Consider the following 230,686-nt stretch of genomic DNA (forward strand, 5'->3'; position numbering starts at 1 on the left):
TCCTCCCCCCCCTCCCCCCCCCCCCACCCCCCCAAACAACCCCCCCCCCCCCCCCCCCCCCCCCCCCCCCCCCCCCCCCCCCCCCCCCCCCCCCCCCCCCCCCCCCCCCCCCCCCCCGTCCGCGTAGCCGGTTGCTAAGCTCTGCCGACTCTGCCGGGAGGCGGAGCGTATGCCCTGGGGAGGGAACCGGATGTCACGCCGTCTGGGATGGCCGCGGCGCGGGGTGCTCGCGGTGGTCGCCGCCGTCCTGACCGCCGGTCTCGGACTCGGACCGCTGCCGGGCAGCGCGGCGGCCGACACGGCGCAGAACCCGGCCATCGCGCCGATCGGCACCACGGGTCCCGCCGGGGGACCGGTGACCGGCGTCGGCGCCACCGGGTACGTCCAACGCACCGACCACAGCGCTGTGTCGTTCAGCTACACCTGGCACTCCTTCGACGGCGTCGTGACCCGCGACCTCGGCGTGCTGCGCAACGCCCCCCGGCCGCTGCCTGGCCCCGACGGCACCGAAGTGCTGGGCGTGCTGCCCGCGCTGGACCACCTCGTGCGGATCTACGACCTGGCCTCGGGCAAGTGGACGCAGTACCCGGTCCCGCCCGCGTACTCGCCGCTCGCCTTCTTCCCCAACGGCACCGGATGGACGATCCTCAGCCGGACACTCGCCACGGATTCGGGCGGCCACGTCACCTCGCAAGTCCTCCATCTGCTCGCCCCGGCCGCCGACGGCCAACTCTCCGAACGCCCGGTGGCCGGCTGGCCCACGACGGGCGTCACCGGGCTGGACGGCTGGCGCAACAACCAGTCGCGCCTGGCGGTGGGTTACTCCCTCGGAGACGACCACCGGCTCGGCCTGATCGACTTCGCCACCGGCACCTTGGTGTCCTCGCAACCGCTGCCCGAGGCCGCTTCCATTTCCCGGCTGCCGCTGATCAACGACGTGTCCTTCGGCTGGTACGCCCACGGCACGGCCGAACTGCGGCCGATCGCGGACCCGCAGGCCGCACCGCGGCGCCTTGCGGTGCCCGGCGGCGACACGACCGAATTCGTCACCAAGCTCACCGGCGACGCCCTGCTCGCCGTGCACGTGGATGCCACCATCCAGGACAGCAGGCGGGACCCGCTGTACTCCGTGCCGCTCGACGGCGGACCCGCGCGCGTACTGCTCGACGACGCGGGCCAGCCCGGTGTGGCCTCGGACGGCGGCTCCTATGCCGAGGGGAGCGACGGTTCCGGCGGCTGGGCCACCTACCGGATCCCTGCGGTCGACGGTCCCCTCACCGTCCTGGGCCGGTTCACGACGTACACCCCCGAGCGGATCGGCCTCTCGCTCGCCCGGGGCCGGCTCACCTTCGTCCAGACCGCGCCCGGCACGTCCGTCACCTCGCGCACGTACACCGCCGACGTGGGCGACAATCTGACTCCCGGTCTGTTCAGCGAGCCGCAGCCGCTCAATTCGGGCACGCCGATGGACGACGCCATCCCGCGCTGCGGCGGTCAGGCCCGATGCGTGCCGCTCGCCGACGGCGGGGGCACGACCGGCACCGGTGCTATCGAAGTGGACTACACCACAGGGCACGATTACGTGAAGGCGGTGGACGCCCCGTCGGGAGTCCTTCTCGACTCCAGCGGCGGCCGGATCGTCGCGGCCGGCAACCAGTACGTGCTGTACGAGAGCGGCTCCAACGGCAAGCAGTACGTCGTGAATCTCGCGGAGGGCCAGGTCACCTCCTCGGGCCCGATCACCACCGCCACGCTGTGGGGGGACACGATGTGGTCGGCCACGGCGACGGCGGGGCGGTTCACCACGACCGACCTCCTCACCGGCGGCGTGACCGGAACGGTGACGACGGACGTGCCGTGCGTACCGCGGGAGATCCAGGTACTGGGCCGCTGGCTCTACTGGTCCTGCGGCACGAACGGCCCCGCGGGTGTCCACGACCTCGACACGAAGAAGTCCGTCCGCGTACCAGCGGGCAACGCCCTGCTCGGCGACGGTTACGTCCTGCGGCACACCGACGGCCGGCTCACCCTGACCGACGTCCGCGGCGGCACCGCCGTCGACCGCACGATCGCGGACCTCCCCGCGAACGCCTACCCGGACGACCGCGGCGTCGTCTGGACGCTCGACAAATTCCGCGGCTTCCTCGCCTACACGGACGCCGACGGCACGACCCACGTCGTCCCGTCCGGTCTGCCGAGGACCGCGACCACGGTGCTGACGACCAGGAACGAGCCGCTCATGGAGGTGTACTACGCCCCGTGGACACCGCGGTGGGACCTCACGGGGCCGATCACCCACTGGACGGTGGAGCTGAGGAAGAAGGGGGTGTCCGCGGTCGTCCGTACGTTCCGCGGCACCGCCCGGGACACCGTCTCCCTGACCTGGGATGGTGCCAGGGACAGCGGCGCCGTGCCCGTGACCGGCGACTACATCTGGACACTGAGCCTGTGGACCCGGGACGCGCTCGTGCCGGTCACCACGAGCACCGGCACCGTGGCCGTCCACGGCGGGAGCGCCGAGCCGCGGGACTACACGCGCGACGGCGTCGGCGACCTGCTCGCGGTGACCTCGGCCGGCCGGCTCGACATCAGGACGGGTACGGGCACCGGTTCCGTCAGCGGGGGTTCCGGCCCGCAGGGGGCGGGCTGGCCGACGTCGTCCACGCTCGTCGCGGTCAACGACCTGACCGGCAACCGGTGCAACGACCTGCTGGTGCGCAACTCCGCCGGTCAGCTCACGCGTTACGACGGCAAGTGCGGCGCGGCGCTCACACCCGCACTGTCGCGCAGGGTGATCGGGTCGGGCTGGAACACGTACAACTCCCTTGTCTCGCCCGGCGATCTGACCGGCGACGGCCGCCCCGACCTGCTCGGGCGGGACGCCGCGGGCGTCCTGTGGCGGTACGACGGCACGGCCGCCGGCGTGTTCACGGCGCGGGTGAGGATCGGGTCCGGCTGGAACACGTACAACCTGCTGGTCGGCGCCCAGGATGTGACCGGTGACGGCCGCGCCGATCTGCTCGCCCGTGACGCGGCGGGTGTGCTGTGGCGCTACGACGCCACGGGCGCGGGCACGTTCAAGCCGCGCGTCAAAATCGGCTCCGGCTGGAACGTCTACAACGCCCTCGTCGGCGTCGGCGACATCACCGGAGACGGCCGCGCCGACCTCGTCGCCCGTGACGCGGCGGGCGTGCTGTGGCGCTACTCCGGTACGGGCACCGGGCAGTTCGGCGCGCGGGTGAAGATCGGCACGGGGTGGCAGACGTACAAGTCCCTGTTCTGAGACCCGGCCCGCGGCGCGGAGCCGCGCTTCTTCGCCAGTGCTCCGGGCTTCATCAGGCGTCCGCTGCGGACGCCTTCCTCAGGGATCGGCAGGAGGAACGGGTGGCCAAGCGCACCCTTGTCCGCGGCGGCGTCGCCGTCGCGATATCGCTCGCCCTCGCGGCGGGCGCGGCACCGTTCACGGGCGCGGGGCCGGCCGCCGCGGCGGAACCGGCGCCGTACGACGTGGTCGTGCCGCCGGTGAACAAGCCCGTGCTCGCCGAGGAATGGGTCGTCTCGTCCGGCGCCACCGGCTACCTGAGGGTGTTCGGCGGCGTCGACCAGTGGGTGCCGTACGGGACCGGGGCGCCGCGGACGCTCGGCAGCGGGGGCACCAATCTCGTGCTCCTGCCCGGCGGCGCGGAACGGTACGCCAGCACGAACCTCCGGAAGGGCGTGCGGCTGCTCGACCCGGCGGCCGGCACCGCCGTCGACTTCGCGCTGCCGCCCGGCCACACCTACCGCAGCGCGATCGGCACGCCCGACGGGTGGGCCGTGATCACGACGACGGACGACACCGACGGCACCACCGTCACCGGCCAGACCGTCCACCTGCTGACCGTTGCCGGGGACGCGACCGCCTTCACCGAGCGCCCGCTGACCGGGCTGCCCACGGGCGCCACGTACACCGCCACGCTGCTGCGCGGCGAGCGCGCGACGCGCGTCGTGGTCGCCACCACGGTCGCGGGCCAGATGAGCCTCAGCCTCCTGGACCTCACGACCGGCGCCGTCGTCCGCACGATGGAGCCACCCGCGGGCGTCCCCAAATTCAGCAACACGCGTTCCTTCGGCTGGTACAGCGCCGGTGTTCTGACGTACTACTCCCTGGACGACCCGCAGGCCGCGCCCCGTACGGTCGCCCTGCCGCCCGAGGCGCACGCCGACACCACCACGTACGCCGTCACCCTGTCCGACACCGCGCTGCTCGCCGTCCGCAAGGGCTCGGTCTGGAACGACGGCCGGGCCGACCCGCTGTACTCGGTGCCGCTGGACGGCGGCCCGGTCACCCAGCCGCTGCCGGACGCCGCGGCCCCGACCGCGTCGCAGGACGGCGGCACGGTCGTGAGCGGCGGCGCCGACTCGGACCACTGGAACTCCTACCGTTTCGCGCCGTCCGGGGCTGCCCCCGTCACGCTGTTCCACCACGAGGTCGAGAAGCCGGTACGGTACGGGCTCGCGCTGGCCCGAGGCCGTCTGAGCTTCATGGAGGGCATGCCGGACCGGACGGGTGCCGTCCCCGGAGCGCGTTTCTACGCACAGGACGAGGGGACGGGAACGGTCCCGCAGCCCGTCACCGGGCCCCCGCACACCGTCGTGGAACCGAGCCCGGTCTCCACCTGCGGCGCGCCGGGCCACTGCGCGGTCAGCCTGGTCGCGGGCAGCGAAGGGCAGGGCACCGCCTACATCCGCGACGGTGCCGACGGTGTCGGCGGTGACGTGGTCGACGTCATGAGCGGCGGCGGGTTCTACGGCGTCCAGGTCGCCGCGACCGGCGGCCGGATCGTGGACGCGTCGGAGAGATTCACGCTCTACAACGGTGGCTCCAACGGCCGTCAGTACGTCATCTCGCCCGGATACCGGAAGGTGGTCATCTCCCGGCCGACCGTCCCGGCGGCGCTGTGGGGCGACATCCTGTGGAGTGCGACCGCCGCCAAGGGGCAGCTCACCTCGACGGATCTGCGGAGCAACGACTCGACGGGGCCGGCCGCGCCGTCCTCGCTCACCACCGACGCGCCCTGCGCGATCAGGGAAGTGCAGGCGCTGGGACGCCTGTTGTACTGGTCCTGCGGCGCGAACGGTCCGGCCGGTGTGTACGACCGTACGGCGAAGAAGTCCGTCGCCGTACCCGCGGGACCCGCCCTGCTCGGCGACGGCTTCGTCGTACGCCACTCCGGTGACCAACTCACGCTCACCGACGTGCGGTCGGGCACGTCGGGCGCGGGGAAGACGCGTGTCGTGGCCGCGCTGCCCGCCGACCCGAAGGCGCCCGGCGGTGACCGCGGACTCTCGTGGACGGTGGACAAGTACCGCGGCGGGATCGCGTATACGGCCCCCGACGCGTCAATTCACCTGATTTCTGCGGGGATCGCCCCGTCGGCGCTCAACGCCCTCTGGTCGCAGGTCGATCTGCCGGTCAGACCGCGGCAGGCGAACAGCCGATGGCAGGGCTGGTGGGTGCTCAGCGGTGCCACCTCCGGGTGGAAGATCGACTTCCGCAACGCGGCGACCGGCGCGCTCTTCGCGACCGTCACCGGCGGGGCGGCCCGCGCGGAGGTCTTCGCGAACTGGGACGGCAAGAACGCCAAGGGCGCGTACGCCCCGGACGGCACCTACCGCTGGACGCTGACCGCCACCCCGGCCAACGGCCTGAGCCCCGGCACCACGGCCTCCGGCATGGTCGGGGTCGCCCGTTCCAGCCCCAACCACCACGCCCTCACCTCCGGAGCCGACGGCGGAGTCGTCGGCCTCACCCCGGGCGGCGTTCTGCGGCTGTACGTGGGCAATGGTTCCGGCGGCCTGTTGTCGCCCCGGACCGCCGACCACGGCTGGCCGACCACCGCCACGTATCTCGCCTTCGACGACCTGGACGACAACGGCTGCGGCAATCTGCTGGTGCGCACCAGCGACGGCCAACTGCGTTCCTATCCGGGTGGTTGCGAGGGCTCCTTCCTGCGGTCCCAGCCGTCCAAGCTGATCGGATCCGGCTGGAACATCTACAACTCCCTTCTCTCGCCCGGTGATCTGACCGGCGACGGCCGCTCCGACCTGCTCGCGCGTACGCCCGGCGGCGATCTCTACCTCTACGCGGACAACGGCGCGGGCTCCTTCAGGACCCGGGTCAAGATCGGGCACGGATTCGGGATCTTCTCGGCGATCGTCGGGACGGGCGACCTGACGGGCGACGGCGTCGGCGACATCGTCGCGCGGGACACGTCCGGCGTGCTGTGGCGGTACGACGGCGACGGCACGGGCGGTCTGAAGGCGCGGGTGCGGATCGGCTCGGGCTGGAACACGTACAACGTGCTCGTCGGCCCCGGTGACCTGAACCGGGACGGTCGCGCGGATCTGCTGGCGCGGGACGCGGCGGGCGGCCTGTGGCGGTACGCGGCGACGGCGAACGGGCAGTTCGGCGCGCGGGTGCGGGTCGGGACGGGGTGGAACGGGTACGGGCGGCTCTTCTGAGGGCGTGTGCATGTCATGCCCTGGGTGCGGGAAGCCTGGGGCATGACACCTGAGGACGTCCCTGTCTCCGCCTCTTCCGTACCCCCGGATTCCGCTCCCGTCTCCTCGTCCGTCACCTCTCCCGTCTCCTCGCCCGTTACCTCTCCCGTTTCCTCTCCCGTCTCCTCGTCCGTGTCGGACGAGGAGCGGCTCGCGCAGCTCGGCTACACGCAGAATCTGGCGCGCCGGATGTCGGCGTTCTCGAACTACGCGGTCTCGTTCACGATCATCTCGGTGCTGTCCGGCTGTCTGACGCTGTACCTGTTCGGGATGAACACCGGCGGTCCGGCCCTGATCACCTGGGGCTGGGTCGGGGTCGGCCTGATGACGCTGGTCGTCGGGCTGGCGATGGCCGAGATCTGTTCGGCGTACCCGACGTCCGCGGGCCTGTACTTCTGGGCGCACCGGCTGGCCCCGGAGCGCAGCGCCGCCGCGTGGGCGTGGTTCACCGGCTGGTTCAACGTCCTCGGCCAGGTCGCCGTCACCGCGGGCATCGACTTCGGCGCCGCGTCGTTCCTGGGCGCGTATCTGAACCTCCAGTTCGACTTCCGCGTCAGCCCCGGCCGGACGATCCTGCTCTACGCCGCGATCCTGCTCCTGCACGGCCTGCTCAACACCTTCGGCGTACGGATCGTCGCCGTCCTGAACAACGTCAGCGTCTGGTGGCACGTGCTCGGCGTCGGCCTGATCGTCGGCGCGCTCGCCTTCGTGCCCGACCACCACCGCTCGGCGAGCTTCGTGTTCACGCACTACGTGAACAACACCGGCTTCGGCAGCGGCATTTACGTGGTGCTGATCGGCCTGCTGATGGCGCAGTACACCTTCACCGGGTACGACGCCTCCGCGCACATGACCGAGGAGACGCACGACGCCGCCACCGCCGGTCCGCGCGGCATCGTCCGTTCCATCTGGACGTCCTGGATCGCGGGCTTCGTGCTGCTGCTCGGCTTCACCTTCGCGATCCAGTCGTACGACGCCGAGTTGGGCTCACCGACCGGCGCGCCGCCCGCGCAGATCCTGCTCGACGCGCTCGGCGCGACCAGCGGCAAACTCCTGCTGCTCGTCGTCATCGGCGCCCAGCTCTTCTGCGGCATGGCATCCGTGACCGCCAACAGCCGTATGATCTACGCCTTTTCACGCGACGGCGCGCTGCCCTACTCGCGCGTCTGGCGCACCGTCAGCCCGCGCACCCGTACCCCCGTCGCCGCCGTCTGGCTCGCCGCGGCCGGCGCGCTCTGCCTCGGCCTGCCGTACCTCATCAACGCCACCGCCTACGCCGCCGTCACCTCGATCGCCGTCATCGGCCTCTACATCGCCTACGTCATCCCCACCCTGCTCCGCCTCCGCAAAGGCCCCGCCTTCGAGCCCGGCCCCTGGCACCTCGGCCGCTGGTCCCGCCCCATCGGCGTCGTCGCCGTCGCCTGGGTCGCCCTCATCACCGTCCTCTTCATGCTCCCCCAGCTCTCTCCCATCACCTGGAAGACCTTCAACTACGCCCCCATCGCCGTCCTCGTCGTCCTCGGCTTCGCCACCACCTGGTGGCTCGTCTCCGCCCGCCACTGGTTCCTCCGCCGCCCCACGGACACCCCCCAGCCCTAGGGCCTGTCCGGCGCCAGGCGCCGCCTGGACCGCCCATGATCCGCCGGACAGGCCCTAACCGGTTCGGCCTCCCCCGCAGGTCCCAGCTATGCTGCGGGGAGCGGGCCCTTAGCTCAATTGGCAGAGCAGTGGACTTTTAATCCATTGGTTGTGGGTTCAAGTCCCACAGGGCCTACGGGGTCAGGTCTCGTGACGAGGCGCTGACCTGCGGTTATGGTGCCCCGGTCGTCTGATGGCGGCCGGGGCACCGGCATGCGGGGGCCGTGCGTGAGCGGGAGCGCGACTGCGAGGTTGTCGTGGCCGCAGCCACGCGGGGCACTGCCGCGGTGAGGACAGGTGACGGGTGTACCGCACCGCGACGGGTACCTACAGCTCCTTTGGCCGCCGACTGCGCGGCCAGGCGTCTACAGCCTGCTCAGGTCGGTGTCGCTGCAGCCATTTGCGCGCGGCCTCTTCGTTGAATCCCTGGGACCGGAGGACATCGAGGGCGGCTGCTCGCACGGCCCGCGCGTCGTCTGCCCCGTTAAGGCGGGCCTTGATGCGTGTCACCACGTCGTCGAGTTCGTACTCGTAGCGGCCGTTGACCTTCTGAGCGAACAGCGGCAATAGCTTGTAGTAGCGACGTTCGCTGATACCGACCTGCGTCCAGGGGTACCGTTCCGGAGCCTCCCCTTTCCTTCGCAAACCTCCTCCATGCTCGATCAACGGGGCGTTGAACTTGCTCGGTCCGGATGCGCGCGACGAATGCCCCGTCTGCGCTGTCCCTGGAGCCGACGATGGGATCGGGGACGTCCACAAAGGGCAATCCGGCCGCGCACAGCGAAAGGCTCCGGCCGTTCGGCGGGGGCGACGTGGGCTGGGCCCGGCGTCACGCCTGGGCGCGGACCAGGAGCGTACCGATGTGGTCGGGTTCGGGGGCGTCGAGGACGCGGGCTTGGGCATCGGTGAAACCGGCCCGGGCCAGCAGGCGTTCCCATACGGGCGGGCGGTAGCTGTAGCGGTAGGTGAACATGGCCTTCCCCGCGAAGCCACCCTTGTACATGCCCTGTGGGCCGTAGGCGCCCGGGATCGCGGGTGGCTGGGAGAAGACGAAGGTCCCGCCGGGATTGAGCCGGCGGCGGACGAGCGGGAAGAGCTTCGACGGGTCGGCGAACCAGGCCGCGCCGAAGATCGAGTACACCGCGTCGTAGGTCTCCGCGGTGGAGCCGAGGTAATCCAGCACTTCGGCGCAGTGGAACTGCGCTCCCGACGGGGCCCAGCGCTCGGAGATCTTCTCGACCATCACCGGAGACAGGTCCACGCCTGTGGCCTTCACGCCGCTCTGCGCCAGGTGCGCGAGCGCGCGTCCGGTGCCGCAGCCGATCTCCAGGACGCTGCCCGGGTCACCCAGGAGCTCAGGGCCGGGTCCGTGACCGGCGTACTGCGTCCAGCGGAAGACCGGCTCGGCTTCGTCCTTGAAGGCAGTGCGGGAGTAGGTGTCCCACAGTTCGGTCTCGGCGACGATGTCGTGTTGCGCAGGCATATCTGTCCTCTGCTTGCGGAAGAAGGCGGCGCCCCGCCCCATGATGCCCGTAGGCACCGGACGGGCGAGGCACCGTTCGGTTCAGTGGCTGTCGGGGACCTTGTTGTCGCACGGCGAGCAGTCCGTGCCGTCGATCGCCCACAGCTCGGTGTCGATCTCGAAGCCGATCGAGGTGAGGAAGTCCGCAGTGCGCAGGCACAGTCCGTCGCTGCGGCGCTCGATGAACGGAGCGTGGTGCTTGTACCGCCCGCCGTTGTAGAGATCGCAGAGGGCGAACCAGACAGGCGTGTCGAGGATGAGTTGGTGGACGCCGATGTCGACGAGTTTGCCGACCCCGAGGTGCACCTCGGGGTGCTCGATGCAGGCGAGGGTGTACATGACGGCGTTGCCGAGGATCCGTTCAGCCATGTCGCGGACCATGGTGTGGTCACGCAGCAGGAGGGCGATCTCGCGGTCCCAGAGCGTCATGCCGCTGTCGCGGATATTGACGGTCAGGTGCGCGATGTGCGGCTGGACGGCGTTGAGGAGTTCCTTCGGGTCCCGAGTGCGTGACTCGACACCACTGTCGATCTGCGTGGCTGTGGTCATGATGCTGTCCTCCTGATCTGGGGAATCGATAAGGCTTCTGGTTCGCCCGTGACTGCTGGGACCTCCTCGGCACCCTGAAGGCGTGACGTCGTGCAGTCCGGGGTCCGGTAACCGATGACGTCCACTGGCGCCGGGGCTCTCCATGGGCGCTCGCACAGCCGCGCCAACAGGGAGGGGGAAGGGCCGGGGCGCCGAGTGTGCGGGTTATGTGCGGCCCGCCGGGCCTGAGGCTGGCGAGCGATGCTGGGCTGACGGTTGGTGGGCGGCCCAGTCCTCGCGGGCGGCGATGAGCGCGGGGCGTACCTTCTCGTCGAGGAAGTTGGCGTGGGCGCGGAGCTTCGCGGCGGCCTCGGCGACTCCCGGCGGGTCCAGGCCGAGGATCCAGCGCCCCACGCAGACCTGGAGGTTGACGACTGGCACTCGGAGGTGCGGGTCCTCGTCGTACGGGTCGCAGTCGATGCTTCCCTCCAGGACGGCGTCCTCCTCGGCTCCGTCCCAGTGGTCCGGCGCGACGATCGGCATCATCAGGCCCTCGAAGAAATTCCGGTGGTTGATGTGTGCGAGGCGGGACGGGAGTTGGTCGGAAGGCACCCCAACCTCCGACGGGTCGTCCTCGGCCCACGCGGGCAGGTAACCGGAGGTCGCAGAGCCGTCGGTGGTGGTGATCCTCCACAGCCCCGGCGTGCTCCACGGTTGCGCCTGATCCTGTGACGCCGCCGTGAGGCTGTGGTGGTCATCCGGCCCGACCTCGAACCAGACGACCTTGCCCGCCGGATCAGGACTGCTTCCCCACGCGGCGGACAGGGCCTCCACCAGGATCAGACCCCGCCCGTCCTCGGCGTCCACCGAGCCGTGGCGTGGTCGCGGGCGGACCGGATCCGAGTCCGTGACCTCGACCCGGATCCGTATACCGGTCCACCGCACGGCCACCGCACACGGGGCTCGGCTGTAGTGAATGGCGTTCGTGATCAGTTCCGTCGACAGCAGTTCCAGGTCTTCGAACGCCCCGTCCGCCAGAGGTATGTCCCAACTCCGCACCAGCGCAGCGATCTTGCGCCGAGCTTCGGGCACCGCCCCGGACTCGGCTTCGACCCGGAATCCGAATGGGCTCGCGCGATGGCCGGCCATCATGTGCGGCCCTGCACGTGAAGTCGGCCGCGATGACGCGGAAGTACGGTGCTGGGCATGGTGCTTGACCTCTCAGAAGCGTGACGGAGGGATTGACGACGCACCGTTGCGTCACCAGGAGCAACGGAGCACCCTCAGTACACGACTGCGTGCCGCACGCAAGAGACTCCAGCGCGTGACCCCAAGTTGGAGTCAGGGGGCGGATGCGGGCCGTAGCCTCGGACCAGACCGGTACGGAAGAAGGTGCTCGTGACCGTTGCGGAGCGCGAACCGCGCGAGATCGTCGCGGGACTTCTCGCCGACCGGCGGCTGCTCGCCGCCTGCGCGGAGCGGGACATGGGCACGCTGTTCCGACTGCTCAACCACCGTGGCGTCAGCACTCGACGCATTGCCGCGGCCGTCGACATCACCCAAGGCCGACTCTGCGACTACATGAACGGCAAGAGCAGGGTTGAAAAGCTGGCCATCTTCGAGCAGATCGCCGACGCCTTCCAGATTCCCGGTCACCTGCTCGGCCTGGCGAAGCGGCCCTGGGAGCCTGCCTCTCCTTCGTCGCCCACCTGTGTGAGCGAGCCCTTTCCGGATGGCGACGACATGGCCGCCATGGACGCCTTCCGCACCGCCGACCGTCAGGCCGGAGGGGGCGTCTCTACAGTGCCGTGCTCCGGCACTTACGGGACAACATCGGCCCGCGGCTGGTCGATGCCGACGGTACGGCGCAGGTCTTCGCGGTGGCGGCTGTGCTCACGGAGATGGCGGGATGGATGGCCCACGACTCGGGCCAGGACGCTGTGGCCGGGCGCCACTTCACCCGCGCTCTGCCCCTCGCTCACGCCTCCGGTGACACACCGCTCGCGGCCAGCATCGCGGCGAGCACCAGCCATCTCGCCCTCCAGACCGGGGACCCGGCAGCAGCCGTGCACTGGGCGCAGACCGGACTCGACCTGGCGGAAGCCGGGCCGATCGTCCCCACCCTGATCGCTCGCCTCCACGCGATGTCCGCGCGTGCCCTGGCTGCCGTCGGCCAGCCCACTCCGGCGCTGCGGGCGCTCGGCCGCGCCGAGGAAGTTCTCGACAGCGCCTCGGAGGCGGAACGACCCTGGCTCAGTCCCTTCGACGCGGCGGCGCTGGCCCTCGAATCGGCCCTCGTACTGAGCGACCTCGAACGTCACGACGACGCCCGTACGCGCGCCGAACATGCCATCCGCTTGCGGGAGTCGAACCGCGCACGGTCACTCGCCCTGAGCCGGATCACTCTGGCGGACCTGCACCTGCGCTGCGACGACCTCGAAGCCGCCGTCACGGTCGGCCACGACGTGCTCGCCGCAGACCCCAACCTCGGCTCGATCCGCGTGCTCCGCCAGCTCGACGGTCTCCACACGGCGCTCGCCGTCCACCGCAGTCATCCTCCGGTCCGCGCTCTACTGCAGCGTTTTGACGAAACGCGTCGGGCGAGAATGCTCTTACTCGCCGACATCGTTCCCCCGCCCAGCAAAGGCGCCACCCCATGAGGCCCACTCCCGCCGACCCCGAAGCCTGGAACGCCTACCTCGCCGAAGGCAACGCCACCCAGGCCCGCAAGCGCGTCTCCGCCGACGTCCTCCTCCGCGACGAGCAGGGCCGAGTCCTCTTGGTGAAGCCCACCTACAAACCCGGCTGGGACCTCCCGGGCGGCATGGCCGAGGCCAACGAAGCCCCTGACGACGCGGCCCGCCGCGAACTCAAGGAAGAACTCGGCCTCGACGTCACCCTCCACGGCCTCCTCGTCGTCGACTGGGTCCCACCCCACGGCCCCTGGGATGACCAGCTCGCCTTCATCTTCAACGGCGGAGTTCTCACCCGGGACCAAATCGCTGAGCTCCGCCCCCACGACGGCGAACTGTCCGACACCGCCTTCGTGTCATTTCCCGAGGCCACACAGCACGTGAGTAGCCGCCTAGCCAGGAGACTTCGAGCAGCGCTGGCGGCCCCGCCCATGCAACGGCCCGAATTGCTTCGCGACGGTGTGGGGGCGGTGGGGCCTTGACTGCGTCTATCGGGGCCAGTAATTCGGAGGCGACTTCGCCGGGTCGGTCAGGTCGAAACGGTGCTTGTTCGCCGGATTGAGGCCCTTGATATGCACTAACCGCTGTGCTTCTGCATCCTCCAGTTCGTGAACTAACAGCGGCATGGCGGCAATCACGGCTCCCATGGCTAGGCCAAGTCCCGCCATTCCCCTGTGGCCGTGACTGAACCGGATATGGTGCATTCCAGACTTCTTGATCGCAGCGACTTCCGACGGAATCTCCAGTTGGCGCCCGTCCTTGGTGAGGAACGCGTGAAAACCTTTGCGTGCGGCGTCGGGCAACAGTGCGAGGTCTTTCTTGCCCGCCCATTTTATCTCGCTGACGTGACGAACCTCGTGATCAGGGAGGAGTCGTCTGAGCATTTCGAGCATCTGCACTGGGACGTTCTCGTCGATGAGAATTCGCATCAGGCGGCGCGTTGACCAGGGCTGTAGCTGTCAACGTAGAGGGCGAACGACATCGCATCGCGTGCCGCTTCTGGTGTTACCCCCGGATAGTATTCGCCGATCTTTTCGGGCGGGACTCCGTCCTCCACCAGTTCTGCCACGGCGTCAAAGGGAACCCGGGTTCCAGTGATGACCGGTTGTCCGCCCTGCGTTTCGGGATCGACGCTGACGTTCTGCTTGGGCTGCAGCAGGTGGGGCACCACCACTCCAGGACGAGGCGCGAACTCTTGCAGAATGTCCGCCATGGTGGCGATGACTCGTTGGCCGGGATGTTTTACGAGGTCCGTCGCATGGTCTTCTCCTACGAGGACGATCGAGTCGCCGTCGGCCACGAGGGAGTAGCTCGAAAGGTGTCCGACCTCGCCGAATTTCTTCAGCGTCGCCAGGGCCTTGCGGATCTTCTGAAGAGACACGTCTTGGCGAAGGTGAGCGAAGGCGCGGAGTGCCAGCACGTCGCGGAACGAGTAAAGGGCCGGCTTGGTGGTCAGCTCTGGACGGAGTATCGGCCCGTTGCCACGGTCCTGGCGCCAGGACCGAAGCTGGCCCATGGTCGCACCGGACAGGGCTGCAGCCATGCGCGTCGAGTAAGCCATGAGGTCACGCCTCCCTTCGGTCCTTCGGCTCAGGTCTACTAGCTCTTCCAAGCATCTCAGCTCAGCCTCACGCGCCGCTACCGAGCAGACGAAGCAGGTGCCTGGTACGCCCGTACGGGTGAAGGGGCGGCCAACTAACGGACCGCTGGGAGGCACTGCGAGGGCTGGGAAGCTGTGTGCGATGGCGCCGAAAGGCTGGCCAGGCGATCCCCGTGTCATCGTGGTGCTGGGCTCTGGCTCCGATGTTCCCCGCCATGGGCCAGGTTCAATAGCCCGTGAGCCAGCCGGGACCTGAAGGTTACTTCCGGACCCTCGATCTGCTCCGGGTCGCCCGTCGCGTCGAGGTCGCAGCTGCTGAATGCGTGAGCGATGCGTGAGCGGACGTGCACGCATCCGACGCTCGACGCTGGACGCGGCGGCAAGCCGGTGCCTGCTGACCCGCGGGTTTCGGATGGCTGCTTACTGCACCCCACCGCCCGGCATGCCCTGACCAGGACTTTTAATGCATTGGTTGTGGGTTCACGTCCCACACGGCCTACGGGGTCAGGTCTCGTGACGAGGCGCTGAACTGCGAATTCACGGTGCCCCGGCCGCTCGAAGCGGCCGGGGCACCGTCGCGTGCGAGCCCGCGTGCGAGCGTCGTCGCGTGCTCTGCCATCGCCCTTTTCCACGGCCTGGCGTCCTGCTCGGACTCGACGGGAAGCCGGTGGAAGGGGATGAGGGACATGGACACGATGTGCGGTTTCTCGGTCACTGGGGGGAATGGCGATACCGCCCCGGTCAGGTAGGGCCGGGGCGGGGAGCGGGCCCCTGTCGATGAGCTACGGGAGCCGGGCGACGGCGCCGTATCCGGCGGAGAGCGGTCCGGGCGTCGTGGCCGCGTCGGGATGCCAGTCCGGCCACTTGACCAGGCCAGGTTCGACCAGGTCGAGGCCGTCGAAGAAGGCGGCGATCTGTTTCGGGGTCCGCAGAATGTACGGTACGGCCCCGCTGCTGTTGTACGCGTTCTGGGCGGTGACTTGTACGGGGTCGTTGTCGGAGCCGTGGGAGAGCATGAGGTAGCTTCCGGACGGCATCGCGTCTACGAGGCGCCGGACCACGGCGAGGGCTTCGCCGTAGTCGGTGATGTGGCCCATGGCATCTGAGATGATCAGGCCCGTGGGCTGCCCCGTCGCCCGCGCTGACGACACGGTCCGCCTCCTGCCCAGGTCGATGGTCTGGGCAGCGCGCTCGATCACGGTGTCCGTGTCGCGCATGTCAGCCTCGACGTAGGCGCAGGCCCCTTCTGGCGAGCTGCTGATCATCGACGCGTAATAGCGCACAGCCAGCGGGTCGTGGTCGACGTACACCACTCGCGTGTCGGGCGCGATTCGCTGCGCTGCCTCGTGTGTGTTGTGCGCTGTCGGTAACCCGGCGCCGACGTCCAAAAACTGCCGGATGCCCACCTCGGCGGCGAGGTAGCGGACGCTGCGGATCAGGAACTCCCTCGAGGCGCGGGCGAACGGCTTGATGTCCGGGAACACGTTCTCGTACGCGTCGCCAGCCTGCTGGTCGGCCGGATAGTTGTCCTTCCCGCCCAGCCAGTAGTTCCAGATCCTCGCGCTGTGCGGGACGGTTGTATCGATCTCGGGCACGATGGCGCCTCCTCAAACGGTGGGCGACCCTCACGAATGCGATCTCTCAAGGGGTCGACACCTGGGCGGTGCGGGACTCGGGGCTGTTCTCGGTCAGATGCCCTGACTTCTTGCCGAACAGCATGTTCCGGGGCCAGGGACTGCCGCAGAGGCAGCCCATCAGGTCATCCCTCGTTCAGGAGTTCCGCTGCCGCCTTGGGATCCATCAGCGTCGACCAGGCTTGTTCCGCCGGGAGCAGGGAACGGCTGGGAAGAGCGTATTCGGGGTACCAGTCAGCGGGTTCGCACCCAGGGACGTGGCGGAGGACCACGGCGGTGAGGTCCTCGGGGACGGAGCCGGTGATGCGTACCGCCACGTAGGTCTCGTGGCCGTCCTCGGCGCGTACCAGGATGCCGAGGCGGAACGTGGCGAAGTCAGCGGCGTGTTCATGTCCGTCGTGCAGGGACCCGCGGGTGAGTTCGCGGATCGCTGAGGAGAGTTGTCGTACGAGACGTGTGCCCGCTTCGAGCTGATAGCGGTCGTGATCGTCCCTGCCTGGCAGAAGATGGCCTACGTAGGTACCGCCCGGGAGAGGCTGGCGGTGGTCGGTGTTGTAACGAGCGCGGGCCGCTTTGGCGTTGGCCTCCAACGCCGAGTAGAAGTCGTCCATCGAGCCGTCTTCGCGCTGCCCGGCGGCGACGAGCCACGGCAGGTTCAGGTCTTTGTCGGCCCAGACCGCTCCGCGCCACCGCTGGATCTTGACCTTGAAAAGGATCTCGTCGTCAATGGCGCGGATGCGCTCGTGTCCGGTCTTGTCCTCGGCGAAGAGCTCCCGGGCCTTCACGAGAAGGGGGTGATCCAGTTCATCGAGAGGCTGTCGCGCCGAGGGCAGGGGTAACCTCAGATCGTCGCGGAGCGCACGAAGCGTGGGGCGTGCCGGTTGCATGGTCAGTCGTCCTCGCCCACGCCGCCGAGTTCCCTGATCCGCTCGGGCGACAGTCCGGTCACGAGTGAAACGCTCGACTCGACCGATCCGTCGAGCTTGCGCATCTTCTCCACCATGCTGGCCCGAACTTCCTCACGGCGGATCTCCAGATAGGTCCGCACTGCCGCAGCGACCAGGTCCTTCTTGGTCATGCCGAGAAAGTGGGCGCCGTCCGCGATCAGCTCGTCCACCGCCGGATCCACCTTCAAAGGCGCTGTGGTACGAGCCGCCCGACCTCGTGTTTCCTCTTTGATCCCCACGTGTCAGCCTCCTTAGGTACCAGATGGTACTCCTATACCTGCGATCGGGTAGGCGCCTCGCGCGACGATGCGAGAGCGGACATGCCGGCATCCGCCGATCGCCCCCAGGACGACCTCGGACGCCGCCACAGGGCCGGGCCGCAGGGGATTGGGGGTGGAAGAGGGAGAAGGGGACGGGGCCGCGGTGTGGGGGGTGTGGGGGACGTCGCCCCAGGGGCGGGAGGGGGCGGTGGGGGGAGGGTGCGGAGGCGGGACAGGGCGCGGTCGGTGACCTGGGAGACGGCGCGCAGGGCGGCGGTGGTCATGGGGAGGTAGTCGTCCTCGTCGCCCGGGTCGGCGGTGGAGGCGCCCGGGGTGATGCGCATGAGGCGGACGCAGCAGCGGTCCGGGTCGAGGAGGGAGGCGTCCAGGGGCCACGTCGGGGCCGGGGTCACCTGGCGGCCGGAGGCGCGTATCGCGTCGAACAGGACCGTGGAGTCGACGGGGGAAGGGTGCCCCGGGCCCGCTTCAAGACGGGGGCGGGGGCAGGGGGCGTTGGCGGGAATTGGGGGGAAACCGTCGTCGTACGGGAGGTGTCACATGCCAGGCGTTCCGCCGCCCACGGCGCGGTAGCGGATGAACGCCTCGCGTCCGTCGGGCACGAACTCCGGGCCCTCGGCGAGGGATTCGAGCTCGGAAGCGGTCAGCCAGGTGTGCCAGGGGACTTCGTACGGGTCGGGCCGGATCGCCGTGGTGACGACGGTCTCGTGGAGGCCGAGCCAGTAGGGGCTGATGGCCCCGGCGCAGCGGAACTTGAGGACGAAGCGGGGCGCGGCCCGCACGCCCAGCTCCTCCAACAGCTCGCGGGCCGCCGCCTGTTCGTACGACTCGCCGACGTCGGCGGCGCCGCCGAGGAGCCAGTTGTACTGGCCGGGGAACCGCGAGGAGTCCCGCGGGCGGCGGTGCACGAGGAAGCGCCCGGCCGGGTCGCGGCACACGATGGTGGCGACGCGGTGCAGCCAGCCCTCACGGATCGCCTCCGCCCGGTCGACGACGGCCAGGACGCGGTCCTGCTCGTCGACCCGGTCGACCAGTTCACTCATACGACGTCACGCCTACGCGGTCACGCATGCGACGTCCCCCACCCGGCCCGCGCTCACCGGAGCGTGAAGACGGCCACGTCGTAGCGCTCGTCGACCGGGGCCGGTTCGTCGTACGGCTCGCGGTCCGCCGCCGCTGCGAGCCGGTCGAGGCCGGAGGAGAACTGATTCGGTGTCAACAGGGCGAATTTCGACTGGGGTTGGGTCGTCATACGGGCGTGGTAGTCGCGCAGGCTGCGGGTCACGGGCTGGACGAAGGAGCGGATCTCGCGCAAGTCGAACCCAGCGGCGGTGAATTCGGCCGTGACGTCGTCCTCGGCGGGAAAGCGGAGGGCGTCGGTGGCGCGCAGGGGCGGCCAGTAGTCGTAGACGACGGCGTCCAGGCGCTCCTTGAACGTGGTGCGGACGACGACCGAGCCGCCGGGGCGCAGGACGCGGGCGAGTTCGCGGGCGGCGGCGGTGCGGTCGGGGAAGTGGTGGATCACCCGGGAGAGCAGGGCGAGGTCGAAGGCGTCGTCGCCGGCGGGCAGCGCTTCGGCGGTGCCGTGCGCGTACCGCACCGACGGGTGCGGGTGGTGCCGCCGGGCCTCGGACAGCATGGCCTCGGAGGCGTCCACGCCCAGGACGCTCGCGCCGTCGATCCACCGGGCCATCGCCGCCGCGAACATCCCGGTCCCCGAACCGACTTCGAGCACGTCGGGCGCCGGGCGGTCGACGTAGGAGCCGATCAGGCCGACCCACGCGCGCAGGGCGTCATCGGGCATCTCGTTGCCCGACTCGTAGGAGCGGGCGAGCCGTTCGTCGTCGTAAGCACGCTTCATGCGGAACCGTCCTCAGGGTTGGCGGGCAGCGGCGTCGTACGTGGCCTGGCTCTGTTCGATCGCCGGATTGTTGTCGACCGCCCACTCGGCCAGGGCCACGGCGGGGGCGATGAGCGTGCGGCCCCGTGGGGTCAGCTCGTACTCGACGCGGGGCGGGACCTCGGCGTAGACGGTGCGGGAGACCAGCCCGTCGCGTTCGAGGTGGCGCAGGGTGCGGGTGAGCATGCGCTGGGAGATGCCGGGGACGCGCTGCCGGAGCTCGGTGAAGCGCAGGCGCTCGCCGTCGAGGGTGGCGACGACCAGCAGCGTCCACTTGTCGCCGACACGGTCGAGGATGCCCCGGATCGCACGGCCGCCGTCGCCGCGGATGAGGCAGGAGTGGCGGTACTTCGACATCGGCGCCCCCCGTCGCGTGGTCACACAGCACAAGCCCACAGCACAAGCCCACAGCACAAGCCCACAGCACAAGCCCGGAGCACACAGACCGTCGTACAACAGCCGGCACCGCGGCCGGTCCGTGTGCGTAAGGCACACCCATGTGCCTTTTGTAAGCGCCTCCATAGTCACCGATCATGTGCTTACTTACAAGTCGTAACCATGACGGAGGACGCACCCATGGAGACCGCCTACTGGATCCTGGCCGGGCTGCTCGCGGTCTTCTACCTCTACGCGGGCGGCAAGAAGACCGCGCAGAGCAAGGAGCGGCTCGCGCCCATGATGGGCTGGGTCGACACCGTCCCGATGCCCGCGGTCCGCGCCGTCGGCGCCGTCGAGATCCTGGGCGCCGCAGGGCTGCTGCTCCCGCCGCTCACCGGCGTCGCCCCCGCCCTCGCGCTGGTCGCCGCGCTCGGCTTCCTCGTCCTCCAGGTGCTGGCCACCGCCCTCCACCTCTCCCGCGGCGAGGCCAGGGTCACCGGCCTCAACATCGCCCTCATCGCCCTCGCGGCCGTCACCGCCTGGCTCGCCACGGCCTGGTGAGCGACGGCGCGCCGCCGTCCCGGCCGGTGATGTTGGCGAGTTGAAGCGGGTGGGAAATGTGGGCGTCACAGTCCGGGGTTAAGGTGCGCTCACACATGATCGGGGAAAGGCGCGCGGCCTCGGGGTTCCAGGGCCGTCGGCGGCTCGCGCCCGCATGGTCGGACGGCGGGCTCTGGGGGGTTCGCACGGAGGGCGAAGGAGTATCGCGATAGCACTTCGGATATGGCTCAGCAGCGCGGGGGTGGCCACGACCCAGGTGATGGGGATGCTGCGCGACAACCCGGACGCGGTGGACGTACGGATCTACGGGACCAATGTGCTGCGGGACGCGCCGGCGCTCGCGGCGTGCGATGTGGGGGAGTCGGAGCCGCGGTACGTCGGCGACGACGAATACGCCGCCTTCGCGGTCGAATTCTGCCGGCGGCACGCGATCGACGTGCTCATCCCGCCCAGACGGCTGGCGGCGCTCGCCGGGCGGGCGGAGGAATTCGCGGCGGTCGGCACGCGCCTGATGTGTTCACCGCCCGAGGCGGTCGACGTGCTGACGAGCAAGGGCCGTACGTACGAGGCCGCGCGGGCGGCCGGGGTGCCGGTGCCGCCGTGGCGCGTGGTGTCGGACGCCGAGGGGTTCCGGGCGGCGGTCGGGGAGTTGGGGGAGACCGGGGAACGGATTTGCGTCAAACCCGCCGGTGAGTTCTCGGCGTTCGGCTTCCGCATCCTGGAGGACCGGCCGCTGCGGCTCAAGGATCTGCTGGCCGCGCCCGTACCGCTGGCGTCGGTGGCCTCGGTGGCGGGCGCGCTGAAGCGGGCGGCGGACGAGGGCGAGGCCGTACCGGAATTCCTGGTGATGCCGTATCTGGACGGGCCCGAGGTCAGCGTGGACTGCCTGTCGGCTCCGGGCGGCGCCATGCTCACCGGCATCGCCCGCTCCAAGCAGGGGCGTTACCGGCTGCTGCTGGACGATCCCGCGCTGGTCGCCATCGCGCGGCGGCTGGTCGGGCACTTCCGGCTCGCGTATCTGTCCAACGTCCAACTCCGGTACCGCATGGGGCGACCGGTGCTTCTTGAGGCCAACCCCCGTGCCTCGGCTGGCATTTTCCAGACCGCCTTCACCGGGGTGAACCTGCCGTGGTCGGCGGTACGGCTGCTGCTGCGCGGTGACGCGGGCCCGCTTCCGGCGCCACGGCTCGGCGGGCGGATCGCGATCACGGAGAGCGCGACGGAGATGGCGGCGGCCATCCAACTCCCGGAGCCCGCACCGCCTCTGGAGCCCGCGGCGCTTCTGGAACCGGCGGCGCTTCTGGAACCCGCGGCGCCGCTCCCCGAGCCCGTACGCGTCCTCACCGGCATCGACGGCGCCCGCAGCGCCGCCCTGCGCACCGCCGCACGGGACGCCGTCCCGCCGCACCGCTCCTCGGAGAGACGGCCACAGCGGCGAGCTGAGCCCCCTCCAGGGGCGCGCGCGAGGCCCCGCGTAAAAGGTCCCGCCCCAAGGCCCCGTGAAAGGGGCCCGCCCAAGACCCCCCAAGGCCCCCCGGCCCCCGACCCCGCCGTCAGTCGATCGTCCCGCCCGACCCGTCCGACCGCCACAGCACACCGGGCGCCGTCTCCTTCGGCTCCTCGTACCACCCTTCCGGCCGCTGCGGCCGGGGAATCTCGCCGCCCTGCCGCAGCATCCGCCCGTCCCGCACATGGCGCCCGAGCAGCGCGCCGCCGAAGACGACGAAGCCGACGCCGACCAGCCAGGTGACGACGGTGAGCACGGTCCCGACGGGGCCGTACGTGACGGCGTTGGAGACGATCATCGGGGCGAAGAAGAGGTGCGAGAAGAGCCGGAGGCCCGCGAGGCCGAGCATGGTGAACACGGCGCCGGGCAGGGCGGTGCGGACGTCCACGCCGCCGCCGAGCAGGAAGCGCTGGCCCCAGGCGAAGAAGACGACGCCGAGGACGAAGGTGAGGACGATGCGTACGCCGCCGCGCAGCAGCCCGCTGCCCATGAGCGCGGCGCTCTGCGACTCGCAGAACAGATAGGCGGTGAGCACCGCGAGCCACACCGCGCGCCGCACGTCGCGGTGCCAGGGCCCGGACGGCAGGTCCCAGATCTTGCGGTAGCCGGTCTCGACGCTCGCCACGAAGGTGAGGCCGAAGTAGGCGAGCGAGGCCAGGCTCCACGCGCTGGTGGCGCTCAGGATGTTGCGCGGCGCCGCGAACAGGCTGCGGACGCTGTGCGAACCGTCCGCGTTCAGGCCCATGCCGTCGACGACCCACTGCGCGAAGCCGGGCCGGTTCTCCCACGGCGTCGCGGCGGCGACCACGACCAGCAGCGGCATCAGCGTGACGAAGCCGAGCGCGGCGAAGCCCATCGAACGGTGCATCAACTCTATGTGGGTGGCCTGCTTCCACAGCCGTCCCGGCGCGGACCGCTTCCAGGCAGCCGTCAGTCCAGCCATGGCCATGGTGTCACCTTCCCCCGCAGCATCACCGCTTGTGGATACCTGGCGGAGGACCCCGCGCGCAACTCGGGCCCCACAAAGCGCCGTTACGGGACACCGAATCGGGACAAGTGGCAGCGGCGGCCCGAGGGGCGGTGCCGCCGGGGGCTACTCCGGGACCGCGTCCGCCGCCACCGCGTCGTCGATGGCCTGGTGCACCTTCGACACCAGGGTGTCCGTGTCCAGCGCCGGATTCGCGGTGCCCAGTGCCTGCGCGAGGGTGTTGACGGTGGCGGTGAGCGCGGTCAGGCGCGTGATCAGCGTCTTCACGTCGGCGTTGGTGCCGCGCAGATAGCTGTACGCGTCGTGCGGGTCGGCCTTGCCGTTGATCTGGCCCTTGTAGGCCCACAGGTCCTTGGGATCGGGCATGTCGTCCTCCGGGGTGCCGCTCGCCCACGCGCGCAGGGCGGCGGGGGAGAGATAGGCGAGATTGCGGTCGGTGGGAGTGCTGGTGAACTGCCAGAACAGCGGGCGCAGTCCGGACGGCGACGGCTGCGTCCGCTTCTCCGCGTCGGCGTACGACATGGCGCCCGCCGGATACGCCGGGTACCAGAGGAAGGCCGAATTGGCGGGCAGGTGCTTGGCCGCGATGTCGTCGGCGGAGGTGTAGACGCCGACGCGCTGTCCGGGGAACGCCTTCTGTACGGCGGTGATCCAGGTCTGCGCGTAGGCGCGGATCTGGGCGGCGGTACGGCCCGAGTAGTTGGCGCCGTCCGAACGGCGCTCCAGGTCCAGGACGTGCAGGAAGCCTTTTCTGGCATGGGACTTCACGGCGGCGACGTAATTGGCGGCCTCCGTGGCCGCGTTCTGGTTCGGCCAGCCGAAGTGGTAGGCGCCCGGCACGAGTCCGGCGCCGATGATGCCCGCGATGTGCGTGGCGAAAGCGCTGTCCTTGGTGTGCTCGCCCTCGCTCGCTTTGGCGAAGGCGAAGGTGATGCCGCTCCGGGCCAGGGACTTCCAGTCCTGATTGCCCTGGTACGACGAGACGTCGAGACCGCGAGACGTCGGCATGAGCCCTCCGGGTGGTCGTGGCGGGGCAGGCGTACAGTCCACCGTCACTCGCGGTGTCCGCGCAAGCGGAACGGGAAATGCCGCTCCACCAGAGGGCGTACGCGCAAGGGCTCGCGCCGGGCGCACTCCGCCGGTGACATCGCTCACCGCCTGTCACACCGGATGCCTCAGGTCACGCCCTGCCTCATGCGTCACGGGTACGTACGCGTCAGCCGCCCGGCCGCTCCAACAGCCCGCGCGCCGTGGCGAGTCCGTACGCCGACAGCGTGTAACCGTCCGAGATCGCGCCGTCCACCAGCATGGTGTGGAACGCCTCGGGGGTCAGCGCCAGCCTCCGGGCGATGCCCTCCTCCAGCGCGCCCTCGTCCGGCTCCTCGCTGAAGTCGTCCGCGTCGACGCGCGCGAGGTACAACTGGTCGGCGATCGAGCTGAGTCCGGAGTCGGAGACGAAGGCGCCGAGATGCACGACCTCGCGGACCTCGCAGCCCAGCTCCTCGCGGGCCTCGCGCCGCGCGGTCGCCTCGCCGCCCTCGCCCGCGTCGCCGAAGCCGCGCGGGATCTCCCAGTGCCAGGCGCGGGTGGCGTGCCGGAAGTGGCGCAGCAGGACGATCCGCCCGTCGCTGAGCACCGGCAGCGCGGCGGCCCCGCCGATCGCGGTGTCGCCCACCGCGCGGATGTACGTGCCGAGCCGTCCGCTCCTGAACCGGACCGCGTCGCGCACCAGCCGCAGATACGGGTCCCGGTAGACCACGCCGATGTCCCCGACGTCCTCCGACAGGCCGCAGGCGACCGCCGACTCGGCCGTCCGCCGGGTCACTTCGTCCTGGTCCGCGCTGTCGAGCAGGATCTCGACGGCCGCACCGGGCGGATTCTCGAACAACTCGGGACGCAGGGCGCGCAGTTCGTCGTACGCCGCAAGCCGGGCGCGGCGCCGCTCACGGACCCGGTCGGCCTCAGGGCCCCGGTCGGCCTCAGGGCCCCGGTCGGCCTCAGGGCCCCGGTCGGCCTCCCGGAGCCGGTCGGCCTCCCGGGCGGCGTCGGCCCTGTCGGCGGCGGACCCCTCCGCGCCGCTGGAACCGCTGTCCGACGTCTCGTCCTCGGCGATGCCCATCCCCGTCTCCTGCCCCGTCGTCGGTGATCGGCGGCCTCCCGGCCGTCGCCTGGCCCGATCATAGATTCACAAGTACAGCGCCAGCGGCAGGCGTTCGACGCGCGCGGCGAGCCCGTCGTACGTCTCGATGTCCTGCCGGTAGTGCCGGTGCAGGGCCTCGACCACGTCGAAGACGCCGGTGCCGGCCGGACCGGGGCCCAGCACGCGGCGGCTCTCGCGCAGCAGGGCGCGCACCGTGGCGACCATCGTGGTGTCGAGGACCTTCCACAGCGGGACGCCGATCGCGCCCGCGCCGCTGACCATCAGCGACCGCATGAAGCCCAGGACGTCACCGCCGTCCGAGCGCATGCCCTGGCCCGCGAGGCACGCGCCGAGCACGGTCAGCTTGTTGCGCGGCAGGCTCAGGTGCAGGGCGAGGTCGAACTGCGTGAGGACGTCCTCCTGGCCGAGGTTGAGCAGCGGCCCCGCGCCCTCGGCGGTGTCCACGTACGTGCCGTGCCCGGCGTAGACGAAGAACTCGGGCTTGCACTCCACGAGCGCCGCCACCCCCGACCAGTCGGCCGGGTGCCGCTGCGCGGCGCCGGGGGCCGTCGTGGGGTCGGGGAAGCCGCCGAAGACGTCACCGGCCAGCACGATGTGGTCCGGCGGCCAGCCGGTGCCGACGACCTCGCGGCCCGTCGCGTGCGCGTCGGTCACCAGCAGCGCCGCCAGGTCGTCGTCCCGCTCCGCCAACTGCCGCTTGAGCAGGTGCCGTCCACGGGTCACGAAGGCCGCGACGCTCACCGAGTGCGACAGCGGTACGCGCGCCGCCAGCGGCCGGGCGTCGCCGCGCTCGGTCGCGACATGCAGCGGCATCGCGAAGAGGTCGTCGGTCGGGACGATCGTGAGATGCGTCAACGGGCCGCCCCGCGTGGCGTGTTCCCAGACCGGCGCGATCAGCAGGTCCCAGATCCGGTGGCAGGTCTCGGTGCCGGGCGCGCCCGCCTCCAGGTCGGCGGTCACCTCCCGCGCCAGCGCGGTCACGTCGTCGTACGGGACGGCGGGCAGCAGCGTCAGCAGGCCGTCGCGGCACACCATGACCCCGAGCCGGTCCGCGACGGCGGCACCCGCCCCGCCGTCGCGGCGCACCCCGTCCGGCGCCACGTAGCTGAAGTACCGCACCACACAGGACCCTTGGTGGTTGAGGGTGTACTGCACGAGCTGGTGGGCGATGTCCTCGTCGTGCGTGACCGAGGTGAGCGGGTGCTGGAGGAACCACTCCTCGTACTCCTGCTCGCGCCGCACGATCAGCGTCCGCAGCCGCTCCGCCTCCTCGTCCGCCAGGGTGCCGGGAGCGGCGCGCCGCCCCGTGCCAGGCGGCGGCTCCGCCCCGGACCCGCCTGCCTCGGCGCCCGCCTGACGGGCCGTCGGCGGCGCGAGCAGCGGCGGCCGCGAGGAGCCGAGCAGGTCGAGCAGTTCACGCCCCGAGGACTCCTCGACCAGCGACAGGATCTGCTCCAGATTCTCCCGCGACCCGTCGCCCGTCTCGACCCGCGCCGCGATGGCCTGGAGGTACGCGGGCCGCATGTGCCGCGCGTAGGCCCGCTTGTAGACCGGCAGCGCGACCGCGCCGCGTACGGTCCTGGCCATCGTCAGACGGCGGTCAAGGACGTCGGCGGGACGGCTGTCCTCGGGGAGCTGCCCCGCCACCCGCGCGTAGCCGCGCACCGTGTACGCGTAGAAGTCGACGTCCATCCCGGTCTGCCGGCCGATACCGCTGTCGTCCTGCTCCAACTCGTCCAGCAGCGCCGCCAGTTCGGCCAGCCCCTCGGGGCCGCCCCTCCTGATCGCGAGATTCTGCCGGGCGATCCGGGCACCGCGCGCCCAGGGCTGGTCGAGCAGGTCCTCGTAGTACGCGACGGCGTTCGCGGGGTCGCACTGCGCGCTCAGATTCGCCGACTGGGCGACCCGGTAGGAGTCGCCGAGGGCCCGACTGACGACCAGCGACTCGCCGATGACCTCCAGCGCCCGGCCCGCGTCGCCGTCCTGCCGTACCGCCGTCGCCAGATTGTGCAGGGCGTTCGCGTAGCCGCGCAGGAACTCCCGGTGCCGGGGCGGCGCGTCGGGCGAGGTGGGCAGTGCGATCCCGAACTCCGCCAGACCGGCGCGGACATCGGCGCACAGCGCCTCCAGCTCCGGTACGAGACCGTGCGCGTCGGTGCCTCCCGGGCGGTCGCGCGCGGTCTGGCTGCGCTCCTCGAAGGCGGCGCGCGCCTGATTGCTCCGCAGGTCGGGCAGCACCCACCACAGCCCGGCCGTCACGGCCGTGCGCACGGCCGTACCGAAGGCGATCCTGGCCGGGGTGAAGTCGCCCAGCCGGTACCGGATACGGCCGACGCCGTCGTACCAGCGGGCCACCGCGTAGGAGGCGAACTCGTCGGGCGCCTGCGCCAGGCGCGCCAGGAGGCCCTCCGCGTCGGCCCTGGACGCGTCGATGAGCTGGAGGCCGGTCAGCGGCTCGTACGCCATGTCCGCCCGGACGATCTCGCACCAGTACGCGCCGACGCGCCGCGCGGTCGTCCGTGTGCCGCCGCCGGGGGCCGGGCTGTGCGCGTCCGCGAGCCGCAGCATGCCGACGGCGTCGGACTGGCGCATGGGGATGTCGAAGTCGACGTCGAAGCGGGTGATCAGGTCCTCGACGTCCAGCGTCTCGACGAAGGCGCGGATGGCGGAGGAGGCGGATCGGCCGCCGGGGGCGGGGGCGGGGCGGGACGCCGGGCCTAAGGCGCCTTCTGGGGAGGGTGACGCGGATGTCATGGGAAACCTCGGTGCCGTCGGGTGAGCCAGCGGGATGCGCCGTACGCGATCAGCCCCGACACCACGGCGCAGGGCAGTGTCACGGCGACGGGGAGCGGTCCGAGATCGAGGTGGCGGCGGACCAGGACGGTCACCAGCCAGCACAGGGACGCGCCGACCAGCCCGGCCGCCCAACTGACCAGCCACGCGTAGGAGGTGGTCGCCCTGACCCCCGCCCAGCGCAGCACGGTCAGCGGCAGCGCCAGGGCGAGCGCGGTGAGCACGGCGATGGTGGGGGACTGGAGGAAGCGGGAGAGCGGTACGTGGTACGAGAACGACTGGACGGCGGCGAGCGCGGTGGCCGCCGCGCCCAGCACCGAGCCCTGGATGAGCGTCAGCTTCCCGCGCCGGTCGTCGAAAGCGCGGTCCACGATGGTGGTCGCCAACGCCCGTGCCGCCTCGGCGCGTTCGCGCGTCGTCTCCAGATACACCTGGTCGCTCTCGGCCTGCGCGATCAGCGCCTCGGCCGCCGCGAGGTCGGCCTCGGGCCAGGACGCGCCCGGGCCCCGGCGGTGGACGACGGGCGCGTGGATGCGCATGTTGGCGGCGGCGATGGCGACCGTACGGCTCAACTGCCGCAGTCCGGTGATCGTCCACGTCATGCCCTGCGCGCCGAGCTGCGTCCCGTCCAGCAGCGCCGCCGCGCGCAGCACCCGGCCGAGCGCGATCGGCTGCCCGGAAGCCGCGGGCTCCAACTCCCGCAACAGCTCGCGCGTATGACGCTCACTCACTTCCACCCGTACGTGCACCGGCTCGTCGGCCGCGTACTGCCGTGCCTCGTACCGCAGTTTCGAGGCGTGCAGCAGATAGCGGGTCAGCGGCCGCAGTCCGCTCTCGCCGTCCACGGCCCACGCCCAGGCGTCCAACTCGGCCTCCAGCGCGGCCGGGGCGAGCACGTAGAGGTGGGAGACGGCGTTGTGCGCCGGGTCCTCCTCGGGCCGCCACACGTCGAAGCCGTCGTCGGTACGGTCGAAGCCGCGCCACCAGGCGCCGTCGCGGCCCGAGCCCGAGGCCGTAGCGCCGAAACCCGTACCGCCGGAGCCCGTACCGCTGACCGACCCCGTACCGCTGACGGAACCCGGTCCCGGCACCGGCGGGCCGTACCGGCGTATCTCCTCGCACACCGTGTGGTCGTTCACGCCGACAGTGCGCCGGCGCAATGCCTCGAAGACGCGGAATTCGCCGAGGATTCCGTCCGGCGGGGGCCCGGCGCCCGGCCGTCCGGTGCTCGCGACCGCCGTGTTCCATTCGGTCAGCAGGTCATTCCACTGTTCGAGGCCGGAATGGGTGTCATTCGGGGCGAGCAGCGCGATCAGGCCAACGGTGTCGTGTTCCGCGAAGACGAAGGCGGAGTGAACGGAGGTCGCGCCGCCGCGTTCGGCCGCCGCGAGGATTTCCAGGTCCTTCGTATGGCCGGGAATGGCCGGTAAGCGGGCCGCGTGAAACGGAAGTCCGGTAATCGGCGATGTCATGCCGAGCGCTCGGCACGCCTGCCAGAGATCGTTGAGATAGGCGTGTGCGGATTCGTCGTCGGCGGAGGCGGTGGGGGCGAAGCAGGCGATGAGCAAGGCCGGTTTGACGATGCCGCGCATCAGGCGGCGGGGCCGGTCGACGAGGGGCCGCCCGTCGAAGGCCCGGCCGCCGGGCCCCGGTCCTCGCTGCTCAGGTCCAACGTGAGCCGCCGCACCAGGATGTTGCGCTGCTCGCGCTGCCGCTGCGGGATGAAGGACTTCACCGGGCCGGGACGCGCCAGCGCGCGCCGCGACTCCTCCAGCCTCTGGAGCGCGCCGAGCGCGTCGCGCACGCCCTCCTCGCTCCCGTCCGCCAACGCGGTACTCAACGCGTCCAGCGCGTCCCCCACCGCACCCCATTCCTCCGAGGTCAGCAGCCAGTCCTCAATGGCCTCGACCCGCCCGAGAACGCTCCGCACACTGAGCCGGTCCGTCATGGCCCTCCCCCCTGCCCCGAGAATGCGAAAGCCCCCCGGCACGCGCATCCGTTTCGGCGGAAGCGTATACCGGAGGGCTGACGGCGCACCCGGGAAATACCCGGAAGGACCTCTCCGCGGATCTCGGTACGGATCTCGATACGGATCTCCGTACGCCGATCGCTACGGGATCAGTGCCGCGACGCCAACGCGCGATTGAGGTCGAGGACATTGACGTGCTTCTGGCCGAGAAAGCCCAGCTCGCGCCCCGACACATGGTCGGCCACCAGCTCGCGTACCGCGTCCGCGGAGAGCCCGCGGGCCCTGGCGACCCGGTTCACCTGCTCGTACGCGTACGCGGGCGAGATGTCCGGGTCCAGGCCGGAGCCGGAGGCGGTCACCGCGTCGACCGGGACCGAGGCCGGGTCGACACCGTCGAAGGCGGCGACGTCCTTGCGGCGCTGCTCGATCGTCTTGACCAGGCCCGGGTCGTTGGGGCCGAGGTTGGACGCGCCCGAGGCCAGCGGGTCGTAGCCGCCGGCCGACGGGCGCGGCTGGAACCACTTGGGGTCCGGACGGGCCGCCTCGTCGGCGTCGTCGGGGTTCTTCTTCGGCAGGTCGAAGCTCTGCCCGATCTGCCGGGACCCGACGACCTGGCCGTTCTGCGTGACCTCGGAGCCGTTCGCCCTGTCGCTGAAGGCGACTTGGGCGACGCCCGTGACGGCCAGCGGGTAGACGATCCCCGCGATCACGGTCATCAGCAGCAGGACGCGGAGCGCCGAGAGGTGCCTGCGGACCGCGCTGGAGTGGAACGTGAACATCGTGTCGCACCTTCCTTTCGTGAAGAGGTGTCGCTCGCCCGGAGGCGGCGGTCAGCGCAGTCCGGGGATGAACTGGATGATCAGGTCGATGAGTTTGATGCCGATGAACGGCAGGGCGAGGCCGCCGAGTCCGTAGACCCAGATGTTGCGGTTGAGCAGGGCGGCGGCGGACGACGGCCGGTAGCGGACACCGCGCAGCGCGAGCGGGATCAGCGCGACGATGATCAGCGCGTTGAAGATGATCGCGGAGGCGATGGCCGACTGCGGGCTGTGCAGGCCCATGACGTTGAGCTTGTCCAGGCCCGGATAGGCGACGGTGAACATCGCGGGGATGATCGCGAAGTACTTCGCCACGTCGTTGGCGATCGAGAAGGTCGTCAACGCGCCACGGGTGATGAGCAGTTGCTTGCCGATCTCGACGATCTCGATCAGCTTGGTCGGGTTGGAGTCCAGGTCCACCATGTTCCCGGCCTCCTTGGCGGCCGAGGTGCCGGTGTTCATGGCCACGCCGACGTCGGCCTGCGCGAGCGCGGGCGCGTCGTTCGTACCGTCGCCGGTCATCGCGACGAGCTTGCCGCCCGCCTGCTCCCGCTTGATGAGCGCCATCTTGTCCTCGGGGGTGGCCTCGGCGAGGAAGTCGTCCACGCCCGCCTCCTCCGCGATGGCCTTGGCCGTCATCGGGTTGTCGCCGGTGATCATCACCGTGCGGATGCCCATCGTCCGCAGCTCCGCGAAGCGTTCGCGCATCCCGGCCTTGACGACGTCCTTGAGGTGGATCACGCCGAGCACGGTCGCGGTCGTCCCGCCGTTGCGGCGCACGATCTCGCCGACGACCAGCGGTGTGCCGCCGCTCGCCGAGATGCCGTCCACGATCTCGCCGACCTCGGGGCTCGGCTGTCCGCCCGCGTCGCGGATCCACCGGATGACGGCGGAGGCCGCGCCCTTGCGCAGCGACCGCTGGCCGCCGTCCTCGACGAGGTCGACGCCGCTCATCCGGGTCTGCGCCGTGAACGGCACGAACTCCGCGTGCGGCAGCTCCCCTTCGGCCCGCGCGCGCAGCGCGTACCGCTCCTTGGCGAGCACCACGACGGACCGTCCCTCGGGCGTCTCGTCCGACAGCGACGAGAGCTGCGCCGCGTCGGCCAGCCGGCCGATGTCGGCGCCGCCCAACGGCAGGAACTCGGCGGCCTGCCGGTTGCCGAGGGTGATGGTGCCGGTCTTGTCGAGCAGCAGGGTGTTGACGTCGCCCGCCGCCTCGACGGCCCTGCCCGACATGGCCAGCACATTGCGCTGCACCAGCCGGTCCATGCCCGCGATGCCGATCGCGGACAGCAGCGCCCCGATGGTGGTCGGGATGAGCGCCACGACCAGCGCGACGAGGATCACGATGGACTGCTCGGCGCCCGCGTAGATCGCCATCGGCTGGAGCGTGACGACGGCCAGCAGGAACACGACGGTCAGTGAGGCCAGCAGGATGTTCAGCGCGATCTCGTTCGGCGTCTTCTGCCGTGACGCGCCCTCGACCAGGGCGATCATCCGGTCGATGAACGTCTCGCCCGGCTTGGAGGTGATCTTGACGACGATACGGTCGGACAGCACGCGGGTGCCGCCCGTCACCGCCGACCGGTCACCGCCCGACTCCCGGATGACGGGAGCCGATTCACCGGTGATCGCGGACTCGTCCACCGACGCGATGCCCTCGACGACGTCACCGTCGCCGGGGATGATCTGCCCGGCCTCGACCACCACGTGGTCGCCGAGCCGGAGTTCGGCGGCGGGCACCGGCTCCTCGGCGACCGCCCCCGCGGACCCCGCGGCAGAAGTGCCCTGCCCGTGACTCCAGTTGGCCAGCCGACGCGCCACGGTCTCGGTCTTCGTACGCCGCAGCGTCTCCGCCTGCGCCTTGCCGCGGCCCTCGGCGACGGCCTCCGCCAGATTGGCGAAGACGGCGGTCAGCCAGAGCCACGCGGTGATCACCCAGGCGAAGATGCTCGGGTCCTTGATCGCGGAGAGCGTGGTCAGCACTGCGCCAGCCTCGACCACGAACATGACCGGGTTCCTGGCCATGACACGCGGGTCGAGCTTGCGGCACGCGTCGGGCAGCGAGATCAGCAACTGCTTGGGATCGAGCAGCCCGCCGGAGATCCGGTGCGACGGCTGCGCCGCCGCGGCGCCGTGGCCCCCCGAGGGGGACGGCGGCCTGTCAGTGGTGACGGACATCAGTGCAGACCTTCCGCGAGCGGGCCCAGCGAGAGTGCGGGGAAGTAGGTGAGGCCGACGACCACGATGATCACGGCCGTGAGCAGGCCGACGAACTGCGGCCGATGGGTGGGCAGCGTGCCCGCGGTGACGGGCACCGGCTGCTGTCCGGCGAGCGAACCGGCCAGCGCCAGCACGAAGATCATCGGCAGGAAGCGGCCGAAGAGCATCGCCAGACCGAGCGCGGTGTTGTACCACTCGGTGTTGACGCTGAGGCCCGCGAACGCCGAGCCGTTGTTGTTGGCGGCCGAGGTGAAGGCGTACAGCACCTCGGAGAAGCCGTGCGGACCGGAGTTGAGCATCGCGGCGCGCTCGCCGGGCAGCGCCATCGCCGTACCGGTGCCGATCAGGACGACCGCGGGCGTGGCCAGGATGTACAGCGACGCGAATTTCATCTCGCGCGCGCCGAGCTTCTTGCCCAGGTACTCCGGTGTGCGGCCGACCATCAGCCCGGCCACGAACACCGCGATGACCGCGAGGATCAGGATGCCGTAGAGACCGGAGCCGGTACCGCCGGGCGCGATCTCGCCGAGCATCATGTTGAAGATCGTCATGCCGCCGCCGCCCGGCGAGAACGAGTCGTGGAAGGAGTTGACGGCGCCGGTCGAGGTCAGCGTGGTCGAGGCCGCGAAGAGCGTCGACGCCCAGATCCCGAACCGCTGTTCCTTGCCCTCCATCATCCCGCCCGCCGCGTGACCGGCCGAACTGCTCACGCTGTGCAGCTCGTTGACGGTGATGAGCGCCACCGACGCGGCCCAGATCAGACCCATCACGGCGAGGATCGCGTACCCCTGGCGGTGGTCGCCGACCATCTTGCCGAAGGTGCGCGGCAGCGAGAAGGAGATCACCAACAGCAGGTAGATCTCCAGGATGTTGGAGATCCCGTTGGGGTTCTCGAAGGGGTGGGCGGAGTTGGCGTTGTAGAACCCGCCGCCGTTGGTGCCCAGTTCCTTGATGACCTCCTGCGAGGCCACGGGACCGCCGGTGATCGACTGCTTGTCGCCGATCAGCGTGGTGATCTCGTGGACGCCGTGCAGATTCTGCACCGCGCCCGCCGCGACCAGCACGATCGCGAAGACGAACGCCATCGGCACCAGCAGCCGTACGACGATCCGCGTCAGGTCCACCCAGAAGTTGCCGACCCGGTCCGTCCTGCGGCGCGTGAAGCCGCGGATGAGGGCGGCGACCACGGCGATGCCGACGGCGGCCGACACGAAGTTCTGCACCGCCAGACCCGTCATCTGGACCAGGTGACCCATCGTCACCTCGCCCGAGTACGACTGCCAGTTGGTGTTCGTCACGAACGAGGCGGCCGTGTTGAACGCCTGGTCGGCCTTGACCGGCGCGAAGCCCAGTGACAGCAACAGGTGGTTCTGAAGCCGCTGGAAGGCGTAGAGGAAGAGCACGGACACCACGGAGAACGCCAGCACGCCCCGCAGATACGCCGACCACTTCTGGTCCGCGTCGCCGTCGACGCCGCCGAGCCGGTAGATGCCGCGCTCGACGCGCAGGTGCTTGGCGGTGGTGAGGATGCGGGCGATGTAGTCGCCCAGCGGGCGGTAGGACAGCGCCAGTGCCGCGATCAGGACGGTGATCTGGAGCCAGCCCGCGAGAGTGTCGTTCACTAGAACTTCTCCGGGAAGATCAGGGCCAGCACGAGGTAGACGAGCAGGCAGGCAGCCACGACGAGGCCGACGACGTTCTCGGCGCTCACAGCTTCTCGACCCCCTTGACCACCAGGGCGAGCACGGCGAACACCGCGACCGTCACGAGGACGAAGACAACATCGGACATGGGCGAGAACCCCGGATCGTGTGGAGAGGTGAACGGAAGGACATCGCTCATGAGACGGCCTGACCGGGGCCCGTCCGGCGCTGTTAACGCTTCCCTGGCGCGGCGGACGGCCACGTTGACACCGTCTTGACGGCGCAGGCCGTGTCCTGCCGGGCTCTGCCGGGGTGTACGGCCGCGCCGCAGGTCAGCGGGGCGGCGCGCGAACGATTACGGCAGCCGGGTGAGCGGGGGCGGGCTGGCGTCCGGGGCCCGGCGTCAGGGGCGCGGAGGCGCGGCGGGCTGGCGTCGGGGTCGCGGGGTCGCGGCGGCCCGGCGGCCCGGCGTCAGGGTCGCGTCAAGACCGCGGGCGGGGGCGTCAGGGCCACGTCAGCGGTCGGTACGGGGCCGCCGGACGCTCGTAGCGTCGGAGACATGGGATACGGCGAGGCGGTCGAGACGGTGCGGTCGGGGGCTTCCCCGGTGTCGGCCGGGCACGCGCCCGCGGCCGGGCACGGGTACGGGCCCGCGGCCGGGCATGGGTACGGGTACGGGCCCGGTTCGGCGTACGGACGCCCGCGCCCGCGCGGCGCCGCGCACGTATCAGCGCACGTATCCGCGTACGGGCGGCTGCCCGGTCAGGTGCGCGTCCATCGGCCCGCGACGGCGTACGACCACGGATGGCGCGCCGGATTCCGGGTCGCCCTCGGGGTGGCGGGCGGCCTGCTCGCGGCGCTGACCGCGGCGGACTGGGCGCTGGGCACCCTCGACCCCGTGCGGGCCGCGTTCTGGACCGCGCTGGCCGCCGCCGTCTTCGGGGCGCTGTGTCCGCCCCTGGTCACGGCGGGTGACGGCTGGCTCCGGGTGCGGGGCGTGCTGCGCGGCCACCGCGTCCGTACCGACCGCCTGGTCCGTATCCACCTCTTCCCCGGCCGCACCCCCCGGCTCGTCCTCATCGACGCCGAGGGCGGGCGCGCCGCCTTCGACCCGCGCGTGCTCGCGGCCAACCCCGGCCTGTGGCGCCTGCTGGAGGCGGGCGGGCGGCGGTCGTACGGCAGGGGGCTGCTGGTCGCGGGGCTGCCGGTGCTGGACGGACTGGCGGCCGAGGCCGCAGGGGGCGCGGGGCGGGAGCCGGGACTGGAATCGGGTGCGGAATCGGGTCTGGAATCGGGTGCGGAATCGGGGCGGGAGCCGGGTCCGGGGTCGGGCGGCGGGCCCGGCCGGTCGGGTCGCGGCTGATCCGGGGTGCGGACCCGGGGCAGGCGGGGCAGGCTGGTGTCATGGACACTCCGCCGATCACCGTGCACCCGCCGGGCCCCGGCGGCGGGCGGCGGGTCACCATCCGCGGCACCGACGTGGGCCGCGCTCACCGCATAGCCGACCTCGTCGAATTCCTCCGCCGCGCCGGTCTGGACGACATAGAGGTCGAGGAGACCGACCTGATCCAGTGGGTCGGCGGCGACGCGGACACCTGGTCGTAGCCGATACGAGGCCGTCGGCCGTACGGCCCACGGCGCACGTGTCGGTGCGGGTAGGTTCGGACCCGGCGTAACGCCCAACGGGGGCGTCGGCGACATCCTGGAGGACCGGGCCGGTGTCAGAGCGAGTCGAGCGCAATCAGTTAATCATTGACCAATTCCGCGCCAACGGAGGGCAGTTGGGCGGCGGAGGTCTCCCTCTGCTGCTCCTCACCACCACCGGCGCCCGTACCGGCCGCCGCCTCACCTCCCCGATGGCCTACGCCACGGACGGCCCGGACCTCGTCGTCTTCGCCGCCAACGGGGGCCGCCCCACTCACCCCAACTGGTTCTACAACCTCCGCGCCGACCCCGCCGCCCACGTCGAGGTCGGCACCGAGTCCTTCGATGTCACGGCCACCATCACCGAGGGCGCGGAGCGCGACCGGCTCTGGGCGCAGCAGTTGCGCGCGGCGCCGTTCTTCGCGGACTTCCAGCAGCGTGCGGGGCGCACGATTCCGGTCATCACGTTGAGCCGCTGATGTCGCTAGGGCGCTGAGTCGCTAGGGCGCTGCGCCGCTGAGCCGTTGGCCCGCTGGATTTCGGGCCCGCGCCGCCGGGGCCCGACGTGCGTCCCTCGGGGTGTTCCGTGATCGCCGCCGCTGCGTGTCAGTTCCGGCGGTGGCTCGTTGACCAGGGCGTGGCCCCGCGAATATGCGGTGGGCATGGTCGGTGTCAGCGGCGGGACTCGGTCCCGGACCAAGGAGGAACGTGATGGGCGCAGAGGCGTGGGACATGGTCGGCGGCGTGGGCAAGCTGGGCGCGCGGGCCGCCGTGCTGGGCGCGGTCGCGGGAGCGGCGCTGCTCCCGGCCGGTGTCGCGCACGCGAGCGTCCTCGGGGTCGGCGACGCGGTGTTCGGCAACGCCTGCGTCAACCAGGACCACGGCGTGCGGTCGGCGGGCGCGACGGTCGCGGGCAGCGGGGTGGGCGGCGGCAACCAGACCGGTCTGCCGCTCAGCCTGCCGCGCAACCACTGCGGCGGCAGCGGGATCGTCTGCACCGCCGTCTTCATGTCGTCCGTCTGACCCGGGCGGGAGCGGCGGAGCGGCGAGCGGCGGCCGGTCGGATGACGGCAGCGGCGGGCACAACGGTGGTTACGGTGGCGGGCGTTGGTACGGGCGTGGGTACGTGCGCTGCGCCGGGTGTCGGTACGGGTGTGGCCGCGGGCGCCGCGCCCGGCGACCGGGCGGTGGCCGAACTGCTCGCCCTCAGCGGGCAGGCGCTGCCCTCGCTCCGCCGGTGGGCGGCCTCGGAACCGGACTGCGGGCTGGCCCGTGCGCTGCTCACCCTGGCGACCGGCGACGGCCTCGGCGACGCGGAGCTGAAGGCGGAGTTGGCCGTCGCGTACCGCGACGCGCAGGCGGCCGGCGAGCGCCAGGCGAGCGTGGTGTACGGCGTGTTCCTCTTCACGCACCGGCAGTACGCGCTCACCGCGGACCACTTGGTGGCGCACTTCGCCCGGTGGCCGGCCGACGAGGTCGCCGGGCTCATGCTCGGCGCCTTCGCCGCGGACGCGGACCCGGCCGGACGCGCGCGGGGCGAAGCCCTCGTCGAGGAACAGGCCGCCCTCGCGGGCCCCGGCAACTGGCCCTGGACGAGCTGGCTGGCCGCCGCCCGCGCCGAGCAGGGGCGGGTACGCGACGCCCACCGGCTCGCGGCACGCGCCCTGGAACTCTGCCCGCGCTCAGGCGTCGCCGCCCACGCCCTCGCCCACGCCGAGCACGAGTTGGGCACCGGGCGGGCGGGCACGGAATTCCTCGACGCGTGGCTCGCGGCGGACCCCCGCGCGGTGCAGTCGCGCCATCTCACCTGGCACGCCGCGCTCCACTCCATCGCCTGCGGCGACTTCGCCGACGCCCGTCGCCGCGCGGACGCGGCCCTGTCCAGGTCCGACGTCGGCATGCGGGCCGCGACCAACTGGCGCCTGCTGCTGGCCGGACAGGAACCGGCCGGGCGCGACGACCCCGCGCACGTACGGGAGTTGCTGGCCGGACCGGGCGGCATGGCGGAGGTCTTCCACACCTTCAACCTCGCCCTCGCCCTGGCCGTGGAGGCCGCGACCGACGACCTGCACGCCCTGGCCCGCCGCGCCGCCGCCGACCCGCGCACGGAGTTCCGCGACGTACTGGCCCCGGTGGTACGGGCGTTGGCGGAGATCACCGCGGGCCGCCCCCGGGCGGCGGCCGACCTCCTCACCGACCTGGGCGAGGCGGCGGACCGGATCGGCGGGGTGCGCGTGGAGCGCGAGATCATCCACGACACCCTCGCCCGCGCCCTCGCGGACGCCGGAGAACCCGCCCGCGCCGCCGCCCTGCTCCACGACCGCGTCACGGCCCGCCGCCACCACGTATACGAAGACCTTCTCCTTACGCCGGGCGGCCCGGTCGTCTCCGATGACCCGGCGGCCGACCGCCGACCGCCACATACTCCGGCGTGACCGCCACACCGCCGACCGCGTACCCCCGCGCCGTCCGTGGCCGTCCCGTCCGCCCCGGCGGCCGACCGCCCCTCGCCCCGCGCGTCCCTGTGCCCCGCACGCCTGGCCGCGTCCCGGTGGCCTTACGCGTGCGTGCGCGCCACGCCCAGGGTGGCTCCGACCGGGCGGCCGCACCAGCCGCGCGGGTGCGGGCGCGGGCACCACGCGCTACGTACGTCGGTGTGACTCGCGTACTGGTGGCCCGTCGCGGGTGGCGACCCACCGTTTGGCCGCGCACCCGCGTGCACCACGCGCCACGTACGTCGGTGCGGCCCGCATACCGGTCGGCCACACGCGGGTGGTCACGTACCCGCGACCGGGCCCCGTGGCCGTGAGCGCCACGCGCCCACGTACCCCCGCCGTGCCGTTCATCGCCGGGCAGCAAGCCCGGCCCGCCCCGACTTCTTCGGAGAGTTACATGTCCGCTGCCCACTTGATCGTCGTGTCTTTGCCGGGCAGTGGGACGCCGGTGGTGGCCGGGATCACCGGCGCGCTCGGGTATGCCTCGCTCGGCACGATGAGCGGAGATCAGTCGGCCGGGCCGCGGCAGCCCGGTCCTGGCGAGGTGTATTCGCTGCTCACGGCCGCCTACGGTCCCGAGAGGGCCGCCCGCCTGCTGAACCCGAATCCGAGTCCGAACCCGAATGTGGAGCCCGCTTTTCACGAGGCGGTCAGCGCCCTGTGGCGGGTGTGGTGGACGCGCCTGGGCCAGCCGGTCACGCACGGCTCACCCGTGGACCCCGGCGCCGAAGCCCGGCTGGCCCGGCTGCCCGCCGCCGAACTGCTCGATCTGCTGCCGGGCAGGGGCTGTTGGTACGTCACCGGCCTGGACCTGCGCCGGGCCGACGCCGACCTTCTGCGCGTCTGGCACTCCGGCGGACGGCCGCCGATCGTCTTCCACCACCGGGACATCCGCGACCGGATCATCAGCCAGATCCGCGCCCTCACCCGGCCCGAGGGCCAGGTGGGCTCCCTAGCCGGAACACCTCGTCTACCGCGACATCCTCACCGCCCTGCCGACCCTGGACGCCCGCATCACCCTCGCGCTGACCGACCCTGGCTTCCCCGGCATGCACGAGGCCCGCCGGAGCCAGTGGCTCCTCCGCCACCCGGCGGTCTGCGTGATCACCGACGAGGAACTGGCGGGCCCCGCGCGCGAAGAGGCACTCGCCCGCCTCCTGCGCGCGACGGGCCACACGTCCCTCCCGGCCACCGCACTCCCCCCGCCGGCCGCCCCCGGCGACGTACCGCCGGACACCGGCCGCGCGCTCTTCACCCCCGCCCACGACCGGCTCCTCCGCCTCCACCACGGCGACCTCCTGCCTCCCCTGGACGCGGCCACGTCCACGAGGTGAAGGCCGCCGTGCGCTCGGGCACCGTCCCCCGAATCCGCGCCGATTCCGCGCCGATTCCGCGCCGGAGGCGTCAGGTGCCGTTGACCAGGCGGATGTAGCGGACCCAGTCCCAGTTGGGTCCGGGGTCGGTGTGGTCGGTGCCGGGGACCTGGACGTGGCCGATGATGTGGTCGCGGTCCTTGGGGATGCCGTACTTGTCGCAGATCTCGGCGGTGAGGGCGGCCGAGGAGTGGTACATCGCGGTGGTGAAGTAGGCGGGCTGGTCGACCCAGCCCTCGTGCTCGACGCCGATGCTGCGGGTGTTGTAGTCCCAGTTGCCCGCGTGCCAGGCGACATCGCGCTCGCGGACGCACTGGGCGATGGCGCCGTCGCCCGAGCGGACGACGTAGTGGGCCGCCGCCGCGTGGGAGGGGTCCTGGAAGAGGCTGATGGTGTCGGTGAAGGACTCCTGGGTGACGTGGATCACCACGAGGTTGATCGGGTAGGTCGAAGTGCGGTTGGACGCCGTGTAGTTGCCGGAACTGGCCGGGGTCCAGGAGGCCGACGGGTAGTCCACGGTGGCGGCCGACGCGCGGCCGATCCCGGACGTCAGGTCCGCCGTGACGCCGACGGTGACGGCGGCCCCGAAGGCGAGGGTGCCGCGCAGCAGCGAGCGCCGGGTGGGCGTCTCCGCCGCGAGCGGGACCCCGGCGGGGGTGCCGGGTATGCGCCCGGGTGAGCCGGTGGGTTCGGTGCCGGAGACGACCCCGGACGGGACCGGGACCCCGGACACGGCCCCGGACGTACCCGAGGACGTAACCCCGAGCGTGCCCCCGGACGTACCCGTGGACGTAACTCCGGGCGTGCCCGTGGCGTCGACTTCGCGCCCAACCTGGCCGGATTCACCGGCCGGGCTCAACGGGCTTGACAGCGCGGGTACTTGGGGGTCGCTGGGGCGTGCCATGAAAAGCTCCCTTGGGCGTCATGGAGAGGACGAGTGCATGACAGAAGTACGGGGCCTGCTCATGGTGGGGTCCGGGTGCGTGACCTGCCAAGCGATTCGCGAATTGGCAGAGGTCCACACCGGTGGCGAGACCGCGGCGGCCCCGTCGCCGCCCGTTGCTTGGCTGCCGGACCCCGGCCGTCGGTCGACGCCGTACACGGCCGTGCACACGGAATCGGCGCCGCGCCCTGACCGTACGTAATCGAACCGTCCCCCTGTGCATAACAACTGACACACACTCACATCACTACCCGGCCACATCCGGTGCCGGGTTTACCCGTATCACGCACTCCGTGACCGTTTGGTTCCCGACGTCAACTCTTTGATTCGGCTTGGAAAACGACCCCGGCTCTATTAACGTTCGATAACGCAGCGCGGTTGTCACCACCGCCACAGAGGCGGCACCGCGCGCTTGCCGAATCCCGTCCGCGGGAACCGGGGACCCGCCCTCCTGCTCGCCACACCCTGGCGTACGGGAGGGGTCCAATGGGGTGAATCGGGCAGCATCCAGGCCCGTAGGAGACCTTCCTGCTCCGAACCCGTCAGCTAACCCGGTAGGCGACAAGGAAGGAAAGGAGTGCGCCCGCGTGGCGTCCAACCAGCCTGCCTACGCTCCCGCCCCGGCGGCCCCAGCGGCCGATCCCCCCGGCGAGTGGGACGACTGGAATTCTCCAGGGGATTCCGCCGCCTCTGCCGAAGCCACTGCTTCTGCCTCTGTCGCTGCCCCTGCCGAAGCCGCCGCGTACGTCGCGGCCCAGGTCGACCCCGGTGCCGCGGGCGCGCAGGGCGGATACGGCGCGTACGGCGTTCAGGGCGCGAACCGTCACCGGCTTCCGCGCCAGCGCTCCGTCGGCTCCGTGGCCCGTGGCTCGACCGTCCTCGGCGTCGCCGCGATGGCCGCCGTAGGGGCCGGGGGCGTAGCCGTCGCGGCCGACGCCGTACCCGCGCCCATAGCGGTCCCGGACCTGCCGGAACTCCCCGACTCCCTTGACCTGCCCCCGAGTTCGACGGGGGTCTCGCCCGCCGGTTCGCCCGGCGTCTCGGCGCTGCCCACGGCCGGTGACTTCTTCGGCGCGGCGGTACGGGACGTGTCGGCCCCCGACACCGCCGTGAGCACGGCCGCCGATACGGCCACGGACTTGGCTCCGGCTACGGACTTGGCTCCGGCCCCCGACTTGGCTCCGGCCACGGACTTGGTTCCGGCCACGGACTTGGCGCCGGTTTCGACCACGGCTCCGACCGCCGTCGTGGCCGCCTCCTCCGTCGACGTCGCGCCGTCCGCCGCCCCCGTGCCCACCGACCCCGGTGAGGCCCTGCGCGCCCGCATCATCGACGAGGCCACGCGGCAGCGGGACGCCGCCGCGCGGGCCGAGCGCGAGGCGGCCGAGAAGGCGGCGGCCCAGCAGGCCGCCCGCGAGGCCGCCGCGCAGAAGGTACGCGAGCAGGCAGCCGCCGCGAAGGCCGCGGCGGAAGCACAGGCCAAGGCCGATGCCGAGGCCGCCGCCAAGGCCGAGTCCGAGCGCCTGGCCCACCTCGCGGTCTCGTACCTCAAGCCGCTCGCCTCGTACACGCTCACCGACAGCTTCGGCGAGGCCAGTTCCCTGTGGGCCAACACCCACTCCGGCCAGGACTTCGCCGCTCCCACCGGCACCCCGGTGCACGCCATCCACACCGGTACGGTCACCTCGGCCGGGTGGGCGGGCTCGTACGGCTACCGCGTGATCCTCACCCTCGATGACGGCACCGAGCTGTGGTACTGCCACCTCTCCACCATGGTCGTCACCTCCGGCGAGGTCATCACCGGCGACACCATCGGGCGCGTCGGCGCCACCGGCAACGTCACCAGCCCCCACCTCCACCTGGAGGTCCGCCCCGCCGCCGGGGCCGCCCCCATCGACCCGGCCGTCTGGCTCCGCGCCCACGACATCGCCGTCTGAACCATCTGGGACGGTCCCGCTCCACCCGGGACCGCTCCTCCGGTTAACCCCGACGGCCCTGGCGCTCCCCCCCCGACGCCAGGGCCGTTGGCATGCGGCCGGTTCGGTCAGCCCTTCCGGTCCAGCGTCGCCGACAGCACGGCGATACCCGTCTCGCCCTCGTCGAACTGGCGCAGGACATCCGCCAGCGTGGCGGCGGCATCGGTGTGCTCGATGACGAGCAACGGCTGCGCGCCGTCGTCCTGGACCGCCGGCACGAAGTCGGTGACGATCTCGCCCCGCAGCAGCACCAGACGGTCGGCGTCGAGCGGATCGCGGACCAGCCCGGCGAGGTGCGTCCGCAACTCGTCCGTCTCGCCCAGATCGGCGTCCAGCACCGCGTGGTGCGACAGCACCGTCACGGCCAACCGCTCGCCGATCCGCTCATAACGCGCCGAGAGGTCGTCCGACAGCAGATAAAAGACGCCCTCCTCGCCCTCGTGCCCCCGGTTCAGCAGCAGACGGATCATCCGCTCCGCCGGGTCGGGCGAGTCCAGATCGAGGTCCAGAATCACTTCCACGCCGTCCGGATCCATCGACGGGATCGCGCCGATCCATATCCGCGCCGACCCGGAACCGGCGGCCCCGCCGCCGGTCGTGACATCGTCGTCGTCCATGCGCGGCATTCAAACACGCGGCTCTCAGCCGCGTGGGCCCGTCACGGCCGGGGCGTGGTCTCAGGGGCGACGGCGATGTCGGCGTCGGCCCGCGACCGCCCTGGACGGGGCGCCCGCGTCGGCGTTCATACGCGCGGCTCTCAGCCGCGTCGGCCCGTCACGGCCCAGGACGCGGCGGCCACGCCACCGGCGACGGTGAAGACGGCGGGCCAGGCGCCGAGCTTGCGGGCGAGAGGGTGCGAACCCGCGAAAGCGGCCACGTAGACGGTGGTCAGCGTCGTGGCGACCGCCGGTCCCGAGCGCGCGTGCCACTCGCGGGCCGCGAGCGTGCCCGCCGCCGCGAGGGCCACGCCCCCAAGGGCCCGCTTCCGCGTCCACCGGGCCACCCCGTAGCCGCCGATCAGCCCGCCCGCCGCCACCACACTCGCCGGAACCCCAGCCATCCCGTCCTCCTCCTCACGCACCAACCCCGAAGCCTTGCCTCCGAGGCTAACCGCCCCTCGTCCGCCGCCGCCGCGAGGGGGTCCGCGACCAGAGGCGGCGAGTCGCCCTGTCCGGTGTTTGGGGACGGGAGCCGGGGTTGGCGGGTGTGCCAGTGGCGGTGGGCCAGCCCGTCCGGCGTTTGAGGACTAGCCCCAGCGGCAATGAGCGCCCACCCGTCGACCACGCCCCGCCGTCCGGCACCCGAGGGCGGACAGGGGACGGTTCCCCGGGCGGGACCCCCGCCGCCCCTACCCTCGGGGAATGACCGACGCCGACCTCCGTATGGAGGGCCGCCCGGAGGGCCGTACGCCCCGCGACTGGGCCGTGGACGCGGCCGCGCTCTGCTTCGCCGTACTGGTCGGCATGGTGGTCTACGGCGTCGCGGCGCAGCACGAGGACCGGCCGGTGTGGATCCAGGCGGTCGACCTGCCGCTCGGCGCGCTCGCGTGCGTGTCGCTGTGGTGGCGCAGGCGGTACCCGATGGCCGTGGCGCTGCTGGCCGTACCCGCGTTGGCGCTGTCCAACAGCGTGTTCGGCGCCGGGATGGTGATCACGGCGAGCCTGGCGCTGTACGAGCCGCTGCGCCGTTCGCTGCCGGTGCTCGGACTGTTCGTGGCCGCGTCGGTGCCGGACGCGCTGCTGCTGTCGGACCCGCACGGCACCGACTGGACGGCGGCGGCCTTCTCGGTGGCGTACTACCTCGTCTCCTTCGCCTCGGGCAGCGCCCTGCGCAGCCGACGCCAACTCCTCGTCCGGCTGCGGGAGGACGCGGTACGCGAGCGCGCCGACCACGCGCGGCGGCTCGCCGACACCCGCCGCGCCGAACGGACCGCCATCGCACGGGAGATGCACGATGTGCTGGCGCACCGCATCTCGCTGCTGTCCGTGCACGCGGGCGCGCTGGCGTACCGGACGAGGAGCGCCGACGGGCCCGCGCTGGACGCCGCAGAGATCGAGGAGAGCGCCCGCGTCATCCGGGACAACGCCCATCAGGCGCTGGAGGAGTTGCGGGAAGTGCTGCTCGTGCTGCGGACGGAGGACGAGGGCACGGCCGCGCCGCAGCCACGGCTCGCGGACGTGGCCGTACTGGTGGCCGAGGCGCGGGCGGCCGGCCAGGACGTGCAGTTCCACGACGACGTGGACGCCGCGCTCGCGTCCGACCTGCGCCCGCAGGCCCAGCGCACCGCCTACCGCGCGGTGCAGGAGGCGCTGACCAACGCCCGTAAGCACGCGGCCGGTTCACCCGTGACCGTACGGCTGAGCGGCGCGCCCGGCGCGGACCTCACCGTCGAGGTGACCAACCCGCAGGCGTACGAGGCGACTTCGGGGCCGCCGCGCCCGATCCCCGGTTCCGGCACCGGTCTCGTGGGCCTCGGCGAGCGCGTCGCCCTGGACGGCGGGACCCTCGAACACGGCCGCGCCGACGGCGTGTTCACCGTACGGGTACGGCTACCGTGGCCCGCGACATCAGCGCGTGATCCACGGCAGCGGGGGAAGGGCGAGGCGTGAGGGGCGACGGCATGATCCGGGTACTTCTGGTCGACGACGACCCGCTGGTGCGCGCCGGGCTGAAGATGATGCTGCGCGGCGCCGACGGCATCGAGGTCGTCGGCGAGGTGGGGGACGGCGCGGCCGTACCCGGGGCCGTACGGCAGCACGGTCCCGACGTCGTCCTCATGGACATCCGCATGCCGGTCATGGACGGCATCACCGCCACCCGCGCCCTCACCGGGCGCGACCCCGCGCCCCAGGTCATCGTGCTGACCACCTTCGGCGCCGAGGACACCGTCCTGGAGGCGGTACGCGCGGGCGCGGCGGGCTATCTGCTCAAGCACACCGAGCCGGAGGAGATCGTCGAGGCCGTACGCCGGGCGGCTCGCGGCGAACCCGTCCTGTCGCCGTCCGCCGCTCGTGCCCTCATCGCCCACGCGGCTACCGGGTCCTCTTCCCGCGCCGACGCCGCCCGGCAGCGGCTCGCCGACCTCTCCGAGCGCGAGCGCGACGTCGCCCGGGCCGTCGCGGAAGGGCTCTCCAACACCGAGATCGGCGCGCGGCTGCATGTGTCGGTCGGGACGGTCAAGGCGCATCTGTCCAGCGCGCTGGGGAAGGCCGGGGTCGAGAACCGGATTCAGCTCGCGCTGCTGGCGCATGACGCGGGGGAGGAGTGAGGGGGCGGTGCTCTCGGCGGTCCCGTCCCGTAGCGCCTCCGGCGGGGATGCGGGCCGGTGGGTGTACGGGGCCGGTCGGTCGGAGTACGGCACGGGCCGGTGGGTGTACGGGGCCGGCAGGCTGGTGTACGGCACGGGCCGGTCGGTGTACGCCTCCGGGCGGTCGGCCGACGGGGCCGGTCGGTGGGTTGACGGGTCTGGCCGGTCGGACCGCGGGTCTGGCCGGTCGGCCGAGGCCGTGAACGGGGCGGGTGCCTAGCGTCGGAGGTATGCCTTCCGACGACGCAGTACGGACGTCTTTGCCGCGGGCCGCCGCTTCCGCCCCGGACCCGGGGGCCGAGGCCGGCCGGGGGACCGTATCCGACCCTGGAGCCGACTCCCGGCCGGGGACCGTATCCGACCCCCGGACCGTATCCGCGTACCGGCCGCCGACCGACCCGCGCCCGGCCGACCCGCGCCCGCACGACCCGCGTCCACAGGACCGGCGCCCATATCACCGTCTCCGGCTCGCGGTGGCCCTCTTCTTCCTCTCTCCCCTGATAGGGGAGTTCCTGCTCGGCAACCAGCCGGTCACCGCGCTGCCGTCCGTCCTGATCCTCGCGCCGATGTACGGCGGCGGCGCCGTACTGATCCGCGAGTGCGCGCGGCGCCTCGGCCGGGGCTGGCCGACGATGATCGTGCTCGCGGCGGCGTACGCCCTGGTCGAGGAGGGGCCGATCGACCAGATGCTGTGGAATCCGCACTACGGCGGGTTCGACATGGCGGGCGCGTACGCGGGGACGTACGTGCCGTTCCTCGGGACGAGCGTCGGGATGATCGAGGACGTGCTGTCGATCCACACGGTCTGGAGCGTGTGCGTGCCGATCGCGATCGTGGAGACCTTCGCGTGGGGTGGCGGGCGCGCGGGACGGGAGATCCGGCCGTGGCTGGGCAACATCGGCCTGCCGCTGGTCGCCGGGGCCTTCGTCGCCGACTCGCTCTTCCTCGCCGTCGCGCAGCAGCACAGCGAGCACTTCATGGCCTCGCCCGCGCGGCTCATCGGCTGCGGCGCCGTCATTCTCGTACTGATCGCGCTGGCCTTCACGCTCCCCGCCCGCCCGGCGACCCGCCCGACGGCCCGTACGCCCCGCCCCTGGCTCGTCGGCGCCACGGCCTTCGCCGCCACGTCCCTCTACTGGGCGCGCGGCGGCCTGCTCCCCTCCGGCGTCCCCGACTGGACCGACCCCGCGCTGTGGCTCCTGGCCGTCGCCGCCTTCGTACGCCTCGCGCTCCGCTGGTCCCGCAGCCCGGCGTGGTCCGCCGCCCACCGCTTCGCGCTCGCCGCGGGCGCCGTCCTCACCTACGCCTGGGTCGGCTTCACGCAGTCCTCGACTCTCGACGTCTCCCTGTCCCTGGCCCTGACGGGAAGCGCCGTCTTCGCCCTCGCCGCCCTCGTCCTCCTGGCCGCCGCCGCCCGCGCCCTCACGCGTCGCGCAACTCCCGGTCGCCCCGCCCCCAGAAACGCCGGTACACCCGCCGGGCCAGCAGCGGACCGAGAATCCACAGCACCCACGCGTGCGTCGTCGCGAAGAACACCGGAATGGACAGACCGAACCCGACGATGACCCCGTACGACCCCTCGTTCCCGTCCACCCCGGCGCCCGTCCCCGCGGGGTTCAGCGTCTTCAGGTAATACGTCAGGGCGAGCAGCGTGACATTCGCCAGCACCTGCAACAGCGCGTAGAAACCCCACCGCAGCGCATGCGTGGCGACGGTGTCGTGCCCCTCCTCGATCAGCATCTTCGTCGCGAACGGATTCAGGATGATCATCATCAGCCACACCATGTTGATCTTCCGCAACCGCGTATCGACCCGCAGCGCCGTCCTGAACACCCTGTGGTGCTCGCCCCACGCCATCGCGATCACCACGAAACTGATCAAAAACGCCAGGTAATGCCCGTCATCCGCCCGCACCGAGTGCCAGAACTCCGACACATCGTGCCCCTCCGGCACCGGCAACTCCAACGCGAGCAACGTGATGGCGATCGCCACCACCGCGTCCGAAAACAAAATCAGCCGCTCCGCCGCCCGCGTCTCATGCCCTTGCTCGTTCTCCGAAATATCCGTCTCCCCACACACCGCGACGCCCCAAAGACCCCGCACTCACCACTAAAACCGCCCCAGTAGACCACCCCACCCCACCCCCGACACCTCAGCGCCACCTCCACGCCCGCTTGTGCTCCCGCCGTGCCTCTCAGCCACCCTTAGCGAGCGGTGATTCAACTGACAGCGATGGCTGAGTATGTCCACACATCGGCGGGCATAGTGTGAGTCAGCTTCCACACGACCCCGATGGGCCTGCTGCCCTTCGACTCGACGTACTCAGCGGGGCCGAGGAACATCCAAGGCTGTGGCCCGCCGATGTCAGTCTTCTTGTAACGGCGGACGAAGAGGAGGACATGGGTGCCCTGGTCCACGTGGGTCCGGTAGCGGATTCCCGTACGAGATGTATCAGACGTCTGTACCTGCGATTCCCAGTGGAACAGCGACTCGTTCATTGCGTAGTCCCGGTACCGGGTCTGAGGTGAGAAGTCCTTCTCGTCTTTCTCTAGGGTGATGAACAATGCATCGGTTTTGATGTTCTCGCACCACTTAACGCCTTCACGGAAGTGACCGGGCATGAAACCCCCGATCACGGACTGTCCGAGAGCCGCCAGGATCTCTTCGCGGCTGTAGGAGGCGTGGATGGCCAAAGGGAGACCGGGGTGCGTGCCGAGGAGGGGAATTGGGACGTGTTCGGCGTGGTCGAGACCCCATTTGAGGATCTGTCGCAACTCGTGTCGGAAGGCTACCTGCGGATCAAGGGTGCGGAAGGCTGCTTCGTAACTGGGGAAACCGCCCAGCGGCCACAGCGTGAAGTAGAGCATGCGTGCGTACGCCTGCTCGTGGGGGCTCAGAGTTTCGTAGGCAGGTGCGTCGTCTGCGAGCAGCCGCGTGTATGTCTTGACCCGCACTGGGTCGTCGGCATGGAGGAAGGCAGCCGCTCGACGGAGGAGTTCGGCTTCCCCGACTGGTGCGGAATCTGTGATCAGGTTGGCCCGACGAAGCAGTCCGGTCCATGAATGACCTGCGCCTCGGTAGAGCTCCTTGATCTCCCGGCCGCTCTCGTTGAGATAGTCGGCCAAGAGTGGTCGGGCGTAGGATGCGACCTCATTGGCGAGCTGCATGACGTTGACGCTAATCTGACTCTTGATGTTCTTGAGGATGACTTCTTTGGCCTTGGGCTCCAGGATGATCTGGCAACCTGAAGGCAGTTGCGGGAAGTCCTCTCTCATGCTGGTCAGGAGGCGGTTGCGCGTGAGGTTTGTCAGAGCACGGAACTGTTCCTCGAATCGGAACTCAGCGCGATGCTGGCCGATGAAATCCAGGACAGTGAGGACTGCCTTCCCCTCGCTGCGCCTCAGGCCACGCCCAAACTGCTGGAGGAAGACGGTTGCGCTTGAGGTTGGGCGCAAGAGGAGCAGAGTGTCCACATTCGGGATATCGAGGCCCTCATTGAAGAGGTCTACGGAAAAGATGATCTGAAGGGTGCCGTCCTTGAGGTTGGCCAGTGCTGCTTTTCGCAGGGCACTTGGCGTCTCACCGGACAGGGCTACCGCGTTGAGCCCGGCTCTCTGGAAGAACTCCGCCATGTAGTGGGCGTGCTTCACTGACACACAGAACCCGAGCGCGCGCATAGCGCCGGGGTCACTCACTTTGTCCTCTACCGCGCGCACAATGAGTCGAGCCCGGGCGTCGTTTCCTGTGAAGAGGTTACTCAGTTCGCCATCATCGTAGGTACCACGCGTCCATGTGACCGCAGACATGTCTGTGTTGTCGGTGATCCCGAAGTAGTGGAACGGGGTGAGGAGGTCGTTCTCCAGTGCCTCCCAGAGACGCATCTCGGCGGCGATTCTGCCGTTGAAGAACTCGTCTTGGACGTTGTGACCATCCCTCCGCTCGGGTGTTGCTGTCAGCCCGAGTAGCTCCAAAGGTTGGAAGTGGTCGATGATCCTGCGGTAGGTCCGTGACGTGCTGTGATGAAACTCGTCAATAACGACGATATCGAAGTGGTCGGGGGCGAGCCGATCCAATGCTTTCTCGTTCAGAGACTGCACGCTCGCGAATACGTGAGACCAGTTGCTCGGGATGTCGCCCGAATGAAAGTGTTCCCCGAAGTTCGCATCATCCAGGACGCCTTGGTACGTGCGGAGTGACTGGTCGAGGATCTCCCGACGGTGAGCAACGAACAACAGACGTAGATCACGGCCGAGCTTCCGACGCAAGTTTCGATAGTCCAGTGCCGCCATCACTGTCTTGCCGGTACCGGTCGCGGCGACCAGGAGATTGCGATGTCTGTCATGGACCGTACGTTCGACGTCCAGTCGCTCCAACATGTCACGCTGGTAGGGGTATGGGCGTACCTCTAGGCCAGAAAGGCTGATCGACGGTCGACCGCTCCCTTTGTTGCCACCGCCTGCTTCCGTAAGCGCCTCTTGAAGGCGATCACCGTCGCGGTCCGGGTCGTACGCTTCGAAGGCTGCTTCGCTCCAGTAAGCATCGAAGGTTGCGGAGAACTTGCGCATTACAGCAGCCGTGGCAACTGACGAGAGCCGTACGTTCCACTCCAACCCGTCGAGTAGCGCAGTCTTGGAGAGGTTTGAGCTGCCGACGTATGCCGTGTCGTATCCGCTGTTTCGTCGGAACAGCCACGCCTTCGCATGGAGACGGGTTGATCGCGTCTCGTAGTTAACTTTCACCTCGGCACCAAAATCCTGCACAAGGCGGTCCAGGGCTCGTCGCTCGGTGGCACCAATGTAGGTCGTGGTGATCACTCTGATCGGCACACCGCGATCTCGAGCGGACTTTAGTGACTGCTCTAGAACGCGGAGGCCGTGCCATTTCACGAAGGCGCAGAGAAGGTCGATGCGGTCCGCGGTAGCCAACTCGGCGCGCAACTCGAACCCGAGGCTCGGGTCCTCCGGCGAGTTGGTGATGAGAGCTGTTTCAGAAAGCGGCGTCGCCGGGCGGATCGCATAGACCCCTGGCGCCTCCTGCTCTGCGATGGCCATGAGCTGACGCGGCCCGTCGGAGACGAGATCGATCCACTCCTTGGCGCCGTCGATGGTGCTTACCGAATCCAGAATCTGGTTCGCAGCGAGGACCCGCTCGGCAGGAGTGAGGTGCTGAAGGACGCGATGTACCGTCGCGGAGACGTGCCGAGCTAGCACATGGGGAACAGACTCGTCCCCCACGATCTCGTCGATCGCGTGGAGACCGACAGCGTCCAACCCTTTGATCTGCTCTGCGAGTCGGGCGGTGATGAGCTGCTCGTAGAGCCCGGCCACCGGCTCTTCGTTGTGTGTCACGCCAGTCACTGAATTTCTCCCCCTCGCACCGCGGAACAGGCTCATGTGTAACAGGAGCTTCCGACATTCGCAGCGCTTTGCCCCCCACGGGGTGGACTGACGTCACGTCGTCGTTGGGCTGATGGTGTCGCCGAAGGGAGTCGTCGGGGTGCGCGAACTGGCGGTGCGCGCTGACTCCCCGCCCGCCCCCGGCGGGCCGGGGTCAGTGGGGGATCACTATTTGGTGGGTGGTGGAGAGGCAGTCGCCCACGCCGGTGGTGTCCTGGACGGATACCGGCCGCGGGGTGATGTGGGTGACGCGGTCGCGGCCCGTTCGTAGACGTAGGCGCCGGCGCCTACGAAGGTGGCGACGATGTCGCAGCGGCCCGGGACCTCGCGTACCGCGGCGGCGGCCTCGTCGGGACTGATCAGGGCCTCGCGGCGGAGCAGGCTGCGCAGTTCGAACTCGTTGGGCACGAGGACGTCGACGTGGTCGAGCAGGTCGGCGACGCCGTCGGCCATCGGCGCGGGGTTGAGCACCACGAGCCCGGCGGCCTGTTCCGCGACCGCGCGGACGGCCGTCAGCGGGACCTCCAGGTGGAGGAGGACGACACGGGCGGTCGCCAGCGCCCTGCGCGGCACGCGTCGGCGGCGGGCAGCAGCAGGTTGGCGCCTTGGGTGACCACGGTGGAGTTGTCGCCCGTACCCCGCTCGACGATCGCGACGGCCGTCCCCGACGGCGCGGGGTTGACCACGAGGTGCGTGGTGGCGACGCACGCGGCGGCCAGGTCGGCGCGCAGGAACTCACCGGCGTTCGTCGTCCCGCGTGCCGCACAGCAGGACCGCTTAGCACGGCCGTTCGGCCAGGACCTGGAAAAGGGCTCGAGAGGTCGGGCAGCAGGACGGCCACGGTGTTCGACGCCTTGCGGGCCGAGTCGCTGGAGCCAGGCCGTTGCGCGGGCTCGTGCGGAGATTAACGGTGCTTGCCGGGTCCGGGGGCGCCCCATGTGCCGGGTGCCTGCGCGTGCCATGTGCCGGGCGCACCCCACTGGCCGGGCGCCTGGCCGTCCCACGGCCGGGGGCCCCACATCGGGGCCTGGCGCGGATGCGGGAAGGGCGCCGCCCAGGCGGCGGGCGGGAGGTGCGGCGTCGCGGCCTGGGCGAGCGGGATTCGCACCAGGGACTTGCGCTGCCAGAGATGATGGAGGAGTTCGGCTTCGCGCGCGGTGAAGTCCGGCGCGGGCATGCCGCGGGTGGCCGCCGCGCGCAGGAAGGCGAGGTGCGTGGCGAAGGCGGTGTAGTCGCGTACCGCGCGCGCCCCGCTCTCGCCGTAGTAGCGGCGCGCGGTGTCGCGGGCCTGGCTGCGGGCCTTCATCGAGGCCAGGGCGGTCGGCTCGGGCAGCGTCAGCCAGCCGGCGGCGGCGTAGACGGGGAGGTTGGTGCGGATGGTGCGCAACTCGCGGGCGCGGGCCCAGAAGGCGAGCCAGACGACGAGGCCGAAGACCGGGATCATGACGGCCACGTAGACGGTCAGGAAGCCGACGGGCGAGAGCATCGAGGAGCTGTTCCACAGGCCGTGCAGCACCATCGCGAGCAGCCAGCCGCCGAGCGGCGCGAGCCAGCGCCACACACTGCGCGGGCGGCTGGTGGCGGCGATGGCGAAACCGATGCCGGTCATCGCCGTGAAGAGCGGGTGCGCGAAGGGCGTCATCAGGACGCGGACGAAGAAGGTCGCGGCGGTCGCCGAGTCGAGTACGGAGGAGCCGAGCGCCTTGTCCTCGCCGAAGGCCGAGCCGATGTACAGGATGTTCTCGGTGAAGGCGAAGCCGGTCGCGGCCAGCCCCGCCAGCACGATGCCGTCCACGACGGACTCGATGTGACGGCGCCGGAAGAGGAAGAGCAGCAGGAGCGCGGCGCCCTTCGCCGTCTCCTCCACCAGCGGCGCGACGAAGGTCGCACCCCAGTGGTCGGTCTGCGTCGGAGTCGCGGAGAAGGTCGTGGCGATCAGCTTGGCGCCGTACTCGTTGGCGAACAGCGCGACGAGGGTCGCCGCGCACGCGCCCCAGGAGAAGGCGAAGACCACGTTCTGCCAGGGGCTCGGTGCCACGTGGTCGAGCCACAGGAACGCCCAGACCAGCAGCGGCACCGGCAGGACGGCCAGCACCAGGCCGACCAGGAAGCTCTCGGTGCCTATGTGCTGGCGCACGACCGCGAGGATGATCACACCGCAGACGGCCAGTGCCGTGAACAGCGCGCCCGTACGGACCGCCCGGCTCTCCCAGAACGGACGGCGGGGCGCGTACTGCCAGGTCTCGGGAGCGGGCGCGGGCGCGAATCCGGGCGGCGGCCCGGCGGTCCCGGACTGCGGTCCCGGCGCGGCGGACCCGGGCGGCGGCCCCGACGCGGGCAGGGCAGCGGCCTCCTGAGGACCCGCGGCCCCGGCAGCCGGGTGCGAAAACATGGACACCCGTCGACAGTACGGGGGCCGGGCGGCCATACGCGAGGGTGCGTCGGCATCGGTTCGCGCAGGTGACCGCCGCTGCCCGGCCCGAACGGGCGGGTCAGGGGCGGTTCCGGCGGCGGCTCAGGGACCGGGCCAGGGACGGGGCCAGGGACGAGACCAGGGGCGGGCCAGGAGACGGTTCCCGGAGCGCGCGCCGGTCGCGTACGCCGGACGTCCCCGCGCCCGTACGCGCCCCGCGCCCGTACGCCGGTCGCGCCCCGCGCCCGTACGCACGTCGCGCCCCACCCGCCCCACCCGCCTACGCAGGACACCCCCCGCCACCTCCCTCAGATACGGGTGAACAGCAGGTCGCGTACGACGTGCCCCTTCGCCAGCCCCTGCCGCTCGAACTTCGTCATCGGCCGGAAGTCCGGCCGGGGGGCGAAACCTTCCGCCGGGTACCGGTTCGCCAGCCCCGGCTCCGCCGCCAGCACCTCCAGCATCTGCTCGGCGTACGGCTCCCAGTCCGTCGCGCAGTGCACGACCGCGCCGGGCCGCAGCAGCGGCAGCACCATGGCCAGGAAGTCCGGCTGGATCAGCCGCCGCTTGTGGTGCTTGGCCTTCGGCCAGGGGTCGGGGAAGTACACGCGCAGGCCCGCGAGCGAGGCGGGCGGCAGCATGTCCCGCAGCAGGACGACGGCGTCGCCGTTGGCCACGCGGACGTTCGTCAGGCCGAGGCGGTCGGCGAGCGCCAGCAGATTCCCCTGGCCGGGGGTGTGCACATCGACGGCCAGGATGCCGGTCGCCGGGTCCGCCGCCGCCATCGCGGCGGTCGCGTCCCCCATCCCGAAGCCGATCTCCAGCACCACGGGCGGCTCGGAGTCGCCGAAGAGCGCGCCCGGATCCAGCGGCGCGCCGTCCAGCTCCACCCCCCACGCCTCCCAGTGCCGCTCGATCGCCGCGGCCTGCGCCTGCGTGATCCGCCCCCGCCGGGCATGGAACGACCTGATCCGGTGCTCCTCCCGCGACCCCGCCGGATCGGGCGCGGGCCCGCTGGGAAAGCGCTGCTGCCTGCCGACGCCGGAGACGGCCTTTCCGGCAACGGCTTCCGTGACGGATACGGCGTCGGCTTCCGTGACGGATGCGGCGTCGGCTTCCGCGACGGCTTCCGCGACGGAGACGGCTACGGCTAGGGCTACGGCATCGGTCTCGCGTACGGCGGGCGCGCTCGTACGCGTGGCGGGGGGAGTGGGTGACGTGGACACAATGCCGTCGATTCTACGGGGCGCCCGCGGCCCCCGGAGCGGCTGCCAGCGGCGTACGGGCTCACGTACCGGTGCGCGGACGCGCCGCGTAAGGCCAGGTCCGGGGCCGTACGGCGGCCGGGGGCGCAGGCGCGAACCGTGAACGCCGTCCGCGGGGCTACGCGGCGCGCAGGGCCTCCAGGGCCCGGCGGGCGACCTCGCGGCCGATCGGGAGCGAGGCGGTGGCGGCGGGGGAGGGGGCGTTGAGGACGTGGACGAAGGGGGCGGTCCCGGCGAAGAGGAAGTCGTCGACGAGGGTCCCGTCGGGGAGTACGGCCTGGGCGCGGACTCCGGCGGGGGCCGGGACGAGGTCGCCGGGGCGCAGCGCGGGCAGCAGGCGGCGGGCGTCGGCGGTGAAGGCGCGCTTGGACAGCGAGCGGTGGATCTCGCCCGCCTCCTGGCGCCAGTGGCGGCGGGCGATCCGCCAGGTGCCGGGGAAGCGGGCGGTCGCGGCGAGGTCGCGCAGTCCCACGGTGCCGCGCCGGTAGCCCTCGCGGGCGAGCGCGGGCACCGCGTTCGGACCGAGGTGGACGCCGCCGTGCACATCGCGGGTCAGGTGGACGCCGAGGAAGGGGAAGTCCGGGTCGGGCACCGGGTAGACAAGACCGCGCACCAGCCCGCGGCGGACCGGGATCAGCTCGTAGAACTCGCCGCGGAAGGGCACGATCCGCATGCCCGGGTCGTCCCCGGCCAGCTCCGCGATCCGGTCGCTGTGCAGCCCCGCGCAGTTGACCAGCACTTTCGTACGGATCTCGGGGCGCGGGCGGCCCTCGGCGTCGCTGCTGCGGACGGCGACCAGGCCGTCGGCGCGGCGCTCGATCGTACGGACCCGCTCGCCGTAGCGGACCCGGCAGCCCGCGTCCCCGGCCAGCCGGGCCAGGGTGGCGGCGACCTCGCGGAAGTCGCAGATGCCGGTGGTGGCGACGTGGATGGCGGCCAGCCCCGCGACCTTCGGCTCGTACTCGGCGATCTGGGCCGGGCCCAACTCCCTTACCGGGATGCCGTGTTCGCGGCCCCGCTGGACCAGGGCGTGCAGCCGAGGGAGTTCGGCCTGGGCGGTGGCGACGATGAGCTTGCCGGTGGTCTCGTGCGGGATGCCGTGCTCGGCGCAGAATTTGCCGATCTCGGCCGAACCCGCCAGCGCGTACTGGGCTTTGAGGGAGCCGGGGCGGTAGTAGATGCCGCTGTGGATCACTCCGCTGTTGCGGCCGGTCTGGTGGCGCGCGGGGCCCGGTTCCTTCTCCAGCACGGTGACGCGGATGCCGGGGGAGGCGCGGGTGAGCGCGTAGGCGGTGGAGAGGCCGATGATGCCCGCGCCCACGACAAGGACATCCTCCGGGCGGGAGGCGGGTGCGGTGCTGCGGGTCATGACGCCTCCTGCCTGTGGGGCCCTCTTAGCCCGGCGGCCCGCTCCTCAAACGCCGTACCGGCCGGAAACCGCCGGACGGCCCGGAATTCGCTGCTGGCGCATCCGCGCCGCCGGCCCGCCCGCCCTCGCCGCCGGTCCGCCCGCCCGCGCCTGCCGTCCCGCCCGGCTGAATCGTTTACGCCGGAGCCGCGAGCAAGGGCCTGGCCCGCTCCCGCAGCTCCAGCACCCGCGGCTCGTCGTTGTACGGCTCCAGGCGGTGCAGCAGGTCGCGGACGTACTCCGTGGTGCGGGCCGAGGAGATGCGCCCCGCGACCTCGACGGCCTTGGTGCCCGCGGCGCACGCGGCGTCCAGGTTCCCGGACTCCAGTTCGGCGACGGCGGAGACGACCAGGCGCAGGCCGTGGGAGCGGACGAACTCCTCGGTGGGGCGGGCGAGGGCCTGCTCGGTGAAGCGCTGCACCTGGCGCGGGACGCGCAGGTCGCGGTAGCACTCGGCGGCGTCGGCAGCGAGCCGGTCGTAGGAGTAGAAGCCGAGCCACTGCGGGTCGGCGTCGCCCTCGCGGGAGCGCTCGAGTAACGCCTCCGCGGCGGCCAGCGAGGCCCCGCAGGCGGCGGCCTCGCCCGCCTTGGCGTGCGCGCGGGCCTCCACGAGGTGGAAGAAGCTCATCGTGCGGGCGGTCGCCAGACCGCGGTTGCGCTCCAGCGCGGCCTGGGCGAGGTCGACGCCCTCGTCGGAGAAGTTGCGGTACGTGGCCTGGAGCGACATCGAGGCGAGCACGTAACCGCCGAGCGGTACGTCGGCGGCGGCGCGGGCCATCCGCAGCGCCTGGATGTAATACCGCTGGGCGGCCTCCTGTTGGCCGGTGTCGAAGGCCATCCACCCGGCGAGGCGGGTGAGTTCGGCGGTCGCGCCGAACAGCGCGCGGCCCACGTCGTCGCTGTAGGAACCGAGCAGCAGGGGCGCCGCCTCGACCCGCAGGCACTCCGGGACCATGCCCGAACGCCAGTCGCCGCCACCGTACTTGGAGTCCCAGCGGCGGGCGTCCTCGGCGGCTTCGCGGAGCTTGGTCACGTCGTTGTGACCGACGTGGTTCATGCCCGGCGCGGGCGCGTCGCGGGCCACGGTGGCGTCCGCGGGGGTGATCAACCAGCGCGACGCGGGGGTCACGTAAGCGCTCACTGCGAAAGATCCGGCCAAGCTCTGCCAGATGCCGGTGCCGCCGGGTCCGCGCCGTCCGGCAAGATCCAACCGCCACAGATCGGTGGCCGATTTCACCGCCTCGCCGACATCGCGCGGGAAGGCGAGACCGACCTCGGGCGCCGGGTCCGCGTCGGCCAGACCGATCTCGTGCAGCGGCACGGGACGGCCGAGCTTGGCGCCTATCGCCGCCGCGATCAGATGCGGCGCGGCGCCCTGCGGGACCATGCCCTTGGCCACCCACCGGGCGACCGACGTCTTGTCATAACGCAGGGTCAGGCCGCGTTGGGCGCCCAAGTCGTTGACCCTGCGGGCCAGTCCGGCGTTGCTGATGCCCGCCAGAGCGAGAAGGGTGCCGAGCTTCTCGTTCGGCCCGCGGTGTTCTCTGTTCACTGCGGTTCACCTCGTGATGCCGCTGGGGGGCAGGCCGGCCGGCCTGGTCTTGTCGTGGGGTACGGGGGTCACCCTCCCCTGGAGCCCGATTCAGCCACCGCGGTGACCGCTCGGCGGCCGGTGCGGCGCATGCGCCGGACACCCGAGCCGCGCGTACGTGTGCGAACCGGGTACACCCAGCGTAGTTCGCCGCATCCCGACCGTTAAGAGTCTCGTCCCGGATGGCGAGATTCCTGCCCCTTACTCGCCACCTCATTGGACCGTGCTCCCGGTATATGTGGCCGTGCGCCCGGCCGTGCGCTCTGTGCCGTCCGGGACGGCGGCGCTTGCATAGGGTCCGTGGGTCGGCCCGCGGCCCCGGCAGGCGGCTATGGCGGTGGTACGGCGGGCCAGGGGGTTCCGTTGCCACAATCCCCGCGGGCGGCGGACCGGCCCGGGAGGTGCGTCAGCGCCCTCCCGGGCCGTGGACCTCCCCTTGCGCCGAAGCCTCCCCGCGACGGCGCGCCCGCGCCCGGCCCCGCCCGCGCCGCCCGGCGTCCGCGGGAGGTGCTCCACCAGCGGTCCACACCTGCTCCACACCTTCTCCACGGCCCTCACCACTGTCTCCTTCACCACATTCACCGCCCCCGCCCGCGCCGGAACGTGCCCTTAATGTCCCGCATGCCGACCTCGAACGGTCCTCAACCGGTCCCTGGTCGCGTACGTGGCTTTCCGGCATATCAACTCCGGCATGTGCCGCAGACTTTGGCGCGAATCAGACGTTTCGGCTGATGCGTGTTTCACACTCGCCTCGCGGCTGCCCTCAGCGCGCGACCCGGCGCTCCTTGGTGCACCCATGCGCCGCTTTGCGCGCCTTCACGTGGCAGCATGGTCTTTCGGACGTCAGACGTGGCAGCGAAGCGGTAGAGCAGTGGGGCGGCGGCAGAGCGGCCCCCCGCGTACCGGCTGTCCACAGCCTGTGGAGGCGGCGATGCGGTGGTTGGTGGGGTGGAGCAGTGCCACCGCGGGTCCCGTTCCCGGCAGCAGGACCCGTACGCTCCTGCCCGTCGGTGCCCAACTCCTGTGGTCGGAACCGGATCCGCTGTGGGCCGTCGGTGACTGGCGGCCCGACGAGGTCCGTGTCGTCCAGGCCGATCCGGGCGGCGGCGCCGCGTACGCCTTCGGCGGCGGCAAAGGTGCGGCGTACGGCTCCGCGGGCGCGGCCTACGGGGACGGTTACGGCGACACGTACGGCGGGGCGGGTGCCGCGTACGGCGACGGCGGCGCGTACCGCAACGGCGCCCGGGGCGGCGGCGGTTCGAACGGCTCCCACGGCAACGGCTCCCATGGCAACGGGCACGGCGGGGGCACCCCGCACACCGTCGCCCGGCTCGCCGTACTCGGCCGATGCGGCGCCAGCGACGCCGAGTTGCGGCTCGGCCTGGTCGCCGCCCGCGGCGGCGCGCTGCGCCATCTGACGGCCTGGTCGGGCAGTTACACCGCCGTACTCCAACTCGGCCGCCGCATCACCGTGTTGGGCGACCTCGCCGGGGCCAGGCCGGTCTTCCACACCCGTTGGGCGGGCGGTACGGCGTACGCGACCGCCGCCCTCCCGCTCGCCGACCTCATCGAGGCCGGGCTCGACGTCACCCACCTCGCCGCGCTCCTCGCCTGCCCCGACTCGCCCGAAGCGCTCGGCGACGGCACCCCGTACCTCGGCGTCCGCCGCGTCCCGCCCGGCCACGCGCTCATCCTGCGCGACGGTGCCCCGGAGATCAGCGGCTACGAACAGACCGCCTCGCTGGCCGTCGGCCACCAGCCCACCAACAACGCCGACGCCACCGCGGCCGTCGAGGGCATACGGGACGCGCTCGTCGACGCCGTACGCGCCCGGCTCTCCCAGGCCCGCTTCGTACCCGACCCCGGGGACGGGCCCGCGCCCGGCATCGGCGCCGACCTCTCCGGCGGCAGCGCCTCCGCCACGCTCGCGCTGCTCGCCGCGGGGCTGCCCGGCAACCCCGGCATGCTGCCCGGCGCGCCCGGCTCCCTCGCGGGGGAGCGGCTGCTCGCCGTCACCTTCAACGACCTCGCAGGCGGCGGACCTCCGGGGCCCTCCGGCGGGGAGCCCTCGGGCGGCGGACTCCACTCCAGGGAAGCGCAGTTGGAGCGGGCGCGGATCATGGGCGCCGACCCGCGGCTGCGGCACGTCGTCGTGCCCGGCGGCCCCGAGTCGCTGCCGTACGCCGACCTCGGCGGCGGCGCGCTCACCGACGAGCCCGCCCCCTCCCTCGTCGACGCCGAACGCAACCGGCGGCGGCTCGCCGCGGGCGGCGCCGACCACCTCATCGGATACGGCGCCCGGCAGGTCCTCGACGCGCATCCCGCGCGGCTCGCCGACCTCCTGATGGACCGGCGCCGCCGCCACCTCGTACGGCCGGTGGCCGCGCTCACCCGCGCCGACGGGGCCCTCGGGCACCCGGCGCTCGTGCCCTTCACCGTGCCGATCACCGTCTACCGGGCCGCCCGGCGGCTCGCCCGCACCCCGTATCAACAGGGTGTGGAGGACGCGGCGGCGCGGCTCCAGCGACACGAGTTCGGCTCCGCCGGCAGTGGGCCGCTGGCCGCGTCCCTCGCCGCGATGACCTGGGTACGGCCGGGGCCCGCCGCCCGCTGGCTCACCGGGGAGGCGCTGGCCGAAGTGTCGGTACGCCTCCAGGACGCCGCGCGGCGGCCGTGGCCGATGGACCGGCCGGGGGAGCGGCGCGCCCGCGCCGTGCTGGCGCGTACCGCCGCGGATTTCCGCGCCTTCGAGCAGGCCGCGGCGGTGCCCAGCCAGCGGCTGCACGCGCCCTTCCTCGACAACCAGGTCGTCCGGGCCTGCCGGGCGCTGCCCGGCGCCCTTCGCGTACGGCCCGGCGCCCGTGCCGACGTCCTGCGCGACGTCCTCGAAGGCGCCGGGGTCCGTGACCTGCCGCCGGGGTGGGGCGCCAACTCCCACTCCACCGCTGCCGCGGCGGCCCGCACGGGGTTGCGCTTGGCGCTGGACGACCTTCTGGACCTTTTTGACGCGCCGCTGCTTGCCGATGCCGGGCTCATCGACGCTCGCGTGGTGCGCTCCGCGCTGGTCGCTGTCGCGGACGGGGGTGGGGTGCCGGCGGATCTCGACGGGTTGGGCGACCTTGTCGCCACTGAGGTCTGGCTGCGGCGGCTGCTTGCGCGGAGGGGGTCGTGCTGGACCGATCCCGCCACTCCCACTGATCCGCGCGCCCTCTCTTCCGGCGTCCAGCGCCTCTCCCTCTGACCTCGCCTTCTCCCTCTTTTCCTTCTCCTTTCCCGCCCGCCCACCCGTGCGGGTGTTTTCTTCGTCTGCGGGTGCCGCTTGTGCCTGGTCGGTGCCGGTCCGGGGCACCTCCTCGAAATGCGGCTACCTGGCCTTGCTCATTCGGCACCCTTCTTGTCACCGCATTTCTGCGGGGGCACCCCGGCCCGTCCCCTCCCGGTACGTCGGCGTCCGCCTGTCCGGTGGGGGTTGCCGGGGGAGGGGGGTTCTTTCGGCGGGCCGCCCTGCGCCGGTGGCCCCTCCCGGTGGGGGGCCCTTCTCCAAGCGCCCCACGACGCCCCCTGCGCCTACCCCCACCCCGACACCCCACAGGTCCCGCACCTCCCCCCACCTGGGCGGAAGGGGTGGTGTGAGGCCCCCTTCCGCCCGCCCCGCCGGGAGGTCGGGGGGCGCAGGGGTCGGGCTCCCACCCACCCCGCTGCCCGGCCACCCCAACGGACCGTCTTGCGTACAGGTCCGGCACCCCACCCACCCCCCTTTGCCCACCCGCCCCCTCCTCACGCCCCGGGTGGACGGTCGGTCGCGCGGGGCCTGGGCCCCCACCCACCCCCCTCCCCCCTCAGCCACAGCGGACAGGCGGGCGCCGATGGACCGGAGGGGTCGGTGCGGGGTGCCCCCGCAGGGGGACGAACGGGCAAGGGCAGAAGCAGGCGCAGGTGGCCGCAGGTTCGTCGCCCGAGGAGGTGCCCCGGGCCGGGACCGACCAGGCACAAGCGGCACCCGCAGACGAAGAAAGCACCCGCACGGGTGGGCGGGTGGGAAGGCCCAGGCACCGCAAAGGCGCCCACCCCTGTCAGTGGGGTGACGCAGAATGGTCCTCGGGGAACCGACGGGGACAAGGCGAAGGGAGGTCGACATGACGGTATGGGACGACGTCGTCGGCCAGCAGCGCGTAGTCGCGGAGCTATCAGCGGCGGCGGCAGACGCAAACGCCTTGGTGACGGCCCACGAAGAAGGCCGTCCACAACCCGAGGCGTCAAGAATGACGCACGCCTGGCTGTTCACCGGCCCCCCCGGCTCGGGCCGATCCACCGCCGCCAGAGCCTTCGCCGCCGCACTCCAATGCGTCAGCCCCGACCGAGCCCTCGGCGCCGCCCCCGGCTGCGGCTTCTGCGACGGCTGCCACACCACAGCCGTCGGCACCCACGCCGACGTGGAATTCGTCCGCACGGACCTTCTCTCCATCGGCGTCAAAGAGACCCGTGACCTGGTGCGGCGCGCCGCGCTGTCCCCGGCCGGAGGCCGCTGGCAGGTCATCGTCATGGAGGACGCGGACCGCCTGACGGAAGGCGCGGGCAACGTACTGCTGAAAGCCGTCGAGGAGCCCGCCCCCCGCACGGTGTGGCTGCTGTGCGCGCCGTCGGTGGAGGACGCGCTGCCGACGATCCGTTCGCGGTGCAGGCTGCTGAGCCTGCGTACGCCCTCGGCCGAGGCGGTCGCGGACGTACTGATGCGGCGCGACGGCATCGACCCGGCGCTGGCGGAGCGGGTCGCGCGGGCGACCCAGGGCCACATAGGGCGTGCGAGGCGGCTGGCGACGGACGAGTCGGCACGGTCCCGCCGCGCCGCGGTGCTGCGCGTACCGCTGCGGGTCGCGGACATCGGCGGGTGCCTGCGCGCGGCGCAGGAGTTGGTGGACGCGGCGCAGGAGGACGCGAAGGCGGTCGCGGAGGAGGTCGACGGCAAGGAGACCGAGGAGATGCGGGCGGCCCTCGGCGCGGCGGCGGGCGCGGGCAGCCGGATGCCGCGCGGCACGGCGGGCGCGATGAAGGAGTTGGCGGACCGGCAGAAGCGGCGTTCGACGCGTACGCAGCGCGACACCCTCGACCTCGCGCTCACCGACCTCGCCGGTTTCTACCGCGACGTGCTGTCGTTGCAGCTCGGCTCGGCGGTCGGCATCGCGAACACCGAGGTCCGCGAGGGCATCGAGCAGATCGCGTCGTCGTCCCGGCCGGAGAACAGCCTGCGCAGGATCGAGGCCGTGCTCGCCTGCCGCGACGCCCTGGACCGTAACGTCGCCCCGCTGCTGGCGGTGGAGGCCATGACCCTGGCGCTACGAGCAGGCTGAGGGCCGAGCCGCGGCTCGGGGTCCGTCCGCCGGAAGGGTCCCCGGCGGTCCGGGGTTCGTCCTCCGGAAGGGCCCCGGCGGCCGGAGGGTTCGTCCGCCGGAAGGGCACCCCGGCGGTCCGGGGCTCATCCGCCGGAAGGGCACCCCCTTGGTCCGTCCGGGTGATCCCGCCCCCGCCCCCGTAACGTCTCCCACCCCACGGCCCGCAGCCGTTGCAAGGTGCAGACAGCGTTCCCGCGCTTCCGCCGCCGTACGGGATCACCAACCGCCCCGGGGGTCATCCCACCCCGAGGACCGACCCGAGGACCTGACCAGGCCCAAGGGTCCGGCCCAAGAACCTGGTCCAAGGCCCCGGCCCGAGGACCAGCCCCCGTACCCGGCCGCACCGTCCCAGCGGGAGCGCACCCGCACCCGAGGGGTTCCGCCGTGGCCGACGTCGTCCTGTCCGTCCTGCTGCTCGCGGCGACCGCCGCCGCCGTACTGCTGGCCCACCGCGCCCTGCGGCACTGGTGGTCAGAGCGCGCCGGGCGGCCGTACGAACTGCCTGCCGACCGCCTCGGCGCCGCCCTGCGCGCGGGGGCGGCCGGGGTCGCGGCGCTCACCGCTCTGTCGCTCGCCGTGCCGTTGCTCAGCGACTCCCGCGACACCGGCCGCGCCGACCGGGCCCCCGCCGGGGAGTCGGCCGAGGCCACGGCCACCGTGCCGCCCGCCCCCAGCCGTACCCCCGCCCCCGCCCCGCCGGCGCCCGAGATGCGTACGGTCGGCCACCCGGCGGGCGGCACCCTGATGGAACTGCGCGACGGCATCCGCGTCTGGCTGCCGCCGCGTTACGAGTCGGCGGGCGCGGCGAGCCTCGCGTACCCCGTCGTCCTCGCGCACCTGCCCGCCACCGGCGCCCCCGACCTCTTCGAGGGCTTCGCCGTACAGGCCAAGCGCGGCCTGGCCAATCCGTTCCTGCTGGTCATGCCGCGCGACTGCGGTCAGGACCCGGTCGCCGTCCTGGCGGAGGCCGCCCGCCACTTCCGCGCGCTGCCCGCGAGCGGCGCGCACGCCGTCATCGGCCTCGGCGCGCAGGCGCCCTGCGCGGTGCACGAGGCGCTGACCCACCCGGGCCGGTACCGCGCCGCCGCCGGGATCTCCGGTACGTATCCGCCGCTCGCCCCGGCCGCGGGCCCGCATCCGGCCCTGCTGCTGGCCGCCACCACCGGCGAACTGGCCCCGCGCGCCTCGGCGTTGCGCCTGCGCGCCGCCCTGCGCCCGCGCGGCGACCAGGTCCGGATCATCGACGGTGTACGGGTGCGGCGCGAGATGTACGCGCTGGTCGCGGGGTATCTGACGGAGAAGCTGGAGGGGCCGAGCCGTAAAGCCGCCTCGGCCGTACCGAGGGCACGCGGCACCTCGGCCGTACCGGAGGCGCACGGGACCTCGGCCGTATCGAAGGCGCGCGCCACCTCGGCCGTACCGGAGGCGCCCGGCACCTCGGCCGTATCGAAGGCCCGTCATGCGACAGCCGTACCGGAAGCCCACGCCGCGACCGGGGCGGCGCCCACCCCCACCCCCCTCAAACGCTCATAATCGTGCGTATCACTCGTAAGGGGACAGCTTGAGCGTCTGTCCCCGCCCCCCGGCCGATACGCTCGCAAGCACCCGACGGGAGGATCCGAGCCGCCGATGCACTCCAAGCGCCTGCTCCGCATCCCGGCCACCGTGATCGCGGTGACCGGACTGCTGCTGTCCGCATGCACCTCAGAGGGGGGCGGGCACAAGGCCGCGGCGTCGTCGCCGGTCCCCGCCACCACCTCGCTCACACCGCTGCCGTCCGAGAGCCCCGCGGACCTGGCGCCGTACTACGGACAGAAGCTGTCGTGGCACGACTGCGGCGTCCCCGGCTTCCAGTGCTCGACCATGAAGGTCCCGCTGGACTACGCGCACCCCGTCACCGCCGACGACCTCAAGCTCGCCGTCGCCCGCAAGAAGGCGACAGGCCCGGGCAAACGGCTCGGCTCGCTGCTGGTCAACCCCGGCGGCCCCGGCGGCTCGGCGATCGACTACCTCCAGTACGCGGCCCTCGGCTACCCGACCGCGGTCACCTCGCGGTACGACATGGCCGCCGTCGACCCGCGCGGCGTCGCCCGCAGCGAGCCCGTCGAATGCCTCAGCGACCCGCAGATGGACGCGTTCACGGCCGTCGACACCACGCCCGACGACAACGCCGAGGTCAACAAGCTCGTCACCGCCGACCGCGGCTTCGCCAACGGCTGCGAGAAGCGTTCCGCCAAGATCCTCGGCCACGTCTCGACCGTCGAGTCCGCCCGCGACATGGACATCCTGCGCGCGCTGCTCGGCGACCAGAAACTGACGTACGTCGGAAAGTCGTACGGCACCTTCCTCGGCGCCACCTACGCCGGGCTCTTCCCGCAGCGCGTCGGCCGTCTCGTGCTCGACGGCGCCATGGACCCCTCCGTCGGCGCGCTGGAGAGCAGCCGCGCCCAGGCCGGCGGCTTCGAGGTCGCCTTCAAGGCGTTCGCGGCGGACTGCGTCAAACGCTCCGACTGCCCGCTCGGCACGACGTCCACCGACGACGCGGGCAAGCACCTCGACGCGTTCTTCGCCTCCCTGGACAGCCACCCGCTCTCCACCGGCACCAGCCGCCCGCTCACCGAGGCCCTCGGCACGACCGGCGTCATCGCCGCGATGTACGACGAGGGCGCCTGGCCGACCCTGCGCGGCGCCCTGGCCAGCGCCCTCAAGGACGACGGCGGCCCGCTGCTCAAGCTCTCCGACAGCTACTACGAGCGCGACGACAAGGGCAAGTACAGCAATCTGATGTACGCCAACGCCGCCGTCAACTGCCTCGACCTGCCCCCGGCCCTGTCCTCCCCGGCCGACGTCGAACGCGCCCTCCCCTCCTTCCGCGCCGCCTCCCCGCACTTCGGTACGACCCTGGCCTGGTCCTCCCTCATCTGCGGCTACTGGCCCCTGCCGTCCACCGGCCACGCCCAGCGCATCGAGGCCAAGGGCGCCGCCCCGATCCTCGTCGTCGGCACCATCCGCGACCCCGCCACCCCGTACGCCTGGGCCGTCTCCCTCGCCTCCCAGCTCTCCTCCGGCCACCTCCTCACCTACGACGGCGACGGCCACACCGCCTACGCCCGCGGCTCCGACTGCATCGACACCGCCGTCAACGCCTACCTCCTCGACGACACCGTCCCCCCCAAAGACCAGAAGTGCACCTAACCCCTGACCTGCACCCCCCTTGATCCCCCAACGGTCCGAACCACCCCCCGGAACCCTGTAGACTTGGCGCCGCTGCGCCTGCCACCCTTGGCATCAAGGCGCAGCGCGCCGCCTTAGCTCAGTTGGCCAGAGCAACGCACTCGTAATGCGTAGGTCTCGGGTTCGAATCCCGAAGGCGGCTCCGAAGAACCCCAGGACTCACTCGCCGTGACCTGGGGTTTTTCCTTGTCCGGGGGCCCGCCGCGTCAGGCCGCTCAGACGGCGCTGGACGGCTTGCGTGAGCGATGCGTGAGCGGAGCGCTTTTGGATCTAGGTTTTGGGCTTCTTCCGCTGGCCTTCTTCTTGGCCCTGGCCTGGGATTCCTTCGCGGTCTTCCGCGCCTGCTCCGCCTCGGCCTTGCGCTGGAGGGGGACGAGCTTGGCGGTGGCTTCGGCGGCGCTTCTGCCGACCTGGGGGAGGACGCTCTGGTAGATGTCGCGCGTGATCCGGGTGTCGCTGTGCCCGAGGGTGTCGGAGACGACCTTGACGTCGACGCCAGCGGCGAGCATGAGGGTGGCGGCGCCGTGGCGGAGGTCGTGCAGCCGGACCGGTGGCAGACCGGACGTGGCGACGTGCCGCTCGAACAGATCGGTCACCTTGCCGGGGTGCAGCCAGGAGCCGTCCTCCTGGGCGAAGCTCGGAGGGGTCCACCATGCGGTGGACCCCTCCGAGAGAAGGACTGCTCAGCGGACCTGACCGCAGCCGTTCCATCCGGGCCGGGCGAACAGATGCCAAGTCAAGCCTGGCGACGTCGGTGCCGCGCGCCACCGGCCCTCACTGCCGAGCGTCCCGGCTCCGGCGGTGGGACTGAACCGGGCTGCGCCGGGCCGTCGGTGAGAAGGATTGCCTGCCAGACACGTTCCTGGAGTTCGATGATGCAGGGGCCGCACGCGTACATCGGTGCCTGGGCTCCGGCGACGTTCGCCGGGCCGATCCACAGGACGCGGGTCCACTGCTGGCCGCAGAACAGCCAGCAGTAGCCGTCGGTCCAGTCATTCCCGTCGTCGGTCGTCGCTGGCTCCGGGAGGCCGCCGCGGGCGAAGGCGGCGATCCCGAGGATGACGCGATGCTGGAGGGAGAGTTCCGTCAGCACGGCTGTGCTCCGGCAATCACTGACGTTGCGAGGCCGTCGCGGGCTCGCCGTTCTTCCCGGCGTCCGAGAAGAGGAGGGTCGGTTCGGCGAGGATGTCGCGATCGGCTTCGCGTTTGTAGATGGTGTCGACGCTGCCGAACCGGGCCTCTGAATAGTCGAGGCCGAGGTGGGCTGCGGCGTCGCGGACGGAAGCCTCGTCGGGCCCTTCGATCTCCAGGAAGGTCGGAAGGTCGGGCCAGGTGTCGAAGTCGAAGGCGACGTCGCCGAGCTGCCATTCCTCGCGGAAGTTCTCCTGGTAACGGACCTCTCGCAGGCCGAGGTTGGTGAGGATCTCGGCCATGGCGTGGAGGTCGCCGACCTCGGTCTCGATCTCGGTCGTGCCGTGGATGGACGTGGCGTCGGTGACCTGCTTGAGCGTGAGGGTGGTGCGGGTGCCTTCGTGGCGGAGGCGTACCCATTGGGAGCCGTCGAGGACGTCGCTCTCGAAGATCTTCCGGGTGAGCAGGGTGCGGGGGAACGCCTGTACCGCGCCGAGGGCCGCGAGCTTGGCTTGGAGTCCGGCGACGTCGACGGCGAGGAACTTCGCTTCGTACTCGTGCTTCATGATCGCTTCATGCCCTTTCAGAGGTCACGGGAGAGGTGCGGGTCGCCAGGAGCAGGCCCATGCGATGGGTGTGCGGGTGGGGCTGGCCGATTTGCGGACGTTCGACGTACTGGCCTGATCGCAGGGTCAGTTGGATGTTCCATCCGTCGGAGAAGAGCGGGCTGAGCTTCTCGGCGGACGTGCAGTGCTCGCTCAGGTGGTGCCGGGCCGTGACGGGCATCATGAACTCGGCGCCGAACAGACCGTGGACGCGCACCAGGCCCTGCATGCGGGTGATGAAGTCGGCCAGGGGGCGGTGGTGGTTGGCACTGTAATGCCAGGAACAGCTCGTCCAAACGGCGTCGTACTGCGCGTCGCAGGGCAGACCGGCGTCGAGGAAGTCCCCTTCCACGATGTTCACGCGATCGGCCAGTCCTTCCTGCTGAAGCCGCTCGGTCAGGCCGGGGGCGTGGGCCTCGGTGCCGTCGGGCAGGCTGACGAGACCACCCCGAAGAGCGACCGGGTCTCGTTCGACCGCGGTGACACGGTGTCCTGCTGCCGCCAACGGCATCACCAGCCTGCCGTCGCTCGCCCCGATCACCAGCACAGTGGCATCAGGGCCGACGTGTTCCGACAGGGCCGCGCGGAACTGGGGGAAGAAGGTGAGGGTGTGCTCCCACCGGCTCAGGGTCTGCACCGCTGACTCCTTGGGCAGTGACGTCGAGGATGGCGTGGACGACCTGTTCGGGCGTGCGGCCCGTGGTGTCCACGCGGTGCATCGGGAAGGGGGCGTAGGCGTGGGTGATCTGTTCGGCGACCTCTTCGGCGAGGCCGTCCCAGCGTGAGGTCGGCTTGTGGCGGGCGGCGAGCCTGCGGCGGCGTTCGGTCTCATCGCACACGAGGCTGTACGTGACCGGCTCCGGCAGATCCGGCGGCAGGGTGATGACGAGGCGGGAGCCGTAGGCGCGGTGGTTGGCCAGGCAGCGGGCGAAGTAGCTGTCCACGACGACCGGAGTGCCGGCGGACAGGTGCCGGCGGATGTCGTCGGTGGCGGTGAAGAGGGCGGAGAGGTAGAAGGCCATCCGGGCTTCAACGTTGTCCCGAGCGTCGATCTCCCGGCGCAGCGACAGGTAGAGCGCGGGCACGGTGGGGACCAAGACCGCCCTGCGGGCTGCGGCGAGCAGCGGTGCGACGGTGGATTTCCCGGTGCCGCGTAATCCTTCAAGGCTCTCGAAGAGCGGCTGCTCAGGCACGGGCGTAGACCACGCCGGGCACGGCGAGGGCGAGTTCGTCGGTGGCGGAGGGCCGGTGGACCACGTGCCCGGCTTCCTTGTCGTACCAGAAGGCGTGCGCGTCCTTCCCGACCGCCTTGCAGGACATCGTGAGCGCGCCGCGCGGGTCGGCCTCGATCCGGGGGATGGCGGCGGTGCCGCTGAGCGGTTCGCAGACCTCGGGTGCGCCGTCCTCCGAAAGGTCCTCGTCCACGATGACCTCGATGGTGAGGTCGTCGGCGGCGCGGAGCTGCTCACGCAGGCGGCCGTACGCGGCAGTGCCGCTGATGAGGAGTTCGGGGTGATGGGCGGCGTTGCCGACCGGCCGCAGGTGGTGGAGCTTCAACTGCCGCGCGCCGTAGTCCTGGAGGGTGCGGGCGAGCGGCAGGACCTCGTCGATGTTCCGGGCGTTGACCGTCATGGTGGCGCCGGTGGGGATGCCCAGGTCGCGGGCGTGAGCCAGGGCGGACAGGGCGCCCTGGTAGCTGCCGAACTTACGGATGGCGTCGTTGGTGGCGCCGTTGCCCTCCAGCGAGATCCGCAGAAGGTCGAGGTGCGGGGCGATCTCGGTGAGGCGGCGTTCGATGCGGTAACCGTTGGTGCAGATCTCCACGTGCAGGCCCAGCTCCTGCTTGGCGTACCGGACGACCTCGGGCAGGTCCTTGTAGACGAAGGGCTCGCCGCCGAGGAGGTTGACGGCCTCGGTGCCGTACTCCTTGTGCATCAGCCGCATCAGCGTGATGGCTTCTTCGAGCGTGAACGAGTCGGCGTGCTGGAGGCGTTCGCCGTGGAAGCAGTGCTGGCAGGCGAAGTTGCAGCGGTAGAGCAGTTGCAGGTAGAGCATCCGGATCGTCTTGATGCCGGTGATCTCCGTGATCATGGTGACCTCCCTGGGCGTGGTGCCTGGGTTGAGGCCCTGATCGTGGCCGGGCTGCACGGGACCGCGTCACCGCGTAAAGGGACGCGCCCAGGACGTCCTGGGACGTTTTCAGGCTCGCGCGATGTCCTCCAGGAGGCGAAGGACGCGGTCGGTGTCCGACAGGTCGGGCAGGACGACGGGGGCGCCGGCGGCTTCGAGTGCGGCGGGGCTGTCGACACCGGTGGCCACGGCGATGATGTGCGCACCCGAGGTCAGGGCGGCCTCGACGTCCCGGGGCGTGTCGCCGACCAGGACGACGGGAGCCCCGGCGGGCAGGCCGCGGTCGCGCTGCATGCGGCGGCGGGCGACGTCCACCAGGCCCGGACGCTCCTCGGCGTCGGCGCCGTACGCCCCAACGGGCAGGTCCAGGAGCGCGTCCAGGCCGAATGCCGAGAGCTTCACGCGGGCGTTGGCGGCGATGTTGCCCGTCAGCACGGAGGAGACCCAACCCGGTTGTGCGGCAGCCGCCTTGAGGACGTCCTGCACTCCGGGCAGCGCTGTTCCGCGAGCTTGAAGCGCTCCTAGCCTTTCCGCTCCCGCCCGGACCAGCGCGGCTTCGACGTCCGGCCACTCGGGCTCGGCCACACCGTTCCGGCCGAACATGTCCCGCATGATCAGGCGGTCCGTACGCCCCTCGGTGACGGCCGCCTCAACTGGACGGCTTCCCGTCACGGCCTCGTACGCGGTGGCGTAAATCTCCTTGCTCACACCGGCGTTGTCGATGAGCGTGTGGTCGATGTCCCACAGGACGATGAGCGCCATACGGCCAGCGTAGGCGCCACGCGGGAACGACCGGTTCCGCCGGCGTCCAACCCGATCGGGCTTGCTCCCATGCCGGGCCCTGCACTTGTATGGCTTCTGTGAACGAGCGACTCCACTCCGTACTCGCCCAGCGTGGCGTCACGCCCGAGTTGCTCGCCGAAGCGTGCGAGGTGGACCCCAAGACCGTCGGCCGCTGGCTCGGCGGACGCATCCCCCACCCCCGGCACCGCCACCGCGTAGCCCAACACCTCCGTGTGGAGGAGACCTTCCTCTGGCCCGCCCCGCAGATCATGAGTAGGCCGGCGGCCGCCACCCAGGGCACGGAGCTGCTCGGCACGTACCCGAATCGGGCCAGCGTCCCGCGCGAGATATGGCTGGGCCTGCTCCAACAGGCCCAGGAACAGATCGACGTCCTCGTCTTCTCCGGCACCTTCTTCGCCCAGAGCAACCCGCACGTCGCCCGCATGCTCGCCGCCCGCGCCGCCGACGGCGTCCGCGTACGGCTGTGCTTCGGCGACCCGAGCGGCCAATCAGTCTCCATCCGGGGCCGCGAAGAAGGCATCGGCGACACCCTGGCCGCCAAGATCCGCGCCTCGCTGACGTATTACCGCTCGCTGCTAACGGTGGCGGGCTGCGAGGTGCGGGTGCACGACACCACGCTCTACACCTCGCTCTTCCGCTACGACGACACCCTGCTGGCCAACCCGCACATCTACGGCCAGCCCGCCAGCGCCAATCCCGTCCTCCTCCTCAAGTGGGCAGAGACCAACGGCTGGTTCGACACGTACGCTCACAGCTTCGACGCCGTCTGGGCCGGCGCACGCCCCTGGACGCCCGACCGGGAAGAGGCCACCGCGCATGGGCAGGACTGAGTACTACAACGACCCCAACGCCCCCAAGGCCAACACCCTCATTCCCGCCAGCAACCTCCTGGTCGTCGACGAGACCGGCGCGATCCTCCTCCAGCGCCGCCGCGACACCGGCCAGTGGGCGCTGCCCGGCGGGGCCCAGGACATCGGCGAGACCGCCGCCCAGTGCGCGGTGCGCGAATGTCTCGAAGAGACCGGCATCATCGCCGAGATCACCGGCTTCCTCGGCGTCTACACCAACCCCCACCACATCGTCGCCTACACCGACGGCGAGATACGCCAGCAGTACGAGAACACCTACATCGGCCGCCCGGTCGGCGGCGAGCCGACCATCAACGACGAAGCCGACGGCGTCCGCTGGGTCCAGCCCGACGATATGGACGCGTACGACATCCACGCCAGCATGCGCCAGCAGATCGGCGACTACCTCGCCGGCACCTACCCCTACCTCGGCTGAGCTGCCGAGAGCGCCGCCTCCACCCGCGCCACCGCCGCGTAGATCTCCGGCTCAGCCCGCCGAATGAACCGTCCGACAACGCTGTCGGCGCCGTATCGGCTTACGATCTCGGCCACCCGCTCCGGCGCGGTCGTCGGCTCCCCGTCAGGCGTCGTCGTCATATCGCAATACACCAGCGCATCAACCAGCAACTGGTCCTCCAGCAGCGGAAACTCGGCTTCCAGGACCTCCCGCAGCCCCCGCTCCTCCGCCTCCAACAACGCAAACGAATGATTCGCCACCAGCCGTGTCACCCGCTCATCAACCCCATGCTCATCCCGCAGAAACCGCGCCCCATCCAACGGATGGAACCCGGTAACAGCCAGCCGAGGCGCATACCCGACGTCATGCAGCACCGCCGCCGAATTGATGAGCGCTGCGCGGTCGCCGACGATCTCGGCTAGCGTCCCAGCGCGTGCTGCAACGCCCTGAGAGTGTGCCCAACGCCTCGGCAGCGGGCCTGCAAGCTCGTGCTGAGCAATTAGCTGTTCCCTGGTCAAGCGAGCCTCCAGCCGTAGCTCTGAACTCATACTGCATCGGGGCACGGCACGACCCCGGGCAATGCAGTCTGCCTGAGGTGTGCACCTGCCCTGCGTAGCAGTTGGGTTGGTCACGCACTGGCGCAGGGGATCCGCCTGGGTCGTGGGTAATTCCCGGCACGGTGCAGGTCCCGTGGAGTCGGTCGCCGGGGCCGTTGCTGAACAGCGTGGCAGGTGTCTGCGGAAGGACCAGTTCCGGGGACGAGATTACTGTGGCTCCCGGGCTGGCCAGTGCCCAGGAGCCGTTGCGAGATCAGTGATGTGTTCCTGTTCCAGGAGCCAACGGCGGCAGATGCTGCCAACCTGGACGGCGGACGCACGGGTGCAGTGATGGTTCATGAAGCGGCGCCCAAGGCGGCATCTGCCATGGATGTTGCCAAGGACGGACTGAAGCCGTGCTGCTGTCTCAGCCGGGCGATCAGTTGGGTACGCACCAGATCCTTGAATGCATCGGGGTCGGGCACAGGCGCCTCCTTGTTGCTGCCGACGGCGCTCCAGCGTTGGATGCTGGTTCGAACGCCAGCTTCCAGGCTGCTCAGAACCGTTGGCCATACGGCTGCGACGGGATCCGGCCCCAGGCCCACAGCGAGGAGCGTCAGCGCAGTGAGTGACGCCTGAGCTGCGGCAACGTGGTGAGGCTCGATCAGTGAGCTACAGCCTCGCAACGCCGCGGCGTGCCAGCCGGCGAGTTCTGTGGGCGCCTCGTCCCAGATTCGGGCGATGGCCGCGGACCAGATGGCTTCGCTGTCTTCGGTGGCCCAGAATGTCGGCCGGTCGAAAGGGGCAGCCGCGCTGCCGGGGCGCCAGCCCTCGTCCCGAGCGATGTCAATGACGTCATCCTGGTCGAAGGGAAGATCGACGACCCAGGCCCGCATGAGCGTGCGCCGGTCATCACTGAGTTGCTGAGAGGTGAACTGAGGGTAGTCGGGATGGGTGGCAAGCACCTGGAGCAGGGCGACTGTGCCGAACGTTTGAATACCGCTAGGAATGAGCATCTGGCGCAGGGCCGGGTCGTCGCACCACAGGGCCATGCCGTTAGTCAGGGCCAACTGGGCGGCGTGCAGCCAGGGCATCTGCTCAGCCTGTGGCTTGGTGGTGAAGGGAAGCCACTCGTACAACGGGTCCAGATTGTCGACGGGTTGAACGGCCAGGGTGGGCAGGAGACGAATAAACGCGGCTGAACGCTGGGCCACGTCGCGTTTGTTCTGCGGGGATAGAACCGTCAACGCGACGTCCCCGGTTCGCACGCCGAGCTGACCGCTGGACCGGAGCAGGCTGTCGCAGGCGTAGACGGTGTTGACCAGGTCGTCGTGGACGGCGGTGGGTGTGGTGGTGGCCGAGAATACTGCGCGCAGTTGGGCGATGCGCTCTGGGAGTAGTGTGGCGACGGCGATTGCGCTGAGATCGAGGACGACATCGCGGTCCAGGGCTTCGCGGGCAGCACGGACTTCGGCCCGGAAGGCTTGCGGGTCCCGGGTGGCGGCGGGGATAAGGCCGGCGGCGCGCTGGACGTAGGCCAGCGCGTGGGGGCGAGATGCTGATTGTGCGAGCACGCCCATGGGTACGACCCCGATGCGGACGGCGTCGGCAACCTGGTCGATGACAGTCTGACGCGGGCCCAGCGTGCGGTGCACGAAGTCGGCGAGTTCTTCGGGACTTGTCGCTGTGCCCAGGACGGGTCCTTCAGCGCCCTGCGGGTCCAGCAGCTCCAGAGCACGGGCGTGCAGTGGCTGGGGCAGATCCAGGCGAACACGCTGAGCGCCGCTCCCGGAGTTGGTGCTGATGTCGGGGTCGGGGGGTTCCTCGCGATCGCCGCCGGCCGCATGCAGGATCGCTGCCGCCGTCTGGCTTCCGAGTGCCGGGAAGCGAGTCACCATCTCCAGCGCCTGCTCCACCCGAGGCACAGTCCACCCGCCCCAGTCCATCAGGATCAGCCACATGGCAGCCTCCGGGGCACTGCCGATCACTGGGGTGAACCGGCTGATGGTGTCCCACGCCGCATCCAGGCGCCGGCTGGCGAGCTGCGCATGGACTGCTGCCCACGCGAACATGGCCGCAATTGAATCGACTGGGCCGTGTTCAGCGCCCGGGACGGCCTCCTCGTCGGTCAGCTCTTCAGTGAGACCGGCCAGGGCGTGGTCTTCCATATCGATCCAGTCCTGGCGGTCTTGGGCCCATCGCACGGCACGGCCTCGCAGATCCCGCCGCATGACGACCGGCAGGTGGGGACGTGCCAGCAGGGTCAGGGCACGCAGCCTTGCCAAATCACTCTGCCCCGCCTCCTCCCAAAGCTGGACGGCATGGACCCGCAGCGCCAGATCCCCGAAGCGGTGTCCTGCGCGTTCGGCGATGGCGGCCGCCGCCTCTGCGTCATCGACAAGCGCCACCAGGGCCAGCGCGGCCACCGGGCCCGCGGTCTCCCACTGCCGCAGGCGGCGTATCGCCGCAGGGCGGTCCCCTGCGGCATCCTGCGCGCAGGCCCATCGCACCTGATACACCACCTCGGACAGGGCACCTTGCTCGCGCAACGCGTCCAGAGCAGGAACGGGCCACACCCCCAGTCCTGTCAGCGCGAACGCGGCCAGGCCCCGCTGATCGTCGTTACTGGCGGTCGCCAACGCCTGCTGCCATGCTTCGACCCGCTGCGCGGTGCCGGTCTGGGGGTCGGTGTCCACGGCCATGGCCGCGAGTTGGGAGCGCGCCCCGCGGTCGGTGAGTCGGGCCGCGAAGCGGACTGCGGCCTCTGGCTGACCGGCCTGGTAGGCGGCACGGCCGGCGTCCAGGATCAGCGGCTCGTAGTCGGCCTCCAGGCCGATCGCTTCCCCGTCGGGAGCCGGAATGGCAGTGGCGAGGGCGGCGGCGATGGTGTCGCCCATCAGGCGGACCCGGAGCAGCACCAGCGCGGCGTCACCGCCGGGACCGTGCCAGCGCCGGTACTCCGCTCTTGCTGCGACCGCCAGCCGCTCGGCGCGGCGGGAATCCAGGTAGGCCAGGGTGGCGGCTCCCGCCGTGGCGTGCCACATCAACGCCTGCGCCAGATCGACCAGCAGGCCAGGGAAGTCGGGGGCCAGTTGGGCAGCCCGTTCCAAGGCTGCCAGCCCCTGGTCGTAGTGGCCGGCAGCGAAATGCGTGTGCGCAACGAACCTCAGTACCGTTGACTCTCCTACCGCCGCTTCATCGCCCTGGTCCAGAGCCTCGGCCACGACCGCGGGCAGCTCGGACGGCTGGCCGCCTGCGCGGACGACTGCCTCGGCGACGGCCGCCAGCACAGGGACTCGGCCGACGCTGGCCTCGATGAGGCTGCGAGCACGGTCGGTGTCGGCAGCGGCGGCGAGTATCGCCGCCAGCGCGCGCAGCCGTGCTGCGGCATCCGCGTCGGGTTCGGCGTCGGCGGCCCGCTCCAGCGCGTCAACGGCGTCCGTTCCCAGTTCGTGCGCGGCGGCGTATCCCGCAAGTGCCCGCCACGCCCCCGCACGCTCGGTTCCCTGCAGTCCTGCCAGCCACGGCGGTGGGGAAGCCAAGAGGCTCCTCAGCAACGCCCGCGGGTTGACGGCATCAGCGAGCGTGACGGCCATTTGGACCGCATAAGCGGCGTCGGCTTCGTGGGCGCGCATGAGGGCGCTCCTCGGATCGGCGGGCAGCCGGTCCAGGGCTTGGTGGAAGGTCTCGGTATCGGCTGACCGTCGTGCCGGAGCGGCCAGCGCGTCGGCGCAGCGTCCATTCAGTTGTTGGGAGGCAGGAACCAGAACTTTCCAGCCCTTGCCGGTGCTCACCAGGGTCGTCTCATCGACGTGCTGCCAGTACACCGCCCGGGTGCCAGGGTGAAACAACGCGATCACGACGGGCAGTGAACCGCTGCTCCAGTACTCCATGTGGGCGGCATTGCAGCGAAACCACCATCCGCCGTCCACCGGCTCACTGAACCAGCTGGGCCCGGACTTGATCTGCACTGCCAGCAGCCGCCCCGTGGCCTGACCGCCTTGGACCACCTCGAAGTGTGCGTCGATCCCCATATCGCTGGTCTCCTGGCTCCGATACAGCCACCCCAGCTCGTCAGCCACCAGAAAACTGACCATGCCCACACCGGCTCGATCAACAAGGTGAGTCCGGTCTACCTTCACTCCGCTTCGCCCCTCTGTGCGGACACCCCGCCCCGTGGACGGAAGGCCATAGTAGGGACACGATGTGACATCCGGCGTGCAGTAGGCGAAATCAGCCAACTGGCCGTCTGCTCCTGCCTGCTGCCTAAGAACACCCCTGCCGTCCACGCCCGTGGAATCAGTCGGCACATACCCATGAGCTGCTCGTTGACATACCGTCAGTAGGCGGGTGTCAGCGGCGTGGGGTTCGCTCATGCCGGTCACGATGCCGGCGCGGCCGGCCGTTGCGAGATCAAGGCATTGGTCGGCAACAGCGACGAGCTCTACCCCCGGCGCATCCTAGGTGCGAAGGGCCACTTGGCTGACACGGCCGAAAGCTACCTCATCGGCTGCGTCTCCGACTTGTCTCCCCCAATGCCACATCACCACCGCCCTCCGCAATCCCCTTGCTGATCCGGATCTCGCAAGCCCCTCAATGACGAGCACCCGGGTGAACTTGTCGTTCGACCTCGACCAGACCGTGACTTCCGGATAGGTCGCCTTTCAGCCAATATGCCGAGGTGTCGTTTGGGTGGTGGTGGGTAGATGGTCACGCTCGTGTTGAGAGAATCCACAGCAAATCTGCCCATGGGAGGAAAAGTTACCGCTTGGTAGTGTGTGGGGGCCGCCTCCACGATTCTCGCCATACCGTGTGGATCAGGTGGCATCCGCAGCTTCTAGCCGGTCTAGTGACGCCATGAAAGATCACGGGAGCGCTCCGAGAGCGTGGGTCGACGAAGGACTCACGCGCAGGCTCAAGGCCCTGGCCTGCACGGCACCCTTGCATGACCTCGACATCCGCAAGGCGAAACTGCCATGGCTGGAGGGCGCTCGGTACCAGATGGCCGAGGTGGCTCTGCAGGTCATCGATCACGTGGCCATCGCGATGGACTACGAGACAGGAGCGAATCACGAACAGGTCCTGCTAAGGGCTGCAGGTTTCGTCGGCTGGCAGGCGCCGGATCGCCCGGTCGATGAGCACACGCGGGTCGCCGGATGGGTGCTCGACTCCCTGATCAACGTTCGCGACACGGACAGAGGCTTCCGCCGCTACTACGGAGAAGTGGACGGGTCGGGCGCGTATGCGCTGAGGAAGTGGGACTTCAAGCTGATCGAGGAGCGTTCGGACAGCAATGGGGATCTGTATCTGCGTGCTTCCAACGAGGCGCTGAATGTTCTGGTCGGCGCGTTGGACACCGATGTGGAATCAGCTCAGATCGCCGCCGAGGTGAGGTTGCGCAATCTCATCGGCAGAGGGCGGCTGGCCGACGCGAAGGCCGTGGCCGAGCAGGCCCGCATCCGCACCATTCAGTACGCGGAGATCATCCGTGCCCAACTCGACGCCACAAGCCGCAACGTGACGACGGTCGACTGGACGGACGAGATACCGGACCTCCTCAACGAGGCTCTGGACCACGTCGACCACCGGCTCCAGGAAGAGTCCGCGATCGCCCGGTCCATTTCTACCGAACGTGACCAGTCAGAGGATCCGGTCCGCAGGAGACAGGCCGCCGACCTCGTAGACATTTTGGAGGACTGCGTGCGCCGGCACACCCGGCTGCAGACCCGTTTGCGTGGCGCTCGCACGCTCTTTCTCGACGAACAGGACCGCCAACAGTTCTCTGGCACCGCCCTCAGAGCTCCGGTGGACGTATACGGCGACCTCCTTCAACCGGTGCTCGGGCTCGCGCTGGCCGACGCTTCCCGTCCGGTGCGGTCCTTTTACGAGCATTCCGTGGGGCCGACGGTTGATGACCAGATCTGTCTGGCCACGCTGGTTCCTGCGTTGCTGGCTCCGTCACCCGAACGAGCCCGGTTCACGGGCGAGGAGGAGGAGCCAGAACTCGTCCCCGTCGTGGAAGTGCGTGGGTACACCGACGAGCAGCAGCGCGTTGCCGAGTCCCTGCTCGATCTGACCGACGAAGCACGACCGTTGTCCGAACTGCTGGAGGAGGCCGCCACGCTTGATCCAGAACTTCCTAATCTACTTGTGTTGTTGGCGTTGCGGGCCTTCAGCCCGCAACTGGGTGCGGCGTTGAGCGAGGGCGCTGACCGCGTCCTGCTAGCCGTATCGGCAGGAACCCCCTTGGACAGTCAAGGTTTCGAGGGCGACGACCTGTTACTGACGTCTGCGGGGTTCGATCGAGCGGCTCTGGACGCCGACCGTCTGGAGAGGAACAGCGGACGATCATGACCATCATGACCATCGAGACCATCGAGACCATCGCTGACGACGCGGAGGCCGCGGGCAGGCTCATCGGCTACGGCTTCAGACCCAAGGTCCGACCCGTGCGCGATAGTGCCTACGCGGCACTCGTGAAGCGCTACGCCGAGGATCCGGACTTCGAGACGCTCGTCACTCGGTACGCGGCGGGGATGGGACTGAGGGTCATCGCGGTCACCACACGTGCCGGCATGGTGCACACTGCGTTGCCGGGATCGGCCTTCGAGACTCGGATGGATCAGTACGCCCGGCAGGTGCGGATGAGGGAGAGCCGTGAGGCCGAACGCATTCTGTACGGCATCACGCACCTAGCTGTCGCGGCCCTGGCCTTCCCCCGGCCCGAGGACTTGGCCGATGACGGCTATCAGGGCAAGGTCCGGGTGTCGTCCATCGACAGGCTCGTGCGATCGGTATGCCGGGTGCTGGCGGAACGCGTCGCCGAAAGCGAGGAGTCGCAGGATCCACCGGCGAATGCTCTGGAATTGGAGAGGGCCTGGCGGGCGTACGAGCGTCGGCCCGAAGTCGCCCCCACCAAGGCCGGACGATCAGGGACATCAGCCACCCGCACTCTCATTGGCCGAGCTCTTGCGCACCTTGTCGACCGTGGAATGTTCCACCAGGGCAGAGCCGACTCCGAGGACAGGGAGACGATCTTCCTCGCCACCCACCGCTACCAGGTCCATGTGCGTGAACTCGCCAGTACGTGCGCCTACGGGGAACTGGCAGAACTTGGGGTGCTGCCTCCCATCACTGAGACCAGGACGCTCCGCACCACCAGTGCCAAGACGCTGTATGACTAGGAGAACCGTATCCATGTACGAGCTGTCCCGTGTCCGGTTGAGAACAGTCGGACCGGCCGGTGCCCGCTTCCACGACGTCACTCTGGACCTCAGTGGCGCGGGACGCCCAGTGGGCGCTGAGCAAGGAGCCCTTTTCGACGCCGCCGCCACGACCCACCGGCCGTCGCCCGCCAGCCTCATTCTGCTGGAGAACGGGGGTGGCAAGTCCGTTCTGCTCAAGCTCGTCTTCTCCGTCGTCCTTCCCGGACGTCGCCACACCGTGGGCACGACCAGTACGCGCGTCGTGGAGAAGTTCGTCATGCCCAAGGACGTCTCCCACATCGTTCTGGAGTGGATGAACCCGCTCACCGGGGAACTGCTGCTCACCGGTAAGGTGCTGGCCTGGCGTAACCAGGTCGCCTCGGAAGTCTCCGATAACCTGCGCGAACGCTGGTACTGCCTGCGTCCGAGTGACGAGATCAACCTCGGCACCCTCCCTATGGCGGTCGGTACGAAGTCGTGCACGCTGGATACGTACCAGGGTGAGCTCCAGGAAGCGTACGCGGCCGACCAGAGCCTGGACCTCTACTGGACACGGCATCAGGGCGACTGGACGAATCGGCTGCAGTTGCTCGAGCTGGACCCTGAACTTTTCCGCTATCAGCGGGAGATGAACGTCGACGAAGGTGAAGCGGCGAACTGGCTCAAGCTTGATTCGGACGTGAAGTTCGTCGATTTCCTGCTGCGGGCGATCGTCAAGTCCGATGAGATGGACGCTCTGGCGGCGCTGGTCACCGAACATGTGGAGCGGCTCGCCGGCCGCGGGTTGCTACTCACTGAGCGGGAGTTTGTTGCCGGCGCGCTCGATCTCCTGGGTCCGATCGCTCAACAGGCTGAAACTGCGCGGCTGTCGCGGCGTCGAGCGGAGCAGGCCGCTCGTGACGTCGCGGAGCTTGGCGGACGGCTTCGGGTACGTGCGCGAAACGAGCATGACGTAGTGCTTGGGCGGCGGGCAAAGCTAGTCAAGTCGCAAGAGGAATTTGATGAGCTGACTCGCGTCGCCGAACATGCCAAGGCTACCGTCGCTGAACTGAGGCGTCATTTGGCCGACTTGAAGTACCAGGGGGCTCAGCGGGAGCTGACGGCGAGGGAGAAGGCACTGTCCCGGGCGCGAGCCCTTGTTGAAGCGTGGCGAGAAACTTCGACCGTGCATGAGTACGACGACAGTATCGCCCAGGTCAAGGCGTTGACCGATCTCATCGGCGCCGAGGAGGAGAAGGCGCGTCCCGCGCTGGAAGAGCGTGACGTTGCTGCCCGCCGCCTGGCGCGCAGCCTGTGGGCGACGGCTGACGAGGCTGCCCAGACCGCCTCCCACGAGCTGAAGCAGGTCTCGGCTCGGGAGAAGGAGAAGAGCGCGGCACAAGAGCGTGCCCGTGCGGCGCACCGGGACGCCACGAAGGCCGAAAGCGAGGTCGCCAGATTCGACCAGCTGATCACACGTCTGCGCCAGGATATCGAGGCCGCCGTCGCCGACGGTCTGCTGCATGACGCAGCCGCGCTGCCCCGGACCGTGGAGACCGTTCAGGAAGAACGCGAAAACACAGTCCAGCGCGTCACAGACCTGGAACGAGAATGGGCGGAACTCGCAGACCGAGAAGCCCTCGTGCAGGATGAGTTGCGGAAAGCCGAGTCGGCGGCGGGCGACCTGCGTGGGCGTGGTGAACAGTTATTCGCCCGACTGGACGAGGCCCGGACACAAACAGCGCGCTTGGAGACGAACCCCCGGCTCGTGGCGCTCTTCGATATGCCGGATATCGACCTCGAACGCGACATCGCCTCGCTCCACGAGGCATTGAACGCCGCATGCCATGAGGCCGAGCGAGAACGGACCGAGCTGAAGGTCGCCGAGTCCATCGACGAGCAGGCACGCCTCGCCTTGGCTGCGGGCGATCTCCTGCCGCCTGCCCAAGTGGTCTCCGACGCCTGCAAGGCTCTTGAAGACGCCAAAGTGGTCGCGGTCCCGGGATGGCGCTACCTCGCAGCCATCCCCGATACCGACCGGCGACGAGACATCGTCGAGCGACTACCGCATCTGGCCGCAGGTATCCTCCTCCACGATCCTGACGATATCGACCGGGCCCGGGACGTGCTCACGGCACTGCGTCCCCAACCGACTGTCTTCGTGTCGGTTGCGACAACCAGGAGCTTCACCGACCCTGAGGCCGAACTGACAGACGGCGTCGAGGTAGTTATCCCACCTCACCCCGCCCTTTACGACGTGGACGCGGCGGCCGCCGAGCACGAGGCGATCGATGCCCGGCACTCCGTACGCTCTGCCCGTGCCGATGAGCTGTCGGCCCGCATCGAGCAGGACGGCCACCTGACCTACGCTCTCACGGACTGGCGGACGCGCTACCCCGAAGGCAGCATCCTCGCGCTGACGGAAGGACACGCCGGCGTGGTACGCGAGCTCACAGCCGCCGATGTGAGGGTGACCGAACGCGAGGAAGCGCTTGAGAGGCTCCAGGAGCTGCGGCGGAAAATCAAGGAGGAGTTGCCCCCTCTGCGTGAGGCTCGGGACTCGCTCGCCAAAAGGCTCGAACGTCTCAATGAACTCGCCGATCGTAACGGCCACCTGCCGGAATGGATGGAGCAGGCTTCGTCAGAGAAGGAGAGGATGCGGGAGCGCCAGGAAGCCGCCGTGAAGGCAGAGGATGAGGTCACCGAGCTACAGAAGCTCGTCACGGAGCATCAACGCAGAGCCGACGAACACCAACGTACGGTGCGCTTTGTCAACGACGAAAGGGCCAAACTGCCCGGGAGCGAGGACGTGCGCCGGTCCGACCCCGTTCCCGAGCTCTCCACAGCCTTGCTACGGAGCACCTACGACCAGGCCGCGGCACGCTATCTCCGTGTTCAGGTCGGGAGCGACCTGTTGGAAGAGCGTGAGCGAGCCAACGAACGTGCCGCCAAAGCGAAGCAGGGCTACTACAAGCTCTCCGAGGGACTGCGCGGCAGGGCGGCCGCACTACTGAGGAGCCCCGAGGGCTCTGACGAAGCGGCACGGTCGACGGCTCTGGATCGCGCGGACCAGGCGGTGCGGGAAGCCGAGACCTTTGCGCGCAAGGCAGAAGTGGCCGCGTCCCGCTGTGCGGACGAACTGACAGCCGCCGAGGGCCGGGTGACGACCGCGGTGAAGCTTCCCGAATACCCGGCCGATATCGAGTCCGGTGTCGCGGCCGTCGAGGAAGCCGACCGACAGCAGACGTCGAGCGCTCGTAAGGCGACGGACCAACAGGAAGTGCACACCAGGCTCGGACAGCAACTGGAGGGCGCCGAGGCATCGGCCAAAGTCTTCCAGTTCATCGTCGACGGATTCACCAAGGATGTGGCCGAAGGGGACGACGAGGCCGCCGACATCGCGCCCTACGGAGGGGACGCGGGCGCTGCCCAGGATCTTGTCACCCGGCTGACCAAGGAACGCAGGACACGTGAAACGAATGCCCACACCGACGAGCAGACCTTACGCACGGCAACGGAGAGGCTCACACACCATGCCGGCGCCGAGGAGTTCAAAGACCTGCACGTTCGCGTGCAGACACAGATTCGTATCGCGGGTTGGGAAACGGTAGCGACCCGGGCCACGGAGTGGTCCGACGCTCTCAGGCCGCGCCTGCGCGCTCTGAACGAGGAGATCGACCAGACGGAGCGGCATCGCACACTGATCGTGCGGAACCTCAAGGCACAGGTCGACAAGGCATTGGCACTGTTGCGCCAGGCACAGCGGATGTCGCGGCTGCCGGCGAGCCTGGACGACTGGGCCGCTCAGGAATTCCTCCGCTTTCGCTTCACCCCGGCTCAGGACGACTCCGCGCACCTGCACATCGGCGAGGTCATTGATGAGGCAGCGAAGGGCCGCACTGCGGACGGACGTTCTGTGCGCAGAGACGGGATGTCGTTACTGCTCGCGGGGGTGAGGGCAGCGGTGCCCAGAGGGTTCCGGATCGACATGCTCAAGCCCGACGCCGTGCTGCGCAACGAGCGCATCAGGGTCTCCGAGATCAAGGATGTCTTCTCGGGCGGGCAACACCTCACGGCGGCCATCCTCTTGTACTGCACCATGGCCGCTCTGCGTGCGAGCAACCGGGGAAGGGAGAGGGATACGCATTCCGGTGTCCTGTTCCTCGACAATCCGATCGGCCGGGCCAACGCGGACTATCTGCTCGCCCTGCAACGCAAGGTCGCCGAGGCACTGGGCGTGCAACTCATCTACACCACAGGGCTGTCCGACGACGGCACGCTGAGACGCTTCCCCCTCATCCTGAGGTTGCGCAACGACGCCGATCTCCGGGCGGGGCGCAAGTATCTGACCGTGACCGACCGGATCCAGGAGACACTTGACGCGTTGCCAGAGTCGGACGGCACGGGCAACGTCACCACCACCAGAATCTTCAAGCGAGAGACGGAGGATGGGCACACCCGTGCGGCACAGGCAGAGTGAGTTCATCCGGCACCTGAGAGCCGGTGCCACCGAGGCGGGCTGGAAAGGCGCGCGCAGGACGAGCGTCGTGCTGGACGACATCTGGATCGCATTCCGAAAGGTGAACAACCGCAATCCGGACGGGGAATTCGAACCTCTGCTCATGTCGAGGCTGTTGGACGAGCTCGAAGAGCAGGGCCTGATCGAGCAGATGAAGCAACGCACCCGAGACAAAGTGTCACTGCCGCTTAAGATCTGGCTCTGCGCAACCGTACCCCCGCGACCCCCTGCGCCGCCCATGCCGCACTGGCACCCCGATCTCTACCGGCTCGCCCGGGAGTGGCCGACGGCTACCTCGAAGCAGCGCTGTGCGTACGTGGCCGTCAACCATTGGCTGATGAGCGATCCGGACCTTTTCCCTGTGCCGCTCCGGGAGCGGGCTCTGGAGATCTTCGGAACGTATGGGAGCGAAGCGGATTTCCCCATGCCCGAGAAGACCTTCGACACCCTGCGCTCGGGGCCGATTTTTGGCGACTCTGACCGGCTGCACACGACGCTGCGGACGTTCACGACGCACCCGCCGCTGCTCACAGAGACGTTCCTGACCGAAATCGGGGACGGCTATTACCAACGCGTCGGCGATGGAGACATCCTGCTCGTGGTTGAGAACTCGGCCACCTGGTGGTCTCTCGTGCACAGCCTCCCCGACAGGCACCGGCTGGGGTACGTGGCCTGGGGGCTCGGTGGCACATTCCGTGCATCGGTTAACACGCTCGCGGCCAAGCACGGTATCGGGGAGATCCGCTACTTCGGCGACCTCGATCTCAGCGGGATCCGCATCCCGTACGCGGCATCCAGGACGGCCAGCGAGCGGGGTCTTCCAACGGTCCAGCCCACTGAGCGACTTTACGGGGCGCTACTGGCGCTCGGACGCGCACGAGGTGCGAAAGAGAAGGCCATCGATGCGGGGGAGGCGCGTGCTCTGGCCGCGTGGATGCCTGCGGCGCACCAGGTGCAGGCGGCCGACCTCTTGGTCGCCGGTCAGCGTCTGGCTCAGGAGTGGGTCGGCTATCGGTACCTGACGCGTAACACGGCTTGGCACGCCGACCTCGTTTGATCAGGTCCGTCCTGCGGCTTCGGATTGCACGCGCAGTGCACCTGCGAGCCGACATGCAGCGCGAGGGGGAGCTGCAAGCGTCGATCCGCCTACTTGTGGAAGGTGGAGGATCCGCACCTGCGTTCCCAGCTCCAGGCGACCGTAGTGTTGAAGCTCGCGGCCACCAAGGTCCCGACCCTTCCGATGTGGACGCTGCCAGGGTCGAGAGATGGTGCTGCATCTGGCCAATCGCGTGAGGCGCGGAACGGTGTGCGGCCGGCCTGACGTCCCACGTCGGCTTTTACCCGTTCGAGGACCGTTCGAGCGAAGTAGGTCCGCACCAGCTTTCTGTATGTTAGATCTCTTCCATGACCCAGAATCGCAAGCGTGTACCCGCTGCTGTTCGGCACGCGCTGAAAGAAGAGGCCGCCAATGGGTGCGCGATCCCCGGGTGCGTGTACGGCCACCCTCAGAGGTGCCACATCATCGATCACCAGTACGTCAATGAGCACAAATTCGGCGGAATGATCAACATGTGCGGCGCTCATCACGACGAGCACACGTACAAGGACCTGAAGAACCTAGACCTCTACATCGTGAAAGCGAAGCGGGCCTACGAGACGGATCGGTACACCGCGACGGAGCTGATCTACCTGGAGGTCTTCTCGCGCCTCAAGGGCTCCTACTTTCTTCACCCCGTCGCAAGTCTGTGTTGCCTCGCGCGCCTCGTCCATGACGGGTACATCGAAGAAGTGTCGCGAAGGGTGGGCGAAGACGGCGTGCCGCAGGCCATGTTCCGCCTCACTCGGTACGGCCGGGGACTCACGGCGGCATGGGTGGCGTCTGGCTCTCCTCGAATCCGTCTGAATCCGACGGAGGGCCGTTGGCGCCCGCCCCGGGTCAGGATGGTCGAGGTCCAATGACGCACGAAGTGGCCCGCACGCGGTGGGCCCTTCAACTGATTCCGAGCGCGCCGGATCCACCCTCCCCATGATGGATCAACGGGTGGCGTTCGTGCAGCTAACCCCGGTAGGTACCGATTCATCAGCCGCCGCCCGTCCAATAGCTTGCTTCGCGATGCTTCGGTGACGGCCGTCCCGAGGCATCTGTCGCCGCCAAAGCCTCGCGTTCACAGGAAGCGGGGCTGTCCGACGGCTGGTCAGGTAGGCGAAAAGGGCCTCTGGCCAGCAAGAATGAGCATTGTCGAGATCCTCGTTCCCGCCATAGTGCTGACTATCGCCGCGGGAGATGCGGCGAACCAGAGAGGGGCCGCCGCCGATTGGGGGGCTGGTGCAGTCGGCCATCGTGGGCGCGCGTTGCAAATCCACCCGAGTTGATGACGGCGCCGCGCTAGACGTCTTCCCATAACTGCTGGTCACGGGTGAGATGATCTTGGAGTGTCTGGTGTGATCACGGCGTCGGAGCCGTCCTATACAGCCCCGTTCGTCGGACTGAGTCTGCGGCAGTTCGGCAAGCTCATCACCGCGCTCCGGCGCGAGGGCGCGGACACGGTCCGCAAGGGCCAGCCGTGGAATCTCCCGCTGGAGGACTGGGCCCTGCTGGTCGGCGCTTACTGGCGCACCAATCTCACCCTGCGCCAACTGGCACCACTGATCGGGGTATCCAAGTCGGCTGCGGACTGCATCGTCGACCACCTCGAGCCAGCGCTGGCGCTGCAGCAGCGTAGGCGGTTCCGCAAGGACACCGTCCTGATTGTCGACGGCACCCTGGTCCCCACCCGCGACCACAGCATCGCCGCGCAGTCGAAGAACTACCGGTACTTCACCAGCCACCAGGTCGTAAACGACGCCGACACTCGGCTCATCGTCGCAGTCGGCCGGCCCCCTGTCCGGCAACCGCAACGACTGCACGGCATGGGAGGAATCCGGCGCCAAAGCCGCCGTCGGCCGCACCACCGTCATCGCCGAAGGCGGCTACCAGGGAACCGGCCTGATCATCACGCACCGCAGAAAACCCGGCCAGAGCAAACTCCCCGCCTGGAAAGAGGAGCACAACATCTCCCACCGCAAGGTCGGAGCCCGCGTCGAGCACACCTTCGCCCGGATGGAGAGTTGGAAGATCCTTCGCGACAGCCGCCTCAAAGGTGACGGGGTGCACCACGCCATGCTCGGCATCGCCCACCTCCACAACCCCACCCTCGCCGGGCGACCGGGTAACAGCTGGTCGACCGGCATGCCATAGATCATTTACGGGACAAGCTTTTGGGGAGTCGGCCACTTGGCAGCCGTTGCGAGCCATCCTGGGCTAACGACGACACGACCCGCTGCCAGCCGGAGTCCGGTACTGAACTTGTGGCGAACCTCTCTGGGGCCGATGACGAGCTGAAGGGCTTGCAACGTGAACCCTGCGATCGCCAGGTACTCGCCGATGCTGTCGTCATTAGCCCCGGACTATTTGCAACGCCGACCCTCTCGCCGTGTTGGCAACCAAGGCCGTTGTCGTCAGTAGCCTAAGAGGGCTTGCGAACAACTCCGCACAGGAGGAACACCGCCGCAATTTTGGTCGCGTCATCACGCGGGGAGGGCCAGCAACCCGACGAAGGCGAAAGGTATCCCGGTTGCGTGAGCGATGCGTGCGCGGACGGTGCGGCACAGACCGAACCTGGACGGATCGGCTGTGACGTCGTACCCCGTTGACCAGGCGAAATCGAACCGTCGAGGACTACTGGCGACCATCCGTCACGATCTTGCAGGCCCTCGTAATGCGTAGGTCTCGGGTTCGAATCCCGAAGGCGGCTCCACGGTAAACCCCAGGTCGGGCCTCTGACCTGGGGTTTCTTGTTCTGGTTGACCTTGGAATTCGGGTGAAACGGACACGTGCGGTCCGTGCATCGTAATGCGTAGGTCTGCGGTTGGCTCTCAGTGGTCGCTTCTTCGGTTCAGTGCTCTGGCCTGTGACTTTATCGCCATCCGCCTTCTACTCTGCTCTCCGAAGGCCGGACCTGGTGGCCATCCGGTGGCCGCGCGTGCAGGCAGCGTGCAGTAGGACCGTCGGTGCTCGGTTCGTTCAGGGCTGAAGGGTTGTCGAGTTGCGACAAGGGCGCAGCGCACTGATTGCCGAGGCGGCGAACCGGTCGAGGCTGCTCGTACTCGCAGCAGGACTCACCCTTGGTTGAACTCCCGTGCGGGCGGGTTGGCGTTGACCGGTGAGGGCGGGCTGCTGCAGCAGCTGACCAAGCGGGTACTGGAGTCCGCCCTCGAAGGCGAGATCACCGACCACCTGGGCTACGAAAAGCACGACCCGGCGGGCGCCGGCAGCGGCAACAGCCGCAACGGTGTCCGCTCCAAAACGGTGCTGACCGACGTCTGCCCGGGCGACATGCCCGTTCCGCGGGACCGGGAGGGCAGCTTCGAGCCGCAGATCGGCAAGAAGCGCCAGCGGCGTCTGACAGGTGTGGACGAGATGGTGCTCTCCCTGTCCGCGCGGGGCCTGACGCACGGCGACATCTCCGCCCATCTGGCCGAGGTCTACGGCGCCAGCGTGTCCAAGCAGACCATCTCGACGATCACCGACAAGGTCATGGACGGCATGGCCGAGTGACAGAACCAGCCTCTCGACCCGGTCTATCCGGTGGTCTTCATCGACGCCGTCCACGTGAAGGTCCGCGACGGGCAGGTTGCCAACCGGCCGGTCTACGTCGCGTTGGCCGTGACGGTGGACGGCACCCGCGGCATCCTCGGGCTGTGGGCCGGCGACGGCGGCGAGGGTGCCAAGTACTGGCTCCAAGTGCTGACCGAGATCCGCGACCGGGGCGTCGAGGAGGTGTGCATGGCCGTCTGCGACGGGCTGAAGGGCCTGCCCGACGCGATCGGGTCGCTCTGGCCCCAGGCGGTGACGCAGACCTGCATCGTTCACCTGCTGCGGGCGTCGTTCCGCTATGCGGGCCGCCAGGACTGGGACAAGATCTCCCGCTCCCTCAAGCCCGTCTACAGCGCACCGACCGCGAAGGCCGCAGAAGACCGCTTCCCCGCCGGATCCGTTTCCGCCCGGCCGAACGGTCCGGCCGACGCCACACACCTGTCGGGGGCGTGCTGACGGCGACAGCCGCTGCCCCAAACTACCGCCTGCCACCCGCCCCTCCACCAGCCGAACCACCCGATCGTGGTGGGGCCCAATCACCTTGCTACAGGAGCGCGAACCACCCCACCGCACGCCCCCGCCCCGGAGCTGCTGGAGCCAGAACAACCTCTCCGTCTGGTCCCCGAACAACTGCTTATAAGCAGAGTGTGCGATGGGCTCACCCGCCGTAGGCGAGATACTGGTAGTCGCCGGGCCGGCTGTGGAAAACCGTTTGACCTCGAGTGCGGCCGCGATGGGCGGCGCTGGTCTCGCGCTCCGCGCGGATGGAGAGCATCTCGCGCCGAAGGTCGAAGGCGAAAAGCGCAGCAAGGGCGGGGGGCCGGTCCGGCCGTCGTACACCAGACCGCAGTTGACCATGTCCGCCGCGATCTACGGCGTGCGGGAGCCGGTGCACTGGCTGCTGGAGCAGGTGGACAGCGCGTTCATGCAGCGGCAGATCGCCCGGGAGGTCGGGCGGCAGCTGCGCACCGGCACCGACCCCGAGCGGCTGGCGGCACGGCTGCGCGCCAGGTTCGCCGCAGCCGTCCCGGCCGACATCCGGGAGCCGGGCCGGTGGCTGCTCGGAGTGGCACTGCCGCGGTGGGGCTGTGGCCTCGAGGACTGCGAGGCCGGCGTGCTGTGGTCGACCGGCGCGCGCTGCGAGGTGTGCGCCTCGATCGTCGCCGACCGCCGCCGGCCCGCCGCATCGAGCAGGGCCTGTGCCCGGACCACGGCGCCGCCGCAGATCGGTCCGGGGCCTGTCCGGGCTGCGAGGACGACCGTGTCCCGCGCCATGCCGTGCAGATTGTCCCGGGCGGGTTGGACACCCGGCCGCGCGGCGCCTGATGCAACCGCGGTGCGCGGATCTTCCTGACCGGTGCCGCAGTGTTCGACGGGCTGTGCAAGCCATGCCGCCAGGAGCAGGAGGGCCGGGTGATCGACCCGGCGCCGGGCATGAATCGGGTGACGTGCACAGGGCTGGACGGCGTGCCGTGCGACCGGCCCGCGCTGCCGACCCAGCCGGTATGCCGGGTGCACCGCGCGCAGCAAGTCGCCCTCGCCGAACGGGCCAGCCTGTGACCGCGATGCCGGGCCCGCCGTGGGCGGCGTGACGCAGCCGGTTGCGCGGCGCAGCCAGGGTTCAGGACTGCTGGTCGTCGGACTCGCTACCGGGGCGCCGGTCCAGCGCGCGGATCAGGATCTCGGCTCGGATCAGGCGAACGTTGCCTGATGCGGCACTAGCAGTGGGGCAGACCACCAGGCGACATCCAGAACCTCTGGTCACCATCCACGTACGGCCCGTAGGTCCAGCCCGGGCCCCCGGAGGAGGTATATACATCGAGGTAGGTGCCGTTCACCATGATCCCCGAGGTGCGGTACCAGACGTCGCCGGTGGTGCCGACGGTGCCGCCGGACACCCAGCAGTCCACGTAAGCTTGCTGCCCCGGCGCGAGGATGAGGCCGTCGATCTTCTTGGAGTCCGCCCGGGGGGAGCTGTAGACCCCCGCGTGGTACTGGGTGATCAGCGTGGCCATCTGCGGGTTGGAGTCGTGAACGTTCGGATTCGGATCCGCAGACGCCTGCGAGGACGCGCCGAGGATCGATGCCCCAGCCAACACAAGCGCGCCGAGAGCCTTGATCACACGAGCCATTGAGTGTTTCTCCCAGTCCTCATAGTTGTCAGTATCCGGCGATGGGTGATGCATCCCGCTCGGATGCCGTGCGGGGCCGTGGGCCGGCCACCAGGCGGCCCAGCCGACTGTCACCCTGCTAATCGAGGCTAGGAGCTTCCGTCCTGGATCCGTCCTAGATCCGTCCTTGCGCACTCGTCTGGCGGGGCTGGTGCTGGCGGGCTGCCAGCCGAGGTCCGATAGCGCGAACGGGAAGGTGCCCGCGCGGAGCGCGGGTGTCGCCCGCTGCATCAGCAGCGGGTCGGCGCTGGGGGCGCTGGCGAAGCTCGCGGTGAAGCCGGACGGGCCGATCTCCGGCTACGACCGGATCGCCGACTTCGGCGCGGCGTGGACCGACGGCCAAGGCGCGTCCGACGGCCAAGGCGCGCCCGGCGGCCACAACGGCTGCGAGACGAAGGACGACATCCTGCGGCGTATCTCACCGAGGTGAAGCTCGAGGGCAGGTGCGAGGTCGAGTCCGGTGTCCTGAAGGACCCCTGCACCGGCCGGACGATCCGCTTCACCCGGGGCCGGAAGACGAGTCCGGCGGTGCGGATCGACCATATGGTGGCGCTCGGCAACGCCTGGCAGACCGGCGCGAAGGCGCTGTCGAAGCCGGTGCGCGAGCAGTTGGCCAACGATCCGCTGAACCTGACCGCCGCGGACGGCCCGGCGAACGACGACAAGGGCGACGACGACGCCAGCGGTTGGCTGCCGCAGGCAGCGGCCGGATTCCGGTGCGAGTACGTGGCACGGCAGGTCGCGGTGGAGACGAAGTACAAGCTGTGGATCACCTCGGCGGAGAAGACCGCGATGAGCAGGATTCTGGGCGGCTGCCGCGGCCAGGTGCTGCCCACCGAGTCCAGCCACGAGGTCGCGCTGAAGTCCTCACCTGCAAGCCCCGGGGCTTCGGTCGACCGGGTCGAGCGTTACGACCCGCCGAAGTCACCGGCCGTCGTCGTGAAGCGCGGGCGCGGCGGTCCGGCGCGGCGCCGGTGCCACGTCCGGTTGACGGATCAGGAGCAGGCCTCGCTGCGGCGCCGGGGCGGGCTGGCGCCGACCCCCACGGAAAATTCAGTCTGGTGACCGGGGTGCTCATAGATTCTGCCGCGGCCCCCTCGCCCAGGACGAACCCTCGTGTGCCCTTTGGGAAGGGACGGCAGACTTCCTGCGCGGGCCGGTCGTAGATCCCCACCGACGCCCCGAGCCGCATCTCTTCGCCGTCGAAACCCACGTCGGCGGCGGTCACAATGACGTCGGTGGCGTCGCCGCAGGTGAGCAGGGGCTGAGGTCGGCCCGGGTCGTGGCGTGGACGACCGCGACCCGCTCGCCCGGCAGCCAGCCGCGGGCCAGGGCGTCGCAGACCGCGTCGTCGGCAGCCGCGAACGCGGCCCGCACGTAGCGGGTGTGGCCCACGTCGGGACCTGCACCCTCGGGTACGCGCGCGAACCAGCATGGGTCGGGGAACCGTCCGCCGAGACTGGGATGCAGGCGGGCGCTGGAATGGTGGTGCGCAGGGGTCAACCGGCCGGTCAGCGGCCGGGGCGGTCCAGGGCGGCGCGGTGGCCGCGGGCGACGGTCACCGCGCCATGGCGGCCGTCTGCGCCGTGCGCGTCGGTGCTGCTCCCGTAGCCGCCGTGCTCGCCGCCGTCATCGGGTGGGCAGCAGGTCACGGTGTTCGTGACGGTGGCGTGCTGGTGGTGTGCCGTGAGGGTGGTCTCGTACGGCAAGGGCAGGTCCACGGGCGTGCCGTCGATCTCGCTGATTTCGGAGCGGGTGAGCGTGCAGGCGTCGTTGCCCAGGTGGACCTGTTCACCGATCGTCACCTGGTCGCCCACTGTGTAGCCGGGGCGGGCGACGCCCCAAGGCTGCGGTGTCGGTGACGCGGTGTCGGGGCCGGTGAGGGTGAGCTGGGCGTCGAGGCCGTCGGGTTGGGTGCCCTCGGGGTAGAGGTGCCCGTCGACGTCCCACTCCTTGTCGACGGTCAGGTCGGCTTCGCCGTCGTCCTCCGCGGGCCGGTTGTAGACGGTGCAGGTGATCGCGTCCTGGCGGGGAGCGTCGACGGTGAAGCCGGGGCCGGCCGCGGACGCGGTGTTCTCCACCGGTACGCGCCGGCCGGTGTCGAGGTCGGTGCACACCGCGTTCTGGCCGCCCTGGGTGACCAGCTGGTATCCGGGGTGCTGGATCTCGTCCACCGTGACGTCAGCAGAGGGGTTGGCGCTGTAGCCGGGGGTGAAGGTGACCGTGCCGGTGCCGTCGGCGGTGGTGGTCCGGGAGTCGGGCAGGCCGGTGACTCCCGGTGTGGTGGTGGAGGCAGCGAAGGTCCACCCCGGGCCGGCCGGAACCGAGCCGGTCACGTCTTCGCCGGTGGTGTCGGCCGGTGTGATCTGCTTGACCACGTTGATCGTGCCGGTGCACTTGTCCACTGCCAGGTCGTGCAGTTGGCGGCCGGCCTGGCCGAAGTCAGCGGTCTGGAAGTAGTCCGCGGCCACGGTGTTGGACCCGTCGAACGCGGTCGGTCCGGAGATCGCCCGCAGGTTCAGCCCGGACACCCCCGCGACGCCGCTGCCCACACCCAGCGCGATCACCCGGGTGTCCTTCGCCTTCACGGAGTTGGCGGAGAAGACGCCGTTCTCCACGTCAATGAAGTGGGTGTTCGACCCGTCGCCCCGGCGTTCGCCGAAACGGGTCGGGTTGCCGTCGGTCAGTACCACGGTCGCGTCGTAGTGCTCCGGTGCCTGCGCCACCGCCCACAGCGCCTGGTCCCAGTTCGTGCCCTTGCCCAGCGTCCAGTCGGCGTACAGGTCCTTGAAGGAGTCCGCTCCGGCCTGCGTGGACACCGAACGCAGCTGCGGATAGTTCACGCCCACGCTGGTGGACGGCGACGCCTCGTCGAAGGAGAACAGCGCCATCCGCGAGGGCGTGCCGGTCAGCGCGTCGGTGAAGGCGTCCGTCGCGGCCTTCAGCGCCGGCAGCTGGCTGCCGACCGACGCCGACAGGTCGAGCACGACCGCGACGTCCAGACCGCACGACGGCGGCAGCGGCGGATTGTCCCGCGAGGACTGCCATACCCCGCCCGACCGTGTGGGCAGCCCGTTGTTCGAGCTGTACATGAACTCGCGCGTCGACCGGTAGGTGTTCCCCGCTTGCAGCGGCGGGGTCTGGAACCGGTAGGGCGAGGCCACCGACCCCGAGCCGCTGCCCGGTCCGGTGCGCAGCACCGGGTTGGTGTACCACCCGGTCGGTGCCGCTGTCTGGCGCACCGTCATCACCGCGGCGTGGTTCGCCTGGCCCGCGGCGGTGTCCGGGACGACGAAGCTGCAGTCCCCCTCGGCGTCGGACGTGCACCGGGCCCACGCCTGTCCGATTGGATCGGTCGCGTCCGGACTCGCGTACAGCGCGAGGCCCACTCCTGCCAGCGGCGCCGCCTCGTCCTCAGAGACCCGGTCTCCCCCGGTCCGCACCGTCACCACGCTGCTGTCCGAACCAGGTGCCGGCACAAAACGCGCGGCCTGTGGGCTCACTGCCGCGGCAGTCACCGGAGCGGCGGCCAGTACCAGCGCGCTCAACGCGATCCAACACAACCTCTGCCTCATCGGCCTCTCCTCGACGACCAGCCACCGCCCACTGCGGCAAACCGGGATCAAAGGCACCCTAGGCACGCCGTCGGTGACCTCCGCCCGGACGCGCCCAGCACGCGGGGCACACCAGCCACACGGGTCACACCGGCGACGACGGCTACCGACTACGCCGGGGGATCCGACCAGCACCGAAGCCCGACTGTCCGCGATCCTGGAGGGCGCCGTGCGCCGGCCGTGATCCGCGCCTCCTGGACCGCCGCCGCACCGGCAGGTGACGGCGCGGCCGCGGCGGTCGTCGATGTGGACCTGGCGGCCGTGGACGTCGCTGCGACCGTCCACATCCACCGCGAGCACCTCCGCCACCGGCACCTGCTCGCCGCGGCCCGCCGCCACCTCGTCCGCGAGCTGCGCGGCCGCCGCGCCGAAGCAGGCATGGAGGACCGGCTCGTGACGGCGGCGATCCGCGGGCCACTGCATCGACGTCACCCCGCCCCCGGTGCCTGGCGGCCGTTTCGGCGGCCGGTAAACCGGCCCGAGGCGCCCGCCGCGATCCCGGCGCGGCTCCGGCGCGCTCTGGTGCGGAAAATGAGCCGCGTTGCTCGATATGGCCATGTTTCGAGCTATTGTGCTCACGAATGGGACTGGCTAGCCTGCGCTGCGCAGTGATCGGGCCGTCTCAGCGGGGCCCCGCCCGGCCCTGGGATCGGATACTGAAGGCCATGTCCGTTCGACAGCCGCACCATCCAATGCAGCGACTCGACGCTGCTCACCAGGAGGAGCACCATGGCTGAACAAGGGATGCCTCGAAGGCGTTTGCTCGCCGTCGGCGGAGCGGTCGGCGTGTCGGGTGCGCTTTTGACGAGTGGTCAGTCGGCTGCTCGTGGCGAGTCGCGCGCGACCGGGCAGCCGGGGAACGGTGCGACCGGAGCCCCGGCGCCCACGCGGTTCGAGGACACCGTCGACAGCGTCAGACTCATTGTGTCGGCCGCGGCGAAGGCCCCGGGCTACACCGTGGTCGTCACCAAGTCGCCCTTCCAGATCACCACACTGCGCGATCGCAAGGTGGTGTTGCAGACCGATGCGGGCTCGTCCGCGTCGTCGGGGTCCGGCCCCGCGGTCTTCCGCACGGCCCAGGGAGCGTGGGCGACCGCCACGTCCGTTACGAGCGCGCGGTGGAGCGACGGTGTGCTCGTACTGACGCTGGCGACCACCGTACCCGGCAGCACCGTGACCTACCGGATCACTCCGGCCGCTGACCGGTACCGGATGACCTGGTCGGTCCAGGGACAGGTGGCCGCGACCAAGGTGGCGAGCCATTATCTGGTCGAGTCGGCCGGTCACTGGTACGGGCAGGGCGAGGCGGTGACCGCGACCGGTGCGCCGTACATCGACCAGCCGTGGCCGTTGGACTCCGGCAAGGTCCGGGACAAGACGATGGCGCCCGCGGAGTATCTGGTCACCGAGCCGTTCTGGTTCACCCAGCGGGGCACCGGCTTGTGGGTCGACACCGAAGACGTCATGGACGTGTCCATCAACGACGCGCAGCAGGGTGTCTTCGGCTACACGCTCACCCAGAGTTCCACGATGGACGCCACCGTCTTCGTGGAACGCAACGCCAGAGACGTCTATGAGAACTACATCGGCATCACCGGCACGCCCGCCAAGAGCGACGCGTCGAGCGCGCAGTTCGCCAAGCCGTTGTGGAACTCGTGGGCGCAGTTCTACTCCGCCGTCTCACAGGACTCGCTGCTGGGCTGGGCGAGGAGTCTGCACGACGCGGGAGTGCCGGGGCACACGGTCCAGATGGACGACGGCTGGATGAGCCATTACGGCGACTTCACCTTCAACAGCAAATTCCCGGCGCCGAAGGCGATGTCCGACGAGATCCACGCGATGGGATACGACTTCGGGATCTGGGTCACGCTGTGGATCAACACCGACGCCGACAACTTCTCCTATGCCGCCGACCACGGCTACCTCCTGAAATCGCGGACCGACCCGGCCGAACCGGGCCTGGTCAAGTGGTGGAACGGCACCGCCGGCATCGTCGACATCGCCAATCCCGAGGCCCGCGCCTGGTATGTCGGGAACCTTCAGAGCCTGCGGCAGGACTACGGCGTCGACGGGTTCAAATTCGACACCCGCTTCTACGACGAGACCTGTGCGCCGTATCCCGGTCACACCGCGCTCGACTACCTCAAGCTCGGCGCGGAACTGTGCGACCAGTTCGACCTGCAAGGCGCCGGCGTACGGATCCACTGGACCGGCTCGCAGCGGTACGGCTTCGTCACCCGGCAGATCGACAAGGGAACAAGCTGGGTCTCGCTGCGCGCGGCGGTGGCGCAGAACCTCTCGATCAGTACCGTCGGCTACCCCTTCGTCGAGACGGACATGATCGGCGGTTCCCTCAGTAAGGCCCCGCCTGCCAAGCAGGTGCTCGTGCGGTGGGCGCAGGCGGCGTCGCTGATGCCGCTGATGTACTCCTCCACCTCGCCGCTCGGAGTGTCCAACGCCTACGGCAGCCAGAAGTACGATCAGGAGACGGTCGACCTCTACGTCGCCGCGGTCCAGGCTCACGAACGCCTCGCGCCGTACATCGAGTCGCAGGCCGAGCGGGCGGTGCGCACCGGGGAACCGATCATGAAGCCGCTGTTCTTCAACTACCCGCAGGATGAGGCGGCCTACACGATCGCCGACCAGTGGCTGCTCGGCGACTCGCTGATGGCCGCGCCCGTTCTCACCGATCAGACGCGGCGCGACATCCATGTCCCGCCGGGCCAGTGGTACGACGTCCTGCACCGGAGGACGATCCACGGACCCGCCGAGCTGACGGGCTACGCCGCCGACCTGAGCCGGACCCCGGTGTTCGTCCTGCTGGGCACGCACGACACCGACGCCCTGATGCATGCCGTCTCCCGATGACGCGTCTCCGCGGGGGGCGCTCATCGGCGCAGTGTGGATGAGGGCCGTGCCGATTCACCACTGGGTTTTCGCGTGCAGTTGGCCGTCGGCGTGTGTGAGCGGGTGGCCCGGTGCCGCGCCACGGCAATGAGGCCGGCCCGGAGTCGCGGGTGGGGACTTGGGCGACTCCGGGCCGGCTCGTGCGCGGGGGAGGGGGTCAGCCCTTGGCGCCCTTGGGGATTGCCTTCAGGGTGGAGAGGTCGCTGCGCAGGACGTCCTTGCAGTAGGAGACGTTGCCGGTGTTGTCGACGTACTTCGCCGAGACCCAGTTCGAGTTGTCGCGCAGCAGGTACCAGACGTCGTTGCCCGCGATGTTCTGGGCGCGGACCTTGCAGCGCAGGCCGACCTGCTGGTGGTAGCGCAGCGAGCCCTTGACGGACGAGTCCGTGCTCGGGAACTGGCGCTGGACCACGCCGTCACCGGCGACGACCGTGCCGTACGGGCGGGCCGGGGTGGCGGTCGGGGCGGCGGCCTGGGCGGCCGTCGCGCCGAGCAGCGTGGTGCCGAGTACGACGGCGGTGGTCAGCGCGCTGGCGCCGGTGATGATGCGGCCTCGGAGGGAAGGAAGAGCAGCGAATGTCGCCAAGGGACTTCTCCTGTTCCTGATGTGCAATGACACGCATGGGCACCGCTGAAAATACGCCGGACAATCTCCAACAACTAGGATAAATTGCCACGTTGAGCCGAACGTGCGCAGTCCTCACCCGTCTGCGGGTGCCGCCGCCACCCGGACGGCGGCCTGTGCGCGCAGCGGGTCCGCCGCCGGGGGGCCGGTCCAGAGGTGCTAGAGGCTCTAGAGGTGCTAGAGGTTGTAGCCGCCCGAGACCTCGATGGTCTGGGCGGTGACCCAATGGGACTCGGGGGAGGTGAGGGCGGCGATCATGGGGCCGATGTCGGCGGGTTCACCGAGGCGGCCGAGCGCGGTCTTCGCGGCGAGGGCCGGGATGACCTCGGGGAACTGGGTGAAGGCGTCGTTGGCGATGCGGGTGCGGGTGGAGCCGGGGGAGACGGCGTTGACCCGGATGCCGCGCGGGCTGAATTCCTTGGCCATGTAGCGGGTCAGGACGTCGAGGCCGCCCTTCATCGAGGCGTAGACGGAGTAGCCGGGTTCGAGGCCGGCGGACGCGGTCGAGTTGCTGCTCGTGTTGACGATGGCGCCGCCGTCGGCCATCAGGGGGAGCAGCTTCTGCGTCAGGAAGTACGGACCCTTGAGCAGGACGCGCATGAGCCGGTCGAAGGTCTCCTCGGTGGTGTCCTCGATGAGCGAGGTGAGGGAGAGACCGGCGTTGTTGACCAGGGAGTCGAAGGTGTCGCGCTGCCAGGTGTCGTGCAGTACGGCGGCCACGGTGTCGCGGAAGGCGGTGAAGGTGCCGGCCTCGCCGACGTCCAGGGGCAGGGCGACGGCTGTGCCGCCCGCCTTCTCGATGGCGGCGACGGTCTCCCGGCCGCCGGCCGGGTTGTTGGCGTAGGTCAGGATGACGCCGGTTCCGCGTTTGGCGATCTCGATCGCGGCGCTCTGTCCGATGCCGGAGCTGGCCCCGGTGACGATGGCGACGTTCATGGTGGTCCTCCAGATGGGGGTGGGCTTACGTGACCGGGTGGGCCTACGCGGCCGGATGGGGTTACGTGACCAGGCCGGATTACGTGACCGGGCGGGATCACCCGGCCGGGCGGGCCTGCGCGGACAGGGCGCGGGCGAGCCAGTCGGTGCGGGTCCTGCGGGCGGTGGCCGCGATACGGGCCTGCGGGTACAGCGCGTCGAAGCCGTGGAAGCCGCCCGCCCAGACGTGGAGCTCGGCCTGGCCGCCGGCCGCCCAGATCCGGGTGGCGTAGTCGGTGTCCTCGTCGCGGAAGACCTCGGCGGAACCGGTGTCGATGTAGGCGGTCGGCAGATTCGACAGGTCGTCGGCCAGGGCGGGCGATACGTACGCGGGTACGTCGTCGCCGACGAGGCCGCCGAGCAGGCAGCTCCAGCCGAACTCGTTCATCTCGCGGGTCCATACGCCGGGTTCGTTCGCGTACTGCCGGCTGGAGGCGGTGGTGTTGCGGTGGTCGAGCATGGGGCCGATCAGCACCTGGGCGGCGATGGCCGGGGCCTGCCGGTCGCGGGCCGCCAGCGCCACCCCGGCGGCGAGGCCGCCGCCCGCGCTGGCACCCGCGACGACGACACGGGCGGGGTCGATGCCCAGCTCGGCCGCGTGCTCGGCGACCCAGAGCAGCCCCTGGTAGCAGTCCTCGACGGGGATCGTGCCGCCGAACTCCGGCGCGAGCCGGTACTCGACGGTGACCACGACGGCGCCGCACGCGTCGAGCCACTCCAGCGGAATGTCTATCTGGGAGAAGCGGTCGCCCATGACCATCCCGCCGCCGTGCATCCAGTAGACGCAGGGCGCCGCGGTGGTACGGCCGCCGGTGGTCGCAGGGCTGAAGACCGACAGCGCGATCGGTTCGCCGTCCCGGCTCGGGACGGTCACCTCGCGGCGGTCGATCGCGCGTCCTTCCAGGAGCGGTTCGACGGGCGCCGAGGAGAAGGGGCGGACCTGCGCGAGCACCTCCGGGCTGAGCCCGGACATCAGCGGCAAGTCGGCGAGCAGGTCGTGCAGTTCGGGGTCGAGGCCGGGGCGGGGCGTGGTCATGGGCGGTGCCTTTCTCAAGAGGTGGAGAGGGTGGTGGCGGCGGACTGGCGCATCAGAAAGCGGGAGCCGGCGGATGAGCCGGTAAGCGGGAGCCGGCGGATGGGAGGTCGGAGCAGGCGGATCAGAAAGCGGCCTTGCCCCGCACCGGCACGTAATCCGTGTAGTCGGACTCCTTGGCCAGCAGCGGGCCGATCCGCGCCACGATGGCCTGCGCGGCCTCGCCGGCGAAGACGCGGTGGTGGTCCTCCTCGCTGGTCCAGCCCTCGGTGACGTGGACGACGTCCGGGTCGGAGGCGGAGCGGGAGACGAGGTAGACGACGCAGTGCTCGCTCGCGCCGGGGCTGCCCTCGTCCAGACCGGTCAGCAGCAGCTCGACGAGCTGGTCGCTCATTCCGGCCTTGGCGGTCAGCGTGGCGTTGAAGCCGTAGTTCGCGTTCATGGAATCCTTCTTCTCTCCGTTGGAGTGCGGTGATTCCATTGAACCGCTCTGACCTGCGAAAACGTTAGAACGTTCCTCGCTCGTACTTGCACGATCCTCGCGGCCACGGGAGCCAGGGCGCGGTGGGGTGGTGCAATGGACGTATGACCCGTGAAGAACACCTGGACGAGCTGCGCGGCCTGCTGGCACGGCACGCGCCGCGCTCCGGCTGGACCACCGCCATCGACGGCGTCCTCGTCTCGAAGGTCGACCGCCCCGACCCGCCCGCCCCCTCGATGTCCGGCACGGTCCTGGCGGTCATCGCCCAGGGCGCCAAACGCCTGGCCCTGGGGGAGCGGGTCTTCGAGTACGGGGCCGGGCAGTACCTGATCGCGTCCGTGGATCTGCCGGTCACGGGACAGTTCCTCCAAGCCGACGCCGAGGAACCGGCGTTGGGGTTCGGCCTGGTCCTCGAACCGTCCGCCGTCGCCGAACTGCTGCTCCAGGCCGGGCCCGGCAACTCCCCCCGCACCGGGGGCGGTACGCCGTCGGGCATCGTCGTCAGCGACGCGCCGCCCGCGCTGCTCGACGCGGTCGTCCGGCTGCTGCGCCTGCTCGACGAGCCGCACGACCGGGCCGTCCTCGCGCCCCTCGTCAAGCGCGAGATCCTGTGGCGGCTGATCACGGGGGAACAGGGCGCGGCGGTACGGCAGTTCGGTCTGGCCGACAGCAGCCTCAGCCATGTCTCGCGCGCCGTGCGCTGGATTCGCGAGCACTACGCGCAGCCCTTCCGCGTCGAGGACGTGGCGCGGCAGTCCGGTATGAGCGTGTCCGCCTTCTACCGCAACTTCCAGGCGGTGACCGCGATGAGCCCGATCCAGTTCCAGAAGCAGATCCGGCTCCAGGAGGCCCGGCTGCTGCTCACCACCCACCCGGGCGACGTCACGGGGGTCGGGCAGCGCGTCGGCTACGACAACCCCTCGCAGTTCAGCCGCGAGTACCGGCGCCAGTTCGGCGCGCCCCCCAGCCGGGACGCCGCCCGCCTGCGCCGGACCGTCCGTACCGTCCGCACCCCGGCGGGCGTCCTCCCCTGAGCGGGGAAGCCTCCGGGCCGGGGCGCGGCGGGGTGACCCCCGGGTGAGGGCGCTCCCCCCAACGGCACGAGTCAGGGCGCCTGTTGGACCCAGGGCAGCGTGAAGGCAGCGAAGACGATGCCGCCCGTGTCGCCGATTTCGTAGAGGTCGGCGATCGAGCCGCCCTGGAGGACGGCCAGGGTGGAGTAACCGGCGGCCTTGGACTTGATGAGCGCCTGGCGGGGCCAGGTGGCGCCGTCGTCCTGGCTGACGCGGACGGTCAGTTCGGAACGGGCGGTGGACGCGTTGTTGCTGAGGAGCGCGACCGAGGTGGTCGTGGGGGCTCCGTTCGCGCCGAGTTGGGAGGGCTGGAGGTAGGAGATCTCGTCGGCGTTGCAACCGGGGTCGACCAGGCCGGAGTTCCAGGCCGGGCCGAACGCGCTGGCGACGTCGGTCGCTCCGGCCGGGGAGGCGTCGCCCGCGGTGGCGTACCAGCGGTTGCCGCCCGCGTTGGAGCGGAGGTTCTGGACGACCTTGCCGTTGCCGCGCTGGACGACCTTGCTCTCGTTGACGCCGGTCGCCGCCGCCGGTCCCGCGTGCCAGGTGGCGCCGTGGTCGTCGGAGTAGATGTCGCCCGCGTGGTCCACGCCGTTCTCGCGGTACACGATGGGCTGCACCAGCCGCCCGCTGGCCAGTTGGGTGCCGTGGCCCGAGGAGGCGAAGAGCCCGGCCCAACCGGTGCTCTTGACCTGGGGGTTGAGGTCGACGGGGGCGCTCCAGGTGGCGCCGTTGTCGGTCGAGGCGATGTAGCGGATGTGCATCGCGGTCGTGTCGGTCGCGGAGTTGGAGCCGGCCGCGGAACCGTAGTAGCCGATGCCGGGCGCCGGCGAGTAGTTGATGAAGGCGAACACCTTGCCGTTCGCGCCGACGGACCGGTCGACGAGCAGGCTGCTGTCCCCGTATCCCTCGTGCGTGGTGGGCGCGTGGGCGACGACGGCGGGCGCGGTCCAGGTGGCGCCGCCGTCGGAGCTGCGGCGCAGGGCGACTTGGATGTTGTTGCTCGCGCCGCCGAGGTCGGCGCTGCTGTCGACCCGCGCGTCGGCCATGGCGATGACGGTGCCGCTCCTGGTGACGGCCATGGCCGGGATGCGTACGGAGGCGGCGGTGCCGGTGTACGTCTCGTACGTGCTGCCGTCCGCCGAGAGCCGGTTGAGGCCGCTGATGGGCGTGGCCGGGCTGAACAGCGTCTGGGCGTTCAACCCCGGTGTGCCGGAGGCCAGTCCGCAGGTGGCGGTGCCGGATTCGGTACGGCTGTAGCCGGTCGGCGTGGTCGTGGTGAACGTGTACGGCGTGCCGTTGGCGACCGTCCAGTACAGCGAGTCGTCCGAGGCTCCGGCGGCGACGGTCCTGGTCCAGGGGGAGCCGCCGCGGCCGGGCCAGGCGACGGTGAAGGTCTGCTGGACGGGGGAGCGGTTGACCAGCGTCACGCGCAGGGCGTGAGTGGAGGCCGGTGAACCGTCGGCGGCGCGCGGGCAGTCCATGCCGACCTGGGAGCCCAGGGCTCCGTCGCAGTTCAGCGTGCCGGACAGGGTCGTGTCCAGGCCCTGGGGCGTGGTGACGCGGAAGGAGTACGCCGTGCCGCTCGCCTTGGTGAAGAACAGGTCCGAGCGGTCGCCCGCCGCGACGGCCGGCGTCCAGGTGCCGTTCCCCGGCCACGTCACGGTGAAGGTGGTGCTCGCGGCGGTCGGATTGCCGAGGGCGACCCGTATCCGGCTGCTGACGCAGTCCTGGCTGACGACGGCGGTCTGGGCACCCGGGGTGGCCGGGTACCCGGGCGTCGCCGTGGCCAGCGGTGCGGCCGCCGCCGCGACGACGACCGTCAGAGGGAGCAGCGTCCGGCGGACCGCCCGCGCCGCTCCCCTCCGGCCCGATCCCCTTCGCGCTGATCGGGCGTACGGAGACACGGGCGGCACGACCGGTACGGACGGCACGGATGCCACGGACGGCACGGGTGCCACGGACGGTACGGGCACTTCGGGGGAGGCGGGCGGCAACGGCGGCGGCACAGGGGACTCCTCAGCTCGCGGCGGACACCGCGCTCGACAGGACGTACCTCAGGTCTGACACCTGACGAACGACATCAGATGTCTGCTGTCGAGGGACCCTAGGGCCGCGGTCCGACCCCGTCAAGATCCGGAGCGCCGCCTCGGCGCGATGACCGCACGCTCCCGTGCCTCCGGCGTCCCCGCCTTCCCCTCCGCCGCCGCCCGCGCCTCGGCGATCCGCCGCCGGACCGGGGCGTAGTGGTCGGAGACGGCCGCGGCGAAGGCCGCCGCGTCCCGGTCGCGCGCGGCCTCCACGATTCGGTGGTGGTGGTGGACGGTCTCCACCTCCTCCGCCCTGCTGATCCCGGTGAGCTGCGGGGCCACGACGATGTAGACGTCCCAGAACGCCGCCGAGAGCTGGCCGATCAGTTCGTTGCCGAGCGGCGCGACCAGAAGGGCGTGGAAGGCCCGGTCGGCCTCGACGAAACCGGTCCCGTCGCCGCTGCCGGACGCGTTCATGTCGTCCACCAGCGCGGCGAGGGCGTCCAGGTCGGCGGAGTCGAGCGCGGCCACGATGCGGTCGGCCATGCCGCGCTCGAACAGCTCGCGCATGTCGGCAAGCTCCAGCATGAGCTGCATGTCGTCGTCGCGGTCGAGCATGCCACGGAACGTGAGGCTTTCCACGAGCGCGGACAGTCCGAGGCGGCCGACGTAGGTGCCGTGCCCCCGGCGCACCTCCACGATGTCGAGGACGTCGAGGGTCTTCACGGCCTCGCGGACGCTGGAGCGGCTGGCGTCCAGGGCCTCGCACAGCTCGTTCTCGGTGGGCAGGACGTCCCCCGGACGGAGCCCATTGTCCAGGATGTAACGTTTGATGCCCTCGCTGACCTCGTGCATCAGCAGGCGACGACCCCGTCCGTTGCCCGCATCGCGAGTTCCGTCCACCTCTTGACCCCTCTCGTTCCAACGACTACGGTCCAACCCTATCAGCCATCAGACATCTTATGTCTGATGTTGCACAGAGTGGTCGTCCCACCGGCGTACTCTGGCCGCCCGCGCCCCACTCCCGCCCGCGGAACCGCCCTCCCGGCGTCCGCGGCGGCCCGGCCGGGCACACACCACCGGCCGGGCATACGACGGCCGTACCGCTGGCCGGGCACGCGACGGCCGCACCGCTGGCCGGGCACGCGACGGCCGGTCCGCAGTCCGCCGGGCCCCGCGACCGGCTTCCGCTTCGCCCGTCTCCACCGTCCACCTCATTCCTGCTCACCCCTGCCCGGAGGTTCCCGTGTCTTCTCGACGGACACCCGCCAGAGTCGATCGCCGCGCATTCCTGCGGTACACCGGCGCGGTCGGCGCTGCCGCCGCCTTCACCGGCACCCTCGCCGCGTGCGGCGGACCCTCCTCGACCAACGCCCCCGACTCCGCGGCCAGCAAGGGGACCGGCGGCGGGACCGGCGGCGCTACCATCACGGCGGGGATCTCGTACGCCCTGTCCACCGGCTTCGACCCGATGACCTCCTCCGGCGCCACCCCGGTCGCGGCCAACTGGCACATCTTCGAGGGTCTGGTGGACCTCAACCCGGTCTCGCTCACCGCCCGCCCCGCCCTCGCCACGGCGCTGCCCGTCCAGGTCGGCCCGACGACGTACCGCGCCACCCTGCGCGACGGGGCCACCTTCCACGACGGCTCCCCGGTCACCGCCGATGACGTGGTCTTCAGCTTCGAGCGCATCCTCGACCCGAAGAACGCCTCGCTGATGGCGCAGTTCCTGCCCTTCCTGCGCTCCGCGCGGGCGATGGACGCCCACACGGTCGAGTTCGCGCTGAAGTACCCCTTCGCGCTCTTCCCCTCCCGCATATCCGTCGTCAAGATCGTGCCGAAGAAGATCGTCCAGGCCGACGAGAAGGGCTTTGACGCGAAGCCGGTCGGCTCCGGACCGTACGCGCTGGTGTCGGCCACCCGCGAGGACAAGATCGTCTTCAAGAAGTACGCGCGGTACAACGGGCGCTACCCGGCCAAGGCCGAGGCGATGACCTGGAATCTGCTCTCGGACGCCTCCGCGCGGGTCAGCGCCGTGCAGTCCGGCCGGGTCGCGGCCATCGAGGACGTGCCGTACATCGACATGGCCGGCCTCAAGCGCAAGGTCACCGTCGAGTCGGCCGCGTCCTTCGGCAACCTCTTCCTGATGTTCAACTGCGCGAAGAAGCCGTTCGACGACCAGCGGGTGCGCCAGGCCCTGCACTACGCGCTGGACACCGACAAGATCATCGCCACCGCCATGTCGGGCCAGGCCACCCCGGCCAGCGGCTACCTCCAGCCCAGCCACCCCGACTACGTCAAGGCCGCCACGGTCTACGGCCACGACCCCGCCAAGGCCAAGGCGCTGCTCCAGGCCGCGGGCGTCAGCGACCTGAAGGTGACCGTCCTGACCACCGACACCTCCTGGGTGCAGGACATCGCCCCGCTGGTCAAGGAGAGCTGGGACGCCGTCGGCGTCAGGACCACGCTCAGCATCGGCCAGTCCTCCGCCCAGTACGCGAAGATCGACACCGGCGACTTCGACCTCCTCGTCGCCCCGGGCGACCCCTCGGTGTTCGGCAACGACGTCGACCTGCTGATGCGCTGGTTCTACGTCGGGACCTGGCCCGAGACCCGCTACCGCTGGTCGGGCACCGCCCAGGGCAAGCAGGTCGTCTCGCTGCTCGACCAGGCCGCCCGCACCACCGACGACGCGACCCGTACGAAGCTGTGGTCCCAGGTCACCGACATCGTCGCCGAGCAGGCGCCGCTCTACCCGATCCTGCACCGCAAGCTCCCGACCGCGTGGGACGGGCACGCGCTGGCCGGCTTCAGCCCCGTGCCCACCACCGGTCTGTCGTTCCTCGGCGTGTCCCCGGCGTGAGCCGCCAGGACCGGGGCCCGCGCGCCCGGTGCGTGAGCGGCTCGTACCTCCCGCGTACGAGCCGCCCGCGCTCCCCGCGCGGGTCCCGGACCCGCCAGTCGTCCAGGACCTACTGCTAGGAACGCCCGATGTTCGCTTTCCTTCGGCTCGCGCTGCGCCGCGTGGCGATCATGCCGGTGATGATCCTCGGCATCACCTTGCTGGTCTTCGTCGTGCTCCAGTTCTCTCCCGTGGACCCCGCCTACAACGCCCTGGGGGAGAACTCGACGGCCGCCGCCCGCGCGGCGTTCGCGCACGCCAACGGGCTCGACGACCCGCTGCCCGTCCGCTACGCGCACTTCCTGAACCAGTTGCTGCACGGCGACCTCGGCGTGACCGTGCCGCCGAGCCAGCCGGTGGTCGACCGGATCACCGTCGCCTTCCCGCTCACCTTGCAACTGACGCTGCTGGGGCTGCTGATCGCGATCGTGCTCGCCGTCGCGCTCGGCGTGGTCGGCGCGGTGTACCGGGACCGCTGGCCCGACCACGTCTTCCGCGTGGTGTCGATGGCCGGTGTCGCGGTGCCCTCCTTCTGGCTGGGCGTGCTGCTGATCCAGCGGTTCGCCCTGGACAGTTCGCTCTTCCCGACCGGCGGATACGTCAACCCCGGTGACTCCTTCACCGGTTGGCTGCGCTGCATGACGCTCCCGGCGGTCTCGCTCGCGGTCCCGGTCGCGGCCTCGCTCGCCCGGCTCATCCGCACCTCGATGGTCACCGAACTCGACCGCGACTACGTCCGCACGGCCACCGGCAACGGCCTGCCACGGCTGCTGGTCATCCGGTCCGTGCTGCGCAACGCGCTGGTCACCCCGCTCACCGTGCTGGGCGTCAAGGTCGGTTACCTGCTCAGCGGCGCCGTCGTCATCGAGACGATCTTCGACCTTCCCGGCATGGGCAAGCTCATCCTGGAGGGCGTCACCGGCGGCGATGTGGCCCTGGTGCAGGGGACCGTCCTGATGATCGCGCTCGCCTTCCTGGTCGTCAACGTCGTCGTCGACCTGCTCTATCTGCTGGTCAACCCGCGCATCAGGACGGTGTGAGATGTTCCTGTTCACTGGCCCCCAACGCGTCGTCGCCAAGCTGTCGCGTCCCGGCATCCGTTTCCGCGCGCTGCCGCTCGCCGCACGGATCTCGCTCGTCGTCCTGGCCGTCGTGGTCCTGGCCGCGGTGTGCGCGCCGCTGGTCGCGGACAATCCGCTGACCACCGGCATACCCGTCCAACCCCCCGGCTCCCGGCACTGGTTCGGCACCGACCGGATCGGCCGGGACATCTTCGCCCGGGTCGTCTACGGCGCCCGCTACTCGCTGGTGATCGGCCTCGGCTCCACGGCCGTCGCCGTCGTCGTCGGCGCGGTCCTCGGTTCGCTCGCGGCCACCTCGCCCAAGTGGGGCGACGAGTCGGTGATGCGGGTGCTGGACGTCGTCATGTCCTTCCCGCCGATCGCGCTCGCCGCCGTCCTGGTCACCGTCTTCGGCTCCAGCGTGCCCGTCCTGATCTTCACCATCGCCGCGGTGTACGTCCCCTCGCTCGCCCGCGTCGTACGGGCCAACGTCCTCGCGCAGTACGGCGAGGACTACGTCGCCGCGGAGAAGGTCATCGGCGCCCGTCGCGCCTACATCGTGCTGCGGCACGTGGCCGTCAACTGCGCCGCGCCCGTCATGGTCTTCGCCACCGTGCTGGTCGCCGAGGCGATCATCTTCGAGGCGAGCCTGTCCTTCATCGGCGCCGGGGTGAAGGACCCCGAGCCGAGCTGGGGCAACGTGCTCTCGTACGGGCGGCAGATCCTGCTGTCCGGCGGATGGTGGGCCACCCTCTTCCCCGGCCTGGTGCTGCTCGTCACCGTACTGGCCCTGAACATCCTGTCCGAGGGACTGACCGACGCCTCGGCGGCGCCGGGAGCGGCGGCCGGAGCGGCGCCGGAGGCCGTACCCGCGGCGGCGGCCGTATCGGGGGCGGCCGTACCCGCGGCCGCGGCCGGAGTCGTCCCCGCGGCCACCGCCTCCGGTACGGACCGCCCGGCCGGTGACACCGCGCCCCAGGACACGCCGCTTCCCCGCCGGACGCGGGCGGACGACGACGAACGGGCCGCCGCCGTACAGCGCAGCCTCGTCCTGCTCGCCGAACGCATGACGCGGAATCCGCCGCCGCTCGCGGCGGTGCCCGCCACCGCCGCGGAACTGCTCTCCATCCGGGACCTGTCGATCCGCTTCCCCGACCGCTACGGCGACGTGCCGGTGGTCGACGGCATCTCGCTCACCGTCAGGGAGGGCGAGACCCTCGGTCTGGTCGGGGAGTCCGGCTGCGGCAAGAGCATCACGAGCCTGGCCGTCATGGGCCTGCTGGCCCGCAACGCGCGGGTGAGCGGTGCCATCGACTACCGCGGCGAGGACCTGCTCGGCATGTCGCCCCGCCGCCGCAGGGTGCTGGCGGGGCCCGAGATCGCCATGGTCTACCAGGACGCGATGTCGTCGCTGAACCCGTCGGTCCTCATCGGCCGCCAGCTCAAGCAGCTCACCTCGCGCGGCGGCACGCAGAGCCCGGCGGAACTGCTCGAACTCGTCGGCCTCTCCCCGGACCGCACGCTGCGCAGCTACCCGCACGAGCTGTCCGGCGGCCAGCGGCAGCGCGTACTGATCGCCATGGCGCTGTCCCGCAGCCCCCGGCTGCTCATCGCCGACGAACCCACCACCGCGCTCGACGTCACCGTCCAGGCGCAGGTCGTCGAACTCCTCACCCGGCTGCGCGACGAACTGGGATTCGCGATGATCCTGGTCTCGCACGACCTCGCGCTGGTCAGCGGGCTCGCCCACCGGGTGGCGGTGATGTACGCGGGGCAGGTCGCCGAGACCGGCGACACCCGGGCGCTGCTGTCCGACCCCGCCCACCACTACACCCGCGGCCTGCTCGGCTCGGTCACCTCGCTGGAGGCGGGCGCCGACCGGCTGCACCAGATCAGCGGCGTGGTGCCCGCGCCGCGCCAGTTCGGCGCCGGATGCCGCTTCGCCTCCCGGTGCGGCGCGGCCACCGAGGTGTGCGGGACCCGCGCCCCCGAGCTGACGGGGCGGCCGGCCCCGGCGACGGACCCGCGCGCCGCAACCGCCGTGTCCCCCCTGCCCGTCGCGGCGCACGGCGTCGCCTGCCACCACGCGGCCGAACCCGTACTGCTGCAAAGGAGCGGACGATGATCCGCGTCGAAGAGGTCCACGTCAGGCACCGGGCGCGCGGCGGCCTGTTCCGGCACGACGCCGTGCACGCGCTGACCGGGGCGTCGCTGACGGTGGAGCGCGGTGAGATCGTCGGCCTGGTCGGTGAGTCCGGCTGCGGCAAGTCGACACTGGCGCGGGTGCTGACCGGTCTGCAACGGCCGACCGAGGGCCGGGTCATGTTCCGCGGCGAGGATCTGTGGGAGCTGCCGGCGGCCAGGCGCCGCCAGGAGTTCGGCGCGTCGGTCGGCGTGGTCTTCCAGGACCCGTCCACCGCCCTCAACCCGCGGATGCCGGTCGGCCGCATCCTGCGCGACCCGCTGGACGTGCACCGGCGCGGCACCCCGCGCGCCCGCGAACAGCGGGTGACGGAACTGCTGGAGCTGGTGGGCCTGCCCGGGCAAACCCGGCAGGCGCTGCCGGGACAGCTCTCCGGCGGGCAGCGCCAACGGGTCGCCATCGCCAGGGCGCTCGCGCTGGAACCCGAGCTGATCGTCGCCGACGAACCGACCAGCGCCCTCGACGTCTCGGTCCGCGCGCAGGTGCTCAACCTGCTGATGGACCTGCGGTCCCGGCTCGGCCTCGGCATGGTCTTCATCTCGCACGACATCCAGACGGTGCGCCACCTGTCGGACCGGCTCGCGGTCCTCTACCTCGGGCGGATCGTGGAGGAGGGCCCGGCCGCCCAGGTGTCGGCCGCGCCCGCCCACCCGTACACCCAGGCGCTGTTCTCCGCCACACCGAGCCTGCTGGGGACCACCGAGCGGATCGTGCTCAACGGCCCCGTGCCGTCGGCCACCCACCCGCCCTCCGGCTGTCCGTTCCGCACCCGGTGCTGGAAGGCGGACGACACCTGCGCGACCGCCTTCCCCGCCGCCACGCGGGACGGCGACCACCAATGGCACTGCGTACACCCCAGGACCACCGCGGCGGCGACCGCCGCGCACCACGGCACAAGGAGCACTTCGTGATTGCCCGTACACCCCGGTTCTCCGGCGTCGTCCCGCCCGTCGTCACCCCGCTGACCGACGACGGCGCGGTGGACGTCGCGTCGTTGGAGCGCGTGGTCGGCCACCTCATCGGCGGCGGTGTCGACGGCCTGTTCGCGCTGGGGAGTTCTGGCGAGGTCGCCTATCTCACCGACGAGCAGCAGGAGACGGTGCTCGACGTGGTGGTGAAGACCGCGGGCGGCCAGGTGCCGGTGCTGGCGGGCGCCATCGAGACCACCACCAACAAGGTGCTGGAGCGCGCCCGTACCGCCGTCGCGCGCGGCGCCAGCGCGGTCGTCACGACCGCCCCCTTCTACACCCGCACCCATCCCACCGAGATCGACCGGCACTTCCGGACGGTCGCGGCCTCGATCGACGTGCCGGTACTCGCCTACGACATCCCGGTCTGCGTCCACAGCAAGCTCTCCCGGCAACTGGTCGGCGCACTGGCCGCCGACGGGGTGCTGGCCGGGGTCAAGGACTCCAGCGGCGACGATGTGACATTCCGTCAACTCATCCTCGACACCAGGGACGTGCCGGACTTCGCGCTGCTCACCGGGCACGAGGTCGTCGTGGACGCGATGCTGCTCGGCGGCGCGCACGGCTCGGTCCCCGGCCTCGGCAACGTCGACCCGCACGGCTACCGGCGGCTGCACGACGCCGCGGCGCGCGGCGACTGGACGGCGGCCCGCGCCGAACAGGACCGGCTGGCCCGGCTCTTCGACATCGTCGCCGTCGCCGACCCGGCCACCGCGTCCGGTACGGCGTCCGGCCTCGGCGCGTTCAAGACCGCGCTGACGCTGCTCGGCGTCATCGCCCGCAACACCGTCAGCCCGCCGATGCGCCCGCTCACCGACGCCGAGACCGGCCGTATCGGCGCGATCCTGGAGCAGGCGGGCCTGCGATGACGCTGCTCGCCGGAGTCGACATCGGCGGGACCAAGACGGCGGCCGCCCTGGTCACCCCCGAGGGCGTGCTGCTCGACCGCGCCACCCTGCCCACCCCGGCGCGGCAGGGCCCGGCCGCCGTGCTGGACACCGCGGCCCGCGCGGTGACCCTGCTCGGCAGGCCCGTGGACGCCGTCGGCGTCGGCAGCGCGGGCGTCATCGACCCCGGTACCGGCCGGGTGCGGTCGGCCACGTCCGCGCTCCCCGGCTGGGGCGGCACCGACCTGCGCGGGCTGCTCGCCGCCCGGCTCGGCCTGCCGGTCGGCGTCGACAACGACGTCAACGCCCATGCGCTCGGCGAGTATTGGCGCGGCGCCGCCGCCGGGCACGCCTGCGTGCTGCTCCTCACGGTCGGCACCGGCGTCGGCGGCTGCGTCCTGATCGACGGACGCGTCCACCACGGCGCCGGTGGCGCGGCGGGCGAGGCCGGTCACCTGCCGGTACCCACCGCGGCCGGGCTGCCCTGCCCCTGCGGGGGCGTCGGACACGTGGAGGCCGCGGCGTCCGGACCGGCGATGACGGCGGCCTACCGCGAACTGGCGGGCGCGCGGCCCGGACACGGGACGGGCGCCGCGCCCGCGACCCTTCGCCTTGTCAACTCCCGCGCGCAGGACGGCGATCCGACGGCGCTGACCGTCCTGCGCGCAGGCGCCACCGCGCTCGGCGAAGCCGTCGGCGGCCTCGTCAACGTCCTGGCCCCCGACCTCGTCCTCCTCGGCGGCGGGGTGAGCCGCTGCGGACCCGTCTGGTGGGACACCCTGCGGACGACCGTCGCCTCCCACCTGGTCCCGGCCGTCGCCGGTACCCCGCTGCGGGCGGGCTCGCTCGGCGACGACGCCGCGCTGTACGGGGCCGCGCTCCTGGGACGGGAGGCGCTGGCGTGAACGGCCGTGAAGGTCAACCGACTTCGGGCGGTCGGCCCACGTCGGCCGCCGACCCCGGCGGCGTCCTGGAACGGCTGCGCGGCCGGCTCGTCGTCTCGTGCCAGGCGTATCCGGGGGAGCCGCTGCGCGACCCGCTGATCATGCGTCAGATGGCGCTCGCCGTCCGGGAAGGCGGCGCGGCCGGTATCCGGGCGCAGGGCCTCGACGACCTGCGCGCGATCCGCGCGGTCACCGACGTCCCCCTCATCGGCCTCTGGAAGGACGGCACTTCGGGCGTCTACATCACCCCGACCGAGCGGCACGCCCTCGCCGTCGCCGCGACCGGCGCGGATATCGTCGCGGTCGACGCCACCTTCCGCCCGCGCCCCGGCGGCGAGACCCTGGAACGTACCGTCACGGCCGTGCACCGCGCGGGCCGCCTGCTCATGGCCGACGTCTCCAGCTACGAGGAGGGCGTCGCGGCGGCGGACCTCGGCGCGGACCTCGTCGGCACCACGCTGTCCGGCTATACGGGCAGCGGCCCGCACCCGGACGGTCCCGACCTCGCCCTGGTCGCCCGCCTCAGCGCGGACCTGTCGGTCCCCGTCGTCGCCGAGGGCCGTGTCCACACCCCCGCCCAGGCCCGGTCGGCCCTCGCCGCGGGAGCCTTCACGGTCGTGGTCGGCACCGCGATCACCCACCCGACGACGCTGACCCGGTGGTTCGCCGAAGGGCTCGGAGCACAGAGGCAGTTGGGGTGAAGGCCCTCTGCCGCGACGGCGCCCCCCGGAACTCTCGGAGGGCGCCGTCGCCGCGACGGCCGGGCCGGGTGCCTGGAACGGGTACGAGTTCAGCGCCAGCGTCGCCGTGTCCGGCTTGTCGGGGCTGGTGAACGCGGAGACATCGGCGATGTTCGCCGCCGGGTCGGCCGCGACGGACGGGGAGTCGATGTGAGCGGGACGGTGCGGCCGGACGGTTCAGCGGGCGGCGCGCGCGGGGCGGGGAAGGCGTTCGTACACCGTCAACCGCCGCCCGTGGACGCGGACATCGGCCACCGGGGTGAAGTACGTCAGCAGGACCCGCATCTTCATCCGGTCCTGCGCCGCCGTCAGAGGGCGGGCGATCCAGGGGACGTCGGTGACCAGCAGGATGCGGTCCCGCGCGAGCATCGCCGTACGGATGCGGGCCGGGGCAGCCTCCAGGCCCTTCAGCGTTCCGGAGCGCTCCGGGGTCTCGGTCAGCGCTATGTCGTGCAGGCCGGAGAAGGCGCCGGGGGAGACGGATTCCGTGTCGCGGCGGGCGGAGGGGATGAAGAGGACGGCGTTGCCGGGGCGCTTGAGCCGCTGGACGTCGGAGGCCACGGCCATGACGTCGTCGACCCGGCTCTTCGGCGAGCGCTCGGCGAGCGACTGCGGGATCAGCGCCACCGTCGCGAGGGCGACCGCCACGGGGACGATCCACGCGGACGTGCGCGGGAAACGGGGCCGGGCGGCGCGCACCGCGGCGCCGATCGCCGCGCCGATGAGCAGCGCGAGGCCCAGCATGCTGAAGAGCACATAGCGGTCGAGGAAGAGCGGCTGGAACAACGACACGCAGACCAGGCCGAGTTGCGGCACCGCGAGCAACGGCAGCCCCACGGCGGCGGCGGACAGCCGGTCCGTACGGGGCCCGTCCGTACGAGGCCCGTCGGACCGAGGTGGGGCGATACGAGGCGCGCCGGTACGAGGTGGGGCGATACGAGGCGCGCCGGTACGAGGTGGGGCGATACGAGGCGCGCCGGTACGAGGTGGGGCGATACGTAAGACGTCCGTACGGGCGCGGCCCGCGATACGGCGGCCGGACACCACCGCGCAGACGCCGCCGATCAGCACCAGCACCCCGGGTCCGATCAGCATGTGCCAGGTCAGCGGCGGAATCCAGGACACCTGCGCCGACTGGCCCCGGCTGAAGAGGGCCAGCGGAGTGACGGCCAGGACGGCGACGGCGGAGGCGGCCGTCCAGGCGGCCCACGTACGGCGGTCGGCGGCCCGGGACCAGAGCAGCGTGGCCAGGTGCGCGGGGAGGATCAGGAGCGAGAACCAGTTCAGCAGCCCGCAGACGAGGACGGCGCCGCCGTATCCCGCCCAGCGCCACGCGCGGCGGCGCGGTCCGGTGTCCTCCTGGAGCGCGGCGACCAGCAGCAGGGTCGACACCCCGGCCCCGGCGGCGACCAGCGCGTACGGCCGCCCCTCCTGGAGGTAGAACTGCACGGCGGGCAGCAGCCCGAAGGCCAGCCCGCCCGCGAGGCCCGCGGCGGGACCGGCCAGCCGCCGCCCGATGAGCGCGACGCAGGTGGCCGCCACCGCGCCGGCCAGCACCGAAGGCAGCCGCAGCGTGGTCGTGTGGGGTCCGAACACGCTGAACAGGGCGTGCATCAGCAGGTAGTAGAGGCCGTGCACGACGTCCACGTGGTGCAGCATGCGCAGGATCTCGGGGGACGACCGCCCGGCCACCTGCCAGGTGGCCGCCTCGTCACGCCAGACGGTGTGCTGCCGGGAGAGTCCCCAGAGGCCGAGGGCGAGAGTCCACAGCGGCGGAATCAGCCAGATCAGCATCGCCCGACTCGGTAAAGATGCCCGAGAGGCCGTGATGGTTGCTTTGAATCCCGAACGGCTTTGTATCGAACGGGATTTGCTGTCGGTGGACGTCAAAGAGGCACCCGAGGCAGTTTGTTGAATTGTGAACCGCCTGGAGGAAGCGTGATCGACACCCACTGATGGCGGTGACACGCATCCTACTCCGGCGCGCGCGGCGGACTTTCGGAACGTCATTTCTCCGCGCGCGCACCGCTCGAAATGGCCGTCGGTACGGTGGCCGGAACGTTGTTCGGCGCCGTGTTCGGCGCGTTGTTCGGTACGTTGTTCGGCGCGGCGGCCGATGCGGCGGTCGATGCGGGCGCGGGTACGGCCTGCCGGGGGGATGCCGGTGCGGCCCCTGCCCCTGTTGCGGCCCCCGCCGCCGGTACCGCCCCCGCCCCCGGTGCGGCCCCCGCGCCCCTCCCCACCGCGAACACGTTGTCGCAGCGGTCCCGCACGCCCGCGTCGTGCGTGGCGATCACCACCGCGCACCCCGACCGGCTCAGCTCCCGCAGAATGTCCACCACCACAGCCGAGTTGGCGTCGTCGAGCGCGCCCGTCGGCTCGTCCGCCAGCACCAGCGCCGAGCGCTGGACGAGCACGCGCGCCAGCGCGACCCGCTGCTGCTCACCGCCGCTGAGGTGATGGACCGTCTCCTTGCCGCGCCCCGCGAGGCCGACCCGCTCCAGGGCCTCGGCGATCGCGGGCCCTGCCTTGCCGCGCAGCAACGGCCTCGGCCTGGCCGCGACTTCGAGATTCTGCTCGACGGTCTCGCTCTCGATGAGCGCGTAGTGCTGGAAGAGATATCCGAGGGTGTCGCGGCGGAATTGCCGGATGTCGCGGCGGCCGAACCGCGTGATGTCCTTCCCCTCGTACCGGATGGCACCGGACGTCGGGCGGTCGAGCAGACCGAGGCAGTTGAGGAGGGTCGACTTTCCCGATCCGCTGGGACCGACGAGAGCCAGCATCTCGCCGCGCTCCACGGTGAGGTTGACGTTGTCCCACAACGTGCGGGAACCATAGGACTTCGAAAGACTCTCGATCTCGATCAGCTTCGTCATGACAGGCACACTCCTGCTCGGTGGAGGAATTCCGTGGGCGCGGCCGGCTCAGGTCCCGGTCGCGCCCTCCTTCACGATGCGGCGGTGGAAGTAGGCGAGGGCGAGCAGCACAGCGGCCAGTTCGAAGACGACCAGACCGCTGATGACACCGAGGTCGAGCGCGGTCAGCCGGGTCGGCTCGAAGGTCGCGGGCTCACCGGCGGCGGCCAACTGCCGCAGGTGCTGGCGCTGTTGCCACGTCTGGAACGGCACCCGGGTCGCGAAGATCACCGCGATGGCCACCTCGACGGCCAGGAGGAAGCGGTGCGAGGCGACGTACCGCCAGCCGCTGACGTGCTGGGCGAAGATGCTCTGCGCGTTCTTGCGGGCGTAGATGAGGCAGACGCCGACCGCGGCGATGAGGAGCACCATCGCGGCGATGACCAGGTTGAAGATCTGGACCCGGAGTTCGGTGAGCGCCTTCCTGAGGTCGAGGGCGGTCTTCTCGCCCACCGGACTCATGGAGTTCACGTAGTCCTGGAGGTGTTCCGCGCGGATGCCCGCGGTCACGTCGGCGGGGTCGGGGAAGACGACTCCGGCCTGTGTCGCGATGGCGGTGTAGGCGTCGTCGGTGAGGAAGCGCGATCCGTTGGGGACGACGATGACGACCGGGTCGCGCACCATGGATCGGTCCTCGGCCGCGTCGTGGCCCGAACGGTAGGAGTACTCACCGGTGTTGTAGCCGAAGACGCGCTGGCCGCCGCGGGTCGCCGAGACCTTCATGGGGACGCGCCCGGTGAGGTCGGGATCGATGATCGCCTCGGCGGCCTTGGTGATCGCGGGGGTGTCCGACGCGAGCGTGTCGGGGATCAGCAGCCGTACCGCGCGGGCGTCCGCGGCCGTCGCGCTCCCGGCCTGCGACGCGTAGCGCCGCCCCGCCGGGTCGACCATCGGCTGCCGTGCCAGATAGGTGTCGTTGACGACGAGGATCTCGCCGGAGGGCAGGTGCTCACCGGGCGCGGACATCTGGAGGTCCCGCCGCCCGGCCACGATCACCTCGCCCCGCGCGTCGGCTCTGCGCAGCCACGGCCCGACGTGCTGGTCCAACTGGTCCATGTGCATGGCGAATGCGCCGCTGAGCCGGATCGACACGGCGTCGCCCACCGCGTGGTACGCGTCCCGGTTGTCCTCACGGGTGAGAACGTCGCGGCTCGCGAGCGTGGCGTTGGTGGCGATGCTGAGCGCGAGCAGCAGCGCCGGGATACGGACCAGGTAGACGCTCAAGGACGCGGCTCGGGACGGGAGTTCGCCCTTGAGCGCGGGCAGGACGCCGACCTTGAACGTCAGCGCGAGCGCCGCCGCGTGCGCGGCCAGGACGACGGCGGCCAGCAGGACGGCGAGGACCGCGGCCACCGCGGCGAACAGGCCGAGCCACGCGAGGCCGTTGTAGAGGCCGAGGAAGGTGAGGACCGCGGCCGCGACGACGGCGGCCGACAGCGGCCAGAAGACGGCGAGCCGCCGCAGGTCGCGCAGCAGGATGCCGGTGAAGGACATGCCCTGCATGCGCAGTACGCCGTACGCCCGCGCGTTGAGCAGCACGCTCGCGCCGGTCATCGTCAGCGCCGCGAGGGCGACGACGTAGAAGGAACGGAAGAGCGAGTCGTTCTTGTACCGGTCGATCAACCCCCGTACGGACAGCGGGTGGCTGACCTCGACCGTCATGCCGAGGTGTGTGAACTCCAGCCGCAGGGCGTCGGCGGCGCCCGCCGGCCCGAAGACGTAGTACGTGCCGCGCGGGTCGAGTTGGCCGACGTCGGCGAGCGGGTGCACGCGGGTGGTGAAGTTCTCGCTGAACGCCGGGTAGCCGTGGTCCAGCCACTTCGCGGTCCGCGTACCGGTGCCGCCGGGCGCGAGGTACAGGTGGCGGACCGTGTCGGGGTTCTTGAGGTCGGGCACCTCGCGCGCGACCCCGACCCCGTGCCGCGCCGCGAACGACTCGACGGCCTGGACGACGTGGGGCGCGCTCGTCGATCCGTCGGAGTCGAGCACGTCGACCATGGCGGAGTTGCCCAGCACCCCGTCCTCGTCGAGTCCGCGCACGAAGAGGAAGGCCAGGACGGCGGAGAAGGCCAGAAGGGCGGCGTGGACGACTCGAATACCGCGATGCAGCATGGTGATTCCTCGGTTGAGGGCGCTCGGGAATTCAGACGGGCGTGACGGCGTGACGGCGACGTACGGTGTACCGGCTGTTCACGGCTTACGGCTTACGGCTACGGCTACGGCTACGGCTCACGGCGGGCGCGGGCGCGGGAGGGGCGAGCGGCCGTGGAGGCGGTGACGTCCCCGCCTCCACAACCGCGCCGGATCACCCGGCCGTTACCACCCGGCGGCTACCGCCCGACCGGTACCGCCCGGCCGGTCAGCCATGACCGGCCCCCTCGCTGACGGAGGGTCAGCAGGACGGGTTGTAGTAGTAGCTGACCGAGTTGCCGTTCAGCCCCGCGGAGGCCAGGGACCATACGCCCTTGGCCGTGCAGCCGCTGCCGAACACGACGGTGCCGATCTTCACCGACGACGCGTGCTTGTTCGTCGGGTGCTTGTAGTTCGACCACGCGGTGTTGGCGCCGTGGTCGTAGCTCCACTTGCCGCCGCCGACGTCGACCGAGGTGGCCAGGGCCGGCGTGGCGGCGGCGAAGCTGAGGGCGACAGCGGCGACGGCGACCTTAATTCCGGTTTTCTTGTTCATGAATGAACTCCGCTTTCTCGTGGGCTTGATCGGACGAGGCAGAACCCTGGCACACATTCAGTTGCACTGGCAACCATGAAATTGCGCTTCGGGAATTGCCTGTCGCGGGCGGGTCGGAACGGTCCGCCCATGCCTGAATCCACCGGCGTCAGCGGGCGGCGACGGCGGTGGTCGGCAGGCGAATGGGAAGCGGGAATTCCGCACCGCGCGATGTCCGGCCGCGGGCCGGATTTCGGGCGGTACGGGGTACGTGGACGCCCGGCGCGGGCGGCCGGGCGCCGGTGCGGACGGCGACGCGTCAGGCGGTCGCCGCTGCGGGCCCGTACCGTCTCACGTGCTGCGCTGCGCCGATGGGCGGTCTTCTGATCCCACGCATGTGTGCTCCCCCGTGCCGGTGCCGGGTGGTCCGCGGCAACCCGGCCGACGATAGGCGCGGATCCGGCCGACCTCGAATCCCGTACCGAGGCTTGGCGCGTTCTCGGCGGTATGCGGCTTGAATCAGATCCGGGAAACGGCCCTCCGGCGCGGAATTCCGGATTCAACTTGATTCACGCTGCAAGTAAGGTGCGGCATTCCGTTTTCCGCGAAGTACGGCTATCCGGAACGGCGTTGCGGGAATGTCAGACCGCTCCCGCGAAACGCATTCGGAATCCTCACGGCGCGCTGTGTCGCGGGGGACGAGGCGGGCGGCCTCAGGGCAGGAGGCGGGCGAAGACGACGATGTTGTCGAGGTAGGTGTGGCCGGTGAAACGGCCGCCGCAGGTGATCAGGCGGAGTTGGGGGTCGGGGCGCGGGGCGTAGACGGCCTCGGTGGGGAACGCGTCCTTGGCGTAGCTCCGGACGGACGTCACCTGGAAGCGGACGGTCCGGTTGTCGTCGAGGGTGACGCGGATGACGTCGTTGACCCGCAGGAGTGAGAGACGGGAGAAGACGGCGGGGCCGTCGGGGGAGTCGACGTGGCCGACGAGCACGGCGGGGCCGGGGGCACCGGGGACCGGACCCGCGTCGAACCAGCCCGCCCGGCTCGGCCGCGAGGGGGTGTCCAGGGCGCCGGAAGGGGTCAGGCCGAGCGGTTCGAGCGGGGTGTCGACGTCGATGGCCGGGATGGCGAGCGCGCGGGGCCGGGCGTCGGTCGCCTCCGTCGGGGCCACGGGCCGGCTGACGACCCGGCCCGGCTCCGGGGCGACCGCCCCGACGGCGGCGCGCGCGTGGCCGGAGCCCGGCCGCGTCCCCAGATTCGCGGCGAGGCCGACGGCGCCGCCCGTGACCGTCACCGCTCCGAGGACGGCGAGCGCCCCGGCCGCTCCCCGATGACGCGGCCGGGGCCGTGCGTGTCGCGGCGCCATGACGCCGCTCAGCCGCGCCGCAGTCGGCGTACCGACAGCACCAGCAGGCCGGAGCCGATGACCAAGGCGGCTCCCCAGCCGACCAGTTGGGGCGTACGGGAGCCCTCGGCCGCCGCCTTCCGCTGGTCGAGACCGCCGAAGCCCGCGTCCACGCCGCCGTGGGGCTGACGGCTCGGCCCCGCGGAGTCGGTGAGGTCGAGCAGGCCGGGCGCGGAGCCGGTGGAGGACAGGACGACCAGCGTGTGGGTGCTGCGGCCGGTCAGTTGGACGGTGCGGGAGGTCGTCGCGGCCCCGGCCGAGACCCGTACGGTCGTGCTGCCCGCGGACACCGTGCGGTACGGGGTCGACGCGGGGAAGCGCAGCGAACCCTGGTTCAGCGCGGCCACGTGGACCGCGACGGCGGGCTGGCTCAGCGACGCCTGGATGACCCGTACCGCCGCCTGGCCCTGCGGGGCCGACAACTGGTCGGAGAGCGTGCGCAGTTGCAGCGCCGAGTTCGGGCCGAGCCCGGCGACGGTGTACGCGCGGCCCTGCACGACCCGTACGGTCGAGGAGATGACGGGCGACACCGACGCCGGGTCGCCCGCCTTCCGCATCGCGACCGTGTACTGGCCGCTGGCGACCGACTCGTACGGCGAAGCGTGCCCGTACGACACGCTCTTGAGCACCATCGCGGCCTTCGACCCGCCGAAGGGGTAGAGGTAGACGTCCACCGGCGGCGTACCGGGCGAGAAGTGCGCCAGCCGCAGCCAGCCGCCGGACCAGGCGGGAGCCGCCGACGCACCGGCCGCGGCCGGGCCCGCCAGCACCGCGGCGCTGAGCGTGAGAACGGCGGCGGCGCCGAGCGCGGCGGCCCGCGACGAGGATCTGGACGACGGTCTGGACGACGATCCGGTGCGCGCGGTCGCCCGCGGGAAAAGCCTCATGCGAAGTCCTTCTGACGGGCGGATGCGCCGATTGGTCCGGCGTTCAGGAGCGGGTCGGAGTCGGGGGCGGGGGCGCGGTCTGGGCGTGTGTCGGTGCGGGGCGGGGCCGGGCCGTCTGACGGGCGGGTGTGCGGGTCGGCTCGGGGTTCGGGGGCGGGGCCTGTGTCGGGTCGGCTCGGCGTCGGGCCGCCCAACGGGGTGGGCCGGTCGGCTCGGCGTTCACGGTCGGGCCGGGGGCCGGTACGGGGTCGGCTTCGGCGTCCACGGTCGAGGTCCGGGTTCGGGCCGGGCCCGGAGGGCGGGCCGGGCGGGGGCGATGCGGCGTTCACGACGGCGAGTTGGCGCTGACGAGGCCGTCGGGCGCGGGTTGGTCGTACAGCACGGTCAGGACGGCGGGGGTTCCGGCGCCGCCGGTACGCGCCGCGGTCCGCATCGGCCGGTAGGGCGGCTGCTGGGCGTCGACGAGGGCGCGCAGCGCGGCGGCCTGCGGTCCGCTCCCCGTGGCCGGGGCGCCGTCCACGCGCGAGATCGCCACGCCGCCGCGCGGGACGTCGGCACCGGCGCCGGGCGCGGGCGCGTCGAAGGACGCGACGGTGAGGGTGTGACCGCTGCTGAGGACGGCGAGCAACGCGCAGACGCGCAGGTCGACATGACCACTCGTCAGAAGCGCGCGCGTGCCGCCCTGGAAGGTGATCCGCTGGTTGGCGGCGAGCGCCGCCCCCGAGAAGCGGCGCTCCGCGCGGTCCGCGGCGGCCACGCGCTCGTACGCCGTACGCCCGGCGTGGGCGATCGGCAGCACCTCGGCGCGCTGCGCGTCGGCTGCCGCGTCCGTCCCGCTGCCGCTGCCGGGCCCGTCACCCGACCCGTCCCCCGACCCGGTCCCCACCCCGGCCCCGTCACCCTCACCCCCGCCGAACACGGCGAGCGGCTGCGGGCCGGTCAGATCCCGTAGCGCGTCCCCCGCCATCGCGCGCAACGGGCCGGTGACGACGGCGACATCGGCGCCGAGCAGCTGCTGCGGAGAGGAGGTGACGGTGAGCGTGGAGCCCGCGGGGAAGCCGTGCGACACGAGCGCGGCGCAGACGGCGACATCGCAGGCGACGACGTGGGTGGGGCCGATGTGCCCGGCCACCCAGGCCGCGACGGCGTCGCGGATCGGCGGCGGCGTGGACGGGGAGACCGACGCGGAAGACGACGCGGACGACGACCCGGACGCGGACGCCTTCGGATCGACGGCCGCCGTCGGCCGGTCGGAGCCCTCGGTCCTGGACCCGGTCCCGGAGCCGCCGCGGTCGCGCAGAACGACCACGGCCGCCGCGGACACCACCGCCAGGACGAGCACGGTGACCGCGAGCGCCCGGCCCCGGTGCCGCCGGGCGGCCTGTTCGCCGGGCGCGGCCGGCGCCTTCGGCCTCAGTCCGAGGTGGCGCCGGACGAAGGACCGCAGGGTGTTCCAGTAGATCCGGAGCCAGGACGGCTCGTCGGGGCCGCCGGGTCTGGGAGGTTCACCAGGCCCCGACGGCCCCCCGCCCCCGGACGGTCCCGCGGCCTTCCCCTCCCGGGCCGCGGGTTCGAGCCCCGGCACCAGGCCGGGCGGCAGGCCGAGCGCCGGTCCCGGCGGCCGTGGCCGCCGTACCGGTGTGCGGGGCTCGAAGAAGTTCTGCGACATGGACCGCTCACGGGTTGGAAGGGGAACGGCGCCCGCGCGGCGGTGACGACCGCCGCCCGGACGACCGGGACCGGGGCGTCACGGGCTGGTGCCCGCTTCCGCGAAATCGGCCTCCCCCCTGAGGAAGCCGACTCCGCAGCGCCTCGGAGCGAAAGGAATCCAGCCCGAATATCAGCACACTTGAACGAAACTGACAAGCCCTCTCACTTTCCGTTCAATCTCGGACACGGAGTGAATCCCGAATATGCCCGCTGCGATCAAACATGCTGGTCAGCGCGGCGAGAGTGGTGATGATCATTACGGTGATCCTTTTACTCGCGAGTAATTCACTCACGCACCACAAAGCTCATCGGGAGCGTCCCGGTATTCGGGCACGACAAATTCCGGACGCGGGCTGAATGCGCAGAAATTCAGCAGATCCCGCGGTCCGGAAACGACACCTCCACAGCTCAGTGGAGGTAAGCGGCAGGCCCGGTCCTTCCCGTACGACGACCACACGGAGACGCTCTCCTGCCCCGTATTCGGAGCCGCTCCGGCCGCGGATGGGTCGCCGGCCAGGATCAGTCGGGGAGCACGACGGTTCGCCGTGCGGCGGCGATCAGGGCCCGCCCGATGTCGGCCTCCGGCTCGCTCGCGGCGGTGAACCGGCCGGTCTGGACGCCGTGTACGGCCAGGAACACCGTGTCCACGTGCGGCGACTCGATCGTGGCGAGCGGCAGCGCCCCGACGTGCACGCGCCGCAGCACCCCCCGCTCGTGGAGCGAACGCGAACTGCGCCGCCTGTGCCTGCGTCTCCCCGAGATCCGGGCCTCCACGCTCGCCGACGAGGGCGTGGCCCTGGGCGCCCTGCGCCTGGCCCTGGACGAGGTCGACCACCGCCTGTTCGGTACGGGCCTGTCCGCCCCCCCTTCCGCCGCGCCGCCACTGACCCCGGAACCCCGGCTCGTGTTGGTCCGAGCCGGGGTCCCCCCGGAGGTCTCGCGCGCCGAAGGTCAGACGCGGTCGGCGACGATCATCAGGTACTGGAAGCTGCCGTTCTTGTACGCGGTCAGGAAGGCGTCCTCGACTCCGGTGACCAAGTGGTCGGCGGATTTGCGCAGTTCCCAGTACGGGATGGTCGCGGCCGTCAGGTCCTCGACGTGGGTGGGCACCAGCCGGTGCTTGGCCATCGCCTGGAAGTACGCCGAGCGCGGGTGGATGTCGCAGATGTAGTGGGCGTTGATCAGGGACACCTCGCGGGACGCGCGCCCGTACGTGTCGTTGTAGCAACCGGTGATGACGACGTAGCGACCGCCGCGGCGCAGCAGCCGGGCGTGCTCGGCGAAGAGCAGGTCCAACTCCACGTACATCGTCGACTCGTTGTTCCACGACGCGGCGTAACCGCCGGTCTGGAAGCCGGTGTCGAGCATGTTGCGGTGGTGGTAGCGGACCTTGCCGTCGATACCGCGCGCCCGCGCCTGCTCATTGGCGAAGTCGGCCTGCTTGGTGGAGAGCGTGACGCCGTCGGCGTGGCACTGGTAGCGCAGATTCGCGGTGACGCTGCCGCCGCCGCGCCCGCAGCCGGCGTCGAAGACCCGGTCCTCGGGGCTCAGCGGGCCCAGGTGCTTGGCGAGGAGTTCGGCCTGGGCGTGTTCGAGCCGGTGCAGTTCCGTGGTGATCAGGTCCCGGCGCCTGGCGGGGTCCGTCTCGTCGAGTACGGACCAGTCCACGTCGCCGACACCGTAGTGGTGGTGGTACAGGTCGTCGATCCTGCCGAGTTCGAGGTTGACCGGATTCTGTTCGGCGTTCCAGTAGTCCGCGACGCGGGTCTGGTACGTGGACTGGGCCGGAACCGGTGCCTTGGCGACGCCGGGGTGCGAAATGGTCAACGCTGACTCCTCTTGGTACTGGGATCGGTCATCGTGCCGTGGAGCGGGTGAAGCAGCCTGCGCCTACCAGTAGTTGGGCAGGCGGTATCGGTGGGTGTTGGTCGCGTGCCATTCGTGGTTGCCGGCCACCCAGTCCGACAGCCCGCGTGCGTACCGCGCGACCAGCGGTGACGTCGCCGACGCGGCGGCGGCCTCCTCCTCGAAGGAACCCATGATCCGGTTGTGGATCTCGACGCTCTCCAGATACGCCGCCTTGAGGCCGCATCCCTCGTTGGCGGCCACGACCTGCGGCAGATTGAGGTGCGTCGGGTCGCCCTCCAGCTCCTTGGTGAAGGAGTAGAGGTCGTTGACGATGGTCGTCGCGTTGCAGGCCAGCGCCGTGATCCGCTGGATCTCCGGCCGCGCGTAGACGGCCTCGGGCAGCTCGTACCCGTCGACCGCGTCGATGATCGACAGGCAGGGGCGGAAGTTGTTGAACTGCCGCATCACCAGGTATTCCCACACCTGCGGGACGAAACGCTTCTCCGCCCAGGCCGCTTCGGCGAGATAGCCCAGGTGCAGCCGGGCGATGTCGTGCATGAAGCGGGTGGTCTGGCTCGGGGTGGCGAACTCCGCGTAGTCCCTCATCGCCCAGTGGTACGAGCGCAGGGGCCCGTCCGCCTGCATGCCGAGCCGCCACTGGGCCTCGGACTCGGGCGTGCCGTGGTGCGGGTCGATCGCCGACTGGGCCATGAGCAGCGGCCCGCCGAGGCCCTGGTGGGAACCGCCTCTTCCTTCCTCCTCCTCGCAGTAGCAGGAGTCCACCAGGTTCTCGGCGAGCAGCAACTCGCCCGCGACGGTGAGCCGTTCGAGGTCGGCGGCGCCCGGATGCTGGAGCACCACGGCCCGGCCGAACTGGAATCCCGCGAAGTCCCCGTTCCACGCGGGCGGGAACAGGTCGAGGCCGCGCGCCCACTCCTCGAGCCGCCGGTCCACCTCGTCGACCTTCGCCTGGTCCACGGGCGGCGCGGGCTGGTACCTGAGACCGGGAACGGCCCCGGTGCGCCGGGCCTTGAGCGTCCGGGTGAGATTCTGCGGACCGGGCAGTTGCCGGGGGACGGTGGGGGTGACGGCGGCCACCGTGGTGGCCGCCGCCCGCGACACGTCCGTGTCCGGGGGCGCGCCCGTCGCGTGGTCCACGCTCGGCCCGGTCACTCGACGGTCCTGCCGAGCTGGACGTTCTCCAGGATGCCGACCGCGTCGGGCACGAGGATCGCCATCGAGTAGTAGGCGGTGACCAGATAGCTGATGACCGCCGTCGTGCTCACCCCCATGCGGCGCATGTTCAGGCCCGGTTGGAGCTGATCCGGCAGCGCGGTCGGGAGCAGGCCGACCACGCCCTGGTCGTCCTCCCCGGTACGCAGCGCGATGATGCTGCTGGTGTGGTGCGCGGTGACCGGGATCTTGCCGCAGGGCAGCAGCGGCACACCGCGCCAGGCGGGCACCGCGTGCCCGTTGACGTCGGCGAGGCCCGGCATCAGACCGCGCTTGCTCACCTGCCGGAAGAAGGCGGTGATCGCCTTCGGGTGGGCGATGAGGAAGCGGGTGCCGCGCCGCATGGACAGCAGTTCGTCCAGGTCGTCCGGTGTCGGCGGCCCGCTGAAGGTGCTGATCCGCTGGTCGTACTCGGTGTTGTGCAGCAGCCCGAAGTCACGGTTGTTGACCAGCTCCCACTCCTGGCGCTCGCGGATCTCCTCGATGGTCAGCTTGAGCTGCTGCTGGGTCTGGTCCATCGGGTCGTTGTAGAGGTCCCCGACCCTGCTGTGCACGCGCAGCGTGGTCTGGGTCAGCGACAACTCGTACTCGCGCGGGGCCAGTTCGTAGTCCACGTAGCCGCTGGGGATCGACGGCTCGCCGCGGTGCCCCGCCTGCGTCGGGACGTCCGCCTCGCCGCGCCGGTTCGTCGGCCGCCGCTGCCGCTCGGCGTACGCGGCCAGGTGCGCGGCGAAGGAGGGGACGCGGTCGGCGACTTCGGCGACGACGGTCCAGGGGACGGTGAGCAGGACGGCCGCGGTGTCGGCCCGCGCCGAGGACGTCCACCGCGGCTCGTCCTGGCCGATGGCCTCGTCCCCCAACTGGCCCCCGTCGGTGACGACTCCGGTGACCGCCTCCTCCCCGTACTTGCCCTCGGTGTACCGGGTCAGCCGTCCGTGGACGACGAGGTAGGTGTCGGTGATCGGCTGCCCTGCCGTGAACAGCGCTTCTCCGGCGCGCACTTGGCGGACCTCGTAGCGGCCGGCCAGTTCCCGCAGCACGTCGGTGTCCTGGTAGCCGCGCAGCGCCGGGAGTTCGGTCAGCGTCTCCGGGATCACCCGGACGTCGTCGGCGCCGTTCTGGTCGAAGCTCACCCTGCCCTGGCCGACGTGGAGTTGGAGCCGGCGGTTGACGCGGTAGGTGCCGCTCGGGACGTCCACCCAGGGCAGCATCCTGAGCAGCCAGCGCGAGCTGATCCCGCGCATCTGCGGTTCTGACTTGGTGGTGGTGGCGAGTTGCCGCGCCCCCAGGGTGCTGAGGCTGGTGAGCCGCGCGCCGTCGCCGGGCGCGGCGGGCGGCGGCTCGTCGGTCGTGGAGCTGATGGTGCTTTCCGAAGCGGGCACTTTGCCTCCGGGACGGGGAACAGAGCTGTGCGCACAGGCCAGTTGCGGACCGGACGGCCCGCGGGACCGAACGGCCCCGGGACCGGACGGCCCACCGCACGGGAACCAGCGAAACAGCCCGGGGCGCCGTCCCGGTACGGCGCGCGGGGGGCGACTTCGCGCCGCGAGTGGTGCAAACCTGCCGGCCGAGGCGGGAAGGGGCGCGCGCCCCCGCGATCACCTCAGCCCGCCGCCACAACGCCGCCGCCAGGCGTTTTCCCCACCCTTCACGGGTTCGGGTGATCCCCCCGTCGCAAGGTTTCACCCCGGCGCGCCCCCTGCCCGCGCGCCGTTCGCGGGAGGCGGGAAGGGCCCCCGAGGGACACGTCTCAGACGGTGTGGACCGTGACTCCGGCCGCCGCGAGGGCTTCGGTCTCCTCGGCGGGGGCCGCGCCGTCCGTGACGACGGCGTCGAGGGCGGTCGGCGCGGCGACGAACGCCAGCGCCGTACGGGAGAACTTGGCCGCGTCGGCGACGGCGATGACCCTGCGGGCGGCGGAGATCGCGGCGCGCTTGACGGCGGCGTCGGCGAGGTCGTAGGCGGTGAGGCCGTCGGCCGCGGTGAGGCCGCAGCAGCCGATGACGGCGGTGTCGAAGCGCAGGGAGGCGAGCGACGCCTCGGTGAGCGGTCCGGTGAGGGCGAGTTCGCCGGGGCGGGGCTCGCCTCCCGGCAGCAGCAGCTTGACGTGGGCGGCGCCGGTGAGGGCGTTGGCCGCGTGGAGGGACAGCGGCATGACGGTCAGGCGCCGGTGTTCCAGGGCGCGCGCGACCTCAAGACATGTGGTGCCGCTGTCGAGCACGACGGACTCGCCGTCGGTGAGCATCTGCGCGACGGCGGCGGCGATCCGCCGCTTCGCGTCGCTCCCGTCCTGCGCGCGCAGCGCGAACGGCGGCTCCTCGCCGCGCAGCAGCAGGCTCCGGGCGCCGCCCCGGTAGCGCTCGATGACGCCCTGCTCGGCCAGCGCCTCCAGATCGCGGCGGATCGTCATCTCGGAGGTGTCGGTGAGTTCCGCCAGATCAGCGACGCTCATCCGCCCCGCCTCGCGCACGGCCTCCGCGATCCGCCGCAGCCGTTCCGCCGCCCCGGCGTGCACCGCGCCGCCCGTTCCCTCAGTACCGCCCGCCGTACTCGCCATGACGCAATCGAACACCCGAGATGTTCGGATTGCAACTTTACAAACAGAGAATCTGTTCGTTACGTTCGAACCATGGAGAGATCCCTGCGGGCCGGACGGCTGGCCACCTTCGCCTTCTTCGCTCTCAACGGCTTCGTCCTGGGCATGTGGATCGTGCACATTCCCGCCATCGAACACCGCGTGGGCATCAGCCACGCCGTGCTCGGCTGGCTCCTTCTGCTGCTCGGCGGGGGCGCCTTCATCGGCATGCAGCTCGCCGGGCCCCTCACCGACCGGATCGGCTCCCGCAAGGTCGTACCCGCGAGCGCCACGCTGTGCGCCGCGGCCGTCGTCCTGCCGGGCCTGGCCACCAACCCGTGGGCGCTGGCCGCCGCCCTGTTCGTCTTCGGCTTCGGCAACGGCTCCCTCGACGTCAGCATGAACACCCACGCCGTCCAGGTCGAGCACGGATACGCCCGGCCCATCATGTCCGCCTTCCACGCCGTCTTCTCGGTCGGCGGCGTCATCGCCTCCCTGCTCGGCGCGCTCACCTTGAAGCTCGGCTGGAGCCCGGCGGTCACCCTCGGCGCCGCGGCCCTGGTCGGCCTCGCCGTCATGGCCCTGGCCGCCCCGGCGCTGCTCCCCAAGGAAGTGGCCGAGCGGGCGGACGCGAGCGCGGCCACGGATACGGCCACGGGCGCGGCGACGGGCGCGGGTACGGATACGGATACGGCCACGGATACGCCCAAGACGGCGGCCAAGTCCGCGCGCAAGACCCCTTCCCGTATCTGGATCCTCGCCGCCCTCGCCCTGATGCTCATGCTCAGCGAAGGCGTCGCCAACGACTGGAGCGTGCTCCACCTGCGCGACGTCCTCGACGCCCCGCAGGCCACCGCCGCCCTCGCGTACGGCGCGTTCGCCACCGCGATGACCGTCGGCCGCTTCCTGACCGACTCGGTCGCCGCCCGCGTCGGCACGGTCGCGGTCCTGCGGTACGGCTCCGCCCTCGGCGCCGTCGGTCTCGCCACGGCCGCGCTGTCCAACAGCGTCCCGCTGGCCCTCATCGGCTGGACGGTCTTCGGTATCGGCCTGTCCGGCTGCATCCCGCAGCTCTTCAGCGCCGCTGGCCACGCGGACAAGGACGCGGCGGGCGCCAACGTCTCCCGCGTGGCGGGCCTCGGCTACCTCGGCATGCTCGCGGGCCCGGCCGTCATCGGCCCGCTCACCCACTTCATGCCGCTGAACGCCACCTTCGCCCTGCCGGTCGCCTTCTGTGTCATCGCGAGCGTCGCGGCGGGCACCCTGAAGCCGGACGCGGAGCCGGACGCGGCGGCCGGGACAGGCGCGGCGGCCGAGACGGACACGATGACGGAGACGGACGCCGCCAGTGCGCCGCACGGGGCCTGAGTGTCAGGCGGGGCTGACGAGCCCCCTGCGTTCTTGGACACGATCCGGTCACAATGAGCTGCCCCGCAAAGCGACATCAAATCGGGCATAGAGGACCGATTTAAGCCGTCTTGTTTGCGCTGCGTGTGACCTCGGGTAGGCGGCGACGCGGAGTCGGAAGGTTCGGCTCCGCTCTGTCCCCTGCCCCGAAAGGCCACCGTGACACAGCTCGTCGTCGAGCACGTAAGCAAGATCTTCGGCAGAAGGCCGAAGGAAGGAGTACGTCGGCTTCAGGAAGGCGCCGACCGCGAGAAACTGAGGGAGGAAGGGACGACCGCTGCGGTCGTCGACGCCTCCTTCACCGTGGAACCCGGCGAGATATTCGTCGTGATGGGCCTGTCGGGATCGGGCAAGTCCACCCTGCTGCGCATGCTGAACGGTCTGCTGGAGCCCACCTCGGGCAGGGTGCTGTTCGACGGGCGGGACCTCACGGCCCTGTCCGCGAAGGCCCTGCGCGACCTGCGCTCCCGCAGGATCAGCATGGTCTTCCAGCACTTCGCGCTCTTCCCGCACCGCAGCGTGCTGGAGAACGCCGCCTACGGCCTCGAAGTCCAGGGCCGCCCGCGCGAGGAGCGCGAGGCCAAGGCCGCCGAGGCGCTGGCGATGACCGGCCTCAGCGGCTGGGAGAAGTCCTGGCCCGACGAGCTGTCCGGCGGTATGCAGCAGCGCGTCGGCCTGGCCCGCGCGCTGGCCACCGACGCCGAACTGCTGCTGATGGACGAGTCGTTCTCCGCGCTGGACCCGCTGATCCGCCGCGACATGCAGGACCAGCTCCTCGAACTCCAGCAGCGGCTGCGCAAGACCATCGTCTTCATCACCCACGACCTGAACGAGGCCATGCGGCTCGGCGACCGTATCGCCGTCATGCGCGACGGCCGGATCGTCCAGATCGGCACCGCGCAGGACATCCTCACCGAACCGGCCGACGACTACGTGGCCAGCTTCGTGCAGGACGTCGACCGCTCCCGTGTGCTCACCGCCGCCTCGATCATGGAGGAACCGCGCGTGATGGTCAGCCCGGACGACGGGCCGCGCGCCGCGATGAGCGTCCTGCGCGACGACCACGCGTCCGCCGCCTTCGTCGTCGAGGGCGGGGCCGAGGGCGGTCGCAAGCTGGTCGGCACGGTCACCGAGGTCAGCTGCACGCAGGCTGACAACGATGGCACCGTGCGCGACCTCATGGACACCGACTGCGTGACGACCCAGGCCGACACCCCGCTGTCCGGCCTGCTCACGCCCGCCTCGCGGACGAAGCTGCCGCTGGCCGTCGTGGACGACGACGGGCGGCTCACCGGAGTGATCCCGCGCGTCGCGCTGCTCGCGGCGCTCGGCGACCACGAGGACGAGACCGCGCCCGAAGCCGGGACCGTAGAAGCCGGGGCCGAATCCGGCTCCGTCGAATCCGGGACCTTCGAAGGGAAGGAGGCCGCCAGTGCCTAGGATCCACCTCGGTAACTGGGCGGAGGACGCCGTCAATTGGCTGACGGACCACCTCTCCTGGCTCTTCGACGCGATCAGCAGCGTCGTCAACCACATGTACGACGGCGTGGAATGGGTGCTCGGCGGCCCGCCGCCGCTGCTCATGGCAGCCATCCTCGCGGTGATCGCGCTGTGGATGCGCGGCCTCCCGGCGGGCGTACTCGCCTTCCTCGGCTTCGCGTTGATCGACTCCATCGCCCAGTGGGACGAGGCGATGCAGTCGCTGTCCCTGGTCGTCGTCTCCGGTGTCGTGGCCCTGCTGCTCGCGGTGCCGCTGGGCATCTGGGCGGCGCGCAGCCGGACCGCGAGCATGGTCGTCCGGCCGGTGCTCGACGTCATGCAGACGCTGCCCGCCTTCGTGTACCTGATCCCGGCGATCATCTTCTTCAGCCTCGGCACGGTCCCGGCCGTCATCGCCTGCATCGTCTTCGCGATGCCGGTCGGCGTCCGGATGACCGAGCTGGGCATCCGGCAGGTGGACGAGGAACTGGTCGAGGCCGCCGACGCGTTCGGTACGTCGCCGGGCCGCACGCTGATGCGCGTGCAGTTGCCGCTGGCGCTGCCGACCATCATGGCGGGCGTCAACCAGGTCATCATGCTGACGCTGTCGATGGTCGTCATCGGCGGCATGGTCGGCGCCGAAGGGCTCGGCTCGACCGTCTTCGGCGCGATCAGCCAGGTCAACATCGGCCTCGGCTTCGAGGGCGGCATCGCGGTGGTCATCCTGGCCATCTACCTCGACCGGATCACCGGCGCGCTCGGCGACCAGGTCTCGCCGCTGGGCCGCCGCGCCCTCGCGCTGGCCCGCGCGAAGCTCCCGACGCGCGGCCTGAGCGTGCTGCGCTACCGCCCGCGCCCCGCCGTCGGCCTGTCGGCCGTCGTCGCGCTCGCCCTGATCGCCTGCGGCACCGGCATCTTCGGCGGCGACTCCGACGACGGCCCCGCGACGGCCGGTTCGGCGGACGTCGGCAAGGGCCGGACGGTCAAGATCGGCTCCTTCAACTGGGACGAGTCCATCGCGTCGGCCAACCTGTGGAAGGAAGTCCTGGACTCGCGCGGCTACAAGGCCCAGGTCAACACCTACGACCCCGGCGCCGCCTTCACCGGCCTGTCCACCGGCAACTTCGACTACCTCACCGACGCCTGGCTGCCCACCACGCACGCGTCCTACCTCCAGCAGTACGGCAAGGACTACGCCGACCTCGGCAAGTGGTACGACCAGACGTCCCTGGAGGTCTCCGTCCCGTCCTACGTCAAGGGCGTCTCGTCCATGGCCGATCTCAAGGGCCGGGGCAAGGAGTTCGGCGGCAGGATCATCGGCATCGAGCCGGGCGCGGGCGAGATGAAGCTGCTCAACTCCACGGTGCTCAAGGGCTACGGCCTCGACAGCGAGTACAAGGTCGTCAGCAGCTCCACCTCCGCCATGCTCGCCGAGCTGAAGCGGGACTACGCGCAGCACAAGCCGGTCGCCGTCGTCCTGTGGTCCCCGCACTGGGCCTACAGCACGTACGAGCTGACCAAGCTCGCCGACCCCAAGGGCCTGTGGGGCAAGGCCGACTCCATCCACAATCTGGCCAACAAGGGCCGGGCGGACAAGCTGCCGCAGGTCACCGCCTGGATGAAGGACTTCCACCTCACCGAGGAGCAGCTCAGCTCCCTGGAGGCCGACATCCAGTCCGCCGGCCAGGACAACACGGCGGCGGGCGTCAAGAAGTGGCTCGCGAAGAATCCGGGGATCGCCGACAAGATGGCGCCGGTGACCGCCACCGGCTGACCTTCCGTCACGCCGACGACGCGGAAGAGGGGTTCGCGGAATCCGTACCGCATCGCGCCCGGACAGCCGGGGGCGCTCCGGCCGGGCGCCGAGCCGGTCGACCGGGCGGACGGCCCGGCGGGACGACCGTACGGGTACTCCGCTGTCCACCGCACGGTGGACGGGGAGCCCGCGGCGTCATCTCGCCGGGCCGTCAACACACCCTAGGGAAGGGCCAGATGGACGAACGCGCCGTCGTGGTGGATCAACGGCCGGGCGGGGGAGGGCGCGTGGGTGGCCTCGACGACCCGGCCGATGGCCAGGGCGTGGTCGCCGACCGGCACGAGCTGGACGAGGGAGACGATCAGCGCGGCGAGGACGTCGTCCAGCACGGGCAGGCCGCGCGGCCCCCGGTGCCAGGCGGTGGCCGCCCCGAATTTCGCGGCCCCGCCGTGGGCGAAGCGCCGGGCGGTCTCCTCCTGGCCCTCGGCGAGCAGGTGGACGGCGACATGGCGGGCGCTCTCCACGGCGGTGAAGGACGCCGCGTGCAGGCCGACGGTGAAGGAGACCAGCGGCGGGTCGAGGGAGACCGACGTCAGCGAGGTGGCGCAGAAGCCGACCGGCGGCCCGGCGTCCTCGCCCGCGGTGATGACGGCGACGCCCTTCGCGTGCTGCCGCATCACCGCCCGGTAGAGCCCGGGCCCCACACCCGCCTCCAACTCCGGTACGGAGGCGGGCGCCTCGGCGGACGCGGTCACGCCGCGCCCTCCCGGCCGCTCGGTACCGACTCCCGGCCGCCCGCTGCCGACTCCCCGTCGCCCGGCACGAACTCCCGCATCCGCTCGGCGATCTCCTCCACGAAGGGCGACGCGTCGCCCTCCCCGTAGGCCGCCAGGTGGTCGCGCCAGTCGGCGAAGGCGCCGTCCGTCTCGCCGAGCGCGAGGCGTACGGCGCCGCGCCGGTAGAGCAGGTCGGGGTCCTCGTCGGCGAGCGCCGGGATCGCGATGTCCAGGTCGGCCAGGGCCCGTTCGTACGCGCCCAGGTCGTACAGCGCCAGCGCCCGGTTGCCGCGCAGCACCGGGTCGTCGGCCAGCTCGATCGCGTGGTCCAGATCGTCCACGGCCTCCGGCAGCCGCCCGGCGGAGTACGAGAGCACGGCCCGGTTGACCCAGGCGGCCACGAACGACGGGTCGGACTCCAGGGCGGCGGTGAAACTGGTGAAGGCCGCGTCGACCTGCTCGGACTCGGCCAGCAGAGTCCCCTGCGCGCACAGCAGGTTGGCGTTCTTGGAGTCCAGCGCGAGGCCCGCCTCGACGTCCGCTGTCGCCTGCTCGATCTCCCCGAGCGCCATCAGCAGGTCGGCCCGGTTGACGAGGGTGTCGACGTGGCCGGGGTCGAGGATCGCCGCGTAGTCCAGATCGCGCAGCGCGGCTTCCTCGTCGCCCAACTCCCGCAGCAGATCGGCCCGGTTGAAGTGCGCCTCGTGGAACGGCGGGCTGAGCCGGATCGCCTCGGCGTAGTCGGCGAGCGCCGCGTCGAACTGCCCGTTGGCGCGCCGCCCTCCGGCCCGCTCGAAGTAGTAGTCGCCGTAGTCGGGGTCGCGGCTGATCACCAGGTCGTAGTCGGCGAGCGAGCCCTCGTGGTCGCCGCGCGCGGCCAGGATCTGCGCGCGGTTGTAGCGCAGCACCGAGCGGTGCAGAAGCTGCTCGTCCGGGCCGAGATCCTCGTCCGTCATCGCGATGGCGTCGTTGACCAGCGCCAGCGCCGCGTCCAGGTCGGCGCGGTGCAGCTCGACCAGCGCCTTCGCGTTCCGCATGAAGGCGCCCACGAAGACCCGGCGGTGCGGGTCCGGGTTCCAGTCCGCGATGGCGATCGCGGTGTTGACCCACTCCAGCGCCCGCATCTCGTCGTGCATGCCCTTGGGCAGGTGGCGGGTGTAGAGCATCGCCATCATGTAGCAGCTATTCATGTGGATCTCGGGCTCGGTGCTGCCCGACCGCAGCTCGGCGAAGTACGAGAAGCCCTTCTCGCCGCGCCGCAGATACGACAGGCACGCGCCGATCTTGTTGGTGAGGTTCCAGTACGGCTTGGGCCGCGCGTCGCCGAACAGCGCCCGCCCGCGCTGCGAGATCTCCAGCGCCGCCTCGTAGAAGCCGCTGTCGAAGCAGGACTCGCAGGCGTCCACGAAGGCGGTGCCCGCCCCGGCCGCCGGGTCGGTGCCGTGCTCCAGGTGGTACAGGTGCGCGCCCAACGACACACCCGGCTCGGCGCGTTCGGCCAGCAGCTCCGCGCGGGCGCTGTGCCGGGCGGCCCGCTCGGCCGGGTCCAACGCCTCGTAGGCGGCGATCAGTCGCGGGTCCTTGCTGGTGCCGTCCGCGTCGATGAAGAGCTGCGCGAGATCGGCGCCCTCCAGGTGCTCGTCCAGGTGCTCGTCCGGCCGCTCGGCAGGCCGCTCGTCCGGGGTCCCGGCCGCTTCCGGCGCGGCCCGGTCGGCGTACGTGCGCAGCGCCTGCCCCAACTCGTCGTCGGCGAGACCGTCCGTCTCCACGACCAGCCGCAGGACGGTCGGGTCGCAGCGCCGCAGCAGGACGGAGACCAGCTCACGGTCGGTGGGGTCGGCGTCGTCCAGCTCACGGAAGCGGATCACCGTACCGCCGGGGCGGACGGTACGCGCCCAGTCCGTCAGCAGCTCGGCGACGCCGTGCGAGACGCGCAGCGTACGGGCGACGGAGTAGAAGCGGGTGCGCTCGGCGCGGCTGGCGAGTGCGGTCAGCGTCTGCGGCGCGATCGGCACCCGGGGTGCCAGGTCGGGTGCCAGCGAGATCACCTCGGTGGCCCGCGCGGCAATGAACTCGTCGTGCTCGCCCGCCAGTTCGGGGATCACCGCGCGCAGCAGGGCCCCGCCCCCGGTGTACGGGCCCCGCAGCCGGCGGTGACAGCGCACGTCGATGTCGGGCTCGGGCGCGGGCGGGAGGTCGCCGTACGTGACGGAACCGGCCGGGTCGGCGGGGTCGGCGGCGGTGCCGGTGGCGGCGACCCAGCAGTGCCGAGGCGGGGACGAGGTCATGAAGTGCTCCTTGTGGTCCTGGAGTTCCTGGGAGTTCCTGAGGTTCGTGGAGTTCATGCGAGCCGAGCGGGGCGAGCGAACAAAGCGGGGCGAGCGAACAAAGCGGGGCGAGCGAACAAAGCGTGGTGAGCGAACAAAGCGGGGGAAGCGAGCCGAGCGCTCCAAGAGGAAAGGCGTGCTTTAAGCGACGCCTGCGATTTCCGGCTCCTGGCCGTTCGGGCCCTGCTCCTCTTCCCGTTCCGAATCCCCACGGGATTCCTTCGCGGCGCGCCGGTCCCGTACTGTCACGTAAAGCAGCAGCCCGAACTGGAGTGCGGTGAGGCCGACGAAGCTGATCGCGTCGAGAATCCCGCTGGTGGCCGTCCCGGAATCGCTGAAGCGGTTGTTGATCTGCGACCAGAAGTGCACGGTGGTCGGAATCCCCGCCCACAGCAGGCTGCCGAGCGAGAATCCGTAACCGACCACCAGCATCGGCGCGTACCAGCGCGCCATCCGCCGGTCGCGGTCGGACCATTCGGCGTCGGGGTCGGCCACCGGGGGCGGCCTGCGCGTCCAGCGGCGGAAGAGCGTACGCACCTGGAAGCGGGCGGCGTTCTGGAGGTCGGAGCAGCGCAGGGCGTTGGTGAGGACGTAGTAGAGGTCGGTCTCCAGGTAGAACATGAACTGCCACAGCAGCCGCATCACACACGTGAAGGAGATCGCCAGCATCAGGGCGGAGAGCCACGCGGGGCCGTGTCCGCGCAGCGCCACGGCCAGCAGCGTCAGGCCCGAGATCAGCACGGCGTCGGCCAGCATCCCGGCCACGAACGGCAGATAGCGCCGCTTGCGCTCCACGCTGAACAGCGAGTCCAGCCGGGTCTCGGCGACCAGGTAGTACAGCCGGCGGCTGATCGTGAGCGTGGACGGCAGCCCCAACCGCCGCCCGGACAGGGCGTGATAGCCCTCGTGCACGAGGATGCAGGGGATCTGAACGACCGTCAGGGCGATCGGGATGAGCGCGAGATGGTCGGTGAAGAACACGTCGTGGTACGAGGGCCGCAGCGACGAGTCCCTGATCATCCAGGCGGCGGCGGTCACCATCAGCGCGAGGTAGACCAGCCAGGCGGGCCAGGAGAACGTCCAGGCGCCGAGCCGCTGCCAGCGCACCGGGCCGGCCGGCTCGTCCTCGCCGTCCCCGCGCAGGAACCCCAGATCGGCCAGGACGTCGAGGAAGTCGTCCACGTCCAGCGGCTCGCCGCAGGTCCGTTCGTACCAGGCGGCCACCTCGGCCACCGGCACCCCGGCCTCCAGCATCCGCAGCGCCTCAGCGCCCTCCTCGGGGAAGACGGCGTACGAGGCGGTGTCCGGACGGCCGACCATCACGCCGTCGTCCTCGGGGATCATCGTGAGCTTGTGCAGCAGGACCGCGCCGCCGCCGCCGTCCGGCGCGGTCGTGGTGCCGTCCGACGAGGTCACGGTCATGCGGGGTGCCTCTCTACGGGGAAGTCGGTGACCGGAGCCGGTCACCGGAGCCGGGGCCTGCGCGAAGTGGTCAACAGGGCCCGGCTCCGGCGGTGTTGCTAGAGGGCCGAGCAGCAGTAGTACGCGGAGCTGGTCAGGCGGATGGTGCCGGCCTTGCGGATCGACATCTTCTTCATGGGGTTTCCTCCTCCCGGTTCCGTCGAGCGGTCTTCGGCCGCGGCTGGCCGCCGGGCCGAACCGGGCCAACTATGCGGTGGTAAAGCGCTCGCGCACGTCTGCAACATGACGTAGGCGCGTATGTGGGAATTGACTAGATGTACTCGTCCACGACCGCCGGGTGACCCCTTTTCGGCGTATACCCGTGTACGGCCGGGGACTTCACGGATTTCTGTTTGCGACAGATACGAGACCGCCGCCGGGGCGCGGCGCGGGGAATTGCGCCGGATTCCCGCCGCGTCCGGTGAGCGAACACCGTCCGCCACCAGGCACCAAACCTTCACGCGGCCTTTGCGGAACGCCCGTACCAGCCACGATGAAAATGGGCCGGTTTCGCTCCGCCCCCGATGGCAGCTTCTTCGCTTCGCCGTCGACACACCGCTGCCGCGTGCTCACACTGCGCACATGACCAAGTCAGCGCCCTTCGTCGGGCGGTACCCCGAGAAGCGCGCCGCCGTCGCCGCTTTCGACCGCGCGGCGGCCGGCCAGGCCCAACTCCTCCTCGTCACCGGCGAGGCGGGTCTCGGCAAGACCCGCCTCGTCCAAGAGCTCGCCACCCTCGTCACCACCGCCCCCCGCCACGCCCACCTCCGCACCGGCGACTCCGTCCCCCTCACCGGCCCCACCCTCGCCTACGGCCCCTTCATCGCCGCCCTCCGCGACCTCTTCGCCTCCGGCGCGGCCCCCCACCCCGCCCCCGGTGCCGCTCCCCACGAGCGCGAACCCTCGCCGGACGGCGGCGCGCGTTCGCCGGGGAGCTTCGGGGGTGCGGCCGGTCCGTCGGACGGCGGCCCGGTGGCGGACGGTGTGGGCGGTGGGCGCGGCCGTTCCGGCGCGGGGAGGGGGTCCGGCGATGCGGGGGGTGGCCCCGCGCCCGCAGCCGGGGGTGCTGCGCGCGGGCGCGGGGGCTTTGACGGGTGGGCTGAGACCGGGCCGGCTGGTGGACGGGGCGCGGCGTACGCGTTCGGTGGGGGGCGGCCGGCCACGCGGCAGCGGGTGTTCGAGCGGGTGCTGGGGGTGCTGGGGGAGATGTCGGCGCGTACGACGCTGGTGCTGGTGCTGGAGGACCTGCACTGGGCGGACGCGTCCACGCGCGATCTGCTGGCGTTTCTGGCGGTGCGGCTGAGACGACAGCCGGTGCTGATCGTGGCCACGGTGAGGGAGGAGGAGCTGACGGCGGACGCGCGGCGCTGGTTCGCGGAGCTGGGCCGATGTCCGAGGGTGACGCGGCTGCGGCTGAGCGGCTTGGCGGACGCGGAGGTCGCCGAGCTGGTGACCGCGCTGCTCCCGGCCGACGCGGACGCCGCCGACGTGGCGGGGGCCGTATCGGCGGCGGAGGGAAACCCGCTGTACGCACAGGAGTTGGCGCGGGCGGCCCGCCCCTGGCCGCCCGCGTCCATCGCGGAAGTGGTCCTCGCCCGCGTGAGCTGCGTGGACGCCGACGTCCGCGAGGTCATCGACCAGATATCCGTGACCGACGACGGCATGACACATGAACTCCTCGCCGCCACCGTCCCCTTACCCGAGCGAACGCTGCTGGCCGCCGTGCGCCGGGCCGTCGAGCAGCGCCTGCTCACCTCCACCGAGGACGGTTACGCCCTCCCGCACGGCCTGATCCGCCAGATCCTGTACGCCGATCTGCTCCCGGGCGAGCGCCGCCGCCTGCACCGCCGTTACGCGCACGCCCTCGCCGCCCGTACCGCCTCGGACCCCGCCCTCCTGGCCCGGCACTGGCACCTCGCCGACTGCCCCGCCCGCGCGGCCACTTCGGCCCTGACGGCCGCCCGCCTCGCCGTCAACGCCCGCGCGTACCCCGAGGCCCACCGCCTCTACGCCCTCGCCGTCACCCTCTCCGACCACCTCTCCGAGGCCGCCGCCACCTCTCTCTGGCCGGAGGCCGCCCGCGCGGCCAGCTACGCGGGCGAGCCCCAGAGCGCCACGGAGTACGTCACCCGCGCGCTGGCCCTGTCGGCGGGCGGCGGCCCGGCCACCCTCAACACACCACGTCACGGCCCGCGTTCGGCCGAGGCGTACCGCGCCGACGGAAGCCACGCGGCAGCCGCCGTACAAGGGCAGGCACACGCACAAGCACACGCAGAAGCGCAGGCACAGGCACACGCACAAGACCGCGCCCGCCTGCTCGAACGCCTCGGCGCCTACCGCCGCGAGGCCGGAGACCCCTGGGGCGCCATCGCCGCACTGGAAGAGGCGCAAGGGCTCCTGGCCACGGCGCCCGAGGCGACCGGCGCCCTCGAAGCCAGAGTCCTGGCGGCGGCGGCCGACATGCGCGTCCAGGTCGGCGACCCGGACGGCGCGCTGCCGCTGGCGCAACGGGCCTTACGGATGGCCGAGCGCATCGGCGCCCTCGCCGAGCACGCCCACGCCCTCACCACCCTCGGCATCGTCCGCGCCCAGCGCGGCGACCTGGAGGCGGGCCTCGAAGCCCTGTGCGCCGCACGCGACTTGGCCCGCCGTACGGACTCCGTCGAGGACGTCCTGCGCGCGGCCAGCAACCACATGTACCTGCTCTGTACGGGGGGCCGCTTCGCGGAGGCGCGCGAAGTGGCCCTGACCGGACGCCGCGCGGCCAGCGAACTCGGCGCGCCGCCCCCGCTCACCGCCGTCCTGGACTTCAACACGGCCGCGGTCCTCGTCGCCACCGGCCGCTGGCCGGAGGCCGACCAGCTCCTGGCCGAACTCGTCGGCCAGTCCAGCGCCCACATCACCCGCTATCTGCACCTGCTCCAACTGGAGTTGGCCGTCGCCCGCGGCGACCGCCGCCGCACCGCGGAACTCACCGCCGTACTCGCCGAAGCCCCCGACGACCCCCGCCTGCTCGGCCCCTGCCACGCCTGCCAGGCCGAACAGGCTCTGGACGCGGGGGAGTTGGCGACAGCCGCCGACCACGTCCTGCACGGCCTGCGGGCCGTCGGCGGCGGCGCCCTCGCCGAGGAGGAGATCCGGCTGCTCGCCGACGGCGCCCGCCTCGCCGCCGAACTCGCCCTGCTGCCGGGCCCGGTACGCCCCCACGGCCTGCCCGCCGCCTGGGACGGCTCCGCCGTGACCTTCGCCGAACGCGCCGCCGCCATCGCCGCCCGCCACTGCGGCGAACCCGTCGTCGCCGCCTTCGGCGCCCTCGCCGCGGCCGAACACTCCCGCGCCGACGGCTCCGACGACCGGGCGACCTGGCGGCAGGTCGCCGACGCCTGGCGCGCCGCCGACCAGCCCTACCGCGAGGCGTACGCACGCCTGCGCGAGGCCGGGACCGCGATCCGCGCGGGCCGCCGCGAACAGGCGGGCCGCGCCCTGGCCGCCTGCCTCGGCCTGGCCGAACCCCTGTCCGCAGCACCGCTGTTGCGCCTCGCCCACGAACTGGCCACCCGCGGCCGTCTCACCCGGCCGCCCGACCCCACGACCCGGTCCGTCGCCGCCCAGGCCCGCCTCGACCTCACCGAACGCGAGGCCCAGGTCCTCGCCCTGCTCTCCCGCGGCGAGAGCAACCGCCAGATCGCCCGCTCCCTCTACATCAGCGACCGCACCGTCGCCGTCCACGTCTCCCACATCCTGGAGAAGCTCGGCGTCCGCAACCGCACCGAAGCCGCCCTGGTCTACGCGCGTACGGACCGCCCCCGCCCCGAGCCCGCCCCGTAACCAATCGCGCCCGGAACAAACACACCTTCGCTCGATCGAGTCAAAAACCGACGACATCGCTCCGCTTGCCGCATTTGCCAGAGGCATCACGCCAGGATCAGCGGCGGGCCGCTGTCCGGCCCGGAGAAGCGAGCGAGTCGGGCCGGGTGCCGGGCTCCGTGTGAAGGGGATTTGCGTGATCTCGAAAGCCAAGAAGGTCATCGGCTCGATGACCATGGCGCTGGCCGCCGCCGCCGCGCTGACCGTCGCCGTGCCGAGCGGCCCCGCCTTCGCCATCGACCACGTCGAGTGCGTCGGCGGCGCGGACTACCTGAAGATCTACTCGCACCTCAACGGCCGTGACAGCGTGGACTGTTACGCGAATTCGGGCCGGACCGACTTCGGCGGCTGGTGGGTCGACCGGATCGTCACGGGCAACAACGACCTGATCTACTACGACGTCAACGGCGACTCGGTGCGGATCAACCGCTGGACCGACATCACGTTCCCGAACCGCCCTCCGCGGGTCAAGAGCATCCAGATCCTCTGAGCCCGCGGGCCCGCGAGCTCACGAGGGTACGAACCGGCGGCCGGGCGACGTACGGCGCCCGGCCGGGGTACCGGCTCCTCGGATCAGCCCGCGCGGACGCCGTCGAGGATCGCCAAGGCCCGCTCCACGGACTGGTCGACGCCCGCGTCGCTGTACATCGTGTCGACCATCACATGGTCGATGCCGGTACGTTCGCCCGCGGCCTTGATCACCGTCACCACCTGCTCCGTGGACGTGCCCGCCTCGATGTTGACGCGCAAGACCGCGTCGATGACGCGCGGATCGCGGCCCGCCGTCCGCGCCGCCTCGTCCACCCGCGCTCGCTGCCGGACGATGCCGTCGAAGTCCACGAAGCCCGGCACCACGCACACCGGCAGCCAGCCGTCGGCGCGTTCCCCGATCCGGCGCAGCGCCCGCCCCGAGCGCGCGCCCAGGTACACGGGCGGCCGGGGCCGCCGCGCGGGCTTCAGCGGCGCGTGGTGCAGCGGCACCGACAACCGCGCCCCGCTGTACCCGGCCGGGTCCTTCGTCCAGATCTCTTCGAGTACGTCCAGGGTCTCGTCCATCCTGGCGCCCCGCGTGGCGAAGTCCACGCCCGCGGCCTCGTACTCTTCCGGCGACCAGCCCACGCCGAACCCCGCGAGCAGGCGTCCCCCGCTGATCAGGTCAACGGTCGTGAGCGACCTGGCCAGTTGGACCGGCGGATACAGCGGCGCCACCAGTACGTGGCTGCCGAGCAGGACGCGCTCGGTGGCGCTCGCGGCCACGCCGAGCAGGACGAACGGATCGGCCGCCGCGTTCAACTCCGGCGGAATCGTGCTCCCGCCGCCGTACCCGACGCTCGGATCGACGGCGGCCAGATTCCGGTCGCCCACCCACAGGCTGGCTCCGCCCGCCGACTCGATCCCGCGCGCGAACTCGGCGGCCCGCGCGACCTCGAAAGCCTGCTTGTTGAACTGCGGCAGTGCGAATCCGACCTTCATGGCCTCCTCCTACCCCGCCAGCCTCAGAGTTGGCTCGCAAAGCTCAGGAAGTCCGCCCACTGGGCGGGGGAGAAGGCGAGTTGGGGCCCTTCCTTGTCCTTCGAGTCCCGCACGTGGACGGTGCTCGGGCAGGCCGAGACCTCTACGCAGTCACCTTCGCTGCCGCTGCTGTGGCTGGACTTGTGCCAAGTAGCCGCTACCTCGATGCAGTTGTCGCCAGAACCGCTGCTGTAACTGCTCTTGAACCAGGCCAGTTCGGGGGTGCTCATAGTTCTCCTCGAAATCGCTCCAGCAGGCCCCTGGAGTCCTCTGGGGTGAGGGCCTGCGAGCGCAGTTTTGCATACCGCATCTGGAGGATGCTGACCCCTTTCGGGTCGGAGACCAGGTGTCCTGTCTCCTGCCCCTCGACGTAGGCGAGCCATCGGTTGTCCGGCGTCTCCAGAAGCACGAGGGGCCCGTTCAGTCCTGCGTGGACCCCCGTGGTCAACGGCAGCACTTGCACCTCGATGTTCCGCCTCTCGGACAGCTCCAGGATGTGGTCGATCAACTCTCGCGTGAGGTCGGGGCCGCCTGTCTGCCGGAGAAACAGGTGCTCATCGAGGATGAAGCTGAAGGCGGTGCTCGGCCGATTCGCGAGCAGGCGTTGACGTTCTGCACGAGCCGTCCACTGTGCTTCGATCTGGCCGTCCGTCAGCGGAGGCAGGAGGCCGTTGAACAACGTTCGGGCGTATGCCTCGGTCTGCAACAGGCCCGGAAGCATGCGGCTCTCGTACGTGTACAGGGTGATCGCGCTCTTCTCCAGCCGCGCCCACTGGCGGAACCAACTGGCCAATCCGCGCTGCCGCCCGAGATGTTGGTGGGCCTTGCGTAAGGCCCCGGTGTTGCCGAGAACCGGTTCGGCGCGGTCCACGAAGTCGGCGTCGGGCATGCGTCGCCCCTGCTCGATCGAGGCGATCGTGTGTTTGGAGAAGCGCACCTGGTTGCCGAACTCCTCGCGGCTGAGGCGCGCGTGTTCCCGGAGTGCCTGGACAAACGCACCGAAGGTGCGCAAGCTGTCCGAGGTCTCGGGCTCGCTGCCGGGAGTGCCGGCACCCGTACCGGCGGAAGTTTCCGCCTCTCCCGCACCGTCCATGCCATCGGCCATCCTCGGCCACCTCCCGCGCGCCCGCCCGTTTGACCACATCGAGTCGGACAATGCTCACAGGGGGTGACGGGTACTGTCTACGGTTGGTGCGCGTACGCTGGCGCAGCGTACGCGGCGGGACCCTGGTGGGAGGGGCGGGGCCGGGGTCACATTGGGCGGTATGACAGCACCAACGATGCACGAACTCCCCGTGACCGAACGTGAGTTCAGCCAGCGGTTCAGCGCCACGCGGCGCGGGGCCCGGCTGGCGCGGCACGCGGCGTCGAACGAGCTCCACCTGTGGGGTGTCGCGCACGGCACCGAACTGGCCGAGACGGCCGCCCTGTTGGTGGCCGAGCTGGCGACCAACGCCGCCACCCACGGCCGCGTGGCCGGGCGCGACTTCGAACTCCGTATCCGCCTCACGGCGACCCTGCTCCGTATCGACGTCTCCGACGCCCGCGGGGAACGCCGTCCCCCGGACCCCGGCCAGCTCCGTCCCGCCTCCCCGCTCTCCGACTCCGGCCGGGGCCTCCTCCTGGTCGAAGCCCTCGCCACCCGCTGGTCGGTCCTCCCCCGCGACCCCGTCGGCAAGACGCTCCGCGCCGAACTCGACCTCCCCCTTCCCCTGGAAGCGGCCCCGTAGCGAGAGCGTGCCAAAGTGGGTGTGATGACGGCTGACACAACAGACGTAACAGCGGATGAGGTCGAGGAGTTGTCGGCGGACGCGCTGCGCTGGCTGCTCGGGAACGCGCGGGAGGGCGAGGACGGCGGGCTCGCCTGGACCACCACGCCCTCGGACGACGAGCCGAACGCCTCGCTCTACAGCGGTACGGCCGGTGTGATCCCCGTACTCCTCGAAGCGCGGCGGCACTTCGCGGACGACCGGTACGGCGACGCGGCCGTGCGCGCCGCCCGTAGTGTTTCCGCCGCCGTCGACGGCTGGGACGGCAGCTCGCTGTACTTCGGCCTGACCGGCATGGCGTTCGCGCTGCGGGCCGTCCACGACGAACTGGGCGCCCCGGAGGCTGCGGCAGGCGCCGCGCGGGCCCTGGACCTGGTGCGCTCCCGTTTCGACGGGACGCGCTGGGGCGTGCTGTTCGAACTCCTCGGCGGCAACGCCGGTATCGGCCTGGGCGCGTCGGCGATGGGCGACGCCGACCTGGCCGTGCTCGCCGTGGAGCCGTATCTGCGGACGGCCGAGGAGACCCCGGCGGGCGTCCACTGGGAGGTGCGCACCGACGCGGCCCCGCGCCTGCACCACATCTCGCACGGCACGCTCGGCATCGTGTACGCGCTGGCCCGCGTCGGCTCGGCGACCGGCCGCACCGACCTGGTCGAGCTGGCGCGGGCGGGCGCCGCCGACGTCGTGGCGCGCGACGAGGACGGCCCGGACGGTTTCCTCGTACCCCACTCCGACCCGCAGGACCGGCCCGAACTCATCGAGCGCTACAGCTACGGCTGGTGTCACGGACCGGCCGGTGACGCCCAGGTCTTCCGGCTGCTCCGGGACGTCCTCGACGAGCCCGCCGCCTGGCAGGCGCTCGCCGACCGCTGCTGGCACACCGTGACCCACTCCGGCCTGCCCCGCCGCCTGCGGCCCCGCTTCTGGGACAACAACGGCCGCTGCTGCGGCACCGCGGGCGTCCTCGCCCTCGCCTGCGACCGGCTGGCGGAACAGGGCGACCCCCCGGACTTCGCCCGACTCCTCGCCGCCGACCTCTCCTCCCGCGCCACCCGCGACCGCGACGGCGCCCGCTGGTCCAACATCGAGCACCGCGCCACCCCCAGCACCCTCGAACCCCACCCCGGCTGGGCCATGGGCACCGCCGGCATCGTCCGCGAACTCCTCCGCTTCACCCGCCTCACCCGCCCCGCCACCCCCACCCCCGCCTACGCCCTCCCCTGGCCCGACCACCACCCCACCACCCCGGCCCGCTGAGGCGGGGTTATGTCGGGGGGTGGAAGCCGCCGGTCAGTGGTTCGAGCAGTTCGGCCAGGCGCAGCGGGGTGCGGTCCTCGAACATCGGGCCGACGAGCTGGACGCCCACCGGCAGGCCCTCGGGGGACCGGCCCGCCGGAATCGCGGTGGCGGGCAGGCCGGGCATGGTGGGCAGACCGGCCCAGACGAGCTGGTCGAAGTACGGGTACCCGGCGCCGTCGATGTCGATCCGGCGTCGCCTCGGATCGGGGCCGTGGTCGTGCGGGAAGGCGGGGGTGGGCGTGATCGGGCAGACCACGGCGTCGAACTCGGCGAAGAACCGCCGCCAGCCGTGCCGGTGGAGCTCGCGGCGGCCGTTCGCGCCGAGCCAGTCGCGGTGGCTCAACACCATGGCGCGCAGCCGCGTCGCCTCCAGACTCTGGTCGTCCGGGCTCAATTCGGCTGCGAGGGCCCGTAGTTGCTCCTGGGCCTCGACCGGGAAGTGCGCCGTGGAACTCGACATCAGGAGCTGTGTGTAGACCACCGCGGCTTCGGCCAGATCGGGCAGCAGCGGGCTGTGCCGTTCGACGCGGGCGCCGCCGTCGGCCAGGGCGTCGGCCACCCGGCCCACGGCCGCCCGTACCGCGGCCCCGGTCGGAATGTGCGGGTGCTGGTCGAGGACCAGGACCCGGAAGTCGCCGAGCCGCTCGTGGCGCGCGGGCGGCAGCCTCACCTGGTACGCCACACCGGACGTCAGCGGGTCGGGCCCTGCCATGACGTCGAGCAGGAGCGCGAGGTCGCGCGCGGAGCGCGCCATCGGGCCGACGACGGCGAGGTCGAGGTCGACCGGCAGCGCCGGTGCGGGCGGCTGGGCCATGCCGCGGTTCGCCGCCAGCCCGAGCGTCGGCTTGTGCGCGTAGATCCCGCAGAAATGCGCGGGGGTGCGCAGCGAACCGGCGATGTCCGAGCCGATGGACAGCGCGCCGAAGCCGGACGCGAGGGCCGCCGCCGATCCGCCGGAGGAGCCACCCGACGTGCGGCCGTGGTCCCACGGGTTGTTGGTGGTGCCGTAGATCTCGTTGAAGCTCTGGATGTCCTGGAGCCCGACCGGCACATTGGTCTTGCCGAGCACCACCGCGCCCGCGGCCCTGAGCCGCGACACCTGCACCGCGTCCTCGGCCGGCAAGTGGTTCCGGTGCTGCCGCATGCCCCAGGTCGTGGGGAGCCCGGCCACGTCGTACGACTCCTTGACCGTCACGGGAATGCCGAGCAGCGGCCGGTCCTCGCCGCGGGCCCGCGCCGCGTCGGCCTCCCGCGCGGCGGCCCGCGCACGGTCGAAGTCCGGCACGCAGATCGCGTTGACCGCCTCGTCGTCCCGCTCGATACGGGCTATCGCCTCGTCGGTCAGTTCCGCCGAGGTCACGTCACCGGCGCGCAGGGCGGCACTGAGTTCTTCCGCCGTCTGAAAGCTTCTGTCCATGCCAGGGACCGTACGGGCGGTCGGCTGGAGCCACGAAATGTCGATTCGGGCAAGGGAAAGCCGCCCCGATCTCCGGGGTCCGGGGGCCACTTCGCGGCTGGCCCCGGCGCGCCCGGAGCCGTAGCCTCCGCAATTGTCGCAGCGCTGTTATATTAGCGCTGTGACAACTTCTGATCCCACCGCGCTCCCCGACCCCTGGCACACCCTGCACGAGCTGCTGGCGGCCATGGACGCCGAGATCGAGCAGCTCTACGTCGAGCGCGGCATCACGGGCGTACGGCCCCGGTTCGCGTATCCGCTGATCCGGCTCGCGCACACCGGCCCGCTGACCATCCGCGAGCTGGCGAAGTCCCTGAACCGCTCGCACTCCGCGATCAGCCAGACCGTCGCCGCCATGCGCAAGGAGGACCTGGTCACCTCGGAGCCCGGCCCCGACGCCCGCACCCGGCGGATCGACCTGACCGAACGCGGCCGGTCGCTCGTACCGTTCCTGGAGGCGGAGTGGCGCGCCACCCACGAGACCGTCGCCGAACTGGACGCCGAGGTGCCGTACGCCATGACCGCCGTCGTCGAGGAGGTGCGGCGCGCGCTGGAACACCGGTCGATGCGCCAGCGCATCCTCAACCGCCTTGTCGAGCCGCCGAAGTGAGCGGACGGATACGCGTCCGGTTCCTCGACACCCGTCCGCTGCGCGGCAGTCAGCCCTTCCGCGATCTGTGGATCGGCACGTCCGTCTCCCAACTCGGCGGCCAGATAGCCAATGTGGCCGTCCTCGCCCAGGTCTGGGACCTCACCGGCAGCCCGGTCGGCACCGGCGCGATCGGGCTCGCCACCGGCCTGCCGATGCTGCTCTTCGGGCTGCTCGGCGGCGCGTTGGCCGACACCGTCGACCGCCGCGCGCTCGTACGCGCCACCACCACGGGCCAACTCCTGGTCGCCGCCGCCCTGTGCGCCCAGGCCCTGGCCCACAACAGGAACGTCCTGCTCCTGCTCGCCCTCGTCGCCCTGGCCACCGTCTTCAGCGCGCTCGGCGCTCCCGCCCGGCGCACCTTTCCCGTCCGGCTGCTGCCCGGCGACCAGGTCGCGGCCGGTCTCGCCCTCACCAACGTCTCCTTCCAGGCCGCGATGCTGGCCGGGCCCGCCGCGGCCGGACTGATCATCGCCCGTTGGGATTTCCCCGCCGCGTACGGGATGCAGGCCGTGGCCATGGCGGTCTCGATGCTCGCGGTGATTCGCCTGCCGGCGATGCGGCCGGAGGGGGGTGAGGGGACGGCGTCCGAGAGGGGCGGTGGCTGGCGTCGGCGCGCGAAGGGCGGTGGGCTTGGGCGCGCGCTCGGGAAGGGCGGCGGGCGGCGGCGTGCCGAGCGCGGCGGGTGGCGGATCGTCCTGCGCCGACCCACCCTCTGGGGCTCGATGGCCACCGACCTGGCCGCGACGCTCCTCGCCATGCCCGTGGCGCTCTTCCCCCTCGTCAACGAGATCCGCTTCGGCGGCAACCCGCGGACCCTCGGCCTGTTCCTCTCGGCCGTCGCGGTCGGGGGCATCACGGCCGGTCTGCTCTCCGGCACGGTGACCCGCTGGCGGCGCGGCGGCCTCGTACAGCTCTCCGCCGCCGTGGTCTGGGGCCTGGCGCTGGCCGGGTTCGGGCTGGCGGGGCCTTTGTGGCTGGCGCTCGGCTGCCTGGCCGCGGCGGGGGCCGCCGACACCGTGTCCGTCGTCACGCGCAGCGCCCTGGTCCAGTGGGAGACGCCGGACGCGTACCGGGGGCGGGTCTCCTCCGTGGAGCACGTGATCGGTGTCGCGGGGCCCGAACTCGGCAATTTCCGGGGCGGTCTGCTGGCCTCGGCCACCTCCGCCCCGTTCTCCCTGGTCCTCGGCGGGGTGTCCGCCGTCCTGGCGGTGCTGGCCGTGGCCGCGACGAACGCGCCGCTGCGGGCGTACCGCACGCCGTCCCACGGCGGTGCGGACACCGACGCCGGGCCGGTCCCGGACGCCGACCTGGCGGTGGCCTCCGGCCAGGTCCCGTGAATTCTCCGAATTCGATCCGGCCGCCGTGTCGATCCGCTCCCGCGCCGTTCGACCTTGGGGGTGAGAGGGTCGGAAAACGGCCCCCGGAGCGCGTCAGCGCTGAACGCACGGAACAGAACAGAGTGGAGACAGCCGTCATGGCGAAGTACATGCTGATCATGCGTGGTACGGACGAGTCCGTCGCGAAGATGATGGAGACCCCGTTCGACGAGATGCTGGAGACGGTCGGCCGGTTCAACGAAGAGCTGATCCGGGCCGGGGTCCTGGTGGCGGCGGAGGGGCTCGACGACCCGGGCCAGGGGGTCGTGGTCGACTTCAGCGGTGAGGCGCCGGTGGTCACCGACGGCCCGTACGGCGAGACGAAGGAGCTGTTCGGCGGCTTCTACCTGATCGACGTGGCCTCGAAGGAGGAAGCGGTCGAGTGGGCGAAGCGGCTGCCCGCCGTCGCCGGTTCGAAGTGCGAGGTGCGCCGGGTGCCGAGCATCGAGGAGTTCCCGCAGGACAACGAGTGGATCACCAAGGAGCGGGCGTGGCGCGAGCGGACGGGCCAGATCTGAGCGGGCCGGATCTGAGCGGACCGGTTCCTGACGGGCCGGATCTGAGCGGACCGGTTCCTGACGGGGTGGCTCTGAGCGGACCGGTTCCTGACGGGGTGGCTCGGGGCGGGTCGGCTCCCGGCGGACCGGCCCCCGGCGGGTCGGCTCCCGACGGACCGGCTCCCCGCAGTACGGAGGCCGCGCGCCGCGCCGTCGAGGCCGTCTGGCGGATCGAGTCGGCCCGCGTCGTCGCGGCCCTGGCCCGTTACACCGGGGACTTCGAACTGGCCGAGGACGTGGCGCAGGAGGCCCTGGCCGAGGCGCTGGTCGGCTGGTCACGCGACGGCACACCGGCGAACCCGGTGGGCTGGCTGCTCGCGACCGGGCGGCGGCGGGCGATCGACGCCTTCCGCCGCCGCTCGGCGCTGGACCAGCGGTACGCGCTGCTCGCGGGGGAGGCGGCCGAGGACGCGGGTACGGGCGTCGCCACGGGAAGGGCCGCGGGCCCGGATACGGGTGTGGGCTCGGCGGCCGACGCCGACCTGCCCTGGGACCCGGACCGTATCGACGACGACATCCTGGCCCTGATGTTCATCTCCTGCCATCCGGTCCTCTCGCCCGAGGCCCGCGTGGCCCTGACCCTGCGCGCGGTGGGCGGCCTGGCCAGCGAGGAGATCGCGCGCGCCTTCCTGGTGCCGGTGCCGACCGTCCAGGCGCGGATCACCCGTGCGAAACGTACGATCGCCGCCGCCGAGGTCCCGTTCGCCCTGCCCCCGGCCGAGGAACGCCGGGAACGGCTCGGCGGCGTCCTCAGCGTGCTCTACGTCATCTTCACCGAGGGGTCGACCGCGACGTCCGGCGACGACCTCCTCCGCCCCGACCTGGCCTACGAGGCGATCCGGCTCACCCGCGTACTGGCCGCCCTGCTGCCGCGCGAGCCCGAGGTGCACGGTCTGCTCGCCCTCTGCGAACTGACCGCCGCCCGCTTCCCCGCCCGCACAGGCCCCGACGGCGAGGCCGTACTCCTGGAGGACCAGAACCGGCGCCTGTGGGACCGCTCGGCGATCCGCCGTGGCCGGGCGGCTCTCGAACGCGCCTCCACCGTCGGGCGCGGCCTCGGCCCGTACGGCCTCCAGGCGGCCATCGCGGCCTGCCACGCCTCCGCGCCCTCCGTCGCCGCGACCGACTGGGAACGGATCGTCGTGCTCTACGAAGCCCTCGGCCGTATCGCCCCCTCGCCGGTCGTGGACCTCAACCGCGCGGTCGCCGTCGCGATGGCCCACGGGCCGCAGCCCGCCCTCGACCTCGTCGACGAACTCGCCGCCGCCGGTCACCTCTCCCATTCCCATCTCCTCCCCACCGTGCGGGGTGAACTCCTCGCCCGCCTCGGCCGCACCGCCGAAGCCCGCGCCGCACTCCACCTCGCAGCCCGCCACTGCCCCAACACCCGCGAACGCGCCTTGCTGCTCCGCAAGGCCGATGCCCTGCCGATGCCGTGACCCCGTCCGGGCGTCAGCGGTGCGTCGGGGCGTCAGCGGTGCGTCGGTGGCGGGGTCGGGGTGGGTGGCGGTGCCGGTGCCGGGGTTGAGGGGCGGTGCCGGTGCCGGACCGGCCGGGCCCTTGCTCGACCGGGGCGGCGGGCGCGTCACGCCGTGAGGACGACCTTCCCGGCGACCGTCCCCGACTCGGCCAGCCGGACCGCCTCCGCCACGCGTGCCAGCGGCAGTTGGGCCGCGACCCGGGCGGTGACGTCGCCGCGCTGGAGCGCGGCGAAGACCTCGGTGAGGTCGGCGCGCAGCCGGGCCCGGAAGCGGTCCTTGGCCAGGGCCTTTCCGGCCCAGAGGTTGTAGAAGTAGGCGCGGCGGCCGTTGGGCAGCGTGTTCCAGACCCAGACGCGGGCGATGATCTTGAGCACGGGCCACTGCTTGGAGCCCTCGTCGTTGAGCGTGGACGCGGTGCCGTAGGAGACGAGCGTGCCGCCGGGCGCGAGAAGCCGCCACGAGTCGACGACGCCCCGGCCGCCGACGTGGTCGAAGACGGCGTCCACCCCGCCGGGCGCGAGGGCGCGGACCTGGGCGGCGACGTCGCCCGCGCGGTAGTCGACCGGTGTGACGCCGCGCTCCCTGAGCGCGTCGTGGTGCCGTACGGACGCCGTGCCGATCACCTTGACGCCCGCGACCCGCGCCAGTTCGACCAGGACGGAGCCGACGCCGCCGTTCGCGCCGAGCACGAGGACGGTCTGTCCTGCGCGGACGCGCGCCTTGCGGTGCAGCATCTGCCATGCGGTGGCGCCGTTGACCACCATCGCCTCGGCCTCCGCCGCGCCGACCCCCTCGGGCACCGGGACGGTGTCGGCGGCGTCGACCACCACGTGGCTGGCCCAGCCGCCGGTCTTGGTGAGCGCGGCGACCCGCGTGCCGACCAGGTCCGTGCCGACGCCCTCGCCCGCCGCCTGCACGGTGCCGACCAGGTCGTAACCCGGCACGAAGGGGAACGGCGGCTGGTCGTAGTAGCGGCCCCTGCGCATCTGCTGCTCGGCGAAGGAGACGCCGGTGGCCTCCATCCGCACCACGACCTGGCCGGGGCCCGGCGTGGGGACGGCGCCGTGCCTGACCTGGAGGCCCTCCGGCTCGACCTTGCCGGGCAGGACGACCTCGGTGAGTTCTTCGGTGGTGTTCATGGCGGCCTCCGCTGCGAGCTGCTCGTTACTGACGTTTGCGTTCGTTAGAAGTTCTAACACCTCACGATCGGGAGTGTCAATAGCGTTCGTGATAGCCTCTAACTAACGGGAACGCGGGCACGACGTACGGGCACGTCGTACGGGAAGGAGGCAAGGCCAGTGGCTGAACCGGGTACGACCACCAGCACCCCGCGCGAGCGGTACCGGGCCCAGGTCCGCGAGGAGGTCAAGAAACACGCGTGGGAGCAGATCGCGACGGCGGGCGCCTCAGCGCTCTCCCTCAACGCCATCGCCAAACAGATGGGCATGAGCGGCCCCGCGCTCTACCGCTACTTCGCCGGGCGCGACGAACTCATCACCGAACTGGTCAGGGACGGCTACCGCAGCCTCGCCGACACCTTCCTCAGCGTCCACGCCGCCGCCTCGGCCTACGACTCCCGGCCCGAGCTGGTGGCCCTCGCCCACGCCCTGCGCGGCTGGGCCCTGGAGGACCCGCACCGCTACTTCCTCCTCTACGGCACGCCCGTCCCCGGCTACCACGCCCCCGACGACATCACCGGCATCGCGTCCGAGATCATGGCCGTCCTCCTGGACGCCTGCGTCGCCCTCGACCCCGACGCCACCGCCCCCGTCACCCCCTTCGACACCCACCTCGCCACCCGCCGCGCATGGGCCGACCCCCACCCCGCCCCCACCACCGCCCTCCACCGCGCCCTCACCTGCTGGACCCGCCTCCACGGCGTCCTCTCCCTCGAAGCCGCCGGCCACTTCACCGGCATGTCCCTCGACCCCGCCCAGCTCTACGAAGCCGAACTCCACGCCCTCCTCAAACCCTGAGCTCACCGCCGCGCCAGGGCAGTTGGACCTATTCTGGGAATCGGCAGAGGCGCAACACGAAGACGCGATACGGACGGGGGGCCGGATGTCTTTTCTGCGGTTCGCGGGCGACGAGGTCAAGGACATGGCACGCAAGCTGGAGACCAGCGGCGACCAGATGAAGAGCGCTTCGAAGGAGATGAAGCACGCCAACACCAAGGAGATCGGCCACTCCGGCCTGGAATCGGCGTGTGACGACTTTGCCGACTCCTGGGACTACGGATTCGGCCAGCTCTCCAAACTCACCCAGGGCGTCTCGGAGTTCGCGAATCAGGCCGCCGAGGAGTTCGCCAAGATCGATCAGAAGCTCCTCGACGAACTCAAGAAGGCGGGCGAGGGCGGCGGCGAGTAATCCGTCCGCCGCTCGCCCCGCGGGCTCACTCCCCGCGCCTCGGCCTCAACCGTCGTGCTCCTGGGACGGATTGAAGGTGAACGTCCGCCCGATGTGTGCGAGCCGCCCGCTGTAGGAGTCCAGCAGGAAGAGCGACGGCGTCGAGATCGTCACGTAGACGCAGTAGTCGCGGGGCGCCGGGACGATCAGTTGCAGCGCCGCCACGGGCAGCGTCGGCCGTATTGTCGCCGCGGCGCCAGTAGGATCCTCGACTCCGGCCGCGGCGGCCATGCCCGCGGGGAGCGTCAGCAGCCGCAGCGAGGTCGACATCACGCCGGGCCCCGCGGGCAGCTTCGCGGCGATCAGGATGTCCTGCCTGCCCTGCACACCCTTGCCCAGAGGGAAGTTCAGCTCTTGAAGCCGGCCCTCGCGTGCGAAGAGCTTGCGCTGCTCCGCCTGGAAGATCGCCTCGGCGGCGAGCAGCCGGTCCCGGTGCGTGCTGGGCCGTACCGTCACGGCCAGCAGGCCCATCGACAGGCGTTCGTCACCCTCCACGTCCTCCGTACCCAGGCACATCGCGGTAAGGACGACGGTGTCCCCGCTGCCCGCGGCCAGACCCGGCAGACTGGCACGCATCTGCGCTCCCGCAGAAGCCAGTTGCTCCTCGTCGGCGTCGGGCATCAACGTGGCCAGCGCCTCGTGCCAGCCTTCGGACTCAGTGGGTTCCGGCAGCCGGATGAACTCGTCGGGTACCTGGTATCCGAACGCGTACGGGATCTCCCGCCCCGCGCCCTTTGCCGTGCCTTGGGCAGTCGGGCCGCTCACGCCGCTGTCCCGTACTGCCCCTGCTCCAGCCCCTTGGCGAAGCTGTTGCCCGCTGACGTCAAGGTCGTGGGGACGTCGAACGTCGGGCCGAGCGGGCCGGGCGCCATGACCGTGGGACTGTTGTCGGGCGCCTTGTAGTTGACGAATCCGGCGATCGGCCCGACTACGGGGATGTCGGAGATGTTCCAGTCGCCGTCGGTCCACCGGCCGTCGTTCGCGTTGGACCCGAGCGCGAAGCCCGCGCCGGTGACGGTGCCCACGAAGTCGAACACCTTGCCCGTGGCCACATACGTCCAGCCCTGCCCTGCCATGCTGAAACCGCGCAGGGTGTTGGCGACACCGCTGGGTATCTTGGCGATGTTGCCCAGCGCGCCGGGCCGGATCTTGCCGAGCGTCGCCACGATGCCTTCCGCGACCCGCAGTTCACGCCCCGCCTGTACCATCGCGCGCCCGGCCCTCATCATGCTGCCGCCCGCCAGACCGATACCGCCCGCGATCACACCCGCGGCGTCCCAGGCCAGAGTCTGCCAGGTCACACCTTCGGCGCCGCCGATCATCGCGGCGCTGTGCGCGGCGAGCGCGCCCACGCCGACGATGAAGCCGATCAGGCCGAGCGCCCCCACTCCGGTGCCGAGAGCGAGGGCGACCAGGCAGATCACGCCGATGACCATCGCGACGTCGGCGAGTATGTCGCCGACCAGTTTCCAGAAGTTCGGATCGGACAGGACGTTCCACGCGTCGGCGAGGAAGTCGGTGACGCTGTCGACCAGATTGTCGAACCAACCCGGCTTCGGCGGGGCGTCGTCGGTGGCGTCCTTCAGCGCGCGCGCCGTTGAGTCGGCCGCGGTGGTGTACTCGACGTGCAGAGTACGGGCGCGCCCCCGGACCGACTCCAGTTCGCCGTGCGCCGTGTCGTACGCCTGCTGCTTGCCCTTCTTGTCCCGCTCGTGCGCTTCCTTCTCCGTGTCGGACATCGTGGAGGTGTCCGCGGGAAGACCGGTCAAGGAACTCTTGGTCGAGTCGACCTTCCGCGCCGCGGCAGCCGCCTCTTCCTCCAGCCCGCGGGCCCGCGACTGGAAGCCGTCCAGACTGGTCTCCCAGCCCGCCAGGGCCCGGTGCGCCGAATTCACCGCGTCAAGGGCCTTCTTGAGATATGGCGGAATCTTTTCCACGGACTCCGTGAAGGCATCGGCGGACTTCCCCACCCATACACCGTCCGAGGTGCCGATCTTGCTCAGTTGGCTCTGGGCGCTGCCGCTATTGTGGGCCACTTGCCCCACCGCGGAGACCATCAGACGGACGGTTTCCAGATCCCCCGGAGCCGGATCGAAGCCAAGGTTCGGATACTTCAACGAGCCCACGCTCGCCCCCCATCCGCATGACGAACTCATGCCGCTTCGTTCAGAGATGACTTTTTCTTGACCAAGCTATAAGAAGATCCTTGCGGTATGGATGGTTCCGCCGAGTCCCGGATGCGGGTCCGCCGGCGGGGACCGGACAAAAGGTCATGCCAGACCACGGAGGCCGGAGGTCGTGATGTTCGTGGAGGCTCAGCTCAAGGCGCTGATGCGGGACGGGGCGCGGGGGGCGGCGCGGCATGAGGCGCGGAATCTGGTGGGGTCGTGGCGGAGATTCGCGGCGTTCGCCTTTGTCGCCGAGCAGTACGGCTACCGGTACGAGGGGATGGCGGCGACATCGCCGAAGGGGAGTCCGAATCCGTATTTCGGGTTCCGGCGGGAGGCGGACGCGGCGGAACGGGCGACCCTGGCCGCCGCGCGGTATCCCGAGGGACTGCGCGGCGGCCAGTTGCCGGGAATGCGGCCGGGACGGCGGCGGCTGCGGCCGTCGCCGGAGGTGCGAGAAGAGGTCGAGCTGCTGCACGCGCGTATTCAGGTGGACTACGCGCGAGGCCATCGCAGGCGCGGCCTGATCCAAGTAGTGCTGCTGCCGCTGGCGTTGCTGATCCCGCTGTCCCAGTTCGGGTTCACGGCGGGGCCGTTGCTCGTCTGCGGCGGTGTCTGGGCGTTCTTCGTCGGGTTGTGGGGGCTGGGGGTGCTGCTGTCCCGGCGCCGGTTGGTGAAGTACGGCGCCGTGTTGCGGGCCGCTGACCGGGCCTAGGGGGTGGGGGCGGGGAGGGCTATGCGGGTGGTGGCGGGGGTGTGGGGGAGGGGGTGGCGGCCGGTGAGGACGGGGAGGCCGGTGGGGTCGGCGTACAGCTCGTAGCGGTAGAAGGCGACGGCGTACGCGGTGAGGGCGTCCTGCTGGTGGGCGGGGGTCAACTCCTGCGCCGGGCAGGTGCTGTCGTCCTCGCCGAGCGAGGCCGGCGGGGTCCAGGACCGGTTGTAGTAGTTGTGGTTGGCGTGCTGGAGAGAGACGGAGAAGTCCGTCACGGTGTTCAGGCCCGCGATGTCGTCCAGATACTCCTGGCCCTGCTCGTGGACGGCTCCGTCACAGGTACTGGTGACGACCGCGAACGGCACCTTCGTGTCGAGGGTGTCGCTGTTCTCGCCCTCGGGGTAGTCGAACTTGACCGGCGCCAGCGCGAGAACGGCCCTCACCCGTACGCCCGTCGGCCACTCGGCGCGGTGCTTGTCGGACGCCTGCCACATGGCGCCCTTGCCGCCGCGCGAGTGCCCCAGGGTGCCGACGCGCGTCATGTCGACGTGGCCGGTGAACGCGGGCGCGACCGCGCGGCCGGTCGCCGGGTCGGTGAAGCGGCCCTTCAGGGCGCCGCCGCCGTTGGCCAAGTCCCGCCACAGCCGCAGGTGTTCATTGATCAGGCGGGCGCGGTCGCCGTAGTCGAAGGACGTCATGTTGATGGCGTCGGCGCTGAGCGAGACCACGACGAAGCCGCGCTCGGCCAGCGCGCGGCCGAGGTAGTCGTAGCCCCGGTAGCTCGGGTACGGGTGCGAGCCCGCCGGGCACGGCCAGGTCTGCGCGTCCGCGTCGTCGCAGGCGTACCAGGAGCCGTGCGACATGACGACCAGCGGCAGCCGCCCGGTCAGATGACGCGGGTAGTGCACCACGGCCCGCACCTCGCTGACCGTGCCGGACTCCGGATCGGTGAACGCCGTGTCCCCGAGGTCGTATTCGGCGGTCCCGACGCCGGCGGAGGTCGTGGCGGCGGTCTCGGCGGTCGCATGCGGTACGGCGGCGACGGCCGGTGTCTGCGTGCCCGCCGCCAGGAGCCCGGCGGCCAGCAGCAGCGAGGCCGCCGCCGTGCGGACGGTGGATCGAAGAGGAGATCTCATACTCCGGTCAACACGCTGGAGCACCGCCCGAGTTGCCTCACCGGCCCCAGGCGTGTCAAAGACGATCGCCAGCGACCTACTTGCCCTTCAGGATCTTCGCCAGCGACCGGTCGAGGGAATCAGCGAGCGGCCCCGGGTCGATGGACGAACCGCCGCCGCTGAACGGACCGGTGTCGGAGATCCAGTCGTGCAACTGCGCCTGGAGAAGCTGCGTGAGAGCGCCGTAGTAGGGGGTGCGGGGGCGCTGCACCGCCTGGGTCAGCGCGGGCAGCAGCGTGGAAGCGGCGTACGCGGGGCGGCCGTCGGCGTCGCGCGGCATGTCGAGCGACTCCGACGACGCCGAGGCCCCCGGACTCGGAGAGCCGCCGGAACCGCCGGAACCCCCGGAACCCCCGGAACCCCCGGACCCCTTCGTGCCCGGCGCGAGCGTGCACCGCACCTTCGCGTCCTTGTACGCCGACTCCCGCGTCGCCGCGAATCCGGCGTCCAGCAGGCACCGCTCCGACTGCGCGTTCGTCAGGTACTTGACCAGGTCCAGCGCGTACTTCGCGCGCGGCGACCCCGCCGCCACGGCCAGATTCTGCCCGCCGAGCACGGCCTTCCCCGGCAGCCGCGCCACCTGCATCCGCGAGGGGCCGAAGGTCCGCGACAGCGCGCCGTACGCGTACGGCCAGTGCCGCAGGAAGACGGTGTGCCCGGCCGCGAAGTCGCCGAGGGATGTCGACTCGTCGGAGGTGAGCGCCTCGGGCAGCGTCTCGTCATGGCCCGCGCGGGACTTCAACTCGCTCAAAGCTGCCCGCAGTTTCGCCGGGTCGGCCGTGTAATGACCTTCGGCGTCCGCGAGTTGGACCCCCACCGAGGCGAACGCCTCGATGGCGTTGACCGTCAGCCCCTCGTACGCGCCGAGTTGGCTCGTCCACCCCGCCATGTAGCCCTTGGGCTGGTGGTCCTTGTCGGCGTCGACATCGCTGATGAGCGTCTGGAGCTCCTGCCAGGTGGTGTCGGCCTTCGGGAAGCTCGCCGGATCGATGCCGATGGCCTTGATGGTGTCGGCGCGGTAATAGAGCAGCCCCACATCACTGTTGAAGGGCGCCGCGTAGGTGTGGCCGTCCCACCGTGCGGTGCCCGCGACGGACGGGATGACGTCCCCGTCGTCGAGATTCATCTGGTGGTCGAGCGGGCTGATCAGCCCGGCCTGCGCGAACTCCGGCACCCAGGTGACGTCCAGATTCACCACGTCGTACGCGGAACTGCCGGACTGGAGCGCGCCGAGCAACTGGCTGCGCTGCTGGTCGGCCTCACCGGGCAACTCGACCAGCCGCGCCGGGTGCCGCCTGCCCTCCGGCGTCCCGTTCCACTGCTCGATGAGCTGCTGGCGCACCCCGTCGCTGCCGGTCACGTCCAGACCGCTGGCCACGATGATCTCGCCGCCGCCGGTCGTCGTGGGCTGCGCGGCACGGCCCCCGCCGCCCCCGCCGGTGCACGCGGCGGCGGCGAGCGCGAGCAGGCACAGGGCGGCGGCGGTCGCCGCGCGACGCCGCCTCACCGGGCGTTCCCCGTTCCCGCGCGGGCGACGTCGTCGCGCAGCTCCGAGACCTGGCTGCTCGACGCGTTCAGACAGCGCCCGCCGCTGGTCCTGGCGATCTGCGCGCCGACCGAACCGGCAGCGCAGCCGCCGCCCGGCGCCAGGGACACCCACTCCACCGGTACGGGACGGGCGGCGATCCGCGCCAGCAGGTCGGGGAGATCCCGGCCCTTGAAGTGCTCGTCGTCCTCGTCGTCGGTGATGTAGACGATCAACTGCGCCCCGCCGGTGGCCTTCTGGCGCTCCGTCATCTCGGTGAGCGCGGCGTCCAGCGCGGGTCCCGGGTAGGACTCCTCGTCCACCAGCTTCGTCGCCTTGACCTCGCGGCGGATACCGGCGAGGTCGGAATGCCTGCCCAGCGGCACCAGTTGCTGCGTCGGCGGCTTGTCGACCACCGTCCACACGCCGTACGCGTCGTCCGGCCCGAAGGTGTCGAGCGACTGCGACAGCAGGTCGAGGGCGCCCGCGGAATTGCTCCAGTAGGTGTCCATCGAGCTGGACTTGTCCAGCAGATACAGCACCCGGCCGGGGCCGAGCGCGTGCCGGTAGCGGTCCAGCGCACTGCCCACGGCGGCGGCGTACCTCGCCAGCCACTGGGCGTCGGGCGGGTAGGTGCCGGGCATGACCGTACTGCCGGGAACGACGGCTCCGGAGCCCGTGTCCGTCGCCGTGCCGCTCGCGGAACCGCTGGTGGTGCCGGTCGCGCCCCCGGCCGTCCGGTAGCCGTCGTCGGTGAAGACCTTCTGCCCGGCCGCGCCGGTCAGCCAGGTGTGGAAACGGTCGACGGCGTCCTTCCTGGCCGTCGCGTCGCGGTCCGCGCCCTTCCACGTGACGTGCACGAACGGCAGGTCGAGCGGCGCGACATCGGCCGGATACTGCGGCGCGCGGGGATGGAGCCTGTTGTTGTCGCAGCCCACCCGTGCCTTGGCGTCCGCGTGCGTGTTGAACTGCGTCATCACCTGCTCGGGCACCAACACCGCCGCGTTGTCCTTCAGTTCGGGGTCCGCCCCGGCCAGCGCGCACATCAGCGCGTACGAGTCGGGCTGCGCGGGCCGCAGTTGGGCCGCCTGCCGCTCGAACTGCCCCACGACCGCGTCGCTCACGGGCGCGACGCCGTTCTGCCCGTACACCCCGACCGTCGCGAGCTGCGCCGAATCCGTGGACTCGGGATCGGCGCGGAGCACCGGCACCGTCTTGGGGTTGTTGCGCTTGAGCTGGTCGAGGAGCTGACCGAGCGGGGTGCCCGTGACCGAGGCCGGGGTACTGGCCAGGGTCGTCGGGATGGCCAGCACGACCGGGGTGTACGCGACCGGGCCGAGCGAGCCGAGCTCCACGTCGTCGCCCTTGCCGACAAGGGATTTGGCGCGGGCCACGGTGACGTCGGAGCCCGGTATCCAGATGTCCGGCTGCGCGCCGATGTCGCGCTGCGGGCGCAGTTCACCGGTCGAGCGCGGCGTACGCCAGTCGGCCGCGTGCTGGAAACCGGTCACCGCGTCGGCGGACTTGGGGTCGACCAGGCTGATCCCGGAGCGGCGGCAACCGCTCCCCGTGTGGTTGGCGCCCGAGGTCAGATACGCGGCCACGGCCTTCTTCACGGTCGGGGCCGCGTCCGGGTCGGTGAGCAGCCGCAGTTCGACCGGCGGCGCGCAGGCCGTACTCCCGCCGACCCAGGTGTAGACGCCGTAGCCGCCTCCGGCGAGGAGCACCGCGAAGGCGGTGAACAGCGGGATCAGGACCTTGGGATTGTGGCCCTTGCCGGGACCGGCTGTGCCCGAACTCTCTTTACGGGGACGGCCCTTGCGCTGCTCGCGCTCCCCAGGACGGCCGCGCTCCCCACGGCTTCCCCGCTCCCCGCGACCACCCCGGTCTCCACGGCTTCCGCGCTCTCCGCGACGGCCCCGCCCCGTACGCCCCTCGCCCGCGCCGATCCCGGCCGCCGCGAGCGCCGCCCGCCACCAGGCCGCCCGGCCCGCGGCGTTCCGCCGGTCGATCTCCTCCAGCAGCCGCGGCGAGAGCCCGAGCAGCACGTCCTGCCGGGACTCGGCGGCGTGGTGACGCGGCACCCACGGATCGTCGCCGCCTTCCGTGAACTTGTGCCGCATCGCCTCGTACAGCGCGGCCGACAGCGGGATCAGCTCGATCCGCGCGGCCTCTTCCGGCCCGACGTCCTCATCGGTCCTCGGCAGCCCGTCGCGCAGCAGCCGGATGAGCTGTTTGGTGTACGGCGTCGGCTCGTGCCCGTTGCCCCCCGGTATCCGGCGGTTGATCTGGACGGCGGTCAGCACCGAGATACGGTCCCTGCCGCGGTGCAGCGTGCCCGGCTTGAATTCGAGCAGCGCGTTGCCCGCGTAGCAGCAGTCCAGGATCACCACGATCCGGTCGACCAGCCGGCGTTCGGCGATGTCCCTGAGCCTGGGCAGCACATGGCTGCTCCAGGACACCGCCTCCGCGTAGTCGTCGCGGCCGATCCTGCGGGACTCACCGACCAGCAGGTGGAAGTTGTCGCCGTTGCGGTCCACTCCGCCGTGCCCGGCGAAGTAGAGCAGGAACAGGCCCTCGGCGGCCTTGGCCTCGTTCTCCAGGTGCGAGAGGAATTCGAGCTGGGTCCTGGGGAGCACCTGCCGGACCTCGTTGGCCCCGAACACCCCTCCGGCCATCAGGGTTTCGACCAACTGGCCGAGGTTGTGCCGCACGCCCGGCAGGTCGTCCAAGTGGTCGTACCGGTACACCCCGAAGAGCAGTGCGCGATTGGCCTTGCCGCGTGGGTCGTAAGCATGCGAGGACACGATGGCTAGGTGTTCCTTCCGCCTTCGTCGTCCTCCGGCTCCTCGTCGGCGTCGTCCGTGTCGTCCGCCCCGTTGCCCCCGTCGGCTGCGCCGTCCCCGGCCCCGGCCCCGTCCCCGCCGCCGTCGCCGCCGTCGACCCCGTCGCCCGCGCCGTCCGCGCCGTCCGCCTGGACGTCGGTCACCATGGGGTGGTCGTCGCTGCTGCTGTTGTCCGCCCACGCGTGGGCGGCGACCTTCGCGCGGTTGTAGAGGTCCTCGAAGACCGGGGTGATGGCCGCGCCCGCGATCACCAGCACCAGTTCGACGAGGCCGCCGCTCATCGGCGGGCCGTCCCGCCGCTCCTCCGGGTCATGCCGCCCGCCGTCGTACTCGCGGACCTCCGCCGTGAGCTGATGCGCGGCCTCGGCCTGCGCGAACCAGTCCTCCAGGCTCAGCCAGCGGTACAGCGCTTCCAGATCCTGCGCGTCGTCGCCAGTGACCCGAATCCGGATCCTGCGGCCCGGCTCCCCGTCCCCATGAGTCATAACTCACTACTCTTGCACGGACGCTGACACTCCGTCACTACCTTGCGCCGACGCGCCCCCACGGGTGATCCGCCGGCCCCCACGGGTGATCCGCCGGCCTCCACGGGTCGCCCGCCGGCCCCCGCGGGGCCGGTGCCCTGGGCGCGACGGCGAGCCGGCCCTTTCGGGGGCGCGGGGAACCGCGCGCTCAGCCACGGTGTTCGCGCAGGTCACCACCGGCCCCAGCGGGGTAGTTCGGCTGTCGTCGGGCCACCGGCTCGGTGGTGGGCTGCTCGCGCGGTTCCCCGCGCTCCTTCGGGGCGCGCGCGGCCGTGACGCTTCCCGGCCGTCGGCCGGAGGGGGCGGAGCCGCGGCCGAGGGCGGCCGAGGTCAGGGCCAGCGCCAGCGCCGCCGCGGCGAGGGCCGCGCCGAGCCAGTTCGGGGCGGTATAGCCGAGCCCGGCCGAGAGAAGGAGCCCGCCGAGCCACGCGGCCAGCGCGTTGCCGAGGTTGAAGGCGCCGATGTTGACGGCGGAGGCGAGCGTCGGGGCGCCGGACGCCTGGTCGAGCACCCGCTTCTGGAGCGGCGGGACGGTCGCGAAGCCGAGCGCGCCGATCAGGAAGACGGTCACGGCGGCGGCCACCTTGTTGTGCGCGGTGACGGTGAAGAGCGCGAGGACGAGCGAGAGCCCGCCGAGCGTGGCGTAGAGCATCGGCATGAGCCGCCGGTCGGCGTACCGGCCGCCGAGCAGATTCCCGCCGACCATGCCGAGCCCGAAGAGCACCAGCAGCCAGGTGACGGACGAGTCCGCGTAACCGGTCACGTTCGTCATCATCGGCGCGAGATACGTGATCGCGGCGAAGACGCCGCCGAAGCCGAGCACGGTCATGGCCATGGCGAGCAGCACCTGGACGTTGCGGAAGGCGGCCAGTTCGTGCCGGAGGCGTACGCCCTCGGGCCGGGGGATCTCGGGGACGAGCTTCGCGATGCCCGCGAGGCCGAGGACGCCGAAACCGGCGACGACGAAGAAGGTGACGCGCCACCCGGCGGACTGCCCGACGAAGGTGCCCAGCGGTACGCCGACCACGTTGGCCACGGTCAGGCCGGTGAACATCATCGCGATGGCCCCGGCCTTCTTCTCCGCGGCGACCAGACCGGCCGCGACGACCGAGCCGATGCCGAAGAAGGCGCCGTGCGCGAGGGAGGCCACGATGCGGCCCGCCAGCATGAGGGCGAAGGTGGGCGCGACCGCGGAGACGAGGTTCCCGGCGATGAAGAGCCCCATCAGGAGCATCAGCATCCGCTTGCGGGAGATCTTGGTGCCGAGCACGGTCATCAGCGGCGCGCCGACGACGACGCCGAGCGCGTAGCCGGTCACCAGGAAGCCCGCGGTCGGGATGGACACCCCGAAGTCCCCGGCGATGTCGGGCAGCAGCCCGATGATCACGAATTCGGTCGTGCCGATGCCGAAGGCCCCGAGGGCCAGGGCGAGCAGCGCGAGCGGCATGGGAAACACCTTCCGGAGGAGAGGGGACGGAACCGGCGGTACGGACGCGTACGGGACCGGTGCGCATTTAACCAGCGCCCACAATAATTGCAGGCGCGGGATAAGTGCAAACGCCGCCTATTGCGGAAGCGGGCTATCCTGAAGACGCGGCCGACGACGACCGCGGGACCGACCGGTGCGAACCGGCCGGTCGGGGACGAGGGTGGTGCGAGCCGCCGCGAGGCCGGTGGAGGAGCCGAGGATGACCGAGACCGTGGCGCTGGCCCAGGGCTGGTGCGCGCTGTCCCTGCTGCACGGCAGGATCGAGGCGCACATCGAGCGCGCGCTCCAGGCGGGGCACGAGCTGAGCGTGCGCGAGTTCTCGCTGCTCGACGTGCTCAGCAAGCAGCACAACGGCCCCGGCGGCCACCTCCAGATGAAGAAGGTCGCCGACGCGGTCGTGCTCAGCCAGAGCGCCACGACCCGGCTGGTCAGCCGCCTGGAGGACCGCGGCCTGCTGGTCCGCTACCTCTGCGACACCGACCGCCGCGGCATCTACACCGACGTCACGGAGACCGGGCTCGCCCTGCTCGCCGAGGCCCGCCCCACCAACGACCGCGCCCTGCGCGAAGCCCTCGACGAGGCCGCCCGCGAGCCCGAACTCGCGCCGCTGGTCCGTACGGTGGAGGCGCTCGGCGCCCGCTGAGCCCCGACCGCCTGACGCGTACGGCCGGGGCGACGAGCCATCAGCCGAGCCGGGCCGGGCCGAGGCCGTGCGCCCCGGCCACCCCTCGCCCGCACCCCCCACCCGTGATCCGCCGGGTCCCGGGCCGTGCCGCCCCCGCCCGCGCCGCCGCTGGCACCCCTGCCCCGCGATTCGGTGAGGAAATCGGCGAGGAACGCCCTTGGGCGGTCGTCGCAAGGGTCCGGCGGGGGGCGGCAGGGCGATATGAGGAGATATGTACGCCATCCGAGTGGCCTGAGTGGTATCAGGCGATTTACGCTGTGTGAGGATGCGGCAGCTTCGGGGCGGAGACCCGAAGGACATCCGGTGGTAGAAGCGACTGCACTCAGCAAAGGAGGTGGCTGGAATGGCCACCGAATCGACCAACCCGACGACGGGAATCGATACCCACCCGGACCTGATGGCCCTTCGGGGCCGGTACGAGGAAGCGGCGGCGAAGCCATGGGCCGGTCTCGTTGAAGGTCTGGCCCTGCTGGCCGGGCTTTACCTGGCGATCTCGCCGTGGGTGGCCGGATTCACCGGCTTCCACGCTCTCACCGTGACCAACCTGATCCTCGGCATCGCCCTGGCCGTCCTGGCCCTGGGCTTCGGCTCCGTCCTGGAACGTACGCACGGACTGGGCTGGGCCGCCGTGGTGATCGGCGCGTTCACGATCGTCGCACCCTGGGTGGTGTCCGGTAGCCCCCACGTGCACAAGACCATCCTCAGCAACGTGATCACCGGAGCGGTGATCTGCCTGGTCGGACTCGCCACGATGGGCATGGGCATGCTCGGCCGTAGCCGGTCCAGGAGCCGTGGGCTCCCGGCCGGCGGCGGCCGGATGGGCTCGGACCGCGCGGAGCGCGGCTTCAGCTCGGACCGCGCGATGAGCACGGACCGCGGTGCGCGTTCCGACCGTGGGCTGGGCGCCGAGCGGAGGATCGACCCCGAGCGAAGGATCGATCCCGAGCGCTGATCCGGTACTGAGTCCGGAGCACCGACTCCGGAACCCGGTGGTACGGACGACCGCGAGGCCGCCCGTACCACCTTCACGTACCATCCGCCCCACCTACCACTCCTGAGCGCTGTTGTGAAGGGCTCGGGGAACTGAGATGCCGTGCGCTGTCCGTATGAGTGACAATGCGCCGTATGAAGATCGGCACCGACGGTGAACTCCCCGCCCCCGAGCGGGATTTGGGCTCGGACCCGGCTGTCTCGGACCCGGCTGTCTCAGGCCCGGCCGCCCCGGACCCGGCCGCCTCGGACCCGGCCGCCGACGTGATCGTGCGCCGCGCGACGGCCGCCGACGCGGACGCCCTCGTACGCCTCAGAGCGGTGATGCTCGACGCGATGGGCACGCGGGTCGGCGGGGACGACGCGCCGTGGCGGGCGCGGGCCCGTACGTGGTTCACCGAACGCCTCGCCGCCACGGGCGAGTTCGCCGCCTTCGTCGTGGACGACCCCGAACTGGGCGTGGTGAGCAACGCGGTGGGCGCCTGCGACCGGCACGCGCCGGGCCCGACCAACCTCAGCGGTTTGCACGGCCACATCTCCAACGTCTGCACCGACCCGCGCCGCCTGCGCCGCGGTTACGCGCGGGCCTGCATGGAGGCGGTGCTCGACTGGTTCGCCGACGAGACCCAGGCGCGGGTGATCAACCTCAACGCGACCGCGGACGGCGCCGGTCTCTACACCGGCCTCGGCTTCGCGACCCCGCCGCACCCCACCCTCCAGGTCCGCCTCGACGGCACCATCGCGCCGGTCCCTGTCATTCGTCAGGAGCGGACCGGGCCCGGCGTCTCCTAGCGTCAGGCGGTGACGGCGGCCGGCGGGACCCGGCCGCCGACGCGACGGCCGGCGGGGGTCCGGCCGCGGACGGAGGGACATCACCATGCGCAGGATCACGCGGGGCACCGCCGCGCTCGCCATCGCCGCCGCGGCCGTGGCCGCGCTCGGCACCGGCCCGGCCCACGCCAGCGACAAGCCCGCGTACGGCTGCCCGGGCGGCGCGGTCTGCGTTTACGCGCAGAACGCGGACTACACGGCCGGTCACCCGACCGACATCTTCTACAGCTACGGCGCCCGCAATCTGAGCGGCCAGATCGGCTACCACACCGTGCTCAACAACCAGTACGGCAGCGCCAACGCCACCGCCCAGCTCTGCTGGCAGTACAACGGCGGCGACTGCCGGATCACCCTGGAGCTGAACGACCACTGGTCGTACAACCTCACCCCGGTCAACTCGATCGTCTTGAACCGGCCCTGACCTGGGGCGGCGTGGCCTCGGCGGTCACCGCCCGCGTCGCGGGTCCACCGCGCAGCAGCGACGCGGTGGCGGCCAGCAGGCCCATCCCGGCCGCCGTCGCGAAGACGATCACCAGCCCGTGGTGGAAGGGCGCCGAGATCAGGTGCGGGAAGAACTCCTTCCCGGTCAGCACCGCCCTGTTGTGCGCGGGCAGCGTGTCCAGCACACCGGTCGGCCCGAGCAGCGTCTGCACCGGGTTGACCCCGAGGAAGGCCGAGAAGACCGTCGAGACCGGCGGCAGCGACGCCGCGTGGTGGGCCACGTCCGGCGGCACGCCCTGCGCCCGCAGCCCGCTGTCCAGCGCCGACGGCAGCCGGTCGGCCAGGCCCACGATCAGCAGCGAGAAGAACACCCCGATCGACAGCGACATCCCGGAGTTCTGGAACGTCGAGCGCATCCCGGACGCCGCGCCGCGGTCGGTGGCGGGCACGCTGCTCATGATCGCCGAGGTGTTCGGCGCGGAGAACATCCCCGAGCCGATCCCGTTGCACATGATCAGCAGCGCGAACGCCCAGTACGAGAACGTGATCGGCAGCAGGAGCAGGCCGACGAAGCTGAGCGAGAAGACCAGCAGACCGCCGGTGGTGAACGCCCGTACGCCGTACCGGTCGGACAGCCACCCGCACAGCGGCCCCGCGATCAGGAACCCGGCGGTCAGCGGCAGCAGGAAGATCCCGGCCCACAGCGGCGCGTCGTCGAACGCGTAGCCGTGCAGCGGCAGCCAGATGCCCTGGAGCCAGATGATCAGCATGAACTGGAGGCCGCCGCGGGCGACCGCCGCCAGCAGCGAGGCCGCGTTCCCCGCGGCGAAGGCGCGGCTGCGGAACAGCGCGAGCCGGAACATCGGCTGCGCCACGCGCGTCTCGACGACCACGAAGACGATGAGCAGCACGACGCCGGAGATCAGCCCGGTCAGCACCTTCGGGCTCAGCCAGCCCATGGTGTGGCCGCCGTAGGGCTGGATGCCGTAGGTGATGGAGACCAGCAGCAGACCCAGGCCGACGGCGAAGGTGAGATTGCCCCACCAGTCGATACGGGACTGCCTGCGCGTGGAGGTCTCGCGCAGCGAGCGGTAGGCCCACACGGTGCCGAGGATGCCGAACGGCAGATTGACCCAGAACACCGCCCGCCAGTCCCACGCCGACAGCAGCCCGCCCAGCACCAGGCCGACGAACTGGCCGGACAGCGCCGAGATCTGGTTGATGCCCAGCGCCATGCCGCGCTGCTCGGCGGGGAAGGCGTCGGTGATGATCGCGGCGGAGTTCGCCATCAGCATGGAGCCGCCCACGGCCTGGACGATCCGCCAGCAGATCAGCCACATCGCGCCCGCGCCGCCGTGCGCGGGGTCGAAGGAGAGCGCGACCGAGGCGAGGGTGAAGACGACGAAGCCGAGGTTGTAGATCCGCACCCGGCCGACGATGTCGCCGAGCCGCCCGAGGGTGACCACCAGGACCGCGGTGACCAGCAGATACCCCATGATCATCCACAGCAGGTAGCTGATGTTCCCGGCCGCGAACGGGTCCAGGTGGATACCGCGGAAGATCGCGGGCATCGAGATGATCACGATCGAGGAGTCCACGGTCGCCATGAACATCCCGAGGCTGGTGTTCGACAGCGCGATCCACTTGTAGCGGTCGGGGCGGGGGCCCGCGGGGCCGGGACCGGGCGGGGCGGCGCGGGCGGGTATGTCCGAGGGGTCGGGCTCCGCGGGGTCAGACACGGCGGGTGATCCTCTCCAGCAGGGGAATCGCGTCGGCCAGCAGCCGCTGCTCCTCGGGGGTCAGCTCCTCGTCGATCGCGCGGGCCAGGCGGCGGGCGCGCTCGGCGCGGGCGCCGTGCAGGCCGTCGAGACCGGCCTGGCTGAGGGAGACGACGATGCGGCGGCCGTCGGAGGGGTCGGGGTCGCGGACGACCAGGCCGCGCTCCTGGAGCACGCCGATGATCGTGCACATCGACTGCGGCCTGATGCCCTCGCCCGCGGCCAGCTCCGTCGCGGTGGCCGGGCCCTCCCGGTCCAGCCGGACCATGGCCGAGATCTGCGAGAAGGTCAGCTCCCCGTCCGGCTTCACCTGCCGCAGCCGCCGCACCAGCGGGCTCAGCGCCACACGCAGGTCCACCGCGATGCGTCCGGCCTCGGCCGGACGACCCGGACCGGCCGGGTCGTCCGGGGTCGCCGCCGTGCCGGTCGCGTCGGCCGCGGTGCCAGCCGCGTCGCTGCTGGTCGTCATGATGATCAGTATAAACTTATCAGTCCAGGCTTATGGTATAGCTGGCGCATGACTGTTTCCCCCAGCGGTTCGCTGACCGCCACCACCGTCACGATCACCGGCCACGGCGGCGACGAGATCGAGGCGTACGTGGCCCGACCGGAGGGCGACCACCGCCGCGGCGGTGTCGTCGTCATCCACCACCTGCCCGGATACGACCGCCCGACCAAGGAGATGACGCGGCGGTTCGCCGAGATGGGCTACGACGCCGTCTGCCCCAACCTCTTCCACCGCGAGGCCCCCGGCGCGGCCCCCGACGACGCCGCCGCGGTCGGCCGCGCCAACGGCGGGGTCCCGGACGAGCGGCTGGTCGGCGACGTCGAGGGCGCGGTCGCGTACCTGCGCGCCCTGCCCACCTCCAACGGCAAGGCCGGCGTCATCGGCCACTGCTCGGGCGGCCGTCAGGCCGTGCTCAGCGCCTGCCACCTCGACGTGGACGCCGCCGTCGACTGCTACGGCGCCTTCGTCACCGGCACCGTCCCCGAGGGCTTCGTCCTGCGCATCACCAACCTCGTCGACCAGCTCCCCAGCCTCGGCGCCCCGCTGCTCGGCCTGTTCGGCGCCGCCGACAGCCACCCGAGCCCCGCCGAGGTCGCCGAGCTGGAGCGCATCCTCACCGACCTCGGCAAGGAGTACGAGTTCCACAGCTACGAGGGCGCCGGGCACGGCTTCTTCGCCGTCGACCGCCCCAACTACAACGTGCCCGCCGTCCAGGACGGCTGGGAGCGCATCGCGGACTTCTACGGCAAGCACCTGGAGGGCTGACCATGTGCACGTACTCCACCGTCAAGGCCGAGGTCGAGGGCAGCGCCAAGGGGCCGGGCGGCTCCTGGTTCCACGTCACCGACGTGACCGTCTACTTCGACCACCCCGTGCACGCGCTGGCCGAGCACACCCTGAACATCGACTTCGCCGCCCCCGCCAAGGGGCCTTCGGCCCGCGTCGCCCTGGAGCTGACCGCGGACTCCGCGCGGGCGCTGATCACCGCGATCCAGGACGCGCTGGCGGCCGTGCCGCGCGAGATGGCCGTCTGACCACCGGGCGCGGGCCCAAGGCCCTTGCCGCGCGGCGGAGTTCGGGCCGGGCGCCCGGCCCCGCTGTTACGCGACCCCGTCCTCGCTCTGCCGCACGCACGCCGACTCGCACGCGTCCAGTCGCGCCAGGCCCGCCAGTATCGTCCGCGCCTTCGCCTCCAGGCGGTAGGTGCGGGCGAGTTCCAGGGCCCGGTCCCAGTGCTTGCGGGCGGAGGCGGGGTCGCCGCGCTCGAAGTGCGTACGGGCCAGCACCTCCAGGGTGTCGGCCGCCGTACCGCGGTCCCCGAGCCGGTCCAGGATCGCGACCGTCTCCTCCAGCGCGGCGACCGCCTCGTCGTACCGGCCCACCGTGCGCAGCGCCTCGCCGAGGCTGGTGAGGCTGCGCGCCGTGCTGGTCAGCAGCCCGCGCTCGCGCCACATCCCCAACGCCCGCCGGTAGCAGGCGATCGCGGCGGCCGGGTCGCCCGCGCCCAGGTGCGCGTCACCGAGATTGCCCAGCACGGTCGCGACCCGGTCGGCGTCGCCCACCGCGTAATGCAGGTCGAGCGACTGCCTGCCGTACTCCAGCGCGAGATCGTGGTCGCCCAGCGCGTGGTGCAGCCCCGAGAGGTTGTTGAGGATCGCCGCCTGCCCCTGGAGGTCGCCCGCCGCCTCGAAGTACCGCCGGGCGACGCCCAGATGCTCAAGGCACGGGTCCACCCGGTCGGCCATGCCGTGCGCGACGCCGAGCCTGCTGTGCATCCACGCCCGGCCCTGGACGTCCCCGGTCTCCTCCACGCAGGCCATCGCCTCCTGGAGGCACAGGTCCCACTCACCGGTCCACCAGTACGCCTGCGCGTAGCCGAACAGACCCGCCGCCAGCCGCCACGCCACGTCGGGCCAGCGGCGCGCCGCCGCCAGCCGTATCGCCTCCTTGATCGCGGGCAGCTCCTTGACGCACCACCGCAGCGCGGCCTCCTCGCTGTCGAACTCCAGCGGGGGCACGGCCGGTTGCTCGTGCAGCGGCGGTATCGGATGGCCCTCGGGCGCGAGCAGGGCCGCGGTCCCGGCGACCGTGACCGTGTACCAGACCAGCAGGCGGCGCAGGCCGTTCTCGCGGACCCGCGGCGGCACCTCCTCGGCGGCGCGGGTCGCCGCGTACTCGCCCAGCAGATCGTGGAAGGAGTAGTGGCCGGCCCGCGGAGTCTGCAACAGGTGCGTGTCGACCAGCGCTTCGAGCAGGTCCTCGGCCGGGGCGGGGTCGCGGCCGATCAGCGCGGCGGCCGGGACGAGGTCCAGCGGATGGCCCGGCCACAGGCCCAACAGCCGGAAGGCGCGGGCCGCTTCGCGCTCGGCGGCCTGCGGGCTGTCGCGCATCGCGAGATAGCTCATCGCGAAGGTGTCCTGCACGGCGAGGCCGCCCGCGGACAGTGCGTGCAGCCGGTCGCCCGCGCCGTCCAGCCGCTCCGCCAGCGCGGTCAGCGGCCAGTTGGGGCGGGCCGCCAGCCGGGCGCCGGCTATGCGCAGCGCCAGCGGCAGTCCGCCGCAGGCCGCCAACACCCCGGCCGCCGCCGCCGGTTCGGCCGCCACCCGCTGCTGCCCGCACACCGCGACCAGCAGCCGGTGCTGCTCCTCCGCGCCCAGCGGCTCCAGCGGCAGCCGTACCGCTCCGGGCAGATCCGCCAGCGTCCTGCGGCTCGTCACGATCACCGCGCTGTCGCCGCGGCCCGGCAGCAGCGGCACCACCTGCGCCGCGTCGCCCGCGTTGTCCAGCACCAGCAGCACCCGGCGGCCGTGCAGCGCCTGCCGCAGCAGCGCCGACAGGTCGTCCGGGTCGTCCGGCAGCGGCAGCGCGCCGCCGGTGCCCGGCGCGCCGCCGTCGGCCAGATCGCCCAGGAACCGGGCCAGCAGGTCGCGCGGGCGGCGCGCGTCACCCGCGCCGAAGCCGCGCAGGTCGGCGTAGAGCACGCCGTCGGGGAAGTCGCGGCGCGCCCGGTGCGCCGCGTGCACCGCGAGCGCCGTCTTGCCTATGCCGCCCATGCCGGTGACGACCGCCACGCGCGGGGCGTCCGGGTCGCAGGGGCGTATCACCCCGAGCAGCGCGGCCAGTTCGTCCGTACGGCCGGTGAAGTCGCCGGTGTCGGCCGGGAGTTGAGCCGGGGGAGTGGACGGCTGGGATTCCTGCGGGGCCGCTTCGTCCTCGGGGGCCGCCAGGATCTCGCGGTACGCGGCCTGCACCGAGGGGCCCGGCTCCACGCCCAACTCGTCGACCAGTGTGCGGCGCAGGTCGTGGAAGGCGGCAAGTGCCTCCGCCTGCCGGTGCGTTCGGTGCAGGGCCAGCATCCACTGGCGGTGGAACGGCTCGCGCAGCGGATGCGCCGCCGTCAGCGCCGCCAATTCCGCCGCCATTCCCTGATGGCGGCCCAGCGCCAACTCCGCGTCGAACCGCCACTCCAGGGTCTGGAGCCGGGCCTCCGCCAAATGCGCCGCGTACGCCCGCAGCGGGTCCGACAGCGCCGGTACGTCCGCCAGCGGGTCGCCGCGCCACAGCGCCAGTGCCGCCCGGCACTCGGCCAGCACCGCCGGCCAGTCCCCGTCCCGGTGCGCCGCCCGCGCCGCCGCGTGATGCCGTACGAACACCTCGGCGTCCAGCTCGCCGACCGCCACGTCCAGTACGTAGCCCTGCGGGACCGCCCGCAGGCGCGAACCCGGGCGGTCGTCCTCGGCCAACAGCCGTCGTAGCCGGGCCACATGATTGTGCAGCGACGCCGTCGCCGTCGGCGGGGGCTCCTCGCCCCACATCGCCGCCTTCAGGGCCTCCGGGCGCACCGCCCGGCCCGGACTGCTCAACAGCGCGGCCAGCAGTGCCCGCGCCTTCGCCGAGCCGACGCCGCCACCCTCCACGGTCACAGCTCCGAGCAGCTCGAACCGCATCCGTGGCCCTCTCTGGCCGTTCCCCCGAACGGCGCGTTAGCCCCATGTTAGCGGCCGGTTGGCGCCCCCCTCCATGCTTGACCTCCGGGTCCGGCCCGGCGGCGCGGGTGGGTCCATCCACCGCCGCAACGGGGGCGCGGCACGCCGCGGCCGGACCCGACCACTTCGCCCCCTCCCGCCCTCCGGGCGCGGGAAGACCGCCTCGCCTCTCCGCAAGGCCGTGCCCCTGCGCACGCCGCAGATGCGGTCGCCTTCGGGCCGGCAGCCCGGTGGGGGCGTGTCGCGCAGTTCCCCGCGCCCCTGGTGGGGCGGACCGTTTTTTGTCCGGGGGTCAGGCACGGGCTTTTAGGGGCGCGGGGAACTGCGCGCTCAGCCCGCGCGGTGGCGCGCCTCTGAAATACCGGCCCCAGCGGGGCAGATGCGCTTGTTTTCGGGCTGGCAGCCCGGTGGGGGTGGGCCGCGCAGTTCCCCGCGCCCCTCAAAAGATCGGTGTGCCGCCCTGGGCAAAGGGCGCTGTCCGGGGGCGCGGGCCGGGAAGGATCGGGGGCCGTCCTCAGAAAAAGGGTGTCGTCCGGGGGAGCGGGCCGGGAAAGATCGGGGGGCCCACAGCGGGAGCGTGTCAGTGGGGTGTGGGCGGCGTGTCAGTGGGCGGGGGGAGGGTGGGGGCATGGAGAAGACGGTGGGCGGGGAGAGAGCGGCAGCGAAGTCGGCGGCGTTCGGGAAATTCGTGGTGTGCGGCGGAGGCGTCGGACTGCTGTCGAGCGCCGTGCTGGTGGCGGCGGCGGGTCACGCCCCGTTCGCGTTGGTGAACGCGGTGGTCACCGTGGTGTCGACGCTGCTGGCGACGGAGCTGCACCACCGGATCACGTTCAGGTCCGCCGAAGGCGGATGGGCGGGGTGGCGGGTGCACAGCAAGTCGGCGCTGACGCTGCTCGGGGCATACCTGTTCACGACGGCGGCCGTCCTGACGCTGGACCACGCGCACCCGCACCCGGGCGCCCTGCTGGCGCAGGCCGTGTACCTGGGGGCCTCCGCCCTGGCGGGCATCGCCCGCTTCGCGACGCTGCGCCTGCTGGTCTTCCCCACCCGGAACCCGGCCCGCGATGCCGCCCGTGAGGCCGCGAAGCCGCTGGACCGGGACGGTGTGGCGGCAGCCGCGTAACGGCCCGGAGACGTCCCCGGGCGCCCCGTAACATTCCCCGTTCCCCGCCGCGTCGAAGAGGTGAAGGGTCGGACGGGGGAAGGGGAGCGGGATGCGAGAGGGGGAGACGGCGGCGTATCTGGAGTTCGCGGCGGTCCGCGCGAGCCACCTGTACCGGTCGGCCTGTCTGCTCGCCAGCGGCGACACGCACCTGGCGGAGGACCTGGTCCAGGAGACGCTGGGCCGGATGTTCGTCGTCTGGGGCCGGATGGCGAAGGTGGGGAATCCGGCCGCGTACGCCCAGACGGTTCTGGTCCGCGCCTTCCTGACCCACCAGCGGCGGCGCAGCAGCAAGGAACGCCCGAGCGCGGAGCTGCCGGACAGCCCCACGCGGCACGGCGACGACGCGACGCTCAGGATCACGCTGCTCGACGCGCTCGGCCGGCTCTCGCCGAAGGACCGGGCGGTCCTGGTGCTGCGGTACTGGGAGGACCGCAGCATCGAGGAGACCGCCGAGGCCCTGCGCTCCACACCGGGAGCCATAAGGACCCGCACGGTACGCGCGCTCGCCCGGCTCAGGGCGGATCTCGGCGGCAGCCTCGCCGATCTCATCGCCCGCTGAGCCGCGTCGGCTGAGCCCCCCCGCAACCGATAGCCGCCGAACGACCGAACGACCGACAGACCGACCGGCCGCACCCGTGGCCGTACCCCCACACGTAGACCGCATCCGTACACACCAAACCGAGACGGTGGTTCCGCCATGCCCATCGAACCGATCGAATTCGAAGACGAGCTGGGCGACGCGCTGCGCCGCACCGCCGACACGTTCCAGCCGGACGACTCCCGCGGCCTGGTCGCGGAGGGGCACGCGCACGGCCGCAGACTGCGCCGCAGGCGTACGGCCGCGATCACCGCGGGCGTCGCGGCCTTCGCCCTGGTCGGGGTGGGCGGCGCGCTGGTCGGCGGCCTGGCCAAGGGCGACGGGGGCAGCGGGGTCGCGTCGGCGCCCACCAAGCCCGCGGTGTCGTCCGCGGCCTCGGACAAGGCGAGTTCCGCGGCGAAGCCGGCCAGGCCCGCGATGACGGCCAAGCAGGTGATGGACCTGTTCCTGGCGACGCTGCCCAAGGGTCATGTCACGAAGTCCACCTGGCCCAGCCGCGGCACCGAGGAGGGCATTCCGCTGGCGGCGGTCGTCTTCAACAAGGGGCTGGTGACGCTCGGCATCGGCGCGGGCGAGGCGGTGCCGTCGTGCCCGGACTTCCCCTCGCAGGACCCGGACACCTCGTGCACGTCGACGCACGTGCACGGCGGCACGCTGACGATCTCCAAGGGCTTCGAATACTCCGACCACCGGGCCGAGACCAAGGAGTGGTACGCGACCCTCGTCACACCCTCCGGCGCCGTGATCAGCCTGAGCGAGTGGAATTCCAGGGACGAGAAGGACGCCCCGATCTCACGTCCGAATCCGCCGCTCAGCTCGGCCCAGCTCGCCAAGATCGTCACCGACCCGCGCTGGCAGCGGGTGATCGACGCGCTGCCCGACCCGGACAAGGCGACCTGGGACAACGCGGCCACGGACCCGTCGGCGAAGGACAAGGCGTCCGCCCGCCTGGCGGGCACGTACGGCGGCTGACACCGCCCCCGGCCCGGACGTTCCCCGGCCCGTCTCCCGACCCGTCCCCCGGCGCCTCGCAGGGCCTTCCCCCCGCCCCCTCCTCCGGTCCGCCGCCGACCGGACCGGGGGAAGGGGGGCTTCCCGTTCACAAGCTTTTTGCGCATGCTTTGAGTACCCGGGTGCCGTCGGCGACGGCTTTCGGGTGACAATGCGACAGTCGAAGCTGAAGTATTCGGCACAGTTGGCCCCCTGAAAGAAGCGAGGATCTCCATGTTGCGAAACGGGCTGGAGCCGTGGCACCTGATCGTGGTGGCGATCGTCGTCATCGTGCTGTTCGGTTCCAAGAAGCTGCCGGAGGCGGCCCGCGGACTCGGTAAGTCGATGCGCATCCTCAAGTCCGAGGCGAAGGCGATGAAGAGCGACGACACGGGGCCCGCGAGCCCCGAGCCGACCGCCACCGCCACCCCGGCGCCCGAGGCCATCACCCCGAGCGACGTCGTGACCGCGAGCGAGACGACCCCGACTCCGCAGCCGACGACCACGGCCAAGTAGCCGCCCCGCGCGCGGCGTTCACCGCCGCGTCCGCCGGGTATCCGGCCGAATCACCGCGAAGCGCCCGTCGGCCCCCCGCCGGACGCCGCTGGGACGCGGCCTGCCCCCGCCCCCCGTTTCCGGGATCCGGCAGCCTTGATACGTTCCTGATGTCCAGGAACCGGAAGGCCGGATCCGGTGGAGTGACGGGGGGCCAGGGGTGACCACGGGTACGGGCAGCGCCGCGGAAGCCGTACCGCCGGAGTTTCTGACCGGTTTTCCCGAAACGCTCGCCGAGGTCTCCCGCAGTTGCCGCCCGCTCAGCCGCGCCGAGCGCGAGAGCCGCCGCGCGCTGGGCGAGCAGGCGGCGGACTCCGGCATAGCCCTGCCGTCGCTGATCGGCACCCACCTCACGGCCGTCCGCGAGACCTGGCCCGTACTGCCCGGCGTGGCGGACGCCAGGAGCACCGCCGAGCTGCGGCAGGTCGGCGCCGCCGTACTGGCCGCCCTGGAGACCGGTGTCGCCGCCCTCGCCGAGGGCCACAGCCGGGCGCAGCGGCACTCGGTACGCCGCGCGGCCCTCGCCCGCCGCGCCTTCGTCGACGACCTGCTCTACGGCCGCAGCGACCCCGGCCGCCTCGCGGAACAGGCCGAGGGCTTCGGACTGCGGCTCGCGGGCCAGCACGTCGTGGCGGTCGCCGCGGCGCCCGAGGACGGGCCGTACGACGAGACGCATCCCGCGCTCCGCCGGGTCGAGCGCGAACTGGCGGGCCGCTTCGGCGACCACGACGCGCTGGTCGCGCCCAAGGACGGCCGGATGGTCTGCGTCGTGCCCGGCACGCAGCGCCAGGTGCTCGACGCCTTCGTGAAGACCGTCGCCGCGCCCAGGACCGCCGTCGGCCGCTCGCACAGCGGCGCCTCCGGCGTGGTCCGCTCGTACGAGGAAGCGCTCAGCGCCCTGGACCTCGCCGACCGGCTCGGCCTGGAGGCGACCGTGCTCAACGCGGCCGACCTGCTGGTCTTCCCGGTGCTGATGCGGGACCGCGCGGCGATGCTCGACCTGGTCAAGACGGTGCTCGGCCCGCTGGAGGAGGCGCGCGGCGGGGCGCTGCCGCTGCTGGAGACGATCACCGCGTACGCCGCCGCCGGGTACGTGAACGCCGAGGCCGCCCGGCGGCTCGACCTGAGCGTGCGCGCGCTGTCGTACCGGCTGGAACGTATCGCCGCCGTGACCGGCTTCGACCCGGACGACGCCTTGCAGCGCTACACCCTGGAGACGGCCGCGATGGGCGCGAGGCTGCTGGACTGGCCGACCAAACCGCTGTGAGCCGCGCGCCGACGCGGCGGGTGCGCTGACGGGGACGGGCGCGCCCGAGCCAGGGCGCTGTCCACGCGGCGGGCGGGACGGCTCGGCGGGTGCGCTGACGTGGCTGGTGTGCCGACGCGGCGGCCGGGGCTACGCGGCCGGCGGGGGCGGTGTCGCGCCGGTGGGTATCGCGGCCGCTCCGGCGGCGCGGGCGGCGGCCACTTCGGCGGCTTCCGCCTCCTGCGTCGGGCAGCTCCGGTCCTCCTCCGAGCGGGCCTCCTCGCACTCCGTCTTGAGCCCGGCGCTGATCGCCCGGCCCGCGTCGCGCAGCGTGGCCAGCTGCTCGGGGGTCAGGACGTCGAAAAGGTGCTCGCGGACGGCCGTCACATGCCCGGGGGCCGCCGCTTCCAGCGCGGCGAACCCGGCGTCGGTGAGCGTCGCCACCCAGCCGCGCCGGTCGCAGTCGGCGGGGCTGCGTACCACCCAGCCCTGTTTCTCCAGCGCGGACACCGCGTGCGAGAGGCGGCTGCGCGAGGACTGCGAGGCTTCCGCCAGCTCGCTCATCCGCAGGCTGCGTCCGGACGCCTCCGAGAGCCGCACCAGAATCTCGTAGTAGGCCATGGGCATGCCGGACTCGCGGCGGAGCTGGCGGTCGATATACGCCGAGAACTCCACGCTCGCGGTCATATACGCACGCCAGATCTCCTGCTCGTCGTCGCTCAGCCAGCGCACATCGTCCATGCCCACCAGCATACGGGTGGTTGAACTCTCAACACCATGGCGTTATGGTGGGTGAGCGCTCAACCAAATACCCCGGTTCACCGCTCAAGGAGCCCCACATGTCCTCCCAGACCGAAGTGATCGACGGCTACGTCGCCGGCAAGTGGACGATCGACGCGGTCCACTCCGATGTCTCCTTCTACGTCCGTCACCTCGGTGTCTCCAAGGTCCGCGGCAGCTTCGACAGCTTCGAGGGCACCATCGAGACCGCCGAGAACCCGGTGGACTCGAAGGTCTCCGCGGTGATCAAGACCACCTCGGTGAGCACCAACAACGAGATGCGCGACAACCACGTCCGCAGCGCGGACTTCCTGGACGTGGAGAAGTTCCCGGAGCTGACCTTCACCTCCACCGCGATCCGCCCCAAGACCTCCGAGCTGTTCGAGGTCGACGGCGACCTGACGCTGCACGGCGTCACCAAGACCGTCACCCTCCAGCTCGAACTGAACGGCTTCGGCACGGCCCCCCAGGGCCACGCCATCGCCGGTTTCTCGGCCGCCACCGAGATCAGCCGCAGCGACTTCGGCGTGACCGGCGGCGCCGCCGGCGCGGCCGTCAGCGACAAGATCCGCATCGCGCTGGAGATCGAGGCCGCCCAGGGCTGAGGCCCCCGCGCCCCGCCCTGCCACGGCACGGCAGATCACGCGTTCTCGCGCCTTCGCGCGGCGTATTCCACGGCTCCGGCCGCCCTCCGTACGGGTCACTCCGCGCGGACGGCGGCCGGAGCCGTTTCGGTTGCGGTCGGTTCAGGACGTGTAGACGCGGTGAAGACTGCCGGGAACCGGCAATGCGACAAAGGTTCCCGGACTGCGACAATCATCGCGGGGCGGGGGAGAGCCGCACAGGGGGGAGGTGTTGGGGATGGGGGAGTTCACCAGCATCGTTCTCGGCTTTCCGACCGTCCTGTTCGGCGGGGCCCTGGTGGTCGTGGTCTGCTTCTGGCTCGTTGTGCTCCTCGGGGGGGCCGATGCCAACGGACCCGGACACCACGGCCCCGACGCCGACTTCGGGGGCGGCGGTCACGGCGGGCTCGACGCGCACGCGCACGACGCCCCGGACGGCGGCCACGAGGGCCACGGCGGACTCGGCGGCCTGCTGGCCGCCACGGGACTGGACGGCGTGCCCGTCACCGTCGTCTTCTCGCTGCTCACCGCGCTCGCCTGGTTCCTGAGCCTGGCCGGCTCCGCGGCGCTCGACGGCGCCGGCCCGCCGGGCCTGGTGCGCACGCTGCTGTCCTTCGCCGTCCTGTGCGGCGCCGTGATCGGCTCCTGGTCGCTGACCTGGGTGCTGGTCCGCCCGCTGCGACGGCTCTTCCCGCACGAACGGCCGCCCTCACGCGAGGACTTCGTCGGGCAGCCCTGCGTGATCCGCACCGGACGCGTCACCGGCGCCTTCGGCCAGGCCGAGGTCACCTCGCCGGACGGCTCCACCGCGGTGGTCCAGGTCCGGCAGAGCGGTGAGGACAGGTACGCGGCGGGCAGCACCGCGCTGATCTACGCGTACGAGCCCGACGGCGAGTTCTTCTGGGTCGCGCCGTTCGACCCTTACGAACGCATCGGCCCCGCGACGGTCTGAGCGGTTCAACCCCTGAAGGCCGCGACGCCCGAAGGCTTCACCGCCTCGGGGCCGCGACGCCTCGCCGCGCCCGCCCGTCCGCACCCCCACTGAACGTCCCCACTGAACGTCCCCGCCGGCCGGACCACTCCGGCCGGTCCGCCTCGCCGCGCGGCACCACCCCGCCGTACGGCGGCACATCGTCCCCGCACCACCAGACCCGTAGAACCTGAGGATCTGCCATGGATGCCACCGCCATCGGAATCGGCGTGCTCTTCGGAGTGCTTCTGCTCATCGCCCTCGGAACGCTGTTCACCGTGAGCCGGCTGTTCCGAAAAGTCGCCCAGGGCCAGGCGTTGATCATCTCCAAGGCGAAGCATGTCGACGTCACCTTCACCGGCGCCGTCGTGCTGCCCGTCCTGCACAAGTCCGAGCAGATGGACATCTCGGTGAAGACCATCGAGATCCAGCGGACCGGCCGCGAGGGCCTGATCTGCCAGGACAACATCCGCGCCGACATCCACCTGACCTTCTTCGTCCGCGTCAACAAGACGAAGGAGGACGTGATCAAGGTCGCGCAGGCGATCGGCACCGAACGGGCCAGCCACCAGGGGACGTTGCAGACGCTGTTCAACGCGAAGTTCTCCGAGGCGCTGAAGACCGTCGGCAAGCAGCTCGACTTCGTCGACCTCTACACCCACCGCGAGAACTTCCGCGACCGGATCATCCAGGTCATCGGCACCGACCTCAACGGTTACCACCTGGAAGACTGCGCGATCGACTTCCTCGAGCAGACCCCGATGACGCAGCTCGACCCGGCCAACATCCTGGACGCGCAGGGCATCCGGAAGATCACCGAGCTGACGGCGATCGAGCACGTGCGCACCAACGAGTTCCAGCGCACCGAGCAGAAGGAGATCACCCGGCAGAACGTCGACGCGCGCGAGACCATCCTGGAGCTCGAACGCCGTCAGGCCGAGGCCGAGATCAAGCAGCGCCGCGAGGTCGAAACGCTGCGCGCCAAGGAAGAGGCGGCCACCGCCCGCGTGCAGGAGGAGGAACGCCTGGGCGCGCAGGGCGCGTTCATCCGTACCGAGGAAGTGCTCGGCGTCCAGCGCGAGAACCAGCAGCGCGAGATAGCGGTCGCGCAGAAGAACCGCGAGCGGGTCATCGCCGTGGAGAACGAGCGGATCGAGAAGGACCGCGTCCTTGAAGTCATCGCCCGCGAGCGGGAGACGGAGCTGTCCCGGATCTCCAAGGAGAAGGAGGTCGAGTCCGAGCGCCGCGAGGTCGCCGACGTCATCCGGGAGCGGATCGCGGTCGACCGCACGGTGGCCGAGCAGGAGGAGTCGATCAAGGCGCTGCGGCTGGTGCAGGAGGCCGAGCGCGAGCGGCAGGCGCTCATCATCACCGCGGAGGCGCAGGCGCAGGAGCAGCTCGTCAAGGACATCAAGGCGGCGGAGGCGTCCGAGCAGGCCGCGCACCACAAGGCACGCGAGTCGCTGACCATGGCCGAGGCCCGCAAGCAGGCCGCCGAGCTGGACGCCGCCGCCAAGATCCGGCTGGCCGAGGGCATCCGGGCGGAGGCCGCGGCGGCCGGGCTCGCCGACGTCGAGGTGCGCGAGCGCAGCGCGGAGGCGATCACCAAGGTCGGTCACGCCGAGGCCGAGGCCACCGAGGCCCGGCTCAAGGCGGAGGCGGAGGGCTCGCGGCTGCTGGCGCTCGCCAACGCCGAGGGCACGACCGCGCAGGCGAAGGCCGACGCGGCGATGATCGGCGAGAAGCTGAAGGCGGAGGCCGAGGGCCTGACGGAGAAGGCCGCCGCGATGGCGGCGCTCGACGACGCCTCGCGCGGCCACGAGGAGTACCGGCTGCGGCTCGCCGCGGAGAAGGACATCCGGATGGCCGGGCTCGACACGCAGCGCTCCATCGCGGAGGCGCAGGCGACGGTGCTGGCCACCGGCCTGGAGCACGCCGACATCCAGATCGTCGGCGGCGACAGCGTCTTCTTCGACAAGCTGCTCGGCGCGGTCTCGGCCGGGCGCAGCGTCGACAACTTCGTGGCGAACTCCGACACCGTCAAGACGCTGGCGGGCACCTGGCTCGACGGTTCGGGCAACAGCTTCACCGAGGACGCCACGCGCGTGCTGTCCTCGCTCGGGTCCGGAGACGTCGCCAACCTCACCGTCTCCGCGGTGCTCGGCCGCCTGATCGCCGAGGGCGGCCCCCAAACGGGTTCGCTGAACAAACTCCTCGACCAGGCACGGTCGTTGGGCCTGGCCGACGCGCCGCTGAGCGCTCTGCGCGGTGCCGCGCCCGACGCCCAGCCCGCGGCCTCCTCGGCCAACGGCCTCGTCAAGAAGTGAGGGGGCCGGGCGTGAGCGGGGCGCAGGAGTCGCGGGGCACGGCACCCGAGGGTTCGCCGGGCGCGGCCTCAGGGGGGCCGCGCCCGGCGGGCGGGTCAGCCGCGGGCGGCCTGGACGGGGACGCGTACGAGGTGCTGCGCGCACGGCTCACCGCGTCCGCGCGGCTGCTCGCGGACCGGGCGGGGGCGCTCAACTCCCGCCGCCAGGAGGTGTTCGGCACCACCGAGCTGCGCCTGGACGGCACCGAACGGCTGCGCACCGCCCACCCCGCGCAGGCGGCGGACGTGGCCGCCGTCGGCCCGTATCTGCTCTTCGCCTCGAACCCCCCGGAGGTCACCTCGGTCGGCGACGTCTTCCAGGCGCTCCCGGCGGCGTCGGTCGGCGAGGCCGGTGGGGGCGGGCAGAGCCGTGCGGGCGGCGAGGGCGGGGCCGACGCGGGCCCCGCCGGGCTGCTCGACGACCCCGTGTTCGTACGGGAGTTCGGCGAGCTGTACCGCTACTACCGGCAGACGCGGCTGCTGCGGCTGCGCGTCGCCGAGGGGCGGCTGCTCGCGGTCTTCAGCACCGGGCCCGGCGTCGGCGACGTCCGCGTGGTCGGCTGGCGGGTCGCGCCCGACGGGAGCTGCGCGTACGAGGGGACCGCGCGCGAGGAGTGGGCCGACTCCGACGGCGGCGTCTACACCGTCACCTGGGCGGCCGTCACCCGCGAGGACCAGGTGGCGGGGCGCGACCCGCACCTCGCGCTGACCGCGGCCGACGGCGGCACCGTCACCGTCGCCACCTCCGGCGGCACGCTCGCCATCGGCGCCGACGAGGCGTCGTACGAGGAGCCGGTCGAGGACGCGCTCCAGGCCCTCGCGGACGCCGACGTCGCCTACGCCACCGTCGGCCCGCTGGTGCTGCTGCGCGTCCGGCCGTACCGCGAGAACGCCGACCGGCACTTCGCGGTCAACACCAGGACCGGCGAGATCGAACGGCTCGACGCCCTCGGCCAGGCGTGCCTGCGGCTCCCCGACGACCAGGGCGTGGTCTTCCCCGGCGGCTACGCGCTCGCCACCGGCGGCACCCGCGCGTACGAAACCGGCCCGGAGGAGCTGGAGTTCGAGCGGATCGTGCGGTCCGCGAACGGCGAGGACGTGCTGTACGTCTTCCTCGCCGCCGACGGCCGCCGCCTGCTGCTGCCGTACAACCTCATCCGCAAGGAGGCCGCGGCGCCGCTGCACGTCCAGGGCGCCGCGCTCTACGAGGACGGCACGCTGCTGACGCTGCGCCCGGCCGACGGCGGCGAGGCGGCCCGGGTGCACATGGTGCAGCGCTGGGAGACGCCGTTCCTGTCCGACGCCTACGCCGCCGCGCAGCCGGTCGGCGGCGGACCGCTGGAGCGGATCGGCAACCCGGACCTGGTGCGGGCCGTCGCGGACACGCTGTCGGTGGCCCGTACCGCCCTGGCCCTGGAGGCCGCGCCCGCGCTGCCCGGCTACGAGGCGCTGGTCGGCGAGTGCGAGCGGGTGCTCGACCGCTACCACTGGCTCGGCGACATCGAGGAGGACGCCGCTTCGGCGGACGCGGCCTCCGGCGACCTGGTCGCGCCGCTGGCCCAGGTCCGCGACACCGGACGGCAGGTGCTCGCCGAGTACGCGCGGGTACGCGACCTGACCGCGCGCGCCGCGACCGCAGTCGACGAGAGCGCCGCCCGTATCGCCGTCCTCGTCCGGCAGGCGCGCGGCGAGGCCGTGAAGTCCGCGGACGAGTGGGTAGAACGGCTCACCGAACTGCGGCGCGCACAGGGCCACTTGATGTCCCTGCGCGAGATGCGCTACGTCGACGCCGAGCGCCTGGACGCGCTCACCGCGAGCCTGGCCAAGGACCTGGCGGACGCCGCGCGCCGCGCGGCGGGGTACTTCGCCGACGAGCACGCCTTCGACGGCTACCGGGACCGGGTCGCCGCGACCGCCGCCGACGCCGAGGCCATCGGGGCCGCGGCGGACGCGGCCGAGGTCGCCGCCGTCCTGGACGAGCAGGCCACCGGGCTCGCCACCGTCACCGAGATCGTCGGCACCCTGGAGATCGACGACGCGACCGTCCGCACCCGCATCCTGGCCGCCGTCGCCGACGTGCTCGGCGCCGTCAACCAGGCGCGGGCCGTGCTCGACGGCCGCCGCAGGGAGCTGGCAGCCGCCGAGTCCGAGGGCGAATTCGCCGCCGAGAGCGCGCTGTTGGCGCAGAGCGTCAGCGGGGCGCTGGCCGCCGCCGACACCCCGGAGAGCTGCGAGGAACAGCTCGGCCGGCTGCTGGTCAGGATCGAGAACCTGACCACGCGCTTCGCCGCCGACGACACCCGGCTCGCGGCCCTGGACGAGCGCCGCGAGGAGATCCACCAGACCTTCGCCGCCCGCAAGCAGGCGCTCGCCGACGAACGCGCCCAGCGGGCCCAGCGGTTGGCGGCCTCCGCCGAGCGTGTCCTGGCCGGGGTGCGCCGCCGCGCCGCCGCGCTGCCCAGCCTTGACGACGTCAACACCTACTTCGCGTCCGACCCGATGGCCGCCCAGCACCGGCGGATCGCCGCGCAGTTGCGGGACCTCGGCGACCCGGCGCGGGCCGCGGAGGCCGAGGCGGCACTGGCCGCGGCCCGGCAGGACGCGGGCCGCTCGCTGCGCGACCGGCTCGACCTCTACGACGCGGACGGCACGGTGATCCGGCTCGGCCGCCACCGCTTCGCCGTCAACACCCAGCCGCTGGAACTCGCGCTCGTCCCGCACGCGGACGGCCTCGCCTTCACCATCTCGGGCACCGACTACCTCGTGCCGGTCGCCGACCCCGCCTTCGCGGCCACCCGCCGCTTCTGGGACCGCCCGGTCGTCTCGGAGTCGCCCGACCTGTACCGCGCCGAATACCTCGCCGCGACCCTGCTGCTCGACGCCCCCGGCGCTCTGACCGACATTCCCGCGCTGGTCAAGGAGGCCGCCGCGGCCCGGCTCGACGAGGGTTACGAGCGCGGTGTCCACGACCACGACGCGACGCTGCTGCTGACCGCGCTGCACGAGCTGGACACGGCCGCGGGCCTGCTCCGCCACCCCGCGGCCGACCGCGCCCTGGCCCAGCTCTTCTGGACCCATGGCGCCGCCCCGGCCGCCCGGCCGGCCTGGACCACCAGGGCCCGCTCGCTGAGCAGGGCCGCGTCCGCCTTCGGGGACTCCGCCGCCGCCGTGCCCGCGCTGACCGAGCTGGCCGCCGAACTCGACTCCGCCGTACGGGACTTCGCCGCCCGTGCCGGACTCGGCCGGATCGGCGCGGTGGGGGAGGGGACGCCCGTCGGCGACTACCTGGTGGCCGAACTGGCCGCCGACCGGACCGGTTTCGTCGGCGGCGCCGAGGCGCGGGCGCTGCGGGAGCGGTTCGTCTCCGCGCTCGGCGGCGCGCAGGGCGTGCCGTACAAGGAGTTCCTCGACGACCTCGGGGCGCTCGGCGACGACCTGGGCGCGCGCTGGCAGCTCGTGACGGGCTGGCTCGGCGCGCATGCCACGAGCTCCTCGGCCTCTTCGGCATCTTCCGTCTCTTCCGAGGACGGTGAACTCGCCGAGGCCGCCGCCGCGTTCGTCTGCGGTCCCGACCTCGCGGTCTACGCCTCCGAGGCCGCCGTCGGCACCACCGTGACCGGGCTGCTGGGCACCCACCCCCGGATCACCGCCCGGCGGATGGCCGTACGCCTGGACGAAACCCTCACCCGCGTACGGCGGTTCAGGGCTGAGGATGTCCCCGCCTACCGCACCTACCAGCGGCACCGCACCTCCGTGGTGGCCGCCGAGCGCGACCGCCTCGACCTGGACGCCTACCGCCCGCGGCCGTTGACCGGCTTCGTCCGCAACCGGCTGCTCGACGAGGTGTCGCTGCCGCTCATCGGCGACAACCTCGCCCGCCAATTCGGCCCGTCCGGCGGCCTGTTGATGCTGATGTCGCCGCCCGGCTACGGCAAGACCTCGCTCGTGCAGTACGTGGCCGCCCGGCTCGGCCTCGCCCTGGTGACCATCGACGGGCCCGCGCTCGGCACCGGCGTCACCTCGCTCGACCCCGAGCGCGCCCCCGACGCCACCTCGCGCCGCGAGGTCGAGAAGATCAACTTCGCGCTGGAGCTGGGTTCCAACGTGCTGCTCTACCTGGACGACATCCAGCACACCTCGCCCGAGCTCCTTCAGAAGTTCATCACGCTGTGCGACGCGCAGCGCCGCGTCGAGGGCGCGGCGGGCACGTACGACCTGCGGGGCAAGCGGTTCGCGGTCTGCATGGCGGGCAACCCGTACACCGAGTCCGGCCGCCTCTTCCGCGTCCCGGACATGCTCGCCAACCGCGCCGACGTCTGGAACCTCGGTGACGTCCTGACCGGCCGGGAGGCGCTCTTCGCGCTGAGCTACGTGGAGAACGCGCTCACCGCCAACGAGACGCTTGCGCCGCTGGCCGGGCGCGAGCGCGGCGACCTCGAACTCCTCATCCGGCTCGCCGAGGACGACCCCACCGCCCGCGCGGACGACCTCGCCCACCCCTATCCGGCCGCCGAGCGCGAGGACATCGTGGCCGTCCTGCGCCATCTGCTGCGCGCCCGCGCCACCGTGCTGGCAGTCAACGCCGCCTATATCGCGTCCGCGGCCCGCACCGACGCCTCGCGCACCGAGCCGCCGTTCCTCCTCCAGGGCTCCTACCGCACGATGTCCCGCCTCGCCGCCCGTATCCAACCCGCCATGAACGAGGCCGAGTTGGAGGCCGTCATCGACGACCACTACCGCGCGGAGGCGCAGACCCTCGCCTCCGGCGCCGAATCCGCCCTCCTCCACCTCGCCGCCCTCCGCGACCGGCTCACCCCCGCCGAGGCGGCCCGGTGGTCCGCCATCAGGTCCGCCTACGCGGGGGGCGGTACGGCCGTGGGGTAGCGGGACACGGCCGGCCGCGTCGGCCCACGCGGCAAATCCGGTGACGCCGGGGCCCTCCCCCCGGATACTGCCGCCCATGGACGAGGTCAATGTGGTGGTCGCCCACTCCGAGCGCGCGACCCTGCGCGTCGGCGACGTGTTCTTGAAGGTGGACGCCGATCAGGCGCGTATCGACGTCGAGGTCGAGGCGATGGCCCTGGCGCCGGTCCCGACCCCGGAGGTCTTGTGGCGCGAGCCGCCCGTGCTCGCGCTCGCCGCGGTCCGGGGCACGGCGCTCGGCCGCCTCGGTGAGCCGTCGCCCGCGTCCCCGGCGGCGTGGGCCGCGGCGGGCGCCGCCGTCCGGCGGCTGCACGACGCGCCGTTGCCGCCCTGGGCAGGCCGGCGCCGCCGCGACCCCGGCGAGTTGGCGGTGGAACTCGACGGCGAGTGCGAGGCGCTGGTGACCAGCGGTGTCCTGCCCGCCGCCCTGGTCACCCGCAACCGCCGGGTCGCCGAGGCCGCGCTCCGGGCGTGGACGCCGGTGTTCGCGCACGGCGACCTCCAGATCGATCACGTCTTCGTCGACGGCGCCGAGGTCACCGGCGTTATCGACTGGTCGGAGGCGGGCCGGGGCGACGCCCTCTTCGACCTCGCCACCTTGACCCTCGGCCACGAGGAGCGCCTCGGCGACCTCCTCACCGGCTACGGCGCCGACGTCGACCTCGACGCCCTGCGCGCCTGGTGGTCCCTGCGCGCCCTCCTGGGCGTCCGCTGGCTGACCGAACACGGCTTCGACCCGTTCGCCCCGGGCTGCGAGGTCGACGTCCTGAAATCCCGCATGTAGCCCCGTACGCAGACCCCCGAGCCCCGGGCCGCGCCACAGCGCGGCGCGGTCGACCGACCGGGGCCGTACCCCGGAAGGCTATTCGGCGGCGGGACGCAGGGCGTGCACCAGGGGGCGGAGTCTGGTGGCGCGGAGACGGTCGACGGCGGGGGCGGCGCGGGGGGCCAGGAGGGAGACGGGCCAGGCGACGAGGGCGCCGACGAGGAGGCCGACGACGACGTCGTGCGGGTAGTGGACGCCGATCCAGACGCGCGAGGCGGCCATGAGGAGGGCGAGGGGGACGGCGAGACGCAGTCCCAGGCGCCGGTCGGCGAAGAGCAGGCCGACGGCGGCGGCCGCGGCGATGGCGGAGTGGTTGCTGGGGAAGGACCAGTCGCCGAGCGCCGGACACGTCTCGACCGTGACGGTGTGCAGCGTCTGACAGGGCCGCTGCTCGTCGAAGACCGCCTTGACCCCGTCGTTGACGAGGAAGGCGACCACGACGGTGAACGGCACGGCCAGCGCCGCCGCCATCGCGGCGGACCCGGCGGGGCGGGCCCGCCACCAGACGATCAGCATCAGGACGGCGAAGAGGCCGAGCCCGTAGTCGCTGAAGAAGCGGACGGTGTCGTCCACGGGCTGCGGGGTGCGCCCCGCGAGGTCGGTGATCCAGCGGTACAGGCCCGCGTCGAATTGCGAGGTCACGGGCGCTCCGGGTCAGAGGCGGCGGGGGTCGTCACGGCGGGGGCGGACGCGGCGGGTACGGGCTCGGCGTCGGCCGCCTTCGCGCCGTCGCGGCGGCTGCGCCGTACCTCCAGGACCAGCGGCGCCAGCGAGACGACCACGATCACCGCGACGATCGGCAGCAGGTACGTGTCCACGTGCGGGATCGACGAGCCGAGCCCGTAGCCGCCGAGCACCAGGCCGACGGTCCAGACGGCGCCGCCCGCGATCTGCCAGACGGTGAAGGTGCGGACCGGCACGTTCAGCGTCCCGGCGAGCGGGTTGAGCACCGTGCGCACGATGGGGATGAAGCGGGCCAGGACGACGGCCTTGGCGTGGCCGTACCGTTCGAGGAGTTCCGCGGCTCTGGCCGCGCCCTGGTGCAGCTTGGCGTTCTTCGTGCGGTTCAGCAGCGCGGGGCCGCCGCGCCGTCCGATCACGTAACCGGTCTGCGCCCCCAGCAGCGCCCCGGCCACGGCGGCGAGCAGCACCTGCCACAGCGAGAGATGCACCACATCGGAGGCGCCGGGCACGCACAGCAGCCCGGCGGTGAAGAGCAGCGAGTCGCCGGGCAGGAAGAAGCCGATGAGCAGGCCGGTTTCGGCGAACATGATGACCGCGATGCCGATGGCCCCGAAGGACGACAGCAGGGAGGTCGCGTCCAGGACGTTCACGGCCTGATCGAGCGCGGGCAGGGGCATGACGGTGGGGCCCTCCCATAATGGGTCCTGGGGTGCCGCGCGGCACCCTCCCCGACTACAGTCGTGTAGTCGGTCTACAGAACTGTAGACGAACGAGCCGGAAGGGGCGATCCATGACGGAGGCCAACGCGTCGGCCCGGCGGCCTTCGGGTGAACTCGAGGCGAGCGTGCTGGCCGCGCTGTGGGCGGCCGACGGCCGCGCCCTGACCCCCGCCGACGTCCAGCGCGACCTGGGCACCGCCCTCGCGCGCACCACCGTCACCACGATCCTCGCGCGCCTCTACGAGAAGGGGTCCGTCAGCCGCACCCGTTCGGGGCGCGGCTACGCCTACCTGCCGGTCCAGGACTCGCCGGGCCTGGCCGCCCGCCGCATGCGCACCGAGCTGGACAAGTCCGGTGAGGACGACCGCGGTACGGTCCTGGCCCGCTTCGTCTCCCAGCTCGACCCGGACGACGAACGGCTGCTGCGCGAGCTGCTGGTCCAGGCGGAGGAGGACGACGGGCCGTCCCCGGCCTCCGGCCCCGCCGGTCCCGCCTCGGAGGGCCGCCGCCCGTGAACCTCGCCGTCTGGGCGCCGCTGCTGCTCCCGCTGCTCGCCGTGCCCGCCGCGCGGCGGCTGGCGGACGCGCTGCCGCCGCGCGCCGCGGCCTGGCTGCTCGCCGGGTCCGCCGTCGCGCTCGCCGCGTGCAGCACCACCGCGCTGCTGCTGCTCGCCGGGGCGGGCGCCCTGCGGCTCCCGCCGGTCGCCGCCTTCGCGCACTTCGTGCTGCCGGTGGTCGGCGACCAGGTGACGGTGGCCGCCGCGTGCGTCGCCGCCGTGCTGCTGGCCGCCGTCGTCACGGCGCTGGTCCGCACCTCGCGCCGCCACCTCGTGCTCGCCGCGCGGGCCCGCAGGCGCGCCGTCGCGGCCGGTACGGCGGCCGGTGACCTCACCGTCCTCCAGGACCCCGGCCCCGACGCGTACGCGCTGCCCGGACGGCCCGGCCGGATCGTCGTCACCACCGGCATGCTGCGCGCCCTCGGTCCCGCCGAGCGCGAGGCGCTGCTCGCCCATGAGCGGGCCCACCTCGCCGGGCGCCACCACCTCTTCCTCGCCGCCTTCGCCCTCGCCTCCTCCTGCCACCCCGCCCTGCGCGGCCTGCGCGGGCCGCTGTCCTACGCCCTCGAACGCTGGGCCGACGAGTCCGCCGCCCTCGCCGTCGGCGACCGCCGCCTCGCCGCCCGCGCCATCGGGCGCGCCGCCCTGGCCTCCCGGCCCGGCGTCCGGCCGCACGCCGCGCTCCCGGCCGCCACCGGGCCCGTGCCGCGCCGCGTCGCCGCCCTCCTGGCCCACCCCCCGACCACCCCCCACCTCCGCGCCCGCGCCCCCCGCGCCATAGCCCTCGTCCTGGCCTCCTGCCTCGCCCTGTCCGCCGCCAGCGCCCTCCAGGCGGCCCACGACCTCCACGGCTCCATCGAGGTCGCCCAGGGCGAACGCTGACCCCGTCGCCCGTCGCCCGTCGCCCGTCGCCCGTCGCCCGTCGCCCGTCGCCCGAGGCCCCCGGCCCCGGGAGGGGGGCCGATGTCGCGCGGCGCCGGCGCGCGCTGACCCGTGCCTTCCGCGTTCACGCGAACGGCACCCCGGCCGGAGGAGCGCGACCGGGGTGCCGTACCGGGATCGCGGGTGGTGCCGCTGTCCGGTCAGGGCGTGCCGAGGGTCAGGAGACCAGGGCCTGCCAGGTGTTCGGGCCGACGATCCCGTCGGCGGTGAGGCCGTGGGCGGACTGGAAGGAGCGGACGGCGGTGTTGGTGCCCGCGCCGAAGGCACCGTCCACCGCCAGGGACGAACCGTGCGCGTTGAGCTGGCTCTGCGCGGCCTGGACCGCGGCGCCCGACGAGCCCTGCTGCACGGTGACGATCAGGGCCTGCCAGGTGTTGGGGCCGACGATCCCGTCGGCGGTGAGGCCGTGGGCGGACTGGAAGGAGCGGACGGCGGTGTTGGTGCCCGCGCCGAAGGCACCGTCCACCGTCAGGGACGAACCGTGGGCGTTGAGCAGGTACTGGACCGTCTTGACCCGCTCGCCGCTCGCGCCCTGCTGGACGGTCGGCCAGCTCGTGGTCGGCGGCGGGTTGTAGCCGCTGCCCTTGGCGAAGTTCTGGAGGTCGGTGAGGGTGCCGTTGAAGGTGTCCTGGTCACCGGGGAAGGTGCCGGAGTCGGCGTACTGCCAGATCGTCTGGGCCGACCAGCCGGCCGGCAGCGTGCCGGGGCCGCTGCTGTAACGGGCCACCCACAGCGGGTTGGTGGCGCCGAAACCGCTGTTGTTGCCGGTGCACGCCGTCCACCAGTCGGTGGTGGTGTAGATCGTCGGGTAGCGCCCGGTCCTGGTGCGCACCTCGTTGCTGAAGTCCCGGATCCAGCTCACCATCGCGCTCTGGCTCAGCCCGTAGCAGGTGGCCCCGTACGGGTTGTACTCGATGTCGAGGGCGGGCGGCAGCGTCTTCCCGTCGGCGCTCCAGCCGCCTCCGTGGCCGACGAACCAGTCGGCCTGCGCCGTACCGCTCGAATTGTTCGGCAGCGCGAAGTGGTAGGCGCCGCGGACCAGCCCGGCGTTGTAGGAGCCGCTGTACTGCTGGGAGAAGTTCGGGCTCGTGTACGTGGTGCCTTCGGTGGCCTTGACGTAGGCGAAGGCGGCGCCCTTGCTCTTGACGGACGCCCAGTCGACGTTGCCCTGGTAACCGCTGACGTCGAGACCGGCCGGGCCCGTGCCGACGGCCGCCCGCGCCGCGGCCGACAGCGTTCCCGCGCCCTGGCTCCCGAGCCCCGATCCGGCGTGGTCCTGATCCGGGTGCGTCATACGGGTCGGGGTGCCGCGGCCGTCGGCGGCGGCGGTCGACGCGGAGGCGGTGCCGGGCAGGACCAGCAGGGTCACGGCGGCGGCCAGCAGCCCGGCCGCGCAGGCCGTCTTCCGGCCCGAGCCCGTACCGCGGGTGGCTGGCCTGAACCGCGAGGGGGTGGTTGCGGACATGATGCTCCCAGGGGTGTGTGGAGGGGGACACGCTCTGACGCGCTGAGCCGGGGGTGTAGCGGTGCGGTCGTCGGCGGTGGGAGTCGGGGTGCGGGTGCCGGGACTGTGAGCGGCCGGTGAGCCCGGTCCGGGCGGCGTCACCAGAGCACGGACAGCACATCAACTCCTCTGCGCGCAGGCTGTGTCGACGCGCGTCAACCTAAGGGACGGATTGACATGGCCGCAACACGTTCCGGCTCTCGGGGCCCGTGCGGGGGACCGCGTACGCGCTCGGCCAGCGGGGGCCGGCGAGCGGCGCGCGCCGCGTCGGCGACCATAGATCCGTGGACGAGTTCGAGCGGGCGTATGCGGCGGCGGTGGCCTCCGGCGCGGGGGCCACGGCGGAGGAAGCCGCCGTGGACGCGGCGGCGTCGGTGCTGGCCGCCGCGGGTGAGCGGTGGGAGGGCGCGGCCGGGAAACTGGCCGGGCGGGTGGTGCGGGAGTGCGGGGCGCGCGGGTGGGAGCTTCGGGACCTCGTACGGATGGCCGGGCGGGAACTCGACGCGCGGCACGAGCGGTTGGCGCGGGCCGCGGGGGACGGCGAGGAACCCTTCCTCGCGGAGTTCGCCCGCAGCGAGCGGCTCGACCGCTTCAGTACGGCGACGGCCCTCGTGGAACTGCTCTGCCTGTACGGGCGGCTGCCCCGCATCACCCCTCTGACGCCTGGCCCCGCGTCGGCGCCCCCGGCCAGCGGCCCGCACTCCAAGATGCTCGCCCGCATCCGGGCGCTGCTGGCGAAGGCCGAGTCCACCGGCTTCCCCGAGGAGGCCGAGGCGCTGTCGGCGAAGGCCCAGCACCTGATGGCCAGGCACAGCATCGACGAGGCGCTGGTCGCGGCCACGGGAGCGCCCGGGGCGCCGGGCCGGGGCCCCGGCGCGTGCCGGATCGGGGTGGACCGCCCGTACGAGGGCGCGAAGGCCCTGCTGCTGGACGCCGTCGCGGCGGCGAACCGCTGCCAGGCGGTGTGGGCGGCCGACTTCGGCTTCTCGACGGTGGTCGGTTTCGCGACCGACCTGGAGGCCGTCGAACTCCTCTACACCTCGCTGCTCGTCCAGGCCGACCACGCCCTGCGCGGCGGCACCTCGCGCTCGCGCGACTTCCGGGAGTCCTTCCTGATCGGTTACGCGGGCCGCGTCCGCGAACGCCTGGCCGCCGCCACCCGGGAGGCCCAGGCCGAGACCGCCACCCCGCCCGCCGACCTGCTGCCCGTCCTCGCCGCCCGCGAGGTCGACGTACGCGACGCGACCCGCCGCATGTTCCCGTCCACCACCACCTCGCGGCTCAAGGGCCGCGACGCCGAGGGCTGGCGCCACGGCGAGGCGGCGGCCGACCGCGCCCGCTTCTGAACCCCGGCCCCACCGCTCGTCCGAGGAGAGCCCGCGCCCGGCCGCCACGGTCGCGTCCGCGTGGACGCCCTCTCACCGCCGACGACCGCGTACGCTCGCCGTCCGCTCACTGATCGGCGGTGTTCAGCCGACGGGGCCTGTCGTGGCGCGCGGCCCCGCTCCCTGATCGACGGTGTTCAGCCGGCCGGGCCCGTCGCCGCGCGCGGCCCCACCGCCGGTTCGAGGAGCGACAACGTCCGCCGTCGCGCGTCGAGGCCGACGCGAATGCCGACCGGCATCGGCAGATTCGGACCGGCGTGCCCGAACTCGACATTGCCCAGGACCGGGATGTCACGGTCGCCGAGGACGTCGAGGACCAGCTCGGGCAGGGCAGGGGACGCGCCGGGCTCAAGTCCGCCGATCCCGCCCGGTACGCCCACGACCATGCCGGAGATCCGGTCGAGGACGCCGGAGTGCCGCAGCACTTGCAGATAGCTCCACACGTGCGAGGCCAGGCCGCCCGTCTCCTCCCAGAACAGCACCGCGCCGTCGAACCGTTCGAGCGGCAGCGCGAACCGCGTCGCCTGCGCCAGCACGACGCGGTTGATCACCCCTCCGATCAGACGGCCTTCGGTACGACCGGGACGCCAGCACTCCCACGACGGGCTCGCGGGCAGCGCGCCGATCGCCTCGGTACAGGTCAGCAGCCTGGAGTAGAGCTTCTCGAGTTCCGCCTGGCGCGCACCGGGCGCGGACCGCCAGTGCCCGCCGAAGCCGGGGACGGCCATGTCGGCGTGGAACCCGACCAGGCCCGTGCGTGCGTGGAGCACAAGATGCAGCAGCGAGATGTCGCTGTAGCCGAGGATCGGCTTGGGGTCGGCCCTGATCGCCTCGACGTCGATCAGGTCGAGGTAGCCGAGCACCGTCTGGCCGCCGTCACTCGCGACGATCGCGCGCACCTCGGGATCACGCAGAAGGCCGTTGAGCTCTGCGGCGATCTCCGCCGGTGCGGCCGCGCTCCACCAATGGCTTCGGCCCGCTTCGAGCAGCGGAGCCCGGCGCACGCGGAATCCCATCCGTTCGAGCACCGCCACCGTCCGCTCGACATGGGGCTCGTGCGCGGCGGACAGCGGACCGGACAGCGCCGCGAGGACCACGAGATCCCCGGGCCCCAGCGCGCGCGGTCGCAGCGGGTGAGGCGGTACGGAACCGGTCATGGCGTCAGTCTCGCCGCTGCCCCTGGAGGCGGTCACGCGATTTACGCCGGTCGTCCGCCCCGGCGCGGGCACTGCTCGCCGCGGTCGACACCGCCGCCGCTCAGGACGACCGGCCGGGGCGGCGCGGGGACACCGCGTACGCCACCGCGCCGACCGCCGTCACGCCGAGACCGGCCAGCACCGAGGCCGGGGGGAGGCTCGCGGCCAGCACCGCGCAGCCGGTCAGGCCGACGACGGGAACGGCCGGGTGCGGCCGGCGCTCGTCCGCGCCCAGCCGCAGGGCGCTGGCGTTGGCGACGGCGTAGTAGACGAGGACGCCGAAGGACGAGAAGCCGATCGCCCCGGTCAGATCGGTGGTCGCGGTGAGCGCCACGACCAGGGCGCCGACCGCCGCCTCCGCCCTGACCGGGGTCCCGTGGCGCGGATGGACGGCGGCGAGCGCGTACGGGAAGTGCCGGTCGCGTGCCATCGCCAGGGTGGTACGGGAGACGCCGAGGATCAGTGCCAGCAGGGAGCCGAGGGCGGCCATGGCCGCGCCGACGCGGACCGCCGGGGCCAGACCCGGCACCCCGGCCGTACGGACGGCGTCGGTGAGGGGCGCGGCCGAGCGGGCCAGGGCGTCGGGCCCGAGAACGGTCAGCAGGGCGACGGCGACGGCCGCGTAGACCACGAGGGTCACGCCGAGCGCCAGCGGGATCGCGCGGGGGACGGTCCGCGCCGGGTCCTTCACCTCCTCGCCGAGCGTGGCGATCCTGGCGTACCCCGCGAAGGCGAAGAAGAGCAGACCGGCGGCCTGGAGCACGCCGTGCGGGCCGGAGGCGGCACCGTCCCACGCCAGCCGTCCCGTGTCGGCCCGCGTACTGGTCAGGCACGCGGTGACCGCCGCCGCGAGGACCGCGAGGGTCACCGCCACGATCAGCCGGGTCAGCCAGGCGGCCTTCCGTACGCCCAGGCAGTTCACGGCCGTCAGGGCCACCACGGCCGCGACCGCCACCGCGCGGCGGTGCTCGGGCCACGCGTACGCCCCCACCGTCAGCGCCATCGCCGCGCACGAGGCCGTCTTGCCCGCCACGAAGCTCCACCCGGCCAGGTAGCCCCAGAGGGGGCCGAGCCGCTCCGTGCCGTACACATACGTCCCACCGGAGCGCGGGTGGCGGGCCGCCAGGCGCGCCGAGGACGTCGCGTTGCAGTACGCCACGACGGCAGCGACCGCCAGGGCCGCGAGGAGCGCGGTGCCCGCGGCGCGGGCCGCGGGAGCGAACGCCGCGAAGACCCCGGCGCCGATCATCGCCCCGAGGCCGATCACCACGGCGTCCCCCACACCGAGGCGCCGCCTCAACTCTCCCGCCGCCGCACCCGTCACGCCCGCATGCTCCCAGCCCCCTGGCGCCCCCCGCGATCCCCGCCGACCACATTTCCGCCCCCGGCCACGCCGTGTTCACCTCCGGCGGCCGCGGCGGCGGGAGCCGCGAGGACCCGCGCCGGTCAGTGGCGAGCGGCGGGCCCGGCCGGTGCAACTGGCGGGGGGTCGGGGGGCGTCCTGGGGGGAGGGGGCGGGTGGGAACACCGGGGGGTGGCATGGGCCGACGGGTGCCGGACGGGGTGGCGGACTGGCTGCGGGGGAGGGACCCGGCGCCGGGCCGGCCGAGGACGACGGGGCCGAAACCGTGGCTGCGGGCCGACGTACCGGGAGCGTGTCCCGTACCGGACAGAGAGCGGGCCTGGACCGAGCGGTGGCTGCGGTGGTGCGCCGAGGAGTTCGGGCCCGCGACCGCGCACCGCGAGATCGCGCTGCCGGGCTTCGTCCCCGCGGACTTCAGCGGTACGCGGGAGCGGGTCGAGCCGCTGGTGCGGCGGATCGGCGCGGTGATGGGCGCGGACGTCTCCGGCGTCCGTGTGCTGCTGGTGGACTCCCCGGAGCGGGTCCCGGGCAAGAGGCACCAGGTCGGTGAGTACCGCAAGGTGCTCGGCCGGGCGGTGATCGAACTGGACCGCGGCGTGGCCGCGCGGCCCGACGCGTTCGCGGGGCTCGTCGCCCACGAGCTGGCGCACGCCCGGCTGGTCGGCGAGCGGCGGGTGGCCGGGCTGGGCATCTCCCGCGCGGAGGAAGAGCGCCTCACCGACCTGGTGACCGTCCACCTCGGAATGGGCGTCCTGACGGCCAACGCCGCGGACGACTACGTGAAGGCGGCCGGGTACTCGGTGGTGCCGGTCGGCGATCTCACCGACCGGATGCTCACCGGCCGCGGGGACGAGCCCTGGTACCGGATGGGGTACCTGAGCCCGGCGGAGTACGGCTACGCCCTCGCCTGCTGGAGCACGGCGCGCGGCGAGACCGACCCGCCCTGGGCCCGGCGGCTGAGGGCGAGCGTGCGGGACGCCTTCGTACGGGGCCTGGCGTACCGGGCCGCGCGCTGAAGGCGCGTCCTGGGAGGGCACCCGCCGTGGGGGAGGGTGCCCTCGGACGGCCCTGGGTGTAGGGACCCGGAGGGTTGTTGACGCGGGTGACCGGGGCTGGTGGTCAATACGCCTAGACCGTCAGGGGGTCGAGGACCATGGGGCGGACCCGGCCCTCGATCATGGCGCCGAGGCCCTGGACGGCGACGGTGTCGGGGCGGGGGGCGATGTGGACGGGCATGCCGGTGGCCTGGCCGAGCATGAGGTCGAGGCCGGGCATGAGGGCGCTGCCGCCCGCCAGCATGATGCCCCGGTCGGCGAGGTCGGCGACCAGGTCGGGCGGGCAGGCGCGCAGCACGGTGGTGATGGCGTCGAGCACGGAGGTGAGCGGGGTGCGCATCGCGTGGCGCACGCCCTCGGTCTCGACGAGGACGGAGCGGGCGAGGCCGCTGACGACGTCGCGGCCGTGGACCTCGGTGGTGACCGTCCCGCCGGTGCCGGGGGAGCCGAGCATCTGGTGCAGCGGCCGTACCGACTGGCTGGGCAGCATCAACTCGTGGTGGTTGCGCAGGTGCTGGACGACCGCGCGGTCGATGGCGTCACCGCCGACCGGCACCGTCTCCGCGGCCACGATGGACCCCAGCGACAGCACGGCGACCTGCGTCGTACCGGCGCCGCACACCACGATCATCGTGGCCTCGGGGTGCTCGACGGGCAGCCCGCAGCCGACCGCCGCGGCGATCAGCGTGTCCACCAGCTCGACCTTGCGCGCGCCGAGCCCGTACAGCGTCTCGATGGCCGCGCGCCGCGCGATCGGCTCGCTGCCGTGCGGCATGCACACCGCGGCGCGCAGTACCGGCATGCGCCGCCACCGCTTGCCGAGCTTGTCGCCGAGCACGTGCTTGAGCATGCGCCGCGCCATCTCGATGTCGACGACCGCGCCGCCCGCGACCGGCCTGGCCACCCGGATGTGCCCGGGGGTGCGCCCGGCCATCTGCTCGGCGCGCTCGCCGACCGCGATCAGTGCGCCGGTGCGTACGTCGACCGCGGCCACGCTCGGCTCGTCGGCGACGACCCCGACGTTGCGGACGTAGACGCGGGTACGGGCGGCGCCGATGTCGACGGCGACCGTGCAGCGGCGGAGCTGTTCCAGTGTGGGGCTCGTGTACGTCACAGCCGGCCTCCGGCGCCCGGGGCGGAGGTGCCGTGCCGCCCGCCGTGCGAGCCGCCGTGCGACCCGTGACCGTGCCCGGCCGGTTCGTACGTGGCCAGCGCCCAGATGATGAAGACGTCGATGGCGATCATGACCACGGCCCAGACCGGCTGGTACGGCAGGAACATGAAGTTCGCCACCAGGTTGAGCCCGGCGATCAGGATGCCGCCCCAGCGCGCCCAGGCGGAACCGGCCAGCAGGCCGAAGCCGACGAGGACGGCGACCACGCCGAGCGCCAGGTGGATCCAGCCCCAGGACGTGACGTCGAACTTGTAGACGTAGTCCCGCGTGGAGACGTACACCGAGTTCTTCCTGATGCCGACGATCCCTTCCAGGATCGCCAGCGCGCCGCCGAACACCAGCATCATCCCGGCGAAGACGGTGCCACCGGCGGCCCACGCGGACTCGCGGGGCGTGGGCGGCGGGGGTGTGTACCCCGGCGGGGGCGGCGGGGTGGGCGTCTCCTGGCTCATACGGGCTCCCGAGAGTGCGTCAGCGTCCACGGCGGGGCCGAATCCGGCTATGACCCGCCTTAATGACAAAAGGATCTGACGCCCTGTCGGATACGGCGACCGGTGATACGCCGAACGGGGGCGGGGCCGCGCCGAGCGGGTGACGCCATACGGCCGACCGGGGCGGTGCCGCAGCGCCCGTCGCGGGCCCGCACCCCTGACGGGGCGCACCCCGTGCGGCGGGCGCTACCCGGCGGAGCCGTCCGTGTCCTCCAGGCGGAACCCCACCTTCAGCCCCACCTGGTAGTGCTCGACCTCGCCGTCCACGATGTGCCCGCGGACCTCGGTGATCTGGAACCAGTCGAGACCGCGCAGCGTTTGCGCGGCCCGCTTGACGCCGTTCCTGACGGCGGCGTCCACGCCTTCGTGCGAGGTGCCGACGATCTCGGTGACCCGATAGGTGTGCTCGGCCATGACGGACCTTTCCTTCGGAGGTCCCTCCACCGTGCCGCAGACGGGCGCGGCCCGCATCACCGCGGGACGCATCCGTCCGTTCCGTCCCGGACGGCTCCGCCGGGGCATCCCCTTCACCCCGAATCGGGCATATTATCCTCAAGTGGACGATGTGCGGACTGTGACCCCTTGGCCCACCGCCATGATGCGCTGGGTCCCGGCCGCCATGATCGTCGGCGGACTGGTCTTCGACCTCGTCACGCCCAATCCCTACACCGGCGACACAATGCTGGCCGGAGCCTGTGTACTGGCCGGCGCGATCCAGTCCGCCCGCATCGCGGTCCTCACCTGTCTGGCGTCGCTGGTGGGCGTCTTCGTGCTCACCGTCCACGGCGGCATCATCCGCGAGGGCGTCGGCGTGGCCGAGATCCTGAACGTGGTGCTCTCCGCCGTCATCGGCCTCGCCGTCAACCGGGCGCTGACCCGTTCGGGGCGGCGGCTCGCCACCGTGCGGGACGTCGCCGAGTCGGCCCAGCGCGCCCTGCTGCCCGACCCGCCGCCCCGGATCGGCCCGCTGGCCATAGCCGCCCGGTACGAGGCCGCCCAGAGCGGGGCGCGGATCGGCGGTGATGTCTACGCGGCCGAGCAGACCCGCTACGGCGTACGGCTGCTGATCGGGGACGTGCGCGGCAAGGGGATGGGCGCGGTCGCCAGCGTCGCGGTGCTGCTCGGCGCCTTCCGCGAGGCGGCCGACGAGGAACCCGACCTGCCGGGCCTCGCGCGGCGCCTGGACCGGGCGCTGGACCGGGACCGGGAACGGCGCGGCGGCGGCAGCGGCGAGGAGTACCTGGAGGGCTTCACCACCGGGCTGCTGGCCGAATTCGTCCACCGCCCCGAGGACCCCGAGGAGGTGTGCGACACCCTGCGGCTGCTCAACCGCGGCCACCCGCCGCCGTACCTGCTCGACGGCGGCACCGTACGTACCCTCGAAGCCGCCGCCCCCGACGTGCCGTTCGGCATGAGCGACCTCGGCGGAGTCCGCACGGTGCCCGAAGAGCTGGCCTTCCCGCCGGGCGCCACACTGCTGCTGGTCACCGACGGCGTGACCGAGACCCGCGACCGCGAAGGCGTCTTCTACGACCCCGAGATCCGGCTCTCCGGCCTCGGCCCGGTGACCGGCCCGCAGCACGCCATCGACGTCCTGCTGCGGGACCTGGTCACCTGGACCGGCGGCGCGCCCGTCGCCGACGACCGCGCGGTGCTGGCGGTGAGCCTCAGCCAGCCGTGAGACCCCCGGACAGCTAGTGGTGGAAGGCGGTCGCCACGTTCTCCGGGCGGTTCAGCGGGTGCGGCTGGCGGCGCAGCTCCGGCAGCAGGCGGCCCAGGTCCTCCATCAGCAGGTCCGCCAGGTCCTCGGAGAAGCCGTTGCGGCAGACGATGCGCAGCACCGCGAGATCGGTGCGGTCGGCCGGATAGGTGTACGCCGGGACCAGCCAGCCGCGTTCGCGCAGCCGCCGCGACACGTCGAAGACGTCGTAGTTCTCCACCCCCGGCGCGGTGGTGAAGGCGAAGACCGGCAACTGGTCACCCGCGCTGACCAGCGTGAAGTCCTCCAGCTTCGCGATCCGCGCCGCCAGCGACATCGCCACGTCCCGGCTGGCCTGCTGCACCGCGCGGTAGCCGTCCCAGCCCAGCCGCAGGAAGGAGTAGTACTGCGCCACGACCTGCGCGCCCGGCCGCGAGAAGTTCAGCGCGAAGGTCGGCATGTCACCGCCGAGGTAGTTCACCCGGAAGACCAGCTCCTCCGGCAGCGCCTCGGTGTCCCGCCACAGGGCCCAGCCCACGCCCGGGTACACCAGGCCGTACTTGTGGCCCGAGGTGTTGATCGACGCCACCCGCGGCAGCCGGAAGTCCCACACCAGGTCCTCGTCGAGGAACGGCGCGATCATGGCGCCGGACGCGCCGTCGACATGCACCGGGATGTGCGTACCGGTCCGCTCCTCGTACGCGTCCAGCGCCGCGCAGATCTCCGCGACCGGCTCGTACGACCCGTCGAAGGTCGAGCCCAGCACGGCCACCACACCGATGGTGTTCTCGTCGCACAGGGCGAGCGCCGACTCCGCGTCCAGGTGCAACCGGTCGCCCTCCATCGGCGCCAGCCGCGCCTCGACCTCCCAGAAGGCGCAGAACTTCTCCCAGCACACCTGCACGTTCGCGCCCATCACCAGATTGGGCCGCGCGGTCGCCGGATAGCCGGGCGTGCGCCGCATCCAGCGGCGCTTGAGGGCCATCCCCGCGAGCATGCACGCCTCGGACGAGCCGGTGGTCGAACAGCCCACCACCGAGCTGGGGTCCGGCGCGTTCCACAGGTCGGCGAGGATCGCCACGCAGCGGCGCTCCAGCTCCGCCGTACGCGGGTACTCGTCCTTGTCGATCATGTTCTTGTCGGCGCACTCCGCCATCAGCACACTGGCCTGCGGCTCCATCCACGTCGTGACGAACGTCGCCAGATTCAGCCGCGAATTGCCGTCCAGCATCAGCTCGTCGTGCACGATCTGGTACGCGGTGTGCGGCGGCATGGGTCCGTCCGCCAGCTTGTGCTTGGGCGGAGCCGTCATCCGGCCGTCGACCGGGTCCGCCTCACCGAAGAACGGGTTGACGGCGATGTTGCGGGCGGAGTCCGTGCCTTTGTGCAGTGACATGTCAGCCTTCCGTGGCGAGCCCGGCAGCGCGTGCGCGGGCGTCTTTCCCGACCCGCCCAGCCTGCACCCGCCCGCCGCCCCGCGCCCGCTCCCGCCCCGGAACTTCCCCCAGGAGACTGGGCCGCGCGTCCGGCTCAGGACTCGGTGAGCACGAGCCACTTCCTGCCGTCGATCAGCTCACGGACGGCGTCCAGGTGACCCGCGTGGCAGGCCGTCTCCACCGTGACGTGCAGGATCGCCTCGCGCAGGTCCCGAATGCCGCCGTCGGGCCCGAAGAGTTCGGTCGGCCACCAGGCCGGGGCGGCGCTCGGCGCCGTCGAGGTGATCACGGCGTCCGCGAGCGCCGTCTCCTGGCGGTAGAGGTCGAGCACGCCCTTGGCCGAAACCTCCGGGCCCACCTTCCAGGCATCGTCGGGGCCGGTCAGCGCCGCGTCGATCACGGCCTTCTCCCCGGCCACCACCCCGCGGAACCAGAAGCGCTCCACGTCCAGCGCGAGGTGCCGCACCAGCCCCGCGCAGCTCCACCCCGACGGCAGCACCGGCCGGTGCAGCGCCTCCTCGTCCAGCCCCTCCAGAATCCCCAGCACGTGACGCCGCTGGCCGTCCAGGTACGACAGCAGCATCGTGATCTCGGGGTCCGGGGACGTGTCCTGCACGGCATCCTCCTTGAGGTCGGCGACGCCCAGCATTCCACCGGGGTACGACAGGACCCCGGACCGGGCGCCGCCCCTCAGGTGCCCCGGACCCCATGCGCCCCGCGGGGCCGCTACTCGCGGGCGAGGACCACGGCGGTGCCGTACGCGCAGACCTCGGTGCCGAGGTCCGCGGCGTCGGTGACGTCGAAGCGCATCATGAGGACGGCGTTGGCGCCGCGCGCCTTGGCCTGTTCGACGAGGCGCTCCATGGCCTGGTTACGGGTCTGCACCAGTGTCTTCGTCAGGCCCTTGAGCTCGCCGCCGATCATGGACTTCAGCCCGGCGCCGATCTGACTGCCCAGGTGCCGCGAGCGGACGGTGAGGCCGAAGACCTCACCGATGACCCGCTCGACCCGGAAGCCGGGCACGTCGTTCGTCGTGACGACAATGATCTCGGCGCCCTGCTCCTGGCCGCCGCCGTACTCTTCGATTCCCATACCGGCAGCCTGCCCCGCACCTCCCCGCTCCGCACCCGCGAATACGCCGACGCGGCTATTCCAGGCGGGGGGCCTGGACCGGGGCGGGACAGATGCGCTGGCCCTCGTGGTCGAAGACGTACAGGTGGGCGAGGTCCACCAGCAGGGGCACGCGGTCACCGCGGCGGACGCGGATGTCGGGGCCGGTGCGGACCACGAGGTCGCCGGTCTGGGTCTCGGGCGCGCCCAGGGGGCGGTCCATCACCGTCACCGGAGCGCGGCCGGGCGCGTGGTTCGGCCGCGGCGGGACGCCGCCGTTGGAGCCGCCGTCCCGCGCCGGCACCGACGCCTGGATGCGCCGCGCGGCCTTCTGCGCGAGCTTGCCGAGGCTGGTGCCCGAGCCGTTCGCCGCGCGCCGGGTGCCCGAGCGGGACGGCGCCTGCGCGGGCCGCGGGGCCTCCAGTTCGGGGACGACGGCGGGCCGCGACCCGGTGTTGAGGTGCACCAGCGATTCGTGGCCCTGGTACTCCACATGCTCGACGATCCCGCTCAGCACGACCTCGCCCGCGTGCGCCTGGCTCGGCTGCGCGATGCGGACGGCCTCCGAGCGCAGCCCGACGATGATGCGGCGCCCCTGCTGGATGCGGAGCATCTGGTGGTCGAGGCTGAGCGGTTCCGGCATGCCGAGCCGCTGGCGGCCGAAGTCGATCCACATGCCGCCGCCGAGCGGCGCCAGGACCGTCGCCTGGAGGAGATTGATCCGGGGCGTGCCGACGAAAGCGGCGACGAACACGTTCTCCGGCAGGTGGTACGCCTCACGCGGCGTGCTGATCTGCTGGAGGACACCGCTGCGCATGATCGCGACGCGGTCGCCCAGCGACATGGCCTCGGCCTGGTCGTGCGTCACGTACACCGTCGTGACGCCCATGCCGTGGGTCAGCCGGGCGATCTCGGCGCGCAGGTGCGCGCGCAGCTTCGCGTCGAGGTTGGACAGCGGCTCGTCCATGAGGAAGACCGAGGGGTGCCGGGAGATCGCCCGGCCCATCGCGACCCGCTGCCGCTCGCCGCCGGAGAGCTGTCCGGGGTAGCGGTCCAGGATCTCCTCGATGCCGAGGATGCGGGCGGTCTCGTCGACCCGGGGCCCGTGCTCCTCACCGGGCATCTCGAAGCGCAGCGGGAAGCCGATGTTCTCCCGGCTGGTCATGCTGGGGTACAGCGCGAAGTTCTGGAACACCATCGCCATCCGGCGGTCGCCGGGTGCGAGGTCGTTGGAGTACTCCCCGTCGAGCAGCAGCTCGCCAGTGGTGATGTCCTCCAGACCCGCGATCATGCGCAGGACCGTGGACTTGCCGCAGCCGGACGGGCCGAGCAGCACCAGGAACTCTCCGGGTGCGATGTCGAGCGAGAACCGGTCCACAGCAGGCGACGGCTGCTTCGGGTAGTACTTGGAAACTTCGTGCAGTGCGATGGCGCGAGTCATAACGGGAGCCGCCAGGTGGTCGGACGCGGTGACGGGGCACGTGGGGGGAGAGATGCCAGACTTGCGAAACTTAGGGTGGTGCGTGGATGACGCTGCGGAGAAGGTAGTGCACCAACCGCAGGTTGCGGAACGTTTGTATCAACACTGGATTGATAGTTTTGGTCCGTGACGACCATCGCGCTCGGCCCGAGCTGGCTCGACCCGGACCATCTGATCAACACGTACGGCCTGTGGGGCGTACTGCTGATCGTGTTCGCCGAGTCCGGGCTCCTCATCGGCTTCTTCCTGCCCGGAGACTCACTGCTGTTCACGACCGGTCTGCTGGTGGCGACCGGCACGCTGCACCAGCCGCTCGCGCTGGTGGCCGCGCTGATCGCGGTGGCGGCGGTGCTCGGCGAACAGGCGGGATATCTGTTCGGCCGCAAGGTCGGACCCTCGCTGTTCCGCAGGCCCGACTCACGCTTGTTCAAGATGGAGAATATCGAGAAGGCACATGCCTTTTTCGAGCGCCATGGACCCAAGGCGATCGTGATGGCCTGCTTCGTGCCCATCGTACGAACGTTCACCCCAATCGTCGCAGGCGTCAGCCGAATGAACTACCGCACCTTTGTCACCTTCAACCTCATCGGCGCGACACTGTGGGGTGCGGGTGTCACCGTACTCGGATACTGGCTCGGCCAGATCGAATTCGTGCACAAGAACATCGAAGCGATGCTCGTCCTGGTCGTGCTGCTCTCGGTGGTGCCGATCGGCATCGAATACCTGCGGTCGCGCGGCAAGGCGAAAAAGGAGGCCGTGATTCCGGGTGCGGGCGCCGGTACGGGCCCGGCGGCGGGCGGCCCCGAGCCGGTTCCCGCCGCGCCGCGCACCCCCGGCCGGCACCGCGCGCAAAAGCGCTGACCTGCGGGAACCGACGCCGTAACGGGGGAACGGGGGCGTCGGCGGGATTCCCGTGATTCACAGGATTCACAGAAACGCGGATCGCGGAAAGGAGAGCACGACCGGTGTCCGACGACGGAAAACCTGAGTCGGACGAGGTCCGCTCCGAATTCACACCCCCCACAGGCACCACATTCCCCCCGGTCGTCACGGGCAGCGCATTCGCCCCGCCCGGCGGAACGGCGGGAACAGCGGGAACGGCGGGAACAGCGGGAACGCCCGGAGCGACAGGAGCACCGGGAACAGCCGGAGCTTCCGGAACAACGGGTACGACGGGCCCGACAAGCCTCACCGGCACCACCGGGAGCATTCCGATGGTCGTCCTGCCGCCCACCGACGCGCGGTGGCAGGACCGGATGCGGGCCATGGTCCGCATCCCCGTCACCGAGCGCCCCGCACCCGAGACCCCCGCGGACCGCCAGGAAACCGCGCACCTGGTCCCCGTACCGCGCGTCCTCGACCTGACCCTGCGCATCGGCGAACTGCTGCTCGCGGGCGGCGAGGGCGCCGAGGACGTCGAGGCGGCGATGCTCGGCGTCAGCTACGCGTACGGACTGGCCCGCGTCGAGCCGAACGTCACCTTCACGCTGCTGGGCATCTCCTTCCAGCCCTCGCTCACCGACCCGCCGCTGACCATGAGCCGCACGGTGCGCCGCCGCGGCACCGACTACACCCGGCTCGCCGCGGTCTTCCAGCTCGTCGAGGAGATCACCGCGCACGAGGCGACGCTGGAGGACGCGTACCGCCGGCTCGCCGAGATCCGCCGCAACCGGCACCCGTACAGCTCCTGGGCGCTCACCGGCGCCGCCGGGCTGCTCGCGGGCGCGGCCAGCGTCCTGGTCGGCGGCGGCCCGGTCATCTTCGCCGCCGCCGCGCTGGCCGCGATGCTCGGCGACCGGCTCGCGTGGCTGCTCGCCGGGCGCGGGCTGCCGGAGTTCTACCAGTTCGCGGCGGCGGCGATGCCCGCCGCCGCGATGGGCGTCCTCATCGACCGGTACGCGCACTGGATCCCCGGCGCCAACGGCGTCCAGGCGTCGGCGGTGATCACCGGCGGGCTCTTCGCGCTGCTGCCGGGCCGCGCGCTGGTCGCCGCCGTCCAGGACGGCCTCACCGGCTTCTACATCACCGCCTCCGCCCGGCTGCTGGAGGTGATGTACCTCGTCGTCGGCATCGTCATCGGCGTCACCGTCATCCTCTACGCGGGCTTCACCACCCTCGGCGCCGACCTCAACCCCGACCAGGCGCTGCGCGCGTACGACCACCCGTGGGTGCAGCTGCTGGCCGCGATGGTGCTGACCCTCGCCTTCGCGGTGCTGCTCCAGTGCGAGCGCGGCGTCCTGCCGCTGGTCACCCTCAACGGCGGCATCGCCTGGACGGTCTACGGCGTCCTGCACCAGCAGGCGGGCGGCAACCAGGTCGCGGCCACCGCCGCCGCGGCCGGACTCGTCGGCCTCTTCGGCCAGTTGATGGCCCGCTACCGGTACGTGTCCGTGCTGCCGTACGTCACCGCCGCCATCGGCCCGCTGCTGCCCGGATCCGCCACGTACTTCGGGCTGCTCGCCCTCACCAACAACCACTCCGACCAGGCGTTCACCCTGCTCACCCGGGCCGCCGCCCTCGCCCTGGCCATCGCCATCGGCGTCAACCTCGGCGGCGAGCTGGCCCGCCTGGTCCTCAAGCCGCCGGGCCCCGCCGCCCCGCGCGGCGCGGCCAAACGCACCCGCGGCTTCTGACCCCGCTCGGGCACGGAAACGCCGGGCGGCCGACATGTCGCTGATGACGTGTCGGCCGCCCGGCGTTCAGGTGCGGCGGGGCTTCAGTGGCCCGGGCCCTGCTCCTTCAGACGGCGGAAGGACTCCTCGATCTCCGTCTCGGCCTCGGTGCGGCCGACCCAGTTGGCGCCCTCGACGGACTTGCCGGGCTCGAGGTCCTTGTAGACCTCGAAGAAGTGCTGGATCTCCAGCCGGTCGAACTCGCTGACGTGGTGAATGTCACGCAGGTGCTCCACGCGCGGGTCCGACGCGGGCACGCACAGCACCTTGTCGTCGCCGCCGGCCTCGTCCGTCATGCGGAACATGCCGATCGCCCGGCACGTGATGAGGCAGCCGGGGAAGGTCGGCTCGTCCAGGATGACCAGCGCGTCCAGCGGGTCGCCGTCCTGGCCGAGGGTGTTCTCGATGAAGCCGTAGTCGGCCGGGTAACTGGTCGAGGTGAAGAGCCTGCGGTCCAGGCGGATACGACCGGTCTCGTGGTCCACCTCGTACTTGTTCCGCGAACCCTTCGGGATCTCGATCGTGACGTCGAACTCCAAGGCCCTACTCCTCCATGATCAGCGCATACTGCGGGTGATTAAGTGTCTCCCACGCATGTGGGTGGTCGCGAAAGGGGCTGGTCGGGGGTGCCGCACGGCAAGACGTGGCAGGTCGTGGCGGGGTCGGCCGCGATAGGTCTGGCGGTGGCGGCCGGGGCGGTGGCCGCGGCAGGCCCGTGGGACGCAGGCCAGCGTACGGCCGAGCGCGAGCACGCGGCCGGCCGGGACCACGTCGTGGCCTCGGGACCGCGCACCGCCGTGCCCACGCCCCGGATCACCCCGCCCGCGCCCTCCGCCGCCCCCGTACTGGCCCCGGTGCCCGCCGCCGCGCCCGGTACGGGCAAGGGCTCGTCCGCCGGTACGCCGCCGGACCCGGCCGCCCTCAAGGCCCTCCTCGACCCGCTGATGAACGCCGACGGGCTCGGCACCGTACGCACCGGGACCGTCATCGACGTGGCCACCGGGACCGTCGTGTACGACCACCGGGCCGGTACGCCGTCCACCCCCGCCTCCACCACCAAGCTCGCCACCGCGACGGCCGCGCTCGGCACGCTCGGGCCCGGCCGCCGCCTCACCACGACCGTGGTGGTCACCGCGGCCGGCCGGGTCGTCCTGGTCGGCGGCGGCGACCCGACCCTCGAACTCGGCGGGCTCGCCGACGACACCGCCGCCGCGCTCAAGGCGCGCGGCACCACGTCCGTACGGCTCGGCTACGACACGTCCCTGTTCAGCGGCACCGCGCTCCACCCCATCGGACCCAACGAGAACCTCGCGCCGGTCACCGCGCTCATGGTCCGCGAGGGGCGGCTCGACCACAGTTCGAGCGGGCCCGCGCAGCGCGCCGACGATCCGGCCGAGTCGGCCGCCGACGCCTTCGCGGACCTGCTGCGGGACCGGGGGATCAGGGTCAAGGGCGAGGCGGCGCCCGCCAGCGGGCACGGGGGTACGCGGCTGGCGGCCCATCAGTCCGCGCCGCTGTCGGAGCTGGTGGAGCGGATGCTGACCGACAGCGACAACGACGTGGCCGAGGCGCTGGCCCGGCATGTGGCCCGCGCGCTCGGGCGGCCCGCCAGTTTCGCCGGGGCGGCGAGCGCCATTCCCGACGCCCTGCGGCGGCTCGGGGTGCCGCTCGCCGGTGCCGCCTTCCACGACGGGAGCGGGCTCGACGGGGACGACGCGCTGTCGGCCACCACGCTGGCCCGGATTCTCGCGCTCGCGGCGAGTCCCGCGCATCCCGAGATGCGGTCGGTCCTGACCGGGCTGCCGGTCGCCGGTTTCACCGGCACGCTCGCCGACCGCTTCCGGGGCGGCGGGGGCGCCGGGGTGGTCCACGCCAAGACCGGGACGCTCACCGGGACCAACACGATCGCCGGCACCGCCGTGTCCCCCGCGGGGCGCCTCCTCGCCTTCGCGTTCCTCACCCACGGCACGGATTCGCCTGGCGGCGCGCAGAAAGCCCTCGACCACCTGGCCGCCGCCCTCACCACCCACCCCTAGCCCGCACCCCCGATGTCCTCAATCGCCGGACGGGCTCGAAGAAACGGGGTTGGGGCACTGGCGGGAGTCCTCAATCGCCGGACGGGCTTGAAGAAGCGGGCGCGGGCCACGGGCTGGTGTCCTCAATCGCCGGACGGGCTGGAGCGGTGTTTCTGGCGCGCCCGCCAGGCGCTGGCTTTGGCCTTGAACGACGTCTCCGGGTGGGGTGCCCCCCCGGCAGGGGGAAGGGCGGGTGGGTGGGGGAAACAGCCCCGCCGGCGTTTGAGGCGGCGTTAGCCGGAGGGGCTGAAGCCGTATTTCGGGGGGCGGCCGGAGGGGGAACCTGTTGGTGGGGGAGCCCAAAGGGGGAGCGGCAACGTACCGTGAAGGCATGACGAGCATCGGTGGAAGCGAGATGGTCGACTGGAACCTCGCCGTGGCGACCGCGCAGCGGTTGACGCGGCCGGGGCCTGAGGTGAGCCGGGACGAGGCTCGGGCCATCGTGGCGGAGCTGCGGGCGCACGCGCAGGAGTCGGAGGCGCACGTCAGGGAGTTCACCCGGATGTACGGGGACGCGGAGGTGCCACCGCACGGCACCCCGGTGCTCATCGTGGACCGGGCGGGCTGGGTGAAGGCCAACGTGGCCGGGTTCCGGGAGGTGATGAAGCCCCTGCTCGGAAAGATGCAGGCGCGCCGCCCCGGCGGCCCCGGCGGAGTCGTGCTCGGCACGGTCGGCGGCAAGGTGACCGGCGTCGAGGTCGGCATGCTGCTGAGCTTCCTGTCCTCGCGGGTGCTCGGCCAGTACGAGACCTTCGCGCCGCCGAGCCGCGACATGCCCGCGGGACCGGTCAAGCCGGGCCCCGGCGAATCCCGCGCCGGACGGCTGCTGCTGGTCGCGCCGAACATCGTGCACGTCGAGCGCGAGCTGGACGTCGACCCGCACGACTTCCGCCTGTGGGTGTGCCTGCACGAGGAGACGCACCGCACCCAGTTCTCCGCGGTGCCGTGGCTGCGCGACCACATCGAGGGCGAGATCCAGGCGTTCCTCGGCGAGACCGAACTGGACGCCTCGACGGTGATCGAGCGGGTCAGGGAGGCCGTGCAGTCCTTCACCGGCTCCGGCGGCGGCAAGGAAGAAGACGCCGACAAGGACCGCGACGAGGACCGCAGCCTGGTCGACCTGGTGCAGACCCCCTCCCAGCGGGAGATCCTGGCCCGGCTGACCGCCGTGATGTCGCTGCTCGAAGGCCACGCGGACTTCGTGATGGACGGCGTGGGACCCGAGGTCGTGGCGACCGTCGCCGAGATCCGGGAGAAGTTCAGCCAGCGCAGGGCCAGCGGCGCGGGCCGCCTGGACCAGGCGCTGCGCAAGCTCCTCGGCCTGGACGCCAAGCTCCGCCAGTACCGCGACGGCGAGCGCTTCGTCCGGGCGGTCGTCGACGAGGTCGGCATGGACGGCTTCAACCGGGTGTGGACCTCGCCCAACACGCTGCCCACCAAGGCGGAGATCGCCAAACCCGCCGAGTGGGTCGCGCGGGTGCACAGCCGTAGCGAATCGTGAGGGCGTAACCGCTCATGAAGGCCGTGTCCGCCCTCGGGTTCACCCGTCCGAGGGACCGTAGGCGCAGGGTAGCGCGTGCGATGCTCGGGTAAGCCCCGAGCTTCTGTCACCATCTGGATACCCTGCGTCACTTCGGCGCTTTCCTCATAGCCTCCTCAGGAGGGAAACCGGACATGGGACCCCACCCCACGGTCGCGGCGATACGCCTGGCGGTCCGCCGCGTCCTGCACGACGTCCTCACCGCGTCCACCGACCCGCACCCGTTGGTGCTCGCCGCGTGCAGCGGCGGAGCCGACTCCATGGCGCTGGCCGCCGCCCTCGCTTTCGAAGCACCCCGGCTCGGCGTGCGCGCCGGAGCCGTCACCGTCGACCACGGCCTCCAGGCGGGCTCCGCCGGCCGCGCCCAAGAGGTCGCCGGGCGGCTGCGCGGCCTCGGCCTCGACCCGGTCGACGCGATCGGCGTCACCGTCGGCCGCCAGGGCGGTCCCGAAGCCGCCGCCAGAGACGCCCGGTACGCGGCGCTCGACTCCGCCGCCGAATCGCACGGCGCCGCCGCCGTCCTGCTCGGCCACACACGTGACGACCAGGCAGAAACGGTGCTCCTGGGCCTCGCCCGCGGCTCCGGCACCCGCTCGCTGGCCGGAATGGCCGCGGTCTCCGGTACCGGCGGCCGGTACCGGCGGCCCTTCCTGCTGCTGGACCGCGACACCGTACGCAAGGGCTGTCTCGCCCAGGGCATCACCGTGTGGGAGGACCCGCACAACCACGACCCCGCGTACACCCGCTCCCGTGTCAGACACGAAGCCCTGCCCGTCCTGGAGAAGTCCCTCGGCAAAGGCGTCGTCGAGGCGCTGGCCCGCACCGCGCAGCTCTCCAGGGACGACGCCGACGCGCTGGACCAGTGGGCCGCGGACGCCGAGGCCGACGCGGCGGGCGACGACGGCAGCCTGGACGCGCTGCGGCTGCACGGCCTGCCCGCCGCCGTACGCCGCCGCGTCCTGCGCCGCGCCGCCATCGCCGCCGGCTCGCCCCCCGGCTTCCTCTTCGCCCGGCACATCGAGGAGGTCGACCGGCTGGTCACCGGCTGGCACGGACAGAAAGCCCTCAACCTGCCGGGCGGCGTCGCCGTTCTCAGGGCCAATGGCAGACTGGTGTTCTCGCCGTCGTAGAGCTGCCGTCGCCCAGCGACCCGGGAGCCGACTACTTGAGGGACATACCGCGCAGTGAACGAGAACGACATGGGCGCCGATCTTGAGAAAGTGCTCATCTCCAAGCCAGAGATCGACGCGAAGCTCAGCGAGCTCGCCGCGCAGATCGACCGGGACTACGCGGGCAAGGACCTGCTGATCGTCGGTGTCCTCAAGGGCGCCGTGATGGTGATGGCGGACCTCGCACGGGCGCTGTCGAGCAACGTGACGATGGACTGGATGGCGGTGTCCTCCTACGGCGCCGGCACCAAGTCCTCGGGTGTGGTGCGCATCCTCAAGGACCTGGACACCGACATCGCGGGCCGTGACGTCCTGATCGTCGAGGACATCATCGACTCCGGGCTGACGCTGTCCTGGCTGATCAGCAACCTGGGCTCGCGCGGCCCCGCCTCCCTGGAGGTCTGCACGCTGCTGCGCAAGCCCGAGGCGGCCAAGGTCCAGCTCGACGTGAAGTACACCGGGTTCGACATCCCCAACGAGTTCGTGGTCGGATACGGCCTGGACTATGCGGAGAAGTACCGCAATCTCCCGTTCGTGGGCACACTCGCCCCGCACGTATACGGTGGCTGACTCCCGTCGGCCCGCCGCCGACGGTCCGGCGCGGCACAGTCATGACGTCGGCCACACCCCGTTCGGCCCCGGGAACCCCAGTCGGTTTCCCGCCGTTGGAGCAGGGGAAGGCGGGATTGTTAACGGTCGGCGGCAACCTCGGGTGACAATGCTGGGGTACCGTCCGAAGGTCGGGTCATACACCGGCATGCACGCGCGGCCAGCAGGCGGCGGTGCCTCACTGTGGCAGGAGGGACGGGGCGACTTCGCCCCGCATGGATGGACGTGAAGCGCTATTTCCGTGGGCCAGTCATGTGGATCGTGCTGGCTGTCCTCGCCGTGGTCGTGTTGATGCAGGTCGTCGGGTCCGGCGGCGGCTACAAGACGGTGGATACCGGCGAGGTTCTACATGCGATCGAATCAAACCAGGCCAAGTCCGCCGAGCTGACGACAGGCGACGACAACTCCATCAAGATCCAGCTCAGGGACGGATCCAAGGTCGAGGGCAGCTCCAAGGTCCGCGCCAGCTACATCGGCAACCAGGGCTCGGCCATCGCCGCGGAGCTGCAGAACATCGTCGACGGCAAGGTGAAGGGGACCACCCTTCCCGACGGTTACACCGTCTCGCCGTCGAAGCAGAACGCTTTCGTCGGCATTCTGCTGTCGCTGCTCCCGTTCGTCCTCATCGTCGTGGTCTTCCTGTTCCTGATGAACCAGATGCAGGGCGGCGGCTCGCGCGTCATGCAGTTCGGCAAGTCCAAGGCGAAGCTGATCACCAAGGACACGCCGAAGACGACGTTCTCCGACGTGGCCGGCTGCGACGAGGCGGTGGAGGAGCTCCAGGAGATCAAGGAATTCCTCCAGGAGCCCGCGAAGTTCCAGGCCGTCGGCGCCAAGATCCCCAAGGGCGTGCTGCTGTACGGCCGTCCGGGTACCGGCAAGACCCTGCTGGCCCGCGCTGTCGCGGGTGAGGCGGGCGTGCCGTTCTACTCGATCTCCGGCTCCGACTTCGTCGAGATGTTCGTGGGTGTCGGCGCCAGCCGCGTCCGCGACCTGTTCGAGCAGGCCAAGGCGAACGCCCCGGCCATCGTCTTCGTCGACGAGATCGACGCCGTCGGCCGGCACCGCGGTGCGGGTCTGGGCGGCGGTCACGACGAGCGCGAGCAGACCCTCAACCAGCTCCTGGTCGAGATGGACGGCTTCGACGTGAAGGGCGGCGTGATCCTCATCGCCGCCACGAACCGGCCCGACATCCTGGACCCGGCGCTGCTGCGTCCCGGCCGTTTCGACCGGCAGATCGCGGTCGACCCGCCGGACCTCCAGGGGCGCGTGGAGATCCTCAGCGTGCACCAGAAGGGCAAGCCGGTCGCACCGGACGTCGACCTCATGGCCGTCGCCCGCCGCACCCCCGGCTTCACCGGCGCCGACCTGAGCAATGTGCTCAACGAGGCGGCGCTGCTGACCGCGCGCAGCAACAAGAAGGTCATCGACAACGCCACGCTGGACGAGGCGATCGACCGCGTCGTGGCCGGTCCGCAGAAGCGCACCCGGATCATGTCGGACAAGGAGAAGAAGATCACCGCGTACCACGAGGGCGGACACGCCCTGGTCGCGGCGGCCTCGCCGAACTCCGACCCGGTCCACAAGGTGACGATCCTGTCCCGCGGCCGCGCGCTGGGCTACACGATGGTGCTGCCCGACGAGGACAAGTACTCCACGACGCGCAACGAGATGCTCGACCAGCTCGCCTACATGATGGGCGGCCGGGCGGCGGAGGAACTGGTCTTCCACGACCCGACCACCGGCGCGTCGAACGACATCGAGAAGGCCACCGCGACCGCCCGTGCCATGGTCACGCAGTACGGCATGACCGAGCGGCTGGGCGCGATCAAGTTCGGTTCCAGCGACTCGGAGCCGTTCCTCGGCCGTGAGATGGGTCACCAGCGCGACTACTCGGAAGAGGTCGCCGGGCTGGTGGACGAGGAAGTCAAGAAGCTCATCGAGACGGCGCACAACGAGGCGTGGGAAATCCTGGTCGAGAACCGGGACGTCCTGGACAACCTCGTTCTGAACCTGCTGGAGAAGGAGACCCTGAACAAGGAGCAGATCGCCGAGATCTTCGCTCCGATCGTCAGGCGTCCCCCGCGTCCGGCCTGGACGGGCTCCGCCCGTCGTACGCCGTCCACCCGCCCGCCGGTGCTCTCTCCCAAGGAGCTGGCACTGACCAACGGCTCGCAGCCGGCCAACGGCATCACGACGGGTTCGGTCAGCACGACCAAGCCCGTCGCGGAGCCGGTCGACCGTCCCGAGGACGGCACGCCGGAGAGCTGACCGGCGCGAGCCGGTCAGGCACGAGAACAGGCAGTCCGGGCCGGACCCGGAATGCAGGCAGTGGCCCCAGGGTTTTAACCTTGGGGCCATTGCCGTTTTTGGGCCAGCTTTCCCACTTCGCCGAACTTCGGAGGAACGAGGCATCATGACCGACCCCGTGACGATCGACGGCGAGGGTTCGATCGGCGAGTTCGACGAGAAGCGGGCCGAGGCCGCGGTGCGCGAGCTGCTGTACGCGGTCGGCGAGGACCCCGACCGGGAGGGCCTGCGGGAGACCCCGGCGCGGGTGGCGCGCGCGTACAAGGAGATATTCGCCGGGCTCTGGCAGACGCCGGAGGACGTGCTGACCACCACCTTCGACCTCGGGCACGACGAGATGGTGCTGGTGAAGGACATCGAGGTGATGTCGTCCTGCGAGCACCACCTGGTGCCGTTCGTCGGCGTCGCGCACGTCGGCTACATCCCGGCCGTCAGCGGCAAGATCACCGGCCTGTCCAAGCTGGCCCGGCTGGTCGACGTGTACGCCCGCCGCCCGCAGGTGCAGGAGCGGCTGACCACGCAGGTCGCCGACGCCCTGATGCGCATCCTGGAACCGCGCGGGGTGATCGTGGTCATCGAGTGCGAGCACATGTGCATGACGATGCGCGGGGTCCGCAAGCAGGGCGCCAAGACCATCACCTCCGCCGTACGCGGCCAGCTCCGCGACCCCGCGACCCGCGCGGAGGCGATGAGCCTGATCCTCGGGCGCGGCTGACCGGGCACGCGGCTGACCGGGCACGGGCTGCCTCTGAGCGCGGGCCTGCTCGGGCACGGGCCTGGCGGCCCCCGGTAGGCACGGTGCGGTACGGGGCCGCCGTAGCCGTTACGTAGACGCGCCGTAGCTGTCACAGTTGCGTTGCCCGCGAAGGAACCCACAGACAGGGTTTCGCGTCCTACTGGGCGCCACTCACTCGCTCGTACTGGACCCTGGTGAAGCATGTCCGCTGACCGTGCCTGTGCCCCGCGTTCGCGCCGCTGGCGGCTGCGACCCTCCGCCGTCCCGGGGATCATCGGCAGCGCCGCCGCGGTCATCGGGCTGCTGGACGTGGTCTCCGCGGTCTTCCCGGCCTTCCGCAACGGCCGGATGCACCACATGGCCGCGGTCTTCCCCGGCACCGTCAGCTCGCTCGCCGCCGCCACCGCGGTCGTCACCGGCGTCCTGCTGCTGATGCTCGCGCATGCGCTCAAGCGCGGGAAGGTCCGCGCCTGGTGGGCGGCCGTCGTGCTGCTGCCGGTCGGCGCGGCCACCCAGCTCGTCTACCGGCACTCGATCTTCGGGGCCCTGGTCTCGCTCGGCCTGCTGTGGGTGCTGATCTCCTACCGCGACGAGTTCACCGCGCTGTCCGACCCGCGCACCCGCTGGCGGGCCCTGCTGAACTTCGTCGGCCTCAGCACCGTCGCCTTCTCCCTCGGCCTGGTCATCACCAGCGCCCACCCGTCCTCCGAGCGCGGCAACCCCGGCTTCCTCGACCGCTGCGAGCACGTCCTGCTCGGCCTGTTCGGCTTCGAGGGACCCGTCACGTACACCAGCGACCGGGTCAACGACCTGGTCGGCTACTCGCTGGGCGGCCTCGGCCTGCTCATCGCGATCTCCACCGCCTTCCTCGCGCTGCGCCCCGGACGCCCGGTCGCCGAGCTGAGCGAGGCCGACGAGGACCGGCTGCGCGCCCTGCTGGCCCGGCACGGCGCCCGCGACTCGCTCGGCCACTTCGCGCTGCGCCGCGACAAGTCCGTGGTCTTCTCGCCCAGCGGCAAGGCCGCCGTCTGCTACCGCGTGGTGTCCGGCGTCATGCTCGCCAGCGGCGACCCGATCGGCGACGTCGAGGCGTGGCCCGGCGCCATCGAGCAGTACATGGAGCTGGCCCGCGCGCACGCCTGGCTGCCCGCCGTCGTCGGGTGCAGCGAGACCGGCGGCGAGGTGTGGACCCGCGAGACCGGCCTGGACGCCCTGGAGCTGGGCGACGAGGCGATCGTCACCACCTCCGCCTTCACCCTCCAGGGCCGCGCCATGCGCAATGTCCGCCAGATGGTCAAGCGCATCGAGCGGTCCGGATACGTGTGCCGGGTACGCCGGGTGCGGGACCTCAGCGAGGACGAGAAGCACCGCGTACGGCTGGCCGCGGACGCCTGGCGCGGCACCGACACCGAGCGCGGCTTCTCCATGGCGCTCGGCCGCTTCGGCGAGGAGCTGGACGGGGACTGCGTGGTCGTCACCGCGCACAAGGACCGCGAGCCCGGCGCCCCGCACCCCGAACTGGGCGACCTGCGGGCCGTGCTGCACTTCGTGCCCTGGGGCGCGGACGGCATGTCCCTGGAGCTGATGCGCCGCGACCGGGCCGCCGACCCCGGCCTGAACGAACTGCTGATCGTCGCCGCGCTCCAGGAGGCGCCCGCCCTCGGGATCGCCCGCGTGTCGCTGAACTTCGCGATGTTCCGCTCCGCGCTGGCCCGCGGCGAACGGATCGGCGCGGGCCCGGTGCTGCGCGGCTGGCGCGGTCTGCTGGTGTTCCTGTCCCGCTGGTTCCAGATCGAGTCGCTGTACAAGTTCAACGCGAAGTTCCAGCCCGAGTGGGTGCCGCGCTTCCTGGTCTTCCCCAACTCCCGTGACCTGCCCAGGATCGGCTTCGCCATCATGCAGGCCGAGGGCTTCGTCACGCTGTCCCTTCCGCTGCCCGACGCCGTCCAGCGTTTCCTGCCCGGGCGCGCCACCCGCCCCCCGCACCGGCACAAGCCCGGCTACGCGACGTCGGTGGACGCGACCGAGCGGAGTGCGGTGGCGTAGGGCGTAGCCCCTACGCTGGGCGCATGAGTACGTTGCTGGGCCGCGTCAGGCCCGTCGGACTGCCGGAGTGGGACCGCTGCGCGGTCATGGGCGTGGTGAACGTCACGCCCGACTCGTTCTCCGACGGCGGGCGGTGGTTCGACCCGGAGCTGGCCGTCAAGCACGGCCTCGATCTCGTGGCGCAGGGCGCCGACATGGTGGACGTGGGCGGCGAGTCCACCCGGCCCGGCGCCAAGCGGGTCGACGAGGCGGAGGAGTTGCGCCGGGTCGTGCCGGTGGTGCGGGAGCTGGCCGCGGCCGGGGTGCTGGTCAGCGTCGACACGATGCGCGGCTCGGTCGCCGAGCAGGCGGTCGCCGCGGGCGCCCGGCTGGTCAACGACGTGAGCGGCGGCCTCGCCGACCCCGCGATGGTCCCCGCGGTCGCCGCCGCCGGGGTGCCGTTCGTCGTCATGCACTGGCGCGGCCAGAGCATCGACATGAACAACCGGGCCGTCTACGCCGACGTGCTCGGCGAGGTCGTCACCGAACTGCGCGCGGGCCTGGACCGGGCGGTGGCCGGCGGCATCGACCCCGGCCTGGTGATCCTCGACCCGGGCCTGGGCTTCGCGAAGACCGCGGACCACGACCTGACGCTGCTGGCCCACCTGAGCGCGCTGCGCGAACTGGGCCGTCCGCTGCTGGTCGCCGCCTCCCGCAAGCGGTTCCTCGGCCGCATCCTGGCCGGTGACAACGGCGAACCGCCGCCCGCCAGGGAACGCGACGCGGCCACCGCGGCCGTCACCGCCATCGCCGCCCGCGAGGGCGCCTGGGCGGTCCGCGTCCACGAGGTGCACGCCAGCGCCGACGCCGTCCGCGTCGCCCGCGCCATCGAGATCGGGGGGGTCCGCGCATGACGCCGCGCACCGCGGAGGCCCGCGCCGTCGAGCGGGCCAACCAGGCGTTCTACGACGCCGTGGAGACCTCGGACCTGGACGCGCTGGAGTCGGTGGTCCTGGACGGGCCGCTGGCCGAGTCGGTGGCCGTCGTGCACCCCGGCTGGCCGGTGCTGCGCGGACGCCGCGAGGTCATGCGGTCGTACGCGCTGATCATGGCCAACACGGATTACATCCAGTTCTTCCTGACCGACGTGGAGGTCGCCGTCGACGGCGACAGCGCGGTGGTCACCTGCACCGAGAACATCCTGACCGGCGGCCCCGCCGAGGAGGACGGCTCCGCGGGCTCGCTCGTCGGCGGCCTGGTGGTGGCCACCAACGTCTTCCGCCGCACCGCCGACGGCTGGCGGATGTGGGTCCACCACGGCTCGCCGGTGCTGGCGGAGGACGACGACGAGGACGACGAGGACGGCGAGGGCCCCGGCGGATCCGGCGGTCCCGGCGACGATCTGCTGGACGACGAGGGCTTCGACGGGACGGCGGGAGCGTGACCGCGGGCCGCCCGTGACCGGCTCTGTCGGTGACCGACGGTAGATTCGGAGCAGACGACGGGGCGGACCGCCCCGTCCGCCGCCGGCCGGGACACCCCGGACGGCGGCCGTCCGACCGACCGGCGGGAGAGAGTTCGTGGATCGTGTCACGCTGCGGGGCCTGAAGGCCCTGGGCCACCACGGTGTGTTCGAGCACGAGCGCGAGGACGGCCAGGTCTTCGTCGTGGACCTCGTGCTGGGCCTCGACACGGCCCCCGCGGCGGCCGATGACGACCTCACCAGAACCGTGCATTACGGTGTGGTCGCCGAAGAGGTCACGGCCGTCGTCTCCGGCGAACCGGTCGACCTCATCGAAACCCTCGCCCAGCGCATCGCCGACACGTGCCTGGCGCACGACGTCGTGCAAGAGGTCGAGGTGACCGTGCACAAACCGGACGCGCCGATCACCGTGCCCTTCGACGACGTGACCGTGACCATCACCCGGAGGCGCCCGTGAACTCCCCCCGTCGGGAGCACGCCCACAAGCCCGCGTTCGACCCGACCGTGCAGCCCGTACCGGCCTCCGTGGTCGCGCAGGTCGACGCGGCGGACTTCACCCTGAACAACCCCAAGACCGCGGTGATCGCCCTCGGCGGCAACCTCGGCAACCGGCTGGAGACCCTGCAAGGCGCGGTCGACGCGCTGGAGGACACCCCCGGCGTCCGGGTCAAGGCCGTCTCGCACGTGTACGAGACCGAGCCCTGGGGCGTTCCCGAGGGCTCCCAGGCCACGTACTTCAACGCGGTGGCGCTGGTGCGCACCACGCTGCCGCCCGAGTCGCTGCTGGAGCGCGCCCAGGCCATCGAGGAGGCGTTCCTGCGGGTGCGCACCGAGCGCTGGGGGCCGCGCACCATCGACGTCGACATCATCGCGTACCAGGACGTGGCCTCCGACGACCCGGCGCTGACACTTCCGCACCCGCGCGCCCACGAGCGTGCCTTCGTGCTCGTGCCGTGGTACGACGTGGACCCGGCGGCCGAACTGCCGGGGCACGGCCCGGTCGCGGAACTGATCGGGGCGGTCGGCTCCGCGGGGGTGCGACGGCGCACGGACGTGGAACTCCGGCTGCCCGAATAATCGTTGGGACCTGCGTACCGCGCATCCGCCACGGGCGGGCGCGGGCGGACGAGCGCACACAGGCGCGCGGACGGCGCACTGCACAGAAAGTGGAGGCGGGCACTCGGTGAGGACGCTGCGGATCAGGACGCTGGCGGGGCTCTTCGCGGTGGCGGGCGTGCTCTCATGGGCCGCCGCGCGGCTGTGGGACCACGTCGGGACGCTGCCGGGCGTGCCGGTCGCCGCGCCGATCGTGCTCGCGCTGATCGCCGTCGCGCTCCTGGCCACCGCGCTGTCGCTGCGCGCCCGGCTCAAGGCGCAGCGCGAACGGCACCCGGGCGCCAAGGGCGTCGACCCGCTGGCCGCCGCCCGCGCGGTCGTCTTCGGCCAGGCCAGCGCCCTCGTCGCGGCCCTCGTCGTCGGCATGTACGCGGGCACCGGGCTCTACCTGGTGATGTACGACCTCGACATGGACCCGCGCCGCCAGCAGGCCATCTACGCGGGCCTGGCCGTCGTCGCCGGGATCGCGGTGATCGCCGCCGCGATCTTCCTGGAGCGGGTCTGCCGCCTCCCCGAGGACGACGACACGGTGCCGCACGGCACGACCCCGCACCGCCGCTGACCCGCGCCCGAGGTGCCCGTGTCCCGGCCGCACCTCCCGCCCCCGGGTACGTATCCCGCATCCTGAGACGTATCCGACACCCGTGGTCCCCGCCGTTGCGGGGCCGACGCCACCACTCGGACGTCCGGCTTGACCGGTGGGCGGGTGGCGTGGTTCAGTCCGCTACGTGAGCGAACCCGGATGGCATCTGCACCGGAAGGTCCACCTGGACCTCGTCCGGTACGCGGGCTGCATCTGTACGACCGCGCGCTGACGCGCGCCTCCGACGTCCTTCGTTCATCTTTCGCGTCGTAGCCGCAGCCCCGGCCTGATTTTCGTACGAACCCGGCACGCTTCATTCTCAAGGGATCTCTCGTACGCACGCCCCCGCTGCCCGCCGACGCGGCGTATCCCCGGGTGGTGTCCCTTGAATTCCGCTGCTCCCTCGTCCGAACCCGCCGCCGCTTCCGCCTCCGCCGTGTCCACTGTCTCCACCGCGCCCTCGACCGCTCCCGTCGCGCCCACCGCTGCCGATCTCCTCGACTTCGCCCGCAAGGTGGCCGCCGACCCCGCCGTCGTCGGCGATCTGCCGCTCGACCCCGAAGGCCGCACCTGGGTACGGCTGGAGGGCCCCGGCGGCGCGGAGGCGTGGCTGATCGGCTGGCCGCCCGGCGCCGAGACCGGCTGGCACGACCACGGCGGCTCGTACGGCGTCTTCGTCACCGCCGCCGGTGAGCTGACCGAGCAGTCGCTGTCCGTGCCGCTGCCCTCCGAGGGCTGGCGCTCCCTGGAACTGGCCGAGGGCCTGGACCGCAGGCGCGTGCTGCCGGAAGGCGTCGGCCGCGCCTTCGGCCGCAACCACGTCCACCAGGTCACCAACAGCTCCCCGTCCTCGCACGCCGTCTCGGTGCACGCCTACTACCCGCCGCTGCCGCTGATCCGCCGCTACAGCCGCAAGGGCAGCACGCTGCGCCTGGAGCTGGTCGAGCGCCCGGAGGAGTGGTGACCGCGCTCGACGCGCGCCTGGCGGCCGTACGAGCCCGGCTGGACCGGCTGGGCCCCGAGGCCGCCGTCCGCGCCGCGGAACGCGACGGCGCCCTGCTGGTCGACATCCGCTACGGCGCGCTGCGCGACCGCGACGGCACGATCCCCGGCGCCGTCATCGTCGAGCGCAACGAACTCGAATGGCGGCTGGACCCCGAGGGCACCCACCGCCTCCCGCAGGCGACGGGCCCCGGCCTGACCGTCGTCGTGATCTGCAACGAGGGGTACGCGTCCTCGCTCGCCGCCGCCTCCCTCCAGGACCTCGGACTGCGCGCGGCCACCGACCTGGACGGCGGTTTCCAGGCGTGGCGCGCGGCGGGCCTGCCGGTCACCGCGCCGGACGGCACCCCGACGGTCCCCACCGCGCACATCGCGGCACAGGCCGAAGGCGCTTTCTGATCCCGCTACTGATCCCGCTACCGATCGCGACTCTGATCGCGGCACTGATCCCGTCGCGGGGAAGCTCAAGATCAAATTCCCGGAGTGCGTCGGGGAATACCCCAACAACCCCTTCCGTGAACTGGAGTTGACGTCGGACCCAGGTCGCCGAACCTGGGTATCGGCGCCGCCGTAATCGCCCGCGCGGGCCCGGCACCGGACCCCGCGCCGGGCCCAACGGGGGCGGCCCCGGGGCCCGGTGGGGCGGCGCGGACGGGCCTCGGCGCCGCCGCGGCGGCACATGAGGACGGCATTGGCCGACGGCACATGGGGGGACACATCGTGCAGCGCCGAATGCCCTCCGTATTCGCCGGACGAATCGCCGTGAGAATCCGCCCAGATATTCGGGACCCGCCTCCCCACGATCCCTTCACACACGCTAAATTTCTGGCCATGCCCCGTGGACGTCACCGCCATTCGCAGCCGCTGCACCGGATGCTGCCGCCGCTGACCGTCGTCGGCAGCGCCGCGGTCCTCGCCGCCGCCGCCCTGTTCTCCGGCGATACGGGCGTGATCCGGGTGCTCACCGTCGCCACCGCGCTGACCGCGTGCGCGGGCGCCGCCCTCGCCCGCACCTGGGACCGCTCCGCCGGCCGTACGGTCGCCGAACTCGAAGCGGCGCGCGTCCGCGAGGAGTGGCGGACCGACGAGCGGGCCGCCGAGTTGGAGACGGACCTGGAGGAGTCCCGCGAGATACGCGGGCGCCTGGAGAAGAAACTCCGGGCCAAGCGCGGGGAATTGGCCAGGCTCCGCACCGAGCACGCCGACCTGCTCCGCCGGTACGCCACCGCCGAGAGCGAGCGCGCCCAGGTGCTGGAGAGCCGCCGTCAGCTCCAACTGGACTCCGCCCCGCGGCAGCTCGCCCTCACCGGCGGTGCCTCGCCGGTCGGCCCCGCCGCCTTCCTCAAGGCCGATCAGGCGCTGCGGGACCTCGGCCGCAACGCCGCCCGCCAGCAGGCCAGGCGCACCGTCGAGGACGCCCGCCGCCGCGACACCGCGGGCCCCGAGGACGAGCCGCAGGGCCGCCACGCGGCGGAGGCCGAGAGCCACACCCGGACCGCCGCGCCCGCCACGTCACCGGCCGGACTGCCGGTCCGCGAACACCGCCTCGTCCCGGCCGTCGCCGCCGCCGTCCTGCCCTACGCGCAGCCCCAGCGCTCGCCGGGCGCCCCCGGCGGCAACGGCAGCCGGGCCATCGGCGGCTTCGACTTCTTCGGCACGCAGAAGCCCGCGGGCGGTGCGGACCCGGAGGACGTCTCCGGGGTGGACGCGCTGGACGACGTGGCCGACCTGGACGACGTCGTGGGGGACGAGGCCGTCGCGGAACACGCCCAGGCCGTCGCGGAGTCGGGCCCCGAGGTCATCGACCTCACGGCCCACGACGAGACCGAACAGCTCGACATGTCGGAACTGCGCGCCCAGGCCTGACGGCGCGGGGGATTCACGCCAGCGGGCGCACGTCCAGCGCGGCCAGCCGCCCCGGCTCGGTGACGATGTCGACGGCCGTGATCCGCCCGTCCGCCGCCGAGACCGCGAAGGTCAGGACCCGCGCGTCCGCGGTGTCCAGGTCCACCGCCGCCGCCAGGAGCCCGTCGACCAGCACCAGCCGCGCCGTGGAGGCCATCGCGGCGTAACTGACCGCGCCGCGCGCGACGTTGGCCGCGCCCCGGCGGGTGGAGGTGACGCCGGGCCGCCCGGGGACGTCGGAGCGGACGGTGACCTCGGGGTCCAGGACCGCGAGGAGCGCGTCGAAGTCCCCGTCGCGCGCCGCGGCGAGGAACGCCTCGACGGCCGCGCGCCGCAGCGCCGGGTCGGGGTCGGAGACCTCGGTGCCGCCCTGGACGCGGCGCCGGGCGCGGCTGGCGAGCTGGCGGGCGGCGGCGGGGGTGCGCTCCACGATGGGCGCGATGTCGTCGAAGGGCACGGCGAACATGTCGTGCAGCACGAAGGCGAGCCGTTCGGCCGGGTCCAGGGTCTCCAGGACGACGAGCAGGGCCAGCCCCACCGAGTCGGCCAGCAGGGCCTGCTGCTCGGGCCCCGGCGCGGGCAGCGTCACCGCGCCCACGTACCCGTACTCGTATCCGTCCGGCGCGGTGATCGGCTCCTCGCGGCGGGTGCGGCGCGAGCGCAGCATGTCCAGGCAGACCCGGCCGACCACCGTGGTCAGCCAGCCGCCGAGGTTGCGGACCTCGGCGGCGTCGGTGCGGTTCAGCCGCAGCCACGCCTCCTGGACGGCGTCGTCCGCCTCGTCGGCCGAGCCGAGCATCCGGTAGGCCACGGCCCGCAGATGGGCGCGGTTCGCCTCGAACCGCGCCGCCAGCAGCTCTCTGCCGTCCTTGCCGTCGTCCCTGCCGTCTTCAAGGCCGTCGCGCACGCCGTCGTGCCCACCGTCGTCCATGGGTGCGTCCATCGGTCGGTCCTCCGTCACATGTCGTCACTCTCCTGACGGACCAGTGACCCCGAATGTGACGCGCGGACCGCCCGGCGGCGCTACTTGTCGACGTCGCCGACCACGAAGAACATCGACCCGAGGATCGCGACCATGTCCGACACCAGCGTGCCCGGCAGCAGCACCGCCAGCGCCTGGATGTTGTTGTACGACGCGGAGCGCAGCTTCAGCCGGTACGGCGTCTTCTCGCCCTTCGACACCAGGTAGTAGCCGTTGATGCCGAGCGGATTCTCGGTCCACGCGTAGGTGTGCCCCTCGGGGGCCTTGAGCACCTTCGGCAGCCGCTGGTTGATCGGCCCCGGCGGCAGCTCCGCCAGCCGGTCCAGGCACGCGTCCGCGAGGTCCAGCGCGTTGTGCGTCTGCTCCAGCAGCACCTCGAAGCGCGCCAGGCAGTCGCCCTCGGTCCTGGTGACCACCCTCAGGGTGTCGCCCAGCTCCCCGTACGCCAGATACGGCTCGTCGCGCCGCAGGTCGAAGTCGACGCCGGAGCCGCGCGCGATCGGCCCGCTGACGCCGTACGCGTGCACGGCCTCGCGGGACAGGACGCCGACACCGCGGGTCCTGCCGCGGAAGATCTCGTTGCCGAGCACCAGGTCGTCGAAGCGGCCCATCCGCGACCGCACCCCGGCGACCGCCTGGCGCACCCGCCCCTGCCAGCCGTTGGGCAGGTCCTCCTTCAGGCCGCCGACCCGGTTGAACATGTAGTGCATCCGGCCGCCGGAGACCTCCTCCATCACGTGCTGGAGGTTCTCCCGCTCGGAGAAGGCGTAGAAGATCGGCGTGATCCCGCCCAGCTCCAGCGGGTACGAGCCCAGGAACATCAGGTGGTTCAGCACCCGGTTCAGCTCCGCGAGCAGCGTCCGCGTCCACACCGCGCGCTCCGGCACCTCCATGCCGAGCATCCGCTCGACCGACAGCACCACACCCAGCTCGTTCGCGAACGCCGACAGCCAGTCGTGCCGGTTCGCCAGCATCACGATCTGCCGGTAGTCCCGCGCCTCGAACAGCTTCTCCGCGCCCCGGTGCATGTATCCGACGATCGGCTCCGCGCTGCGGATCCGCTCCCCGTCCAGCACCAGCCGCAAGCGCAGCACCCCATGCGTGGACGGGTGCTGCGGCCCGATGTTCAGCACCATGTCGGTGCCCTCGGCCGCCCCGCCGACTCCGATCGTGGTCTCCGTCATGCCGCCATCCTCTCAGGACTCCCCGCCCGTATCCCACGGGCGGTGCCGGGCCCGCGGGCTCAGCGCGCCCGCGGCGACCGCCGTGCCTCCGCCGAGTCCTGAGCCGCCGCCAGGACGCCGGTCACGCCGACCTCCGTCACCAGCCAGGTGAAGTCGCCGAGGCCGCCGCGGGCGGTCAGTTCGGCGGCCTCGCCCGCAGCGGCGAGGCCGCGGACGTAGGCGGCCGGGTCGGCGGCGGCCAGGGCGAGCGGGGGGCGGGCGGCGGAGAGGCCGAGGGAGCGCAGGGCGGCGCGTTGGGGGAGCGCCGTACCCGGCAGGGCGTCGAGGGCGACATGGGCGGTGAGGTCGCGGGAGCCGTCGGGGACGGGCTCCACCTGGCGGCCGTCGCGGTAGCCGGTGAGCGTGCCGTACGGGGGCCGCGCCGCGCGCGTGTGGGCGTAGTCGACGGCGACGGCCGCCCCGGCGTCCAGCGAGCCGACCGCCTCGGCCCAGGCGGCCTCGCGCGGCAGCCCGATCTCGGCGCGGGCGCCGGGCTCCGGCGACGGCGGCCACCACCGCTCCAGCCACCGCGCGTCGGCGCCGCGCACCGGCTCGCCGAGGCGCTCCGCGCCGTCGGCCGGGCGGACCAGCACCTGGCGGGGCACGCCCGCCCCGTCCGTCTCGGCGACGTCGAGCGGCACATTGTCCAGCCACTCGTTGGCGAAGAGCAGGCCGCGCACACCGTGCGGCGGCCGGTCGCTCCAGGTGATCCGCGGGTCGAGGCCCGGCGGGCGCGGCGCGCGTTCGACGGCGTGGACGCGTACGCGGCCGGCGACCGGCGCGGGGAGCGCGGCCAGCACCCCGGAGCACAGCTCCGCGCGGCCCGCGCCCATGTCGGTGAAGGCCAGCTCGGCCGGGTGCCCGAGGGCCGCGTCGACCCGGACCAGCAGCTCGGCGACGGCCCCCGCGAAGAGCGCGGAGGCGTGCACGGAGGTACGGAAATGCGCCGCGGGCCGCTCCCGTACGAAGAAGCCCTCGGGGCCGTACAGGGCGCGGTCCATGGCCTCCCGCCAGGGCACCCACCGCTCCCGCCACTCGCTGTCCACGGGGTTAACGGTACGTGTCCGGTGAAGTGTGCCTGCTCACAGGGGAACCTTCCTGACCTGGAGATGCGTCGAAGGCTTGAGCGGGGTGTCTCTCGGGGCCGGTAGTGTTCCGGAGATACCACAGGCGCCGCGACGGCGTGTGCAGCGTGTGTGCAGTGCAGTGAGGGAGTGGACAGCGGATGACTGCCGGAAACGACGGCGCCCCTGAGAACGACGACCCGTTCGGTTATCTCTACCGGTCGGAGGGCGGCGAGCAGCAGCCCGAGCAGGCCCCGGTGCAGCAGCCGGGCATGCCGCGTACCTCGCACCACCAGATCCAGCGGGTCGGTGAGCGTCGTCCGCAGCCGCCGCAGACACCCTCGGGCTACGGCTACCCGCAGCAGCAGTCGCCCTCCGGTTACGGCTATCCGCAGCAGACCCAGCAGCAGACGCAGGCGTACGGCCAGCAGCCCGGCCAGCAGCAGTACGGCGGCCAGCAAGGGCAGCAGGGCCAGCAGGGATATCCGGGTCAGCAGGGTTATCCCGGCCAGCAGCCTCCCGCGCAGCCCCCGCACACCCGTCGCGCGGGCGGCGGCGGCCAGCAGGGCGGCGGCGCGCCCAACCGCAAGGGCCTGCTGATCGCGGCGGTCGCCGTGGTCGCGGCCGTGGCCATCGGCATCGCCTTCGCGATGACCAACGGCTCGGGCGACGGCGACAAGAAGGCCAGCGACAAGCCCTCCAGCCCGGCGGTCACCTCGGCCGCGCCCACGGAGACGACGCCGTCGGCCTCCGCGGAGCCGACCCCGTACGACTCGAAGAAGACCGACGCCTCGACGCTCGTCCTGACGGGCGGCGCGCAGACGAGCACCGAGCACCCGGGCGCGAGCGCGGCGGGCGGCACCTATGTCGACCACCTGACGCAGGTCGGCGCGACCGTGACGTGGACGGTGACGGTGCCGAAGGACGGCCCGTACACGCTCTTCACGTACTACGGGAACGCGGGCGACGACGCGACGCTCACCCTCGGGGTGAACGGCAAGGCGCGCAGCGGCCCCGTCAATCTGAAGAACTACGGCCACTACACGGACTGGGCGAAGGCGTGGAACAACCACACCTACTCCTGGATCGACCTCAAGGAGGGCTCCAACACCGTGACGCTGAGCTGCCAGCAGGGCAATCAGTGCGCGGTCAACCTGGACCAGTTCGAACTCAAGCAGGGCCAGGTCACCGAGTAGCCGCCGCCGGGGCCCGCCCTCACACCGCCGCGCCGGGCTCCGCGGGCACCACCGTCACCTGGGGCAGCAGCTCCGCGTAGACGGCCGCGTCGAATTCGCCCGCCGCGGGCGCCGCGACCGTGGCCGCCGACAGCGCGACCGCCCGCGCCAGCCGCCGCGGCCACGTCAGGCCCTCCGCGAGCCCGGACAGCAGCCCCGCCACCGCCGAGTCGCCCGCGCCCGTCGGATTTCCCGCCAGGCGCGCGGGCGGCAGCGCCTGCCAGCCGCCCTCCTCGGTCAGCGCCAGCATCCCGTCCTCGCCGAGCGAGGCGGCCACCGCGCGGGCGCCGCGCCGCCGGGCGTCACCGGCCGCGCGGGCGGGCTCGGAGAAGCCGGTCAGGCCGGTCAGCTCCACCGCGTTCGGCTTGATCAGGTCGGGGCGCGCGGCCAGCCCGCGGCGCAGCGGCTCCCCGCTGGTGTCCAG

193 protein-coding genes, 2 tRNA genes, 5 pseudogenes and 1 riboswitch (1 of these 201 cut by a window edge) are annotated in these 230,686 nt (G+C 71.7%); of the genes and pseudogenes, 99 read left to right on the forward strand and 101 right to left on the reverse strand.

What is annotated here, in order from left to right; genetic code table 11:
• The first annotated feature begins 190 nt into the window (after positions 1-190).
• From ACZ4EF_RS00955 to ACZ4EF_RS00970, 4 genes are all read left to right on the forward strand, one after another.
• Complete coding sequence (locus ACZ4EF_RS00955; RefSeq protein ID WP_467502060.1) at positions 191-3,283, forward strand: FG-GAP repeat domain-containing protein; 3,093 nt, start codon at positions 191-193, stop codon at positions 3,281-3,283.
• A 101-nt stretch (positions 3,284-3,384) separates the two neighbouring features.
• Positions 3,385-6,504, forward strand: a complete 3,120-nt coding sequence (locus ACZ4EF_RS00960; RefSeq protein ID WP_467502061.1) for an FG-GAP-like repeat-containing protein — start codon at positions 3,385-3,387, stop codon at positions 6,502-6,504.
• 228 nt (positions 6,505-6,732) lie between these two features.
• Positions 6,733-8,142 carry an amino acid permease gene (locus ACZ4EF_RS00965; RefSeq protein WP_355336431.1) on the forward strand — a complete coding sequence of 470 codons (1,410 nt, stop codon included), beginning with the start codon at positions 6,733-6,735 and terminating at the stop codon, positions 8,140-8,142.
• Between the two features lie 102 nt (positions 8,143-8,244).
• Positions 8,245-8,317 (forward strand) — tRNA-Lys (locus ACZ4EF_RS00970).
• Between the two features lie 191 nt (positions 8,318-8,508).
• Here ACZ4EF_RS00970 and ACZ4EF_RS00975 read toward each other — a convergent pair.
• From ACZ4EF_RS00975 to ACZ4EF_RS00995, 5 genes are all read right to left on the reverse strand, one after another.
• Complete coding sequence (locus ACZ4EF_RS00975) at positions 8,509-8,847, reverse strand: hypothetical protein (protein WP_467502063.1); 339 nt, start codon at positions 8,845-8,847, stop codon at positions 8,509-8,511.
• 163 nt (positions 8,848-9,010) lie between these two features.
• The gene (locus ACZ4EF_RS00980) at positions 9,011-9,664 is read right to left on the reverse strand and encodes a class I SAM-dependent methyltransferase (RefSeq protein ID WP_467502065.1); all 654 of its coding nucleotides are present in this window, start codon (positions 9,662-9,664) and stop codon (positions 9,011-9,013) included.
• A gap of 81 nt (positions 9,665-9,745) precedes the next feature.
• Positions 9,746-10,252: a hypothetical protein gene (locus ACZ4EF_RS00985; protein WP_391159423.1), complete on the reverse strand. Its 507-nt coding sequence runs from the start codon at positions 10,250-10,252 to the stop codon at positions 9,746-9,748.
• A gap of 204 nt (positions 10,253-10,456) precedes the next feature.
• Positions 10,457-11,383 (reverse strand): ATP-binding protein, encoded by a 927-nt coding sequence (locus ACZ4EF_RS00990; protein WP_467502067.1) that lies wholly within the window; start codon positions 11,381-11,383, stop codon positions 10,457-10,459.
• 189 nt (positions 11,384-11,572) lie between these two features.
• Positions 11,573-11,887, reverse strand: coding sequence for a hypothetical protein (locus ACZ4EF_RS00995; protein WP_467502068.1), 315 nt, complete (start codon positions 11,885-11,887; stop codon positions 11,573-11,575).
• A gap of 152 nt (positions 11,888-12,039) precedes the next feature.
• Between ACZ4EF_RS00995 and ACZ4EF_RS01000 the strand changes: the two genes are divergently transcribed.
• Together ACZ4EF_RS01000 and ACZ4EF_RS01005 are read left to right on the forward strand one after the other, a co-directional pair.
• Positions 12,040-12,891: a hypothetical protein gene (locus ACZ4EF_RS01000; protein WP_467502070.1), complete on the forward strand. Its 852-nt coding sequence runs from the start codon at positions 12,040-12,042 to the stop codon at positions 12,889-12,891.
• Positions 12,888-13,406, forward strand: a complete 519-nt coding sequence (locus ACZ4EF_RS01005; protein ID WP_467502072.1) for an NUDIX domain-containing protein — start codon at positions 12,888-12,890, stop codon at positions 13,404-13,406. The genes ACZ4EF_RS01000 and ACZ4EF_RS01005 overlap by 4 nt, the downstream gene beginning before the upstream one ends.
• A gap of 6 nt (positions 13,407-13,412) precedes the next feature.
• On the opposite strand, the gene ACZ4EF_RS01010 is transcribed toward ACZ4EF_RS01005, so the two are convergent.
• The 8 genes from ACZ4EF_RS01010 to ACZ4EF_RS01045 all read right to left on the reverse strand — a co-directional run bounded on the left by ACZ4EF_RS01010 (position 13,413) and on the right by ACZ4EF_RS01045 (position 19,640).
• Positions 13,413-13,853: a DUF5615 family PIN-like protein gene (locus tag ACZ4EF_RS01010; RefSeq protein WP_467502073.1), complete on the reverse strand. Its 441-nt coding sequence runs from the start codon at positions 13,851-13,853 to the stop codon at positions 13,413-13,415.
• The gene (locus tag ACZ4EF_RS01015; RefSeq protein ID WP_223187486.1) at positions 13,853-14,485 is read right to left on the reverse strand and encodes a DUF433 domain-containing protein; all 633 of its coding nucleotides are present in this window, start codon (positions 14,483-14,485) and stop codon (positions 13,853-13,855) included. The genes ACZ4EF_RS01010 and ACZ4EF_RS01015 overlap by 1 nt, the downstream gene beginning before the upstream one ends.
• Positions 14,486-15,306: 821 nt before the next feature.
• Positions 15,307-16,122, reverse strand: a complete 816-nt coding sequence (locus ACZ4EF_RS01020; RefSeq protein ID WP_467502617.1) for an SAM-dependent methyltransferase — start codon at positions 16,120-16,122, stop codon at positions 15,307-15,309.
• 161 nt (positions 16,123-16,283) lie between these two features.
• A complete protein-coding gene (locus ACZ4EF_RS01025) occupies positions 16,284-17,045 on the reverse strand; it encodes a hypothetical protein (protein WP_401850649.1) in 762 nt (253 codons plus the stop codon).
• A 2-nt stretch (positions 17,046-17,047) separates the two neighbouring features.
• The gene (locus ACZ4EF_RS01030; RefSeq protein WP_391042746.1) at positions 17,048-17,275 is read right to left on the reverse strand and encodes a hypothetical protein; all 228 of its coding nucleotides are present in this window, start codon (positions 17,273-17,275) and stop codon (positions 17,048-17,050) included.
• A 644-nt stretch (positions 17,276-17,919) separates the two neighbouring features.
• Positions 17,920-18,426 carry an NUDIX hydrolase gene (locus tag ACZ4EF_RS01035; RefSeq protein ID WP_467345114.1) on the reverse strand — a complete coding sequence of 169 codons (507 nt, stop codon included), beginning with the start codon at positions 18,424-18,426 and terminating at the stop codon, positions 17,920-17,922.
• A 53-nt stretch (positions 18,427-18,479) separates the two neighbouring features.
• Positions 18,480-19,244, reverse strand: a complete 765-nt coding sequence (locus tag ACZ4EF_RS01040; protein WP_467502075.1) for a class I SAM-dependent methyltransferase — start codon at positions 19,242-19,244, stop codon at positions 18,480-18,482.
• 12 nt (positions 19,245-19,256) lie between these two features.
• On the reverse strand, positions 19,257-19,640 hold the full coding sequence (locus tag ACZ4EF_RS01045; RefSeq protein WP_467502077.1) for a winged helix-turn-helix transcriptional regulator: 384 nt from the start codon (positions 19,638-19,640) through the stop codon (positions 19,257-19,259).
• Positions 19,641-19,859: 219 nt separating this feature from the next.
• Here ACZ4EF_RS01045 and ACZ4EF_RS01050 point away from each other — a divergent pair, with 219 nt between their 5' ends.
• Both ACZ4EF_RS01050 and ACZ4EF_RS01055 read left to right on the forward strand, forming a co-directional pair.
• Positions 19,860-20,222 (forward strand): DoxX family protein, encoded by a 363-nt coding sequence (locus ACZ4EF_RS01050; protein WP_355336433.1) that lies wholly within the window; start codon positions 19,860-19,862, stop codon positions 20,220-20,222.
• Positions 20,223-20,733: 511 nt separating this feature from the next.
• Positions 20,734-21,411, forward strand: a pseudogene (locus tag ACZ4EF_RS01055) (ATP-grasp domain-containing protein); the annotation flags it as partial.
• A 364-nt stretch (positions 21,412-21,775) separates the two neighbouring features.
• On the opposite strand, the gene ACZ4EF_RS01060 reads toward ACZ4EF_RS01055, so the two are convergent.
• From ACZ4EF_RS01060 to ACZ4EF_RS01110, 11 genes are all read right to left on the reverse strand, one after another.
• Positions 21,776-22,678 (reverse strand): YhjD/YihY/BrkB family envelope integrity protein, encoded by a 903-nt coding sequence (locus ACZ4EF_RS01060; protein ID WP_355336225.1) that lies wholly within the window; start codon positions 22,676-22,678, stop codon positions 21,776-21,778.
• A gap of 144 nt (positions 22,679-22,822) precedes the next feature.
• On the reverse strand, positions 22,823-23,725 hold the full coding sequence (locus tag ACZ4EF_RS01065; protein WP_467502079.1) for a glycoside hydrolase family 25 protein: 903 nt from the start codon (positions 23,723-23,725) through the stop codon (positions 22,823-22,825).
• A gap of 208 nt (positions 23,726-23,933) precedes the next feature.
• On the reverse strand, positions 23,934-24,836 hold the full coding sequence (locus tag ACZ4EF_RS01070; RefSeq protein ID WP_467502081.1) for an NUDIX hydrolase: 903 nt from the start codon (positions 24,834-24,836) through the stop codon (positions 23,934-23,936).
• A gap of 66 nt (positions 24,837-24,902) precedes the next feature.
• On the reverse strand, positions 24,903-27,632 hold the full coding sequence (locus ACZ4EF_RS01075) for a CHAT domain-containing protein (protein ID WP_467502083.1): 2,730 nt from the start codon (positions 27,630-27,632) through the stop codon (positions 24,903-24,905).
• Positions 27,629-29,263, reverse strand: a complete 1,635-nt coding sequence (locus ACZ4EF_RS01080; RefSeq protein WP_467502084.1) for a CATRA conflict system CASPASE/TPR repeat-associated protein — start codon at positions 29,261-29,263, stop codon at positions 27,629-27,631. Before ACZ4EF_RS01080 ends, ACZ4EF_RS01075 begins: the two co-directional genes overlap by 4 nt.
• Positions 29,263-29,619: a CATRA system-associated protein gene (locus ACZ4EF_RS01085; RefSeq protein WP_355336235.1), complete on the reverse strand. Its 357-nt coding sequence runs from the start codon at positions 29,617-29,619 to the stop codon at positions 29,263-29,265. Before ACZ4EF_RS01085 ends, ACZ4EF_RS01080 begins: the two co-directional genes overlap by 1 nt.
• Positions 29,620-29,789: 170 nt before the next feature.
• The gene (gene kdpC / locus ACZ4EF_RS01090) at positions 29,790-30,419 is read right to left on the reverse strand and encodes a potassium-transporting ATPase subunit KdpC (protein WP_467502087.1); all 630 of its coding nucleotides are present in this window, start codon (positions 30,417-30,419) and stop codon (positions 29,790-29,792) included.
• A gap of 51 nt (positions 30,420-30,470) precedes the next feature.
• Entirely contained in the window at positions 30,471-32,639 is a 2,169-nt protein-coding gene (gene kdpB / locus ACZ4EF_RS01095) for a potassium-transporting ATPase subunit KdpB (protein ID WP_467502089.1), read from the reverse strand.
• Positions 32,639-34,303, reverse strand: a complete 1,665-nt coding sequence (kdpA, locus tag ACZ4EF_RS01100; protein ID WP_355336241.1) for a potassium-transporting ATPase subunit KdpA — start codon at positions 34,301-34,303, stop codon at positions 32,639-32,641. The genes kdpB and kdpA overlap by 1 nt, the downstream gene beginning before the upstream one ends.
• Positions 34,303-34,392 carry a K(+)-transporting ATPase subunit F gene (kdpF, locus tag ACZ4EF_RS01105; RefSeq protein ID WP_188283652.1) on the reverse strand — a complete coding sequence of 30 codons (90 nt, stop codon included), beginning with the start codon at positions 34,390-34,392 and terminating at the stop codon, positions 34,303-34,305. Before kdpF ends, kdpA begins: the two co-directional genes overlap by 1 nt.
• Positions 34,389-34,523, reverse strand: a complete 135-nt coding sequence (locus ACZ4EF_RS01110) for a hypothetical protein (RefSeq protein WP_355336243.1) — start codon at positions 34,521-34,523, stop codon at positions 34,389-34,391. Before ACZ4EF_RS01110 ends, kdpF begins: the two co-directional genes overlap by 4 nt.
• 360 nt (positions 34,524-34,883) lie before the next feature.
• Between ACZ4EF_RS01110 and ACZ4EF_RS01115 the strand changes: the two genes are divergently transcribed.
• The 5 genes from ACZ4EF_RS01115 (at position 34,884) to ACZ4EF_RS01135 (ending at position 38,403) form a co-directional block, all read left to right on the forward strand.
• Positions 34,884-35,687, forward strand: coding sequence for a hypothetical protein (locus ACZ4EF_RS01115; protein ID WP_467502092.1), 804 nt, complete (start codon positions 34,884-34,886; stop codon positions 35,685-35,687).
• A gap of 41 nt (positions 35,688-35,728) precedes the next feature.
• On the forward strand, positions 35,729-35,929 hold the full coding sequence (locus ACZ4EF_RS01120; RefSeq protein WP_355336247.1) for a hypothetical protein: 201 nt from the start codon (positions 35,729-35,731) through the stop codon (positions 35,927-35,929).
• 113 nt (positions 35,930-36,042) lie between these two features.
• Entirely contained in the window at positions 36,043-36,447 is a 405-nt protein-coding gene (locus ACZ4EF_RS01125; protein WP_391042774.1) for a nitroreductase/quinone reductase family protein, read from the forward strand.
• A 232-nt stretch (positions 36,448-36,679) separates the two neighbouring features.
• On the forward strand, positions 36,680-36,991 hold the full coding sequence (locus tag ACZ4EF_RS01130; protein ID WP_467502095.1) for a chaplin family protein: 312 nt from the start codon (positions 36,680-36,682) through the stop codon (positions 36,989-36,991).
• Positions 36,992-37,086: 95 nt separating this feature from the next.
• Positions 37,087-38,403, forward strand: coding sequence for a tetratricopeptide repeat protein (locus tag ACZ4EF_RS01135; RefSeq protein ID WP_467502096.1), 1,317 nt, complete (start codon positions 37,087-37,089; stop codon positions 38,401-38,403).
• Positions 38,404-39,169: 766 nt separating this feature from the next.
• Here the strand turns inward: ACZ4EF_RS01135 and ACZ4EF_RS01140 are convergent.
• Positions 39,170-39,346 (reverse strand): hypothetical protein, encoded by a 177-nt coding sequence (locus tag ACZ4EF_RS01140; protein ID WP_467502098.1) that lies wholly within the window; start codon positions 39,344-39,346, stop codon positions 39,170-39,172.
• Between the two features lie 166 nt (positions 39,347-39,512).
• Between ACZ4EF_RS01140 and ACZ4EF_RS01145 the strand changes: the two genes are divergently transcribed.
• Positions 39,513-39,797 carry a hypothetical protein gene (locus tag ACZ4EF_RS01145; RefSeq protein ID WP_467502099.1) on the forward strand — a complete coding sequence of 95 codons (285 nt, stop codon included), beginning with the start codon at positions 39,513-39,515 and terminating at the stop codon, positions 39,795-39,797.
• Between the two features lie 70 nt (positions 39,798-39,867).
• Here ACZ4EF_RS01145 and ACZ4EF_RS01150 read toward each other — a convergent pair whose 3' ends face one another.
• Entirely contained in the window at positions 39,868-40,503 is a 636-nt protein-coding gene (locus ACZ4EF_RS01150) for an N-acetylmuramoyl-L-alanine amidase (protein ID WP_467502619.1), read from the reverse strand.
• A gap of 679 nt (positions 40,504-41,182) precedes the next feature.
• A riboswitch (cyclic di-AMP (ydaO/yuaA leader) is annotated at positions 41,183-41,355 on the forward strand.
• 11 nt (positions 41,356-41,366) lie between these two features.
• Between ACZ4EF_RS01150 and ACZ4EF_RS01155 the strand changes: the two genes are divergently transcribed.
• The gene (locus tag ACZ4EF_RS01155; protein WP_467502100.1) at positions 41,367-42,716 is read left to right on the forward strand and encodes a M23 family metallopeptidase; all 1,350 of its coding nucleotides are present in this window, start codon (positions 41,367-41,369) and stop codon (positions 42,714-42,716) included.
• Positions 42,717-42,823: 107 nt separating this feature from the next.
• Here ACZ4EF_RS01155 and ACZ4EF_RS01160 read toward each other — a convergent pair whose 3' ends face one another.
• Together ACZ4EF_RS01160 and ACZ4EF_RS01165 are read right to left on the reverse strand one after the other, a co-directional pair.
• A complete protein-coding gene (locus ACZ4EF_RS01160; RefSeq protein ID WP_467502102.1) occupies positions 42,824-43,372 on the reverse strand; it encodes a hypothetical protein in 549 nt (182 codons plus the stop codon).
• A 140-nt stretch (positions 43,373-43,512) separates the two neighbouring features.
• Positions 43,513-43,815, reverse strand: coding sequence for a hypothetical protein (locus tag ACZ4EF_RS01165; protein ID WP_355336261.1), 303 nt, complete (start codon positions 43,813-43,815; stop codon positions 43,513-43,515).
• A 301-nt stretch (positions 43,816-44,116) separates the two neighbouring features.
• Between ACZ4EF_RS01165 and ACZ4EF_RS01170 the strand changes: the two genes are divergently transcribed.
• The 3 genes from ACZ4EF_RS01170 (at position 44,117) to ACZ4EF_RS01180 (ending at position 47,627) form a co-directional block, all read left to right on the forward strand.
• On the forward strand, positions 44,117-45,364 hold the full coding sequence (locus ACZ4EF_RS01170; RefSeq protein WP_467502105.1) for a sensor histidine kinase: 1,248 nt from the start codon (positions 44,117-44,119) through the stop codon (positions 45,362-45,364).
• An 11-nt stretch (positions 45,365-45,375) separates the two neighbouring features.
• A complete protein-coding gene (locus ACZ4EF_RS01175) occupies positions 45,376-46,023 on the forward strand; it encodes a response regulator transcription factor (RefSeq protein WP_391042790.1) in 648 nt (215 codons plus the stop codon).
• A gap of 512 nt (positions 46,024-46,535) precedes the next feature.
• Entirely contained in the window at positions 46,536-47,627 is a 1,092-nt protein-coding gene (locus tag ACZ4EF_RS01180) for a hypothetical protein (RefSeq protein ID WP_467502106.1), read from the forward strand.
• 199 nt (positions 47,628-47,826) lie between these two features.
• Here ACZ4EF_RS01180 and ACZ4EF_RS01185 read toward each other — a convergent pair.
• The 7 genes and pseudogenes from ACZ4EF_RS01185 to ACZ4EF_RS01215 all read right to left on the reverse strand — a co-directional run.
• Positions 47,827-48,165: pseudogene (locus ACZ4EF_RS01185) on the reverse strand (TMEM175 family protein); the annotation flags it as partial.
• A 116-nt stretch (positions 48,166-48,281) separates the two neighbouring features.
• Complete coding sequence (locus ACZ4EF_RS01190) at positions 48,282-51,455, reverse strand: DEAD/DEAH box helicase (protein ID WP_467502108.1); 3,174 nt, start codon at positions 51,453-51,455, stop codon at positions 48,282-48,284.
• A gap of 171 nt (positions 51,456-51,626) precedes the next feature.
• Positions 51,627-52,031 (reverse strand): PfkB family carbohydrate kinase, encoded by a 405-nt coding sequence (locus tag ACZ4EF_RS01195; protein ID WP_467502110.1) that lies wholly within the window; start codon positions 52,029-52,031, stop codon positions 51,627-51,629.
• A 331-nt stretch (positions 52,032-52,362) separates the two neighbouring features.
• Complete coding sequence (locus ACZ4EF_RS01200) at positions 52,363-53,850, reverse strand: PrsW family intramembrane metalloprotease (protein ID WP_467502621.1); 1,488 nt, start codon at positions 53,848-53,850, stop codon at positions 52,363-52,365.
• A gap of 329 nt (positions 53,851-54,179) precedes the next feature.
• Complete coding sequence (gene trmB, locus ACZ4EF_RS01205; protein ID WP_467502112.1) at positions 54,180-55,097, reverse strand: tRNA (guanosine(46)-N7)-methyltransferase TrmB; 918 nt, start codon at positions 55,095-55,097, stop codon at positions 54,180-54,182.
• A 157-nt stretch (positions 55,098-55,254) separates the two neighbouring features.
• Positions 55,255-56,505 carry an L-2-hydroxyglutarate oxidase gene (gene lhgO / locus ACZ4EF_RS01210; RefSeq protein WP_355336277.1) on the reverse strand — a complete coding sequence of 417 codons (1,251 nt, stop codon included), beginning with the start codon at positions 56,503-56,505 and terminating at the stop codon, positions 55,255-55,257.
• Between the two features lie 175 nt (positions 56,506-56,680).
• Positions 56,681-58,096, reverse strand: a complete 1,416-nt coding sequence (locus ACZ4EF_RS01215) for an MFS transporter (RefSeq protein WP_188283634.1) — start codon at positions 58,094-58,096, stop codon at positions 56,681-56,683.
• Between the two features lie 970 nt (positions 58,097-59,066).
• On the opposite strand from ACZ4EF_RS01215, the gene ACZ4EF_RS01220 reads away from it, so the two are divergent.
• The 5 genes from ACZ4EF_RS01220 to ACZ4EF_RS01240 all read left to right on the forward strand — a co-directional run bounded on the left by ACZ4EF_RS01220 (position 59,067) and on the right by ACZ4EF_RS01240 (position 66,901).
• Positions 59,067-61,376: an asparagine synthase-related protein gene (locus ACZ4EF_RS01220; protein ID WP_467502115.1), complete on the forward strand. Its 2,310-nt coding sequence runs from the start codon at positions 59,067-59,069 to the stop codon at positions 61,374-61,376.
• An 895-nt stretch (positions 61,377-62,271) separates the two neighbouring features.
• Entirely contained in the window at positions 62,272-63,483 is a 1,212-nt protein-coding gene (locus ACZ4EF_RS01225) for a DNA polymerase III subunit delta' (protein WP_401856114.1), read from the forward strand.
• A 426-nt stretch (positions 63,484-63,909) separates the two neighbouring features.
• Complete coding sequence (locus ACZ4EF_RS01230) at positions 63,910-65,058, forward strand: alpha/beta hydrolase (protein ID WP_467502117.1); 1,149 nt, start codon at positions 63,910-63,912, stop codon at positions 65,056-65,058.
• Between the two features lie 96 nt (positions 65,059-65,154).
• On the forward strand, positions 65,155-66,720 hold the full coding sequence (locus tag ACZ4EF_RS01235) for an alpha/beta hydrolase (RefSeq protein ID WP_401716804.1): 1,566 nt from the start codon (positions 65,155-65,157) through the stop codon (positions 66,718-66,720).
• Positions 66,721-66,827: 107 nt separating this feature from the next.
• Positions 66,828-66,901, forward strand: a tRNA-Thr gene (locus ACZ4EF_RS01240).
• A gap of 73 nt (positions 66,902-66,974) precedes the next feature.
• Here the strand turns inward: ACZ4EF_RS01240 and ACZ4EF_RS01245 are convergent.
• The 7 genes and pseudogenes from ACZ4EF_RS01245 to ACZ4EF_RS01275 all read right to left on the reverse strand — a co-directional run.
• A pseudogene (locus ACZ4EF_RS01245) lies at positions 66,975-67,397 on the reverse strand (tyrosine-type recombinase/integrase); the annotation flags it as partial.
• Between the two features lie 98 nt (positions 67,398-67,495).
• Positions 67,496-67,852: a hypothetical protein gene (locus ACZ4EF_RS01250; RefSeq protein ID WP_467502118.1), complete on the reverse strand. Its 357-nt coding sequence runs from the start codon at positions 67,850-67,852 to the stop codon at positions 67,496-67,498.
• A 16-nt stretch (positions 67,853-67,868) separates the two neighbouring features.
• Positions 67,869-68,456, reverse strand: a complete 588-nt coding sequence (locus ACZ4EF_RS01255; protein ID WP_467502119.1) for a class IV adenylate cyclase — start codon at positions 68,454-68,456, stop codon at positions 67,869-67,871.
• A 7-nt stretch (positions 68,457-68,463) separates the two neighbouring features.
• Positions 68,464-69,132, reverse strand: a complete 669-nt coding sequence (locus tag ACZ4EF_RS01260; protein WP_467502121.1) for a class I SAM-dependent methyltransferase — start codon at positions 69,130-69,132, stop codon at positions 68,464-68,466.
• Positions 69,050-69,688: a P-loop nucleotide/nucleoside kinase family protein gene (locus ACZ4EF_RS01265; RefSeq protein WP_467502123.1), complete on the reverse strand. Its 639-nt coding sequence runs from the start codon at positions 69,686-69,688 to the stop codon at positions 69,050-69,052. Before ACZ4EF_RS01265 ends, ACZ4EF_RS01260 begins: the two co-directional genes overlap by 83 nt.
• A complete protein-coding gene (locus tag ACZ4EF_RS01270) occupies positions 69,681-70,586 on the reverse strand; it encodes a radical SAM protein (protein WP_467502124.1) in 906 nt (301 codons plus the stop codon). The genes ACZ4EF_RS01265 and ACZ4EF_RS01270 overlap by 8 nt, the downstream gene beginning before the upstream one ends.
• Before the next feature lie 108 nt (positions 70,587-70,694).
• Positions 70,695-71,387: an HAD family hydrolase gene (locus ACZ4EF_RS01275; protein ID WP_467502126.1), complete on the reverse strand. Its 693-nt coding sequence runs from the start codon at positions 71,385-71,387 to the stop codon at positions 70,695-70,697.
• A 98-nt stretch (positions 71,388-71,485) separates the two neighbouring features.
• On the opposite strand from ACZ4EF_RS01275, the gene ACZ4EF_RS01280 reads away from it, so the two are divergent.
• On the forward strand, positions 71,486-72,259 hold the full coding sequence (locus ACZ4EF_RS01280; RefSeq protein ID WP_467502127.1) for an XRE family transcriptional regulator: 774 nt from the start codon (positions 71,486-71,488) through the stop codon (positions 72,257-72,259).
• The gene (locus ACZ4EF_RS01285) at positions 72,246-72,713 is read left to right on the forward strand and encodes an NUDIX hydrolase (protein ID WP_467502128.1); all 468 of its coding nucleotides are present in this window, start codon (positions 72,246-72,248) and stop codon (positions 72,711-72,713) included. Before ACZ4EF_RS01280 ends, ACZ4EF_RS01285 begins: the two co-directional genes overlap by 14 nt.
• Here ACZ4EF_RS01285 and ACZ4EF_RS01290 read toward each other — a convergent pair.
• Positions 72,701-73,282: an HD domain-containing protein gene (locus ACZ4EF_RS01290; RefSeq protein ID WP_467502130.1), complete on the reverse strand. Its 582-nt coding sequence runs from the start codon at positions 73,280-73,282 to the stop codon at positions 72,701-72,703. The genes ACZ4EF_RS01285 and ACZ4EF_RS01290 overlap by 13 nt on opposite strands.
• A 344-nt stretch (positions 73,283-73,626) precedes the next feature.
• Positions 73,627-77,646 carry a DUF4365 domain-containing protein gene (locus ACZ4EF_RS01295; protein ID WP_467502132.1) on the reverse strand — a complete coding sequence of 1,340 codons (4,020 nt, stop codon included), beginning with the start codon at positions 77,644-77,646 and terminating at the stop codon, positions 73,627-73,629.
• A 481-nt stretch (positions 77,647-78,127) separates the two neighbouring features.
• Between ACZ4EF_RS01295 and ACZ4EF_RS01300 the strand changes: the two genes are divergently transcribed.
• The 9 genes and pseudogenes from ACZ4EF_RS01300 to ACZ4EF_RS01340 all read left to right on the forward strand — a co-directional run bounded on the left by ACZ4EF_RS01300 (position 78,128) and on the right by ACZ4EF_RS01340 (position 91,169).
• The gene (locus ACZ4EF_RS01300) at positions 78,128-79,624 is read left to right on the forward strand and encodes a hypothetical protein (RefSeq protein WP_467502134.1); all 1,497 of its coding nucleotides are present in this window, start codon (positions 78,128-78,130) and stop codon (positions 79,622-79,624) included.
• 5 nt (positions 79,625-79,629) lie between these two features.
• Positions 79,630-80,454, forward strand: a complete 825-nt coding sequence (locus tag ACZ4EF_RS01305; RefSeq protein ID WP_467502136.1) for a hypothetical protein — start codon at positions 79,630-79,632, stop codon at positions 80,452-80,454.
• 13 nt (positions 80,455-80,467) lie between these two features.
• Complete coding sequence (locus tag ACZ4EF_RS01310; protein WP_467502137.1) at positions 80,468-84,934, forward strand: coiled-coil domain-containing protein; 4,467 nt, start codon at positions 80,468-80,470, stop codon at positions 84,932-84,934.
• 67 nt (positions 84,935-85,001) lie between these two features.
• Positions 85,002-86,030, forward strand: a complete 1,029-nt coding sequence (locus ACZ4EF_RS01315; protein ID WP_467502139.1) for a Wadjet anti-phage system protein JetD domain-containing protein — start codon at positions 85,002-85,004, stop codon at positions 86,028-86,030.
• A 347-nt stretch (positions 86,031-86,377) separates the two neighbouring features.
• Complete coding sequence (locus tag ACZ4EF_RS01320; RefSeq protein ID WP_467502141.1) at positions 86,378-86,932, forward strand: hypothetical protein; 555 nt, start codon at positions 86,378-86,380, stop codon at positions 86,930-86,932.
• A 474-nt stretch (positions 86,933-87,406) separates the two neighbouring features.
• A pseudogene (locus tag ACZ4EF_RS01325) lies at positions 87,407-88,211 on the forward strand (transposase).
• Positions 88,212-89,141: 930 nt separating this feature from the next.
• Positions 89,142-89,984: pseudogene (locus ACZ4EF_RS01330) on the forward strand (IS256 family transposase); the annotation flags it as partial.
• A 277-nt stretch (positions 89,985-90,261) separates the two neighbouring features.
• Positions 90,262-90,963, forward strand: a complete 702-nt coding sequence (locus ACZ4EF_RS01335) for a hypothetical protein (protein WP_467502143.1) — start codon at positions 90,262-90,264, stop codon at positions 90,961-90,963.
• 11 nt (positions 90,964-90,974) lie between these two features.
• The gene (locus ACZ4EF_RS01340; protein WP_391159494.1) at positions 90,975-91,169 is read left to right on the forward strand and encodes a hypothetical protein; all 195 of its coding nucleotides are present in this window, start codon (positions 90,975-90,977) and stop codon (positions 91,167-91,169) included.
• Positions 91,170-91,327: 158 nt separating this feature from the next.
• Here the strand turns inward: ACZ4EF_RS01340 and ACZ4EF_RS01345 are convergent, their stop codons facing one another.
• Positions 91,328-91,741 carry a hypothetical protein gene (locus ACZ4EF_RS01345; protein WP_402710576.1) on the reverse strand — a complete coding sequence of 138 codons (414 nt, stop codon included), beginning with the start codon at positions 91,739-91,741 and terminating at the stop codon, positions 91,328-91,330.
• A 166-nt stretch (positions 91,742-91,907) separates the two neighbouring features.
• On the opposite strand from ACZ4EF_RS01345, the gene ACZ4EF_RS01350 reads away from it, so the two are divergent.
• Together ACZ4EF_RS01350 and ACZ4EF_RS01355 are read left to right on the forward strand one after the other, a co-directional pair.
• The gene (locus ACZ4EF_RS01350; protein ID WP_467502145.1) at positions 91,908-92,210 is read left to right on the forward strand and encodes a hypothetical protein; all 303 of its coding nucleotides are present in this window, start codon (positions 91,908-91,910) and stop codon (positions 92,208-92,210) included.
• A complete protein-coding gene (locus ACZ4EF_RS01355) occupies positions 92,207-92,845 on the forward strand; it encodes an HNH endonuclease family protein (protein WP_467502146.1) in 639 nt (212 codons plus the stop codon). The genes ACZ4EF_RS01350 and ACZ4EF_RS01355 overlap by 4 nt, the downstream gene beginning before the upstream one ends.
• A 159-nt stretch (positions 92,846-93,004) precedes the next feature.
• On the opposite strand, the gene ACZ4EF_RS01360 is transcribed toward ACZ4EF_RS01355, so the two are convergent.
• Together ACZ4EF_RS01360 and ACZ4EF_RS01365 are read right to left on the reverse strand one after the other, a co-directional pair.
• Entirely contained in the window at positions 93,005-93,175 is a 171-nt protein-coding gene (locus ACZ4EF_RS01360) for a hypothetical protein (protein WP_467502148.1), read from the reverse strand.
• Between the two features lie 116 nt (positions 93,176-93,291).
• On the reverse strand, positions 93,292-95,223 hold the full coding sequence (locus ACZ4EF_RS01365; RefSeq protein WP_467502150.1) for a vWA domain-containing protein: 1,932 nt from the start codon (positions 95,221-95,223) through the stop codon (positions 93,292-93,294).
• A gap of 351 nt (positions 95,224-95,574) precedes the next feature.
• Here ACZ4EF_RS01365 and ACZ4EF_RS01370 point away from each other — a divergent pair, with 351 nt between their 5' ends.
• Positions 95,575-96,006: a hypothetical protein gene (locus ACZ4EF_RS01370; protein ID WP_467502152.1), complete on the forward strand. Its 432-nt coding sequence runs from the start codon at positions 95,575-95,577 to the stop codon at positions 96,004-96,006.
• Positions 96,007-96,180: 174 nt separating this feature from the next.
• Positions 96,181-98,262 (forward strand): glycoside hydrolase family 31 protein, encoded by a 2,082-nt coding sequence (locus ACZ4EF_RS01375; protein WP_467502154.1) that lies wholly within the window; start codon positions 96,181-96,183, stop codon positions 98,260-98,262.
• Between the two features lie 196 nt (positions 98,263-98,458).
• On the opposite strand, the gene ACZ4EF_RS01380 is transcribed toward ACZ4EF_RS01375, so the two are convergent.
• From ACZ4EF_RS01380 to ACZ4EF_RS01395, 4 genes are all read right to left on the reverse strand, one after another.
• On the reverse strand, positions 98,459-98,887 hold the full coding sequence (locus ACZ4EF_RS01380) for an SH3 domain-containing protein (RefSeq protein ID WP_355336303.1): 429 nt from the start codon (positions 98,885-98,887) through the stop codon (positions 98,459-98,461).
• A gap of 216 nt (positions 98,888-99,103) precedes the next feature.
• A complete protein-coding gene (locus ACZ4EF_RS01385; RefSeq protein ID WP_467502156.1) occupies positions 99,104-99,862 on the reverse strand; it encodes an SDR family NAD(P)-dependent oxidoreductase in 759 nt (252 codons plus the stop codon).
• 97 nt (positions 99,863-99,959) lie between these two features.
• Positions 99,960-100,937, reverse strand: coding sequence for an alpha/beta hydrolase (locus tag ACZ4EF_RS01390; RefSeq protein ID WP_467502158.1), 978 nt, complete (start codon positions 100,935-100,937; stop codon positions 99,960-99,962).
• A 121-nt stretch (positions 100,938-101,058) separates the two neighbouring features.
• Positions 101,059-101,376 (reverse strand): putative quinol monooxygenase, encoded by a 318-nt coding sequence (locus ACZ4EF_RS01395; RefSeq protein ID WP_355336309.1) that lies wholly within the window; start codon positions 101,374-101,376, stop codon positions 101,059-101,061.
• Between the two features lie 143 nt (positions 101,377-101,519).
• Here ACZ4EF_RS01395 and ACZ4EF_RS01400 point away from each other — a divergent pair, with 143 nt between their 5' ends.
• Positions 101,520-102,449 (forward strand): AraC family transcriptional regulator, encoded by a 930-nt coding sequence (locus ACZ4EF_RS01400; RefSeq protein ID WP_401309761.1) that lies wholly within the window; start codon positions 101,520-101,522, stop codon positions 102,447-102,449.
• A gap of 71 nt (positions 102,450-102,520) precedes the next feature.
• Here ACZ4EF_RS01400 and ACZ4EF_RS01405 read toward each other — a convergent pair whose 3' ends face one another.
• Positions 102,521-104,494 carry an exo-alpha-sialidase gene (locus ACZ4EF_RS01405; protein ID WP_467502160.1) on the reverse strand — a complete coding sequence of 658 codons (1,974 nt, stop codon included), beginning with the start codon at positions 104,492-104,494 and terminating at the stop codon, positions 102,521-102,523.
• A gap of 120 nt (positions 104,495-104,614) precedes the next feature.
• Positions 104,615-105,370 (reverse strand): FadR/GntR family transcriptional regulator, encoded by a 756-nt coding sequence (locus ACZ4EF_RS01410; protein ID WP_355336437.1) that lies wholly within the window; start codon positions 105,368-105,370, stop codon positions 104,615-104,617.
• A gap of 391 nt (positions 105,371-105,761) precedes the next feature.
• On the opposite strand from ACZ4EF_RS01410, the gene ACZ4EF_RS01415 reads away from it, so the two are divergent.
• From ACZ4EF_RS01415 to ACZ4EF_RS01445, 7 genes are all read left to right on the forward strand, one after another.
• Entirely contained in the window at positions 105,762-107,378 is a 1,617-nt protein-coding gene (locus ACZ4EF_RS01415) for an ABC transporter substrate-binding protein (protein ID WP_467502162.1), read from the forward strand.
• 128 nt (positions 107,379-107,506) lie between these two features.
• Entirely contained in the window at positions 107,507-108,457 is a 951-nt protein-coding gene (locus ACZ4EF_RS01420; RefSeq protein WP_355336316.1) for an ABC transporter permease, read from the forward strand.
• Between the two features lies 1 nt (position 108,458).
• Positions 108,459-110,603, forward strand: coding sequence for a dipeptide/oligopeptide/nickel ABC transporter permease/ATP-binding protein (locus tag ACZ4EF_RS01425; RefSeq protein WP_467502164.1), 2,145 nt, complete (start codon positions 108,459-108,461; stop codon positions 110,601-110,603).
• Positions 110,600-111,592, forward strand: coding sequence for an oligopeptide/dipeptide ABC transporter ATP-binding protein (locus tag ACZ4EF_RS01430; RefSeq protein WP_467502166.1), 993 nt, complete (start codon positions 110,600-110,602; stop codon positions 111,590-111,592). The genes ACZ4EF_RS01425 and ACZ4EF_RS01430 overlap by 4 nt, the downstream gene beginning before the upstream one ends.
• Positions 111,589-112,518 (forward strand): dihydrodipicolinate synthase family protein, encoded by a 930-nt coding sequence (locus tag ACZ4EF_RS01435; protein ID WP_401716757.1) that lies wholly within the window; start codon positions 111,589-111,591, stop codon positions 112,516-112,518. Before ACZ4EF_RS01430 ends, ACZ4EF_RS01435 begins: the two co-directional genes overlap by 4 nt.
• Positions 112,515-113,441: an ROK family protein gene (locus tag ACZ4EF_RS01440; RefSeq protein WP_467502168.1), complete on the forward strand. Its 927-nt coding sequence runs from the start codon at positions 112,515-112,517 to the stop codon at positions 113,439-113,441. The genes ACZ4EF_RS01435 and ACZ4EF_RS01440 overlap by 4 nt, the downstream gene beginning before the upstream one ends.
• Positions 113,438-114,181: an N-acetylmannosamine-6-phosphate 2-epimerase gene (locus tag ACZ4EF_RS01445; protein ID WP_391159528.1), complete on the forward strand. Its 744-nt coding sequence runs from the start codon at positions 113,438-113,440 to the stop codon at positions 114,179-114,181. The genes ACZ4EF_RS01440 and ACZ4EF_RS01445 overlap by 4 nt, the downstream gene beginning before the upstream one ends.
• A 216-nt stretch (positions 114,182-114,397) precedes the next feature.
• On the opposite strand, the gene ACZ4EF_RS01450 is transcribed toward ACZ4EF_RS01445, so the two are convergent.
• The 12 genes from ACZ4EF_RS01450 to ACZ4EF_RS01505 form a co-directional block, all read right to left on the reverse strand.
• Complete coding sequence (locus tag ACZ4EF_RS01450) at positions 114,398-116,014, reverse strand: glycosyltransferase family 39 protein (RefSeq protein ID WP_467502171.1); 1,617 nt, start codon at positions 116,012-116,014, stop codon at positions 114,398-114,400.
• Between the two features lie 212 nt (positions 116,015-116,226).
• On the reverse strand, positions 116,227-117,096 hold the full coding sequence (locus tag ACZ4EF_RS01455; protein ID WP_467502173.1) for an ABC transporter ATP-binding protein: 870 nt from the start codon (positions 117,094-117,096) through the stop codon (positions 116,227-116,229).
• A gap of 48 nt (positions 117,097-117,144) precedes the next feature.
• Positions 117,145-119,247 (reverse strand): hypothetical protein, encoded by a 2,103-nt coding sequence (locus tag ACZ4EF_RS01460; protein ID WP_467502175.1) that lies wholly within the window; start codon positions 119,245-119,247, stop codon positions 117,145-117,147.
• Positions 119,248-119,527: 280 nt separating this feature from the next.
• Complete coding sequence (locus ACZ4EF_RS01465) at positions 119,528-119,821, reverse strand: lactococcin 972 family bacteriocin (RefSeq protein WP_355336333.1); 294 nt, start codon at positions 119,819-119,821, stop codon at positions 119,528-119,530.
• Positions 119,822-120,513: 692 nt separating this feature from the next.
• Positions 120,514-121,095, reverse strand: a complete 582-nt coding sequence (locus ACZ4EF_RS01470; protein WP_467502177.1) for a class F sortase — start codon at positions 121,093-121,095, stop codon at positions 120,514-120,516.
• Positions 121,096-121,175: 80 nt separating this feature from the next.
• Positions 121,176-122,093, reverse strand: coding sequence for a DUF4397 domain-containing protein (locus ACZ4EF_RS01475; RefSeq protein ID WP_467502179.1), 918 nt, complete (start codon positions 122,091-122,093; stop codon positions 121,176-121,178).
• A gap of 325 nt (positions 122,094-122,418) precedes the next feature.
• On the reverse strand, positions 122,419-123,762 hold the full coding sequence (locus ACZ4EF_RS01480; RefSeq protein WP_467502180.1) for a hypothetical protein: 1,344 nt from the start codon (positions 123,760-123,762) through the stop codon (positions 122,419-122,421).
• Between the two features lie 560 nt (positions 123,763-124,322).
• Positions 124,323-124,496 carry a hypothetical protein gene (locus ACZ4EF_RS01485; protein ID WP_467502182.1) on the reverse strand — a complete coding sequence of 58 codons (174 nt, stop codon included), beginning with the start codon at positions 124,494-124,496 and terminating at the stop codon, positions 124,323-124,325.
• Between the two features lie 258 nt (positions 124,497-124,754).
• On the reverse strand, positions 124,755-125,630 hold the full coding sequence (locus ACZ4EF_RS01490; protein WP_355336343.1) for a geranyl diphosphate 2-C-methyltransferase: 876 nt from the start codon (positions 125,628-125,630) through the stop codon (positions 124,755-124,757).
• Positions 125,631-125,693: 63 nt separating this feature from the next.
• A complete protein-coding gene (locus ACZ4EF_RS01495) occupies positions 125,694-126,749 on the reverse strand; it encodes a family 2 encapsulin nanocompartment cargo protein terpene cyclase (protein ID WP_355336438.1) in 1,056 nt (351 codons plus the stop codon).
• A gap of 71 nt (positions 126,750-126,820) precedes the next feature.
• Positions 126,821-128,266, reverse strand: coding sequence for a family 2B encapsulin nanocompartment shell protein (locus ACZ4EF_RS01500; RefSeq protein ID WP_467502184.1), 1,446 nt, complete (start codon positions 128,264-128,266; stop codon positions 126,821-126,823).
• A gap of 368 nt (positions 128,267-128,634) precedes the next feature.
• Positions 128,635-129,441, reverse strand: coding sequence for a DeoR/GlpR family DNA-binding transcription regulator (locus ACZ4EF_RS01505; RefSeq protein WP_467502186.1), 807 nt, complete (start codon positions 129,439-129,441; stop codon positions 128,635-128,637).
• Between the two features lie 72 nt (positions 129,442-129,513).
• Between ACZ4EF_RS01505 and ACZ4EF_RS01510 the strand changes: the two genes are divergently transcribed.
• The 3 genes from ACZ4EF_RS01510 to ACZ4EF_RS01520 all read left to right on the forward strand — a co-directional run bounded on the left by ACZ4EF_RS01510 (position 129,514) and on the right by ACZ4EF_RS01520 (position 134,119).
• Positions 129,514-130,827, forward strand: a complete 1,314-nt coding sequence (locus ACZ4EF_RS01510) for an MFS transporter (protein ID WP_467502188.1) — start codon at positions 129,514-129,516, stop codon at positions 130,825-130,827.
• 198 nt (positions 130,828-131,025) lie between these two features.
• The gene (locus ACZ4EF_RS01515) at positions 131,026-132,306 is read left to right on the forward strand and encodes a quaternary amine ABC transporter ATP-binding protein (RefSeq protein ID WP_467502189.1); all 1,281 of its coding nucleotides are present in this window, start codon (positions 131,026-131,028) and stop codon (positions 132,304-132,306) included.
• Positions 132,299-134,119, forward strand: coding sequence for an ABC transporter permease/substrate binding protein (locus ACZ4EF_RS01520; RefSeq protein ID WP_355336351.1), 1,821 nt, complete (start codon positions 132,299-132,301; stop codon positions 134,117-134,119). Before ACZ4EF_RS01515 ends, ACZ4EF_RS01520 begins: the two co-directional genes overlap by 8 nt.
• 203 nt (positions 134,120-134,322) lie before the next feature.
• On the opposite strand, the gene ACZ4EF_RS01525 is transcribed toward ACZ4EF_RS01520, so the two are convergent.
• The 3 genes from ACZ4EF_RS01525 to ACZ4EF_RS01535 all read right to left on the reverse strand — a co-directional run bounded on the left by ACZ4EF_RS01525 (position 134,323) and on the right by ACZ4EF_RS01535 (position 138,626).
• On the reverse strand, positions 134,323-134,778 hold the full coding sequence (locus ACZ4EF_RS01525) for a flavin reductase family protein (protein ID WP_467502623.1): 456 nt from the start codon (positions 134,776-134,778) through the stop codon (positions 134,323-134,325).
• Between the two features lie 74 nt (positions 134,779-134,852).
• Complete coding sequence (locus ACZ4EF_RS01530; protein ID WP_467502191.1) at positions 134,853-137,222, reverse strand: tetratricopeptide repeat protein; 2,370 nt, start codon at positions 137,220-137,222, stop codon at positions 134,853-134,855.
• 123 nt (positions 137,223-137,345) lie between these two features.
• Positions 137,346-138,626, reverse strand: coding sequence for a hypothetical protein (locus ACZ4EF_RS01535; protein WP_355336355.1), 1,281 nt, complete (start codon positions 138,624-138,626; stop codon positions 137,346-137,348).
• A gap of 621 nt (positions 138,627-139,247) precedes the next feature.
• Here ACZ4EF_RS01535 and ACZ4EF_RS01540 point away from each other — a divergent pair.
• A complete protein-coding gene (locus tag ACZ4EF_RS01540) occupies positions 139,248-142,493 on the forward strand; it encodes a helix-turn-helix transcriptional regulator (protein WP_467502193.1) in 3,246 nt (1,081 codons plus the stop codon).
• A gap of 175 nt (positions 142,494-142,668) precedes the next feature.
• A complete protein-coding gene (locus tag ACZ4EF_RS01545; protein ID WP_355336359.1) occupies positions 142,669-143,022 on the forward strand; it encodes a beta/gamma crystallin domain-containing protein in 354 nt (117 codons plus the stop codon).
• Between the two features lie 83 nt (positions 143,023-143,105).
• Here the strand turns inward: ACZ4EF_RS01545 and ACZ4EF_RS01550 are convergent, their stop codons facing one another.
• From ACZ4EF_RS01550 to ACZ4EF_RS01560, 3 genes are read right to left on the reverse strand one after another with little or no spacing between them, the layout of a single operon-like run.
• Positions 143,106-144,005 carry a TIGR03619 family F420-dependent LLM class oxidoreductase gene (locus tag ACZ4EF_RS01550; RefSeq protein ID WP_391162541.1) on the reverse strand — a complete coding sequence of 300 codons (900 nt, stop codon included), beginning with the start codon at positions 144,003-144,005 and terminating at the stop codon, positions 143,106-143,108.
• 23 nt (positions 144,006-144,028) lie between these two features.
• Positions 144,029-144,274, reverse strand: a complete 246-nt coding sequence (locus ACZ4EF_RS01555; protein WP_355336363.1) for a DUF397 domain-containing protein — start codon at positions 144,272-144,274, stop codon at positions 144,029-144,031.
• Positions 144,271-145,149, reverse strand: a complete 879-nt coding sequence (locus tag ACZ4EF_RS01560) for a helix-turn-helix domain-containing protein (protein ID WP_402710596.1) — start codon at positions 145,147-145,149, stop codon at positions 144,271-144,273. Before ACZ4EF_RS01560 ends, ACZ4EF_RS01555 begins: the two co-directional genes overlap by 4 nt.
• Positions 145,150-145,309: 160 nt before the next feature.
• Here ACZ4EF_RS01560 and ACZ4EF_RS01565 point away from each other — a divergent pair, with 160 nt between their 5' ends.
• Both ACZ4EF_RS01565 and ACZ4EF_RS01570 read left to right on the forward strand, forming a co-directional pair.
• On the forward strand, positions 145,310-145,774 hold the full coding sequence (locus ACZ4EF_RS01565; RefSeq protein WP_355336365.1) for an ATP-binding protein: 465 nt from the start codon (positions 145,310-145,312) through the stop codon (positions 145,772-145,774).
• Positions 145,775-145,798: 24 nt separating this feature from the next.
• Positions 145,799-147,070: a lanthionine synthetase LanC family protein gene (locus ACZ4EF_RS01570; protein ID WP_467502196.1), complete on the forward strand. Its 1,272-nt coding sequence runs from the start codon at positions 145,799-145,801 to the stop codon at positions 147,068-147,070.
• Between the two features lie 7 nt (positions 147,071-147,077).
• On the opposite strand, the gene ACZ4EF_RS01575 is transcribed toward ACZ4EF_RS01570, so the two are convergent.
• A complete protein-coding gene (locus ACZ4EF_RS01575; protein WP_467502198.1) occupies positions 147,078-148,529 on the reverse strand; it encodes an amidase in 1,452 nt (483 codons plus the stop codon).
• 160 nt (positions 148,530-148,689) lie between these two features.
• Between ACZ4EF_RS01575 and ACZ4EF_RS01580 the strand changes: the two genes are divergently transcribed.
• The 4 genes from ACZ4EF_RS01580 (at position 148,690) to ACZ4EF_RS01595 (ending at position 152,592) form a co-directional block, all read left to right on the forward strand.
• Positions 148,690-149,178 carry a MarR family winged helix-turn-helix transcriptional regulator gene (locus ACZ4EF_RS01580; RefSeq protein ID WP_355336369.1) on the forward strand — a complete coding sequence of 163 codons (489 nt, stop codon included), beginning with the start codon at positions 148,690-148,692 and terminating at the stop codon, positions 149,176-149,178.
• The gene (locus ACZ4EF_RS01585; protein WP_467502200.1) at positions 149,175-150,557 is read left to right on the forward strand and encodes an MFS transporter; all 1,383 of its coding nucleotides are present in this window, start codon (positions 149,175-149,177) and stop codon (positions 150,555-150,557) included. The genes ACZ4EF_RS01580 and ACZ4EF_RS01585 overlap by 4 nt, the downstream gene beginning before the upstream one ends.
• Positions 150,558-150,694: 137 nt before the next feature.
• Positions 150,695-151,114 (forward strand): YciI family protein, encoded by a 420-nt coding sequence (locus tag ACZ4EF_RS01590; protein WP_188285869.1) that lies wholly within the window; start codon positions 150,695-150,697, stop codon positions 151,112-151,114.
• Between the two features lie 95 nt (positions 151,115-151,209).
• A complete protein-coding gene (locus ACZ4EF_RS01595; RefSeq protein WP_467502202.1) occupies positions 151,210-152,592 on the forward strand; it encodes an RNA polymerase sigma factor in 1,383 nt (460 codons plus the stop codon).
• Between the two features lie 146 nt (positions 152,593-152,738).
• Here ACZ4EF_RS01595 and ACZ4EF_RS01600 read toward each other — a convergent pair whose 3' ends face one another.
• Positions 152,739-153,773 (reverse strand): medium chain dehydrogenase/reductase family protein, encoded by a 1,035-nt coding sequence (locus ACZ4EF_RS01600; protein WP_355336371.1) that lies wholly within the window; start codon positions 153,771-153,773, stop codon positions 152,739-152,741.
• A gap of 159 nt (positions 153,774-153,932) precedes the next feature.
• Between ACZ4EF_RS01600 and ACZ4EF_RS01605 the strand changes: the two genes are divergently transcribed.
• Complete coding sequence (locus ACZ4EF_RS01605; protein ID WP_467502205.1) at positions 153,933-154,610, forward strand: TetR/AcrR family transcriptional regulator; 678 nt, start codon at positions 153,933-153,935, stop codon at positions 154,608-154,610.
• Between the two features lie 85 nt (positions 154,611-154,695).
• Positions 154,696-155,001 carry a hypothetical protein gene (locus tag ACZ4EF_RS01610; protein ID WP_355336373.1) on the forward strand — a complete coding sequence of 102 codons (306 nt, stop codon included), beginning with the start codon at positions 154,696-154,698 and terminating at the stop codon, positions 154,999-155,001.
• Positions 155,002-155,046: 45 nt separating this feature from the next.
• Here ACZ4EF_RS01610 and ACZ4EF_RS01615 read toward each other — a convergent pair whose 3' ends face one another.
• Together ACZ4EF_RS01615 and ACZ4EF_RS01620 are read right to left on the reverse strand one after the other, a co-directional pair.
• Positions 155,047-155,805 carry a hypothetical protein gene (locus ACZ4EF_RS01615; protein WP_355336374.1) on the reverse strand — a complete coding sequence of 253 codons (759 nt, stop codon included), beginning with the start codon at positions 155,803-155,805 and terminating at the stop codon, positions 155,047-155,049.
• Positions 155,802-157,196, reverse strand: coding sequence for a putative T7SS-secreted protein (locus ACZ4EF_RS01620; RefSeq protein ID WP_467502207.1), 1,395 nt, complete (start codon positions 157,194-157,196; stop codon positions 155,802-155,804). The genes ACZ4EF_RS01615 and ACZ4EF_RS01620 overlap by 4 nt, the downstream gene beginning before the upstream one ends.
• Positions 157,197-157,341: 145 nt before the next feature.
• Here ACZ4EF_RS01620 and ACZ4EF_RS01625 point away from each other — a divergent pair, with 145 nt between their 5' ends.
• Positions 157,342-157,923, forward strand: coding sequence for a hypothetical protein (locus ACZ4EF_RS01625; protein ID WP_467502209.1), 582 nt, complete (start codon positions 157,342-157,344; stop codon positions 157,921-157,923).
• Here the strand turns inward: ACZ4EF_RS01625 and ACZ4EF_RS01630 are convergent.
• The 5 genes from ACZ4EF_RS01630 to ACZ4EF_RS01650 form a co-directional block, all read right to left on the reverse strand.
• Positions 157,920-159,056 (reverse strand): alpha/beta hydrolase, encoded by a 1,137-nt coding sequence (locus tag ACZ4EF_RS01630; protein ID WP_467502211.1) that lies wholly within the window; start codon positions 159,054-159,056, stop codon positions 157,920-157,922. The two genes, ACZ4EF_RS01625 and ACZ4EF_RS01630, sit on opposite strands and share 4 nt — an antisense overlap.
• Positions 159,057-159,132: 76 nt before the next feature.
• On the reverse strand, positions 159,133-160,602 hold the full coding sequence (locus tag ACZ4EF_RS01635) for an extracellular solute-binding protein (RefSeq protein ID WP_467502213.1): 1,470 nt from the start codon (positions 160,600-160,602) through the stop codon (positions 159,133-159,135).
• Positions 160,599-163,427: a substrate-binding domain-containing protein gene (locus tag ACZ4EF_RS01640; protein WP_467502214.1), complete on the reverse strand. Its 2,829-nt coding sequence runs from the start codon at positions 163,425-163,427 to the stop codon at positions 160,599-160,601. The genes ACZ4EF_RS01635 and ACZ4EF_RS01640 overlap by 4 nt, the downstream gene beginning before the upstream one ends.
• 5 nt (positions 163,428-163,432) lie before the next feature.
• Positions 163,433-163,951: a hypothetical protein gene (locus ACZ4EF_RS01645; protein WP_467502216.1), complete on the reverse strand. Its 519-nt coding sequence runs from the start codon at positions 163,949-163,951 to the stop codon at positions 163,433-163,435.
• Positions 163,952-164,138: 187 nt separating this feature from the next.
• Complete coding sequence (locus tag ACZ4EF_RS01650) at positions 164,139-165,437, reverse strand: MFS transporter (RefSeq protein WP_467502218.1); 1,299 nt, start codon at positions 165,435-165,437, stop codon at positions 164,139-164,141.
• A 241-nt stretch (positions 165,438-165,678) separates the two neighbouring features.
• Here ACZ4EF_RS01650 and ACZ4EF_RS01655 point away from each other — a divergent pair, with 241 nt between their 5' ends.
• The 4 genes from ACZ4EF_RS01655 to ACZ4EF_RS01670 all read left to right on the forward strand — a co-directional run bounded on the left by ACZ4EF_RS01655 (position 165,679) and on the right by ACZ4EF_RS01670 (position 168,406).
• Positions 165,679-166,122, forward strand: coding sequence for a MarR family winged helix-turn-helix transcriptional regulator (locus ACZ4EF_RS01655; protein ID WP_391042971.1), 444 nt, complete (start codon positions 165,679-165,681; stop codon positions 166,120-166,122).
• A gap of 385 nt (positions 166,123-166,507) precedes the next feature.
• Entirely contained in the window at positions 166,508-167,116 is a 609-nt protein-coding gene (locus ACZ4EF_RS01660) for an SPW repeat protein (protein WP_391042974.1), read from the forward strand.
• Between the two features lie 173 nt (positions 167,117-167,289).
• On the forward strand, positions 167,290-167,946 hold the full coding sequence (locus ACZ4EF_RS01665) for a GNAT family N-acetyltransferase (RefSeq protein WP_467502220.1): 657 nt from the start codon (positions 167,290-167,292) through the stop codon (positions 167,944-167,946).
• Positions 167,947-168,031: 85 nt separating this feature from the next.
• Positions 168,032-168,406, forward strand: coding sequence for a hypothetical protein (locus ACZ4EF_RS01670; protein WP_467502222.1), 375 nt, complete (start codon positions 168,032-168,034; stop codon positions 168,404-168,406).
• Here the strand turns inward: ACZ4EF_RS01670 and ACZ4EF_RS01675 are convergent.
• Together ACZ4EF_RS01675 and ACZ4EF_RS01680 are read right to left on the reverse strand one after the other, a co-directional pair.
• Positions 168,378-170,039 carry an MFS transporter gene (locus tag ACZ4EF_RS01675; protein WP_401856241.1) on the reverse strand — a complete coding sequence of 554 codons (1,662 nt, stop codon included), beginning with the start codon at positions 170,037-170,039 and terminating at the stop codon, positions 168,378-168,380. The genes ACZ4EF_RS01670 and ACZ4EF_RS01675 overlap by 29 nt on opposite strands.
• Before the next feature lie 118 nt (positions 170,040-170,157).
• Positions 170,158-170,673 carry a MarR family winged helix-turn-helix transcriptional regulator gene (locus ACZ4EF_RS01680; RefSeq protein ID WP_467502224.1) on the reverse strand — a complete coding sequence of 172 codons (516 nt, stop codon included), beginning with the start codon at positions 170,671-170,673 and terminating at the stop codon, positions 170,158-170,160.
• A 48-nt stretch (positions 170,674-170,721) separates the two neighbouring features.
• Between ACZ4EF_RS01680 and ACZ4EF_RS01685 the strand changes: the two genes are divergently transcribed.
• Together ACZ4EF_RS01685 and ACZ4EF_RS01690 are read left to right on the forward strand one after the other, a co-directional pair.
• Positions 170,722-171,477, forward strand: coding sequence for a dienelactone hydrolase family protein (locus tag ACZ4EF_RS01685; protein ID WP_401716661.1), 756 nt, complete (start codon positions 170,722-170,724; stop codon positions 171,475-171,477).
• A 2-nt stretch (positions 171,478-171,479) separates the two neighbouring features.
• Positions 171,480-171,746, forward strand: a complete 267-nt coding sequence (locus tag ACZ4EF_RS01690; protein WP_355336387.1) for a DUF6295 family protein — start codon at positions 171,480-171,482, stop codon at positions 171,744-171,746.
• A 66-nt stretch (positions 171,747-171,812) separates the two neighbouring features.
• Here the strand turns inward: ACZ4EF_RS01690 and ACZ4EF_RS01695 are convergent, their stop codons facing one another.
• Entirely contained in the window at positions 171,813-174,659 is a 2,847-nt protein-coding gene (locus tag ACZ4EF_RS01695; protein WP_355336388.1) for an AfsR/SARP family transcriptional regulator, read from the reverse strand.
• A gap of 667 nt (positions 174,660-175,326) precedes the next feature.
• On the opposite strand from ACZ4EF_RS01695, the gene ACZ4EF_RS01700 reads away from it, so the two are divergent.
• The 5 genes from ACZ4EF_RS01700 (at position 175,327) to ACZ4EF_RS01720 (ending at position 179,273) form a co-directional block, all read left to right on the forward strand.
• On the forward strand, positions 175,327-175,821 hold the full coding sequence (locus tag ACZ4EF_RS01700) for a GtrA domain-containing protein (RefSeq protein ID WP_467502227.1): 495 nt from the start codon (positions 175,327-175,329) through the stop codon (positions 175,819-175,821).
• Between the two features lie 91 nt (positions 175,822-175,912).
• Positions 175,913-176,422: a SigE family RNA polymerase sigma factor gene (locus ACZ4EF_RS01705; RefSeq protein ID WP_355336390.1), complete on the forward strand. Its 510-nt coding sequence runs from the start codon at positions 175,913-175,915 to the stop codon at positions 176,420-176,422.
• A 138-nt stretch (positions 176,423-176,560) separates the two neighbouring features.
• On the forward strand, positions 176,561-177,433 hold the full coding sequence (locus tag ACZ4EF_RS01710; RefSeq protein ID WP_467502230.1) for a hypothetical protein: 873 nt from the start codon (positions 176,561-176,563) through the stop codon (positions 177,431-177,433).
• A gap of 252 nt (positions 177,434-177,685) precedes the next feature.
• Positions 177,686-177,967, forward strand: coding sequence for a Sec-independent protein translocase subunit TatA (gene tatA / locus ACZ4EF_RS01715; RefSeq protein ID WP_355336392.1), 282 nt, complete (start codon positions 177,686-177,688; stop codon positions 177,965-177,967).
• A 199-nt stretch (positions 177,968-178,166) separates the two neighbouring features.
• Positions 178,167-179,273: a PucR family transcriptional regulator gene (locus ACZ4EF_RS01720; protein WP_401716651.1), complete on the forward strand. Its 1,107-nt coding sequence runs from the start codon at positions 178,167-178,169 to the stop codon at positions 179,271-179,273.
• Between the two features lie 129 nt (positions 179,274-179,402).
• Here ACZ4EF_RS01720 and ACZ4EF_RS01725 read toward each other — a convergent pair whose 3' ends face one another.
• Positions 179,403-179,993 carry a MarR family winged helix-turn-helix transcriptional regulator gene (locus ACZ4EF_RS01725; protein ID WP_355336394.1) on the reverse strand — a complete coding sequence of 197 codons (591 nt, stop codon included), beginning with the start codon at positions 179,991-179,993 and terminating at the stop codon, positions 179,403-179,405.
• Positions 179,994-180,091: 98 nt separating this feature from the next.
• Here ACZ4EF_RS01725 and ACZ4EF_RS01730 point away from each other — a divergent pair, with 98 nt between their 5' ends.
• The 5 genes from ACZ4EF_RS01730 (at position 180,092) to ACZ4EF_RS01750 (ending at position 189,697) form a co-directional block, all read left to right on the forward strand.
• Entirely contained in the window at positions 180,092-180,637 is a 546-nt protein-coding gene (locus ACZ4EF_RS01730; protein ID WP_355336395.1) for a YceI family protein, read from the forward strand.
• A gap of 256 nt (positions 180,638-180,893) precedes the next feature.
• Positions 180,894-181,607 carry a hypothetical protein gene (locus ACZ4EF_RS01735; protein ID WP_467502233.1) on the forward strand — a complete coding sequence of 238 codons (714 nt, stop codon included), beginning with the start codon at positions 180,894-180,896 and terminating at the stop codon, positions 181,605-181,607.
• A 221-nt stretch (positions 181,608-181,828) separates the two neighbouring features.
• Positions 181,829-183,952 carry a flotillin family protein gene (locus ACZ4EF_RS01740; RefSeq protein WP_391042994.1) on the forward strand — a complete coding sequence of 708 codons (2,124 nt, stop codon included), beginning with the start codon at positions 181,829-181,831 and terminating at the stop codon, positions 183,950-183,952.
• An 11-nt stretch (positions 183,953-183,963) separates the two neighbouring features.
• Positions 183,964-188,874, forward strand: coding sequence for a DNA repair ATPase (locus tag ACZ4EF_RS01745; protein ID WP_467502235.1), 4,911 nt, complete (start codon positions 183,964-183,966; stop codon positions 188,872-188,874).
• Between the two features lie 76 nt (positions 188,875-188,950).
• Positions 188,951-189,697 (forward strand): phosphotransferase family protein, encoded by a 747-nt coding sequence (locus tag ACZ4EF_RS01750; RefSeq protein ID WP_467502237.1) that lies wholly within the window; start codon positions 188,951-188,953, stop codon positions 189,695-189,697.
• A gap of 78 nt (positions 189,698-189,775) precedes the next feature.
• On the opposite strand, the gene ACZ4EF_RS01755 is transcribed toward ACZ4EF_RS01750, so the two are convergent.
• Both ACZ4EF_RS01755 and ACZ4EF_RS01760 read right to left on the reverse strand, forming a co-directional pair.
• Positions 189,776-190,381 (reverse strand): phosphatase PAP2 family protein, encoded by a 606-nt coding sequence (locus ACZ4EF_RS01755; RefSeq protein ID WP_355336400.1) that lies wholly within the window; start codon positions 190,379-190,381, stop codon positions 189,776-189,778.
• Positions 190,378-191,100: a DedA family protein gene (locus ACZ4EF_RS01760; protein ID WP_355336401.1), complete on the reverse strand. Its 723-nt coding sequence runs from the start codon at positions 191,098-191,100 to the stop codon at positions 190,378-190,380. The genes ACZ4EF_RS01755 and ACZ4EF_RS01760 overlap by 4 nt, the downstream gene beginning before the upstream one ends.
• Before the next feature lie 113 nt (positions 191,101-191,213).
• Here ACZ4EF_RS01760 and ACZ4EF_RS01765 point away from each other — a divergent pair, with 113 nt between their 5' ends.
• Entirely contained in the window at positions 191,214-191,657 is a 444-nt protein-coding gene (locus ACZ4EF_RS01765) for a BlaI/MecI/CopY family transcriptional regulator (RefSeq protein ID WP_401309906.1), read from the forward strand.
• Positions 191,654-192,580: a M56 family metallopeptidase gene (locus tag ACZ4EF_RS01770; protein ID WP_355336403.1), complete on the forward strand. Its 927-nt coding sequence runs from the start codon at positions 191,654-191,656 to the stop codon at positions 192,578-192,580. Before ACZ4EF_RS01765 ends, ACZ4EF_RS01770 begins: the two co-directional genes overlap by 4 nt.
• Positions 192,581-192,797: 217 nt before the next feature.
• Here ACZ4EF_RS01770 and ACZ4EF_RS01775 read toward each other — a convergent pair whose 3' ends face one another.
• Positions 192,798-194,105 (reverse strand): GH25 family lysozyme, encoded by a 1,308-nt coding sequence (locus ACZ4EF_RS01775; RefSeq protein ID WP_467502241.1) that lies wholly within the window; start codon positions 194,103-194,105, stop codon positions 192,798-192,800.
• Positions 194,106-194,428: 323 nt separating this feature from the next.
• Here ACZ4EF_RS01775 and ACZ4EF_RS01780 point away from each other — a divergent pair, with 323 nt between their 5' ends.
• The gene (locus ACZ4EF_RS01780; RefSeq protein ID WP_467502243.1) at positions 194,429-195,490 is read left to right on the forward strand and encodes a DUF2786 domain-containing protein; all 1,062 of its coding nucleotides are present in this window, start codon (positions 194,429-194,431) and stop codon (positions 195,488-195,490) included.
• A gap of 176 nt (positions 195,491-195,666) precedes the next feature.
• Here ACZ4EF_RS01780 and ACZ4EF_RS01785 read toward each other — a convergent pair whose 3' ends face one another.
• Positions 195,667-196,686: a S66 peptidase family protein gene (locus tag ACZ4EF_RS01785; protein ID WP_467502245.1), complete on the reverse strand. Its 1,020-nt coding sequence runs from the start codon at positions 196,684-196,686 to the stop codon at positions 195,667-195,669.
• Between the two features lie 100 nt (positions 196,687-196,786).
• Positions 196,787-198,049, reverse strand: coding sequence for an APC family permease (locus ACZ4EF_RS01790; RefSeq protein WP_467502247.1), 1,263 nt, complete (start codon positions 198,047-198,049; stop codon positions 196,787-196,789).
• A gap of 215 nt (positions 198,050-198,264) precedes the next feature.
• Between ACZ4EF_RS01790 and ACZ4EF_RS01795 the strand changes: the two genes are divergently transcribed.
• The gene (locus tag ACZ4EF_RS01795) at positions 198,265-199,104 is read left to right on the forward strand and encodes a hypothetical protein (protein ID WP_467502249.1); all 840 of its coding nucleotides are present in this window, start codon (positions 198,265-198,267) and stop codon (positions 199,102-199,104) included.
• A 112-nt stretch (positions 199,105-199,216) separates the two neighbouring features.
• Here ACZ4EF_RS01795 and mreB read toward each other — a convergent pair whose 3' ends face one another.
• The 3 genes from mreB to ACZ4EF_RS01810 all read right to left on the reverse strand — a co-directional run bounded on the left by mreB (position 199,217) and on the right by ACZ4EF_RS01810 (position 201,222).
• On the reverse strand, positions 199,217-200,257 hold the full coding sequence (gene mreB, locus ACZ4EF_RS01800) for a rod shape-determining protein (RefSeq protein WP_355336408.1): 1,041 nt from the start codon (positions 200,255-200,257) through the stop codon (positions 199,217-199,219).
• Positions 200,254-200,769, reverse strand: a complete 516-nt coding sequence (locus ACZ4EF_RS01805; protein ID WP_355336409.1) for a DUF7144 family membrane protein — start codon at positions 200,767-200,769, stop codon at positions 200,254-200,256. The genes mreB and ACZ4EF_RS01805 overlap by 4 nt, the downstream gene beginning before the upstream one ends.
• A 225-nt stretch (positions 200,770-200,994) precedes the next feature.
• Positions 200,995-201,222 carry a dodecin gene (locus tag ACZ4EF_RS01810; RefSeq protein ID WP_355336410.1) on the reverse strand — a complete coding sequence of 76 codons (228 nt, stop codon included), beginning with the start codon at positions 201,220-201,222 and terminating at the stop codon, positions 200,995-200,997.
• 142 nt (positions 201,223-201,364) lie between these two features.
• On the opposite strand from ACZ4EF_RS01810, the gene ACZ4EF_RS01815 reads away from it, so the two are divergent.
• A complete protein-coding gene (locus ACZ4EF_RS01815; RefSeq protein WP_391043015.1) occupies positions 201,365-202,489 on the forward strand; it encodes a PP2C family protein-serine/threonine phosphatase in 1,125 nt (374 codons plus the stop codon).
• A 13-nt stretch (positions 202,490-202,502) separates the two neighbouring features.
• Here the strand turns inward: ACZ4EF_RS01815 and ACZ4EF_RS01820 are convergent, their stop codons facing one another.
• From ACZ4EF_RS01820 to ACZ4EF_RS01835, 4 genes are all read right to left on the reverse strand, one after another.
• The gene (locus ACZ4EF_RS01820) at positions 202,503-203,903 is read right to left on the reverse strand and encodes a glutamate decarboxylase (RefSeq protein WP_355336412.1); all 1,401 of its coding nucleotides are present in this window, start codon (positions 203,901-203,903) and stop codon (positions 202,503-202,505) included.
• Between the two features lie 134 nt (positions 203,904-204,037).
• Entirely contained in the window at positions 204,038-204,592 is a 555-nt protein-coding gene (locus ACZ4EF_RS01825) for a DinB family protein (protein WP_467502252.1), read from the reverse strand.
• Positions 204,593-204,669: 77 nt separating this feature from the next.
• On the reverse strand, positions 204,670-205,035 hold the full coding sequence (locus tag ACZ4EF_RS01830; RefSeq protein ID WP_355336414.1) for a YbjQ family protein: 366 nt from the start codon (positions 205,033-205,035) through the stop codon (positions 204,670-204,672).
• 55 nt (positions 205,036-205,090) lie between these two features.
• The gene (locus ACZ4EF_RS01835; protein WP_401856164.1) at positions 205,091-206,494 is read right to left on the reverse strand and encodes an ABC transporter ATP-binding protein; all 1,404 of its coding nucleotides are present in this window, start codon (positions 206,492-206,494) and stop codon (positions 205,091-205,093) included.
• Positions 206,495-206,659: 165 nt separating this feature from the next.
• Here ACZ4EF_RS01835 and ACZ4EF_RS01840 point away from each other — a divergent pair, with 165 nt between their 5' ends.
• Positions 206,660-207,394 (forward strand): DedA family protein, encoded by a 735-nt coding sequence (locus ACZ4EF_RS01840; RefSeq protein WP_402710629.1) that lies wholly within the window; start codon positions 206,660-206,662, stop codon positions 207,392-207,394.
• Between the two features lie 104 nt (positions 207,395-207,498).
• Positions 207,499-209,166 (forward strand): threonine/serine exporter family protein, encoded by a 1,668-nt coding sequence (locus ACZ4EF_RS01845; protein WP_467502255.1) that lies wholly within the window; start codon positions 207,499-207,501, stop codon positions 209,164-209,166.
• Positions 209,167-209,249: 83 nt separating this feature from the next.
• On the opposite strand, the gene ACZ4EF_RS01850 is transcribed toward ACZ4EF_RS01845, so the two are convergent.
• A complete protein-coding gene (locus tag ACZ4EF_RS01850) occupies positions 209,250-209,744 on the reverse strand; it encodes an inorganic diphosphatase (protein ID WP_188283474.1) in 495 nt (164 codons plus the stop codon).
• Between the two features lie 87 nt (positions 209,745-209,831).
• Here ACZ4EF_RS01850 and dacB point away from each other — a divergent pair, with 87 nt between their 5' ends.
• The 15 genes from dacB to ACZ4EF_RS01925 all read left to right on the forward strand — a co-directional run bounded on the left by dacB (position 209,832) and on the right by ACZ4EF_RS01925 (position 225,719).
• Positions 209,832-211,241, forward strand: coding sequence for a D-alanyl-D-alanine carboxypeptidase/D-alanyl-D-alanine endopeptidase (gene dacB / locus ACZ4EF_RS01855; protein ID WP_467502258.1), 1,410 nt, complete (start codon positions 209,832-209,834; stop codon positions 211,239-211,241).
• A 370-nt stretch (positions 211,242-211,611) separates the two neighbouring features.
• Positions 211,612-212,781: a zinc-dependent metalloprotease gene (locus ACZ4EF_RS01860; protein WP_355337274.1), complete on the forward strand. Its 1,170-nt coding sequence runs from the start codon at positions 211,612-211,614 to the stop codon at positions 212,779-212,781.
• A 173-nt stretch (positions 212,782-212,954) separates the two neighbouring features.
• Complete coding sequence (gene tilS / locus ACZ4EF_RS01865; RefSeq protein WP_355337277.1) at positions 212,955-213,950, forward strand: tRNA lysidine(34) synthetase TilS; 996 nt, start codon at positions 212,955-212,957, stop codon at positions 213,948-213,950.
• A gap of 54 nt (positions 213,951-214,004) precedes the next feature.
• Positions 214,005-214,559: a hypoxanthine phosphoribosyltransferase gene (gene hpt / locus ACZ4EF_RS01870; protein WP_355337280.1), complete on the forward strand. Its 555-nt coding sequence runs from the start codon at positions 214,005-214,007 to the stop codon at positions 214,557-214,559.
• Positions 214,560-214,817: 258 nt separating this feature from the next.
• The gene (gene ftsH, locus ACZ4EF_RS01875; protein ID WP_355337283.1) at positions 214,818-216,869 is read left to right on the forward strand and encodes an ATP-dependent zinc metalloprotease FtsH; all 2,052 of its coding nucleotides are present in this window, start codon (positions 214,818-214,820) and stop codon (positions 216,867-216,869) included.
• Between the two features lie 145 nt (positions 216,870-217,014).
• Positions 217,015-217,623: a GTP cyclohydrolase I FolE gene (gene folE / locus ACZ4EF_RS01880; protein WP_188283469.1), complete on the forward strand. Its 609-nt coding sequence runs from the start codon at positions 217,015-217,017 to the stop codon at positions 217,621-217,623.
• 222 nt (positions 217,624-217,845) lie between these two features.
• Positions 217,846-219,690: a phosphatidylglycerol lysyltransferase domain-containing protein gene (locus tag ACZ4EF_RS01885; protein ID WP_391162505.1), complete on the forward strand. Its 1,845-nt coding sequence runs from the start codon at positions 217,846-217,848 to the stop codon at positions 219,688-219,690.
• Positions 219,691-219,713: 23 nt separating this feature from the next.
• A complete protein-coding gene (folP, locus tag ACZ4EF_RS01890; protein ID WP_355337289.1) occupies positions 219,714-220,583 on the forward strand; it encodes a dihydropteroate synthase in 870 nt (289 codons plus the stop codon).
• Positions 220,580-221,113: a nuclear transport factor 2 family protein gene (locus ACZ4EF_RS01895; protein WP_355337292.1), complete on the forward strand. Its 534-nt coding sequence runs from the start codon at positions 220,580-220,582 to the stop codon at positions 221,111-221,113. Before folP ends, ACZ4EF_RS01895 begins: the two co-directional genes overlap by 4 nt.
• Before the next feature lie 136 nt (positions 221,114-221,249).
• Positions 221,250-221,609: a dihydroneopterin aldolase gene (gene folB / locus ACZ4EF_RS01900; RefSeq protein WP_355337295.1), complete on the forward strand. Its 360-nt coding sequence runs from the start codon at positions 221,250-221,252 to the stop codon at positions 221,607-221,609.
• Positions 221,606-222,229, forward strand: a complete 624-nt coding sequence (folK, locus tag ACZ4EF_RS01905; protein ID WP_355337298.1) for a 2-amino-4-hydroxy-6-hydroxymethyldihydropteridine diphosphokinase — start codon at positions 221,606-221,608, stop codon at positions 222,227-222,229. Before folB ends, folK begins: the two co-directional genes overlap by 4 nt.
• A 106-nt stretch (positions 222,230-222,335) precedes the next feature.
• Entirely contained in the window at positions 222,336-222,830 is a 495-nt protein-coding gene (locus ACZ4EF_RS01910) for a DUF3180 domain-containing protein (RefSeq protein ID WP_355337301.1), read from the forward strand.
• A 457-nt stretch (positions 222,831-223,287) separates the two neighbouring features.
• Positions 223,288-223,815, forward strand: a complete 528-nt coding sequence (locus tag ACZ4EF_RS01915; RefSeq protein ID WP_467502263.1) for a cupin domain-containing protein — start codon at positions 223,288-223,290, stop codon at positions 223,813-223,815.
• Complete coding sequence (locus ACZ4EF_RS01920; protein ID WP_467502265.1) at positions 223,812-224,252, forward strand: rhodanese-like domain-containing protein; 441 nt, start codon at positions 223,812-223,814, stop codon at positions 224,250-224,252. Before ACZ4EF_RS01915 ends, ACZ4EF_RS01920 begins: the two co-directional genes overlap by 4 nt.
• Before the next feature lie 432 nt (positions 224,253-224,684).
• Positions 224,685-225,719, forward strand: a complete 1,035-nt coding sequence (locus ACZ4EF_RS01925; RefSeq protein WP_391043041.1) for a hypothetical protein — start codon at positions 224,685-224,687, stop codon at positions 225,717-225,719.
• A 13-nt stretch (positions 225,720-225,732) separates the two neighbouring features.
• On the opposite strand, the gene ACZ4EF_RS01930 is transcribed toward ACZ4EF_RS01925, so the two are convergent.
• The 3 genes from ACZ4EF_RS01930 to ACZ4EF_RS01940 form a co-directional block, all read right to left on the reverse strand.
• Positions 225,733-226,701 carry a sigma-70 family RNA polymerase sigma factor gene (locus tag ACZ4EF_RS01930; RefSeq protein WP_467502268.1) on the reverse strand — a complete coding sequence of 323 codons (969 nt, stop codon included), beginning with the start codon at positions 226,699-226,701 and terminating at the stop codon, positions 225,733-225,735.
• An 80-nt stretch (positions 226,702-226,781) separates the two neighbouring features.
• A complete protein-coding gene (locus ACZ4EF_RS01935) occupies positions 226,782-227,924 on the reverse strand; it encodes an NADH-quinone oxidoreductase subunit D (RefSeq protein WP_355337313.1) in 1,143 nt (380 codons plus the stop codon).
• Between the two features lie 59 nt (positions 227,925-227,983).
• Complete coding sequence (locus tag ACZ4EF_RS01940; protein ID WP_467502625.1) at positions 227,984-228,964, reverse strand: SAM-dependent methyltransferase; 981 nt, start codon at positions 228,962-228,964, stop codon at positions 227,984-227,986.
• Positions 228,965-229,188: 224 nt separating this feature from the next.
• On the opposite strand from ACZ4EF_RS01940, the gene ACZ4EF_RS01945 reads away from it, so the two are divergent.
• On the forward strand, positions 229,189-230,223 hold the full coding sequence (locus tag ACZ4EF_RS01945; protein WP_355337316.1) for a carbohydrate-binding protein: 1,035 nt from the start codon (positions 229,189-229,191) through the stop codon (positions 230,221-230,223).
• Between the two features lie 19 nt (positions 230,224-230,242).
• Here the strand turns inward: ACZ4EF_RS01945 and ACZ4EF_RS01950 are convergent, their stop codons facing one another.
• A protein-coding gene (locus ACZ4EF_RS01950) for a 1-phosphofructokinase family hexose kinase (RefSeq protein ID WP_355337319.1) crosses the window boundary here: on the reverse strand, positions 230,243-230,686 show its 3' end. The gene runs 516 nt beyond the window's last position; the window shows 444 of its 960 coding nt (coding positions 517-960); its start codon lies beyond the right edge, outside the window; it ends in the stop codon at positions 230,243-230,245.

The sequence above is a fragment of the Streptomyces sp. NPDC025721 genome, assembly GCF_055558595.1.

Excerpts from the sequence above, each read along its gene's own strand:
- ACZ4EF_RS00955 (WP_467502060.1), top strand. The coding sequence starts at position 191 with ATGTCACGCCGTCTGGGATGGCCGCGGCGCGGGGTGCTCGCGGTGGTC.
- ACZ4EF_RS00965 (WP_355336431.1), top strand. The coding sequence starts at position 6,733 with ATGTCGGCGTTCTCGAACTACGCGGTCTCGTTCACGATCATCTCGGTG.
- ACZ4EF_RS00980 (WP_467502065.1), bottom strand. The coding sequence starts at position 9,664 with ATGCCTGCGCAACACGACATCGTCGCCGAGACCGAACTGTGGGACACC.
- ACZ4EF_RS00985 (WP_391159423.1), bottom strand. The coding sequence starts at position 10,252 with ATGACCACAGCCACGCAGATCGACAGTGGTGTCGAGTCACGCACTCGG.
- ACZ4EF_RS00990 (WP_467502067.1), bottom strand. The coding sequence starts at position 11,383 with ATGATGGCCGGCCATCGCGCGAGCCCATTCGGATTCCGGGTCGAAGCC.
- ACZ4EF_RS01005 (WP_467502072.1), top strand. The coding sequence starts at position 12,888 with ATGAGGCCCACTCCCGCCGACCCCGAAGCCTGGAACGCCTACCTCGCC.
- ACZ4EF_RS01010 (WP_467502073.1), bottom strand. The coding sequence starts at position 13,853 with ATGCGAATTCTCATCGACGAGAACGTCCCAGTGCAGATGCTCGAAATG.
- ACZ4EF_RS01015 (WP_223187486.1), bottom strand. The coding sequence starts at position 14,485 with ATGGCTTACTCGACGCGCATGGCTGCAGCCCTGTCCGGTGCGACCATG.
- ACZ4EF_RS01025 (WP_401850649.1), bottom strand. The coding sequence starts at position 17,045 with ATGCAACCGGCACGCCCCACGCTTCGTGCGCTCCGCGACGATCTGAGG.
- ACZ4EF_RS01035 (WP_467345114.1), bottom strand. The coding sequence starts at position 18,426 with ATGAGTGAACTGGTCGACCGGGTCGACGAGCAGGACCGCGTCCTGGCC.
- ACZ4EF_RS01040 (WP_467502075.1), bottom strand. The coding sequence starts at position 19,244 with ATGAAGCGTGCTTACGACGACGAACGGCTCGCCCGCTCCTACGAGTCG.
- ACZ4EF_RS01045 (WP_467502077.1), bottom strand. The coding sequence starts at position 19,640 with ATGTCGAAGTACCGCCACTCCTGCCTCATCCGCGGCGACGGCGGCCGT.
- ACZ4EF_RS01050 (WP_355336433.1), top strand. The coding sequence starts at position 19,860 with ATGGAGACCGCCTACTGGATCCTGGCCGGGCTGCTCGCGGTCTTCTAC.
- ACZ4EF_RS01060 (WP_355336225.1), bottom strand. The coding sequence starts at position 22,678 with ATGGCCATGGCTGGACTGACGGCTGCCTGGAAGCGGTCCGCGCCGGGA.
- ACZ4EF_RS01065 (WP_467502079.1), bottom strand. The coding sequence starts at position 23,725 with ATGCCGACGTCTCGCGGTCTCGACGTCTCGTCGTACCAGGGCAATCAG.
- ACZ4EF_RS01070 (WP_467502081.1), bottom strand. The coding sequence starts at position 24,836 with ATGGGCATCGCCGAGGACGAGACGTCGGACAGCGGTTCCAGCGGCGCG.
- ACZ4EF_RS01075 (WP_467502083.1), bottom strand. The coding sequence starts at position 27,632 with ATGACATCCGCGTCACCCTCCCCAGAAGGCGCCTTAGGCCCGGCGTCC.
- ACZ4EF_RS01080 (WP_467502084.1), bottom strand. The coding sequence starts at position 29,263 with ATGCGCGGCATCGTCAAACCGGCCTTGCTCATCGCCTGCTTCGCCCCC.
- ACZ4EF_RS01085 (WP_355336235.1), bottom strand. The coding sequence starts at position 29,619 with ATGACGGACCGGCTCAGTGTGCGGAGCGTTCTCGGGCGGGTCGAGGCC.
- kdpC (WP_467502087.1), bottom strand. The coding sequence starts at position 30,419 with ATGTTCACGTTCCACTCCAGCGCGGTCCGCAGGCACCTCTCGGCGCTC.
- kdpB (WP_467502089.1), bottom strand. The coding sequence starts at position 32,639 with ATGTCCGTCACCACTGACAGGCCGCCGTCCCCCTCGGGGGGCCACGGC.
- ACZ4EF_RS01110 (WP_355336243.1), bottom strand. The coding sequence starts at position 34,523 with ATGAGCGATGTCCTTCCGTTCACCTCTCCACACGATCCGGGGTTCTCG.
- ACZ4EF_RS01115 (WP_467502092.1), top strand. The coding sequence starts at position 34,884 with ATGGGATACGGCGAGGCGGTCGAGACGGTGCGGTCGGGGGCTTCCCCG.
- ACZ4EF_RS01120 (WP_355336247.1), top strand. The coding sequence starts at position 35,729 with ATGGACACTCCGCCGATCACCGTGCACCCGCCGGGCCCCGGCGGCGGG.
- ACZ4EF_RS01130 (WP_467502095.1), top strand. The coding sequence starts at position 36,680 with ATGGGCGCAGAGGCGTGGGACATGGTCGGCGGCGTGGGCAAGCTGGGC.
- ACZ4EF_RS01145 (WP_467502099.1), top strand. The coding sequence starts at position 39,513 with ATGCACGAGGCCCGCCGGAGCCAGTGGCTCCTCCGCCACCCGGCGGTC.
- ACZ4EF_RS01160 (WP_467502102.1), bottom strand. The coding sequence starts at position 43,372 with ATGGACGACGACGATGTCACGACCGGCGGCGGGGCCGCCGGTTCCGGG.
- ACZ4EF_RS01165 (WP_355336261.1), bottom strand. The coding sequence starts at position 43,815 with ATGGCTGGGGTTCCGGCGAGTGTGGTGGCGGCGGGCGGGCTGATCGGC.
- ACZ4EF_RS01170 (WP_467502105.1), top strand. The coding sequence starts at position 44,117 with ATGACCGACGCCGACCTCCGTATGGAGGGCCGCCCGGAGGGCCGTACG.
- ACZ4EF_RS01175 (WP_391042790.1), top strand. The coding sequence starts at position 45,376 with ATGATCCGGGTACTTCTGGTCGACGACGACCCGCTGGTGCGCGCCGGG.
- ACZ4EF_RS01190 (WP_467502108.1), bottom strand. The coding sequence starts at position 51,455 with ATGAGCCTGTTCCGCGGTGCGAGGGGGAGAAATTCAGTGACTGGCGTG.
- ACZ4EF_RS01200 (WP_467502621.1), bottom strand. The coding sequence starts at position 53,850 with ATGTTTTCGCACCCGGCTGCCGGGGCCGCGGGTCCTCAGGAGGCCGCT.
- lhgO (WP_355336277.1), bottom strand. The coding sequence starts at position 56,505 with ATGACCCGCAGCACCGCACCCGCCTCCCGCCCGGAGGATGTCCTTGTC.
- ACZ4EF_RS01220 (WP_467502115.1), top strand. The coding sequence starts at position 59,067 with ATGCGGTGGTTGGTGGGGTGGAGCAGTGCCACCGCGGGTCCCGTTCCC.
- ACZ4EF_RS01225 (WP_401856114.1), top strand. The coding sequence starts at position 62,272 with ATGACGGTATGGGACGACGTCGTCGGCCAGCAGCGCGTAGTCGCGGAG.
- ACZ4EF_RS01235 (WP_401716804.1), top strand. The coding sequence starts at position 65,155 with ATGCACTCCAAGCGCCTGCTCCGCATCCCGGCCACCGTGATCGCGGTG.
- ACZ4EF_RS01255 (WP_467502119.1), bottom strand. The coding sequence starts at position 68,456 with ATGAAGCACGAGTACGAAGCGAAGTTCCTCGCCGTCGACGTCGCCGGA.
- ACZ4EF_RS01270 (WP_467502124.1), bottom strand. The coding sequence starts at position 70,586 with ATGATCACGGAGATCACCGGCATCAAGACGATCCGGATGCTCTACCTG.
- ACZ4EF_RS01275 (WP_467502126.1), bottom strand. The coding sequence starts at position 71,387 with ATGGCGCTCATCGTCCTGTGGGACATCGACCACACGCTCATCGACAAC.
- ACZ4EF_RS01285 (WP_467502128.1), top strand. The coding sequence starts at position 72,246 with ATGGGCAGGACTGAGTACTACAACGACCCCAACGCCCCCAAGGCCAAC.
- ACZ4EF_RS01290 (WP_467502130.1), bottom strand. The coding sequence starts at position 73,282 with ATGAGTTCAGAGCTACGGCTGGAGGCTCGCTTGACCAGGGAACAGCTA.
- ACZ4EF_RS01295 (WP_467502132.1), bottom strand. The coding sequence starts at position 77,646 with ATGAGCGAACCCCACGCCGCTGACACCCGCCTACTGACGGTATGTCAA.
- ACZ4EF_RS01300 (WP_467502134.1), top strand. The coding sequence starts at position 78,128 with ATGAAAGATCACGGGAGCGCTCCGAGAGCGTGGGTCGACGAAGGACTC.
- ACZ4EF_RS01305 (WP_467502136.1), top strand. The coding sequence starts at position 79,630 with ATGACCATCGAGACCATCGAGACCATCGCTGACGACGCGGAGGCCGCG.
- ACZ4EF_RS01310 (WP_467502137.1), top strand. The coding sequence starts at position 80,468 with ATGTACGAGCTGTCCCGTGTCCGGTTGAGAACAGTCGGACCGGCCGGT.
- ACZ4EF_RS01320 (WP_467502141.1), top strand. The coding sequence starts at position 86,378 with ATGACCCAGAATCGCAAGCGTGTACCCGCTGCTGTTCGGCACGCGCTG.
- ACZ4EF_RS01335 (WP_467502143.1), top strand. The coding sequence starts at position 90,262 with ATGGGCTCACCCGCCGTAGGCGAGATACTGGTAGTCGCCGGGCCGGCT.
- ACZ4EF_RS01345 (WP_402710576.1), bottom strand. The coding sequence starts at position 91,741 with ATGGCTCGTGTGATCAAGGCTCTCGGCGCGCTTGTGTTGGCTGGGGCA.
- ACZ4EF_RS01385 (WP_467502156.1), bottom strand. The coding sequence starts at position 99,862 with ATGAACGTCGCCATCGTCACCGGGGCCAGCTCCGGCATCGGACAGAGC.
- ACZ4EF_RS01390 (WP_467502158.1), bottom strand. The coding sequence starts at position 100,937 with ATGACCACGCCCCGCCCCGGCCTCGACCCCGAACTGCACGACCTGCTC.
- ACZ4EF_RS01395 (WP_355336309.1), bottom strand. The coding sequence starts at position 101,376 with ATGAACGCGAACTACGGCTTCAACGCCACGCTGACCGCCAAGGCCGGA.
- ACZ4EF_RS01400 (WP_401309761.1), top strand. The coding sequence starts at position 101,520 with ATGACCCGTGAAGAACACCTGGACGAGCTGCGCGGCCTGCTGGCACGG.
- ACZ4EF_RS01410 (WP_355336437.1), bottom strand. The coding sequence starts at position 105,370 with ATGCACGAGGTCAGCGAGGGCATCAAACGTTACATCCTGGACAATGGG.
- ACZ4EF_RS01420 (WP_355336316.1), top strand. The coding sequence starts at position 107,507 with ATGTTCGCTTTCCTTCGGCTCGCGCTGCGCCGCGTGGCGATCATGCCG.
- ACZ4EF_RS01425 (WP_467502164.1), top strand. The coding sequence starts at position 108,459 with ATGTTCCTGTTCACTGGCCCCCAACGCGTCGTCGCCAAGCTGTCGCGT.
- ACZ4EF_RS01430 (WP_467502166.1), top strand. The coding sequence starts at position 110,600 with ATGATCCGCGTCGAAGAGGTCCACGTCAGGCACCGGGCGCGCGGCGGC.
- ACZ4EF_RS01440 (WP_467502168.1), top strand. The coding sequence starts at position 112,515 with ATGACGCTGCTCGCCGGAGTCGACATCGGCGGGACCAAGACGGCGGCC.
- ACZ4EF_RS01450 (WP_467502171.1), bottom strand. The coding sequence starts at position 116,014 with ATGCTGATCTGGCTGATTCCGCCGCTGTGGACTCTCGCCCTCGGCCTC.
- ACZ4EF_RS01455 (WP_467502173.1), bottom strand. The coding sequence starts at position 117,096 with ATGACGAAGCTGATCGAGATCGAGAGTCTTTCGAAGTCCTATGGTTCC.
- ACZ4EF_RS01460 (WP_467502175.1), bottom strand. The coding sequence starts at position 119,247 with ATGCTGCATCGCGGTATTCGAGTCGTCCACGCCGCCCTTCTGGCCTTC.
- ACZ4EF_RS01465 (WP_355336333.1), bottom strand. The coding sequence starts at position 119,821 with ATGAACAAGAAAACCGGAATTAAGGTCGCCGTCGCCGCTGTCGCCCTC.
- ACZ4EF_RS01475 (WP_467502179.1), bottom strand. The coding sequence starts at position 122,093 with ATGAGGCTTTTCCCGCGGGCGACCGCGCGCACCGGATCGTCGTCCAGA.
- ACZ4EF_RS01480 (WP_467502180.1), bottom strand. The coding sequence starts at position 123,762 with ATGTCGCAGAACTTCTTCGAGCCCCGCACACCGGTACGGCGGCCACGG.
- ACZ4EF_RS01505 (WP_467502186.1), bottom strand. The coding sequence starts at position 129,441 with ATGGCGAGTACGGCGGGCGGTACTGAGGGAACGGGCGGCGCGGTGCAC.
- ACZ4EF_RS01510 (WP_467502188.1), top strand. The coding sequence starts at position 129,514 with ATGGAGAGATCCCTGCGGGCCGGACGGCTGGCCACCTTCGCCTTCTTC.
- ACZ4EF_RS01525 (WP_467502623.1), bottom strand. The coding sequence starts at position 134,778 with ATGCGGCAGCACGCGAAGGGCGTCGCCGTCATCACCGCGGGCGAGGAC.
- ACZ4EF_RS01530 (WP_467502191.1), bottom strand. The coding sequence starts at position 137,222 with ATGAACTCCACGAACCTCAGGAACTCCCAGGAACTCCAGGACCACAAG.
- ACZ4EF_RS01535 (WP_355336355.1), bottom strand. The coding sequence starts at position 138,626 with ATGACCGTGACCTCGTCGGACGGCACCACGACCGCGCCGGACGGCGGC.
- ACZ4EF_RS01540 (WP_467502193.1), top strand. The coding sequence starts at position 139,248 with ATGACCAAGTCAGCGCCCTTCGTCGGGCGGTACCCCGAGAAGCGCGCC.
- ACZ4EF_RS01550 (WP_391162541.1), bottom strand. The coding sequence starts at position 144,005 with ATGAAGGTCGGATTCGCACTGCCGCAGTTCAACAAGCAGGCTTTCGAG.
- ACZ4EF_RS01555 (WP_355336363.1), bottom strand. The coding sequence starts at position 144,274 with ATGAGCACCCCCGAACTGGCCTGGTTCAAGAGCAGTTACAGCAGCGGT.
- ACZ4EF_RS01560 (WP_402710596.1), bottom strand. The coding sequence starts at position 145,149 with ATGGCCGATGGCATGGACGGTGCGGGAGAGGCGGAAACTTCCGCCGGT.
- ACZ4EF_RS01565 (WP_355336365.1), top strand. The coding sequence starts at position 145,310 with ATGACAGCACCAACGATGCACGAACTCCCCGTGACCGAACGTGAGTTC.
- ACZ4EF_RS01570 (WP_467502196.1), top strand. The coding sequence starts at position 145,799 with ATGACGGCTGACACAACAGACGTAACAGCGGATGAGGTCGAGGAGTTG.
- ACZ4EF_RS01575 (WP_467502198.1), bottom strand. The coding sequence starts at position 148,529 with ATGGACAGAAGCTTTCAGACGGCGGAAGAACTCAGTGCCGCCCTGCGC.
- ACZ4EF_RS01590 (WP_188285869.1), top strand. The coding sequence starts at position 150,695 with ATGGCGAAGTACATGCTGATCATGCGTGGTACGGACGAGTCCGTCGCG.
- ACZ4EF_RS01600 (WP_355336371.1), bottom strand. The coding sequence starts at position 153,773 with ATGAACACCACCGAAGAACTCACCGAGGTCGTCCTGCCCGGCAAGGTC.
- ACZ4EF_RS01610 (WP_355336373.1), top strand. The coding sequence starts at position 154,696 with ATGTCTTTTCTGCGGTTCGCGGGCGACGAGGTCAAGGACATGGCACGC.
- ACZ4EF_RS01620 (WP_467502207.1), bottom strand. The coding sequence starts at position 157,196 with ATGAGTTCGTCATGCGGATGGGGGGCGAGCGTGGGCTCGTTGAAGTAT.
- ACZ4EF_RS01625 (WP_467502209.1), top strand. The coding sequence starts at position 157,342 with ATGTTCGTGGAGGCTCAGCTCAAGGCGCTGATGCGGGACGGGGCGCGG.
- ACZ4EF_RS01630 (WP_467502211.1), bottom strand. The coding sequence starts at position 159,056 with ATGAGATCTCCTCTTCGATCCACCGTCCGCACGGCGGCGGCCTCGCTG.
- ACZ4EF_RS01645 (WP_467502216.1), bottom strand. The coding sequence starts at position 163,951 with ATGACTCATGGGGACGGGGAGCCGGGCCGCAGGATCCGGATTCGGGTC.
- ACZ4EF_RS01650 (WP_467502218.1), bottom strand. The coding sequence starts at position 165,437 with ATGCCGCTCGCGCTGCTCGCCCTGGCCCTCGGGGCCTTCGGCATCGGC.
- ACZ4EF_RS01655 (WP_391042971.1), top strand. The coding sequence starts at position 165,679 with ATGACCGAGACCGTGGCGCTGGCCCAGGGCTGGTGCGCGCTGTCCCTG.
- ACZ4EF_RS01660 (WP_391042974.1), top strand. The coding sequence starts at position 166,508 with ATGGCCACCGAATCGACCAACCCGACGACGGGAATCGATACCCACCCG.
- ACZ4EF_RS01665 (WP_467502220.1), top strand. The coding sequence starts at position 167,290 with ATGAAGATCGGCACCGACGGTGAACTCCCCGCCCCCGAGCGGGATTTG.
- ACZ4EF_RS01670 (WP_467502222.1), top strand. The coding sequence starts at position 168,032 with ATGCGCAGGATCACGCGGGGCACCGCCGCGCTCGCCATCGCCGCCGCG.
- ACZ4EF_RS01675 (WP_401856241.1), bottom strand. The coding sequence starts at position 170,039 with ATGTTCATGGCGACCGTGGACTCCTCGATCGTGATCATCTCGATGCCC.
- ACZ4EF_RS01680 (WP_467502224.1), bottom strand. The coding sequence starts at position 170,673 with ATGACGACCAGCAGCGACGCGGCTGGCACCGCGGCCGACGCGACCGGC.
- ACZ4EF_RS01685 (WP_401716661.1), top strand. The coding sequence starts at position 170,722 with ATGACTGTTTCCCCCAGCGGTTCGCTGACCGCCACCACCGTCACGATC.
- ACZ4EF_RS01690 (WP_355336387.1), top strand. The coding sequence starts at position 171,480 with ATGTGCACGTACTCCACCGTCAAGGCCGAGGTCGAGGGCAGCGCCAAG.
- ACZ4EF_RS01695 (WP_355336388.1), bottom strand. The coding sequence starts at position 174,659 with ATGCGGTTCGAGCTGCTCGGAGCTGTGACCGTGGAGGGTGGCGGCGTC.
- ACZ4EF_RS01700 (WP_467502227.1), top strand. The coding sequence starts at position 175,327 with ATGGAGAAGACGGTGGGCGGGGAGAGAGCGGCAGCGAAGTCGGCGGCG.
- ACZ4EF_RS01705 (WP_355336390.1), top strand. The coding sequence starts at position 175,913 with ATGCGAGAGGGGGAGACGGCGGCGTATCTGGAGTTCGCGGCGGTCCGC.
- ACZ4EF_RS01710 (WP_467502230.1), top strand. The coding sequence starts at position 176,561 with ATGCCCATCGAACCGATCGAATTCGAAGACGAGCTGGGCGACGCGCTG.
- tatA (WP_355336392.1), top strand. The coding sequence starts at position 177,686 with ATGTTGCGAAACGGGCTGGAGCCGTGGCACCTGATCGTGGTGGCGATC.
- ACZ4EF_RS01725 (WP_355336394.1), bottom strand. The coding sequence starts at position 179,993 with ATGGACGATGTGCGCTGGCTGAGCGACGACGAGCAGGAGATCTGGCGT.
- ACZ4EF_RS01730 (WP_355336395.1), top strand. The coding sequence starts at position 180,092 with ATGTCCTCCCAGACCGAAGTGATCGACGGCTACGTCGCCGGCAAGTGG.
- ACZ4EF_RS01735 (WP_467502233.1), top strand. The coding sequence starts at position 180,894 with ATGGGGGAGTTCACCAGCATCGTTCTCGGCTTTCCGACCGTCCTGTTC.
- ACZ4EF_RS01740 (WP_391042994.1), top strand. The coding sequence starts at position 181,829 with ATGGATGCCACCGCCATCGGAATCGGCGTGCTCTTCGGAGTGCTTCTG.
- ACZ4EF_RS01750 (WP_467502237.1), top strand. The coding sequence starts at position 188,951 with ATGGACGAGGTCAATGTGGTGGTCGCCCACTCCGAGCGCGCGACCCTG.
- ACZ4EF_RS01760 (WP_355336401.1), bottom strand. The coding sequence starts at position 191,100 with ATGCCCCTGCCCGCGCTCGATCAGGCCGTGAACGTCCTGGACGCGACC.
- ACZ4EF_RS01765 (WP_401309906.1), top strand. The coding sequence starts at position 191,214 with ATGACGGAGGCCAACGCGTCGGCCCGGCGGCCTTCGGGTGAACTCGAG.
- ACZ4EF_RS01775 (WP_467502241.1), bottom strand. The coding sequence starts at position 194,105 with ATGTCCGCAACCACCCCCTCGCGGTTCAGGCCAGCCACCCGCGGTACG.
- ACZ4EF_RS01785 (WP_467502245.1), bottom strand. The coding sequence starts at position 196,686 with ATGACCGGTTCCGTACCGCCTCACCCGCTGCGACCGCGCGCGCTGGGG.
- ACZ4EF_RS01795 (WP_467502249.1), top strand. The coding sequence starts at position 198,265 with ATGGGCCGACGGGTGCCGGACGGGGTGGCGGACTGGCTGCGGGGGAGG.
- ACZ4EF_RS01805 (WP_355336409.1), bottom strand. The coding sequence starts at position 200,769 with ATGAGCCAGGAGACGCCCACCCCGCCGCCCCCGCCGGGGTACACACCC.
- ACZ4EF_RS01810 (WP_355336410.1), bottom strand. The coding sequence starts at position 201,222 with ATGGCCGAGCACACCTATCGGGTCACCGAGATCGTCGGCACCTCGCAC.
- ACZ4EF_RS01820 (WP_355336412.1), bottom strand. The coding sequence starts at position 203,903 with ATGTCACTGCACAAAGGCACGGACTCCGCCCGCAACATCGCCGTCAAC.
- ACZ4EF_RS01825 (WP_467502252.1), bottom strand. The coding sequence starts at position 204,592 with ATGCTGGGCGTCGCCGACCTCAAGGAGGATGCCGTGCAGGACACGTCC.
- ACZ4EF_RS01830 (WP_355336414.1), bottom strand. The coding sequence starts at position 205,035 with ATGGGAATCGAAGAGTACGGCGGCGGCCAGGAGCAGGGCGCCGAGATC.
- ACZ4EF_RS01835 (WP_401856164.1), bottom strand. The coding sequence starts at position 206,494 with ATGACTCGCGCCATCGCACTGCACGAAGTTTCCAAGTACTACCCGAAG.
- ACZ4EF_RS01860 (WP_355337274.1), top strand. The coding sequence starts at position 211,612 with ATGACGAGCATCGGTGGAAGCGAGATGGTCGACTGGAACCTCGCCGTG.
- tilS (WP_355337277.1), top strand. The coding sequence starts at position 212,955 with ATGGGACCCCACCCCACGGTCGCGGCGATACGCCTGGCGGTCCGCCGC.
- ftsH (WP_355337283.1), top strand. The coding sequence starts at position 214,818 with ATGGACGTGAAGCGCTATTTCCGTGGGCCAGTCATGTGGATCGTGCTG.
- folE (WP_188283469.1), top strand. The coding sequence starts at position 217,015 with ATGACCGACCCCGTGACGATCGACGGCGAGGGTTCGATCGGCGAGTTC.
- ACZ4EF_RS01885 (WP_391162505.1), top strand. The coding sequence starts at position 217,846 with ATGTCCGCTGACCGTGCCTGTGCCCCGCGTTCGCGCCGCTGGCGGCTG.
- folP (WP_355337289.1), top strand. The coding sequence starts at position 219,714 with ATGAGTACGTTGCTGGGCCGCGTCAGGCCCGTCGGACTGCCGGAGTGG.
- ACZ4EF_RS01895 (WP_355337292.1), top strand. The coding sequence starts at position 220,580 with ATGACGCCGCGCACCGCGGAGGCCCGCGCCGTCGAGCGGGCCAACCAG.
- ACZ4EF_RS01925 (WP_391043041.1), top strand. The coding sequence starts at position 224,685 with ATGCCCCGTGGACGTCACCGCCATTCGCAGCCGCTGCACCGGATGCTG.
- ACZ4EF_RS01930 (WP_467502268.1), bottom strand. The coding sequence starts at position 226,701 with ATGGACGCACCCATGGACGACGGTGGGCACGACGGCGTGCGCGACGGC.
- ACZ4EF_RS01935 (WP_355337313.1), bottom strand. The coding sequence starts at position 227,924 with ATGACGGAGACCACGATCGGAGTCGGCGGGGCGGCCGAGGGCACCGAC.
- ACZ4EF_RS01940 (WP_467502625.1), bottom strand. The coding sequence starts at position 228,964 with ATGGACCGCGCCCTGTACGGCCCCGAGGGCTTCTTCGTACGGGAGCGG.
- ACZ4EF_RS01945 (WP_355337316.1), top strand. The coding sequence starts at position 229,189 with ATGACTGCCGGAAACGACGGCGCCCCTGAGAACGACGACCCGTTCGGT.